This is a genomic window from Paracoccus aminophilus JCM 7686 (assembly GCF_000444995.1).
Taxonomy (GTDB): Bacteria; Pseudomonadota; Alphaproteobacteria; order Rhodobacterales; family Rhodobacteraceae; genus Paracoccus; species Paracoccus aminophilus.
Window position 1 is genome coordinate 2,567,499 of the sequence record NC_022041.1, and the last position, 219,658, is coordinate 2,787,156.

General features: G+C 63.5%; 229 protein-coding genes, 1 tRNA gene, 1 pseudogene and 1 riboswitch (1 of these 232 running past the window's edge). Of the genes and pseudogenes, 76 read left to right on the plus strand and 155 right to left on the minus strand.

Annotation, left to right across the window (positions count from 1 at the left end):
- The 3 genes in view from pgeF to lgt are tightly spaced (at most 10 nt apart) and all read right to left on the minus strand, a layout consistent with a single transcriptional unit that may run on beyond the window.
- Positions 1–263, minus strand: partial view of a peptidoglycan editing factor PgeF gene (gene pgeF / locus JCM7686_RS12475; protein ID WP_020951177.1) — the 5' portion only. 502 nt of this gene lie to the left of the window's left edge; the window shows 263 of its 765 coding nt (coding positions 1–263); it begins with the start codon at positions 261–263; its stop codon lies off the left edge, out of view.
- A gap of 7 nt (positions 264–270) precedes the next feature.
- Complete coding sequence (locus JCM7686_RS12480; protein WP_020951178.1) at positions 271–1,305, minus strand: class I SAM-dependent methyltransferase; 1,035 nt, start codon at positions 1,303–1,305, stop codon at positions 271–273.
- Between the two features lie 10 nt (positions 1,306–1,315).
- Entirely contained in the window at positions 1,316–2,197 is an 882-nt protein-coding gene (lgt, locus tag JCM7686_RS12485) for a prolipoprotein diacylglyceryl transferase (RefSeq protein ID WP_020951179.1), read from the minus strand.
- A gap of 106 nt (positions 2,198–2,303) precedes the next feature.
- Here lgt and JCM7686_RS12490 point away from each other — a divergent pair, with 106 nt between their 5' ends.
- Complete coding sequence (locus JCM7686_RS12490) at positions 2,304–2,552, plus strand: accessory factor UbiK family protein (RefSeq protein WP_020951180.1); 249 nt, start codon at positions 2,304–2,306, stop codon at positions 2,550–2,552.
- On the opposite strand, the gene JCM7686_RS12495 is transcribed toward JCM7686_RS12490, so the two are convergent.
- The gene (locus tag JCM7686_RS12495; RefSeq protein ID WP_041527338.1) at positions 2,549–2,857 is read right to left on the minus strand and encodes a DUF6476 family protein; all 309 of its coding nucleotides are present in this window, start codon (positions 2,855–2,857) and stop codon (positions 2,549–2,551) included. The genes JCM7686_RS12490 and JCM7686_RS12495 overlap by 4 nt on opposite strands.
- Between JCM7686_RS12495 and JCM7686_RS12500 the strand changes: the two genes are divergently transcribed.
- The 3 genes from JCM7686_RS12500 to JCM7686_RS12510 all read left to right on the plus strand — a co-directional run bounded on the left by JCM7686_RS12500 (position 2,856) and on the right by JCM7686_RS12510 (position 6,119).
- Positions 2,856–3,893, plus strand: a complete 1,038-nt coding sequence (locus JCM7686_RS12500; protein ID WP_020951181.1) for an RluA family pseudouridine synthase — start codon at positions 2,856–2,858, stop codon at positions 3,891–3,893. The genes JCM7686_RS12495 and JCM7686_RS12500 overlap by 2 nt on opposite strands.
- A 73-nt stretch (positions 3,894–3,966) precedes the next feature.
- Positions 3,967–4,866 (plus strand): RNA polymerase sigma factor RpoH, encoded by a 900-nt coding sequence (rpoH, locus tag JCM7686_RS12505; protein WP_020951183.1) that lies wholly within the window; start codon positions 3,967–3,969, stop codon positions 4,864–4,866.
- Between the two features lie 233 nt (positions 4,867–5,099).
- The gene (locus tag JCM7686_RS12510) at positions 5,100–6,119 is read left to right on the plus strand and encodes a hypothetical protein (RefSeq protein WP_020951184.1); all 1,020 of its coding nucleotides are present in this window, start codon (positions 5,100–5,102) and stop codon (positions 6,117–6,119) included.
- A 3-nt stretch (positions 6,120–6,122) separates the two neighbouring features.
- Here JCM7686_RS12510 and JCM7686_RS12515 read toward each other — a convergent pair whose 3' ends face one another.
- The 6 genes from JCM7686_RS12515 to JCM7686_RS12540 form a co-directional block, all read right to left on the minus strand.
- A complete protein-coding gene (locus tag JCM7686_RS12515) occupies positions 6,123–7,259 on the minus strand; it encodes an SPOR domain-containing protein (protein WP_051201564.1) in 1,137 nt (378 codons plus the stop codon).
- Positions 7,260–7,326: 67 nt separating this feature from the next.
- Positions 7,327–7,959 (minus strand): uracil phosphoribosyltransferase, encoded by a 633-nt coding sequence (gene upp / locus JCM7686_RS12520; RefSeq protein WP_020951186.1) that lies wholly within the window; start codon positions 7,957–7,959, stop codon positions 7,327–7,329.
- Positions 7,956–8,915 carry an adenosine deaminase gene (locus tag JCM7686_RS12525; protein ID WP_020951187.1) on the minus strand — a complete coding sequence of 320 codons (960 nt, stop codon included), beginning with the start codon at positions 8,913–8,915 and terminating at the stop codon, positions 7,956–7,958. The genes upp and JCM7686_RS12525 overlap by 4 nt, the downstream gene beginning before the upstream one ends.
- Entirely contained in the window at positions 8,912–10,111 is a 1,200-nt protein-coding gene (locus JCM7686_RS12530) for a phosphopentomutase (RefSeq protein WP_020951188.1), read from the minus strand. Before JCM7686_RS12530 ends, JCM7686_RS12525 begins: the two co-directional genes overlap by 4 nt.
- Entirely contained in the window at positions 10,108–11,394 is a 1,287-nt protein-coding gene (locus JCM7686_RS12535) for a thymidine phosphorylase (protein WP_020951189.1), read from the minus strand. The genes JCM7686_RS12530 and JCM7686_RS12535 overlap by 4 nt, the downstream gene beginning before the upstream one ends.
- Entirely contained in the window at positions 11,391–11,798 is a 408-nt protein-coding gene (locus JCM7686_RS12540; protein ID WP_158442362.1) for a cytidine deaminase, read from the minus strand. Before JCM7686_RS12540 ends, JCM7686_RS12535 begins: the two co-directional genes overlap by 4 nt.
- 109 nt (positions 11,799–11,907) lie before the next feature.
- On the opposite strand from JCM7686_RS12540, the gene JCM7686_RS12545 reads away from it, so the two are divergent.
- Positions 11,908–14,187, plus strand: a complete 2,280-nt coding sequence (locus tag JCM7686_RS12545) for an NADP-dependent malic enzyme (RefSeq protein ID WP_020951191.1) — start codon at positions 11,908–11,910, stop codon at positions 14,185–14,187.
- A gap of 175 nt (positions 14,188–14,362) precedes the next feature.
- Positions 14,363–16,255, plus strand: a complete 1,893-nt coding sequence (locus tag JCM7686_RS12550; RefSeq protein WP_020951192.1) for a propionyl-CoA synthetase — start codon at positions 14,363–14,365, stop codon at positions 16,253–16,255.
- Positions 16,256–16,302: 47 nt separating this feature from the next.
- On the opposite strand, the gene JCM7686_RS12555 is transcribed toward JCM7686_RS12550, so the two are convergent.
- From JCM7686_RS12555 to uvrA, 29 genes and pseudogenes are all read right to left on the minus strand, one after another.
- Positions 16,303–16,974 (minus strand): class I SAM-dependent methyltransferase, encoded by a 672-nt coding sequence (locus tag JCM7686_RS12555; protein ID WP_020951193.1) that lies wholly within the window; start codon positions 16,972–16,974, stop codon positions 16,303–16,305.
- A gap of 26 nt (positions 16,975–17,000) precedes the next feature.
- Positions 17,001–18,335, minus strand: coding sequence for a 3-phosphoshikimate 1-carboxyvinyltransferase (aroA, locus tag JCM7686_RS12560; RefSeq protein WP_020951194.1), 1,335 nt, complete (start codon positions 18,333–18,335; stop codon positions 17,001–17,003).
- 25 nt (positions 18,336–18,360) lie between these two features.
- Complete coding sequence (trmB, locus tag JCM7686_RS12565; RefSeq protein ID WP_020951195.1) at positions 18,361–19,065, minus strand: tRNA (guanine(46)-N(7))-methyltransferase TrmB; 705 nt, start codon at positions 19,063–19,065, stop codon at positions 18,361–18,363.
- A 51-nt stretch (positions 19,066–19,116) separates the two neighbouring features.
- On the minus strand, positions 19,117–20,793 hold the full coding sequence (locus JCM7686_RS12570) for a ribonuclease J (protein ID WP_020951196.1): 1,677 nt from the start codon (positions 20,791–20,793) through the stop codon (positions 19,117–19,119).
- Positions 20,786–21,565 carry a type III pantothenate kinase gene (locus tag JCM7686_RS12575; protein WP_020951197.1) on the minus strand — a complete coding sequence of 260 codons (780 nt, stop codon included), beginning with the start codon at positions 21,563–21,565 and terminating at the stop codon, positions 20,786–20,788. The genes JCM7686_RS12570 and JCM7686_RS12575 overlap by 8 nt, the downstream gene beginning before the upstream one ends.
- Complete coding sequence (locus tag JCM7686_RS12580) at positions 21,565–22,329, minus strand: biotin--[acetyl-CoA-carboxylase] ligase (RefSeq protein ID WP_041527340.1); 765 nt, start codon at positions 22,327–22,329, stop codon at positions 21,565–21,567. The genes JCM7686_RS12575 and JCM7686_RS12580 overlap by 1 nt, the downstream gene beginning before the upstream one ends.
- A complete protein-coding gene (gene nuoN, locus JCM7686_RS12585) occupies positions 22,322–23,818 on the minus strand; it encodes an NADH-quinone oxidoreductase subunit NuoN (RefSeq protein ID WP_020951199.1) in 1,497 nt (498 codons plus the stop codon). The genes JCM7686_RS12580 and nuoN overlap by 8 nt, the downstream gene beginning before the upstream one ends.
- A gap of 11 nt (positions 23,819–23,829) precedes the next feature.
- Entirely contained in the window at positions 23,830–25,374 is a 1,545-nt protein-coding gene (locus JCM7686_RS12590) for an NADH-quinone oxidoreductase subunit M (protein ID WP_020951200.1), read from the minus strand.
- Between the two features lies 1 nt (position 25,375).
- The gene (gene nuoL / locus JCM7686_RS12595; RefSeq protein ID WP_020951201.1) at positions 25,376–27,511 is read right to left on the minus strand and encodes an NADH-quinone oxidoreductase subunit L; all 2,136 of its coding nucleotides are present in this window, start codon (positions 27,509–27,511) and stop codon (positions 25,376–25,378) included.
- A gap of 6 nt (positions 27,512–27,517) precedes the next feature.
- Complete coding sequence (gene nuoK / locus JCM7686_RS12600; protein WP_020951202.1) at positions 27,518–27,823, minus strand: NADH-quinone oxidoreductase subunit NuoK; 306 nt, start codon at positions 27,821–27,823, stop codon at positions 27,518–27,520.
- A 61-nt stretch (positions 27,824–27,884) separates the two neighbouring features.
- On the minus strand, positions 27,885–28,487 hold the full coding sequence (locus JCM7686_RS12605; RefSeq protein ID WP_020951203.1) for an NADH-quinone oxidoreductase subunit J: 603 nt from the start codon (positions 28,485–28,487) through the stop codon (positions 27,885–27,887).
- Positions 28,484–28,888, minus strand: a complete 405-nt coding sequence (locus JCM7686_RS12610; RefSeq protein ID WP_020951204.1) for a carboxymuconolactone decarboxylase family protein — start codon at positions 28,886–28,888, stop codon at positions 28,484–28,486. Before JCM7686_RS12610 ends, JCM7686_RS12605 begins: the two co-directional genes overlap by 4 nt.
- Entirely contained in the window at positions 28,885–29,376 is a 492-nt protein-coding gene (nuoI, locus tag JCM7686_RS12615) for an NADH-quinone oxidoreductase subunit NuoI (protein ID WP_020951205.1), read from the minus strand. The genes JCM7686_RS12610 and nuoI overlap by 4 nt, the downstream gene beginning before the upstream one ends.
- Before the next feature lie 3 nt (positions 29,377–29,379).
- Entirely contained in the window at positions 29,380–29,556 is a 177-nt protein-coding gene (locus JCM7686_RS24820; RefSeq protein WP_020951206.1) for a hypothetical protein, read from the minus strand.
- Positions 29,557–29,559: 3 nt separating this feature from the next.
- Positions 29,560–30,594 carry an NADH-quinone oxidoreductase subunit NuoH gene (gene nuoH / locus JCM7686_RS12620; RefSeq protein ID WP_020951207.1) on the minus strand — a complete coding sequence of 345 codons (1,035 nt, stop codon included), beginning with the start codon at positions 30,592–30,594 and terminating at the stop codon, positions 29,560–29,562.
- A gap of 18 nt (positions 30,595–30,612) precedes the next feature.
- Complete coding sequence (locus JCM7686_RS12625) at positions 30,613–31,386, minus strand: hypothetical protein (protein ID WP_020951208.1); 774 nt, start codon at positions 31,384–31,386, stop codon at positions 30,613–30,615.
- Positions 31,387–31,390: 4 nt separating this feature from the next.
- Positions 31,391–33,418, minus strand: coding sequence for an NADH-quinone oxidoreductase subunit NuoG (gene nuoG, locus JCM7686_RS12630; RefSeq protein WP_041527341.1), 2,028 nt, complete (start codon positions 33,416–33,418; stop codon positions 31,391–31,393).
- A 16-nt stretch (positions 33,419–33,434) separates the two neighbouring features.
- The gene (locus JCM7686_RS12635; RefSeq protein ID WP_020951210.1) at positions 33,435–33,887 is read right to left on the minus strand and encodes a hypothetical protein; all 453 of its coding nucleotides are present in this window, start codon (positions 33,885–33,887) and stop codon (positions 33,435–33,437) included.
- A complete protein-coding gene (locus JCM7686_RS12640; RefSeq protein ID WP_020951211.1) occupies positions 33,884–34,303 on the minus strand; it encodes a DUF5333 domain-containing protein in 420 nt (139 codons plus the stop codon). Before JCM7686_RS12640 ends, JCM7686_RS12635 begins: the two co-directional genes overlap by 4 nt.
- Positions 34,304–34,469: 166 nt before the next feature.
- Entirely contained in the window at positions 34,470–35,765 is a 1,296-nt protein-coding gene (gene nuoF, locus JCM7686_RS12645; RefSeq protein WP_020951212.1) for an NADH-quinone oxidoreductase subunit NuoF, read from the minus strand.
- A gap of 14 nt (positions 35,766–35,779) precedes the next feature.
- On the minus strand, positions 35,780–36,016 hold the full coding sequence (locus tag JCM7686_RS12650; RefSeq protein WP_041527342.1) for a DUF5337 domain-containing protein: 237 nt from the start codon (positions 36,014–36,016) through the stop codon (positions 35,780–35,782).
- Positions 36,009–36,779: a hypothetical protein gene (locus tag JCM7686_RS12655; RefSeq protein WP_020951214.1), complete on the minus strand. Its 771-nt coding sequence runs from the start codon at positions 36,777–36,779 to the stop codon at positions 36,009–36,011. The genes JCM7686_RS12650 and JCM7686_RS12655 overlap by 8 nt, the downstream gene beginning before the upstream one ends.
- 76 nt (positions 36,780–36,855) lie before the next feature.
- Positions 36,856–37,596, minus strand: a pseudogene (gene nuoE, locus JCM7686_RS12660) (NADH-quinone oxidoreductase subunit NuoE); the annotation flags it as partial.
- The gene (locus JCM7686_RS12665) at positions 37,596–38,834 is read right to left on the minus strand and encodes an NADH-quinone oxidoreductase subunit D (RefSeq protein ID WP_020951216.1); all 1,239 of its coding nucleotides are present in this window, start codon (positions 38,832–38,834) and stop codon (positions 37,596–37,598) included. The pseudogene nuoE and the gene JCM7686_RS12665, both read right to left, overlap by 1 nt.
- Positions 38,835–38,891: 57 nt before the next feature.
- The gene (locus JCM7686_RS12670) at positions 38,892–39,518 is read right to left on the minus strand and encodes an NADH-quinone oxidoreductase subunit C (protein WP_020951217.1); all 627 of its coding nucleotides are present in this window, start codon (positions 39,516–39,518) and stop codon (positions 38,892–38,894) included.
- 3 nt (positions 39,519–39,521) lie between these two features.
- The gene (locus JCM7686_RS12675; protein WP_020951218.1) at positions 39,522–40,055 is read right to left on the minus strand and encodes a NuoB/complex I 20 kDa subunit family protein; all 534 of its coding nucleotides are present in this window, start codon (positions 40,053–40,055) and stop codon (positions 39,522–39,524) included.
- Complete coding sequence (locus JCM7686_RS12680) at positions 40,046–40,411, minus strand: NADH-quinone oxidoreductase subunit A (protein WP_020951219.1); 366 nt, start codon at positions 40,409–40,411, stop codon at positions 40,046–40,048. Before JCM7686_RS12680 ends, JCM7686_RS12675 begins: the two co-directional genes overlap by 10 nt.
- A 293-nt stretch (positions 40,412–40,704) precedes the next feature.
- Positions 40,705–41,076, minus strand: a complete 372-nt coding sequence (locus tag JCM7686_RS12685) for a DUF4260 domain-containing protein (protein WP_020951220.1) — start codon at positions 41,074–41,076, stop codon at positions 40,705–40,707.
- Entirely contained in the window at positions 41,073–43,949 is a 2,877-nt protein-coding gene (gene uvrA, locus JCM7686_RS12690; RefSeq protein WP_020951221.1) for an excinuclease ABC subunit UvrA, read from the minus strand. Before uvrA ends, JCM7686_RS12685 begins: the two co-directional genes overlap by 4 nt.
- A gap of 184 nt (positions 43,950–44,133) precedes the next feature.
- On the opposite strand from uvrA, the gene JCM7686_RS12695 reads away from it, so the two are divergent.
- Complete coding sequence (locus tag JCM7686_RS12695) at positions 44,134–44,487, plus strand: GFA family protein (protein WP_020951222.1); 354 nt, start codon at positions 44,134–44,136, stop codon at positions 44,485–44,487.
- A gap of 3 nt (positions 44,488–44,490) precedes the next feature.
- Here JCM7686_RS12695 and moaA read toward each other — a convergent pair whose 3' ends face one another.
- Positions 44,491–45,492, minus strand: a complete 1,002-nt coding sequence (gene moaA, locus JCM7686_RS12700) for a GTP 3',8-cyclase MoaA (protein WP_041527343.1) — start codon at positions 45,490–45,492, stop codon at positions 44,491–44,493.
- Positions 45,493–45,618: 126 nt separating this feature from the next.
- On the opposite strand from moaA, the gene JCM7686_RS12705 reads away from it, so the two are divergent.
- Positions 45,619–46,140 (plus strand): hypothetical protein, encoded by a 522-nt coding sequence (locus JCM7686_RS12705; protein ID WP_020951224.1) that lies wholly within the window; start codon positions 45,619–45,621, stop codon positions 46,138–46,140.
- A gap of 30 nt (positions 46,141–46,170) precedes the next feature.
- Here the strand turns inward: JCM7686_RS12705 and glmS are convergent, their stop codons facing one another.
- The gene (glmS, locus tag JCM7686_RS12710) at positions 46,171–47,988 is read right to left on the minus strand and encodes a glutamine--fructose-6-phosphate transaminase (isomerizing) (RefSeq protein ID WP_020951225.1); all 1,818 of its coding nucleotides are present in this window, start codon (positions 47,986–47,988) and stop codon (positions 46,171–46,173) included.
- A complete protein-coding gene (glmU, locus tag JCM7686_RS12715) occupies positions 47,988–49,331 on the minus strand; it encodes a bifunctional UDP-N-acetylglucosamine diphosphorylase/glucosamine-1-phosphate N-acetyltransferase GlmU (RefSeq protein ID WP_020951226.1) in 1,344 nt (447 codons plus the stop codon). The genes glmS and glmU overlap by 1 nt, the downstream gene beginning before the upstream one ends.
- A 122-nt stretch (positions 49,332–49,453) precedes the next feature.
- On the opposite strand from glmU, the gene JCM7686_RS12720 reads away from it, so the two are divergent.
- Positions 49,454–50,128, plus strand: a complete 675-nt coding sequence (locus tag JCM7686_RS12720) for an HAD-IA family hydrolase (RefSeq protein ID WP_041527344.1) — start codon at positions 49,454–49,456, stop codon at positions 50,126–50,128.
- Positions 50,129–50,396: 268 nt separating this feature from the next.
- Here the strand turns inward: JCM7686_RS12720 and bfr are convergent, their stop codons facing one another.
- Both bfr and JCM7686_RS24015 read right to left on the minus strand, forming a co-directional pair.
- Positions 50,397–50,882 carry a bacterioferritin gene (bfr, locus tag JCM7686_RS12725; RefSeq protein WP_020951228.1) on the minus strand — a complete coding sequence of 162 codons (486 nt, stop codon included), beginning with the start codon at positions 50,880–50,882 and terminating at the stop codon, positions 50,397–50,399.
- Positions 50,830–51,120 carry a (2Fe-2S)-binding protein gene (locus JCM7686_RS24015; protein WP_084621077.1) on the minus strand — a complete coding sequence of 97 codons (291 nt, stop codon included), beginning with the start codon at positions 51,118–51,120 and terminating at the stop codon, positions 50,830–50,832. The genes bfr and JCM7686_RS24015 overlap by 53 nt, the downstream gene beginning before the upstream one ends.
- 117 nt (positions 51,121–51,237) lie before the next feature.
- On the opposite strand from JCM7686_RS24015, the gene queA reads away from it, so the two are divergent.
- The 5 genes from queA to JCM7686_RS12755 all read left to right on the plus strand — a co-directional run bounded on the left by queA (position 51,238) and on the right by JCM7686_RS12755 (position 56,196).
- Positions 51,238–52,287 carry a tRNA preQ1(34) S-adenosylmethionine ribosyltransferase-isomerase QueA gene (gene queA / locus JCM7686_RS12735; RefSeq protein ID WP_020951229.1) on the plus strand — a complete coding sequence of 350 codons (1,050 nt, stop codon included), beginning with the start codon at positions 51,238–51,240 and terminating at the stop codon, positions 52,285–52,287.
- Positions 52,288–52,296: 9 nt separating this feature from the next.
- Positions 52,297–53,556, plus strand: coding sequence for an MFS transporter (locus JCM7686_RS12740; RefSeq protein ID WP_020951230.1), 1,260 nt, complete (start codon positions 52,297–52,299; stop codon positions 53,554–53,556).
- A gap of 65 nt (positions 53,557–53,621) precedes the next feature.
- Positions 53,622–54,203: a DUF924 family protein gene (locus JCM7686_RS12745; protein ID WP_020951231.1), complete on the plus strand. Its 582-nt coding sequence runs from the start codon at positions 53,622–53,624 to the stop codon at positions 54,201–54,203.
- A 32-nt stretch (positions 54,204–54,235) separates the two neighbouring features.
- The gene (gene lpdA, locus JCM7686_RS12750; protein WP_020951232.1) at positions 54,236–55,627 is read left to right on the plus strand and encodes a dihydrolipoyl dehydrogenase; all 1,392 of its coding nucleotides are present in this window, start codon (positions 54,236–54,238) and stop codon (positions 55,625–55,627) included.
- Between the two features lie 155 nt (positions 55,628–55,782).
- Positions 55,783–56,196: a c-type cytochrome gene (locus tag JCM7686_RS12755; RefSeq protein ID WP_020951233.1), complete on the plus strand. Its 414-nt coding sequence runs from the start codon at positions 55,783–55,785 to the stop codon at positions 56,194–56,196.
- A 63-nt stretch (positions 56,197–56,259) separates the two neighbouring features.
- On the opposite strand, the gene JCM7686_RS12760 is transcribed toward JCM7686_RS12755, so the two are convergent.
- The 5 genes from JCM7686_RS12760 to JCM7686_RS12780 all read right to left on the minus strand — a co-directional run bounded on the left by JCM7686_RS12760 (position 56,260) and on the right by JCM7686_RS12780 (position 61,174).
- Entirely contained in the window at positions 56,260–57,423 is a 1,164-nt protein-coding gene (locus JCM7686_RS12760; RefSeq protein ID WP_020951234.1) for a M20 aminoacylase family protein, read from the minus strand.
- 57 nt (positions 57,424–57,480) lie between these two features.
- Positions 57,481–58,827, minus strand: a complete 1,347-nt coding sequence (locus tag JCM7686_RS12765; protein ID WP_041527346.1) for an NAD(P)/FAD-dependent oxidoreductase — start codon at positions 58,825–58,827, stop codon at positions 57,481–57,483.
- Between the two features lie 169 nt (positions 58,828–58,996).
- A complete protein-coding gene (locus tag JCM7686_RS12770; protein ID WP_020951236.1) occupies positions 58,997–59,650 on the minus strand; it encodes a thiamine diphosphokinase in 654 nt (217 codons plus the stop codon).
- 2 nt (positions 59,651–59,652) lie between these two features.
- Positions 59,653–59,865, minus strand: a complete 213-nt coding sequence (locus tag JCM7686_RS12775) for a DUF2842 domain-containing protein (RefSeq protein WP_020951237.1) — start codon at positions 59,863–59,865, stop codon at positions 59,653–59,655.
- Between the two features lie 16 nt (positions 59,866–59,881).
- On the minus strand, positions 59,882–61,174 hold the full coding sequence (locus tag JCM7686_RS12780) for an adenylosuccinate synthase (protein WP_020951238.1): 1,293 nt from the start codon (positions 61,172–61,174) through the stop codon (positions 59,882–59,884).
- 235 nt (positions 61,175–61,409) lie between these two features.
- Between JCM7686_RS12780 and JCM7686_RS12785 the strand changes: the two genes are divergently transcribed.
- Together JCM7686_RS12785 and JCM7686_RS12790 are read left to right on the plus strand one after the other, a co-directional pair.
- On the plus strand, positions 61,410–62,225 hold the full coding sequence (locus tag JCM7686_RS12785; RefSeq protein WP_041527899.1) for a cyclase family protein: 816 nt from the start codon (positions 61,410–61,412) through the stop codon (positions 62,223–62,225).
- Positions 62,225–62,623 (plus strand): carboxymuconolactone decarboxylase family protein, encoded by a 399-nt coding sequence (locus JCM7686_RS12790; protein WP_020951240.1) that lies wholly within the window; start codon positions 62,225–62,227, stop codon positions 62,621–62,623. The genes JCM7686_RS12785 and JCM7686_RS12790 overlap by 1 nt, the downstream gene beginning before the upstream one ends.
- Before the next feature lie 57 nt (positions 62,624–62,680).
- On the opposite strand, the gene JCM7686_RS12795 is transcribed toward JCM7686_RS12790, so the two are convergent.
- From JCM7686_RS12795 to guaB, 8 genes are all read right to left on the minus strand, one after another.
- On the minus strand, positions 62,681–63,475 hold the full coding sequence (locus JCM7686_RS12795; RefSeq protein ID WP_020951241.1) for a class II glutamine amidotransferase: 795 nt from the start codon (positions 63,473–63,475) through the stop codon (positions 62,681–62,683).
- A 64-nt stretch (positions 63,476–63,539) separates the two neighbouring features.
- Positions 63,540–63,839, minus strand: coding sequence for a DUF1330 domain-containing protein (locus tag JCM7686_RS12800; protein WP_020951242.1), 300 nt, complete (start codon positions 63,837–63,839; stop codon positions 63,540–63,542).
- Positions 63,836–66,493: an alanine--tRNA ligase gene (gene alaS, locus JCM7686_RS12805; protein ID WP_020951243.1), complete on the minus strand. Its 2,658-nt coding sequence runs from the start codon at positions 66,491–66,493 to the stop codon at positions 63,836–63,838. The genes JCM7686_RS12800 and alaS overlap by 4 nt, the downstream gene beginning before the upstream one ends.
- Before the next feature lie 207 nt (positions 66,494–66,700).
- Positions 66,701–67,771, minus strand: a complete 1,071-nt coding sequence (gene recA / locus JCM7686_RS12810) for a recombinase RecA (RefSeq protein ID WP_020951244.1) — start codon at positions 67,769–67,771, stop codon at positions 66,701–66,703.
- Between the two features lie 374 nt (positions 67,772–68,145).
- Positions 68,146–70,260 (minus strand): hybrid sensor histidine kinase/response regulator, encoded by a 2,115-nt coding sequence (locus JCM7686_RS12815; protein WP_020951245.1) that lies wholly within the window; start codon positions 70,258–70,260, stop codon positions 68,146–68,148.
- A 58-nt stretch (positions 70,261–70,318) separates the two neighbouring features.
- Positions 70,319–71,470 (minus strand): RsmB/NOP family class I SAM-dependent RNA methyltransferase, encoded by a 1,152-nt coding sequence (locus JCM7686_RS12820; protein WP_020951246.1) that lies wholly within the window; start codon positions 71,468–71,470, stop codon positions 70,319–70,321.
- Positions 71,471–71,549: 79 nt separating this feature from the next.
- The gene (locus JCM7686_RS23505; RefSeq protein WP_148292624.1) at positions 71,550–72,455 is read right to left on the minus strand and encodes a lysozyme family protein; all 906 of its coding nucleotides are present in this window, start codon (positions 72,453–72,455) and stop codon (positions 71,550–71,552) included.
- Positions 72,456–72,521: 66 nt separating this feature from the next.
- Positions 72,522–73,970, minus strand: coding sequence for an IMP dehydrogenase (gene guaB, locus JCM7686_RS12830; protein WP_020951248.1), 1,449 nt, complete (start codon positions 73,968–73,970; stop codon positions 72,522–72,524).
- A gap of 490 nt (positions 73,971–74,460) precedes the next feature.
- Between guaB and JCM7686_RS12835 the strand changes: the two genes are divergently transcribed.
- Together JCM7686_RS12835 and JCM7686_RS12840 are read left to right on the plus strand one after the other, a co-directional pair.
- Positions 74,461–75,612 (plus strand): OmpP1/FadL family transporter, encoded by a 1,152-nt coding sequence (locus tag JCM7686_RS12835; protein WP_020951249.1) that lies wholly within the window; start codon positions 74,461–74,463, stop codon positions 75,610–75,612.
- 196 nt (positions 75,613–75,808) lie between these two features.
- Complete coding sequence (locus JCM7686_RS12840) at positions 75,809–76,465, plus strand: hypothetical protein (protein WP_148292625.1); 657 nt, start codon at positions 75,809–75,811, stop codon at positions 76,463–76,465.
- A 39-nt stretch (positions 76,466–76,504) separates the two neighbouring features.
- Here JCM7686_RS12840 and murD read toward each other — a convergent pair whose 3' ends face one another.
- The 9 genes from murD to JCM7686_RS12885 all read right to left on the minus strand — a co-directional run bounded on the left by murD (position 76,505) and on the right by JCM7686_RS12885 (position 87,409).
- On the minus strand, positions 76,505–77,908 hold the full coding sequence (murD, locus tag JCM7686_RS12845; RefSeq protein WP_020951251.1) for a UDP-N-acetylmuramoyl-L-alanine--D-glutamate ligase: 1,404 nt from the start codon (positions 77,906–77,908) through the stop codon (positions 76,505–76,507).
- A 109-nt stretch (positions 77,909–78,017) separates the two neighbouring features.
- Complete coding sequence (gene mraY, locus JCM7686_RS12850) at positions 78,018–79,100, minus strand: phospho-N-acetylmuramoyl-pentapeptide-transferase (RefSeq protein ID WP_020951252.1); 1,083 nt, start codon at positions 79,098–79,100, stop codon at positions 78,018–78,020.
- A 2-nt stretch (positions 79,101–79,102) separates the two neighbouring features.
- Positions 79,103–80,488, minus strand: a complete 1,386-nt coding sequence (locus JCM7686_RS12855; RefSeq protein ID WP_020951253.1) for a UDP-N-acetylmuramoyl-tripeptide--D-alanyl-D-alanine ligase — start codon at positions 80,486–80,488, stop codon at positions 79,103–79,105.
- Entirely contained in the window at positions 80,485–81,969 is a 1,485-nt protein-coding gene (locus JCM7686_RS12860) for a UDP-N-acetylmuramoyl-L-alanyl-D-glutamate--2,6-diaminopimelate ligase (RefSeq protein ID WP_020951254.1), read from the minus strand. The genes JCM7686_RS12855 and JCM7686_RS12860 overlap by 4 nt, the downstream gene beginning before the upstream one ends.
- Before the next feature lie 15 nt (positions 81,970–81,984).
- A complete protein-coding gene (locus JCM7686_RS12865) occupies positions 81,985–83,790 on the minus strand; it encodes a peptidoglycan D,D-transpeptidase FtsI family protein (RefSeq protein WP_020951255.1) in 1,806 nt (601 codons plus the stop codon).
- The gene (gene ftsL, locus JCM7686_RS12870) at positions 83,787–84,125 is read right to left on the minus strand and encodes a cell division protein FtsL (protein ID WP_020951256.1); all 339 of its coding nucleotides are present in this window, start codon (positions 84,123–84,125) and stop codon (positions 83,787–83,789) included. The genes JCM7686_RS12865 and ftsL overlap by 4 nt, the downstream gene beginning before the upstream one ends.
- A 2-nt stretch (positions 84,126–84,127) precedes the next feature.
- Positions 84,128–85,096: a 16S rRNA (cytosine(1402)-N(4))-methyltransferase RsmH gene (rsmH, locus tag JCM7686_RS12875; RefSeq protein WP_020951257.1), complete on the minus strand. Its 969-nt coding sequence runs from the start codon at positions 85,094–85,096 to the stop codon at positions 84,128–84,130.
- Positions 85,093–85,608: a division/cell wall cluster transcriptional repressor MraZ gene (gene mraZ / locus JCM7686_RS12880; RefSeq protein WP_041527903.1), complete on the minus strand. Its 516-nt coding sequence runs from the start codon at positions 85,606–85,608 to the stop codon at positions 85,093–85,095. The genes rsmH and mraZ overlap by 4 nt, the downstream gene beginning before the upstream one ends.
- Before the next feature lie 706 nt (positions 85,609–86,314).
- Positions 86,315–87,409 (minus strand): Mrp/NBP35 family ATP-binding protein, encoded by a 1,095-nt coding sequence (locus JCM7686_RS12885; protein ID WP_020951259.1) that lies wholly within the window; start codon positions 87,407–87,409, stop codon positions 86,315–86,317.
- Positions 87,410–87,739: 330 nt separating this feature from the next.
- Between JCM7686_RS12885 and JCM7686_RS12890 the strand changes: the two genes are divergently transcribed.
- Positions 87,740–87,967 carry a DUF1127 domain-containing protein gene (locus JCM7686_RS12890; protein WP_041527348.1) on the plus strand — a complete coding sequence of 76 codons (228 nt, stop codon included), beginning with the start codon at positions 87,740–87,742 and terminating at the stop codon, positions 87,965–87,967.
- A 375-nt stretch (positions 87,968–88,342) separates the two neighbouring features.
- On the plus strand, positions 88,343–89,119 hold the full coding sequence (rlmJ, locus tag JCM7686_RS12895; protein ID WP_041527349.1) for a 23S rRNA (adenine(2030)-N(6))-methyltransferase RlmJ: 777 nt from the start codon (positions 88,343–88,345) through the stop codon (positions 89,117–89,119).
- A 24-nt stretch (positions 89,120–89,143) separates the two neighbouring features.
- Here the strand turns inward: rlmJ and JCM7686_RS12900 are convergent, their stop codons facing one another.
- The 5 genes from JCM7686_RS12900 to gatC all read right to left on the minus strand — a co-directional run bounded on the left by JCM7686_RS12900 (position 89,144) and on the right by gatC (position 92,727).
- On the minus strand, positions 89,144–89,572 hold the full coding sequence (locus tag JCM7686_RS12900) for a GFA family protein (protein WP_020951262.1): 429 nt from the start codon (positions 89,570–89,572) through the stop codon (positions 89,144–89,146).
- A gap of 162 nt (positions 89,573–89,734) precedes the next feature.
- A complete protein-coding gene (locus JCM7686_RS12905; protein WP_020951263.1) occupies positions 89,735–90,367 on the minus strand; it encodes an N-acetylmuramoyl-L-alanine amidase in 633 nt (210 codons plus the stop codon).
- Positions 90,364–90,939, minus strand: a complete 576-nt coding sequence (locus JCM7686_RS12910; protein WP_020951264.1) for a hypothetical protein — start codon at positions 90,937–90,939, stop codon at positions 90,364–90,366. The genes JCM7686_RS12905 and JCM7686_RS12910 overlap by 4 nt, the downstream gene beginning before the upstream one ends.
- A gap of 22 nt (positions 90,940–90,961) precedes the next feature.
- Positions 90,962–92,443, minus strand: a complete 1,482-nt coding sequence (gene gatA / locus JCM7686_RS12915) for an Asp-tRNA(Asn)/Glu-tRNA(Gln) amidotransferase subunit GatA (RefSeq protein ID WP_020951265.1) — start codon at positions 92,441–92,443, stop codon at positions 90,962–90,964.
- Positions 92,440–92,727: an Asp-tRNA(Asn)/Glu-tRNA(Gln) amidotransferase subunit GatC gene (gatC, locus tag JCM7686_RS12920; RefSeq protein ID WP_020951267.1), complete on the minus strand. Its 288-nt coding sequence runs from the start codon at positions 92,725–92,727 to the stop codon at positions 92,440–92,442. The genes gatA and gatC overlap by 4 nt, the downstream gene beginning before the upstream one ends.
- Before the next feature lie 187 nt (positions 92,728–92,914).
- Here gatC and JCM7686_RS12925 point away from each other — a divergent pair, with 187 nt between their 5' ends.
- Entirely contained in the window at positions 92,915–93,607 is a 693-nt protein-coding gene (locus JCM7686_RS12925) for a metal-dependent hydrolase (RefSeq protein ID WP_041527905.1), read from the plus strand.
- 34 nt (positions 93,608–93,641) lie between these two features.
- On the opposite strand, the gene JCM7686_RS12930 is transcribed toward JCM7686_RS12925, so the two are convergent.
- From JCM7686_RS12930 to JCM7686_RS12995, 14 genes are all read right to left on the minus strand, one after another.
- The gene (locus JCM7686_RS12930) at positions 93,642–93,971 is read right to left on the minus strand and encodes a hypothetical protein (RefSeq protein ID WP_020951268.1); all 330 of its coding nucleotides are present in this window, start codon (positions 93,969–93,971) and stop codon (positions 93,642–93,644) included.
- Positions 93,972–94,159: 188 nt separating this feature from the next.
- Positions 94,160–94,909: a type I methionyl aminopeptidase gene (gene map, locus JCM7686_RS12935; RefSeq protein WP_041527350.1), complete on the minus strand. Its 750-nt coding sequence runs from the start codon at positions 94,907–94,909 to the stop codon at positions 94,160–94,162.
- A 195-nt stretch (positions 94,910–95,104) separates the two neighbouring features.
- Positions 95,105–95,884 (minus strand): succinate dehydrogenase iron-sulfur subunit, encoded by a 780-nt coding sequence (locus tag JCM7686_RS12940; protein WP_020951270.1) that lies wholly within the window; start codon positions 95,882–95,884, stop codon positions 95,105–95,107.
- A gap of 106 nt (positions 95,885–95,990) precedes the next feature.
- On the minus strand, positions 95,991–96,314 hold the full coding sequence (locus tag JCM7686_RS12945; protein ID WP_020951271.1) for a hypothetical protein: 324 nt from the start codon (positions 96,312–96,314) through the stop codon (positions 95,991–95,993).
- Between the two features lies 1 nt (position 96,315).
- Entirely contained in the window at positions 96,316–96,693 is a 378-nt protein-coding gene (locus tag JCM7686_RS12950; protein ID WP_020951272.1) for a hypothetical protein, read from the minus strand.
- Positions 96,693–98,495: a succinate dehydrogenase flavoprotein subunit gene (sdhA, locus tag JCM7686_RS12955; protein WP_020951273.1), complete on the minus strand. Its 1,803-nt coding sequence runs from the start codon at positions 98,493–98,495 to the stop codon at positions 96,693–96,695. Before sdhA ends, JCM7686_RS12950 begins: the two co-directional genes overlap by 1 nt.
- Before the next feature lie 8 nt (positions 98,496–98,503).
- Positions 98,504–98,893: a succinate dehydrogenase, hydrophobic membrane anchor protein gene (gene sdhD / locus JCM7686_RS12960; RefSeq protein WP_020951274.1), complete on the minus strand. Its 390-nt coding sequence runs from the start codon at positions 98,891–98,893 to the stop codon at positions 98,504–98,506.
- A gap of 11 nt (positions 98,894–98,904) precedes the next feature.
- Entirely contained in the window at positions 98,905–99,297 is a 393-nt protein-coding gene (sdhC, locus tag JCM7686_RS12965) for a succinate dehydrogenase, cytochrome b556 subunit (protein WP_020951275.1), read from the minus strand.
- Between the two features lie 240 nt (positions 99,298–99,537).
- Positions 99,538–99,993, minus strand: coding sequence for a hypothetical protein (locus JCM7686_RS12970; RefSeq protein WP_020951276.1), 456 nt, complete (start codon positions 99,991–99,993; stop codon positions 99,538–99,540).
- Positions 99,990–101,024, minus strand: coding sequence for a MaoC family dehydratase (locus JCM7686_RS12975; RefSeq protein WP_020951277.1), 1,035 nt, complete (start codon positions 101,022–101,024; stop codon positions 99,990–99,992). Before JCM7686_RS12975 ends, JCM7686_RS12970 begins: the two co-directional genes overlap by 4 nt.
- An 8-nt stretch (positions 101,025–101,032) precedes the next feature.
- Entirely contained in the window at positions 101,033–101,239 is a 207-nt protein-coding gene (locus JCM7686_RS12980; RefSeq protein WP_020951278.1) for a DUF1737 domain-containing protein, read from the minus strand.
- 1 nt (position 101,240) lies between these two features.
- A complete protein-coding gene (locus JCM7686_RS12985; RefSeq protein ID WP_020951279.1) occupies positions 101,241–101,792 on the minus strand; it encodes an NnrU family protein in 552 nt (183 codons plus the stop codon).
- Positions 101,793–101,832: 40 nt separating this feature from the next.
- Positions 101,833–102,675 (minus strand): HpcH/HpaI aldolase/citrate lyase family protein, encoded by an 843-nt coding sequence (locus JCM7686_RS12990; RefSeq protein ID WP_020951280.1) that lies wholly within the window; start codon positions 102,673–102,675, stop codon positions 101,833–101,835.
- A 148-nt stretch (positions 102,676–102,823) separates the two neighbouring features.
- Positions 102,824–103,576 (minus strand): sulfite exporter TauE/SafE family protein, encoded by a 753-nt coding sequence (locus tag JCM7686_RS12995; protein ID WP_020951281.1) that lies wholly within the window; start codon positions 103,574–103,576, stop codon positions 102,824–102,826.
- A 256-nt stretch (positions 103,577–103,832) separates the two neighbouring features.
- Here JCM7686_RS12995 and mdh point away from each other — a divergent pair, with 256 nt between their 5' ends.
- Positions 103,833–104,795 carry a malate dehydrogenase gene (gene mdh / locus JCM7686_RS13000; RefSeq protein ID WP_020951282.1) on the plus strand — a complete coding sequence of 321 codons (963 nt, stop codon included), beginning with the start codon at positions 103,833–103,835 and terminating at the stop codon, positions 104,793–104,795.
- A 189-nt stretch (positions 104,796–104,984) separates the two neighbouring features.
- Here the strand turns inward: mdh and JCM7686_RS25130 are convergent, their stop codons facing one another.
- Positions 104,985–107,276 carry a calcium-binding protein gene (locus JCM7686_RS25130; protein ID WP_020951283.1) on the minus strand — a complete coding sequence of 764 codons (2,292 nt, stop codon included), beginning with the start codon at positions 107,274–107,276 and terminating at the stop codon, positions 104,985–104,987.
- A gap of 325 nt (positions 107,277–107,601) precedes the next feature.
- Here JCM7686_RS25130 and sucC point away from each other — a divergent pair, with 325 nt between their 5' ends.
- From sucC to JCM7686_RS13065, 12 genes are all read left to right on the plus strand, one after another.
- Positions 107,602–108,795 (plus strand): ADP-forming succinate--CoA ligase subunit beta, encoded by a 1,194-nt coding sequence (gene sucC, locus JCM7686_RS13010; RefSeq protein ID WP_020951284.1) that lies wholly within the window; start codon positions 107,602–107,604, stop codon positions 108,793–108,795.
- On the plus strand, positions 108,795–109,298 hold the full coding sequence (locus tag JCM7686_RS13015; RefSeq protein ID WP_020951285.1) for a hypothetical protein: 504 nt from the start codon (positions 108,795–108,797) through the stop codon (positions 109,296–109,298). Before sucC ends, JCM7686_RS13015 begins: the two co-directional genes overlap by 1 nt.
- Positions 109,299–109,310: 12 nt before the next feature.
- Positions 109,311–110,195, plus strand: coding sequence for a succinate--CoA ligase subunit alpha (gene sucD, locus JCM7686_RS13020; RefSeq protein WP_020951286.1), 885 nt, complete (start codon positions 109,311–109,313; stop codon positions 110,193–110,195).
- Positions 110,196–110,262: 67 nt separating this feature from the next.
- Entirely contained in the window at positions 110,263–110,721 is a 459-nt protein-coding gene (locus JCM7686_RS13025) for a hypothetical protein (RefSeq protein ID WP_148292626.1), read from the plus strand.
- Positions 110,722–110,868: 147 nt separating this feature from the next.
- The gene (locus JCM7686_RS13030; RefSeq protein WP_020951288.1) at positions 110,869–113,841 is read left to right on the plus strand and encodes a 2-oxoglutarate dehydrogenase E1 component; all 2,973 of its coding nucleotides are present in this window, start codon (positions 110,869–110,871) and stop codon (positions 113,839–113,841) included.
- Between the two features lie 3 nt (positions 113,842–113,844).
- The gene (odhB, locus tag JCM7686_RS13035; protein ID WP_020951289.1) at positions 113,845–115,386 is read left to right on the plus strand and encodes a 2-oxoglutarate dehydrogenase complex dihydrolipoyllysine-residue succinyltransferase; all 1,542 of its coding nucleotides are present in this window, start codon (positions 113,845–113,847) and stop codon (positions 115,384–115,386) included.
- A 67-nt stretch (positions 115,387–115,453) separates the two neighbouring features.
- Positions 115,454–115,918 (plus strand): hypothetical protein, encoded by a 465-nt coding sequence (locus JCM7686_RS13040; RefSeq protein WP_020951290.1) that lies wholly within the window; start codon positions 115,454–115,456, stop codon positions 115,916–115,918.
- 3 nt (positions 115,919–115,921) lie between these two features.
- Positions 115,922–116,344, plus strand: coding sequence for an EVE domain-containing protein (locus tag JCM7686_RS13045; RefSeq protein ID WP_020951291.1), 423 nt, complete (start codon positions 115,922–115,924; stop codon positions 116,342–116,344).
- 4 nt (positions 116,345–116,348) lie between these two features.
- Entirely contained in the window at positions 116,349–116,606 is a 258-nt protein-coding gene (locus JCM7686_RS13050) for a hypothetical protein (RefSeq protein WP_020951292.1), read from the plus strand.
- 1 nt (position 116,607) lies between these two features.
- Complete coding sequence (locus JCM7686_RS13055) at positions 116,608–117,000, plus strand: MAPEG family protein (protein ID WP_020951293.1); 393 nt, start codon at positions 116,608–116,610, stop codon at positions 116,998–117,000.
- Between the two features lie 42 nt (positions 117,001–117,042).
- Positions 117,043–118,437, plus strand: a complete 1,395-nt coding sequence (lpdA, locus tag JCM7686_RS13060) for a dihydrolipoyl dehydrogenase (protein ID WP_020951294.1) — start codon at positions 117,043–117,045, stop codon at positions 118,435–118,437.
- A 128-nt stretch (positions 118,438–118,565) separates the two neighbouring features.
- Positions 118,566–119,036: a lytic transglycosylase domain-containing protein gene (locus JCM7686_RS13065; RefSeq protein WP_020951295.1), complete on the plus strand. Its 471-nt coding sequence runs from the start codon at positions 118,566–118,568 to the stop codon at positions 119,034–119,036.
- A 21-nt stretch (positions 119,037–119,057) separates the two neighbouring features.
- Here JCM7686_RS13065 and JCM7686_RS13070 read toward each other — a convergent pair whose 3' ends face one another.
- The gene (locus JCM7686_RS13070; RefSeq protein WP_020951296.1) at positions 119,058–120,209 is read right to left on the minus strand and encodes a low temperature requirement protein A; all 1,152 of its coding nucleotides are present in this window, start codon (positions 120,207–120,209) and stop codon (positions 119,058–119,060) included.
- A gap of 129 nt (positions 120,210–120,338) precedes the next feature.
- On the opposite strand from JCM7686_RS13070, the gene JCM7686_RS13075 reads away from it, so the two are divergent.
- From JCM7686_RS13075 to JCM7686_RS13085, 3 genes are all read left to right on the plus strand, one after another.
- Positions 120,339–121,046 carry a class I SAM-dependent methyltransferase gene (locus tag JCM7686_RS13075; protein WP_020951297.1) on the plus strand — a complete coding sequence of 236 codons (708 nt, stop codon included), beginning with the start codon at positions 120,339–120,341 and terminating at the stop codon, positions 121,044–121,046.
- Between the two features lie 98 nt (positions 121,047–121,144).
- Positions 121,145–121,855, plus strand: coding sequence for an AraC family transcriptional regulator (locus JCM7686_RS13080; RefSeq protein ID WP_020951298.1), 711 nt, complete (start codon positions 121,145–121,147; stop codon positions 121,853–121,855).
- Positions 121,856–121,941: 86 nt separating this feature from the next.
- The gene (locus JCM7686_RS13085; protein WP_020951299.1) at positions 121,942–122,829 is read left to right on the plus strand and encodes a DMT family transporter; all 888 of its coding nucleotides are present in this window, start codon (positions 121,942–121,944) and stop codon (positions 122,827–122,829) included.
- A gap of 5 nt (positions 122,830–122,834) precedes the next feature.
- Here the strand turns inward: JCM7686_RS13085 and JCM7686_RS13090 are convergent, their stop codons facing one another.
- Positions 122,835–123,677, minus strand: coding sequence for an AAA family ATPase (locus JCM7686_RS13090; RefSeq protein WP_041527909.1), 843 nt, complete (start codon positions 123,675–123,677; stop codon positions 122,835–122,837).
- A 169-nt stretch (positions 123,678–123,846) separates the two neighbouring features.
- Here JCM7686_RS13090 and dksA point away from each other — a divergent pair, with 169 nt between their 5' ends.
- The 3 genes from dksA (at position 123,847) to JCM7686_RS13105 (ending at position 126,404) form a co-directional block, all read left to right on the plus strand.
- A complete protein-coding gene (gene dksA / locus JCM7686_RS13095; RefSeq protein WP_020951301.1) occupies positions 123,847–124,269 on the plus strand; it encodes an RNA polymerase-binding protein DksA in 423 nt (140 codons plus the stop codon).
- Between the two features lie 344 nt (positions 124,270–124,613).
- Positions 124,614–125,711: an FAD-dependent monooxygenase gene (locus JCM7686_RS13100; protein ID WP_020951302.1), complete on the plus strand. Its 1,098-nt coding sequence runs from the start codon at positions 124,614–124,616 to the stop codon at positions 125,709–125,711.
- A gap of 39 nt (positions 125,712–125,750) precedes the next feature.
- Positions 125,751–125,895: riboswitch (FMN riboswitch) on the plus strand.
- A gap of 74 nt (positions 125,896–125,969) precedes the next feature.
- On the plus strand, positions 125,970–126,404 hold the full coding sequence (locus JCM7686_RS13105; protein WP_020951303.1) for a 6,7-dimethyl-8-ribityllumazine synthase: 435 nt from the start codon (positions 125,970–125,972) through the stop codon (positions 126,402–126,404).
- A gap of 73 nt (positions 126,405–126,477) precedes the next feature.
- Here the strand turns inward: JCM7686_RS13105 and glmM are convergent, their stop codons facing one another.
- The 8 genes from glmM to JCM7686_RS13145 form a co-directional block, all read right to left on the minus strand.
- Positions 126,478–127,821, minus strand: a complete 1,344-nt coding sequence (gene glmM, locus JCM7686_RS13110; protein WP_020951304.1) for a phosphoglucosamine mutase — start codon at positions 127,819–127,821, stop codon at positions 126,478–126,480.
- Positions 127,818–128,810 (minus strand): dihydropteroate synthase, encoded by a 993-nt coding sequence (gene folP / locus JCM7686_RS13115; protein ID WP_020951305.1) that lies wholly within the window; start codon positions 128,808–128,810, stop codon positions 127,818–127,820. The genes glmM and folP overlap by 4 nt, the downstream gene beginning before the upstream one ends.
- A 61-nt stretch (positions 128,811–128,871) precedes the next feature.
- The gene (locus tag JCM7686_RS13120; protein ID WP_020951306.1) at positions 128,872–129,657 is read right to left on the minus strand and encodes a dihydroneopterin aldolase; all 786 of its coding nucleotides are present in this window, start codon (positions 129,655–129,657) and stop codon (positions 128,872–128,874) included.
- A 71-nt stretch (positions 129,658–129,728) separates the two neighbouring features.
- The gene (locus JCM7686_RS13125; RefSeq protein ID WP_020951307.1) at positions 129,729–130,379 is read right to left on the minus strand and encodes a cell wall hydrolase; all 651 of its coding nucleotides are present in this window, start codon (positions 130,377–130,379) and stop codon (positions 129,729–129,731) included.
- A gap of 203 nt (positions 130,380–130,582) precedes the next feature.
- Positions 130,583–133,144, minus strand: coding sequence for a putative PEP-binding protein (locus JCM7686_RS13130; protein ID WP_051201566.1), 2,562 nt, complete (start codon positions 133,142–133,144; stop codon positions 130,583–130,585).
- 140 nt (positions 133,145–133,284) lie between these two features.
- Positions 133,285–135,396: a glycine--tRNA ligase subunit beta gene (glyS, locus tag JCM7686_RS13135; RefSeq protein WP_020951309.1), complete on the minus strand. Its 2,112-nt coding sequence runs from the start codon at positions 135,394–135,396 to the stop codon at positions 133,285–133,287.
- Positions 135,396–135,875 carry a DUF6446 family protein gene (locus JCM7686_RS13140; protein ID WP_020951310.1) on the minus strand — a complete coding sequence of 160 codons (480 nt, stop codon included), beginning with the start codon at positions 135,873–135,875 and terminating at the stop codon, positions 135,396–135,398. Before JCM7686_RS13140 ends, glyS begins: the two co-directional genes overlap by 1 nt.
- Positions 135,875–136,801: a glycine--tRNA ligase subunit alpha gene (locus tag JCM7686_RS13145; RefSeq protein ID WP_020951311.1), complete on the minus strand. Its 927-nt coding sequence runs from the start codon at positions 136,799–136,801 to the stop codon at positions 135,875–135,877. The genes JCM7686_RS13140 and JCM7686_RS13145 overlap by 1 nt, the downstream gene beginning before the upstream one ends.
- Before the next feature lie 124 nt (positions 136,802–136,925).
- Between JCM7686_RS13145 and JCM7686_RS13150 the strand changes: the two genes are divergently transcribed.
- Positions 136,926–138,455, plus strand: a complete 1,530-nt coding sequence (locus tag JCM7686_RS13150) for a peptidoglycan-binding domain-containing protein (protein WP_236635831.1) — start codon at positions 136,926–136,928, stop codon at positions 138,453–138,455.
- On the opposite strand, the gene JCM7686_RS13155 is transcribed toward JCM7686_RS13150, so the two are convergent.
- On the minus strand, positions 138,379–139,827 hold the full coding sequence (locus JCM7686_RS13155; protein WP_020951313.1) for a TrkH family potassium uptake protein: 1,449 nt from the start codon (positions 139,825–139,827) through the stop codon (positions 138,379–138,381). The two genes, JCM7686_RS13150 and JCM7686_RS13155, sit on opposite strands and share 77 nt — an antisense overlap.
- A gap of 105 nt (positions 139,828–139,932) precedes the next feature.
- Here JCM7686_RS13155 and JCM7686_RS13160 point away from each other — a divergent pair.
- The 4 genes from JCM7686_RS13160 (at position 139,933) to JCM7686_RS24020 (ending at position 141,550) form a co-directional block, all read left to right on the plus strand.
- A tRNA-Gly gene (locus JCM7686_RS13160) sits at positions 139,933–140,006 on the plus strand.
- A gap of 321 nt (positions 140,007–140,327) precedes the next feature.
- Complete coding sequence (locus JCM7686_RS13165) at positions 140,328–140,723, plus strand: hypothetical protein (protein WP_020951314.1); 396 nt, start codon at positions 140,328–140,330, stop codon at positions 140,721–140,723.
- Positions 140,724–140,825: 102 nt separating this feature from the next.
- Positions 140,826–141,032: a CsbD family protein gene (locus tag JCM7686_RS13170; protein WP_020951315.1), complete on the plus strand. Its 207-nt coding sequence runs from the start codon at positions 140,826–140,828 to the stop codon at positions 141,030–141,032.
- Between the two features lie 44 nt (positions 141,033–141,076).
- Positions 141,077–141,550, plus strand: a complete 474-nt coding sequence (locus tag JCM7686_RS24020; RefSeq protein WP_041527353.1) for a PRC-barrel domain-containing protein — start codon at positions 141,077–141,079, stop codon at positions 141,548–141,550.
- Between the two features lie 363 nt (positions 141,551–141,913).
- Here JCM7686_RS24020 and JCM7686_RS24720 read toward each other — a convergent pair whose 3' ends face one another.
- The 3 genes from JCM7686_RS24720 to JCM7686_RS13185 form a co-directional block, all read right to left on the minus strand.
- Positions 141,914–142,069: a hypothetical protein gene (locus tag JCM7686_RS24720; protein ID WP_158442363.1), complete on the minus strand. Its 156-nt coding sequence runs from the start codon at positions 142,067–142,069 to the stop codon at positions 141,914–141,916.
- A 370-nt stretch (positions 142,070–142,439) separates the two neighbouring features.
- The gene (locus JCM7686_RS13180; protein WP_020951317.1) at positions 142,440–142,958 is read right to left on the minus strand and encodes an MgtC/SapB family protein; all 519 of its coding nucleotides are present in this window, start codon (positions 142,956–142,958) and stop codon (positions 142,440–142,442) included.
- Positions 142,959–143,754: 796 nt separating this feature from the next.
- On the minus strand, positions 143,755–144,069 hold the full coding sequence (locus JCM7686_RS13185; protein WP_041527354.1) for a hypothetical protein: 315 nt from the start codon (positions 144,067–144,069) through the stop codon (positions 143,755–143,757).
- A 101-nt stretch (positions 144,070–144,170) separates the two neighbouring features.
- On the opposite strand from JCM7686_RS13185, the gene JCM7686_RS13190 reads away from it, so the two are divergent.
- Both JCM7686_RS13190 and JCM7686_RS13195 read left to right on the plus strand, forming a co-directional pair.
- Entirely contained in the window at positions 144,171–145,343 is a 1,173-nt protein-coding gene (locus JCM7686_RS13190) for a DNA polymerase Y family protein (protein WP_236635833.1), read from the plus strand.
- A gap of 94 nt (positions 145,344–145,437) precedes the next feature.
- Complete coding sequence (locus tag JCM7686_RS13195; RefSeq protein ID WP_020951319.1) at positions 145,438–146,169, plus strand: thermonuclease family protein; 732 nt, start codon at positions 145,438–145,440, stop codon at positions 146,167–146,169.
- Positions 146,170–146,343: 174 nt separating this feature from the next.
- Here JCM7686_RS13195 and JCM7686_RS24460 read toward each other — a convergent pair whose 3' ends face one another.
- The 36 genes from JCM7686_RS24460 to JCM7686_RS24730 form a co-directional block, all read right to left on the minus strand.
- Positions 146,344–147,603, minus strand: a complete 1,260-nt coding sequence (locus tag JCM7686_RS24460; protein WP_020951320.1) for a hypothetical protein — start codon at positions 147,601–147,603, stop codon at positions 146,344–146,346.
- 239 nt (positions 147,604–147,842) lie between these two features.
- Positions 147,843–148,466, minus strand: coding sequence for an SOS response-associated peptidase (locus tag JCM7686_RS13200; protein ID WP_020951321.1), 624 nt, complete (start codon positions 148,464–148,466; stop codon positions 147,843–147,845).
- 251 nt (positions 148,467–148,717) lie between these two features.
- Entirely contained in the window at positions 148,718–148,927 is a 210-nt protein-coding gene (locus JCM7686_RS13205; RefSeq protein ID WP_020949555.1) for a Pam3-gp28 family putative phage holin, read from the minus strand.
- 20 nt (positions 148,928–148,947) lie between these two features.
- Positions 148,948–149,580, minus strand: coding sequence for a peptidoglycan recognition protein family protein (locus JCM7686_RS13210; RefSeq protein ID WP_020951322.1), 633 nt, complete (start codon positions 149,578–149,580; stop codon positions 148,948–148,950).
- A 64-nt stretch (positions 149,581–149,644) separates the two neighbouring features.
- Positions 149,645–149,941: a hypothetical protein gene (locus JCM7686_RS13215; RefSeq protein WP_020951323.1), complete on the minus strand. Its 297-nt coding sequence runs from the start codon at positions 149,939–149,941 to the stop codon at positions 149,645–149,647.
- Between the two features lie 79 nt (positions 149,942–150,020).
- Complete coding sequence (locus JCM7686_RS25040) at positions 150,021–150,719, minus strand: retron system putative HNH endonuclease (protein WP_084621081.1); 699 nt, start codon at positions 150,717–150,719, stop codon at positions 150,021–150,023.
- Positions 150,719–151,813 (minus strand): AAA family ATPase, encoded by a 1,095-nt coding sequence (locus JCM7686_RS24030; RefSeq protein WP_158442365.1) that lies wholly within the window; start codon positions 151,811–151,813, stop codon positions 150,719–150,721. Before JCM7686_RS24030 ends, JCM7686_RS25040 begins: the two co-directional genes overlap by 1 nt.
- Before the next feature lie 113 nt (positions 151,814–151,926).
- A complete protein-coding gene (locus tag JCM7686_RS13230) occupies positions 151,927–153,900 on the minus strand; it encodes a hypothetical protein (RefSeq protein ID WP_041527356.1) in 1,974 nt (657 codons plus the stop codon).
- 526 nt (positions 153,901–154,426) lie between these two features.
- A complete protein-coding gene (locus JCM7686_RS13240) occupies positions 154,427–156,478 on the minus strand; it encodes a phage tail protein (RefSeq protein WP_020952171.1) in 2,052 nt (683 codons plus the stop codon).
- Positions 156,479–156,850 (minus strand): DUF6950 family protein, encoded by a 372-nt coding sequence (locus JCM7686_RS13245; RefSeq protein WP_020951327.1) that lies wholly within the window; start codon positions 156,848–156,850, stop codon positions 156,479–156,481.
- Complete coding sequence (locus tag JCM7686_RS13250) at positions 156,835–157,401, minus strand: hypothetical protein (RefSeq protein ID WP_020952154.1); 567 nt, start codon at positions 157,399–157,401, stop codon at positions 156,835–156,837. The genes JCM7686_RS13245 and JCM7686_RS13250 overlap by 16 nt, the downstream gene beginning before the upstream one ends.
- The gene (locus tag JCM7686_RS13255; RefSeq protein WP_020952155.1) at positions 157,401–158,078 is read right to left on the minus strand and encodes a hypothetical protein; all 678 of its coding nucleotides are present in this window, start codon (positions 158,076–158,078) and stop codon (positions 157,401–157,403) included. The genes JCM7686_RS13250 and JCM7686_RS13255 overlap by 1 nt, the downstream gene beginning before the upstream one ends.
- Positions 158,078–160,954 carry a hypothetical protein gene (locus tag JCM7686_RS13260; RefSeq protein WP_020951328.1) on the minus strand — a complete coding sequence of 959 codons (2,877 nt, stop codon included), beginning with the start codon at positions 160,952–160,954 and terminating at the stop codon, positions 158,078–158,080. Before JCM7686_RS13260 ends, JCM7686_RS13255 begins: the two co-directional genes overlap by 1 nt.
- Positions 160,954–161,103 (minus strand): hypothetical protein, encoded by a 150-nt coding sequence (locus JCM7686_RS24725; protein ID WP_020952172.1) that lies wholly within the window; start codon positions 161,101–161,103, stop codon positions 160,954–160,956. Before JCM7686_RS24725 ends, JCM7686_RS13260 begins: the two co-directional genes overlap by 1 nt.
- Positions 161,100–161,510 carry a gene transfer agent family protein gene (locus JCM7686_RS23520; RefSeq protein WP_051201569.1) on the minus strand — a complete coding sequence of 137 codons (411 nt, stop codon included), beginning with the start codon at positions 161,508–161,510 and terminating at the stop codon, positions 161,100–161,102. Before JCM7686_RS23520 ends, JCM7686_RS24725 begins: the two co-directional genes overlap by 4 nt.
- Complete coding sequence (locus JCM7686_RS13270; protein WP_020952173.1) at positions 161,510–161,959, minus strand: phage tail tube protein; 450 nt, start codon at positions 161,957–161,959, stop codon at positions 161,510–161,512. The genes JCM7686_RS23520 and JCM7686_RS13270 overlap by 1 nt, the downstream gene beginning before the upstream one ends.
- A gap of 63 nt (positions 161,960–162,022) precedes the next feature.
- Positions 162,023–162,229 (minus strand): hypothetical protein, encoded by a 207-nt coding sequence (locus tag JCM7686_RS13275; RefSeq protein ID WP_020951330.1) that lies wholly within the window; start codon positions 162,227–162,229, stop codon positions 162,023–162,025.
- Positions 162,222–162,668 (minus strand): HK97-gp10 family putative phage morphogenesis protein, encoded by a 447-nt coding sequence (locus tag JCM7686_RS13280; RefSeq protein WP_041527358.1) that lies wholly within the window; start codon positions 162,666–162,668, stop codon positions 162,222–162,224. Before JCM7686_RS13280 ends, JCM7686_RS13275 begins: the two co-directional genes overlap by 8 nt.
- A gap of 342 nt (positions 162,669–163,010) precedes the next feature.
- The gene (locus JCM7686_RS13290; RefSeq protein ID WP_020951332.1) at positions 163,011–163,397 is read right to left on the minus strand and encodes a DUF3168 domain-containing protein; all 387 of its coding nucleotides are present in this window, start codon (positions 163,395–163,397) and stop codon (positions 163,011–163,013) included.
- Positions 163,394–163,726: a phage head closure protein gene (locus JCM7686_RS13295; RefSeq protein ID WP_020949984.1), complete on the minus strand. Its 333-nt coding sequence runs from the start codon at positions 163,724–163,726 to the stop codon at positions 163,394–163,396. The genes JCM7686_RS13290 and JCM7686_RS13295 overlap by 4 nt, the downstream gene beginning before the upstream one ends.
- Positions 163,723–164,229, minus strand: coding sequence for a head-tail connector protein (locus JCM7686_RS13300; protein WP_020951333.1), 507 nt, complete (start codon positions 164,227–164,229; stop codon positions 163,723–163,725). Before JCM7686_RS13300 ends, JCM7686_RS13295 begins: the two co-directional genes overlap by 4 nt.
- Entirely contained in the window at positions 164,226–164,714 is a 489-nt protein-coding gene (locus tag JCM7686_RS13305) for a hypothetical protein (protein ID WP_020949983.1), read from the minus strand. Before JCM7686_RS13305 ends, JCM7686_RS13300 begins: the two co-directional genes overlap by 4 nt.
- A 69-nt stretch (positions 164,715–164,783) precedes the next feature.
- A complete protein-coding gene (locus tag JCM7686_RS13310; protein WP_020949982.1) occupies positions 164,784–166,073 on the minus strand; it encodes a phage major capsid protein in 1,290 nt (429 codons plus the stop codon).
- 12 nt (positions 166,074–166,085) lie between these two features.
- Positions 166,086–166,931, minus strand: coding sequence for a head maturation protease, ClpP-related (locus tag JCM7686_RS13315; RefSeq protein WP_020949981.1), 846 nt, complete (start codon positions 166,929–166,931; stop codon positions 166,086–166,088).
- Positions 166,909–168,156 carry a phage portal protein gene (locus JCM7686_RS13320; protein ID WP_020950737.1) on the minus strand — a complete coding sequence of 416 codons (1,248 nt, stop codon included), beginning with the start codon at positions 168,154–168,156 and terminating at the stop codon, positions 166,909–166,911. The genes JCM7686_RS13315 and JCM7686_RS13320 overlap by 23 nt, the downstream gene beginning before the upstream one ends.
- Positions 168,156–169,859 (minus strand): terminase TerL endonuclease subunit, encoded by a 1,704-nt coding sequence (locus JCM7686_RS13325; protein WP_020951334.1) that lies wholly within the window; start codon positions 169,857–169,859, stop codon positions 168,156–168,158. The genes JCM7686_RS13320 and JCM7686_RS13325 overlap by 1 nt, the downstream gene beginning before the upstream one ends.
- Positions 169,846–170,328, minus strand: coding sequence for a hypothetical protein (locus tag JCM7686_RS13330; RefSeq protein WP_020951335.1), 483 nt, complete (start codon positions 170,326–170,328; stop codon positions 169,846–169,848). The genes JCM7686_RS13325 and JCM7686_RS13330 overlap by 14 nt, the downstream gene beginning before the upstream one ends.
- A 153-nt stretch (positions 170,329–170,481) precedes the next feature.
- Positions 170,482–170,703 carry a hypothetical protein gene (locus JCM7686_RS13335; protein ID WP_041527360.1) on the minus strand — a complete coding sequence of 74 codons (222 nt, stop codon included), beginning with the start codon at positions 170,701–170,703 and terminating at the stop codon, positions 170,482–170,484.
- Positions 170,690–171,028, minus strand: coding sequence for an HNH endonuclease (locus JCM7686_RS24040; protein WP_041527361.1), 339 nt, complete (start codon positions 171,026–171,028; stop codon positions 170,690–170,692). The genes JCM7686_RS13335 and JCM7686_RS24040 overlap by 14 nt, the downstream gene beginning before the upstream one ends.
- A 135-nt stretch (positions 171,029–171,163) precedes the next feature.
- Entirely contained in the window at positions 171,164–171,967 is an 804-nt protein-coding gene (locus JCM7686_RS13345) for a hypothetical protein (protein ID WP_020951337.1), read from the minus strand.
- 454 nt (positions 171,968–172,421) lie between these two features.
- Positions 172,422–174,266, minus strand: a complete 1,845-nt coding sequence (locus JCM7686_RS13350; RefSeq protein WP_020951338.1) for a DNA primase family protein — start codon at positions 174,264–174,266, stop codon at positions 172,422–172,424.
- Positions 174,263–175,399: a DUF7146 domain-containing protein gene (locus tag JCM7686_RS13355; protein ID WP_020951339.1), complete on the minus strand. Its 1,137-nt coding sequence runs from the start codon at positions 175,397–175,399 to the stop codon at positions 174,263–174,265. The genes JCM7686_RS13350 and JCM7686_RS13355 overlap by 4 nt, the downstream gene beginning before the upstream one ends.
- Positions 175,392–175,721: a hypothetical protein gene (locus JCM7686_RS13360; RefSeq protein WP_020951340.1), complete on the minus strand. Its 330-nt coding sequence runs from the start codon at positions 175,719–175,721 to the stop codon at positions 175,392–175,394. The genes JCM7686_RS13355 and JCM7686_RS13360 overlap by 8 nt, the downstream gene beginning before the upstream one ends.
- A complete protein-coding gene (locus JCM7686_RS13365) occupies positions 175,714–176,013 on the minus strand; it encodes a hypothetical protein (RefSeq protein ID WP_041527362.1) in 300 nt (99 codons plus the stop codon). Before JCM7686_RS13365 ends, JCM7686_RS13360 begins: the two co-directional genes overlap by 8 nt.
- A 283-nt stretch (positions 176,014–176,296) precedes the next feature.
- Positions 176,297–176,650, minus strand: a complete 354-nt coding sequence (locus JCM7686_RS13370) for a hypothetical protein (RefSeq protein WP_020950742.1) — start codon at positions 176,648–176,650, stop codon at positions 176,297–176,299.
- Positions 176,647–177,087: a hypothetical protein gene (locus tag JCM7686_RS24730; RefSeq protein WP_158442366.1), complete on the minus strand. Its 441-nt coding sequence runs from the start codon at positions 177,085–177,087 to the stop codon at positions 176,647–176,649. The genes JCM7686_RS13370 and JCM7686_RS24730 overlap by 4 nt, the downstream gene beginning before the upstream one ends.
- Before the next feature lie 4 nt (positions 177,088–177,091).
- Between JCM7686_RS24730 and JCM7686_RS24735 the strand changes: the two genes are divergently transcribed.
- The 12 genes from JCM7686_RS24735 (at position 177,092) to truA (ending at position 185,244) form a co-directional block, all read left to right on the plus strand.
- Complete coding sequence (locus tag JCM7686_RS24735) at positions 177,092–177,508, plus strand: DUF4145 domain-containing protein (protein WP_158442367.1); 417 nt, start codon at positions 177,092–177,094, stop codon at positions 177,506–177,508.
- A 330-nt stretch (positions 177,509–177,838) separates the two neighbouring features.
- Entirely contained in the window at positions 177,839–178,159 is a 321-nt protein-coding gene (locus tag JCM7686_RS25180; protein ID WP_407946438.1) for a helix-turn-helix domain-containing protein, read from the plus strand.
- Positions 178,160–178,395: 236 nt separating this feature from the next.
- A complete protein-coding gene (locus JCM7686_RS13390) occupies positions 178,396–178,797 on the plus strand; it encodes a hypothetical protein (RefSeq protein ID WP_020951345.1) in 402 nt (133 codons plus the stop codon).
- Positions 178,794–179,042, plus strand: coding sequence for a hypothetical protein (locus JCM7686_RS13395; protein WP_020951346.1), 249 nt, complete (start codon positions 178,794–178,796; stop codon positions 179,040–179,042). Before JCM7686_RS13390 ends, JCM7686_RS13395 begins: the two co-directional genes overlap by 4 nt.
- Complete coding sequence (locus tag JCM7686_RS24465; RefSeq protein ID WP_020951347.1) at positions 179,042–179,245, plus strand: hypothetical protein; 204 nt, start codon at positions 179,042–179,044, stop codon at positions 179,243–179,245. The genes JCM7686_RS13395 and JCM7686_RS24465 overlap by 1 nt, the downstream gene beginning before the upstream one ends.
- The gene (locus JCM7686_RS13400; RefSeq protein ID WP_041527367.1) at positions 179,245–179,445 is read left to right on the plus strand and encodes a hypothetical protein; all 201 of its coding nucleotides are present in this window, start codon (positions 179,245–179,247) and stop codon (positions 179,443–179,445) included. The genes JCM7686_RS24465 and JCM7686_RS13400 overlap by 1 nt, the downstream gene beginning before the upstream one ends.
- 169 nt (positions 179,446–179,614) lie before the next feature.
- The gene (locus JCM7686_RS13405) at positions 179,615–179,818 is read left to right on the plus strand and encodes a hypothetical protein (protein ID WP_020951348.1); all 204 of its coding nucleotides are present in this window, start codon (positions 179,615–179,617) and stop codon (positions 179,816–179,818) included.
- On the plus strand, positions 179,815–181,926 hold the full coding sequence (locus tag JCM7686_RS13410) for a DNA cytosine methyltransferase (RefSeq protein ID WP_020951349.1): 2,112 nt from the start codon (positions 179,815–179,817) through the stop codon (positions 181,924–181,926). The genes JCM7686_RS13405 and JCM7686_RS13410 overlap by 4 nt, the downstream gene beginning before the upstream one ends.
- Positions 181,926–182,234: a helix-turn-helix domain-containing protein gene (locus JCM7686_RS25185; RefSeq protein WP_084621166.1), complete on the plus strand. Its 309-nt coding sequence runs from the start codon at positions 181,926–181,928 to the stop codon at positions 182,232–182,234. The genes JCM7686_RS13410 and JCM7686_RS25185 overlap by 1 nt, the downstream gene beginning before the upstream one ends.
- Positions 182,123–183,178 (plus strand): tyrosine-type recombinase/integrase, encoded by a 1,056-nt coding sequence (locus tag JCM7686_RS13415; protein WP_020951350.1) that lies wholly within the window; start codon positions 182,123–182,125, stop codon positions 183,176–183,178. The genes JCM7686_RS25185 and JCM7686_RS13415 overlap by 112 nt, the downstream gene beginning before the upstream one ends.
- A gap of 263 nt (positions 183,179–183,441) precedes the next feature.
- Positions 183,442–184,431: a 5-bromo-4-chloroindolyl phosphate hydrolysis family protein gene (locus JCM7686_RS13420; RefSeq protein ID WP_020951351.1), complete on the plus strand. Its 990-nt coding sequence runs from the start codon at positions 183,442–183,444 to the stop codon at positions 184,429–184,431.
- 6 nt (positions 184,432–184,437) lie between these two features.
- Positions 184,438–185,244, plus strand: coding sequence for a tRNA pseudouridine(38-40) synthase TruA (gene truA, locus JCM7686_RS13425; RefSeq protein ID WP_020951352.1), 807 nt, complete (start codon positions 184,438–184,440; stop codon positions 185,242–185,244).
- A gap of 50 nt (positions 185,245–185,294) precedes the next feature.
- Here truA and JCM7686_RS13430 read toward each other — a convergent pair whose 3' ends face one another.
- Positions 185,295–186,044, minus strand: coding sequence for a sugar transferase (locus JCM7686_RS13430; protein WP_020951353.1), 750 nt, complete (start codon positions 186,042–186,044; stop codon positions 185,295–185,297).
- 156 nt (positions 186,045–186,200) lie between these two features.
- Between JCM7686_RS13430 and JCM7686_RS13435 the strand changes: the two genes are divergently transcribed.
- From JCM7686_RS13435 to JCM7686_RS13475, 9 genes are all read left to right on the plus strand, one after another.
- The gene (locus tag JCM7686_RS13435) at positions 186,201–186,656 is read left to right on the plus strand and encodes a universal stress protein (protein ID WP_020951354.1); all 456 of its coding nucleotides are present in this window, start codon (positions 186,201–186,203) and stop codon (positions 186,654–186,656) included.
- Positions 186,657–186,785: 129 nt separating this feature from the next.
- A complete protein-coding gene (locus JCM7686_RS13440; protein WP_020951355.1) occupies positions 186,786–187,343 on the plus strand; it encodes a NifU family protein in 558 nt (185 codons plus the stop codon).
- On the plus strand, positions 187,336–187,926 hold the full coding sequence (tsaB, locus tag JCM7686_RS13445; RefSeq protein ID WP_020951356.1) for a tRNA (adenosine(37)-N6)-threonylcarbamoyltransferase complex dimerization subunit type 1 TsaB: 591 nt from the start codon (positions 187,336–187,338) through the stop codon (positions 187,924–187,926). The genes JCM7686_RS13440 and tsaB overlap by 8 nt, the downstream gene beginning before the upstream one ends.
- Positions 187,923–188,378, plus strand: a complete 456-nt coding sequence (locus tag JCM7686_RS13450) for a GNAT family N-acetyltransferase (RefSeq protein WP_020951357.1) — start codon at positions 187,923–187,925, stop codon at positions 188,376–188,378. The genes tsaB and JCM7686_RS13450 overlap by 4 nt, the downstream gene beginning before the upstream one ends.
- Positions 188,379–188,450: 72 nt before the next feature.
- Positions 188,451–189,440: a BMP family lipoprotein gene (locus tag JCM7686_RS13455; RefSeq protein ID WP_020951358.1), complete on the plus strand. Its 990-nt coding sequence runs from the start codon at positions 188,451–188,453 to the stop codon at positions 189,438–189,440.
- Positions 189,440–191,038, plus strand: coding sequence for an ABC transporter ATP-binding protein (locus tag JCM7686_RS13460; RefSeq protein ID WP_020951359.1), 1,599 nt, complete (start codon positions 189,440–189,442; stop codon positions 191,036–191,038). The genes JCM7686_RS13455 and JCM7686_RS13460 overlap by 1 nt, the downstream gene beginning before the upstream one ends.
- Complete coding sequence (locus JCM7686_RS13465) at positions 191,038–192,129, plus strand: ABC transporter permease (RefSeq protein WP_020951360.1); 1,092 nt, start codon at positions 191,038–191,040, stop codon at positions 192,127–192,129. Before JCM7686_RS13460 ends, JCM7686_RS13465 begins: the two co-directional genes overlap by 1 nt.
- 3 nt (positions 192,130–192,132) lie before the next feature.
- Entirely contained in the window at positions 192,133–193,098 is a 966-nt protein-coding gene (locus JCM7686_RS13470) for an ABC transporter permease (RefSeq protein WP_020951361.1), read from the plus strand.
- Entirely contained in the window at positions 193,082–193,888 is an 807-nt protein-coding gene (locus tag JCM7686_RS13475) for a purine-nucleoside phosphorylase (protein ID WP_020951362.1), read from the plus strand. The genes JCM7686_RS13470 and JCM7686_RS13475 overlap by 17 nt, the downstream gene beginning before the upstream one ends.
- Here the strand turns inward: JCM7686_RS13475 and mnmH are convergent.
- Both mnmH and JCM7686_RS13485 read right to left on the minus strand, forming a co-directional pair.
- Complete coding sequence (mnmH, locus tag JCM7686_RS13480; RefSeq protein ID WP_020951363.1) at positions 193,885–194,934, minus strand: tRNA 2-selenouridine(34) synthase MnmH; 1,050 nt, start codon at positions 194,932–194,934, stop codon at positions 193,885–193,887. The two genes, JCM7686_RS13475 and mnmH, sit on opposite strands and share 4 nt — an antisense overlap.
- Before the next feature lie 8 nt (positions 194,935–194,942).
- Positions 194,943–195,533, minus strand: a complete 591-nt coding sequence (locus JCM7686_RS13485; protein ID WP_020951364.1) for a L,D-transpeptidase — start codon at positions 195,531–195,533, stop codon at positions 194,943–194,945.
- A 463-nt stretch (positions 195,534–195,996) separates the two neighbouring features.
- Here JCM7686_RS13485 and JCM7686_RS13490 point away from each other — a divergent pair, with 463 nt between their 5' ends.
- Entirely contained in the window at positions 195,997–198,453 is a 2,457-nt protein-coding gene (locus JCM7686_RS13490; protein WP_020951366.1) for a heavy metal translocating P-type ATPase, read from the plus strand.
- Positions 198,450–199,100: a GDSL-type esterase/lipase family protein gene (locus JCM7686_RS13495; protein WP_020951367.1), complete on the plus strand. Its 651-nt coding sequence runs from the start codon at positions 198,450–198,452 to the stop codon at positions 199,098–199,100. Before JCM7686_RS13490 ends, JCM7686_RS13495 begins: the two co-directional genes overlap by 4 nt.
- A gap of 30 nt (positions 199,101–199,130) precedes the next feature.
- On the opposite strand, the gene JCM7686_RS13500 is transcribed toward JCM7686_RS13495, so the two are convergent.
- The 5 genes from JCM7686_RS13500 to meaB form a co-directional block, all read right to left on the minus strand.
- Entirely contained in the window at positions 199,131–199,697 is a 567-nt protein-coding gene (locus JCM7686_RS13500; protein ID WP_020951368.1) for a copper chaperone PCu(A)C, read from the minus strand.
- Between the two features lie 28 nt (positions 199,698–199,725).
- Entirely contained in the window at positions 199,726–200,070 is a 345-nt protein-coding gene (locus tag JCM7686_RS23530; RefSeq protein ID WP_020951369.1) for a hypothetical protein, read from the minus strand.
- Between the two features lie 156 nt (positions 200,071–200,226).
- Positions 200,227–200,502, minus strand: a complete 276-nt coding sequence (rpmB, locus tag JCM7686_RS13510; RefSeq protein ID WP_020951370.1) for a 50S ribosomal protein L28 — start codon at positions 200,500–200,502, stop codon at positions 200,227–200,229.
- Between the two features lie 114 nt (positions 200,503–200,616).
- Entirely contained in the window at positions 200,617–201,252 is a 636-nt protein-coding gene (locus JCM7686_RS13515) for a methylated-DNA--[protein]-cysteine S-methyltransferase (protein WP_020951371.1), read from the minus strand.
- A 3-nt stretch (positions 201,253–201,255) separates the two neighbouring features.
- Positions 201,256–202,221 carry a methylmalonyl Co-A mutase-associated GTPase MeaB gene (gene meaB / locus JCM7686_RS13520; protein WP_020951372.1) on the minus strand — a complete coding sequence of 322 codons (966 nt, stop codon included), beginning with the start codon at positions 202,219–202,221 and terminating at the stop codon, positions 201,256–201,258.
- A gap of 178 nt (positions 202,222–202,399) precedes the next feature.
- Here meaB and JCM7686_RS13525 point away from each other — a divergent pair, with 178 nt between their 5' ends.
- The 3 genes from JCM7686_RS13525 (at position 202,400) to JCM7686_RS23535 (ending at position 205,259) form a co-directional block, all read left to right on the plus strand.
- Entirely contained in the window at positions 202,400–202,780 is a 381-nt protein-coding gene (locus JCM7686_RS13525; protein WP_020951373.1) for a thioredoxin family protein, read from the plus strand.
- Positions 202,781–202,913: 133 nt separating this feature from the next.
- Positions 202,914–204,206 (plus strand): serine--tRNA ligase, encoded by a 1,293-nt coding sequence (serS, locus tag JCM7686_RS13530; protein ID WP_020951374.1) that lies wholly within the window; start codon positions 202,914–202,916, stop codon positions 204,204–204,206.
- A gap of 192 nt (positions 204,207–204,398) precedes the next feature.
- The gene (locus tag JCM7686_RS23535) at positions 204,399–205,259 is read left to right on the plus strand and encodes a hypothetical protein (protein WP_148292628.1); all 861 of its coding nucleotides are present in this window, start codon (positions 204,399–204,401) and stop codon (positions 205,257–205,259) included.
- Between the two features lie 36 nt (positions 205,260–205,295).
- Here the strand turns inward: JCM7686_RS23535 and der are convergent, their stop codons facing one another.
- The 11 genes from der to JCM7686_RS13595 form a co-directional block, all read right to left on the minus strand.
- Entirely contained in the window at positions 205,296–206,774 is a 1,479-nt protein-coding gene (gene der, locus JCM7686_RS13540; protein ID WP_020951376.1) for a ribosome biogenesis GTPase Der, read from the minus strand.
- Positions 206,771–208,093, minus strand: a complete 1,323-nt coding sequence (locus JCM7686_RS13545; protein WP_020951377.1) for an outer membrane protein assembly factor BamB family protein — start codon at positions 208,091–208,093, stop codon at positions 206,771–206,773. Before JCM7686_RS13545 ends, der begins: the two co-directional genes overlap by 4 nt.
- A gap of 43 nt (positions 208,094–208,136) precedes the next feature.
- The gene (locus JCM7686_RS13550) at positions 208,137–208,880 is read right to left on the minus strand and encodes a tetratricopeptide repeat protein (RefSeq protein WP_020951378.1); all 744 of its coding nucleotides are present in this window, start codon (positions 208,878–208,880) and stop codon (positions 208,137–208,139) included.
- A 136-nt stretch (positions 208,881–209,016) separates the two neighbouring features.
- Positions 209,017–210,123 (minus strand): metallophosphoesterase, encoded by a 1,107-nt coding sequence (locus JCM7686_RS13555; protein ID WP_020951379.1) that lies wholly within the window; start codon positions 210,121–210,123, stop codon positions 209,017–209,019.
- Positions 210,124–210,282: 159 nt separating this feature from the next.
- Positions 210,283–210,882 carry a superoxide dismutase gene (locus JCM7686_RS13560; RefSeq protein WP_020951380.1) on the minus strand — a complete coding sequence of 200 codons (600 nt, stop codon included), beginning with the start codon at positions 210,880–210,882 and terminating at the stop codon, positions 210,283–210,285.
- 164 nt (positions 210,883–211,046) lie between these two features.
- Positions 211,047–211,520, minus strand: coding sequence for a hypothetical protein (locus JCM7686_RS13565; RefSeq protein WP_020951381.1), 474 nt, complete (start codon positions 211,518–211,520; stop codon positions 211,047–211,049).
- 104 nt (positions 211,521–211,624) lie between these two features.
- On the minus strand, positions 211,625–212,143 hold the full coding sequence (locus tag JCM7686_RS13570) for a sarcosine oxidase subunit gamma (protein WP_020951382.1): 519 nt from the start codon (positions 212,141–212,143) through the stop codon (positions 211,625–211,627).
- Entirely contained in the window at positions 212,136–215,066 is a 2,931-nt protein-coding gene (locus JCM7686_RS13575; protein WP_020951383.1) for a sarcosine oxidase subunit alpha family protein, read from the minus strand. The genes JCM7686_RS13570 and JCM7686_RS13575 overlap by 8 nt, the downstream gene beginning before the upstream one ends.
- Positions 215,063–215,425, minus strand: coding sequence for a sarcosine oxidase subunit delta (locus tag JCM7686_RS13580; RefSeq protein ID WP_020951384.1), 363 nt, complete (start codon positions 215,423–215,425; stop codon positions 215,063–215,065). Before JCM7686_RS13580 ends, JCM7686_RS13575 begins: the two co-directional genes overlap by 4 nt.
- 293 nt (positions 215,426–215,718) lie before the next feature.
- Positions 215,719–216,054 (minus strand): hypothetical protein, encoded by a 336-nt coding sequence (locus tag JCM7686_RS24060; protein ID WP_084621084.1) that lies wholly within the window; start codon positions 216,052–216,054, stop codon positions 215,719–215,721.
- A 202-nt stretch (positions 216,055–216,256) separates the two neighbouring features.
- The gene (locus JCM7686_RS13595; RefSeq protein ID WP_020951386.1) at positions 216,257–217,534 is read right to left on the minus strand and encodes a sarcosine oxidase subunit beta family protein; all 1,278 of its coding nucleotides are present in this window, start codon (positions 217,532–217,534) and stop codon (positions 216,257–216,259) included.
- Positions 217,535–217,681: 147 nt separating this feature from the next.
- Between JCM7686_RS13595 and ccmI the strand changes: the two genes are divergently transcribed.
- Genes ccmI through JCM7686_RS13610 form a run of 3 tightly spaced genes read left to right on the plus strand, consistent with a single transcriptional unit; the run spans position 217,682 to position 219,638 of the window.
- The gene (gene ccmI / locus JCM7686_RS13600; RefSeq protein ID WP_236635837.1) at positions 217,682–218,995 is read left to right on the plus strand and encodes a c-type cytochrome biogenesis protein CcmI; all 1,314 of its coding nucleotides are present in this window, start codon (positions 217,682–217,684) and stop codon (positions 218,993–218,995) included.
- Positions 218,992–219,459 carry a Holliday junction resolvase RuvX gene (gene ruvX, locus JCM7686_RS13605; RefSeq protein WP_020951388.1) on the plus strand — a complete coding sequence of 156 codons (468 nt, stop codon included), beginning with the start codon at positions 218,992–218,994 and terminating at the stop codon, positions 219,457–219,459. The genes ccmI and ruvX overlap by 4 nt, the downstream gene beginning before the upstream one ends.
- Entirely contained in the window at positions 219,456–219,638 is a 183-nt protein-coding gene (locus JCM7686_RS13610; protein ID WP_020951389.1) for a DUF1289 domain-containing protein, read from the plus strand. The genes ruvX and JCM7686_RS13610 overlap by 4 nt, the downstream gene beginning before the upstream one ends.
- The last annotated feature ends 20 nt before the right edge of the window (positions 219,639–219,658 follow it).

The following is a 219,658-nucleotide window of genomic DNA, read 5'->3' on the forward strand; positions in this document are numbered from 1 at the left end:
TTTTCCAGATCGGTCTCGGCGGTGATCGTCATGACATCGGCGGAATGGACCTGATGGACCGAGGCCAGCCGCTCGATACCGGCCCCCATCGCCTCGGCCACACGCGTGCGGTTGATCGCCACGATCTCTGCCTGATCGCTCGACCCGCGCCCGCAGTTCAGCCCGGAAAACAGCCCCGAGCTTGCGCCCCCCTTGCGGGTGAAGAAGCCGTGCCGCACGGGGGCGAGCAGTTCGGCGGTCAGGATTTCAAGCGTGGTTTGCATGATTGTCCTACGGTTGGAAGCCCGGAGGCGGGGGAGCGTCGGGCGCCCAAAGCGCCATCACTTTGAAGAGGTGCCCCATTTCCGCCGCATCGGTCAAGCGATGAAGCGCGGCCCGCGCGCCGGCGTCGCCAGCGGCCTCCAGACGCGCCGCGCGCGCTGCGATGCCAAGGCTGAGCAGCCAATCGCCCTGCGGCTGCATCCGCGAGGCGCGCGCGCCTGCGGTCTCGGCGGCCCGCGCGATCGGCTCGAAATCGACATGGGCGGTCAGATCGGCCTCGCCGGGATGGGCGAGCGGGTCCTCGGGCTGATGGCGGCGCAGCGCCTGAAAGCTGTCGCCCCGGCCCCGCCAATTGCCGTAATCGAGAAAGATCGCCGCCCCGCCCTGACGCGCAATCCGGCCCGCGATCTCGGCGGTGATGGGCGCGGCTGCGGGGCAAACCTCGCGCAGCTCGCCCAAGGGGGCAGGTTCGCCCGGCTGGGGGGCGGCAAGGCCAAGCGTGAGCGCGCCCTCGGGGTCCAGCGCAATGATCCGCTCGGCCCAGCCCGCCTCGACGCGCTGGAACTGGCGGATCGGCAAGGCGTCAAAGAACTCGTTGGCCACAAGAAACAGCGGCTGTTCAGGCAGATCGGCCGCCTGATCGAGATGGCGCACCGGACCCAGTTTTTCGCGCTGGACGGCGCGCAAATGCGGCGAGGCCTCGATCAGCGTGATCTCGGCCGCCGCAACCATGCCCGGCACATTGCGGATCGCGCGCAGAAGATCGGCCATCAGCGTGCCGCGCCCCGGGCCGATCTCGGCGAGGGTAAAGGGCGCGGGACTGCCCTGATCGAGCCAGGCCTGCGCCAAGGCCAGCCCGATCATCTCGCCAAACATCTGGCTGATCTCGGGCGCGGTGATGAAATCGCCGCCTGCCCCGAAGGGATCGCGGGTGGCGTAATAGCCATGCTCGGGGTGGAGCATGCAGAGCTGCATATATTCATCTAGCCGCATCGCGCCCGCAGTGCGCAGACGCGCGGCAATGAGGCGCGCGAGCGGGGTCATGCGCGGCGCCCTATGCGCTCACCGGCGGTCGCCGCAGCGCATAGAGGATAAAGCCCAGCCCGACGAGAATCATCGGCAAGGACAGCTCTTGGCCGCGCGAAATCCCCCAGACCGGACCGCCAAGGACATGACCCAGCGGATTGTCCGGCGTGATGAACCGTGCATCGGCCTGACGGAAGAACTCGACGATGAAACGGCTGATGCCATAGCCCGCAACGAAAATGCCGAAAGCGAGACCCGGACGCTTCAGCCCGCCCGCGCGCACCACCGCGAAAAGGATGATCGCCAGCATGACGCCTTCGAGCGCGGCCTCGTAAAGCTGGCTCGGATGGCGGGCGCACAGCCCGACCACGCCGGGGCAATTCTGCGCGGCCTCGCCGGGGAAGATCACGCCCCAGGGCAGATCGGTCGGACGCCCCCAAAGCTCGGCGTTGATGAAATTCGCGATCCGGCCCAGCCCGAGCCCGATCGGCGTCGCCACGCCCAAGGCATCGGCCAGCCGCAGCGTCGGGATATGGTGCTTGCGGCTATACCAGAGCGAGGCCAGCACCACGCCGAGAAAACCGCCATGGAAAGACATGCCGCCCTGATCGATGCGGATGATCTGACCGGGATTGGCGAGGTAGAAATCGAGATCGTAGAACAGCACGAAGCCCAGCCGACCGCCCAGCACCACGCCGACGATGACCCAGGTCAGCAGCTCCTCGACCTTGCCCGGCTCCATCGGCGGCGTGCCGCCCCAGAGCGCGGGGCGTTTCATCAGCCGCACGATGATCCACCAACCGATCAGCAGGCCCACAAGATAGGCCATCGCATACCAGCGCAGCGAGAAGGCCTGTCCGAAGAGATGCACGGTAAAGATCTCGGGCGAGATATCGGGAAAGGGGATCATGGGCGTCTCGTCTCACCTTCTGCTTGCGTCGGGCCGGGCAGAGGGACATTGAACCCGCCCTGCGTCAGCGCCATATAGATAGCAACACCGATCCGAAAGGCCACCTATGACCGCGCAAAACCGTATCTTCGACGATCTCAGCAAACTGATGACCAATGCGATGGGCGTGGCCCAAGGCGCAAAGGACGAAGCGCAAACCGCCTTCAACGGCTGGATTGACCGCTGGCTGGCTGATCGCGACTTTGTGACCCGCGAGGAATTCGAAGCGGTCCGCGAAATGGCGATCAAGGCCCGGACCGAGAATGCCGAGCTGCGCGCGCGTCTTGATGCGCTGGAAGCTCGGGCCAAGGTCTAAGGCTTCACCCGATCCTTGAGCTTGCCTGTCCGGTCGTAAAGCAGCACCTCGCCCGTATCGGTCACCACCACCACCCAATCGCGGGCGAAGGTGACCGCTTCGGGCCTCGCGCCCTCGGGCAAGGTGATCTGAGCGGGCAGGTCCGGCAAAGGCGCACCCGCGCCCAGCCGGAGCCACAAGATCGCCACAATCGCCAGCACGCCGATGCCCATGACCACGGCAAGCCCCGTGACAAGGGCGCGCAGGTAGCGCAGCATCGGCAGAGCCTGCTCTGCCCCATTTTCTTCGTTGAATTTTCCGGACATGCCCGACCTCATCATCACCCTGCCCGACGGCACGACCGACAGGCTTGATAAAGCCCTTACCGCTTTCGCGCCAGAGGAAGCCGCGCTCTCGCGCTCGCGCCTGGCCAAACTGATTGCAGATGGCGCGATTTCCGGCCCGCTCGGCCCGGTCCTCGACGGCAAGGCCAAGGCCACCGCTGGCGATTACACCATCTCACTTGGCGAGCCCGAGCCGATCGAGGCCCAGCCCGAGGCGATTGCCCTCAATATCGCCTATGAAGACGATGAGCTTATCGTGATCGACAAACCCGTCGGCATGGTCGTCCATCCCGCGCCGGGCAGCCCGTCGGGGACGCTTGTGAATGCGCTTTTGCACCATTGCGCGGGCAGTCTGTCCGGCATTGGCGGCGCCGCGCGTCCGGGGATCGTGCACCGGATCGATAAAGACACGTCCGGGCTTTTGGTCGTCGCCAAGACCGACCGCGCCCATCAGGGGCTCGCCAAGCAATTCGAGGACCACAGCGCGGCGCGGCGCTATCTTGCGGTGGCTTACGGCGTGATCGACGGCGCCGATGCCCGCCTCGCCGGGCTCAAGGGCACGAATTTCGAGCCAGGCGGCGTGCTCAAGATCACCTCGCTTCTCGGCCGTCACCCGACCGACCGCCAGCGTCAAGCCGTCAGTTTTGAGCACGGCCGCCATGCCGTGACCCGCGCCCGCATGATCGAAGCTTTCGGTACGCCGCCCTCGGCCATGCTGGTCGAATGCCGGTTGGAAACCGGGCGCACCCATCAGATCCGCGTCCATATGGCCTATGCCGGGCTGGGTCTGGTTGGCGATCCGACCTATGGCGGCAACCGCAAACTCTCGCCGAAATCGGTCAGCGAAGAGGCGGTGCGCGCGGTTGCAACCTTCCCGCGCCAGGCGCTTCACGCCGCCCATCTGGGCTTTTCACATCCGGTCACGGGAGCGTTATTATCGTTTAATAGCCAACTGCCTGACGACATGACAGAATTACTAGGACATTTGCGCGGCCGCCCGGGTTCAAGCACGATTTGACCGTTTCGGAACCCCGCCCGCCCGTGCGCGTTTCAGCTATAACCTCGCTTTCTGCGGGAACAGGGATTTGCTCATGGCAACTTACACGAACCTCCCGGCTCCGAGCCCCGAACAGGGGCTGAACCGCTACTTGCAGGAAATTCGCAAATTTCCGCTGCTCGAACCGGAAGAGGAATATATGCTGGCCAAGGCTTGGGTCGACCATCAGGACCCGGGTGCCGCGCAGCGGCTGGTGACCAGCCACCTCCGCCTCGCCGCCAAGATCGCGATGGGTTATCGCGGCTATGGCCTGCCGCAAGCCGAGGTGATTTCCGAAGCGAACGTCGGGCTGATGCAGGCGGTCAAGCGCTTTGACCCCGAGAAAGGCTTCCGACTCGCGACCTATGCGATGTGGTGGATCCGCGCCTCGATCCAGGAATATATCCTGCGCTCGTGGTCGCTGGTGAAAATGGGCACGACCTCGGCGCAGAAGAAACTGTTCTTCAACCTGCGCAAGGCCAAGGCCAAGCTCGGCGCGCTCGAGGAAGGCGATCTCCGGCCCGAAAACGTCGCCCAGATCGCCAAGGATCTGAACGTGACCGAGCAAGAGGTCATCGACATGAACCGCCGCCTCTCGGGCTCGGACGCTTCGCTGAATGCGACCGTCGGCTCGTCCGAGGGCGAATCGACGGCGCAATGGCAGGATTGGCTGGAGGACGAGACCGCCGATCAGGCTGGCAGCTTTGCCGAGGCCGATGAGCTCTCGACCCGCCGCTCGATGCTGCTTGAGGCGATGGATGTGCTCAACGACCGCGAAAAGGACATTCTGATGGAGCGCCGCCTGCGCGACGAGCCGATGACGCTTGAGGATCTCTCGAGCCGTTATGACGTCTCGCGGGAACGGATCCGCCAGATCGAGGTGCGCGCCTTCGAAAAGCTGCAGGACCGGATGCGGGTTCTGGCGCAGGAAAAAGGCATGACGATCCCGGCCTGAACCCCGCGAGATGGGCCGGATCGCGTGCATGACCGCCGACCCTCGGCCCTTGCCGTGGCGGCGGTTTGTGCTTTTCGCGCCGATGGGCGGCGATAATGCTCTTTTGCCGCCCTTCCCGGGCAGATCGCCCATTGCCTTTGGCGGTCTTCCCGGCCATTTCCCGGAGCCATGGTTGACCGCCCCGTTTCCGCGCATAAGGTCAGGACCATGGGACAGGGATCTGCGGCGCCACCATGACTGCGCTTAACCAGTATCAGCGGCTCGAAGCGGTCGGCACTTGGCGGGAGACGCCGAAATCGCAGCGCAGGGACGTGATCGTCTCTGTCGGCGATGCCACGCTGGTCTTGACCGATCCGCGCTCTGATATCCCTTTGGCCCATTGGTCCCTGCCTGCCGTGGTGCGTCTGAACCCCGGCAAGCGTCCGGCGCTTTACTCGCCCGGTGCCGGTGATGTCGACGAGAAGCTGGAAGTCGAAGACGATCTGATGATCGCCGCGATCGAGAAGGTCCATCGCGCGATCGACGCCAGCCGTCCGAACTCGGGCCGAATGCGCGCGAGCCTGCTGCTCTCGCTTGGCGCGGTTTGTCTTTTCGCGGCGGTGATCTGGCTGCCGCCCGCCATCGTTAACCATGCCGCACAGGTCGCCCCGCCCGCCCAGCGCAGCGAGATCGGCCAGATGATCCTCGGCGAAATCGAGCAGATCACCGGCAACGCCTGCCAGCGCCCTGCCGCCAGCGCCGCCGCCCGGGATTTTGCCGAACGCCTGCTCGGGCCCGGTCACCGCGTCGCGGTCCTGCCGACCAAGCTTGACGAAGCGATCCGTCTGCCCGGCCCGGTGACGGTGATCGGCAGCGATCTGATCTCTGGCCAGCATTCCCCCGAGGTCGCGGCGGGCTATATCCTGGCGGCCGAGGCCATCGCCCGGCGCGATGATCCGCTGTTCACGGCGCTGCGTTTTGCCGGGCCGCGCGCGGCCTTTCACCTGCTGACCTCGGGCGATCTCACGCGCGACGCGCTCGACGGCTATGGCGAGCGGCTTTTGAAATCGCCGCCCGCCCCCGCCGATGACGAGCGCCTTCTCAAGCTCTTCGAACAGGCCGGGGTGTCGAGCGTGCCCTATGCGCGTGCGCTTGACCCGACCGGCGAGGCGACGCTTGGCCTGATCGAGGCCGATCCTTTCCGCACCGCTTTGCCCGCCGCTCTGCTTGACGACCGCGAATGGGTGGCCCTGCAGCAGATCTGCGATGAGTAACGCCTAGCGCGGATAAGCATCGGGAAAGCCCGCGCGGCGGATCCGGTCGAGCGCGATCACCAAGGTGCGGTGATTGTCGAAGGGCCCGGCAACGATGACATGGAGCTGCGGCCCATTGCCCTCGACATAGCTGCGCAGAACCGGCATGCCGAGCTTGCCCAGATGCGCGGCAGCGCGATCGGCATTGCCGCCATTGCTATAAACGCCAACCTGCACATAGCGCGCCCCGGCTGCCAGAAGCGGGCGGATCGGTTCGTCGGTGCGTGCGGCCTGTTTGGTCGCCGCCGGACGCGGTTGGACCGCCTTCACCTTATCAGCAGCCCGTTGATCGCGGCGCTGTGCGGCAACGCGCAGGGGCTTTGGCCGCGCCTTGGGGCGCATCTGCTGGCTCGATGGATCGGTTGCGACCTGCGCGCCGCTTTCGCGGGCGCCGAGGGTCTGACTTGCGGCGGTCGCGACCGCCACCTCGGCCTCGGCGGCAGGCGCGGGTGACGCCACCGGGACCGGCCGGTTAAAGGCGAGCCGCGCGAGATCATTGCCCGCGAGCCCGTCGCAAAAGCCCTGACTCGGGTCCTTGCCGAGCCCAGCCCCCTCGCCCGGCGCCTGCCCTTTGCCGCCATTATAGCCGAGCAGATGGCACAGGTTCTGATTGGGCTTCAGCCCGCTGCCCATTTGCGCGCGCAGGGCCGGGGCGGCCTTGATCTCTGCCGCGATCAGCCGGGCGGGCGCGTCCGACACGGGTTCGGGACCAAGATCGGGCAAGAGCTGAAGCGGCTCGGCCTGTCCAACCAGCTCGCCGGGGCGTAGATTGGTGACGACGGTACGGGTCAAGGCCTCTTCGATCAGCGCGGCCCGCGACGGCTCTGGTCCCGGGCTGGGCGCGGTCGCGGCGAGCATGTCGGGCGAGAGCCTGCGCGCCGAGAAGGTCGGGGGATAGCCGCAGATCGGCGCCCCGTCGCGCGCCACCCTCGCCTGCCAAACTCCACTTCCCTGCCGCAGAAAAACGCAGCCCTTGCTGTCGATATACTGGCGCGCCGTGAAATCGGCGGGCGGCTCTTCCGCCGGCTGGGGGAGTGCTGCGAAAGCGGCGCCGCCCAAAAGCAGCGCCGCGGCGATGAAAATCAAGAGTGATCTGGCCATCATCCTGTCCCGAACCGCGAGTCCAGACAGGTTTAGCCCAAGGGAATGAAGTCCGGGTTAACGGCGCTTATTTCGTGCCGAACATCCGGTCGCCAGCATCACCGAGACCCGGCACGATATAGCCATGCTCGTCGAGCCCCTCATCCAGCGCGGCGGTCACGATCGGCACATCGGGATGGGCCTCCTTCATGCGCGCGACCCCTTCGGGCGAGGCGAGCAGGCACAGGAAGCGCAGGTTCTTGGCGCCTGCCTGTTTCAGCAGATCAATCGCCGCGACCGAGGAGTTCCCCGTGGCCAGCATCGGATCGACGACGATGGTCATCCGCATGTCCAACTCATTGGGAACCTTGGAATAATACTGCACCGGTTGCAGGGTTTCCGGATCGCGGTAAAGGCCGATGAAGCCCACGCGCGCCGCCGGGATCAGCTCGAGAATGCCGTCCATCAGCCCGTTGCCCGCGCGCAGGATCGAGATCAGCGCCAGCTTCTTGCCCTCGAGCGTCGGCGCGACCATTTCCTGCATCGGCGTCTGGATCGTGGTGGTGGTGAGGTCCAGTTCCCGCGTGACCTCATAGGCGAGAAGCAGGCTGATCTCGCGCAGGAGCCTGCGGAAACCGGCGGTGGAGGTCGACTTGTCGCGCATGATGGTCAGCTTGTGCTGAACCAGCGGGTGGTTCACGACGGTCAAATGCTCGGTCATGAGAATTCCTTTCGCAGGCTTGTCTTTGTGTCAGTATCGCAAAACGCCGCGTCGATAGCCCAGAGATTCATGCGGCGAAAGTCCTCATCGTGCCATCCGAAGGCTTCCGCCAGCCGATCATACTCTTTCCGCAGCGTCGTGCCAAAGAAAGGCGGGTCGTCGGTCGAGACCGTCACGCGCACGCCCGCATCCGCAAGCCGCGCAATCGGATGGGCACGCCAATCCTTGCACAGGCCCAAAGCGATGTTCGAGCCCGGGCAGATTTCCAGCGTAATCTCGCGCTCGGCCAGATCGCGGACAAGCGCCGGATCCTCAATGGCGCGGATGCCGTGGCCGATGCGGGTGACGCCAAGCGCCAACGTGTCGCGGATGCTTTGCGGCCCGCCCCATTCGCCAGCATGGCTCGTGAGGCCGAGCCCGGCCTCGCGCGCGCAATCAAAGGACCAGGCGAAATCCCGGGCCTTGCCCTCGGTCTCGGCCCCGCCCATGCCAAAGCCCGTGACCCAGCCTCCCGAGGTCTCCGCCGCGCAAATCGCGGCACGGCGCGCCCGATCGGGGCCGAAATGACGCACTGCAGTCAGGATGGCGCGACTGTCGATGCCGTGACGGCGCATCCGCGCGGCCACCTCTTCCATCGCGCCCAGATAATCGCGCCAGGCATGGAGATCGCCGCCGCCGCAGAAATCGGGCGAGATGAAGAGCTCTGTATAGATCGCGCCCTCCTCCGCGCAGGCGCCGAGCACCTCCTCGAGCAGACGCGCATAATCGCGGGGCGTCGTCAGAACCGAGGTTGCCGCCTCATAGACGCGCAGGAAATCGGTAAAGCCGCGATAGGCATAGCCGCCCGCCTCGTCAAAGATCGGCGGCAGATCCACCCGCTTTTCCTGCGCGAGCGCGCGAATGAGAGCGGGCGGCGCCGCGCCTTCGAGATGGAGGTGGAGTTCGATCTTCTTCATCGGAGGTCCAGAAATGAGCGGCCCGGCCCAACGGGCGCGAGACCGAGGTGATCGGCCACCGAGGCCGCGACATCGACAAATGCGACCTGCCCGATCGGCTGCGCGCCATAGCCCCAGCCCAGCACCGGCACGCGCTCGCGGGTGTGGTCAGTGCCGCTCCAGCTTGGGTCATTGCCGTGATCGGCGGTGAAAATCGCGAGATCGCCGGGACGCAGACGCGCCATGAGCGCGCCCGCGATGCGGTCGAACCATTCAAGCGCCTGCGCATAGCCCTCGATATCGCGGCGGTGGCCATAGAGACTGTCGAATTCGACGAAATTGGCGAAGGTCAGACTGCCGGGCTCGGCCTCTTCAGCGAGCCGGAGCAGATGCTGCGCCAGATCGGCATCGCTCTGACCCTTGTGGAGATGGCTGATGCCGCGATGGGAGAAAATATCGCCGATCTTGCCGATCGCATGGGTGACGCGCCCAGCCCCCGCCGCCCGGTCGAGAATGGTCTCCGCCGGGGCGGGAATGGCATAGTCATGCCGGTTGGCGGTGCGGCGAAACGCGCCCTCTTGCCCCAGAAAGGGCCGCGCGATCACCCGCCCGACCCGCATCGGATGGACCAGAGCCGCCACCTTTTCGCATAGATCCAGCAGGCGCCCGAGCCCGAAGGCCTCTTCATGCGCCGCGATCTGGAGGACCGAATCGGCGGAGGTGTAGCAGATCGGCCAGCCCGTGCGCAGATGCTCGGCGCCAAGCTCGGCGAGGATCTCGGTCCCCGAGGCATGGCAATTGCCAAGGATACCACTTGTGCCTGCAAGCTCGGCGATTTGGCGCGTCAGCTCGGGCGGAAAGGCTGGGCGGGTCTTCGGGAAATAATGCCACTCGAAGGGCACCGGCACGCCCGCGAGCTCCCAATGGCCCGAGGGCGTGTCCTTGCCGCGCGAGACCTCGCTGGCCGCGCCCCAAAGGCCCTGCGGCGTGGCGCCAAGCCCGGCCGCTTGCGCGCCCGAGGCCAGATGCAGCGCCGCGCCCAGCCCCAGCCGGTCGAGGTTCGGCAGCGCCAAGGCCCGCACCGCCGCGATATGGGCCAGCGTATTCGCGCCGCTGTCGGGACGCTCATCGTTGAAAAAGCCCGCCGCATCGGGCGCGCCGCCAATGCCGACGCTGTCCATGACGATCAGAAAGGCGCGGTTCTGGTCTCGGCTCATGCGAGGATCCTTTCGAGGATCAGCGGCCCCTGCGCGGGTGCCTCGCCGATCACATATGCGGCGCGGACCTGGGCGGCGGCGGCCTCTGCCTCGGCCTCACTCCGGGCATGGACCAGCGCCAGCGGCGCGCCCGTGCTCACCTGATCGCCCTTGCGCAGAAGCTGCGACAGGCCGACGCGTGGATCAATGCGGTCGCTCGCCCGGACCCGACCGCCGCCAAGCGCCACGACCGCGCGGCCAAGCGCCGTGCCATCGACCGCCGCGACAAAGCCCGCCCCACCGGCCTCGACCGCGCGCACCACCGGCGCGGGGCCAAGGTAGGTGTCAGGGCGCTCGATCAGATCGCATGGCCCGCCCTGCGCCGCGATCATGCGGCCAAAGATTTCCGCAGCGCGACCCGAGGCGAAAGCCTCGCTGGCCCGCGCGGGGTCGATCCCCGCAAGCGTCAGGCCCTCCCCCGCCAGATCCAGCGCCAAGGCACAAAGCGCCCCTTCGCCGGTGCGAAACGCCTCGAGCACCGCGCGGATTTCCAGCGCATTGCCGGCCGCAGGCGCGAGCGGCTGATCCATATCGGTGATGCAGGCCATGGTCTTGCAGCCCGCGCCATTTGCAGTCTCGACCAAGGCCCGCGCCAGATCCCGCGCCGTGTCGAGATCCCGCGAAAACGCGCCAGAGCCGCATTTCACATCCAAGACCAGCCCGTCGAGCCCCGCCGCGAGCTTCTTTGACAGGATCGAGGCAGTGATGAGATCAAGGCTCTCGACCGTGCCGCTTTCATCGCGGATCGCGTAAAGCCTGCGGTCGGCCGGGGCGAGATCGCCGCTCGCCGCGACAATCGCCGTGCCGACCTCGGCGGTGATGCGGCGCAGCGCAGCCTCGTCAAGATCGACCCGGCAGCCGGGAATGGCCTCGAGCTTGTCGAGCGTGCCGCCGGTATGGCCCAGCCCGCGCCCCGAGATCATCGGCACAAAGGCCCCCGCAGCTGCCAACACCGGCGCAAGGATCAGGCTGACCGTATCGCCGATCCCGCCGGTCGAATGCTTGTCGAGCACCGGCCCCGGCAGATCCCAGCGCAGGACGCGTCCCGAATCGCGCATCGCCTCGGTCAAGGCAATCCGCCCGGCGCGCCCGGTGCCGCGCAGCAGAACCGCCATGGCAAAAGCCCCGGCCTGCGCATCGCTCAGCGTGCCCTCCGCGAGCCCGCGCGCGATCAGAGCCGCGCCGGAGGCGTCAAGCCCCTGCCCGTCACGCAGCGCGGCAATGACCCCGCGCGGGTCGCTCATGCATCCCCCGCCATATGCGCGGCGGCAAAACGGCCGGGCAGCAATTCCGCGATTGTGGTTGAATGTGTTTCGCCACTGACCGTGGCCAGCAGGACCGGAACCTCGCCCTTGCCGAATTCCGCGAGCTTCTGGCGGCAGCCGCCGCAAGGGGGCGTCGGCGCAGCACTTCCGGCGATGACGCAGACTTCGATCAGCTCGGTTTCGCCCGCAGCAATCATGGCCGCAATCGCGCCCGCTTCCGCGCAAGTGCCTTCAGGATACGCAACATTTTCGACATTGCAGCCGGCATAGATGCGGCCCGACAGCCCGCGCACGGCAGCCCCGACCTTGAACTTCGAATAGGGCGCGTAAGCCCTTTCGCGAACGTCACGCGCCGTTTCCAAAAGGGTCATTTGCCACCTCATCCTTTTGGTGCGATCTTGCGCGCAGGACCTAAGTTGTGCAAGCGGCGCTTCGCCCCCTGTTCGCAGTCAAAAAAATAGTTTAACGCTGAACCATTCCGTGGAGGGCGAGATGAAAGAACGCAGACAGGACAATGCTCGGCAGGCCGCACTGGATTATCACCAATATCCGCGCCCGGGCAAACTCGAGGTCCGTGCGACGAAACCCATGGCCAATGGCCGCGATTTAAGCCGCGCTTATTCGCCGGGCGTGGCCGAAGCCTGTCTTGAGATCAAGGCCGATCCGGCCAATGCTGCTCTTTATACCGCGCGCGCCAATCTGGTCGCGGTGGTTACGAATGGCACCGCGGTTCTGGGGCTTGGCAATATCGGCGCGCTCGCCTCGAAACCGGTGATGGAAGGCAAGGCCGTCCTCTTCAAGAAATTCGCCAATATCGATTGCTTTGACATCGAGCTCAATCAGACTGACCCGGAAAAGCTCGCCGAGATCGTCTGCGCGCTTGAGCCGAGCTTCGGCGCGATCAACCTTGAAGACATCAAGGCGCCCGATTGCTTCATCGTCGAAAAGATCTGCCGCGAGCGGATGAATATCCCGGTCTTCCACGATGACCAGCACGGCACCGCCATCGTCGTCGGCGCGGCGGCAACCAATGCGCTCCGCGTCTCGGGCAAGTCTTTCGACCAGATCAAGGTCGTCTCGACCGGCGGCGGCGCGGCGGGGATCGCTTGCCTCAACATGCTGCTCAAGCTGGGCGTCAAACGCGAGAATGTCTGGCTCTGCGACCTTGCCGGTCTGGTCTATGAGGGCCGCAACGAGCAGATGACCCCGCAAAAAGAGGAATATGCCCAGAAGACCGATCTGCGCACGCTCGATCAGGTGATCGAAGGGGCGGATCTCTTCCTCGGCCTCTCGGGTCCGGGCGTGCTGACGCCCGAAATGGTTGCGAAAATGGCCAAGCGTCCGATCGTGTTTGCGCTTGCCAATCCGACGCCCGAAATCCTGCCCGACGAGGTCCGTCAGGTCGCCCCCGATGCGATCATCGCGACCGGGCGCTCGGATTTCCCGAACCAGGTCAACAACGTCCTGTGCTTCCCCTTCATCTTCCGCGGCGCGCTTGATGTCGGCGCGACCACGATCAATGATGAGATGCAGCTCGCCTGTATCGACGCGATTGCGGCCCTCGCCCGCGCGACCACCTCGGCCGAGGCGGCGGCGGCCTATCAGGGCGAGCGTCTGAGCTTTGGCGCCGATTACCTGATCCCGAAACCCTTCGATCCCCGGCTGATCGGTATCGTCGCCACCGCCGTTGCCAAAGCCGCGATGGACTCTGGCGTCGCCACCCGTCCGATCGAGGATATCCCGGCCTACAAGCACCGGCTCGACGGCTCGGTCTTCCGCTCGGCGTTGATCATGCGCCCGGTCTTCGAGATCGCCGCGACCGCCAAGCGCCGCATCGTCTTTGCCGAGGGCGAGGATGAGCGCGTCCTGCGCGCCGCCAATGCCATGCTTGAGGAAACCACCGAGGTGCCGATCCTGATCGGTCGCCCCGAGGTCATCGAGATGCGCGCCGAGCGTGCCGGTCTGCCGATCCGCCCGAATGTCGATTTCGAGATCGTGAACCCCGAAAACGACCCGCGCTACCGCGATTACTGGGGCACCTATCACGAGCTGATGGCGCGTCAGGGCGTCACGCCCGACATCGCCCGCGCGATCATGCGCACGAATACCACGGCGATTGGCGCGGTCATGGTCCATCGCGGCGAGGCCGACAGCCTGATCTGCGGCACCTTCGGGCAATATTCCTGGCATTTGAACTATATCCGCCAGATCCTTGCCCGGGACGGCCATTGCCCGGTCGGCGCGCTCTCGCTGCTGATCCTTGAAGACGGCCCGCTGTTCGTGACCGACACGCAGGTCAACCACGCGCCGACGCCCGAGCAGGTCGCCGAGGCCGCGATTGGCGCGGCCCGCCATGTCCGCCGGTTCGGCATGGAGGCGAAGGTCGCGCTCTGCAGCCATTCGCAATTCGGCAATCTCGACACCGATTCCGGGCGCAAGATGCGCGCGGCGCTGGAAATCCTGCAATCGCGCAATGTCGATTTCGTCTTCGATGGCGAAATGCATGTCGATTCGGCGCTCGATCCGGCCCTGCGCGAGCGGCTCTTGCCGAATTCGCGGATCGAAGGTGCGGCGAATGTGCTGGTCTTCTCGGGAACCGACTCGGCCTCTGGCGTGCGCAACGCGTTGAAGATGAAGGCAAACGGCCTTGAGGTTGGCCCCATCCTGATGGGCATGGGCAACCGCGCCCATATCGTGACCCCCTCGATCACCACGCGCGGGCTGCTGAATATGGCCGCCATCGCAGGCACGCCGGTCAATCACTACGGCTGATCGGGTGGCTGACCGCATGGCTGGCCGGACCTCTGGCCGGCCATAGGCCTTTCGCACAAGAGCGGACCGGGCCTGTTTGTGCCAACATATCCCTGTTATCGCAACCAGAGGGCGCAGCTTTGTTGCGCCCTCTGCGTTCACGGCGTAACAAAGCTGCGAGAGGTGAGGGGATACTATGGCATACATCGATATCTACGACGGCTGGAAGTCCGACCCCGAGGCATTCTGGATGGAGGCGGCACGCTCGATCGACTGGATAAGGCCGCCCTCGAAAGCGCTCTTTGACGAAAATGCGCCGCTTTATGAATGGTTCTCGGACGGGCTAGTGAACACCTGCTGGAACGCGGTTGACCGTCATGTCGAGGCCGGTCGCGGCGATCAGCTGGCGCTCATCCATTCCTCGCCCGTCACCCATACCGTCAAAGGCACCACCTACCGCGAGCTGCGCGATCATGTCGCCGAGATCGCGGGCGGGCTGCGCGCCAAGGGCGTCCAGAAGGGCGACCGCGTCATCATTTACATGCCGATGATCCCCCAGGCGGTCGAGGCGATGCTCGCCTGCGCCCGCATCGGCGCGGTCCATTCGGTGGTCTTCGGCGGCTTTGCCGCGAATGAGCTCGCGGTGCGCATCGAGGATTGCAAACCCAAGGCGATCATTGCCGCCTCTTGCGGGATCGAGCCGGGCCGAATCGTCCATTACAAGCCCTTGCTCGATCAGGCGATCGAGCTCTCCGCCCATAAGCCCGATTTCTGCGTGATCTATCAGCGCGAGCAGGAAATCTGCGAGCTCATCCCCGGCCGCGACTTCGCTTGGCACAGCTTCCGCTTTGGCGTCGAGCCCGCCGAATGCGTCCCGGTCGAGGGCAATCACCCGCTTTATATTCTCTACACATCCGGCACGACCGGCCAGCCCAAGGGAGTGATCCGCCACACGGCGGGCTATCTCGTGGCGCTCAGCTGGACGATGAAGAACATCTACAACATCGAGGCCGGAGACCGCTTCTGGACCGCCTCGGATGTCGGCTGGGTCGTCGGTCACAGCTATATCTGCTATGGCCCGCTGATCACCGGCGCGACCTCGATCGTCTATGAAGGCAAGCCGGTCGGCACGCCGGATGCGGGCATGTTCTGGCAGGTCATCCAGAACCATAAGGTGAAAAGCTTCTTCACCGCGCCCACCGCCTTGCGCGCCATCCGCCGCGAAGATCCCGAGGGTCTGCTCATCAAGGATTACAACCTCTCGAACCTGCAGGCGGTGTTTCTGGCGGGCGAGCGCGCCGATCCGGAAACCATCGCTTGGGCGGCGAAGCATCTCAAGGTGCCGGTCATCGACCACTGGTGGCAGACCGAGACCGGCTGGGCGATTGCCGCAAACCCCTTTGGCATCGAGCTTTTGCCGGTCAAACCCGGCAGTCCGACGAAGCCGATGCCGGGCTATGAGATCGCAATCCTCGACGACGACGGCCATCCGGTTCCGGCGGGCACGCTTGGCGCGATTGCGATCCGCCTGCCGCTACCTCCGGGCACGCTGCCGGGGCTCTGGAATGCCGAGGCGCGGTTTCGCAAAAGCTATCTCGAGAAATTCCCGGGCTATTATGAGACCGGCGACGCGGGCTATCTCGATGAAGACGGCTATGTCTATATCATGGCGCGCACCGATGATGTCATCAATGTCGCGGGCCACCGCCTGTCCACCGGCGCGATCGAGGAGGTTCTGGCCGCCCATCCCGATGTCGCGGAATGCGCGGTGATCGGCGCGGCGGATGCGCTCAAGGGCCAGATGCCGGTCGGCTTTCTCTGCCTCAAGAAAGGCGCGCAAAAGCCCCATGCCGAGGTCGTGCGCGAGGTGGTGGCACTGGTGCGCGACTGCATCGGCCCGGTCGCGGCCTTCAAATCGGCAGTGGTGATCGACAGGCTGCCGAAGACGCGCTCGGGCAAGATCCTGCGCGCGACCATGGCCAAAATCGCCGATAGCGAAAGCTTCAAGCCCCCGGCGACCATCGACGATCCCGCGATCCTCGACGAGATCCGCGCGGCGCTGCAAACCATCGGTTACGCCAAAGCTTGAGCCCCACGCTGGCGGGCGGCCACTGGTCGCCCGTCCACCCCCGTCACTCAGGCGGTGGCGATCCAACCCCGGAAGGAAAAGCCCGCATAAAAGAGGCTGATATCGGTGAAACCGGCCTCGGCCAGCGCCGCCTCATCCTCTCGCGGGGACAAGATCGGCAACCGCTCGCCAATCGCCTTAGCGGCATTGCGGGCATTGGCTTCGGCGACGCCAGAGGCAGCTGCAAAGGCCGCATAGCGCGAGAGCCAAAGTGCGCGGCGCGCCTCGTCCTGAGGAAAGCTGTGATGCGCAAGGATCAGCGGCGCGCCGGGCTTCAGCCTCTGGCGCAGGGCGCGCAGCGTCGGCACGCGCTGCTCACGCGGCACAAAATGCATCGTCAGCAGGCAAGTCGCGCCGTCAAAGGGGCCGTCTGGCGCGGTCTCGATATAGCCCTCATGCAGCGCGATGCGCGCGGCAAAGGGCGCCGCGACCTCCCGCGCGAGGGCCAGCATCTCGGCCGAGGGATCGACCCCGGTGAAGCGCCACCCCGGCTGGCCTTCGGCAAAAAGCCGCAGCTCAAGCCCGCCGCCTGCGCCCAGAACCAGCACCTCGCCCTCGGGTCCAAGCGATTCCGCCAGCAAAAGTGCTGCCATGCGCTGCATATCGCGAAAGCCCGGCACTTGTCGCACCGGGCCTTCCGTATAACGCGCTACCTGATCGGGATCCGAGAAAGACGACATCGGTTTCTCCTGCAGGTGAAGGGAAATCAGCCCTCGATCTTGGCGCCAAGCGCGCTCATCAGCGGCAGGAAGACCGGGAAAGAGGTCATGATCGGCGCGCCATCATCGACGCTGATCGGCTGATCCGAGGCCAGCCCCGCAACGAGGAAGGACATGGCGATGCGGTGATCGAGATGCGTGACCGCGCAGGCCCCGCCCTTCAGGCTGCCCGTGCCATGCACGGTCATGCTGTCGCGGGTCTCATCGACGCTCGCGCCATTGGCGCGCAGGCCGACGGCCATTGCATCAATGCGGTCGCTCTCCTTGACGCGGAGCTCGGCCACGCCATTCATCACCGTCGCGCCTTCGGCAAAACAGGCCACGACCGAGAGGATCGGGAATTCGTCGATCATGCTGGCCGCGCGCTCGGCCGGGACCGAGACGCCTTTCAGCTTGGAATGGCGCACGACCAAATCGGCCACCGGCTCGCCGCCCTCTTCGCGGGTGTTTTCAAAGGTGATATCCGCGCCCATTTCCAGAAGCGTGACATAAAGCCCATCGCGAGTCGGGTTGCGGCTGACGCCCGGCACGCGAATCTCCGAGCCCGGCACGATCAGCGCGGCAGCCACCGGGAAAGCGGCGCTGGACGGATCGCGCGGCACGGCGACGGTCTGGCCCTTCAGCTCGGGACGGCCGGTCAGGGTGATGACATGGCCCTCATCGGTGACCTCGGTGCGGATGGTCGCGCCAAAGCCTGCAAACATGCGCTCGGTGTGATCGCGCGTCGCCTCTTTCTCGATGACGACGGTTTCGCCCGGCGCGTTCAACCCTGCGAAGAGAACCGCCGATTTGATCTGCGCGCTGGCCACCGGCGTGGTGTAGCGCACCGGCACCGGATCAACCGCGCCCTTGATCGTCACCGGCAAAAGCCCGCCTTCGCGCGCGGAAATCTCGGCCCCGAAAAGCGCGACCGGATCGGTCACGCGGCCCATCGGACGGCGCGAGAGGCTTGCGTCACCGGTGAAAGTCGCGGTGATCGGGGTCGTCGCCATCGCGCCCATGATCAGGCGCACGCCGGTGCCGGAGTTGCCGCAATCAATCACGCCCTCGGGCTCGGCAAAGCCGCCGACGCCCACGCCATTCACGGTCCAGGCGCCCTCGCCCGTGCGCTCGACCTTGGCCCCGAAAGCGCGCATCGCCTTGGCGGTGTCGATCACATCCTCGCCTTCGAGAAGGCCGGTGATCTTGGTTTCGCCCACCGCCAGCGCACCAAGGATCAGCGCGCGGTGGCTGATCGACTTGTCGCCCGGCACGGCGGCATCCCCCTTGAGCGCGCCCGAGCGGTGCGCGGTCATCGGTTTGGGTTCGGCGGAATGGGACATCGGGCGGGCCTTTCAGTAAACGCGGTCAGGCGTCGTTGCGGCGGAAGGTGACGTAATGGGGCGCACGGCCCTCACGCAGGGCCTTCTGCTCATAGCGGGTCGAGAGCCAATCCTCCCAAGCCTCCGGCCCTTCATGGACCAGCGTAAAGCCTGCGGGCGGCACCTCTTCCAGCGTCTGGCGGACGTAATCGGGAATATCGGTCGCGACACGGAACTCGGCACCCGACTTCAGCACGCGGTGAAGCGGGATGAGATGCTCGGGCGTGACGAAACGGCGGCGGTGGTGGCGCGCCTTGGGCCAGGGATCGGGATAGTTGAGGAAGGCCTTGGAAATCGAGCCCGCCGGCAGCACATCCATCAGATCGCGGGCATCGCCCGGATGGACGCTGACGTTTTCGACGCCCGCCGCGCGGATCTTGCCCAGAAGCATGGCGACGCCATTGATGAAGGGCTCGCAGCCAATGATCCCGACCTCTGGGTAGCGCGCGGCCATATGGACCATGTGCTCACCACCACCGAAGCCGACCTCCAGCCAGACCGGGCGGTCATCGCCAAAGACGCTGGCCGGATCGAAGGGCAAACGCTCGGGGTTTTCCTCGAAGGTGATGCCACGCGGGCGCAGCTCTCCGAGATCCTCGGAGAGATAGCCCTTCTGGCTTTGCCGCAGAGTCTTGCCGAAACGGCGGCCATAGAAATTGCGGCGCGGTGGGGTCGGATCGAATTCGCTCATGCCCGCGCTTTGCCCGCGCCGCGCCGAAAGGTCAAGCGCGGGCTTTGCTCCTTACTCGGCGGCGAGCCGGCTGATGACCACCGTCACCTCGGGCTTCTTGCCGATCTCTTCCATCGAGACCTGACGCGTGATCTTGCGGATCGCCTCTTCGAGACGGTCATCATCCATCACGGTCTTGTCGTCGACGCGTTCGAGAAAGTCCGACAGCTCGCTTTCGATATGGTCGATCAGCGCCACTCCGGCGCGACCGCGCGCGGGCAGGCCCATGGTTTCGACCCAAGCATCGGGCAGAGCATTGTCGTCTTCATCGACGATCACCGAGACCGTGGCATGACCGTTCAGCGCCATGCGGATGCGGTCGCGCACGATCCCGTCCATCGCCCCGATCAGGACCGAGCCATCAAGATAGACGCGACTCGTTTCGATCCGGTCAACGACCACCGGACGATCGCCGGTCAGATCCAGCATCGTGCCATTGGTCGCCACGGCCGAGGCAATGCCCTTGCCTGCCGCGATCTGGGCATGTTCGCGCAAATGCATATGCTCGCCATGCATCGGAATGACGATGCGCGGCTTCAAGAGCTCATGGACCGCCTCGATATCGGGACGGTTCGCGTGGCCCGAGACATGGTAAAGCCCGTCCTCGGCGTCGAAAACATCGACCCCCATTTCGGAGAAAGCGTTCATGATGCGGATGACATCGCGCTCATTGCCGGGAATGGTGCGCGAGCTGAAGAGGAAGCTGTCGCCCTCTTTCAGCTGCAGCCCAAGATAGCGCCCGCGCGAGAGCTGCGCCGTGGCGGCGCGACGCTCGCCCTGACTGCCGGTGACGATCAGCATGACCTTGTCGCGCGGCAGATCGGAGGCCTCTTCGGGCGAGATCACGCCGGGGAAGTTGCGCAGAACCCCGGTCTCTTGGGCGACGGTCACCATCTTGCGCATGGCGCGGCCGAGCAGGCAGACCTTGCGACCGGCGGCCAAAGCGGCCTCGGCCAAGGTCTTCAGACGGGCGACGTTCGAGGCAAAGGTGGTCGCGACCACCATGCCCTTTTGCGCCACGACGAAATCGAGCAGCGGATTGGCAAGCACCGCCTCGGACCGGCCCGGATTGGGGCTAAAGATATTGGTCGAGTCGCAGGTCAGAACTTTGACGCCATTGCCCTCATTGGCGATCTGATGCCAGACGACCGGGTCAAAGGCCTCGCCCACGACCGGGGTGCCGTCGAGTTTGAAATCGCCGGTGTGGACGATGCGGCCCGCGGGCGTGTCGATGATGAGCGCGGCGCTTTCCGGGATCGAATGGCTGATCGGCACGAATTGCACGGCGAAAGGCCCGGCCTGAATGACCGAGGGGCGCGGCTCGTGGATCTTGATCGCCTCGGTCGGCTGGCCTTGCTCGTCCATCTTGAGCGCGGCCAAAGCCCCGGTGAAGCGGCGGCAATGGATCGGCGCCTTGATACGCCCCCAGAGATGGCCAAGCGCGCCAATGTGATCCTCATGCCCGTGGGTGATGAAGATCCCTTCGATCCGGTCGCGGTTTTTCTCGAGCCAGGTCACATCGGCCATGATCAGGTCGATGCCAGGGGCCGAGTCCATATCGCCGAAGGTCACGCCCAGATCGACGACGATCAGGCGCTCTTTCCCGGGCTGGCCATAGCCATAGACATAGGCGTTCATGCCGATTTCACCGGCACCGCCAAGAGGCAGATAAATCAGGCGGTCAGACATTTCCGGCCTCCTTGTTGAAGTCATAAATCAATCGAAGACCATGCATGGTCAGATCTTCTTCAATGGCGTCGAACACATTCGTTCCTTGTTCGAACAGCGGCGCGAGGCCTCCTGTTCCGATGATTTTCATGGAAAGGCCGCGTTCGTCCCGGATCTTGGCAACAATGCCTTCGACAAGGCCGATATAGCCCCAGAAGATGCCGGACTGAATACAGGCGACCGTATTGGTGCCGATGACCTTGCTGGGCATGGTGACATCGACATGGGGAAGTGAGGCGGCTCCCATATGAAGCGCCTCGAGCGAAAGATTGACGCCGGGCGCGATCACGCCGCCAACATAGGCGCCGTCATCAGCCACCACGTCAAAGGTGGTTGCCGTGCCGAAATCGACAACGACGAGATCCGGGCCGTGCCGCTCGAAAGCACCGACGGCATTGACCAGCCGGTCCGGGCCGACGACCGTGCCCGCATCAACACGCGGCGCGACCGGCAGCAGGCAATCGGGCTTGCCGACGACCAGCGGGCGCGTGTCGAAATAGCGATGGCAGAGGACGCGCAGGTTGAAGACCACGCGCGGCGCGGTCGAGCTGATGATACAGGCCCCGATATTCAGCTCGAACTTCTGGACCGTCATCAGCGTCGAGAGCCAGACGAAATACTCATCCGCCGTGCGTCGGTGATCGGTCGAGATCCGCCATTGCGCCAGCAGTTTGTCGCCGTCGAAGATACCGAAAACGGTATTGGTGTTGCCGGTATCAATACAGAGCAGCATCACCGCGCCCCCTGAAAATAGACATCCGCCGCCGGAATGACCTTGCGGCCCTCGGCGGTCATCAGGACCAGCGCGCCAGCCTCGTCGATGCCCTCGAAGACGCCCTCGGTCTCGGTGCCGCCGGTGCGGGCAATGATGACCTCGCCCAGACGTGCGGCGCGTTGCAGCCAAGCGGTGCGGATCGGCGCGAAGCCGAAGGTCTCAAGCTGATGCTGCCACCGCGCGAAAGCCGGAGCAAGCAGGTCGAGGAAATCCTCGGGCGGCACGGCAAAGCCGCTTTCGCCCAGAACAGAGACCGGCAGGACCGCGCCCGGCTCGACCAGCTCGGGCGGCGGTGCGGCAGCAAGGTTGATGCCGATGCCGACGGCCACGGCGGGCTGCTCGGAGGCCGTGCCCGCGCTTTCAAGCAAGATGCCCGCGACCTTGCCGCCATTGAGCAGCACGTCGTTCGGCCATTTGATCGCAAGCCGCACCGACGGGCCAGCGGCCTGCGCCAAAGCATCATAAAGGGCAAGCGCCGCGACAAAAGAGAGCTGGGCCGCAACCGCGAGCCCACCCTTTGGCCGCGTCACCAAAGTGCCCGCGAAGTTTCCGGCCGGCATGGTCCAACCCCGCCCTCGCCGACCGCGGCCTGCGGTCTGGTCAAGCGTCAGGATCCAGGCCGGACCGGACAACGTCGGCGCCAGACGGAGCCCCTCGGCATTCGTGCTGCCGATGCTCGCCAGCACGAACCGGGCCACACCGTCGGGCCAGCCCTCACTCAACGGCGTCGGGCTCTGCGACGGTTCCCGGGGTCGCGGCTGCGGCAACGGTCGGGCCAACAAGCGACTCGGCGGCGCGTCCAGCCGCTTTGTCGATGCCGAGCATCGAGACCGCGCCCAGCAGCGTGATCGCCGCCGCGCCGATCAGCGCGACATATTGCGGGCTGCTCATCCGGCTGGTGATGGCTTCGCCCTCATCGCCGAAATAGATGTAGTAGACGATGCGGAGGTAGTAGAACGCCCCGATCACCGAAGCGATCACGCCCAGAACCGCAAGCCAGCCGAGCCCCGCGCTAATCGCCGCCGAGAGCACGCCGAATTTCGCGAAAAAGCCCAACATCGGCGGCACGCCCGCGAGGCTGAAGAAGAGGATCAGCAGCGCCAGAGCCTTGGTCGGTGAGGTCTTCGCAAACTGGTTCATCGCCTTGATGTCGGTGACCGGAACCCCGTCCCGCTCCATCGACAGGATGAAGGCAAAGGTGCCGACGTTCATGATCGTATAGATGGTCATGTAGACCAGCATGGTCTGAACGCCGTAAGCCGTCCCGGCGGCAAGCCCGATCAGCGCAAAGCCCATATGGGCAATCGAGGAATAGGCCATCAGACGCTTGACGTTGCGCTGACCGATCCCCGCGATCGAGCCGAGGAACATCGACAGAAGCGCCAGCAGCGCGATGATCTGGGTCCAGTCGCCCGGCACATGGCCGAAAGCGTCAAACATCACCCGCGCGATCAGTGCCATGGCCGCGACTTTCGGCGCGGTGGCGAAGAAAGCGGTCACCGGCGTCGGCGAGCCCTCATAGACATCGGGGGTCCACATGTGGAAGGGCACCGCCGAGACTTTGAAGGCCAGACCGACTAGCAGGAAGACCATGCCGAACAGCAGGCCAAGCGGCAGATGCCCGGCGTTCACGGTCTGGATGATGCCCGCGAAATTCGTGGTCCCGGCAAAGCCATAGACCAGCGAGGCGCCGTAAAGCAGCATCCCCGACGACAGCGCGCCAAGGACGAAATATTTGAGGCCCGCTTCGGACGAGCGCGCGCTCTCGCGCCGGATGGCCGCCACGACATAGAGCGCGAGCGATTGCAGCTCGAGGCCCATGTAAAGGGTCAGCAGGTCTCCGGCAGAGATCATCACCATCATGCCGACCACCGCGAGCGCGATCAGGATCGGCAGCTCGAAGCGCAAAAGCCCCTGGCGTTCAAGGAAATCTGCGCTCATCGCCAGAACGGCCGCCGCGCCGACCAGCGCCACCACCTTGGCAAAGCGCGCGAAGGCGTCGTCGATGAACATGTCATGGAAGGCGCGGGTGTCGCTGTGCTCGCCGAGCCCGGTCATGGCCGCGACGATCAACAGCGCCGCGACCGTGACCCAGAGGATCGGTCGCGCCAGCGCGTCCTTGCCGAAATAGGCCCCCGCCATCAGCGCCAGAAGCGCATAGATCGCCAGCGTGAATTCCGGGAGGATGGTTGAGAAATCGAGCGATGTCATAGCCGCCCCCCTTAGTGGCTTGCGTCAGCCGCAGCGACCGCAGGCGCGGCCGGCTGGCTGGCATTGTAGTGATTGATAAGCGAAGTGACCGCAGGTCCGGTGATATCGGTGACGGCGCGCGGATAGACGCCAAGGATCAGCGTCATCGCGATCAGCGGCACGAAGATCCAGCGCTCGCGCGCGGTCATGTCGCTGATCGTCTTGAGGCTTTCCTTGACCAGCTGGCCGAAGGTCACGCGACGGTAGAGCCAGAGCGCGTAAGAGGCCGAGAGGATCACGCCCGAGGTGGCGACCAGAGCGACCCAGGTGTTGACCCGGAAGGCGCCAAGCAGCGTCAGGAACTCGCCGACAAAGCCCGAGGTCCCCGGCAGGCCGACGTTCGCCATGGTGAAGAACATGAAGACCAGCGCATATTTTGGCATCCGGTTCACGAGACCGCCGTAAGCGTCGATCTCGCGGGTGTGCATCCGGTCATAGATCACGCCGACGCAGAGGAAGAGCGCGCCCGAGATGAAGCCATGCGACAGCATCTGGAAGATCGCGCCATCAACGCCCGGCTGGTTCACGGTGAAAATACCAAGCGTGACATAGCCCATATGCGCGACCGACGAATAAGCGATCAGCTTTTTCATGTCGGACTGCACCAGCGCCACCAGCGAAGTGTAGACGATGGCAATCGCCGAGAGCCAGAAGATATAGGGCTGCGCGACGCCGCTCGCGACCGGGAACATCGGCAGTGAGAAGCGCAGGAAGCCGTAACCGCCCATTTTCAGCAAGATCGCGGCCAGCACGACCGAACCGGCAGTCGGCGCTTGAACGTGAGCATCGGGCAGCCAGGTGTGGACCGGCCACATCGGCATCTTGACCGCGAAGCTTGCGAAGAAGGCCAGGAACAGCAGCATCTGCGTGCCGCCGACGATGGTCACGCCCAGCAGACGATAGGTCTCGGACGGGAATTTGAAGGTCAGCAGGGTCGGAATGTCGGTCGTGCCTGCCATGTGATACATGGCGATCATCGCGACCAGCATCAGCACCGAGCCGAGGAAGGTGTAGAGGAAGAACTTGAAGGCCGCATAGATGCGGTTCTGGCCGCCCCAGATACCGATGATCAGGAACATCGGGATCAGACCTGCCTCGAAGAAAAGGTAGAAGAGCACGAGATCCAGCGCGGTGAACACGCCGATCATCAGCCCCTCGAGCACGAGGAAGGCGATCATATATTCCTTGACGCGCTTCTCGACGCTCCAGGTCGAGAGGATCGTCAAAGGCATCAGGAAGGTCGTCAGCATCACGAAGAGGATCGAGATGCCGTCGACGCCCATCTTGTATTTGAGGCCCATGATCCAGTCGCGGTCTTCCACGAACTGGAAGCCGGTATTGGCCGGATCAAAGCCGAAGAGGACCATCAGCGAGATGAGGAAGGTCGCCGTTGTGGCAATCAACGCGAGCCAGCGGGCGTTGCGGTTGGCGGCCTCGTCATGGCCGCGCAGGAACAGCGCCAGAATGCCCGCCGCCACAATCGGCAGGAAGGTGATGATGGAAAGAAGGTTCGTCATATCAGTGCGCGCCTCGCATCATCACCCAGATCAGCAAGCCGACGATGCCCAGAACCATCGCAAAGGCGTAGTGGAAGATATAGCCAGACTGCATCCGGCTGGCGGCGCGGGTCAGGCGGGGGATCACCCCAAGGGCCACGCCATTGATTGAACCGTCGATGATCTTGCCGTCGCCGTCCTTCCACAGGACTTTGCCGAGCCAGAGCGCCGGACGCACGAAGATGAAGTTGTAGATCTCGTCGAAATACCACTTGTTGAGCAGGAACTGGTAGAGAACCCGCTGCTGCGCGGCGAGCTTCGCCGGAGCCGAGGGATGACGGATATACATCATCCAAGCCACGAAGAGACCAAGCAGCATGGCGATGAAGGGCGAGACCTTGACCCAATTCGGGGAATGGTGCGCCTCATCCATGATGTGGTTGTCGGGATGCATATAGATCGCGCCCCCGACCGGAGCCGGAACATGGGTGTTCAACCCGTGATCGGCCGAAGCGGTCTCGGCTGCCGGAGCGGCATGGCCCGCGGCTTCGGTCGTCGCAGCCTCGGCCGTGCCCGGAGCGGCGTCGCTCGCATGGGTCACTGGCGCAGCTTCGTCCTCGGCATGAGCCTCTGCGCCGCCGATGCTGAAGAATTTCTCGACCGCATGGTGATCGCCGAAGAAGGGCTTGTACCAGACCATCCCGGCCAGAACCGCACCAATGGCGAGAACGCCAAGCGGAATGGTCATCACCAGCGGGCTTTCATGCGCATGATCATAGGCATGGTGATCGCCGCGCGGTTTGCCCCAGAAGGTCAGGAACATCAGGCGCCAGGAATAGAAGCTCGTGAGGCAGGCCGCGATGACCAGCATCCAGAAGGCGTAATTGCTGCCCGCCCAGGCGCTCTCGATCACGGCGTCTTTCGACAGGAAGCCCGCGAAACCGATCGTGGTCAGCGGAATGCCGACGCCGGTGATCGCCAGAGTGCCGATCAGCATCGCCCAGAAGGTCAGCGGCACCTTTTTGCGCAGACCGCCGTAGTTGCGCATGTCCTGCTCGTGGTGCATCGCATGGATGACCGAGCCCGCGCCGAGGAAGAGCATTGCCTTGAAGAAAGCATGCGTCAGCAGGTGGAACATCGCGACCGAATAGACGCCGAGACCCGCGGCCACGAACATATAGCCGAGCTGCGAACAGGTCGAATAAGCGATCACGCGCTTGATGTCGTTCTGCACCAGGCCGACCGTCGCCGCGAAGAACGCGGTCGAGGCACCAATGATGACGATGAAATGCTTGGTGTCGGGCGCGAATTCAAAGAGCGGCGACATCCGGCAGACGAGGAAGACGCCCGCGGTCACCATGGTTGCGGCGTGGATCAGCGCCGACACCGGGGTCGGACCTTCCATCGCATCCGGCAGCCAGGTGTGCAGGAAGAGCTGTGCCGATTTACCCATGGCGCCGACAAAGAGCAGGAAGGCCAAGAGGTTCGCGGCATTCCAGTCGCGCCAGAGGAAATGCAGGTTGGTCTCGGCGATCTGGGGCACTTGCTGGAAGATCGCGTCGAAATTGATCGTGCCGGTCAGCCAGTAGAGGCCGAAGATCCCGAGCAGGAAGCCGAAGTCGCCGACCCGGTTGACGATGAAGGCCTTCATCGCCGCCGCACCCGCCGATTGCTTCTTATAATAGAAGCCGATCAGCAGATAAGAGGCGACGCCCACGCCCTCCCAGCCGAAGAACATCTGCAAGAGGTTGTCGGCCGTCACCAGCATCAGCATGGCGAAGGTGAAGAACGAGAGATAGGCGAAGAAGCGCGCCTTATAGTGTTCGTCATGGGTCCAGTTGTCGTCATGGGCCATATAACCCATCGAATACATATGAACGAGCGCCGAGACCGAGGTGACGACGATCAGCATGATCGCAGTCAGGCGGTCGAGACGGATGCCCCATTCCGACACAAAATCGCCGGTCACGATCCAGTCGAGCACCGGCACATGGCGCGGAACCCCGTCATAGCCGAGGAAAATCACCCAAGACAGGATACAGGCCAGAAAGAGCAGGCCCGTGGTCAGATATTGGGCGGCCTTCTCTCCGATGAGTCGCCAGCCGAAACCGGCGATCAGCGCACCGACGAGCGGCGCGAAGAGGACGATCTTTTCCATGCTGGCTTAACCTTTCATCACGTTCACGTCTTCCACCTCAATGGTGCCGCGGTTGCGGAAGAAGACGACAAGGATCGCCAGGCCGATGGCGGCTTCCGCCGCGGCGACCGTCAGGACGAAGATCGTGAAGACCTGTCCCGCGAGATCGCCCAGATGGGTCGAGAAGGCGACGAAATTGATATTCACCGACAGAAGGATCAGTTCGACCGACATCAGGATAACGATCACGTTCTTGCGGTTGACGAAGATGCCGAAGATGCCGGTGACGAAAAGGATCGCCCCCACGACAAGGTAATGCGCCAGACTGATCATCTTTTGTCCCTCGGTTTGCTTTGCGGCAGTTCGGCTGCCTGCGGCTGTGCGGGGCGGTTCATCAGAGACCCTGCCCCGGCTTGACGTCTTTGAGTTCCATGGTCTTGGCCGGATCGCGCCACATTTGCTCAAGCACGTTCTGGCGCTTGATGTCGCGACGGTGGCGCATGGTCAGCACGATCGCCCCGATCATCGCGACCAGCAGGACCAGACCAGCGAGCTGGAAGATCAGCAGGTAGCGGTCGTAAAGGATCATCCCCAGACCATGGGTGTTCTGAACCGATTCAATGATCGGCGCGGCGCGCAAAGCCTCGGCCTGATCCGAGCTCGCCCAATTCGAATAGACGATGCCAAGCTGGGCGATCAGCACGATCGAGATGATGATCGCCAGCGGCAGATAGCGCGCGAGCTCGCCCTTGAGCTTGGCGAAATCGACATCGAGCATCATCACCACGAAGAGGAAGAGCACCGCGACCGCGCCGACATAGACGACGACCAGCAGCAAAGCGACGAATTCCGCCCCCTGCAGGATGAAGAGACCCGCCGCAGAGAAAAAGGCCAGAATGAGCCACAGGACCGAGTGGACCGGGTTGCGCGACATCACCACCATGAAACCCGCGACGCAGACGCAGATCGCGAAAAGGTAAAAGGCTAAGGCCATCATTCTTCGTTCTCCTCGGAGAAAACGCTCTGGGCGATCTCCAGCGCCTTCTGCATGGCGGGCAGACCGGCGAACATGCTCATCTGATAGATCACCTCGGCGATCTCACGTTTGGTTGCCCCGGCCTCCAGCGCATGGCGGATGCTCAGGCGCATCTGCGGCTCGGCGAGCGAGCCCTGCACGGTCAGGGCCGCGATCGTCACCAAAAGACGGGTGCGGGCATCAAGCCCGTCGCGGTTGAAGGTCTTGCCAAACCACATCTCAAGCATCTCTGCCGGCATCACCGGCATGAGCTTTTCAAAGGCGCGGGTGTCGAGATTTTCCAGCGCCGGATTGAAGGCGCGCGCCATCTCCTGACCCTGCTGGATCATCTGCGCGAAGAGTTTGGCGAAACCATCGGTCATCTGTAGGGCGCATCCATCGCGAGGTTGCGCGCGATTTCCGCTTCCCAGCGGGCGCCGTTGTCGAGCAGCTTTTCCTTGTCGTAGAAGAGCTCTTCGCGGGTCTCGGTCGAATATTCGAAGTTCGGACCTTCGACGATGGCATCGACCGGGCAGGCCTCCTGACAGAAGCCGCAATAGATGCACTTCGTCATGTCGATGTCATAGCGCGTGGTGCGGCGCGAGCCGTCCTCGCGCGGTTCGGCGTCAATCGTGATCGCCTGCGCCGGGCAGATCGCTTCGCAGAGTTTACACGCGATGCAGCGCTCTTCCCCGTTGGGGTAGCGGCGCAGCGCATGTTCGCCGCGAAAGCGCGGGCTCAGCGGGCCCTTTTCATGGGGATAGTTCAGCGTGGGTTTCGGCGAGAAGAAATAGCGCATCCCGAGGCCGAAACCCTTCAGGAAATCCCACATCAGGAAGTATTTCGTCGCCCGGGCGAGATCCAAAGCCATTGGTTATTTCCCCTCCGGGGCGGCAAAGCGGTCGAGCGCGGCGACATAGTCACGCACACGGGCGCTGTCGATCGCATGATCCGTCGGTTCAAGGTTGTTGGCGAGATAATGCGCCAGCTCGATCTTGTCGGTTTCGCTGGCGTGGCTCAGCATTTCCGCAATTTTGTTCGAATAAGCCATGGATCACACTCCTGCCCAACGGGCCCAAAGACCACCAAGAACTTCGTAGCGAGCCAGGAAGGCGACCAGAACGACCCAGCCGAGCGAGAGCGGCAGGAAGACCTTCCAGCCAATGCGCATCAACTGGTCGTAGCGGTAGCGCGGCACGATCGCCTTCGCCATCGAGAACATGAAGAACCACATCCACATCTTGATGACCATCCACCACCAGCCGTCGGCGATGAAGGGAACCGGCGAGAGCCAGCCGCCGAAGAACAGCAGCGAAAGCAGCGCGCACATCAGATACATGGCGATATATTCGCCCGCCATGAAGAGCAGATAGGGCGTCGAGGAATATTCGGTCATGAAGCCGGCAACCAGCTCGGATTCCGCTTCGGCAAGGTCGAAGGGCGGGCGGTTGGTTTCGGCAAGGGCCGAGACGAAGAACAGCACGACCATCGGCAGATGCGGCAGGAAGTACCAGTTCAGCAGGCCGTAATCGCCACGCTGCGCCTCGACGATCGCGGTGAGGTTCATCGAGCCGGTCGAGATGATGATGCCGATGATGATGAGGCCCATCGAGACCTCATAGGAAATCATCTGCGCCGCCGCCCGGATCGCCGAGAGGAAGGGATATTTCGAGTTCGACGCCCAGCCGCCCATGATCACGCCGTAAACCTCAAGCGAGGAGGCCGCGAAGATGAACAGGATTCCGACGTTGATATTCGCCATGACCCAGCCGTCATCGAAGGGAATGGCGACAAAGGCAAATAGCGCCAGAACCATCGACAGGAAGGGCGCGAGGAAGAAGACGAACTTATCCGCACCCGCCGGGACGACGATTTCCTTGAAGACGTATTTCAACGCATCGGCGAAGGTCTGGAACAGCCCCCAGGGTCCGACGACGTTCGGACCACGGCGCATCTGGACCGCGGCCCAGATCTTGCGGTCGCCATAGACCATGTAAACCAGCGACATCATCACGAATGCGATGATCGCCAAACCCTGCAGCAGCAGGATCACTGCGTGACCCAGGTACGATGACCAGAAACCTGCCATGATCTACTGTCCCTTCGCTTAGGTCGCGGGAATGCCGCGATCCTTGCATTCCTGCAAGGTTTCGTCTGATTTCATTACTTTCAGCCCCATGGGCTGGACGTCGGAGAGGGTGAAATAGGCCCCGATCTCCAATTCGCCATTACGCTTTTGCTGATCAGTCATGATGTGGCGCGCGTAGCTTGTCCCATTCTCTTTGGCCCAACCAGCGAGTGCGCATGTGGCATAGGCGAAGGCCACGTCAGCGTCCACCCCCCGCTTGAGATTGGCATCCACTTTGACCATATCGCCCGGCTTGGGCTTCTTGCCGCCATTCATTGCTTCGACCTTGGCGCCCCGGAACATCTCGGGCTGCGACTTGAAGGCTTTGGGCAGGACCGGCAACATCGGCCGGGTCCGGGCGGCGAAAGCCTCCATCGCAAGCTCTTGCGAGGTTGGCTTCTTTTTCGCCGGGCCAAGCTCTGGCATGCCCCGGAAATCGAGCTGGAGGTTCAGGTTGAGATTGGCCAGATCCAGCTCGGAAATCGTGGCAAACGCATCCGGATTGTCGCCGTCGAGCTTCATCTCGCTGACCGACCCATCGGGCTCGAGGATCTGGATCTCGCCCGATTTGGTCGAGATCCGCGCGCGGTGCAATTTCCCCACACCCGGCTTTTCTTTCACCGGCTGAAGAAAGTTCACGGTCAGCTCGTCCGGCTTGACTGCCGGACGATAGGAAGAACCCTGATCCGCGCATCCCGCCAGCACGGCGGTTCCCGCAATCAGCAAGCTCAGAACGCGGCCGGATGGTCGCATGGGATCACTCCGCGGCAAGAGGCTGCGCGTGGCGCGCAGCGGCCATGGCCGACAACTCGCCCATCAGCGGCGAGGAGCGGGCAATCGGGTTGGTCAGGTAGAAATCGCGAATCGCATTCTGGAAGGGCACGCTCGCCCGACCGAGATCACGCAGCTCGAGCGGCTGCCACTGGTTCTCGGCAACCTGTTCAACCGCACCGAGATGCGGATGGGCCGTGATCAGCGCGCGGCGCAGAGCGGCCAGGCTGTCCCAAGGCTGGGTGCGGCCGAGCTCAGCCGAAAGCGCGCGCAGGATCGCCCAGTTTTCCTTGCCCTCGCCCGGCGCGAAATTGGCGCGCAGTGCAAGCTGCGGACGACCTTCGGTGTTGACGAAAAGCCCGTTTTCCTCGGTGTAGCAGGCGCCCGGCAGGATCAGATCGGCGCGATGCGCCCCGCGGTCGCCGTGGCTGCCCTGATAGATCACGAAAGCGCCCGGCTGGATCTCGACCTCATCGGCGCCGAGGTTATAGACCACCTCTGCCCCGTTGATCGCAGCGGCCAAGCCACCTTCAGTGACTGCGCCGACATCCATCGCGCCAACGCGGGATGCAGCCGTGTGCAGGATCAGCAGTTTGGAATTGGTGTTCTCGGCGAGCTTCATCGCATGGGCCAGAACCGCCTCGCCATCGGCTTCGCGGATCGCACCCTGCCCCACGATCACCAAGGTCGGCTTGGCACGGGTCTCGTCGCTGATCTGGCGCGAGGACAGGCTTTCAAGCGCCGCGCGGTCGGTGCCGACATGGGCGTAATCATAGGTCAGATCCACAGGCTCGCCGATCAGGCCGATCTGAGCGCCACGCGCCCAGGCCCGGCGGATCCGCGCATTGAGAACCGGAGCCTCGTCGCGCGGGTTGGTGCCGATCAGCTGAATCATCTCGGCCGTGTCGATATCGGCAATCGTCGCCGTCCCGACATAGGCCGAGCGGTTGCCCGCAGGCAGACGCGCGCCATCGGTGCGGCATTCGACCGAACCGCCCAGACCTTCGACCAGCTGCTTGAGGCTGAACGCCGCCTCAACCGGGACCAGATCGCCAATCAGACCGACGACCTTCTTGCCCTTGATCGCATGGGCCGCCGCTTCCAAAGCCTCGGTCCAGCTTGCCGGACGCAGCTTGCCGTTTTCACGGATATAGGGCTTGTCCAGACGCTGACGGCGCAGACCGTCCCAGACGAAGCGGGTCTTGTCCGAGATCCATTCCTCGTTCACGCCGTCATTGTTGCGCGGCAGAATGCGCATGACTTCGCGGCCCTTGGTGTCGACGCGGATATTGCTGCCAAGCGCATCCATGACGTCGATCGTCTCGGTCTTGGTCAGCTCCCACGGGCGGGCGGTGAAAGCGTAGGGCTTCGAGACCAGCGCGCCGACCGGGCAAAGGTCGATGATATTGCCCTGAAGGTTCGAATCGAGCGTCTCATTGAGGTAGCTCGTGATCTCGCTATCCTCGCCGCGCCCGGTCTGGCCCATCTGGGTGATGCCCGCGACCTCGGTCGTGAAGCGCACGCAGCGGGTGCAGGAGATGCAGCGCGTCATATGGGTCTCGACCAGCGGGCCGAGGTTCAGGTCCTCGGTGGCGCGCTTCGGCTCGCGGTAGCGCGAGAAATCGACGCCGTAAGCCATCGCCTGATCCTGCAGGTCGCATTCGCCACCCTGGTCGCAGATCGGGCAATCGAGCGGGTGGTTGATGAGCAGAAACTCCATCACCCCTTCGCGCGCCTTGCGCACCATGGGCGAGTTCGTCTTGATTTCCGAGGGCGCGCCTTCCGGCCCCGGACGCAGATCCTTGACCTGCATCGCGCAAGAGGCGGCGGGTTTCGGCGGGCCGCCGACGACCTCGACCAGACACATGCGGCAGTTGCCGGCAATCGACAGGCGCTCGTGGTAACAGAAGCGCGGAACCTCGACGCCCGCGGCTTCGCAGGCTTGAATCAGGGTCATATTGGGATCGACCTCGATGATCTTGTCGTCGATCTTGATCTTGCGAAGTTCGCTCATCTGCCTGTCCTTTGCCTCAGTCCACGCGGACGAAGGATTTGAAATCATAAACGTCCTCATGGCCCTGAATGCGGAGGACGGTGGTCATCGCGGGCTGACCGCGCTCGAAGGTCACCGTCGCCTCAGTCGGAGCCGACGGCGTGAAGGATGCCGTCCGGTTCGAGGTGACGCGGTAGCGCGTGCCATCGGCACGCGCGCATTGGATATCTGCCCCCGAGGCATTGCCGGTCACGCGCAGCACGGGCTTGCCCGCCAGATCGCGCGTGGCCTTAGAGCGCACGCCCGCGCCGGTCGCCTCGCAAGACAGATCCGAGGGCGCGAACATGTCGAAATTCAGCACGAATTTTTGGGTGGTCGGGGTGAACGGCCCGGCCTCGGCCCGACCATGCGCGAGAAGGTCGCCCGCGATCATGGCCAAAGCCGCCAGCGCCAGAAGGCCTGCCCCGATGATGCGTGTCAGCTTTTTCATTTCTTCACCAGAAAAGTCGCAATATATGAATTATTCGCGAATTCCTGTGCGCCAACGGCACAGAAGCTCTGAGCATTGCCCCGCACCGCACCCCGGCGCTTGAGGTAATCGTCAGCCACCGCATAGATGCGCTTCTTGTCGTCCTTGTTGTCGAGGAAAGCGTCGATCTGGCGGCTGGTATAGCCCTGTTTCAGCGTCCAAGCCTTGAGCGCCCGCGCCTGCCCAAAGGCATAGATCATCCGCGCATCATAGCTCGGGCATTCCTTGCGGATCCGGTCGGCGATGCGCGCCGCGATCAGCCGGTCATTGACGTATTTGTTCTGGCTCAGCGGTTCGAGCGCCAGAGCAAAGCCCGGGGTCGCCGCAAGCGTGATGGCAGCCAAAGCTGCCGCAGTCAGGGTTTTCAAGGTCGTCATCGCTCTCTTCTCCTGGATGCTATCCCTTGTGGTCATAACATCGGAGTCAGGCGAAAGTTCGACACGCTTGGGTGAACGCCGGGCCAACAGGCGCGCGAAAGCCGGGGCTGCGAAGCCCCTGCCCTGCGCGTCATGTTTTGCCCGAAGCCACGCCATGAATCTGCCCTTATTCCGCCGCCAGAGCGCCCATGCGCCCAGTGCGTTTCGCCTTGATGCGGTCCTCGATCTCTTCGCGGAAGTTGCGGATGAGGCCCTGAATCGGCCAGGCCGCCGCATCGCCGAGCGCACAGATCGTATGGCCTTCGACTTGCTTGGTGACGTCGAAGAGCATGTCGATTTCCTCGACCTCAGCCTCGCCGCGCACCAGGCGGTCCATGACGCGCATCATCCAGCCCGTGCCCTCGCGGCAGGGCGTGCACTGGCCGCAGCTTTCATGTTTGAAGAAGGCCGAGAGCCGCCAGATCGCTTTGATGATATCGGTCGACTGATCCATCACGATCATGCAGGCGGTGCCGAAGGACGAGCGCAGCTCGCGCATCCCGTCGTAATCCATGATGGCATTTTCGCATTGCTCGGCGGTCAAGACCGGGCAGGACGCGCCGCCGGGGATCACTGCCTTGAGGTTCTTCCAGCCACCGCGCACGCCGCCGCCGTGTTTCTCGATCAGCTCGCGCATCGGGATCGACATCGCCTCTTCGACGACACAGGGCGAGTTCACATGACCGGTCATGCCGAACAGCTTGACGCCCGCATTGTTCGGGCGGCCGAAGCTTGCGAACCACTCCGGACCGCGACGCAGAATCGTCGGGACAACCGCGATCGATTCGACGTTGTTGACCGTGGTCGGGCAACCATAAAGGCCCGCGCCCGCCGGGAACGGCGGCTTCATGCGCGGCATGCCCTTCTTGCCCTCGAGGCTTTCAAGGAGCGCGGTTTCCTCACCGCAGATATAGGCGCCGGCGCCGTGATGCAGGAAGAGATCGAAATCCCAGCCCGAACCCGCGGCATTGCGACCGAGAAGGCCCGCGTCATAGCATTCGTCGATCGCCGCCTGCAGCGCCTCGCGCTCGCGGATGAACTCGCCGCGAATGTAAATATACGAGGTATGCGCGCCCATCGCGAAGCTCGCGATCAGCGCGCCTTCGATCAGCGTATGCGGATCGTGGCGCATGATCTCGCGGTCCTTGCAGGTCGCGGGCTCGGATTCGTCGGCGTTGATGACGAGATAGGACGGACGGCCGTCCGATTCCTTGGGCATGAAGGACCATTTCATGCCGGTCGGGAAGCCTGCGCCGCCGCGACCGCGCAGACCCGAGGCCTTCATCTCGTCAACGATCTTGTCGCGACCGCGCTGGATGATCGCGGCAGTGCCATCCCAGCAGCCGCGCTTTTTCGCCCCGGCGAGGCTGCGATCCCCCATCCCGTAGAGGTTCGTAAAGATCCGGTCCTGATCGTTCAGCATTTACGTCGTCATCCTTATCGCTGCGAAGGCGCATTGCGCCGCCGCCAGATCCGCCAGGTCACCACAAGCGACCAGATCATTGCTGCAATTGCCGCCAGATCGGCGAGAAAAGCATATTTCGGCGGCAGGTCATATTGCCCGCCAACCCATTGAAAGCCCAACCAGCCGAGCATGGTGACGGCGATCACCACAGCGACCAGCCGCGCCTGAGCCGAATCTTTTGCCGTCTGATCGCGTTCGGGCTCAGTCATCCGCGCCCTCACTTAGCTGTTTTGCCTGTCCGACCCAGTCGTCGCTTTCAATGCGCGCGCCACGTCGACCCAGTTTCTTCGTATAATCCGCGATCTCATCGGCACCCCAGGCGGCGATCTCGACAAACCGCGAGACACCGAGCTTGTTCAGCGCCTCTTCGACCTTGGGCCCGATCCCATTGATCCGCTTGAGATCATCGGGCTTTTGCTTCTTCGCCTTGGCTTTGTCCTTCGACTTGTCCTTGGCAGATTTATCCTTGCCGTCCTTGGCTTTCGTGCCCTTGTCCTTGCCCGCTTTGTCTTTCGGCGCGACATCCTCGTCACGAGCGGCGGCAGGGGGCGCAGCTTGGGTCAAAGTCTCGACCGGCTCCAACACGGGCTCAGGCGCGGCCACCGGTTCTGACGCCAGTTCAGGCGTCGGAGCGATGGGCGCAGGCGCCTTGGCCACAGCCGGAGCAACAGAAACAGTTGCAGCAGCGGGCACGGGCGGCGCTGCGGCGAGGGGCGTCTCGACCGGCGTGACGGCCTTGCCGGGCATCGCGCGGCGCCGGTTCAGCAGCCCCGCCTCGACATCATAGGCCGGCGCTGCGCCCTCGCAGACAAACCAGATCAACAGCGCCCCGCCGAGCAAACAGGTGACCAGCGCAAGGAACAACCCGCCCAGCCAATGCGTTTCGCCGATGCCCGAGACAAACAGCATCACGACGAGGCCAGAGATGGCCCCGACGATCCAGCAGTTTCTCGTGCAGTCCGACTGTCGCATCCTGTTCTGCCTCTGCAGCGCCTAGCGGCCTCTGGCGCCTGTTTCCTTAATTTGTAGCATCATTCCCGGCGTCTGCGGCCCCTGCCCCGGCATTTGCTGCGGCAGGCTTGCCATTTCGCCACGGTGTCAGCAGCGGAACCTCGGTGCCGTCGATGCGCTTGACGGTCTCTTTGAGATCGACCGCAAGCCGCACGCTGGCATTATATTGATCCGCCGAACCGGTGAGACCGCTCAGCGAGGTTGCCCCGCCAAGCGCCTCGGACGAGAAACGCCCGTTCTGCGGCCCCGGCACCGGCACTTCGCCTGCCGCGAAAGCGTCGATCAGCGCCGAGAGCTTGTCCGCCGTCAGATCTTCGTAGAAATCCTTGCCGATCTGGACCATCGGCGCATTGGTACAAGCACCGAGGCACTCGACCTCTTCCCACGAGAAACGCCCATCCGCCGACAGCGTATGAGGCGCGGCAGCGATTTTTTCCTTGCAGACGCGGACGAGATCTTCCGCGCCGCAGATCATGCAGGTCGTGGTGCCGCAGATCTGGATATTGGCAATCGTGCCAACCGGATAGAGCTGGAACATGAAGTAGAAGGTCGCCACCTCAAGCGCACGAATATAGGCCATGCCAAGCAGGCTCGCGCAATATTCGATGGCCGGGCGGCTGAGCCAGCCCTCTTGTTCCTGCGCGCGCCACAGCACCGGAATGATCGCCGATTGCTGGCGGCCTTCCGGATATTTGGTCATCTGGGCCTCGGCCCAGGCCAGATTGTCAGGCGTGAACGCGAAGCTCTCCGGCTGGATGGGGGAAAGACGGCGGAGCATCAGCGGTCAACCTCTCCGAAAACGATGTCGAGGGTCGCGATGATGGCCGGAACATCGGCCAGCATGTGCCCTTTGGAGATCCAGTCGATCGACTGGAGGTGAGCAAAGCCCGGCGCGCGCAATTTGGCGCGATAGGGTTTGTTGGTCCCGTCCGAGACCAGATAGACGCCGAATTCACCCTTGGGGGCTTCGACGGCGGCATAGACCTCGCCCGCCGGAACCTTGAAGCCCTCGGTATAGAGCTTGAAGTGGTGGATCAGGCTTTCCATGTCGCGCTTCATGTCGGTGCGACGCGGCGGCGTCAGCTTGCCGCGCGCCAAAACATCACCGGCAGGCTCGGCGCGCAGTTTCACGCAGGCCTGTTTCATGATCTTCACCGACTCGCGCATTTCCTGCATCCGGATCAGGAAGCGGTCATAACAGTCGCCATGTTTCCCGACCGGGATCTGGAAGTCGAATTCGTCATAGCATTCATAGGGTTGCGAGCGACGCAAATCCCATGCCAGACCCGAGCCGCGCACCATGACGCCGGTATAGCCCCAGTCGAGGCAATCCTGCTCGGTCACGATGCCGATGCCGACCTGACGCTGTTTGAAGATGCGGTTTTCGGTCAGCAGTGTGTCGAGATCGTCGATGACCTTCGGGAAGGTCTCGCACCAGGCCTCGATATCGTCGATGAGCTGCGGCGGCAGGTCCTGATGGACGCCGCCCGGGCGGAAATAGGCCGCGTGTAGACGCGCACCGCAGGCCCGTTCGTAGAAAATCATCAGCTGCTCGCGGGCCTCAAAGCCCCAGAGCGGCGGGGTCAGCGCACCGACGTCGAGTGCGCCGGTGGTCAGACCCATGAGGTGGTTCAGAATCCGGCCGATTTCGCAATAAAGCACGCGGATCAGGCTCGCGCGGCGCGGAATGGTCGTGCCGGTCAGCTTCTCGATCGCCAGACACCAAGCGTGCTCCTGGTTCATCGGCGCCACGTAATCGAGGCGGTCGAGATAGGGCAGGTTCTGGAGATAGGTCCGGCTCTCCATCAGCTTCTCGGTGCCGCGGTGAAGCAGACCGATATGCGGGTCGGCACGTTCGACGATCTCGCCGTCAAGTTCAAGCACCATGCGCAGCACGCCGTGGGCGGCCGGGTGTTGGGGCCCGAAGTTGATGTTGAAGTTGCGGATGCTTTGCTCGCCGGTCAGCGCGTCAAACGAACCGTCGTCGTAGCTGTTCTTGCGAATGTCGCCGTCCATCTCAGCCCTCCAGCCCGAGGCACGGGCCCCGGTCCTTGCAATTCACCATGTCGCGGCTCACTTTTTCGTCTCCGCAGGCGCTTTCTCATCGCCGGGCAGCACGTATTTCGCGCCTTCCCACGGCGAGAGGAAGTCGAATTGGCGGTATTCCTGAACCAGCTTGACCGGCTCATAGACGACGCGTTTTTCGACATCGTTCCAGCGCACTTCGACATAGCCCGTGGTCGGGAAGTCCTTGCGCAAAGGATGACCGCGGAAACCATAGTCGGTCAGGATGCGGCGCAGATCGGGATGGCCGGCGAAGAGGATGCCGAACATGTCGAAAATCTCGCGCTCATACCAGTTCGCGCTTTCATAGACGCCGATCAGGGTCTGGACGAGTTCGTCCTCGCGCACCGCGACTTTCACGCGGATGCGCTGGTTTTGATACATCGACAGCAGGTGATAGACGACATCGAACCGCGCCGGGCGGGCCGGATGATCGACCGCGGTGATGTCGATCAGGGTCGAGAAGCGGCAGGTCGGATCGCTGCGCAGGAACTCGATCAGATCGACCACGCCCGACAGGGTCGCGGTCACATTCAGCTCACCGAAAGCGATTTCGGTCGAGAGCACCTCATTGGCGCGCCGCGTCGCAATGTGATCGGCGAGATTTTCGAGGATTTCCGGGTCGATGGTCGACATGACTTACCTCACCAACGTGCCGGTGCGCCGGATGCGGCGCTGAAGTTGCAGGATGCCGTAGAGCAAAGCCTCGGCCGTGGGCGGGCAGCCCGGGACATAGATGTCGACCGGCACGATGCGGTCGCAGCCGCGCACCACGGAATAGGAATAATGGTAATAGCCGCCGCCATTGGCGCAGCTGCCCATCGAGATGACATAGCGCGGCTCGGGCATCTGGTCATAGACCTTGCGCAGAGCCGGGGCCATCTTGTTGGTCAGCGTGCCCGCGACGATCATCACGTCGGACTGGCGCGGAGAGGCGCGGGGCGCGGCCCCGAAACGCTCGAGGTCATAGCGCGGCATCGAGGTTTGCATCATCTCGACGGCGCAGCAGGCCAGACCGAAGGTCATCCAATGCAGCGAGCCATTGCGCGCCCAGGTGATGAGATCCTCGGCCGTGGTCAGCAGGAAGCCCTTGTCCTGAAGCTCGCGGTTGAGCTCGGCGGTGGCGACCTCGCGGTCGGCCCCGGCCGTATTCGCCCCGGTCATCACGCCCATTCCAGCGCTCCCTTCTTCCATTCATAGGCAAAGCCCACGGTCAGCACGCCAAGGAAGACGATCATCGACCAGAACGCGACCTCCGAAAGTCCGCCGAAGCTGACCGCCCAGGGGAAGAGGAAGGCGACTTCGAGGTCGAAGATGATGAACAGGATCGAGACGAGATAGAAGCGGACGTCGAATTTCATCCGTGCGTCGTCGAAGGCGTTGAAACCGCATTCATAGGCGCTGACCTTCTCGGGGTCCGGGTTGCGCACCGCAACGACCGCCGCAGCCAGCATCAGCACGATCGCCAGCGCCGAAGCCATTGCCAGGAAGACGAGGATCGGCAGGTATTCGTGTAGCAGGTAGTCCACGGAACAAGGCTCCCTTTCGCGCGCAGGAACCCGTGTGGCGTCCCCGCGATGGGTTTGGCTTCCGCTCGTTTAGACCCGGTTCGGCGCGGGGTCAACGGTCGCTCGGGCCGCACCGACCTGTCACAGATTTAAAATGCCGAAGTTATTACTCAAAGGAAACAGTCCTTTGCATGAATAATCCCCTAAGATTCCCGCAAGGCGAGAATATTTCCGATCAGATGGACGGAAAAAGTGGGGCAGATGCGGTTCGGGCGGTGGAATCGCCGGGCCAAAAGCCCGGCGCAAAAGCGGGGTCAGCCCCGCCCGCGTCCGATCCGGCCAAGATGGGTGTGTTCGAATCCCTCGGGCTGTTTCAGGCCAAAGCCGCAGGCGCGATCGACGCCGATATGGACCAGCCAAAGAAGCCCGAAGGTGATGACGCCGCTTTCGCCCAAAGCCATGCCAAGCAGCACGACCAAGAGGCCGCAGGCATAGAGATGGAAGGCATTATAGACCGCCGCGCCGATCCGGGGCCCCGCGAGATAGCCGACCATCGCGAGATCGGGCAGCAGGAAAACCACCAGCCAGAGCCACCAGGGCCAGCCGGCCCCGGTCATGATCGCGATCACCAAAGCGATGACGGCAATGCCGCCGCCCTCGATCCGTTGCCAGTCCTCGGCCCTCATTCTGCAGCCCTCCGTTTGGCCCGATCGAGAAGCGGGCCGAGATAGCGCCCGGTGTGGCTTGCCGGATTGGCCGAGACCTCTTCGGGAGTGCCGGTGGCCACAATCAGGCCGCCGCCGTCGCCGCCCTCGGGCCCGATGTCGATCAGCCAGTCGGCGGTCTTGATGACATCGAGGTTATGCTCGATCACCACGACGGTATTGCCCTGATCGACAAGGCTGTGCAGCACCTCCAGAAGCTTCCGCACATCCTCGAAATGCAGGCCCGTGGTCGGCTCGTCGAGGATATAAAGCGTGCGCCCGGTCGATTGCCGCGACAGCTCCTTGGCCAGTTTGACGCGCTGCGCCTCGCCGCCCGACAGCGTGGTGGCCTGCTGGCCGACTTTGACATAGCCAAGGCCGACCTCGACCAGAGCGTCCATCTTGTTGCGGATCGAGGGCACCGCCTTGAAGAACTCCTGCCCCTCTTCAACGGTCATATCCAGCACATCGGCGATGGATTTGCCCTTGAACTGCACCTCCAGCGTTTCGCGGTTGTAGCGCTTGCCGTGGCAGGTCTCGCAGGTGACGTAAACGTCGGGCAGGAAATGCATCTCGATCTTGATGACGCCGTCGCCCTGACAGGCCTCGCAGCGGCCACCCTTGATGTTGAAGCTGAAGCGGCCGGGCTTATAGCCCCGCGCCTTGGCTTCCGGCAGGCCCGCGAACCAGTCGCGGATCGGGGTGAAGGCCCCGGTATAGGTCGCCGGGTTCGAGCGTGGCGTGCGTCCGATCGGGCGCTGGTCGATGTCGATGACCTTGTCGAGATGTTCGAGCCCTTTGATCGTCTCGCAAGGCGCGGGTGTTTGATGCGCGCCGTTCAATCGCATCGAGGCGGTCTTGAACAAGGTCTCGATGGTCAGCGTCGATTTGCCGCCGCCCGAAACGCCGGTCACGCAGACGAATTTCCCCAGCGGGAAATCCGCGCTGACATTCTTGAGGTTGTTGCCCGTCGCCCCGATCACCGAGACCTTTTTGCCATTGCCCATCCGCCGATGGGCCGCGACCGGGATCTCGCGCAGGCCGGACAGATATTGCCCGGTGAGGCTCGCCGGATTGGCTGCGATCTCGGCAGGCGTGCCCTGAGCGATGATCTGGCCGCCATGAACCCCTGCCCCGGGACCGATGTCGAAAACATAATCGGCGTGGCGGATCGCATCCTCGTCATGCTCGACCACCAGCACCGAATTGCCCTGATCGCGCAGGTTCATCAGCGTCGTCAGCAGCCGGTCGTTGTCACGCTGATGCAGGCCAATCGAAGGCTCGTCGAGCACGTAAAGCACGCCGGTCAGCCCTGAGCCGATCTGGCTCGCCAGACGGATCCGCTGGCTTTCGCCGCCCGACAGCGTGCCCGAAGCGCGCGACAGCGTCAGGTAATCGAGGCCGACATTGACGAGGAAACCCAGACGCTCGCGGATTTCCTTGACGATGGGCGCGCCGATCTCGGCCTTCTGCTTCGACAGCGTCGCCGGAGCAGCCTTGATCCAGTCCAAAGCCTCGCGGATCGAGAGCTTGGTGACTTCGCCGATGTGATTGCCCGCGATCTTGACCGCCAAAGCCTCTGGCTTCAGCCGGTAGCCGTTGCAGCTGCCGCAGGGGCGGTTGTTCTGATAGCGCTCGAATTCTTCGCGCACCCAAGCCGAGTCGCTTTCGCGCAGGCGGCGCTCCATATTCGGAATGACGCCTTCGAAGGTCCGGCTGATCTCATAGATGCGACCGGCATCGTCAAAGCGGAATTTGATCTCTTCGCCGCCCGAGCCGTAAAGGAACATCTTCTGCACATCGAGCGGCAGATCCTTCCAGGGCGTCTTCTTGTCGAAACCGTAATGCTTGGCCAAAGCGTTGATCGTCTGGGTCAAATAGGCCGATTTCGACTTCGCCCAAGAGGCGATCGCGCCGCCCGGAACCGAGAGGCTCTGATCCGGCACGATCAGGCGCTCGTCGAAAAACAGTTCCATCCCAAGCCCGTCGCACACCGGACAGGCCCCAAAAGGCGCGTTGAAGGAAAAGAGACGCGGCTCGATTTCGGGGATGGTGAAGCCCGAGACCGGGCAAGCGAAGTTTTCGCTGAAGGTGATGCGCTCAGGCTCGGGCGCAGCGCTTTCCTCGCCCGCAGGCGCGGTTTCCAGAACCGCGATGCCGTCGGCCAGATCCAGCGCGGTGCGGAAACTGTCGGCAAGCCGCGTCTCCATCCCATCGCGCACGACGATGCGGTCAACGACCACGTCGATGTCATGGCGGAACTTCTTGTCGAGCACCGGCGGCTCGTCGAGTTCATGGAACTGCCCGTCGACCTTGACGCGCTGGAAGCCCTGCTTCCGGAGTTCGAGGAATTCTTTCTTATACTCGCCCTTGCGGTCGCGCACGATCGGCGCCAGCAGATAGGCGCGCGTGCCCTCGGGCATTCCCATGACCCGGTCGACCATGTCCTGGACCTGCTGCGCCTCGATCGGCAGGCCGGTGGCGGGCGAATAGGGCGTGCCTGCGCGCGCAAAGAGCAGACGCAAATAGTCATAGATCTCGGTCACGGTCCCCACGGTCGAGCGCGGGTTCTTCGAGGTCGTCTTCTGCTCGATGGAAATCGCCGGAGACAGGCCCGAGATGCGGTCGACATCGGGCTTGCCCGCCATGTCGAGAAACTGCCGCGCATAAGCCGAGAGGCTTTCGACATAGCGCCGCTGGCCTTCCGCATAGATCGTGTCAAAGGCCAGCGAGGATTTGCCCGAGCCTGAAAGACCGGTAATGACCACCAACTGGTCGCGCGGAATGTCGAGATCGACGTTCTTCAGATTGTGCTCGCGCGCGCCGCGCACCTCGATGAACTTCTGTTCCATCATCCGTTCCCATTTCCGCCAAGCGCATCAGATAGGGCTTGATCGTGAAAAAGCAACCTAAAAAAGCGAACGTATAGAGAACGCCGGAACGGAAGCTGAAAAGGAAGCATTAATCTGTTGCAGGCATAATCAGGACGGGCTCGGTGCCGGCCGACAAATCCCGCCGCGATTCGAAGGAGAGGATAAAATGGCCATTCAACATTATCAGGGCGGCTGCCAATGCGGCGCGATCAGCTATGAGGTCGATGCCGATCTCGACACGACCTTCACCTGCAACTGCTCGCGCTGCCAGCGGATCGGGGCTGTGCTGACCTTCGTTCCAACCGACAGCTTCCGCCTGATCAAGGATGGGCCGGTCACGGAATATCTGTTTCACAAGATGATCGTGCATCACCGCTTTTGCCCGACCTGCGGGGTCGAATCCTATGCGCTCGGCAAGGGCCCGGAAGGCGGGGAGATCGTGGCGATCAATGTCACCTGTCTTGAAGGGGTCGATCCGCGCGCGCTGAACAGCCGCCACATGAATGGCGCGGAGAATTAGGGATCAGCCGCCGGTATGGCTCATGTGACGGCTGACCTTGCCGCGCACGCCGCGCGAATAGTCGAAATCATGGCCCTCGGGCTTGCGGGCAATCGCGGCGCGGATCGCCTCGCGAACCGGCTCTGCCTCGGGGCTGGCGCGCAGGACGGCGCGCAGATCGGCGCGGTCCTCTTGCCCCAAACACATGAACAGCTCGCCCGTGCAGGTCAGCCGCACCCGGTTGCAGCTTTCGCAGAACTTATGAGAAAGCGGCGTGATAAAGCCGACCTTCTGCCCGCTGTCCTCGATCCGGGCATAGCGCGCCGGACCGCCCGTGCGCTCGGCCAAGGGCGTCAGGCGATAGCGCGCTTCCAGCCGGGCGCGCAGATCCGACAGCGGCCAATATTGGTCGAGCCGGTCCTCGCCGTCGATATCGCCCATCGGCATGACTTCGATGAAAGTGAGGTCATGGCCTTCCTCGGCGCACCAATCGACCAGCCGGAAGAGCTCATCCTCGTTGAAGCCCTTAAGCGCGACCGTATTGATCTTGACCCGAAGCCCTGCGGCTTTCGCGGCGGCGATCCCGGCCAGCACTTGCGGCAGTCGCCCCCAGCGCGTCACCGCGGCAAAGCGGTCGGCGTCAAGCGTGTCGAGCGAGACATTGACGCGGCGCACGCCGCAATCGGCCAACTCCGACGCAAAGCGCGCGAGCTGGCTGCCGTTGGTGGTCAAGGTCAGCTCGTCGAGGCCTTGGCCGAGATGCTGCGACATTGCCCGGAAAAAGCTCATGATATTGCGCCGCACCAAAGGCTCGCCCCCGGTGATGCGCAGCTTTTTCACGCCGAGCCCGATGAAGGCCGTGCAGAGCCGCTCAAGTTCTTCCAACGTCAGAAGATCAACCTTGGGCAGAAATTGCATATGCTCGGCCATGCAATAGGTGCAGCGAAAATCGCAGCGATCCGTCACCGAAACCCGAAGGTAGGTGATCGGCCGGGCAAAAGGATCGATGAGAGGCGCGTATTCCATAGCCCTTAGATATGCGCGGGCAAGAACCCGCACAAGACGGGGGGTCATCAACCAATTGGACGAGTCTGCGTGGACAGCACGCGCCTGCCCCTCTACCCTGCCTTCGCATTCATCCGAGGTGATCTCATGCCCCTGCCCCTGCGTCTTGCTTTGCTTCTGCCGTTGATTGGCCTGACCGCCTGCACCCAGATCAACGGCCTGCTCGGTAAGGAAAAACCGGCCGGGACGAGCGAAGCAGCAGCGGCGGCAGCACCGGGCGACACCGCCACCACGGCCACGGCCACGGCCGTCACGACAACGGCACCTGTGCCCAAGGCCAGCGCCAAGACGGCCGCGCAGCTTGATACGACGACCGCCGCGCAAAAGGTGGAAGCGGCCAAGCCCGCGGTCGCTGCCGAGAAAAAGCTTGGCACCACCATCGCCTCGCTTGGCGATCCGACGGTGCCGGGCTTCTGGATCAAGACGCCGCTGGTCAAGGCAGCCGCGCAGGGACGCATCGTCAATCCGGCGAATGGAAAATCCTCGAAGGTCGAGTTGTTGCCGCTGGCCGGTCCCGCTGGCGGTGGCTCGCAGGTCTCGCTGCCCGCGCTGCAACTGATCGGGGTCAGTCTGACCGATCTGCCCTCGATCGAGGTCTATCAGAACTGAAAAGGGCGGCCCGGCGGCCGCCCCTTTGCGTCACTCGACCGTGACGGATTTGGCAAGGTTGCGCGGCTGGTCCACATCCGTGCCTTTGGCAACGGCGGTGTAATAGGCCAGATATTGCATCGGCACTGCATAAAGGATCGGGGCAAAGATGCCGCCCGCCGCAGGCATGGTCAGCGTCGCATGGGTTCCCTCACCCGCCAGCTCGATGCCTTCGCTGTCGGAAATCAGCAGCACCTGACCGTGGCGCGCCATGACCTCATGCATGTTCGAGACGGTCTTGTCGAACAAGGCATCGCGCGGCGCCAGCACCACCACCGGAACATTGCGGTCGATCAGCGCAATCGGCCCATGCTTGAGCTCGCCCGAAGCATAGCCCTCGGCATGGATATAGCTCAGCTCCTTGAGCTTCAGCGCGCCCTCCAGCGCGACCGGGTAAAGCGGCCCGCGCCCGAGATAGAGCACATCCTGCGCCTCGGCGAGCCAAGCGGCCAGACCGCGACAATCCTCCGAGAGACCCAGCACCTGATTGAGCAGCCCGGGGATCGCGCGCAGCTCGCCGACCAGAGCCGCAAGCTCGGCATCCGAGATCCGGCCCCGGTCATGCGCGGCCTTGACCGCCAGCACCGCAAGCACGGCCAGCTGGCAGGTGAAGGCCTTGGACGAGGCCACGCCGACCTCGATCCCGGCCAAAGTCGGCAGCGCAATATCGGATTCGCGCGCAATCGCCGACGTGCCGACGTTGACCACGCCGATGACCTTTTCGACCTTGTCGCGCACATAATGCAGCGCCGCCAAAGTATCGGCGGTCTCGCCCGATTGGCTGACGAAAAGCGCCCAAGAGCGCGGCGACATCGGCGGCTCGCGATAGCGGAATTCGCTGGCGATATCGATGTCGCACGCCAGCCCGGCCAGGCTTTCGAACCAGTATTTCGCCACATGAGCCGCATAATAGGCGGTGCCGCAGCCGACCAGCGTCAGACGCTCGACGCTCGAGAAATCGAGCCCTTCAGGCAGCACAATCCGGTCGCCATGCAGGTAATGGTTCAGCGCATCGCCCAGAACGACCGGCTGCTCGGCGATCTCCTTGGCCATGAAATGGCGATGCCCGGCCTTGTCGATCGCGGTCGAGCCGACGTCGATCACCGCCATGTCGCGATTGGCGCGGCGCCCCTCGCTGTCCTCGATTTCGACGCCCGCGCGGGTCAGCACCGCAAGATCGCCATCCTCGAGATAGGTGATGCGGTCGGTGAAGGGCGCCAAAGCCACCGCGTCCGAGCCGAGGAACATCTCACCCGTGCCATGCCCGATCGCGAGCGGGCTGCCCTTGCGGGCGGCAATCATCAGATCGGGCTCGTCCTTGAAGAGAAAGGCCAGCGCAAACGCGCCATGAAGCCGCCGGATGGTGGCGCGCGCCGCCTCGACCGGGGTCATCCCCGCCGCCATATACTGCGCTGTCAGCAGGGCGACGACCTCGGTGTCGGTGTCGGATTCCGGCGCACGACCGCCCGCGATGACCTCGGCCCGAAGCTCGCGGAAGTTTTCGATGATGCCGTTATGGACCACGGCCACCGGGCCATGAAGATGGGGATGCGCATTGACCTCGGTCGCTGCACCATGGGTCGCCCACCGGGTATGGCCGATGCCGATCAGGCCTTGCAGCGGCTCATGGACCAGCCGGTCCGACAGGTTCACGAGCTTGCCGACCGCGCGGCGACGATCGAGCTCGCCCCGCGCGTCAATCGAGGCGATCCCGGCGGAATCATAGCCGCGATATTCAAGCCGCTTGAGCGCCTCGACCAATTGGGGCGAAACCTCGTGGTTGCCGAGAATCCCGATAATGCCGCACATCAGTTGTTATCCTTTTTGCCGCGCAGGGCGTCCATCAACCGGGTCGCCAGACCGGGCTTGTTCTCTTGTCGCGCCCGTCCGATCGCCAAAGCATCGTCGGGAATATCTTGCGTGATCACCGAGCCCGAGCCGGTCATCGCCCGCGCGCCCACGCGCACCGGCGCCACCAGCATCGTATCCGAGCCGATGAAGGCATTGGCGCCGATCACTGTGCGATGCTTGGAGACCCCGTCGTAATTGCAGGTCACCGTGCCCGCGCCGATATTCGTGGCCTCGCCGATCTCGGCATCGCCAAGATAGGTCAAATGGCCGACCTTGACGCCTTCATGAAGCTGGCTGTTCTTGATCTCGACGAAATTGCCGACATGGACATCGCCGCCAAGCTCGGCCCCCGGACGCAGCCGTGCGAAAGGCCCGACCGTCGCGCCCGCGCTGACATGGCAGCCCTCGAGATGGCAAAACGGCAGGATCTCGGCCCCACTTTCGATGGTGACCCCCGGCCCGAAGACGACATTCTGCCCGATCACGGCATCGCGCCCGATCACAGTGTCGAGCGCAAACCAGACCGACGCGGGATCCGAAAGCGTCACCCCGTCCTCCAGCGCCGCCGCACGGGCGCGCGCCTGAAAGAGCGTCTCGGCTGCGGCGAGTTCCGCCCGGGTGTTGATCCCGAGCGTCTCGCTTTCATCACAGGTCACGACATCGACGCGGTGGCCGCCCGCGCGGGCAAGCTCGACGATATCGGTGAGGTAATATTCGCCCGCAGCATTGTCATTGCCGATCTTCAAGACGAGCTCGGCCAGAAGCGTGGCATCCCCAGCGACCACGCCGGAATTACACAGATGGATCGCCCGCTCGGCCTCGCTCGCATCCTTGAATTCGACAATGCGCTCAAGCCCCTGAGGGCCAACGACGAGGCGCCCATAACGCCCGGGATCGCGGGCGTCAAAGCCCAGAACCACGACCTCGGCGGGATGGGAGAGCAACGCGGCCAGCGTCTCTTCCGAGATGAAGGGCGTGTCGCCGTAAAGCACGACGACCTTGCCCTCGAACCCGTCAAGCTCGGGCAGAGCCTGCGCGACGGCATGGCCAGTGCCCAGCTGCTCGGCCTGCAACACGATCCGCGCCTCGGGATCGAATTTCGCGACTGCTTTCGAGACGGCTGCGGCGCCATGCCCGGTCACGATGACCACATGCTCGGGCTCAAGCGAGCGCCCTGCGGCCAGAGCATGAGCGAAGAGCGGCACCCCCCCCAGACGATGCAGCACCTTCGGCAGATCCGATTGCATGCGACTGCCCTGTCCGGCGGCCAAGATGATCAAAGCGACGGGACTATCCGACATGGCTGCCTCAAATATTGCTTGTTTCTTTATCTTGGTCGAGGTTCTACCGATATGTGGGGCGACGGCCAAGAGGCACGCGTTCACACATTTTGACGGAAGGTTACAAAGATGGCAGGCGGGCTATGACAGGGACGGTGGTCTTCGATCTCGACGGCACGCTTGCGGATACGTCGCTCGATCTGATCGCGGCTGCAAATGCATGCTTCACCTCGCGCGGCCTCGCCGCACCGCTCGACCCGCAACAGGATGCCGCCATCGCCTTTCAAGGCGGACGAGCGATGCTGCGCGCGGGCTACGCCCGGCTTCCCGCCGAGGTGCTGACACCCCCCGGCGCCGAAGACGAGGATTACCCACGCCTCCTATCCTTCTATGCCGAGAAGATTGCCGAGCATACCGTGCTCTATCCGGGCGTGATCGAGGCGCTGCATAGCCTGAAAGACGCCGGGCATCGTCTGGCAGTCTGCACCAACAAGCCCGAGGCGCTGGCCGAAAGGCTGCTGGCCGAACTCGGCATCCGCGACCGCTTCGCCGCGCTGATCGGCGCGGATACACTTCCCGTGCGCAAACCCGATCCCCGCCCCTATCTTGCGGCGGTCGAGGCCGCGGGTGGAGAGGCCGCCCGCTCCTTCCTTGTCGGCGACACCGAAACCGATCGAAAGACCGCAACTGCCGCAAAGGTGAAAGTCGCTCTGGTGACCTTCGGACCAGAAGGCCAAGCCATCTCGCGCCTCAAGCCGGATCGGCTTCTCGAACATTACGACGACCTGCCCGAACTCGCCGCGCATTGGCTCGGCTGAGATCGGGGCTTTGCCCCGGACCCCAAGGTATTTTCGTCAATGCGAAGCGCTTAAACTTTGGGTAAGGCTTCTGAGCTATGCTGGATTTACGGTACAGGCAGAGGTGCCGATGACCGTTCAGAGCGAAGCGCCCCGATCCAATGATGCCGCAGGCCGGGTCGGGGCGTCAAATCTCTCGGGAGATCTCGACTTCGCTTTGACGAAAGTACCTCGGGGTGAGCCCCGTCAGGGGCGAGGGGCAGAGCCCCTCACCTGAAAAGCCTGACGCTTACTCTGCCTGATCGGCAGGCTTCGCATTGAGCTGGCCATAGGCCTGAGCACCGATATTGTCATAAAGGCCGAGCTGGGTTTCGAGGAAGTCGATGTGACCCTCCTCATCCGCAATCAGCGCCTCGAACAGGGCTTTCGAGACATAATCTCCGACCTTCTCGCAGTGATCACGAGCTTCGATATAGAGATTGCGCGCGTCGTTTTCTGCGGCGAGATCTGCTTCCAGCGTCTCTTTCAGGTTCTGACCGATCCGCAACGGGTCGAGTTTTTGCAGATTCGGGTGACCTTCGAGGAAGATGATTCGCTGGATCAGGCGATCCGCATGGTTCATCTCTTCGATCGATTCCGCGCGAGATTTATCTGCGATATGTCCGAAGCCCCAGTCTTGCTGAAGGCGGTAGTGCAGCCAGTACTGGCTGACAGCGGTCAGCTCAGACCGCAGCGCGGCGTTGAGATATTCGATGACCTTGGCGTCGCCCTTCATGAGCAGCTCCTTCTTTTCCAGAACGAAGGCCCCTTATTACGGGGGGTACGCCCAGATTATCGCAACTGCGCATGGTGTCCAGAAACAAGGGCATGCATCCCCCACAATCGGCACGCTTGCCAAGCGCGTGATAGATCTTGCCGGGGGTGATGATGGTTTCGGGGTCGGAGGCGCGCATCCAGTCCACCGCAGCACGGATCTCGTGGTCAGAAATCTGAAGGCAGTGACAGATGATCATGGCGCTTCCCCTTTGAGGGATAACCTACCGATTCACTCGGACAAGTAAAGTCTGAGTTTTTCACTTTGTGATGAGGGAGCGCTTGACCGCTCGCGTCGAGAAGATCAGAAACCCGCCATGAAACTCGACGATTTCGACTTTGACCTGCCCGAAGGGCTGATTGCCACCCGCCCCGCTCAGCCGCGCAGCGCGGCGCGCCTACTTGTGGCCGAAGGCCCGGATCTGCGCGATCTGCAGGTCCATGATCTGACCCGCGTGTTGCAGCCGGGCGATCTGCTGGTTTTGAACGACACCAAGGTCATTCCCGCGCGCCTCACCGGCAAGCGCGATCGCATGACGGCGCAAGGCCTGGTCAGCGCCAAGATCGAGGTCACGCTGCTTGAACCTGACGCTGCCGGCAATTGGCGCGCTCTGGCCAAGCCGCTGCGCAAGTTGCAGCCCGGTGAACGCATCATCTTCTCTGACCAGCTCTCCGCCGAGGTCGTCGAGATCGCCGATGCGGGCCTCTCGCTGCGGTTCGATGCCGAGGGCAGCGCCTTTGAGGAAGAGCTCGCCCGGGTCGGCGCCATGCCCCTGCCGCCCTATATCGCCGCCTTGCGTGCGCCCGATGAGCAGGACCGCACCGATTACCAGACGGTCTGGGCCAAGAATTCGGGCGCCGTCGCAGCCCCTACTGCGAGCCTCCATTTCGACGCGCCGCTGCTCGATGCCTTGCGCGAGATGGGCGTGCGCTTCACCTATGTCACGCTTCATGTCGGCGCGGGCACCTTCCTGCCGGTCAAGGTCGATGATGTCGCCACCCACAAGATGCATGCCGAATGGGGCGAGGTCTCTGAGGCCGCCGCGCAAGCGATCAATGCCGCGAAGGCCGAGGGCGCGCGCGTCATTCCCGTGGGCACGACCGCGCTGCGGCTGATCGAATCCGCCGCCTCTGAGGACGGCCGGATGCAGCCGTTTCAGGGCACGACCGAGATCTTCATCTATCCCGGTTATCGCTTTCGCGTGACCGATGCCTTGATGACAAATTTCCACCTGCCGAAATCGACACTGCTGATGCTGGTCAGTGCCCTGATGGGACAAGAGCGCATTCGGGAAATCTATGGACATGCCGTCAGCTCTGGGTATCGTTTCTTCAGCTATGGCGATGCTTCACTTCTGATTCCCTAAGGTTTTTCAATGCTGACCGTCCTGCGCACAACGTGGCCCCTGCTTCTTGGCGTGCTTTTACTGATGGTCGGCAATGGGATGCAGGGCACCTTGCTCGGTATCCGCGGCAGCCTTGAGGGTATTTCGCCCGGCCAGATGTCCTATGTCATGGCGGCCTATTACGCGGGCTTCCTTCTGGGCAGTCGCACCGTGCCAGGCATGATCCAGAAGGTCGGCCATGTCCGCGTCTTCGCCGCATTGGGATCGCTGATCTCGTCGGTGCTGATCCTTTATGCCGTCGCGCCGAACTGGGTCTTCTGGTCGGCTTTGCGGCTGATCATCGGTTTTTCCTTCTCGGGCGTCTATATCACCGCCGAAAGCTGGCTGAACGCGGGCTCGACCAACGAGACCCGGGGTCAGGCGCTCTCGGCCTATATGATCGTGCAAATGCTGGGCATCGTCGCCGCGCAAATGCTGATGACGGCAGCGGATCCGGGGGGCTATCTGCTCTTCGTCATCCCCTCGGTGCTGGTCTCTTTCGCCTTCCTGCCGATCCTGCTGTCGCCCCAGCCTGCGCCGCAATTCGCCTCGATCGACCGGATGAGCTTCAAGCGGCTTTTCCAACTGTCGCCGCTTGGCTGCGTCGGCATGTTCCTGATCGGCGGTGTCTTTTCGGCAATCTTCGGCATGGCCTCGGTCTGGGGCTCGATCGCGGGGCTTTCGGTCAAGGAGATCTCGGCCTTCGTCGGCGCGATCTATCTGGGCGGGCTGGTGCTGCAATATCCGATCGGCTGGCTGTCGGATCACGGCGACCGTCGCGTGATGGTGCTGGGCCTTGCGATCTTCGGGACAGCGGTTTCCGCGCTGACCATCATCTTCTCGCCGGGAATCGCCGGGCTTTTGCTGGCGGCGGCGGCGATTGGCGGGGTCGCCAACCCGGTCTATTCGCTGCTGCTCGCCCATACCAACGACTTTCTCGATCAGAAGGATATGGCGGCGACCTCGGCGGGCCTGCTCTTTATCAACGGCATCGGCTCGATGGCGGGACCGATCATCACCGCCTGGCTGATCGCGCTCAGCGGCCCGAACGGGTTCTGGCTTTACATCGGCATCCTGCTGGCCGCCCTCGCCACCTATACCTGCTGGCGCATGACCCGGCGCGCAAGCCCGGATGTCGATCAGGGCTTTGCCGTGATCTCGCCCGCCGCGACCCCGCTGGCGATCGAGGCCGCGCTCGAATCGGCCAGCGCCGATCAGAGCACGCCCAACCCGGACAAAGCCCTGGACTAAGTCCCGGACTGCGCTTGCACCTTCCGTCGGGCGATGCCAGCATCAGCCAAACGAAGGAGACCGGGATGACCCCAGCAGAGATCAATGCCTTTTGGCTCGACGAGATCGGCGAAAAAGGCTGGTATGCCCGCAGCGACGCGGTCGATGCCACCATTCGCGACCGCTTCCAGCCCGCTTGGGAGGATGCCGAAAACCTGACCCGCGATTGGCTTGGGGCGCCGCGCGATGCGCTGGCCGCGCTGATCCTGACCGATCAGTTTCCGCGCAATATGTTCCGCGACGATCCGCGCGCCTTTGCCACCGATGCGCTCGCGCTGCGGATTGCCGATGCGGCGATCAACCTCGGCCATGATCTCGCCATTCCCCTGCCCGCGCGCCAGTTCTTCTACCTGCCCTTCGAACATTCCGAGAGCCTCTCCGACCAGAATCGTGCGGTCGAGCTCATCCGTGAATTCATGGGCGAGGAAAGCACCCGCCACGCCGAGCTCCACCGCGACGCCATCCGCGCCTTCGGTCGCTTTCCCTGGCGCAATGGCGCGCTTGGCCGGACCAATACCCCGGACGAGCAACGGCTTCTCGACGCAGGCGGCTATGGCGCGCTGGTCTCGGGCAAGGTCTCGCTTGATGCAGCCGGGAAATTGGTTTAACGCTCAACTATCTTTTCACGAGAGGGATTCCGATGACTCAAACGTTCGACATGGTGGTGATCGGATCCGGTCCCGGCGGTTATGTCTGCGCCATCCGCGGCGCGCAGCTGGGGCTCAAGGTCGCCGTGATCGAGCGCGAGCATCTCGGCGGCATCTGCCTGAACTGGGGCTGCATCCCGACCAAGGCCCTGCTGCGCTCGGCCGAGGTCTTCCACCTCATGCACCGCGCCAAGGAATTCGGCCTCTCGGCCGACAAGATCGGCTATGACCTGCCCGCCGTGGTGAAACGCTCGCGCGGGGTGGCAAAACAGCTCGCCTCCGGCGTGGGCCACCTGCTCAAGAAGAACAAGGTCACCGTCATCATGGGCGAAGGCACGCTGACCGCACCCGGCAAGGTCTCGGTCAAGACCGAGAAGGGCACCGAAGAGGTGACGGGCAAGGCGATCATCCTCGCCACCGGGGCGCGCGCGCGCGAACTGCCGGGGCTCGAGCCGGATGGCAAGCTCGTCTGGAACTACAAGACCGCGCTCAACCCGCCGCATATGCCGAAGAAACTCCTGGTCATCGGCTCGGGCGCGATCGGCATCGAATTCGCGAGCTTCTTCAACACGCTCGGCGCCGACACCACCGTGGTCGAGGTCATGGACCGCGTCCTGCCAGTCGAAGACGCCGAGATTTCCGCCCATGCCAAGAAGCAATTCATCAAGCAGGGCATGAAGATCATCGAGAAGGCGACGGTCAAGCAACTCGACCGCGCCGGCGACAAGGTCACCGCCCATATCGAGATCGGCGGCAAGACCGAGACGCAAGACTTCGACACGGTGATTTCGGCGGTCGGCATCGTCGGCAATGTCGAAAACCTCGGCCTCGAGAAGCTCGGCGTGAAGATCGACCGCACCCATGTCGTGACCGACGAATATTGCCGCACCGGCGTGCCCGGCCTCTATGCGATCGGCGATATCGCGGGCGCGCCCTGGCTTGCCCATAAGGCCAGCCACGAAGGCGTCATGGTGGCCGAACTCGTCGCGGGCGGTCACCCCCACCCGATCAAGCCGGGCGCGATCGCAGGCTGCACCTATTGCAACCCGCAAGTCGCCTCCGTCGGCCTGACCGAAGAAAAGGCCAAAGCGGCGGGCTATGACATCAAGGTCGGCCGCTTCCCCTTCGTCGGCAACGGCAAAGCCATTGCACTTGGCGAGCCCGAGGGCCTCATCAAGACGATCTTCGACGCCAAGACCGGCGAGCTTCTCGGCGCGCATATGGTCGGCGCCGAAGTGACCGAGCTGATCCAAGGCTATGTCATCGGCCGCACGCTCGAGACCACCGAGGCGGAGCTGATCGAGACCGTCTTCCCCCATCCGACGCTCTCGGAAATGCTCCACGAATCCGTGCTCTCGGCCTATGGCCGCACCCTGCATTTCTAGGTTTTCTTCATCACGACAATACCCTGCGGGGGTTTGGGGGGCGCATAGCCCCCCATTTCTTTTGCCCGGAGCTTGCGCCAGATCAAGGCGCGCATTCCTCTGGTCGCGACGCTGTGCGGATAACGCCCGTGACCAGCTCCAGAGGAAACCCGCCCATGACCTTCGCCCGCGCGCTCGCAACCAGCGCGACTTTCGCGACCTTGGCCCTTGTCGCCGCCTGCTCACCCGAGCTGACGCCCACCACCGGAAAAAGCGATTACGCGCAATTCTGCGCCTCGTGCCATGGCCCGAGCGGCAAGGGTGACGGGCCCGTGGCGGCAGAGCTGAAGCCTCGGCCAGCCGATCTCACCCTGCTCGCCAAAAGAAACGGCGGCAGCTTCCCGCGGCTCTCGGCGATGGAGCAGATCCACGGCGCGACCATGGGGCGCAGCGAAAGCCAGATGCCCGAATTCGGCGACATCCTTTCGGGCAAGACCGTGCTTTATGACGCGGGCGACGGGATCGAGACGCCGACGCCCTGGCGGCTGGTCGCCTTGACCAAATATCTCGAAACCCTGCAGCAGAAATGACAAAGGGCCGCGCGAGAGATTTCTCGTGCGGCCCTTCCTCAATCAGCGATCCGGCGGCCGGGCTCAGACCGGCATCCGCGCCTCGGCCATTCCGGCAAGCCAGCTTGCGCCGACCGGCAGGTTCTCGTCGTTGAAATCATAGGCCGGGTGATGCAGCATCGCGCTGTCGCCATTGCCCATGAAAATATAGGCGCCGGGACGCTCGTTCAGCATATAGCTGAAATCCTCGCCCGCCATCATCGGCGGCACGCTCCAATCGACCGCGCCCGCGACCTCTTCAGCGACCCGGGCGGCATGTTCGGCGGCGGCCTCATCGTTCATCGTCACCGGATAGCCGCGCTTGAACTCGACCTCGGCACTCGCGCCAAAGGCGCTCGCCACACCGCGCGCGATCTCGCCGATGCGGAGATCCAGCTGATCGCGCACCGCAGGATCAAGACTGCGCGCCGTGCCCTTCAGATGGACGGTGTTCGGCAGCACGTTATAGGCGGGCGAATCCGTCTCGACCGAGGTCACCGAGACCACCGCATTTTGCAGCGGATCGACATTGCGCGAGACGATGCTTTGCAAGGCCACGATGACCTGCGCCGCGACCAGCGTCGTGTCGATCGCGAGATGCGGCGCCGCCGCATGGCCGCCCTTGCCGGTCAGATAGATATTGAACTGATCCGCTGCCGCCATCATCGCGCCCTTGCGGATGCCGAATTGCCCAAGCGGCAGACCGGGCAGATTGTGGAGCCCGTAGAACTCCTGCACCCCCCAGCGCGAGACGAGCCCGTCATCGATCATCGCCTGCGCACCCGCCCCACCCTCTTCGGCGGGTTGGAAGATGAGGATCGCCGTGCCGTCGAAATTGCGGGTCTCGGCCAGATATTTCGCGGCACCGAGCAGCATCGAGGTATGGCCGTCATGGCCGCAGGCATGCATCGCGCCGGGCGTGGTCGAGGCATAATCGGCGCCGGTGATCTCATGAATCGGCAGCGCATCCATATCCGCGCGCAGGCCGATCACCCGGCCCGAGCCGGTGCTGCGTCCCCGGATCACGCCCACGACGCCCGAACGGCCAATCCCTTCCGTCACCTCATCGACCCCAAACTCCCGCAGCAACTCGGCGACGCGGGCCGAGGTCCGGGGCAGGTCATACATCAATTCGGGATGGCGGTGGAAATCGTGTCGCCAGCCTTTGATCTCGGGCAAAAGCTCGGCAAATCGGTTCTTCACGGGCATGTCAGCTCTCCTTCGCGCGAAGCTTGCTCTGTTTCCGCCGCACCTGCAAGCAGGCGGCTAGAGCGAGGGCCCCAGCACCAGAGGCGAGCCGTCGTGGAAACGCTGATAGCGAAAGCGCGTCAGATCATGTTCCGGGTCGCGGCCTTGCAACAGATCCGCCATGACCCGGCCAACGCCGGGACCGATGCCAAAACCATGGCCCGACATGCCGGTTGCAATGAAGAGCCCCGCAATCGGGCTTTCATCGAGCACCGGCACCTCATCGGGCATGACATCAATCATGCCCGCCCAGACGTGATGATAATGCGGCGTCCCGAGCGCGGGAAAGCTCGCCGCGAAATCGCGCTGGATCTTCTTCAAAAGCCGCTCGTTCGGGGCAGGGTCGAGCACGCGCATCCGCTCGAAAGGCGTCACATCCGAGGCGCTCCACCGCCGCCGCGTCGTCCAGGCATCGGGAAAATGCGCGGGCGCGAGCAGCCGCAACCCGGTGCGGCGGAAGTCGCGTTTGAGCTGGGGCAGATAGGCTTTGAAATGGCGAAAAGCGTCAGGGCCGATCCAGAAATCATGGGCCACGCCGGGCGCGAGCGTATAGCCGCCGTCCTGCCTGCGCCGTAGGGCGAAGCGGTCATCGGCGGCGGCTCCGGGCCAGAAATCGACGATGGGCATGGTCGCGCCCACAGTCGCGCGCACCGAAAGCTGAGGGATCGACAGTCCGGCATTGCGTGCGAAAAGCGAAGACCACGCCCCACCCGCGAGCAGCACGCGGCCCGCCCGGACGAAGCCCTGCTCGGTATGAACGCCCTGCAAGCTCCCGCCCGCCAGCTCCAGCGTGCGCGCGGCGCAATCCTCGACGATGACGACGCCCGCCTGCTCGGCCAGGCGCGCCATCGCGGGGACCGCCGTCCAAGGCTCGCCCCGCGCATCGGATGGCGTCGACAGCGCGCCGATCCAGCCCGCCGCATTCGGCAAGGTCGCCTCAAGCTCTGCGCGCGAGACCATGCGCGTGTCGAGCCCATATTGCCGCGCCAGCGTCAGCCAGCTTTCGAAACCGGCGAGGTCTTCGGCGGTCTTGGCGAGATAGGTGACGCCGGTCTGCTCGAAACCGGCTGCCTCGCCCAGCTCTTGCGCCAGCCCCTCCCAGAGCCGCAGGGATTCGATCATGATCGGCAATTCGCCGGGGTCGCGGCCCTGCTGGCGGATCCAGCCCCAATTGCGCGAGGATTGCTCGCCCGCGACCCGGCCCTTTTCGCATAAAACCACCTGCACGCCGGCCCGCGCCAGATAAAGCGCGGTGGCAATGCCAATGATCCCGCCACCGATAATCACGACATCGGCGGCCTCGGGCAAAGGCCCGGGAAAGCCAATCGGATCGCTCGCCCGGATCGGGCCGCCGCTCACCAGCATGGCACGGGCCTTGGGTCGGAAAAGCGCCAGAAGTGAGAGACGAGATGCCTGTTCATACCGACCGCCTGATTGGGGTTTCATCTCAGGCTAACGCAGTCGGCAATCCTTGCAACCGCGAACTTGTCGCAGGGCGCGGCAAGCCCCCGGTTTCGCACCTCTTTTCGCGCTGTTAGTGCTGAAGTGCGGTCAAGGCGGCATCCAAGGCCGCGCGCGGCAGGATGATGAGCATCGGCCCGGTAATCTCTAGCTCGACCGGCCCCGAGACCTCGTTCGAGGTGCCGATCCGGCCATTTGGCGCGAAACCGATCCGCGCAATCGGCCAGCGTAGCCCGTGACTGTGCCCGCTGGAGGGGCCCATCGGAAACAGCGAGAAGCGGCTGCCAATCGGCAGGTCGATCGCGAAATGCGCGGGCGCGCGGAAGATGATGTCTTCGGCCCCAATCAGGATGATCCGCGCCGGATCCTGACTGATCCGGCTGAGAACCGCCAGCTCATGGTCGATACGGCCGCCCAGAAACCCCAGCGCCAGCACGAAGGGCGCCTTGATCCGGCTCAGGCATTTCTCGAAATCGGTGCTGTTTTGCTCGGCGATATGATGCAGCCGCCCCTTGGGGATCGCGGCGCGCGCCTCGGGAGAAATGCTGTCGAAATCCCCGATCACCGCATCGGGCATCTCGCCGAAACGCAGCGCCTGATCGGCGCCGCCATCGGCTGCGACGAGGCGCGGAGCACGGGCCCGCGCCTCAGTCAGATCTGCCTGCGACACCTCGCCCCCACCGATCAGCGTCACGCCATCCGCAGAGACAAGGACCCGCCCGGACATGGCTATTCCTCCTTGCCGATGCCGGTAAAGATCCGTTTGAACGGAAATGCCCAGATCACGCCAAGCGCGACATAGATCAGGACCTCGATCACGATCGGCTGACGCCCGAAGGTGCGGTCGAGCCAATTCATCAGGGTGACCGCCACAACGATATAAAGCGGCAGCCCGATCAGCAGGACGACAAGCGACCAGCGTTTGCGAATTTTGAGGTCCATCTGGGCTCCGTCCGGATCAATCGGCAAAGGGATCGGTGACGAGGATGGTATCGTCCCGCTCGGGGCTCGTCGAGAGCAGTGCGACCGGGCATTGGATCAACTCCTCGATGCGGCGGACGTATTTGATCGCGGCGGCGGGCAGATCGGCCCAGCTGCGCGCGCCCTCGGTCGATTCCGACCAGCCCTCAAGCTCTTCATAGATCGGCGTGACCTTCGCTTGCAGCGCGGCGGCGGTCGGCAGGTAATCGTAGCGCGTGCCGTCGATTTCATAGCCGACGCAGATCTTCAGCGTCTTGAAGCCGTCAAGCACGTCGAGCTTGGTCAGCGCAATGCCGTTCACGCCCGAGATCGCGCAGGTCTGGCGCACCAGAACCGCATCGAACCAGCCGCAGCGGCGCTTGCGCCCGGTGACCGTGCCGAATTCATGGCCGCGCTCGCCCAGACGCTGACCATCTGCATCTTCAAGCTCGGTCGGGAAGGGACCAGAGCCGACGCGGGTGGTATAGGCTTTGACGATGCCCAGAACGAAGCCGATCGAGCTCGGGCCAAGGCCGGTGCCAGTCGCGGCCATCCCCGACATGGTGGTCGAGGAGGTCACATAGGGATAGGTCCCGAAATCGATATCAAGAAGCGAGCCCTGCGCGCCTTCGAACAGGATCCGCTTGCCCGCGCGACGCTCGTCGTTCAGCACTTTCCAGACAGGCTGCGCATAGGCCAGAAGCTTCGGCGCGATTTCCAGGAGCTTCGCCTTCAGCTCTTCGCGGTCGATCGGCTCGGCACCAAGACCTTTGCGCAGCGGGTCGTGATGGGCGAGCAAACGGTCCAGACGCGCGTCGAGCGTCTCGATATCGCCCAGATCCGCGACGCGAATGGTGCGACGGCCGACTTTGTCTTCATAGGCCGGACCGATGCCGCGCCCGGTCGTGCCGATTTTCGACGAGCCCGCAGCTTCCTCGCGCAGACGGTCAAGATCTTGGTGCAGCGGCAGGATCAACGGGGTGTTTTCCGCGATCATCAGGCTCGCGGGCGAGATTTCGATGCCCTGCGCCGTCAGTTTGTCGATTTCCGCGAACAGTGCCCAAGGGTCGAGCACAACGCCGTTGCCGATCACCGCCATCTTGCCCTTGCGCACGATCCCCGAGGGAAGCAGCGAGAGCTTATAGACCTGCTCGCCGATGACCAGCGTGTGCCCGGCATTATGGCCGCCTTGAAAACGCGCGATAATATCGGCGCGTTCGGACAGCCAGTCCACGATTTTGCCTTTGCCTTCGTCGCCCCATTGCGCGCCGACGACTACCACATTGGCCATGATCCTATCCCTTCGGTCACAAATGCCCCGGCGCTGTATAAAGGTCATGTGCGCGCGTTGAAAGCACAAAGGGCCGCGCGGCCGACGGGGATGCACGGGACGCATGAATGCGCGCGATCTGGCCGCCAAAAGCTGGGGATATGTTCTTTTCGCGCCAAGAAAGCCTTTGGTGTTCAGCTTTCTCCATGTGACGCTTTGCTGCCGGCGCTGGGTCCGGCCATCGGAGGATCACGGAATGTGCCATGCTTGTGTCATCGAAAGCGTAAAATCGGACATGATTTCACGGCGTAGCCTGTTTACAGGCGCGGCCGCACTTGGCGCCACGGCAGTGACATTGGGCGCGGTCTCGGCCCGGCCCGCTCTGGCCCAGTCCACCGGCAAGGTCGTCGATCTGACCCACGCCTGGGATGAAACCTTCCCGACTTTCGACGGCGCGCCGGGCATCGCTTATGAAGAGGCGGTGAATTTCGACAAATCCGGCTATCAGCTGTGGAAGCTCACAATTTTCGAACATAGCGGTACCCATATCGACGCGCCGCTGCATTTCTCGAAGGATGGCAAATCGGTGGCCGAGCTTGATCCGGGCAATCTCGTCTGCCCGCTTTGCATCATCGACATCACCGCCAAGGCCAAAGACGACGCCAATGCCATGGTCGAGGCCGAAGACGTCGAGACCTGGGTGAAGGCCCATGGCGAGATCCCGGCCGGCGCGGTGGTTGCGCTGAATTCGGGCTGGGCCGCCAAGGTCGGCACGCCCGAATTCCGCAATGATGCCGAGGGCAAATTCGCCTTCCCGGGCTTTGCGAAATCGGCGACCGACAAGCTTGCCGAGATGCAGGTCGCGGGGATCGGGGTCGATTCGCTCTCGCTCGATCCCGGCAATTCGCCGGATTTCGCGGTGCATAAATCCTGGCTGCCCTCGGGTCGGTTCGGGATCGAGGCTTTGGCCGGGCTCGATCAGCTGCCCGCCACCGGCGCGACCATCTTTGTCGGCGCCCCCAAACACAAGCGCGGCACCGGCGGCCCGGCGCGCGTTCTGGCGGTGCTGTGATGGCGACGGTCCCGCTGCTCTCCGACGACGAGGTCGATCCCCGTGCCCTTGCGGTTTTCAACCGCATCCGCGAGGCGCGCGGCACGGATTACATCAACAACTTCTGGCGCGCTTTGGCCCATGACCCCGTCGCGCTTGACGCGGTCTGGGAGCGGCTTTCGCAGATCATGGCGCCCGGCGCGCTCGATCCCTTGGTCAAGGAGCTGATCTATATCGCGGTCTCGACGGCGCATGGCTGCACCTATTGCATCCATTCCCATACCGCATCGGCCAAGGCCAAGGGCATGACGCCCGAGCAACATGCCGAGCTTTTGGCCGTCATCGGCATGGCAAGCCAGACCAATGCGCTGGTCACTGGCCTCGGCGTGCCGGTTGATGCGCGTTTTGAGGCGAACTAGTGCGGGATTGGCCGGGCAAAGCCCCGGCCACCCTTGCGTCGTTCCGGCCGCCCAAGCTCAGGCGGCGGCCGCGACCAAGGCCGGAGTGAAGGGGTGGACCGTCACCTCCTCGCCCTCGAAGATGCAGAACGAGCCCGGCGGAACCTCAAGCCAATCGCCTTCGTCGCTTTCAAGCGGCTCTGACACGACCGCGCGTCCGCCCCGCGTCGGCGACCAGCGGTGAAAGAGCGTCGGTGCATGTTCGTCACTGGCATAGCGCAAGGCATAAAGCCGCTGCCCATCCGAGAAAGCCGCCGTCAGCCGCACGAAAGGCGCGGTGCCGCGTTCGCGGGCCAAGGCCTCGAATTGCGCGGTGGCGCGCGCCATCGCCGCCAAAGGATCCTGATCCAGCCCCATGGCAATGGCGGTCAGAAACAGCGCCTCGCTGTCGGTCGCGCCCTTGCGGTGGCGATAGACCTCATCCGGGATCAGCACCTCGGCTGAGCGGCGATAGGTGTCATAACCGCCAAACTGGCCATTGTGCATGAAGGTCCAGCGGCCAACGGTGAACGGATGGCAATTGTTGCGGCTGGTCGCGGTCCCGGTCGAGGCGCGGACATGGGCCATAAAAAGGTGCGATTTCACCGTCGCGGTCAGGCTGCGCAGGTTCGGATCGCTCCACGCTGGCATGACATCGCGGTAAAGCCCCGGCTCCTCTCGGTCACCATACCAAGCGATGCCAAAGCCATCGGCATTGACCGCCGTATGGCAATGGGTGGCTTCGTGGCTTTGCCGGACCAGCGAATGGCCGGGCCGGCTGACAATATCTTCAAGATAGATCGGTGCGCCGATATAGGCGGCCCAACGGCACATGTGCTGCTGCCTCTGCTCTTTCTCTTTTTCAAGGCAATAGCACGGACAGTTTAACAAATCATGCTTATTCAGCAGCCGGAGGCACTTCCTCGACGATCACAAGATCGCGCTCGGAGGCGCCAATCGCATGGCTCAGCGCCTCTTGATAGGCGGGCGAGCGATAGCAGGCTTCGGCCACCTCGAGGCTCGGGAACCGCGCAACCACATTGCGCGGCCGGTCCCGGCCCTCAAGTTGGACGTGGCGCCCGCCCCGGGCCAGAAAGACCCCGCCATGATCCGCAATCGCGACAGTCGCGATCTTGGCATAGCGGCTGTAAGCCTCTTCATCGGTCACATGGACATTGGCGATCCACAAAGCGGTCATGCGCGGGCCTCGATCAGTTGTTCGACGGCCAAGATTGCCGCATCTGCCGCATCAAGGCTAGGGGCGCCGCCCTGTGCGCGATCCGGACGACCACCGCCGCCTTTGCCGCCAAGCGCCGCGACCGCCGTCTGCACCAGATCGACCGCCGAGACCTTCCCAACCAGATCCGCCGTGACGCCCGCCGCGACCGTGGCCTTGCCATCGGCCTCGGCCAAAGCGACGACCGCGCCGGTGCCGAGCTTGCCTTTCAGCTCATCGACCAGCGCGCCAAGCTCCTTACCCGAAACGCCATCAAAGCGACGCGCGATGACCTTGACGCCTTTGATCTCTTTCGGAGCCGCCTCGGTCGCGCCGCCCATGGCGAGCTGGCGTTTGAGCTGCGCGACTTCGTTGGCCAGCGCCTTGCGCTCATCCGACAAAGCCTTGACGCGATTGACGACCTCACCCGCCTGCGCCTTGATAACGCCTGCGATTTCAGAGAGTTGCGCATCGGCGGCGCGCAGATGGGCCAAAGCAGCTTCGCCGGTCAGTGCCTCGATTCGGCGCACGCCCGCACTCGACGCGCTGTCGCCCAGAAGAACGAATGCGCCGATATCGCCGGTGCGCGCGACATGGGTGCCGCCGCAAAGCTCGAGCGAATAGGTCGTCTTGTCGAGACCCTTGTCAGAGCCCTCCTGACGGCCCATCGAGACGACGCGAACCTCATCGCCATATTTCTCGCCAAAGAGCGCCTGAGCGCCAAGCGCGCGGGCATCGTCGGGCGACATGATGCGGGTTTCCACTGCGGTGTTCTGGCGAATGTAGTCGTTCACCTCGGCCTCGACCTGCGCCAGCTCCTCGGCGGCGACGCCTTTGTTATGGCTGAAGTCGAAGCGCAGGCGGTCGGCGGCGTTCAAGCTGCCGCGCTGCGCGACGTGATCGCCAAGCGCGTGGCGAAGCGCCTCGTGCAGCAGGTGGGTCGCCGAGTGGTTCGCACGGATCTGGCTGCGACGGGCGTGATCGACGGAAAGCTGTGCCCCCTGCCCGCGCGAAATCGTGCCAAGCGTGACTTCGGCCGAATGGACAAAGAGGCCCGAAACCTTCTTGGTGTCGGTCACACGCGCCGCGCCGGTCTCGGTCTTGATCAGGCCGGTATCGCCGATCTGACCGCCCGATTCCGCATAGAACGGCGTTTGGTTTACCACAATCTGGACGGTCTGGCCCTCAGTCGCGGCCTCGACGCCCGCGCCCTCTTGCACCAAGGACAGGATCTGGCCCTCGGCGACTTCGGTGTCATAGCCAAGGAATTCGCTCGCGCCGTGCTTTTCGGCCAGATCGAACCAGATCGTCGCGTCAGCCGTCTCGCCCGAACCCGACCATGCCGCACGCGCCTTGGCCTTCTGCTCGGCCATGGCGCTGTCAAAACCAGCGGTATCGACTGCGCGGCCCTTTTCGCGCAGAGCGTCCTGCGTCAGATCGAGCGGGAAACCATAGGTGTCATAGAGCTTGAATGCCGCTTCGCCCGGCAGGTTCGCGCCTTCCGGAAGCTTGGCCAGCTCATCGTCGAGCAGGCGCAAACCACGGTCGAGCGTCTGCTTGAAGCGGGTTTCTTCGAGCTTCAGCGTCTCTTCGATCATCGATTGCGCACGGCTGAGCTCGGGGTAAGCGGCGCCCATCTGGCGCACCAGCGCCGGAACCAGACGGTGCATGACCGGATCTTTCGCGCCCAGAATATGCGCGTGACGCATCGCGCGGCGCATGATGCGGCGCAGCACATAGCCCCGGCCTTCGTTCGAGGGCATGACGCCATCGGCCAGAAGGAAGGAGGTCGAGCGCAAATGGTCGGCGATCACGCGGTGATGGACCTTGCCCGGACCATCGGGATCCGAGCTGGTGACATTGGCGCTGGCTTCAATCAGCGCGCGCATCAGATCGGTGTCGTAGTTGTCGTGTTTGCCCTGCAGCAGCGCGCCGATCCGCTCGAGCCCCATGCCGGTGTCGATCGACTGCATGTCGAGCGCGCGCATCGAGCCGTCTTCGAACTGCTCGTTCTGCATGAAAACGAGGTTCCAGATCTCGATGAAGCGGTCGCCATCCTCGTCCTTCGAGCCCGGAGGACCGCCCCAGATGTGATCGCCGTGGTCGAAGAAAATCTCGGTGCAGGGGCCGCAGGGGCCGGTCGGGCCCATGCGCCAGAAGTTGTCATCGGTCGGAATGCGGATGATGCGGTCATCGGTCAGGCCCGCGACCTTCTTCCAGATATCGGCGGCCTCGTCATCGGTGTGATAGACCGTGACCAAGAGCTTGTCCTTCGGAATATCGAAATCCTTGGTCAGCAACTCCCAGGCAAAGGGGATCGCTTCTTTCTTGAAGTAATCGCCGAAGCTGAAGTTGCCGAGCATTTCGAAGAAGGTGTGGTGGCGCGCGGTATAGCCGACATTGTCGAGGTCATTGTGCTTGCCGCCCGCGCGCACGCATTTCTGCGCCGAGGTCGCGCGCGTATAATCGCGATGCTCGACCCCGGTGAACAGGTTCTTGAACTGGACCATGCCCGAGTTCGTGAACATGAGCGTCGGGTCATTGCGTGGCACAAGCGGGCTCGACTCGACGACACGGTGGTCGTTGCGCTTGTAGAAATCCAGGAAGGTGGAACGAATATCGTTCAGGCTTGGCATTTCAGGAAATCCCGCTGATGGGCCACGAACCGGCGCTGTCTAAAGATGTGAGAAAAGCCAATATCGCCCGGCGGGGCCAGCGTAAAGGCGCAACCTTGCGAGATTGGTCTGAGAGAGGCCGGGGTCAGGGCCGCAGATCGCGCCTCGAAATGGAAAAAGGGGCCTCTCGGCCCCTTTTGGCAAACAGTTCGGATCCGTCTGTCGGGCTTATTCTTCGACGACGTCGTCGCCGCCTTCTTCGCCCGTTCCGAATTCAAGCCCGTGGCTGGCGCGGATCTTGTCCTCGATCGCATAGGCGGTTTCGGGATTGTCGCGCAGGAACTGCTTGGCATTTTCGCGGCCCTGGCCGATGCGCTCATCGCCGTAGGAATACCACGAGCCCGATTTCTCGACCACGCCAGCCTTGACGCCAAGATCGATCAACTCACCCACCTTGGAAATACCTTCGCCATACATGATGTCGAATTCGACCTGACGGAAGGGCGGCGCGACCTTGTTCTTGACCACTTTCACGCGGGTGGCGTTGCCGATCACCTCGTCGCGATCCTTGACGGCGCCGGTGCGGCGGATGTCGAGACGGACCGAAGCGTAGAATTTCAGCGCATTGCCACCGGTCGTCGTCTCGGGGTTGCCGAACATCACGCCGATCTTCATGCGGATCTGGTTGATAAAGATGACCATGCAGTTCGAGCGCCCGATCGAGGCGGTGAGCTTGCGCATCGCCTGGCTCATCAGGCGGGCTTGCGAGCCCATCTGCATGTCGCCCATATCGCCTTCGATCTCGGATTTGGGCGTCAGAGCCGCGACCGAGTCGACCACGACCAGGCTGACCGCGCCCGAGCGCACCAGCGTATCGACGATTTCCAGTGCCTGTTCGCCGGTATCGGGCTGGCTGATCAGCAATTCGTCAAGGTTAACGCCAAGCTTTTTGGCATATTGCGGATCAAGCGCATGTTCGGCGTCGACAAAGGCGCAGACGCCGCCCTTTTTCTGCTCTTCCGCCACGACATGCAGCGTCAGCGTGGTTTTCCCCGAGCTTTCCGGCCCGAAAATCTCGATGATGCGGCCCTTGGGCAGGCCGCCGATCCCCAGCGCAATATCGAGCCCGAGCGAGCCGGTCGAGGTCGCCTCGATCTCGGCCACGGGATTGTCCGCGCCAAGTTTCATGATCGAGCCCTTGCCGAACTGCCGTTCGATCTGGGCAAGGGCGCTGTCGAGCGCCTTCTGCTTGTCAGCCGTTTTCTTGTCGTTCATGTCGAAAAGTGTCGCCCCTGCCATGCTTTCCATGCCCTTATTTCACACCCCACCCGGTGGGGCAATCTGCGTTGCGCGGCCAGTGTTCGCTTAATGTTCTTATCTACCATCCCAGTGGGCTTTGCAATGCTTTTCCGCGGCCCATCATCACCTGACGTTGCATGGGCTTTAGTCTGCACGCGGCAGGTTAAGAAATGGTTGATTGGAAAACGTAAATGCATCCGGCGCGCCCAGCCGATCGTCCCCGGCCCGCTGGCTTTCGGCGCGCGTGTTCCTGCAGACAATCCGTCTGGCGAACTTTTGTCGAAACGCAACTCGATCTGGGACAGGCCAGAGAACATGGCGCGACACCGGTCCAGTGAACACCTGGCCCGCAGAGCCGCGCCCTTAACGCGGTCTCAAAGACTGTGCATCTCGTGATCCAGATGCGGGGCGGCAAAAATCGTCACCTCTGGCTCCTCCCGCATCGGCGCAGGCTCAAGCTGTTTGCTGACCAATGCCGTCAGCTCGCTCAGTGAGAAGGGCTTGGCCAAAAACGCGGCATGAGGGATGGGCGAGCCGCCTTCTGCAAAGATCTGCTCGCTGTAACCCGACATGAAGATCACGCGGGTTGCCGGACGGTCGCGAAGAGCGGTTCGAACCCAGGCTGGCCCATCCATGCCCGGCATGACGACATCAGTCACGAAGACATCGACATTGAGCCGCTGGTCCGACAAAAGCTCCAACGCGTCTTCGGCGCAAGCAGCCTCCAACACCTTGAAACCCTGAAGCTGCAGCGCCCGGCTGGCAAAAGCGCGGACCGGGGCCTCATCCTCGACCAAAAGCACGGTGACCTCTTTCTCGATCCGTGGCAACATCGCCGCGCTCGGACGGGGGCTCACGGCCTGATCGGGATCGGGGTCCGCGACCTCACCGGCATGGGCCGGGAAATAGAGAGAGAAGGTCGTGCCTTCCCCGATCTCACTGTCGCAGAAAATATAGCCGCCAGTTTGCTTGACGATGCCATAAGCCGTCGAGAGGCCAAGGCCAGTTCCCTCACCAGTGCGTTTGGTCGAGAAGAACGGCTCGAAGACCTTGCCCATATGCTCGACCGGGATGCCCGTACCCTGATCCCTGACCTCGACACGAACATAATTGCCGGGCAGCAGCTGGGCATGGCCAGAGATGATCGGGCCGTCGGTCGTGATATTGGCCGTGGTGATCGCGATATCGCCGCCCTCGGGCATAGCATCGCGCGCGTTCACCACGAGATTCATAATGACCTGCTCAAGCTGGCGTTTGTCCGCGCGGATCAGGCTGAGCTTCGGATCATGGTGAAAGGTCAGCACGATCTTCTCGCCCACCAGCCGGTTCAGCAGATGCGTCAAATCCGAGAGTGAGTCGCGCAGATCGACCAGCTGCAGCCTCAGGGTCTGCTTGCGCGAATAGGCAAGAAGCTGGCCCACCAGCGCCGCCGCCCGGTTCGCGTTTTGCGAAATCTGGTCGACATCGGCATAGTCGGGATCGCCCTTGTCGTGGCGCAGCATCAAGAGATCGCAATGCCCGCTAATCGCCGTCAAAAGGTTGTTGAAATCATGCGCGACGCCGCCCGCAAGTTGGCCAATCGCCTGCATTTTCTGGCTTTGGACAAATTGCGCCTCAAGCCGCTTGAGATCGCTCGCGTCAGAAAGAACCGCCGTCACGCAATCGCCCTGCCCGCCTTTCAGCGTCACCTGCACGAAATGTTCAGGCCCCTGATCACGCGCGCGAAGCACCTCGGCGCCCACCTGCATCCGACCCGCGCAGGCATCGCCGACCCAATCGGCCAGAGGCCGCCCCGGCCCTTCGAGAAGCATGGCGAGCGGGCGGCCCTGGAGGTCACGGCCGAGCATATCCCTTGCCGCCTCATTGGCGCGCATGATCGTGGCCTTGGCGTCCAGAAGCAAAAGCGCAACCGGCAATTCGTCGAACTGGATAACGTCGCTTTGCCTTTGCGGCGGAGGCTCGACGCTGACCGGTTCGACCGAAGGAGCAAAACGCCAGAGCTGCAAATGCGCCCCCGCCTTGCGCGTGACGACAAAGGTCCCCGCCGCGCCCAGATCAATCCGGGACTGCCCGCGCCGTCCCAGCGCGACCCCCAGCGTGCGCCAGACCGCATCGGGATTGGCGATGGAGCGCCCCAGCGCCTCTTGCACCTGACGCCCGACAAGATCGCCCAAATGATCCATCAACACATTGTTCTGCGCGAGGATAAGCCCGTCCGGCATCGCGACAAAGGCAGCCTCCGGCAGTCCGAGCAAATCGGCACGCAACCCCCGCAATTCCCGGCGATCATTCGCCGCTTGGATCAGATGGCGCAGACCATAGGCTCCGCCGAGCAGATACCAGGCAAAGGCCACCGAGAAGAGGATGAAGAAAAACGTGCCCTTGAGGCTGTTTGGTTGGAAGGCGAACCAGAAGGAAAACACCACGACCGGCGCCGTCAATAACGGCACCATTGCCAGCGCGATCGCCGGCATTTCCTTTCGTGTCATCATAACCCTCGAATCCGCCCTGTTTCCGATGTCATAGCAAGGCGGGATTAATCAGGGGTTAATTTCGCCGCAAAATTGCGCAGAAAAATCCATCTGATGCGGTCAGAGGCGAATATTCGGTCACTTTCTCCAGAACAAAGCCGGAATTCCTGCTCAAAAACGCCTGCACCTGATCCTGATTTTCACGGGCAAACACCGAGCAGGTCATATAGGCAAGATGCCCCTCAGCCGCGACCACCTCTGCGCTTTGGTCAAGGATTTGCGTCTGAAGTCCGCCAAGCCGCTCGAGATCCGCTTCGGTCAGCCGCCATTTCTGGTCGGGCGTGCGCCGCCAGGTTCCCGAGCCGGAACAGGGCACATCGGCCACAACCAGATCGAACCGGCCCGCAGCCTTGCCGGGCGGCACCAGACGGATCGTGCCCCCGGCACGACGCGCGCGCTCGGGCAGGTTGGCCATGCGGGCGCGGTCGATGTCATGGGCGCTCACCGAGGCCGCGCCGCGCCCGGCCAAAGCCAAGGCCTTGCCGCCCCCGCCCGCGCAGAAATCAAGGACACTTCCCGTAAGGGGCAAAGCCGCGCAGGCAAGCTGGGGCGAGAGATCTTGCAGCTCGACCAAACCCTCGCGATAGGCCTGGGCATTCGCGAGTTTGCGGCTGCCCTCCCGCACCTCAAGCGCGGTCTCCAGCAGCGGCGAGGTTTCGGTCAGGATGCCCTCCGCCGCAAGCGCCGCCTGCGCCGCTTTGGGGTCGGCCTTGCGTGGGTTCACGCGCAGCCAGACGGGAGCGCGGGTGCGCATCGCCTCGGCCACAGCTTCGGCCTGATCGCCGAGCGAGGCCTGCCATTCCCCCAGCATCCAGTCGGGCAGATCGAGCGCCTCGGCGCCTGCGGGCGCGCGGCCCAGTGCAAGCTCGGCTTCGGTCAAGACCGCAGGCGCATGACCCTCTCCGCTAAAGATCTCGGCGGGGTCGCGTCCTGCCTCGCGACACGCGCCAAGCAGCACCCCACGCCCCGTCATCGCGCCCCCCAAGGTCGCGCGCGAGCGCAAACGGCGCAGGCTATCAAAGACGAGATCGCGCACCGCCGCGCGATCGCCGGAACCGGCATAGCGGCTGGCGCGCGACCAGCGGATCAGCGCGGCTTCGGCGGGCTCTCCGCCCAGAACGCGGTCGAGAATGGTGATGGCGGCAGAGATACGGGCGGCGGGGGTCATGATCCTTGGCCCTTTGGGCAGTGAGACAGGTGATCCGCCCAGAAAGGTGCGCGCGCGCGGAAAGTCAAGCCACGCGCGGCTAGGGCTCGGCCAGCTCTGGCAGATCGGAGAGGTCGGGAGGTGCCCGCGCGCCGATCAGCGCCGCGCGCGCATTCCCGATCAGCGCGCCGCGCCCGTTCATGTCGATCAGCGCCCCCGTGGCGCCGATCAGCGGGCGATCCGGACGGTCGGCAAAGACCGCGAGCGAGGGGGTGATCCCGCTCACCTCTGATCCCAGCGGCGCGCCAAGCAGCATCACCCTTTCGCGCGGCACCCGCCCGCGTCGCCGCGTGTCCACAGCCGCGAAGGTGTTATAGGCAGCGGGCGGCGAAAGCCCGTCATAATCCCCGTCCTGCACCATCCGTCGCAACGTGTCGAACCGCGCAAGATAGCGATCGCTATAGACCTGTGTCCGCGAGTGGAAATTCCCCGCAGCCATCCGCCAATTCCCGCTTTCGAGATAAAGATCGCTGACGAAACGCGCGGCATAGCGGGCGTTTTCCAGCGGGTCGAACATCTGCGTCGCCGAGGTGAAATTCTGGCTGTGCCAGCGCCAATTGAGCTGAAAACACCCCAGATCGAGGTTGCTTTGTCCCTGCGCCACGCGATCCTCGACAAAACGGATGGCGCTTTGGGGATCCTCGAACCAATGGCCCTCGCCGCCCACATTGACGCTCCACGCCCAGGGACGCAGCGCGCCGTTCAATTTGCGACCGGTTTCGGTCAAGGTCAGGGTCATCAGGATATCGGGCGGCACGCCGGTTTCGCGCGAGGCCTGCATGGCGGCCCATTCGCAAACCTCGGCCGGGCCTGCCGCCTGCGCCCGAGCCAGCCCGGGGGCGATCAGCAACGCCACAAGCGCCGCAAGGCCCAAGACAGGGCGATACGGACGCGTCAGGGCAAATTGGATCAGCTGGCGGAGCATCCCGGGACCGAAAAGAAGCACATCTTCTTTTCTCTAGCCCCGGGCGGTTAAGATATGATGAGCGCGGGCAGCTCTGCCCGCCCCCATTTAGCCCAAACGGTAGTTCGGGCTTTCGCGGGTGATCTGCACGTCATGGACGTGGCTTTCGGACAGGCCCGCGCCGGTGATGCGTACGAATTCGCAATTCTTGCGCATCTCGGCCACGGTCGCATTGCCGGTATAGCCCATCGCGGCGCGCAGCCCGCCGACGAGCTGGTGGATCACCGCCGCCGCCGTGCCTTTATAGGGCACCTGCCCCTCGATCCCTTCCGGAACCAGCTTGTCGGAGGCCGCATCCTTCTGGAAATAGCGATCCGCCGAGCCCCGCGCCATGGCGCCAAGCGAGCCCATGCCGCGGTAGGATTTGAACGAGCGGCCCTGGTAATGGATGATCTCGCCCGGGCTTTCATCGGTCCCGGCAATCGCCGAACCGACCATGGCGCAGCTTGCGCCCGCCGCAATCGCCTTGGCGAAATCGCCCGAGAATTTGATGCCGCCATCGGCGATGACCGGGGTCTCGCCCGCGCCCGAAACCGCGTCGATGATCGCGGTCAGCTGGGGCACGCCCACGCCCGCGACGATGCGGGTCGTGCAGATCGAGCCCGGCCCGATCCCGACCTTGATCGCATCCGCACCGGCCTCGACCAGTGCCTTGGCGGCCGAAGCGGTCGCGACGTTGCCCGCCACCACCTGCACCGAGTTCGAGAAGCTTTTCACGCGCTCGACGGCTTTGGCGACGCCCGCCGAATGGCCATGCGCAGTGTCGATAACGACGAGATCGACGCCCGCCTCGATCAGCGCCATGCTGCGCTCGAAGCCTTCCTCGCCCACGGTCGAGGCCGCCGCGACGCGCAGGCGGCCGAGATCGTCCTTGCAAGCGAGCGGGTTCAGCACCGACATCTCGGTGTCTTTCAGGGTCAAAAGCCCGGTCAGCTTGCCCGCGCCATCGGTGATCAGCAGCTTCTCGATCCGGCGCGCCTTCATCAGGTCGATCGCCTGATTGCGGTCAGCGGGCTCTTGCAGGATGGCGAGATTTTCCGAGCTCATCATCACGCTGACCGGGGTCTTTTCGTCGCTGGCAAAGCGCATGTCGCGGTTCGTCACAATGCCGACGACGCGACCATTGGCGTCGACGACCGGAAAGCCGGTGACGTTGTAACGCTCTTGCAGGGCTTTCGCATCGGCCAAGGTCTGATCGGCGCGCAAGGTGATCGGCGCGTAAACGATGCCCGATTCGAAACGTTTGACGCGACGGACTTCGTCGGCCTGCTGTTCGGAGGTGAGGTTGCGGTGAATGACGCCGATGCCGCCCGCTTGCGCCATGGCAATTGCCATGCGGCTTTCGGTGACCGTATCCATCGCCGACGAAAGCAGCGGGATGTTCATGCGGATCTGGCGGGTCACATAAGTCGTCACATCCGCCGTTGACGGCAGGACCGTCGAAGCTGCGGGTACGAGTAAGACGTCGTCGAAGGTGAGTGCCTCGCGAATCTGCATGGATGTCTCCTGTCAGTGTTCGATTTGGCAGTTTCCCCTTTCACGCCCTTCGGGAAATGTCCAGCCCGCCGCCCAGCAAATCCGGGCCGTTCGCGCAAATTTTTGTAACTTCTCGGCAGGGCAAGATCTCGGCAGGATCTTGGCTGAATCGCGCGCGCATTGCACGGGATGCCCTTGGGGAATTTCGCCGGGGATATCGAAGGGGATATCGCTTGCTTGACCCGGCGGAAACTGGCAGAGCGCAGGCACGGCGGGCGCGGCTATTTTGGCCGTGGCGGGGCGCAATCCGTCCGGCCTTCGGCCCTCCCCGCTCAGTGCAGTGATGAGTTTCGCGGCTTCGGCCGCTCATCGGGTCAAACGTTGCCGCAAGGACACGCCTGCCCCGCTCAAAAGCTTGCAACGCCACGTCAGCCATAACGCAGAATTGACCCGAGCCCCGCGCTCGAACAACCTTGATCCGGAGAAGTCAGATGACTCAGGGGAGGAACAAATGAAAAGAACCATTACAGCGCTCGGCGGTTTGCTGATCGGAGCGGCCCCGGCTTTTGCGGGCGGGATCGAACGTGCCCCCCAGTCGCTCAACGTGCTTTTTGAAAAAGGCAATTATGCCGAGCTGAGCTTTGGCGGCGCATCTCCCGATGTGAAGGGCCGCGACATTGCCGGGTTCGAGACCAAGAATGTCGCGAGCGGTTATGGCTTTTTCGGCCTCGCCTACAAGCATCAGTTCAACGACAATCTCTCGGCCGCGATCATCATCGAGCAGCCTTTCGGCGCCGATATCAATTACAAAACCCCCGCGAATGGCGGCTCGCCGGTTCTGGGCGGCACGACCGTTGATGTGAATTCGACCACCTATACCGGCATTCTGCGCTACAAATTCGAGAATAACTTCTCGGTCCATGGCGGTATTCGCGGCTCGCGCGCGGATGGCAATGTGACGCTGCATGGCCAAGCCTATCAGGCCATCGGCGGCTATGATCTGGATATCGACGGGGCGTGGGGCGTCGGCTGGCTGGCCGGTGTCGCCTATGAGGTCCCCGAGCTCGCCGCGCGCGTCTCGCTGACCTATAACTCGCCGATCGAACATAATTTCAACATGACCGAAACCAGCCCCGCCATTCTGGCGGCGACCGGCGGTCTGACCGATACGGTCACGGGCAAGCACAAGGTCAAGACGCCGCGCAGCTGGACGCTGGAAGGTCAGACGGGTGTGGCGGAAGACACGTTGGTCTTCGGCTCGATCCGCTGGGTGAAATGGTCCGAGTTCAAGGTCGACAACGCCCTCTTCCCGATCCAGACCCCGCTTGGCCCGACCGAGCTGGTCTCGCTCAACGACACCACGACCTATACGATCGGCGTCGGGCGCAAGTTCACCGACAACTGGTCGGGTTCGGCCTCGTTCATCTATGAGCCGAAAAAGGGCGATCTGATCTCGCCGCTCGCGCCTTACAACGGCCGCAAGGGCATCACTCTGGCCGCGATCTACACGCAGGACAACATCAAGGTCACCACCGGCATCAACTATTCGAAGCTCGGCGGCTCGACCCTTGGCGTCGGTCCTGATGCTCACAAGACCCAAGTCGCCAAAACCGACAATGGCGACATCTGGGGCATTGGCGTCCGCGTCGGCTATAGCTTCTGATCCCTGCCGATCTGATGTGGAAAGGCCTCGCGATCGCGGGGCCTTTTCGTTACGAGGCGCCGCGCGCCAAAACCAGCCGGGTCACAGACGCCACGGGCCACGGGCGGCGCCAAGCCTGCACCACGCCAAGCCAAGCCATCACGCGTCCAGCCCTCTCCCAACCACATCCAGAAGCCCCCACCGGAGGAGATCGCTGTTGACCGATGCCTGCCCGCCAAAGCCCGCTCGACCTTGGTACGCCTTCTTGGTGCCGCTGGTCATCTTCGCGAGCGGCCTGCCGATAGTCTACAAACTCTTCGGGCGCAGTTTTTTGCCCGCTCCCGACTGGGCCGCGCAGATGCAAGTCGCGGCACTCGTTGTCGGAGTGATCTGCGCCTACGGGGTTATCTGGTTGGACGCCCGAGTTCCGCCAGAGGTCAACAAGGGAAAGCCGCTTGGAAGGATGACCAAAGTGGCTGTCTGTTTGCTGGGCTTTTTCTTTGGCAGGATGCTGGTCCTCGTGTCATTTCCCTTTGTCATGACATTGGCGCTCGGACAGCCCATCGGTATGGTCTATGTCGTGCAATCTGCCAAAGGCGGGGACGGGAAATGCCCCCGCCATATCGTGCTCGAGGAGCTGCCGCCGGTGTTTCACAGGCTGTGCAGCTATCCCGAGGAGGCACGCGCAAACCTCGCGCCCGGCTCGCGGATCTTCGTCACCGGCACGGGCTCTTCGTTCGGGATATTCCCCGAGGGCTTTCACATTGTGGATGCAAAACTTGACGCGGAGCTGCGAAAGGCTGCAGGGATGGACGAACAAGAGGCCGGCGACATCGACCCGCGCGCTCTTGGCCCGATCCGGCTCTCGCCCTGAGTCCGCGGCCCAGGATTGAGCCGCGGCGTAGAACTGAGCCTAGCCCTTGAGCGCCTGCACCAAAGCAGTGAAATGCTCGCCGCGCTTTTCGAAATTCGGGAATTGGTCAAAGCTCGCGGCGGCTGGGGCAAGCAGCACGGTCTCGCCCGATTGCGCCTCGGCATGGGCGCGGGCGACGGCCTCGTCGATGGTCGCGAAGATTTCGTAATCGACGCTTTGGCCAACCTCGAGCGCGAAGTCGCGCGCCGAATGGCCGATGAAATAGGCCTTCACGACATTGCCGAGATGGGGAACCAAAGAGGTGATCCCGCCCTCCTTGCCCATGCCGCCCGCGATCCAGCGGATGTTTTTGAAGGCGAGCAGCGCCTTCTCGGCGGAATCGACATTGGTGGCCTTGCTGTCGTTGACCCAGCGCACGCCGCCGATTTCGGCCACGGTCTGGCTGCGATGCGGCAGGCCTTGGAAGCTGTGGAACGCGGCCTCGATCTCGCGCGGGGGGATGCCCACGGCGCGGCAGGCGGCATAGGCCGCGCAGGCGTTCTGGTGGTTATGCGCGCCCGGGAGCCCGGTGACGGCGCGCAGATCAATCGAGGCGACCTGACGGCCTTTGCGGTATTCCGAGAGAAAGCCCTTCTTGGCGAAGACCGACCAGCCGAAAGCGTCGAGCTTGGTCTCGGACGAGACCCGGATCACGCGATCATCCTGCGGCCCTTCAGACAGCTGATCGGCAAGATAGAGCCCCTCGATTTCATCGACCCCGATCACCGCGCGATCCGGGCCGCCCTCGGCGAAGAGGCGGCGCTTGGCGGCGAAATAGCCACCCATGCCGTGATGGCGGTCGAGATGGTCGGGCGAGAGATTGGTGAAGACGGCGACATCGGGGGTCAGCGCCCGGGCAAGATCGGTCTGATAGCTCGAGAGCTCCAGCACGACGACCTCGCCATCCTGCGCCGGATCGAGAGAGAGCACCCCGGTGCCGATATTGCCGCCCATCTGCGCGGGGCGGCCAACCTCGGTCAGGATGTGGTGGATCAGCGCAGTGGTAGTCGATTTGCCATTCGAGCCGGTGACGGCAATCACCCGGGGGGTGATGTCGAAACTGTCCCAGTCGCGGGTGGCAAAGCTGCGGAAAAAGAGCCCGATATCATTGTCGACCGGAATGCCCAGCCGCAAGGCCATGGCAATCGCCGGATGGGGTTTGGGGTAGAGATGGGGAATGCCGGGGCTGGTGATCAGCGCCGAAACGCCCTCCCATGCGGTTTCGCGGGTGAGATCGCGCAAGGTGAGGCCCTCGGCCTCGGCGCTTGCGCGGGTATCGGCACCGTCATCCCAGACGACGACATCTGCGCCGCCCTCGGTCAGCGCGGCCGCCGTGGCGCGACCGGAGCGGCCGAGGCCCAAAACGGCGATGGTCTGGTTTTGAACGCCCTGAACGGGAATCATGAAAGCCCCCTTGCGCTCTGACGCCGGGGGCGCTTCGCCCCCCGGACCCCCAGAGGATATTTGAACATGAAAGACGAGGACAGCCCCGCTTTGTCACGGGGCCGTGGGATCAGCGGATCTTGAGCGTGGCGAGGCCGATCAGCGCGAGGATGAGGGCGATGATCCAGAAGCGGATCACAATCTGGGCCTCGCCCCAGCCCTTTTTCTCGAAATGGTGGTGGATCGGGGCCATCAGGAAGACACGGCGGCCCGTGCGTTTGAAGTAGAGGACCTGGATGATGACCGAAAGCGCCTCGACCACGAAGAGGCCGCCGACGATGGCTAGAACGACCTCGTGTTTGGTCACGACCGCAATCGCTCCGAGCGCGCCGCCGAGGGCGAGCGAGCCGGTGTCGCCCATGAAGACGGCAGCCGGCGGCGCGTTATACCACAGGAATCCGAGGCCTCCGCCGATGAGCGCGGCGCAGAAGACCGCGAGCTCGCCCGAGCCCGGGACGAAATGTAGCCCGAGATAGGTCGAGAAATTCGCATTGCCGACCATATAGGCGATGATGGCGAAGGTCGCCGAGGCGATCATCACCGGCATGATCGCCAGCCCGTCGAGCCCGTCGGTCAGGTTGACCGCATTGGCCGCGCCCACGATCACGAACATCGCGAAGGGGATGTAGAAGATCCCGAGGTTGATGAAGGCATTCTTGAAGAAGGGAATCGCGAGCTGATGGGAGAGCGCGTCGGGGTGAAGCGCCGCCGCCGAAAAGCCCGCAATCGCCGCGATCACGAAGCCAAGCGCCATGCGCACCCGGCCCGAGAGCCCGGCATGGTGCTGTTTCGTCACCTTGGCATAGTCATCGGCAAAGCCGATCAGCGCGAAGGCGAGCGTCACCAGAAGCACGATCCAGACATAGCCATTGTCGAGCCTTGCCCAGAGCAGCGTCCCGACCGTCAGCGCGGCCAGGATCAGCAGCCCGCCCATGGTCGGCGTGCCGGCCTTAGCGAGATGGCTTTGCGGGCCGTCATCGCGGATCGGTTGGCCCTTTTTCTGGTGGCGACGCAGCAGGTCGATCAGCGGGCGGCCGAAGATGAAGCCGAAGATCAGCGCCGTGAAGAAGGCGCCGCCTGCCCGGAAGGTGATATAGCGAAACAGGTTGAAGAAATCGCCGCCGTCCGACAGGCTGGTGAGCCAATATAGCATCGCTATCCCCTATTCTCAGGGGCGCTGCTTTGCAGCGAACGCCTGAGCGCGTCAACCACTGTCGAGACCTTCGACGATTTCGATCCCTTCACGAGCACGATATCGCCGGTCTGGGCGAGTTCGCTCACCCGCGCGGCGAGCTCGGCGGCGGTTTCGACCCAGATCCCGCGCTTCTCCGCGGGCAGGGCCTCGTGGAGATGACGCATCAGCGGACCGGCGCTGTGGATCAGCGCGACCGCAGCGATCGCGGGATCTTCCGCCATGGCACGATGCATCTCGACCGTCTCGGGGCCGAGCTCGAGCATATCGCCGAGGATCGCGATACGGCGGCCTCCGTCCAGACGCGCGAGCGTCGCGAGACCGGCCGATAGCGAGGTCGGGTTCGAATTATAGGAATCGTCGATCAGCCGGATGTCACCCAGATCCTCGAGCGCGCCGCGTCCCTGGAAGGGGCGCCAGACCGAAAGGCCGCGCGCCGCCTCGGCCACATCAATGCCCGCGGCATGAAGCGCGGTGAGCACACCGACCGAATTCATCGCAAAATGCGCGCCGGCACTCTGGAGCGTGTAATCGACGACCTTGCCGAGAATGCGCGCGCGGACGCGCATCTCCTCGCCCATGGCCTCGGATTTGAGAAGCTGGCCCATGCCATGGGCGCCAAAGCCGATGACAATCGCCCCCGCTTCATCGGCCGCGTCGCGCAGGATCGGCGTCACCGCGAGGTCTTCGGGCAGGATCGCCGTGCCTGCGGCTTCGAGACCGGCAAAGATCGCGCCCTTTTCGCGGGCAATGCCCTCGACCACGCCGAAAGCTTCGAGATGAACGGCGGCGACGGTGGTGATCAGCGCGACATGAGGGCGGGCAAGCCGGGCGAGAGGCTCGATCTCGCCGGGATGATTCATGCCGATCTCGATCACCGCGAAATCGGTCTCGGCGGGCATGCGCGCCAAGGTCAGCGGCACGCCCCAATGGTTGTTGTAGCTCGCTTCGGCGGCATGAATGCGGCCCTGACCGGCAAGGCCTGCGCGCATCATCTCTTTGCTCGAGGTCTTGCCGACCGAGCCGGTGATGGCGATGACCTTGCCCGAAACGCGCGCGCGCCCGGCCCGGCCAAGCGCCGTCAGACCGTCGAGCACATCATCGACGATCAGAAGCGGCACGTCCGAGGCGACGCCCTCGGGAATGCGCGAGACCAGCGCTGCGCCCGCCCCTTTGGCCAGCGCCTGGGCCACGAAATCATGGCCGTCGCGTTCGGCCTTCAGCGCCACGAAGAGATCGCCCGGCGCAATCGTGCGCGTGTCGATCGAGACGCCGGTGACCGTCCAGCTGCCGGAGGCCTTGCCTCCCGTCGCGGCTTCGGCCTCGGCTGCGGTCCAAAGTGCGGTCATATCTTGCCGTCCAGTGCTGCGACGGCGACCGAGGCCTGCTCGGAATCGTCGAAGGGGAAAATGTCGTTGCCGATGATCTGGCCGGTTTCATGGCCCTTGCCCGCGATCAGCAAAGCATCGCCGGGCTGGAGCGCATCGACGCCGCGCAAGATCGCCTCGGCGCGGTCGCCGACCTCGATCGCATCGGGTCCGGCGCCCGCCATGACCTCGGCCCGGATCGCCGCCGGATCCTCGGAGCGGGGGTTGTCGTCGGTCACGAAGACCACATCAGCAAAGTCGCGCGCGGCCTCGCCCATCAGCGGGCGCTTGAGCCGGTCGCGATCGCCGCCTGCGCCGAAGATCACGACGATGCGGCCCATGACATGCGGGCGCAGGGATTGCAGCGCCGAGGCCAGCGCGCCGGGTTTATGCGAGTAATCGACAAAGACCGCCGCGCCGTTTTCGCGCATCGCCGCCAGCTCCATGCGGCCGCGCACCGTGGTCAGGCGCGGCAAGACCGCGACCACCGCGTCGGGATCGGTGCCGGTCGCGATGACGAGCCCCGCCGCCGCCAGCACGTTTTCCGCTTGAAAGCCGCCGATCAGCGCAAGCCGGACCATATGGGTCTTGCCGAAGATCGAGAAGCGCAGATCCTGCCCGGTCGCATCATAGCGCTGGCCGAGGATGCGCAGATCGGCCTCGGGGCTGCGCCCGACGCGGATGATTTTCAGCCCGCGCGCCTGTGCGATCGCAAGCAACTGAAGACCGCGCGGATCGTCGATATTGATGACCGCGCTCGCGCCCTCTTCCAGAATATGATTGAAGAGCAAGGCTTTGGCGGCGAAATACTCGTCGAAGTTCTTGTGATAGTCGAGATGGTCTTGGGTGAAATTCGTGAAAGCCCCCGCCAGCACCCGCACGCCGTCCAAACGCCGTTGGTCCAGCCCATGCGACGAGGCTTCCATACAGGCATGGGTGACGCCCGCAGCGGCGGCCTCGGCCAACACGCGATGCAGCGTGATCGGCTCGGGCGTGGTATGGGCGAGCTTCGCCTCGTAATCGCCCTGCACGCCCATGGTGCCCAAGCTGATCGCCTGTTCGCCCAGAAGCTGCCAGATCTGCCGCGTGAAGGTCGCGACCGAGGTCTTGCCTGAGGTCCCGGTCACTGCGACCAGCGTCTCGGGCTGCGCGCCGAACCACAAAGCGGCAGCGGCGGCCAGCGCCGCGCGCGGATCCTCAACCACCACGAGAGCGGCCTCGGCGCCCGAAAGCTCGGCCGCAGCCAAAGCGGCGCCCTCGCGGTCGGTCAGCACCGCAGCCGCGCCCAGACGCAGGGCATATTGGATGAAGCTTGCGCCATGCGCGCTCGACCCCGGCAGCGCGGCGAAGAGATAGCCCGGCTTGACCTGTCGCGAATCGACCGCGAGCCCCGTTACCTCGGGATCACGCCCCTTGTCCCCTCTCAGCCCCAGAAGGGACAAACGTTTCGCAGTCTCAGACACGGAACCCCCGCTTGATCAGTTCGCGACGAGTTTTAGCCCGTCCGGCGCGCGCGGTTCAATGACCGGCAGTGTGGATTCGGTTTGCGGGCGCAGACCGACAAGCGGCGCAAGCCGCCGGATCAGCTCGGCCGCGACCGGCACAGCGGTCAGACCGGCCACACGCGACTCGCCGCCGCCGGCGGTTCCGGTCGAGGGCTCGTCGAGCGTGACGACCAGCACATATTCGGGCGCGCTCGCCGGGAAGACCGAGGCGAAGGTCGCGACCACCTTGTTCTTGTAATAGCCGCCGGTCGGACGCGGCTTGTCGGCGGTGCCAGTCTTGCCCGCGATCTCATAGCCGACCACGTTCGAGGACCGCGCCGAGCCGCGCGTCACCACGCCGCGCAGCAGGTCGATCGCGACTTTGGCCGCGCCCGAGGAAATCAGCCGCTCGCCCTCGGGATGCTTGTGGCCGTGGATCAGCGTCGGACGCACGCGTTTGCCGTCATTGGCAATCGTCGCATAGGCGCTGGCGAGATGCAGCGGGCTCGCGGCAAGGCCGTGGCCGAAGGCGACCGTGGCCGAAGTCACCGCAGGCCAGCGTTGCGGCACCAGCGGCTTGCCGGTCGGGCCTTCGGTCATCTCGATCGGGGTCGGCTCGAAGAAGCCGAGCTTTTGCAGGAAGTCCTTCTGCCGCTCGACGCCCAACATCTGGGCGATGCGCACCGTGCCGACGTTCGAGGATTTCGCGATGATATCGGCAACCGACAACTGGCCGCCGTAATTGTGGAAATCGTGGATCAGATATTTCCCGATCTTCATCGGCGACTGGGTGTTGATCATCGTCTTGGGATTGATCAGCTTGGCGTCAATCGCCTGCGCCACCGGGAAAATCTTGAAGGTCGAGCCAAGCTCATATTGGCCCTGCACCGCGCGGTTGAAGAGCGGGCTGTCCGAGGCATCGCCCTTCAGGAGCGGACGCGGGCGGTCGTTCGGATCGAAATCGGGCAGGCTCGCCATGGCGATGATCTCGCCGGTCTTGATCTCCATGAAGATGGCGGTGGCGCCCTTGGCGTTCATCACCTTCATGCCGTTCGAGAGCACTTCCTCCATCGCGGCCTGCGCCGAGAGGTCGATCGAGAGCTTCAGCGGCGCGCCTTCATTGGCGGGATCGCGCAGCCAGTTGTCGAAAGCCTTCTCGACCCCGGCCATGCCCAGAACCTCGGCGCTGCTCACGCCTTCATTGCCGAAGGTCGCGCCGCCGAGGATATGGCTCGCGAGATGACCATTCGGGTAAAGCCGCATCTCGCGCGGGCCGAACAGAAGCCCGGGCTCGCCAATGTCATGAACGGCCTGCATCTGCTCGGGCGAGAGCTTTTTCTTGATCCAGAGGAAAGTGCGCTTGCCGGTGAAATCCTTGTGCAGCCGCTCTTCGTTCAGATCGGGGAAAATCCGCGCAAGTTCCGTCGCGGCGCGGTCCGGGTCGATCATCTGCTGGGGATGGGCGTAAAGCGAATGGGTCAGCAGGTTCGTCGCCAGCACCCGGCCATTGCGGTCCGTGATATCGGCACGCTGCGAGATGATCTGCGCCCCCGAGCTTTGCACGCGCGGCTCGCTTGGCTGGCCCGAGGCCAGCGCGCCCATGCGCAGACCGACCGTGCCGAAGGCCACGACAAAGACCGAGGCGAGCAACATCAGCCGGTTCTGCGCGCTCTTGCGGGCGCGGTCCTGCATTTCCGCATGGCGGATCGCGCGGTTTTCGGCCTCGATATCATCGGGGTTCTCGCCGGTTTCCCGGGCCTTGAGAATCCGCGCGAGCGGGCGCAGCGGCTTGCGGATCATGGCGTGCTCTCCTCGGCGGGGGTGCCTGCATCGGGCGCGGCGACGGTCTTGGCGGGATAGGCGACTTGGCGGATGTCGACGAATTGGTCGGAATTGAGCGGGACGAGCTTCAGCTTGTCGAAATTGAGGTTCACCAGTTCGCGCAACCGGTCAGGCCGGTTCAGATAGGACCATTCAGCGCGCAACGTGCCGATGTCCTGACGCAAGCCACCGATCTGATATTGGATCGCCTCCATCTTCCGGATGGCGTCCTGCGTGCGGTAATTCTCGCGATAGGCCCAGAAGGCCAGCCCCATCACCACCAAAGCGGTCGTCAGGTAGAGAATCGAACGCATCCCTATCTCCCCGGAAGCACCGGCAGGCCAAGCACTGCCGGATCGACATGCCCCGCCGGCGCGGCGGTGCGGATGGCGACGCGCAACAAGGCCGAGCGCGCGCGCGGATTGACATCAAGTTCGGAATCGTCAGGGCCGATCGCGCGGCGGAAGGGCAGCGTGAAGGCGGCGGCGGCGGTCTCGGCCACCGGCGCATAGCGGCTGCCGCCGCCCGCCGAATTCGAGCGCTGCTGCATGAAGCGTTTGACGATGCGGTCTTCGAGCGAATGGAAGGTCACGACGGCGAGCTGGCCGCCCTCTTTCAGCCCGCGCTCGGCGGCGGCAAGGCCTGCGACGAGCTGGCCGAATTCATCATTGACCCAGATCCGGATCGCCTGGAACGAGCGCGTCGCGGCATGGCTCTGCCCCGGCTTCGGACGCGGCAGGCAGCTCGCGACGACCTCGGCCAGTTGCGCGGTGCGCGTCAGCGGCCGGGCATTGACGATCGCGCGGGCGATGCGGCGCGAGGCGCGCTCTTCGCCGTAATGGTAAAGCACATCGGCGATGGTCTTTTCCTCGGCGGTGTTCAAAAGCTCGGCCGCCGTCGGGCCGGTATCGCTCATGCGCATGTCGAGAGGGCCGTCGCGCAGGAAGGAAAAGCCGCGCTCTGCCTGATCGAGCTGCATCGAGCTGACGCCAAGATCAAGCACGACCCCGTCCAAAGGCTCGCCCGCCAGACGGTCGAGATCCGAGAAGGTGCCCTCAACCAGCTTCAGGCGGTCGCCATATTGCCCGCTCCAGCTTTCGGCCATGCGAAAGACCGAAGGGTCGCGGTCGATGCCGACGACCTGCGCCGCGCCCGCGTCAAGCAGGCCCCGGCTATAGCCGCCCGCGCCGAAAGTGCCATCGGCCCAGATGCCATGGACCGGCGCGACAGCGCGCAGGATCGGGTTGAGAAGGACGGGGATATGGGGTTCGGTCTCAGTGCTCATTGCGCGCCTCCGGGCTCGTCGCGGCTGGGCAGAAGCGAAAGCGGATCTGCGCCAGGCTCAAGCTCGGGGATCTGTGCTTCGATCCGTTCGATCTCGGCAGTGTAGTTTTCGGGGGTCCAGAGCTTCAGATGATCGCCCGAGGCCATAAAGACCGCGCGATCGCTCAGACCGATCTTTTCCCGCAGTTTCTGCGGCAGGCCGAGACGGCCGTCATTGTCGATTTCGGATTCTTCGGACAGCCCGTTCACCACGGTTTCCAGATAGATCCGGCGCGAGCTGCCACGCGGGAGCTGCGAGATCAGCGTGTCGATTTCCTCGATCGCCTCGATCGTATAGAGCGCCAGATAATTCTGCTCTTTGGTGCCGTAGACGATGACCAGCTGCGGGCGGGAATTGCTGTCGGTCCAGTCGGGATCGGCGGATTCGAAGACGCGGCGAAACTTCGCAGGGATCGAGATCCGACCCTTGGCGTCAACCTTGACCTCTTCCGTTCCTCTGAACCTGCGCGCCACCGACCGCGCTCCTTCCACTGTCCCTTTTCGGCCTTCCGGTTGGCCCGGAAAAGCAAAGGGCGGATCGGGCTGCTGCCACTGCCCGATCCGCCGCCCTCGTCCCATTACTGGGCCCCGAAGTTTCGGGGATCGCCCGGCTTGTGCGCCACCTGGGGGAGGTGCTGCTCGCGCGCTGCTCGGGTCGTTGTCTGGATGCGGGTGCCTGTATGAAGCCTGCTTATCGCCTCGGGGTCTTGGTCGCCCCTTGATGCCCGTATCCGTGGAGAAAGGGATGACATGGGAATTCACGGGAAGCAACGGGGTTTTTCGGCAACACGCGGGCGTGAGCAAAGGCACGCTTGCGAACGGCCCGTGAACAGATTCCCATCCCGTCGAATCGGCGCGCAAGTGTCGTGGACAGAGAATCGCGAGCCACTAGATCTAGTGGGCGCCACCCTGTGACAATAAAATCCCATGCTTTCCCAAAAAGGCGGAAGCCCGCCGAGCGAAGCGCGATCTGAGCGGCAGGGAGGGCCACGTCAGCGCTGTCTCTGCCCTGAATCACGCGCGCTCACGCGGGGGTGATTCGGGGTGGGCGCGCCGTTCCCATGAATTCCCGGAACGGCTTCCCATGAATTCCCAGGCGGAGAATCTCGCGCCCGGTGCCCGCGCCCGCCTGCCCCTTTCGGAACCGCGGACGCCGGCCTGTCTCGGCCTCAGGCCATTCTCAGGCCATTCCGCCGCCGATCAGACGGTCGGCCAAGCGGCCATAGGCGTCAGAGACCGCCCCCTCGCCCGCCGCGACCGGACGCCCGGCATCCCCGGCCAGACGCACTTCGAGCTCAAGCGGGATTTCCCCGAGGAAGGGCAGATCCAGCCGCCGCGCTTCAGCCGCGACTCCGCCATGGCCGAACAGATGCGCCTCATGCCCGCAATTAGGACAGATGTACATCGACATATTTTCAACCATGCCGAGAATCGGCGTCTTCAGCTTGTTGAACATGTCAATCGCGCGGCGCGCGTCGATCAGCGCGACATCTTGCGGCGTCGAGACGATGATCGCGCCCGAGACATTGGTCTTCTGGCACAGGCTGAGCTGCACATCGCCGGTGCCCGGCGGCAGATCGACCAGAAGCACGTCGAGCTCGCCCCATTTCACCTGGGTCAGCATCTGCTGAAGCGCGCCCATCAGCATCGGTCCGCGCCAGACCACCGCCTCGCCCTCTTTCATGAGAAGGCCAAGCGACATCAGCGTCACGCCATGAGCATGAAGCGGCTCGATCGTTTCGCCATCGCTTTTGGGCCGATCGGTCACGCCCAGCATCCGCGGCTGTGAGGGCCCATAGATATCGGCATCGAGCACGCCGACCTTGCGCCCCTTCTTCGCCAGCGCAACCGCGAGGTTCGAGGTCACGGTCGATTTCCCGACCCCCCCCTTGCCCGAGCCGATCGCGATGATGCGCTTGACCCCCGCGACATCGGCAGGCCCGGCCTGCGGCGTCGGATGGCGGCCGATGGTCAGATTGGGCGGCGCGCCCGCGGGCTTTGCCGCAGGCTGGGCCTGACCGCGCGGCGCGGTGGGCGCGGTCAGCACGATCTGGACCTTGCCCACGCCCGCCAAAGCCTTCAGCGCGCGCTGCGCCTCGGCCTCGACCGGCGCAAAAGCCCGCGCGGCGGCGGCATCTTCGACCTCGATGACGAATCGCACCGTGTCATCTTCGATCGCCAAGGCCCGCACGAGATCGCGTGAAATCAGCGTTCCGCCGCCGGGCACTGCGATTCGCCCCAATTCATTGAGGACCGTTTCCCGAGAAACCGACATGTCGCACCCCTGCGTTACAAATTTGCCGCAGAATGGCAATTCGTCCGCTTGACGGCAAGCCAGCACGCACAGATCCGGCCTAAAGCATTGTGACCCCGCGTCAGACCGTCACAGGCAAAGGACAAATCGTCTTTAAACTGTCATATCTCAAGAAAATGTTACCTACTTTTCAGTGGTTAAGGCCAGGTATGTCAGAAGGAGTTATGCTCTTGCCGCATAGCAGCATTTCCGCACCAACCATTGTGCATCCGCAGAATATCGACCATGTTGGCCCTAACAGAGCGACAGACAATCCGGTCTGCGCCTCAGGACGAAAATGGTAGTAAGAAAATGGCAGTTCTTGATCTGAATCATGGCACGGTGCGCGGCACGACCGCAACGGCCGGTGGTGCTTCGGGTTTCTTCGGTGCGCTGGCTGGCTACTTCGCCCGCCGTTCGCTCTATCGCCAGACGGTGAATGAGCTGAACCAGCTGAGCGACCGCGAGCTTGCCGATCTGGGCATCAACCGTCTGGACATCACTTCGATCGCGGCATCTGCGGTCAAAGGCCAGCGCTAAGAATAGCATACCCGCCCCGCTCCTCCTCCCTGGGGCCGGGTTCAGGCGACATCCTCCTCCTCCTCCCTGAGGATGTCGCCGCACCAACACGGAAGCCCTCTCCTCCTCCCTTGGGCTTCGTGTCAAGGCGGCGACCCCCTCCTCCTCCCTGGGGTCGCCGCACTTTCTCCGCCGCAGGGCGGACCAGAATACGATGGCCCCCTCCTCCTCCCTGGGGTCGCTCGTGAGCGGTAATGGCACTCCTCCTCCCAGCCATTGCCGCACCCTATACGCGGCCCCTCCTCCTCCCTGGGCCAGCGTTGCGCGGCGGTGCCCCCTCCTCCTCCCTGGGCACCGCCGCTTTTCTTTTTCAGCGACTTAGATTATCCACAGCGGATGTTGTCCTATCAGCACGCCTATCACGCCGGGAATCTGGCGGATTTCCAGAAACATGCCTTGCTGGCGTGGATGCTGGCCTATCTGACCGACAAGCCGAAGCCGATGACCTATATCGAGACCCATGCTGGGCGCGGGCTCTACGATCTGGGCGGCGACGAGGCGCGCAAGACCGGCGAGGCCGAGGCCGGGATCTCGCGTGCCTTGACCGAGGGCTGGCTGCCCGAAACCCATCCGTTGCGGCAGGTGCTGGCCTCGGTGCGGCGTGAATATGGGCCCGATGCCTATCCCGGCTCGCCCTTGATCGCCGAGACGCTGCTGCGCCCCGATGATGTGATCCATCTGGCCGAGTTGCATCCCGCCGAGGCCGATGCCCTGGCCGATGCCGCGCCCTTCGCGCATCTGCACCGTGAAGACGGCTTTGCCATGGCCAATGCGCTTTGCCCGCCGATGCCGCGGCGCGGGCTTTTGCTGATTGATCCGAGCTTCGAGGTCAAAGCCGATTACGACCGCATCCCGCGCTTCATCGGCCAGATCGCGCGGAAGTGGAATGTCGGCGTGATCGCGCTATGGTATCCGCTTCTTGCCGATGCCCGGCATGGGCCGATGCTGAAGGCCTTGCAGGTGGCATTCCCCGAGGCGCTGCGCCACGAGGTCCAGTTCCCGCCCGCACGCCCCGGTCACGGTATGGTCGGCTCGGGCATGTTCGTGGTCAATCCGCCCTTCGGCATCGACGAGGAAACCCGACGCCTCGACGCGATATTTGCGGGACTTTAGTGCCGGGCCTTGGCGTGTCGGGCTTTAACTTGGCTCGAAGCGCAAAACGCCCACGACCTCGCGGCCATTGGCCTTGTCGCTCGGGTGTTCGCGCCCGTTGAGCACTTCGACTTCGGTGAAGTCAAACGGGCTGAGGCCCGTCAGGCAGGCGATATTCACGCCATATTCCTGCGGATTAGAGCGGCGCTGGTGATGGGTATAGATCCCGCAATGGCGGCAAAAGTAATGCTTGGCCGTGCTGGTGCCGAATTGATAGAGCGTCAGCGCATCGGCGCCTTGCAGGATCTCGAGTTCTCCGACCCGCGCCGAGACCGCAATCGCCCCTCGCATCTGACAAAAGCTGCAATTGCAGCGCCGCGCGCTGCGCAGCCCTTCGGATAGCCGAACATGGAACCGGACGGCACCGCAATGACAGGCGCCGGTGCTTTCGGTCAGATCAAGATCAAGCGTCATCGCATTTCTCCGGGTTCGAGGGCGGGAGACCGTCAGGTCTGCGCGGTCTTTGGCGGGCTTGCTTGTCCGATCATCGCGCCGGAACGCGCCCCCGGGCAAGATGGGACGGCGGGTTTTTCAAGGGGGTATTTGGGTGATGAAGAAAGCGGGCGCGGCGCTCTTTCATCGCGGCACGGCGGCGGCGAGGCGGCGGTCGATTTCATCCTCGGGCCCATCGGCGCCGGGGCGAAAGCGCAGGCGGAAGGCGGCAAGCCGGATCTCGGGCGGGCCCGGCGGATAGCCGATCGCATCGAGGCTGTCTTGGAGCGGCAGATCGGCGCCGGGCGTTTCGGGCCAGACTGAGAGGCCTTGCAGCGCGAGGCGGCGCCAATCGAATTTCGCGCCGGGATCAATCTTGCGATCGGGTGCCATATCGGAATGGCCGATCACCGCCTCAGGTCGCAGCGACCAGCGCTGCAGGATGGCGGCGAGGAGTGTTTCGAGGCCGCGCATCTGTGGTTCAGGGAAGGGTCGGTCGCCGGGGTTGATGATCTCGATCCCGATAGAGCGGGAGTTGATATCGCCTTGGCCGCGCCATTCACCCGCCCCGGCGTGCCAAGCACGGCGGTCTTCGGGGACCAGAGCCTCGGCCTGACCGGTTTCGTGAAGGAGCCAATGCGCCGAGACTTCGGCGCTTGGATCGCACAGGCGGGCGCGCGCCGAAGCACCGTCCGCCATGCCGGTGTAATGAAGCACGATCAGTTCCGGGCGGGCGCCATTGCGGCGCTCACCATGATTGGGGGAAAGCGCGCTCAAAGCCCCTGCCGATAGGGGCGCGGATCCCAGCCGCAGACGAAGCCGTCGCCATCCGGATCGAGGTTTTGCGGATCAAGGATCGGGCCGCCATTCGCAAGGAAGGCCGTCTGCGCAATTGCCGGATTGGGGAATTGCGAGCAGGCTTTCAGCGCCTGAGCCGGATTGGCGCCGGTGCGGGCATAGCGGGCCTGACCGGGGTTTTGCTTCTCGGTCTGAGCGAAGCGCACGAGCACCGCATTGTCGCCGCTGGCGATCACGCGTGCGCGCGTGGCCGGTGCGACGCGGACCTGTGCGGGCTGAACCGGCACCACCTTGGTCGTCACCATCGCCTTCACCTCGCGCTTGCCCGCGATATCTTCGGGGGTCGGCGCTTGAGCGGGAAGCTGGATCGGGATGACCTGCGGTTCGCGCGTGTTGGTCATCAGCGCGGTTTCGCGGGCGCGCTGATACTCGCCATAGGGCGAGGCATTCATCGTGTAGTTCGGATTCCAGCCTGCGTTTTCGTTACAAGCCGAAAGACCGAGCACTGCGAGGCCCATTACCCCGAGGATCGCCAGTTTCCGCATCGTCATGCCTTCCCTCTCCAGCCGGGGTTTACCACCAGCGTTCCGGTTTCGCCTCGAAGCCTGCCGCATTTTCGAGGACTTGCGCAAGGTTCAGCAGCTCGCCTTCCTCCCACGGACGGCCAATCAGCTGCATACCAAGCGGCAGACCGCTGGCCGACAGCCCGACCGGAACCGAAACGCCGGGCAGACCGGCAAGGTTCAGCGTCACGGTGAAGACGTCGTTGAGATACATCTCGACCGGATCGGCGCCCGTCATCTCGCCCAGACCAAAAGCCGGAGACGGCGTCGCGGGAGCGAGAATCGCATCGACGCCCGCCGCATAGGCCTGATCGAAGTCGCGTTTGATCAGCGCGCGCACTTTACGGGCGCGGTTGTAATAGGCGTCGTAAAAGCCAGCCGACAGAACGTAAGTCCCGATCATCACGCGGCGCTGCACCTCGGGGCCGAAGCCTTCGGCGCGGGTGCGCTCATACATCTCGACGATGCCGTCACCGGCGCCGAGTTTCGCGCGGCGGCCAAAGCGGACGCCGTCATAGCGCGCGAGGTTCGACGAGGCCTCCGCCGGCGCGATGACGTAATAGGCGGGCAGCGCATATTTGGCGTGGGGCAGCGAGATATCGACGATCTCGGCGCCCGCATCGCGCAGCATGTCGGCGGCCTTGTTCCAGACGGCATCGACCTCGGCATTCAGGCCCTCGATGCGGTATTCGCGCGGAATGCCGATCTTCTTGCCGCGAATGTCTCCGCTCAGCGCGGCCTCGTAATCCGGGACTGGGCGGTCGGCGCTGGTCGAATCCTTGGCATCGACCGAGGCGATCGCGCCCAGCATGATCGCCGCATCGCGCACCGTCTTGGTCATCGGGCCCGCCTGATCGAGCGAGCTTGCATAGGCAATCGTGCCCCAGCGGCTAACGCGGCCATAGGTCGGCTTGATGCCCACCGTGCCGGTGAAGGCCGCAGGCTGGCGGATCGAGCCGCCGGTATCGGTGCCGGTCGCAGCAAGGCAGAGATCCGCCGCCACAGCCGCCGCCGAACCGCCCGAAGAGCCGCCCGGCGTCAGGTCGCGCGCATCGATCTTCCAAGGGTTGATCGCCTTGCCATAGACGCTCGACTCGTTCGACGAGCCCATGGCGAATTCGTCCATATTGAGCTTGCCGAGCATGATCGCGCCAGCATCCCAGAGGTTCTGGGTCACGGTCGATTCATATTCGGGCTTGAAGCCTTCGAGAATGCGGCTCGCGGCCTGCGAGGGCACGCCCTTGGTGCAGAACACATCCTTGATGCCGACCGGAATGCCGCACATCGCAGGCGCATCGCCCGAGGCCAGACGCGCATCGGCGCGGGCCGCCATCTCGCGGGCGATCTCGGGGGTCTTGTGGACGAAAGCATTGAGCTTGTCGGCGCCATTGATGGCGGTCAGGCAGGCCTCGGTCAGCTCGGTCGCGGTGAAATCCTTCGCGCGCAGCCCGTCGCGGGCGGCGGCAATGGTGAGTTTGTTCAGATCGGTCATTCCACCACCTTCGGCACTGCGAAAAAGCCTTCGCGCGCATCGGGCGCGTTCGCCAAAATCCTGTCCTGCATCTCGCCATCGGTGACGACATCCTGCCGCCGCTTCAGACGCATTGGCTCGACCCCGGTCATGGGTTCGACGCCCGTGACATCGACCTCGGTCAGCTGTTCCATGAAATGCAGGATGCCATTCAGCTCTTGTGCCAGCGCGGGCAGGTCAGCATCCTTGACCGCAATACGGGCCAGATGCGCGACCTTGCGAGCTTCGTCCTGAGTGATCGCCATGGGAATTCCTTTCGCTTGGCGCCGGTTTACCTGCGCAGGCCTGTCGGGGCAAGCGGCTTGCGGCGACGCGCCCGCAGGCTGGATCCCGCCCGTTTTCGCGCCGCGCCAAGGCGATCTTGGGGTGATCTTGCCGCCGCCGCGCCCCCGCGCCAAAATGGGCGCATCCCCAATAAGAGGACAGCCCAAGATGAAACTCACCTGGCTTGGCCATTCCAGCTTCCGGCTCGAGATCGAAGATGCCGTCATCCTGATCGATCCGTGGATTTCGCAAAACCCGGCCTTTCCGCATGATCGCCGCGCCGAGGCGATTGCGGGCGCGACCCATATCCTGATCACCCACGGCCATGGCGATCACGCAAGCGATACGATTGCGCTGGCCAAGGAGCTCGATATTCCGGCGGTCGGCATCTATGATCTGATCTCGTTCTGGCAGGCCCATCACGGCATTCGCGGCGTGGGCTTCAACAAGGGCGGCACGGTCGATCTGGGCGGGGCCAAGGTCACCATGGTGAATGCAAGCCATTCTTCCTCGCTCGACGGGTCGAACGGGCCGATCTATGCCGGGCATGAATCGGGCTATATGATCGCGGGCGACGGCCATGTCATCTATGTCTCAGGCGATACCGATATCATGGCCGATATGGGCTGGATGGGCGAATATCACCGCCCCGATATCGGCATTCTCTGCGCGGGCGGCCATTTCACCATGGATATGGAGCGCGCCGCCTGGGCCGCCAAGAAATACTTTGATTTCAAGACGGTCATCCCCTGCCATTACAAGACCTTCCCCTTCCTCGCGCAATCGGCCGCTCCGATGATCGAGGCGCTGCCGGGCGTCGAGGTGATCGAGCCCGAGGTCATGGTTCCGATCTCGCTTTAAGGGACAAGACGAGAGAACAGAGGGGATCGCGGCGTCAGGGCGTCGCGGTCCAGTTGCCGTTTGCATCCTTGCGCAGCACCGCGACGAAGGTGCGGGCGAGCGTGCCCTCGACCGAGACATCGACAAGGCAGGCAAAGCTGCCGTCGCCGCTGCGGTTGCACAGCCCCTGCGGCGACAGATCGGCGCGCCGCGCCAAATCGGCCTCGGCCGGGGTCGGTGCGCCTACGATCAGCGCAAGCCGCGCTTGGGCCACGATATCGGCATTCTTCGGGCCACCCAGCAGAAAGCTGGGCCCAAGGCTGAAATAGACAAAGCCAAGCCCGATCAGCACGATGACGACCAATAGCTTCACAACACCCCGCATCGATCCGGCTCCTCACACGACGAATGGCACACATATGAGGGAAATCGACGGCGGCAGTAAGCCAGCGCAAAGGACCAGCCCGCGAGAGCCCCGGCCCTGTGGCGCTTGGGAAACGTTTTTGCGCGGCGGGTGCTTTGGGCTGGGTGTTGGCCTGCGGCCTAAGGCACGATCATCTCAGCGGCATAACCTCAGCTCGGCAGGGTCAGCACGATTGCGCCGCGCTGGGTTGCGACCACTGTGTGCTCATATTGAACGACCGGCGCGCAGGGCTCGCTGTACAGCGTCCAGCCGTCATCACCCTCGCCCGCCCATTGCCCGCCGGTCGAGAGAAACGGCTCGACCGTCAGCACCAGCCCCTTGTTGATGCGCCGCTTCTCGCCGCGCTCGGGCCAGGTCGGGATCGCCTCGGGATGCTCATGCAAAGCGCGGCCGATGCCATGACTCGCGAGATTGCGAATCAGCGTATAGCCGCGATCCGAGGCAAAGCGCCCGATCGCCTTGCCGATCCCGGCCAGAGGCTTGCCCGCGCCGACCTCGGCAATGCCGATTTCCATCGCGCGACGGCCATCCCGGCAGAGCTGATCAAGCGCGGCATGGCGCGGAGCCACTTGGAAGCTCGCGCCGGTATCGGCGAAATAGCCGTTCTTCGAGGCGGAGACGTCGATATTCACCAGATCGCCCGCCGCGATGACGCGCGCGCCCGGAATGCCATGCGCGATTTCCTCGTTCACGCTGATGCAGGTCGCGCCGGGGAAATCATAGGCCGATTGCGGCGCCGAAACCGCGCCTTCGCGTTCGAGGAAGACGCGCCCGATCTCATCGAGTTCGCGCGTGGTGATGCCGGGCTCGGTCGCGCGGGTCATGGCGCGCAGGGTGTCGGCGACGATGCGCCCGATCTCTCTCAGGCGCGTAAGCTCGTCTTCCTTGGTGATCGTCATCGTCCTGCCTTTGTGCATGGGGCCGAAACGGCCGCTTTGTTGCGATGTGGGGGCTGCGCCGCGAAATGTCACCCCATCCCTGTCGGCCGGTTGCTGTCGGCCCGTCACCGGCAGCCCGTCACGTGAAACCGAGACGCGGAATGCAAAAGGCAGGGCCTGCGCCCTGCCCTTCGGTCTCTGCCTGCGCCCAAGGGCTCAGACGACGCGGTCGACCATCATATGCTTGATCGAGGCAATCGCCTTGGCCGGGTTCAGCCCTTTCGGGCAGGTGTTGGTGCAGTTCATGATCGTATGGCAGCGGTAGAGCTTGAAGGGATCTTCGAGCTCGTCCAGACGGTCGCCCGTCGCCTCATCGCGCGAATCGATGATCCAGCGATAGGCCGCCAGCAGCGCCGCCGGGCCGAGATAGCGGTCGCCGTTCCACCAATAGCTCGGGCAAGAGGTCGAGCAAGAGGCGCAGAGGATGCATTCATAAAGCCCGTCGAGCTTCTTGCGGTCCTCGATCGACTGGCGCCATTCCTTGTCCGGAGTCGGCGTCTCGGTGATCAGATAGGGATGGACCGAAGCGTGCTGGGCATAGAAATGGGTCAGGTCCGGGACAAGATCCTTGACCACCGGCATATGCGGCAGCGGGTAGATGTTCACATCGCCCTTGACCTCGTCGATGCCGTAAATGCAGGCGAGATGGTTGCCGCCGCCGATGTTCATCGCGCAGGAGCCGCAAATCCCCTCGCGGCACGAGCGGCGGAAGGTCAGCGTCGGGTCGATCTCGTTTTTGATCTTGATGAGCGCGTCGAGCATCATCGGACCGCATTTGTCGAGATCGATGAAATAGGTGTCCAGCCGCGGATTCTCTCCGGTATCCGGGTCCCAACGGTAAATGTTGAATTTCTTGACGTTCTTGGCGCCGTCCGGCTTGGGCCAGGTCTTGCCGACCCGGATGCGGGAGTTCTTGGGAAGATTGAACTGGACCATTGGGGTTACTCCTGGTGGTCAGACCGCCCGCAAGCGGGGATCGTCGAAGAGGTCACGCGCCCGAAGGCGGGAAAACGGGCAGGCGCGCCCGACAGGCAGACGGGGCTCATCGGCCGCCCCATCCGGGTTGTTGGTAAAGCGGCCGCGAGGGCATCTGGCCCGAGCGTTGCAGCACGCAACGGGCATAGACATCCGAAGGATCGCGGCCCATCAGACTGTCCCCGGACAGGCCAACCGAGATGAAACCACCCCGGAAACCATGGCTGCCAGCGCCGAACCCGACCTCGGTCCGAGGTCCAGCCGCCGCGTCGCGGGCCGAGCTCAGACAGAGCTGCTCGGCCTGGGCGACCGGGATCTGCTGAGGAGCGCAGGCCGAAAGCATCAACGCCCCCGCCCCGGCCAGAAACATGCTGATCCCGGCGCGCACCATCTTACACCGACCGCGCTTTGGCCGCTTTCGCGACATTGGCGATACATTGCGATGTCGAGGGACGCCCGACGACCGAGGCCACCGAATCCGAGATATTGCCACCGCTGGCGCTGACATTGCCGATATCGGCAAGCTCTGCTGCGGTCGCGTTCTGGACGATGCAGTCCGTATAGGGTGCGACATTGGCGCCGGGCAGACGCCGGCTCATCTCGCGGTTGATGGCGATACGCACATCGGAGTGCGGAACGCTCGGAACCGGCGTAATCGGGGTGGTCACCACCGGCGGCGGTGCCACCGGGATGCCGTTCGGATTCTGGACCACGCAGCCCGACAGAGCCAGCGCGGATGTCACAAGGACCAGAGGAAGACGAAGACGCATCAGTAAACCCTCGCTTTAGGTGCGATCTTTTTCAGCTCGATCCCGCCATCTGCTTCAGAGGTCAGGGGGTCCAGATGAACGGGACGATAGTCGAGTTTAACCTTGTCTCCCTCGACCCATGCAAGCGAATGCTTGCGCCAGTTGGCATCATCACGCTCAGGCCAGTCCTCATGGGCATGGGCGCCCCGGCTTTCCTTGCGTGCCTCGGCCCCGACAATCGTTGCCAAAGCGTTGGGCATGAGGTTCGTCAGCTCAAGCGTTTCCATCAGATCGCTGTTCCAGATCAGCGAGCGGTCGGTGACCTTGAGATCCTTCATCTTGGCCGCGATCGCTTCCATCTTCACGACGCCCTCTTCGAGCGATTTGTCTGTGCGGAAGACGGCAGCATCGACCTGCATGGTCTTTTGCATCTCAAGGCGCAGATCGGCGGTCGAGATCGTGCCATTGGCGTTGCGCAGGCTGTCGAAGCGGTCGAGCGCCTTTTCCACCGACGCGACATTGGTGGACGGCACCGGCGCATCGCGGTCGATGACCTCGGCGGCCTTGATCGCGGCGGCGCGGCCAAAGACCACGAGGTCGATGAGCGAGTTCGAGCCCAGACGGTTCGCGCCATGCACCGAGGCGCAACCGGCCTCGCCCACGGCCATCAGGCCCGGGAAGATCGCATCGGGATCTGCGGCGGTCGGGTTCAGCACTTCGCCCCAATAGTTGGTGGGAATGCCGCCCATATTGTAATGGACCGTCGGCAGAACCGGGATCGGTTCGCGCGTGACATCGACACCGGCAAAGATTCTGGCCGATTCCGAAATCCCGGGCAGACGCTCATGCAGCGTTTCCGGCGGCAGGTGCATCAGGTTCAGGAAGATGTGGTCCTTGTGCTCGCCCACGCCGCGGCCTTCGCGGATTTCCATGGTCATGCAGCGCGAAACGACATCGCGCGAGGCCAGATCCTTATAGGTCGGCGCATAGCGCTCCATGAAGCGCTCACCCTCGGAGTTGGTGAGATAACCGCCCTCGCCGCGTGCGCCCTCGGTGATGAGGCAGCCCGAGCCATAGATGCCGGTCGGGTGGAACTGCACGAATTCCATATCCTGCAGCGGCAGGCCCGCCCGCGCCACCATGCCGCCACCGTCGCCGGTGCAGGTATGGGCCGAGGTCGCGCTGAAATAGGACCGGCCATAACCGCCGGTCGCCAGCACCACCATCTTGGCGTTGAAGACATGGATCGTGCCGTCATCAAGCTTCCAGCACACGACGCCGGTGCAGGCGCCATCGGTGATGATCAGATCAAGCGCGAAATATTCAATGAAGAACTCGGCCTTTTCCTTCAGCGAGCGCCCGTAAAGCGTGTGCAGGATGGCGTGGCCGGTGCGGTCAGCCGCAGCGCAGGTGCGCTGGACCGGCGGGCCCTCGCCGAATTCGGTGGTATGGCCGCCGAAGGGGCGCTGGTAGATCTTGCCCTCTTCGGTGCGCGAGAAGGGCACGCCGTAATGCTCAAGCTCATAGACCGCAGCCGGAGCGGCGCGGACCAGATATTCCTGCGCATCGGTATCGCCCAGCCAGTCCGAGCCCTTCACGGTGTCGTAAAGGTGCCATTTCCAGTTGTCGGGGCCCATGTTGGCAAGGCTCGCGGCAATGCCGCCCTGCGCGGCCACGGTATGCGAGCGGGTCGGGAAGACTTTGGTCACGCAGGCGGTGCGCAGCCCTTGCTCGGCCATGCCAAGCGTCGCGCGCAGACCTGCCCCGCCAGCGCCCACCACGACGACATCATAATCATGCGTAACGTAAGGATAAGCAGCCATTGGGGACCTCAGACGAGAGCGATTGCGCCAAGACCCATCCGGGCCAGCGCATACACAGCCACGGCGATGACCGCCCAGCTGAAGATGACAGAGAGGATGATCGCGACTTTGCGCGCGGTGTGATTGAAGTAATCGTCAATCATCACCCGCGTGCCGCGAATGAAATGCATCATGCCGATGATGATGAAGAGCCCGGTGATGATCGCGGGGACCGGACGGCTGAAATGCAAGATCACCTCTTCCCGCGGCAGGCCGATGGCCCGGCCGACGATCAGGAAGAAGCAGGGCGTCAGCACGGCAAGGGCGACGGCGGTCACGGTCAGGAACCAGTGATCCTGCGTCCCGGTATGCGAGGCGCCAAGGCCTTCAGCGGCTTTGCGCGGGGTCAGATAACGCATGGCTTCCCTCCTCAGAGCGCGAAGAACAAGATGAGCGTCAGCACCGCGAGCACGACCGAGCCCGCAATGACCGCGACGCTTGATTTGCGCGCGGTCTCGATCTCGAGACCGTGGCCCGCGTCATAGAAGAGATGCCGGATCCCTGCGAGCAGGTGATACCACAGCGCCCACATCGAGCCGGTCAGGATGATGAAGCCGATCCAGGACCGGACCACCCAATCCGCACAGGCGAAGGCGGCGGGCGAGGTCACGGCGGCGGCAAGCCACCAGACCAGAAGAAGGACGCCCGCGACCAGCCCGTGGCCGGTGATGCGGGTCATGATCGAGGTAATCGCCGCAATGGGAAGACGATAGACCTGCAAGTGGGGGGACAGCGGCCGGTTGCCCCGGTTCACGTCGGCCATATTGCGCTCTCCTGCATTGTCTCAGGTGCTGAACCACGCGTCCACGCCAAGGCTGGCCATCGCGGCTGGCTAAAATTCGGTTCGCTTCTACCCCTTTCGGCCCCGGTGTCACGCCTTTGCGATAACAAAAAAGGTCGAAGGAGGCTTTTCCTTAGTTTTGTGATCACAGCCGATCTGACTGTGATCACGTCGTTGATTCTCACGGCGCCGCGCCAGATATCCGACTAATTTCCTTAGAAACTATCGCAGCTCTCCAAGCAGTTCGGCGATCTGGCCATTATAGCTAAAGACGATGATCTTCGTTTCGCCATTGAGCGGCGCGGTGACAAGATAAAAGGCCGCCACCTCATCCGAACGGCCGGATTTGTTCAGCCCTGTATAGAGCGTGATTTCCTGCACCATTCCGCCCGGATCAGTGCGGCGCAGAATGGTCGAGCAGCTGTCAAAGCCCTTCGGTGACCCGGTCTGCAGCGGACCGATCGCGGCCTTTTCCGGCGCCTCGCCTTGCGGGAAGACATTCTCGGTCTCGCGATAGAAGCCCGAGTAATCGCCCGCCAGAATCGCCGCCTTGGCCTTCTCGAGCACCGGCAGCGGCGCAAGGCCGTTCAGCGCGCAAGGCGGCTCGTCGGCAAAGGCGGGAGCGGTCAGCAGCGCCACAGCAAGCGGGGCGAGCGCAAGGCGGGACAGGATGCTCATGCCGGGATCAGCGCCCAATAATCCAGATCGAGCAGCACATGAGGAAGATACTTGCCGCCCTCGCCCTTGAGCCGGTGATCGCCCGCCTCGCCCTTATGGGCAACCGTGCGCAGCCGGATCGCGCCGACGCCCGGCGCGGGCGTCTCGGCCAGATCGAGCACCTCGGACCAGGCGCGCACCGTATCGCCCGAGAAACAGGGGTTGGCATGAGCGCCCGCATTCAGCGCCACCATCATCTGCGCATTCGCCAGCCCGTTGAACGAGAGCGTCCGCGCGATCGAGATGATATGGCCGCCATAGATCAGCCGCTTGCCATCGGGCCGCGCGGTGACATCGAAATGGACCTTGGCGGTGTTTTGCCACAGCCGCGTCGCCATCATATGCTCGGCCTCTTCGACGGTCAGCCCGTCGACATGGTCGATGATCTCGCCGATCTTGTAATCGCCGAGCCGGTAGGGCTCGCCCGCAAGCGTGAAATCATAGCCCGAAAAGTCGAGCCCCGAAGGCACGACCAGCCGGTCCGGGGCGACGGAGGCGGCCAGATCGGGCACCACGGTTTCGGGCGCGGGATTGGCGGCATCGCGTTTGCGCACCATCACCCAGCGCACGAAATCCATGACGATCTCGTCATTCTGATTGATGCCGCGGGTGCGGACATAAAGCACGCCCGACTGGCCGTTCGAGTTCTCCTTGAGCCCGATCACCTCCGATTCCGAGCGGATCGTGTCGCCCGGCCAGACCGGCAGATACCAGCGCCCCTCGGCATAGCCGAGATTGGCAATCGCATTTAGGCTGATATCCGGGACGCTTTTGCCAAAGACGATGTGGAAGGCCACGAGATCGTCCATCGGCGATGCCTCAAGACCAGAGGCACGCGCAAACTCATCGCTCGAATGCAGCGCATGCCGGGCCGGATAGAGCGCGTGATAAAGCGCCCGTTCACCCCCCGAGACCGTGCGCGGCACGGCATGGGGAATGATCTCTCCGATCGTGTAATCTTCGAAAAAGCGGCCCGGATTGGTCTTGGTCATCTTTGCCCTTACTGCTGTCCCAGCTTCATATCGGGGTGATAATCCGCCTCGATCTCTTTGGTGACGGCCTGCGCGCACCGCATCACGCCGCGCGCCGCGTCAAAGGCCATCGAGGGGGGGCCATAAAGCTCCCAGCCCTTTGACAGGGCCAGCGAAACCTTGTGGCAAAAGTCCGAGGTGTCGTCCTCGGTCAGCAAACGATAGATCTTGCTCATCTCAGCCTCCGAACGGGTTGTAGCCCAGCCAGCGGTGGATCAGCCCGACCACGAGCATGACGACCACGGCACCGACCAGCGCCATGCCCTCTTTGCGCCAGAGGATGGGTTTGGTCGAGGGCTGCCAATTCGGTTCTGCCCGGTTGATCACCACCATTTCGAGCAAAGCCCAGATCAGCAAGCCGCCAAAAAGGACGAAGGAGGGCAGATCGCCATTCACCAGAAGATGCGCGACCGCCCAAAGCGAAAAGCCGGTGAGCTGCGGATGACGCAGCCGACGCGCCAGAGCGGTTTTCATGCCATCTGCGGCAAAAAGCCAGAAAGCCGCCAGCACGAGCAGGTTGTTGATGCCCTTGAGCGCGGGCGTCGCGCCCCACCAATAGGGCCCGTCGGTCATGCGATAGCCGATGATCATCAGCACGACCGAAACCAGCAGCGCCAGCGCAACCGGCCCACGGCCCTTGGCGCCAAGCGCCGCGCGCCGCTCGGGGGCGATTCGCTTGAACAGATGGGCGAGCCACCACAAAGCGACGCCGAGAATGAGGATCAACATGGGCTTATCCTTTGGCTAGATGCTAATCGGGGTCAGCTTTTCACTCTGCCGCCATGCGCGCAATCGCTTCGGCGCGCGCCAGTGTCGCACGCGCGGTTTCAATATGAAGGTTCTCGACGATCCGGCCATCGACCACGGCAATGCCCCGGCCCTGCGCCTCGGCCTCTTCAAAGGCCGCGATCTGCCGCCGGGACAGGTCGAGCTCTTGGGCCGAAGGCGCAAAGACCTCATTCGCGACCTCGATCTGAGCGGGATGGATCAGGCTCTTGCCATCAAAGCCCATGTCGCGGCCCTGCTCGGCCTCGGCGCGCAGCCCCTCGTCGTCGCGAAAGGCGTTGAAGACGCCATCGACGACGACCTTGCCCTGCGCCTTCGCCGCCAGAACGCACAGCCCAAGCCCGGTCTGCATCGGCAGGCGGTCGGCGCGAAAGCGGGCGTTGATTTCCTTGGCGAGATCATTCGTGCCCATGACCAGCCCGGCAAGGCGCGGATGGGCGGCGATCTCACTTGCGTTGAGCATCCCTTGCGCGGTTTCCATCATCGCCCAGAGCGGCGTTTCGGGAACCAGCGTCGCGACCCGGTCGAGATCGCCCGGATGGCTGACCTTGGGGATCAGGATGGCATCGCCCTGCCCCGAAAAGCGACGCGCATCCGCCTCGCCCCATTCGGTGTCGAGCCCGTTGATCCGGATGATCCGGGCGCGATTGCCATAATCCTCGCGCAGCGCCTGCGCCAAAGCCTCGCGCGCGGCCGCTTTTTCCGTGGGGCTCACCGCATCCTCAAGATCGAAGATGATCGCATCCACGGGCAAAGTGCGGGCCTTTTCCATCGCGCGCGGATTGGCGGCGGGGATATAAAGGACCGAACGGAAGGGCCGTGTCATCGCAAACCTCAAAGCAATATTCTTGCGCTACGCTGGCGCGCAAGGACGCAAATGGCAAGGGGGATTTTGCCGCAACGCGGCGAAAGCGGCCCTGTCCTTTGGTCGGAGCCGGGTTCTTCTGGCCCCCCTTCGGACGCGTCCGGGGCCGCTAGATCAGCGCCGCGACCGAGCTCCAGATCAGGCGCAGCGAGACCGCGAGCAGCATCCAGGTGATGAGCCCGTAAAAGAGCCCCGGCGACATCCGCCGCACGATCCAGATCCCCAGCCGCACCGCGACAAGCGCCGGCAGCGTCAAAATCGCCGCGACCTTGAGGTTTTCGGCCGAAAGCTGGCCCATTGCGGCATAGGGGACCAGCTTGATCCAGTTGCAGATCGCGAAAAAGACCGTGGTCGTGCCGGCAAAGACCAGCGGCTGCATCTTCAGGGGCTGGGCATAGACCTGATAGGGCGCGGCTCCGGCATGGGCGACAAAGCTCGTATAGCCCGCGACCATGCCCCAGAAGCTGCCCCGCCCCCAATCGGGGCGCCGCGCGCGCGCCTCGACGCCGCGCCGCAGCAGCGCGTTGAGCGCGAAGGCAAGGCCGATCACGCCGACCACCAGCTCGACGACCTGATCGCTGACCAGGCTCGCCGTCGCCCAGCCAAGCCCGATCCCCAGCACCGCGCCGGGCAAAAGCCGCAGCAGGACGGCGCGCTCGACATGTTTGCGATAGACCAGCAAGCCGCCGATATCCGAGAGAATATAGACCGGAAGCAGCATCCCCGCCGCTTGAACCGGCGACATGACCAAAGCCATCAGCGGCACCGAGATCGTGCCGACCATCGACAGCCCGCCCTTCGCGAGCCCGACCGATATGGCGGCAAGGATCGCGACCACCCATTCCCAAAAATCCAGCTGCATCGCTTGCGTCCCCTGCTGCCGGGCATCTGTGCGAGCCCGGCCAAGTCTCGCCCCCTCTGTGACCCGGACGGGCGACGGCGGCAATTGGCCCTCGCGGAAATTTCGCCAATTGCGACAGCGACGTAACAAATGAGGATTTGGGACAATTTGCTGAAGATGTTAGCGACGGAACTTCGCGGCGCGACGCCACTCCTGCCTTGCGATTCACATGCCAAAGTTTTAGGCCATCCCGGAATCATTCCCCTAGGAGGATCCCATGGCCCGACCCAAGATTGCACTTATCGGCGCGGGACAGATCGGCGGTACGCTGGCGCATCTGGCTGCGATGAAAGAACTCGGCGATGTCGTTCTGTTCGATATTTCCGAAGGCACCCCCCAGGGCAAGGCGCTGGACATTGCGGAATCGGGCCCGTCCGAGGGCTTTGACGCGGTCCTGAAAGGCACCAACGATTATGCCGATATCGCGGGCGCCGATGTGTGCATCGTCACCGCAGGCGTGCCGCGCAAACCCGGCATGAGCCGCGACGACCTGCTGGGGATCAACCTCAAGGTCATGAAATCGGTCGGCGAAGGCATCAAACAGCACGCCCCGAACGCTTTCGTGATCTGCATCACCAACCCGCTCGATGCGATGGTCTGGGCGCTGCAGCAGTTCTCGGGTCTGCCCGCGAACAAAGTCGTCGGCATGGCTGGCGTTCTCGATTCGGCACGCTTCCGTCACTTCCTGTCGCTGGAATTCGGCGTCTCGATGCGCGATGTCACCGCCTTCGTTCTGGGCGGCCATGGCGATACGATGGTGCCGCTGGCGCGCTATTCGACGGTTGGCGGCATCCCGCTGCCGGACCTGGTCAAGCTCGGCTGGACCACGCAGGAAAAGCTCGACGGCATCGTCCAGCGCACCCGTGATGGCGGCGCCGAAATCGTCGGCCTGCTGAAAACCGGCTCGGCCTTCTATGCGCCCGCAACCTCGGCCATCGAAATGGCGGAAGCCTATCTCAAAGACCAAAAGCGCGTCCTCCCCTGCGCGGCCTTCGTCAAAGGCGCCTATGGTCTTGACGGGCTTTATGTCGGCGTCCCGACCGTGATTGGCGCGAATGGCATCGAGAAGGTCATCGCCATCGAGCTGAACGGCGAAGAGCAGGCGATGTTCGACAAATCGGTCGATTCGGTCAAAGGTCTGGTCAAGGCCTGCAAGGAGATCGACCCCGCTCTGGCCTGATCTGGCCTCGATCTGACGAGACAAGAGACAGAACCCCCGGCGCCCATGGCTGCCGGGGGTTTTTCTTTGCGCTGTTGTCAGAGGAAGAATGGGTATTTGGGTGATGAAGAAAGCCCGAGCCGCGCACTGCTTGCAGCAAAAAGCCCCCGCCGGGGTGGCGAGGCCCGAGCGCTTGGTCAGGCCGCCCGCTCAGACGAAATGGAAGTCCGATGAGGTGAGGTAGCTCGTACCGACGACGGTGATCGTGGTGCCAGCAAAATGGACCACGGTATTGCCGCCGACCTGACGGATATCGAGATCGGCATAGCTGTGCCCGGCCCATTTGACCTGGATCGTATCGTCATACCGGGTGAAATCGGTGATCCGGTCGGCGCCGCTTTTCGCGTCGAAGACAAAGACATCATGGCCCGCTCCGCCGGTCAGTACATCCTTGCCAAGCCCGCCGACGAGCGTGTCATTGCCGTCTCCGCCGATGAGCTTGTCATTGCCGCCATTGCCGATCAGCATGTCATTGCCTGCGCCGCCGCTCAGCACATTGGCGCCGCCATTGCCGGTCAGCCGGTCGTTGCCGCTGCCGCCGGTCGCATTCTCGATATTGCGGATCGTGTCGAGGCCCTCGCCGGTGTTCTGAGCCGTGGCAAGGCCAAGATCGACGCGGATGCTGCGGTTTGAGGTGAAGATGATCGTATCCGCGCCCGCGCCGCCATCGAGCAGGTCGTTGCCGAGCCCGCCATTGAGGACATCATTGCCAGCGCCGCCCGAAAGCGTGTCGTTGCCCGCGCCGCCCGACAGCATATTCGCGCCAGCGTCTCCGGTCAGGCGATCATTGCCGTCGCCCGAGATCACATTCTCGACCTGCTGGATCGTATCGAGCCCCTGGCCGGTGTTTTGCGCGCGGGTGACGTTGAGATCGACCGTGATCGCCGCCTTGCCGCTGAAGAGCACCGTATCAATGCCCGCGCCGCCGATCAGCATATCATTGCCTGCGCCGCCGTCGAGCGTGTCATTGCCCGCGCCACCGTTCAGCGTGTCATTGCCCAAGCCTCCCGAGAGCAGGTTCGCGCCATTGTCTCCGGTCAGCACGTCATTCTTGTCGCCGCCGACGACATTCTCGATCCCGCTCAGGACATCGAGCCCGTAGCCGGTGTTCTGGGCGCTTGTGGTGGCAAGGTTCACGCGCACCGCCACGCTGCCTGAATAATCGGCCGTATCGACGCCCGCGCCGCCGATCAGCGTATCATTGCCCGCGTCGCCATAGAGCGTGTCATTGCCCGCGCCGCCGTTGAGCACGTCATCGCCAACCTCGCCATAGAGCCGGTCATTGCCGCCATTGCCGAAGACCGTGTCATTGCCCGCGCCCCCGCGCATGAGGTTGTCGTTCTCGCCGCCGTTCAGCGTCTCGCTGGCGCTGGTGCCGGTGATCGTCGGGGAGTTCGAGATCACCGAGAGATTATAGCGCCCGATATGGGACGAATAATCGTGATAATCGGCGTCGAGGAACACCGTCCCGGTGCGGTCGGCGGTCCAGGTGATCACCGCGCCACCAGAGCTGGTATAGCCGAGGCGATAGCTGATCGAGCTGCCGCCCTGATCGCGCAGGTAAAGCTCCATCGAGGCCAGGCTGTCGGTGCCGCCAGTGCCGGTCATGGTGAACGTATAGCTGCGCCCGGCGACCACATCGAAGCGGTGCCAGTCGGAATCGTAATACGCGTCGATCGCGCTGGTCAGCTGGCCGCCGTCGATCAGCCGCGAGGTCGTCGTATTGTTGTTCCAGACAGTGTCGCTGATGCGCGAGATCAGGCTGAAATTGCCCGAGGCCGCGCCGTCATAGGGATTGTTGTCGCGGACCTCGATATAATAGACGCCGGTCTGGTTGATCGTGGTCGTTGCCTGCTGGCCCGGCCCGGGACCGGCGGTGTTGATGACATTGCCATATTGGTCATGGATCACGACATCGGCCGCGATATTCGCGCTGCCATTCGGGGTGACCGAAAAGCCGACGCGTTGACCGGCCTTCAGTTCGACCCGGTACCAGTCGCTGTCATTGGTGGTCTCGAGACTGCCGTTGATCGTGCCGCTGGCGGTGATCTTCGCGGTCGTCGCGGTGTTGTTGAGGACCGTATCGTTCATGCGGGCGCGCAGCACATAGGGGCCTTCTGCGCCCCCCGCCGGATTGCCCGAATTATAGGGATTGTTGTCGGCGACATCGAGATAGAAGCGCCCGTCGCTCTGGGGCGTGAACGAGATCCAATTGCCGACCGATGCCGCTTTCAGATTGCCGCCAAGCGCGTCGCGCAGGGTCAGGAGGCCGTTCATATTCGTGCCGGTGCCATCGCCGGTCAGATAGAAGTCATAAGTCAGCCCGGCTTTCAGATTGGTCGCCCACCAATCCGAATCTCCGTTCACCTCGAGCGAGGAGCGGAAATCTCCGGTGCCGGTGATGAGAGCAGTCGTCGACGTATTATTCGGGATATCAGGCATCGAAGCACATCCTCAGACTTTGCTACAACCGCGGCAGGTGCGCGGCAAAACCTCACGCTGCAAACTCGCGTTAGATCTCGCGCGAAGCGCCGTCAACGGCAATTTCATAACGGACATTTGAGAACAGCAAATCGCTCATATTTCTCAAGGAGCGCCGGAAATCCATCGGTTTGAAACTTGTGTGGGATTTTGTGATCACTCGGCTGAAACGTGTGATCACAAATCGCAGATAAACACCTCTTTCAAAGCATTTTCAGAAGAATTCGGTTCATCCGTTCGGATGGCTGTGCCAGAACCCCGCCAACCGAATTTGCGGGGGACCACGATGAACATCCACGAATATCAGGCCAAGGCACTGCTGCGCCAGTTCGGCGCGCCTGTCAGCGACGGCCGGGCCGTGACCAAGGCTGACGAAGTCAAGGCAGCCGCCAGCCAACTGGGCGGGCCGCTTTGGGTCGTCAAGGCACAGATCCATGCCGGCGGTCGCGGCAAGGGCCATTTCGTCGAAAAGGAAGCTGGTGAAAAGGGCGGTGTCCGCCTTGCCAAATCCGTCGCCGAAGCCGAAGAGCTTGCGCGCCAGATGCTGGGCCGCACGCTGGTCACCCATCAGACCGGCCCCGCCGGCAAGCAGGTGAACCGCATCTATATCGAAGACGGTTCGGACATCGCACGCGAGCTTTATCTTGCGCTGCTCGTCGACCGCAAAACCTCGCGCGTCAATGTCGTGGCCTCGACCGAGGGCGGCATGGACATCGAGGAAGTCGCGGCCCACACCCCCGAGAAGATCGTCGGCTTTTCGATCGACCCGGCCACCGGCTTTTCCGACTATCACGGCCGCCGCGTCGCGTTCGCGCTGAAGCTCGAAGGGGCTCAGGTCAAGCAATGCGTGGCTCTGGTCAAAAATCTCTATCGTCTCTTCATCGAGAAAGACATGGAGATGCTGGAAATCAACCCGCTGATCGTCACCCCGGACGGCAATATCAAGGCGCTCGACGCCAAGATGGGTTTCGACAACAACGCGCTTTACCGCCACCCGGATATCCTCGAGCTGCGCGACACGACCGAGGAAGATCCGAAAGAGCTGGAAGCCTCGAAATACGACCTGAACTACATCGCGCTCGACGGTGAGATCGGCTGCATGGTCAACGGCGCAGGCCTTGCCATGGCGACGATGGACATCATCAAGCTCTTCGGTGCGGAACCGGCGAACTTCCTCGACGTTGGCGGCGGCGCCACCAAAGAGAAAGTCACCGAGGCCTTCAAGATCATCACCTCGGATCCGAACGTCAAAGGCATCCTCGTGAACATCTTCGGCGGCATCATGCGCTGCGACATCATCGCGGAGGGCATCATCGCCGCCGTGAAAGAGGTCGGGCTGCAGGTTCCGCTGGTCGTGCGTCTCGAAGGCACCAATGTCGAGCTGGGCAAGGACATCATCGCGAAATCCGGCCTGAACGTGATCGCGGCGGATGATCTGTCGGACGCGGCCAAGAAGATCGTCAAGGCGGTCAAGGGCTGATGCTTCGCAATCTGGCACTGACTCTTTTCATGGCGCTGCCCCTTGTGGGCACCGCTCATGCTGCGCCGCCTACGCGTGAGGAGCTCCTCACCAAGGCCGCACAGGGCGCGGCTGTCTGCGCCAAGGAAATGCCGGATTCGCGGGATACTTCCCGCGCGCTAGTGGCGAACGGTTTCAAGATGGCAGATGCGGATGGGCCCTTCAAAGCCTATTCCGCACTCGGAAATCGCGTTGTGGTCCTGATTACGACGCCGTCCAACCGGAAGGTGGCATGCCTCGTCGCGGTCAGTAAGATGTCGGAAGCGGAAGCTCTGCAACTGATCTCGCCGTGGCTACGTCTCGCCAATGCGAAACCGATCCCGCTGAAGCCCAACGCACGGGTTACCCATGCTTGGCTTGGTGTCTTCAAGAAGTCGGTGATCGACCTCGCCATTACGCCCAACGACGATCTCTACTATTTCACCGGACGGGCCATCGTGGCCCGCGAAGTTTTGACTCCGTAAAGGAACGCACATATGGCCGTTCTCGTAGATAAAAACACCAAGGTCATCTGTCAGGGCATCACCGGCTCGCAGGGGACCTTCCACACCGAGCAAGCGATTGCTTACGGCACCAAGATGGTCGGCGGCGTGACGCCCGGCAAAGGCGGCTCCGAACATCTCGGCCTGCCGGTCTTTGACTCGGTCCATGACGCGGTCGCCAAGACCGGCGCCACGGCCTCGGTGATCTATGTCCCGCCGCCGTTCGCAGCCGACTCGATCCTCGAAGCAATCGACGCCGAGATCCCGCTGATCGTCGCGATCACCGAGGGCATCCCGGTTCTCGACATGATGAAGGTCAAGCGCGCGCTGATCGATTCGAAATCGACGCTGATCGGCCCGAACTGCCCCGGCATCATGACCCCGGGCGAGTGCAAGATCGGCATTATGCCGGGCTCGATCTTCAAGCGCGGCTCGGTGGGCGTGGTCTCGCGCTCCGGCACGCTGACCTATGAAGCCGTGAAACAGACCTCGGACGTGGGCCTCGGCCAGTCCTCGGCAGTCGGCATCGGCGGCGACCCGATCAAGGGCATGGAGCATATCGACGTGCTCAAGCTCTTCCTCGACGACCCGGAAACCGAGTCGATCATCATGATCGGCGAGATCGGTGGCTCGGCCGAAGAAGAAGCGGCCGAATTCCTTGCCGAGCAAAAGCGCAAGGGCAAGTGGAAGCCGACCGCCGGCTTCATCGCGGGCCGCACGGCTCCTCCGGGCCGCCGCATGGGCCATGCCGGTGCGATCGTCTCGGGTGGCAAGGGCGATGCGGAATCGAAGATCGAGGCCATGAAATCGGCCGGGATCATCGTTGCCGACAGCCCGGCGGGCCTTGGCGACGCCGTCCTGAAGGCGCTTGGCAAGTAAGCGCTTTGAAATGAGCGCACCCCCTTCTTAAGTAGGGGGTGCGACAGTCCCTATGTGAGTGAATGACGTGTCAGAGTTCGCGCAGCACTACATTGGAAGACCGGCTTGCCCGCGCGGCACAGCCGGAATTGGCCTGTCCGCAGGTCCCCTGCCCGCGCCGGACCGGGCCGCGAGCGGCCTCCCGGCTGCCCGGCGCTGGATGATCGTCGCGGCGGCTCTGACTTTGGGCCTTGCCGCTTGTGGTCGTGCGCCGACCGATGATGTCCTGCGCGGCGGCGTTCTGGCCCGGACCGATCTTCACCGCACAACCGAGCTTCCGCCCGCGTCGATCCGTTCGGTCGCGCGCAAGGATGCGGGCTGGCGGCTGATCTATCACCCCGCCGCAGCCCCCGCCGATGCCGAGCAAAAAGCCGCAGCGGCGCTGTGCCTTCTTGAGAAGAATCGTCCCACCCGGATCGATCTGCTGCCGATGAGCGCGCCCGAGGATGATCCCGGGGCGCGCATGATCGATGTGATCTGTGGCTGAGGAGAGAGTGATGCATCAGCTCCCCCTCTCTGGCCCTGCGAATTTCCCCCGCCGTCGCGGCTTGGCGACCGGCGCAACCGTGTCCGCCGCCGCGCTTCTGCGGCGCCTCCCCTTTCAACCCGAGGCCCTCACTCCCGAGGTATGTCCATGAACGATCAATCTTTCAGCGGCAACGCTGCCTTCCATGATTCCTCCTTCCTGCAAGGTCACAACGCGGCCTATGTCGAGCAGCTTTACGGCCAATGGGCCAAGGATGCCGCTTCGGTCGATGCCGCCTGGGATGCGTTCTTCCGCAGCCTCGGCGACGATCTGGGCGCCGTCGAGCGCGAGGCCAAAGGCGCCAGCTGGTCGCGCCCAGATTGGCCGCCGCAGCCCTCGGATGAAACGACGGCCGCGCTGACCGGCGAATGGCCGATGTCCTCGAAATCCGAGGCGGATGCCGCGCTGAAAAAGATCGCGGGCAAGGCCGCCGACAAAGGGGTGACGCTCACCGATGAGCAGATGCGCCGCGCCGTGCTCGATTCCGTGCGCGCGCTGATGCTGATCCGCTCGTTCCGGATCCGCGGCCATCTCTTTGCCGATCTCGACCCGCTTGGGCAGCGCGAAGTGCCGCAGACCGGCGAGCTTGATCCCGCGACCTATGGTTTCGGGCCGAATGACCTTGATCGTCCGATCTTCATCGACAACGTGCTGGGCCTGCAGATCGCGACCATGCGCCAGATCGTCGAGCTGATGAAGCGCACCTATTGCGGCACCTTTGCGCTGCAATACATGCATATCTCGGACCCCGAGCAGGCCGCCTGGCTGAAAGAGCGCATCGAGGGTTATGGCAAGGAAATCGCCTTCACCCGCGAAGGCCGCCGCGCCATTCTGAACAAGCTGGTCGAGGCCGAAGGCTACGAGAAGTTCCTCCACGTCAAATATATGGGCACGAAACGCTTCGGCCTTGATGGCGGCGAGGCGCTGATCCCGGCGATGGAGCAAATCGTGAAGCGCGGCGGTGCGCTTGGCGTCAAGGATGTCGTGGTCGGCATGCCCCACCGTGGCCGCCTGTCGGTGCTCGCCAACGTCATGGGCAAGCCCTACCGCGCGATCTTCAACGAATTCCAAGGCGGCAGCTTCAAGCCGGAAGATGTCGACGGTTCGGGCGATGTGAAATATCACCTCGGCGCCTCGTCGGACCGCACCTTCGACGGCAATCTCGTCCACCTGTCGCTGACCGCAAACCCCTCGCACCTCGAGGCGGTGAACCCGGTCGTTCTGGGCAAGGTCCGCGCCAAGCAGGATCAGCTCAATGACACCGAATACCGCACCGCGGTCCTGCCGATCCTGCTGCATGGCGATGCGGCCTTTGCCGGTCAGGGCGTCGTCGCGGAATGCCTTCAGCTTTCTGGCATCAAGGGCCACCGCACCGGCGGCACGATCCATATCATCGTGAACAACCAGATCGGTTTCACCACCGCACCGAGCTTCTCGCGCACCTCGCCCTATCCGACGGATATCGCGCTGATGGTCGAAGCGCCGATCTTCCACGTCAATGGCGATGATCCGGAAGCCGTGGTCCATGCGGCCCGCGTCGCGACCGAGTTCCGCCAACTCTTCCACAAAGACGTGGTTCTGGACATCTTCTGCTACCGCCGCTTCGGTCACAACGAAGGCGACGAGCCGATGTTCACCAACCCGGCGATGTATAAAAACATCAAGGGCCACAAGACCACGCTTCAGCTTTACACCGAGCGTCTGGTTCAGGACGGCCTGATCCCGGAAGGCGAGATCGAGGATATGAAGGCGGCCTTCCAGGCCAAGCTCAACGAGGAATTCGAGGCCGGCAAGACCTATAAGCCGAACAAGGCCGACTGGCTGGACGGCAAATGGTCGGGCCTCTCGATCGAGCCCGAGGAATATGCGCGCGGCCAGACCGCGATCTCGCCCGAGATGATGGAAGAGGTCGGCAAGGCGCTGGTCTCGCAGCCGGGCGATATCGACCTGCACAAGACCGTTGGCCGTCTGCTCGAAGCCAAGGCCAAGATGTTTGAAACCGGTCAAGGCTTTGACTGGGCGACGGGCGAGGCTCTGGCCTTTGGCTCGCTGGTGGCAGAGGGCCATCCGGTCCGCCTCGCCGGTCAGGATTCGACCCGCGGCACCTTCTCGCAGCGCCATTCCGCGCTGATCGACCAGACCACGGAAGAGCGTTACTATCCGCTCAACAACATCCGCAAGGGTCAGGCCCGTTACGAGGTCATCGACTCGATGCTGTCGGAATATGCGGTTCTGGGCTTTGAATATGGCTATTCGCTGTCCGAGCCGAATACGCTGACGCTCTGGGAAGCCCAGTTCGGCGACTTCGCCAATGGCGCGCAGATCATGTTCGACCAGTTCATCTCCTCGGGCGAGAAGAAATGGCTGCGCATGTCGGGGCTCGTCTGCCTGCTACCGCATGGCTATGAAGGTCAGGGCCCCGAGCACAGCTCGGCTCGTCTCGAGCGCTACCTGCAAGGCTGCGCCGAGGACAACTGGATCGTCGCGAACTGCTCGACCCCGGCCAACTATTTCCACATTCTGCGCCGTCAGCTGAAGCGGAACTTCCGCAAGCCGCTGATCCTGATGACGCCGAAATCGTTGCTGCGCCACCCGCTTGCGGTGTCGTCGGTCGATGAATTCACCACCGGGTCGAGCTTCCACCGCGTGCTGCAAGACGATGCCGAACGCGGCAAGACCGATTTCAAACTGGTCTCGGACGACAAGATCCGCCGCGTCGTGATCTGCTCGGGCAAGGTCTATTATGACCTGCTGCAAGCGCGCAATGCCGCCGGGGCCGAGGATGTCTATATCCTGCGTCTCGAGCAGTTCTATCCCTTTCCGGCCCAATCGATGGTGCGCGAGCTGGAACGCTTCAAGGGTGCCGAGATCGTCTGGTGTCAGGAAGAGCCCAAGAACCAGGGCGGCTGGACCTTCGTCGAGCCGAATATCGAATGGGTTCTGGGTCGCATCGGCGCGACGCACAGCCGGCCGCGCTATGTCGGTCGCGCCGCAGCCGCTTCGCCCGCGACCGGGCTTGGGTCGCGCCACAAGGCCGAGCAAGAGGCGCTGGTGGGTGAAGCCATCACCCTCGGGTCCTGAGCCATGGCGATCGAGCTGCGCGTCCCTTCTCTCGGGGAATCCGTCGCCGAAGCGACCGTGTCGACCTGGTTCAAGAAACCGGGCGACAGGGTCGCGGTCGACGAGATGCTGTGCGAGCTGGAAACCGACAAGGTGACGGTCGAAGTGCCGTCGCCGGTCGCCGGCATGCTGGCCGAAATCATCGCGCCCGAAGGAGAGACGGTCGCCCCGAATGCCTTGCTGGCGCAAATTGCCGAAGACGGCAGTGCTGGCCCCGAAGAAATGCTGCCGCGCGAAACTCCGGCGGCGAAGCTCAACGAAGGACAAAGTGACATGAGCGGAAAAGCTGTCGACGTGATGGTCCCCACCCTCGGCGAGAGCGTGACGGAAGCAACCGTCGCGACCTGGTTCAAGAAGGTCGGCGATCACGTCAATCAGGACGAGATGCTGTGCGAACTCGAAACTGACAAGGTCTCGGTCGAAGTTCCCGCGCCGGTTTCGGGCGTGCTGGCGGAAATCCTTGCGCCCGAGGGTGCGACGGTCGATGCCAAAGCCAAGCTTGCGATTATCGAGGAAGGCGCGGCAGGTGCGGTCTCGGCGCCCGCAGCGGCCGCCGCCCCCGCTCCGGCAGCAGCCGCTCCTGCAGCTTCGGCCGCCCCGGCGTCCAACCGTTCGGACGTCGAGGATGCGCCCTCCGCCAAGAAAGCGCTGGCCGAAGCCGGTCTTGCGCGCGATGCCGTCGAAGGTTCGGGCCGCGATGGCCGCGTGATGAAGGAAGATGTCGCGCGTGCCGCAAGCGCCCCGGCAGCTTCGGTTGCTCCGACCCCGGCCGCAGCACCCCGTGCGCCGGTCTCGGTCGCTGATGCCGCCCGCGAAGAGCGCGTCAAGATGACCCGCCTGCGTGCGACCATCGCCCGCCGCCTGAAAGATGCGCAGAACACCGCCGCCATGCTGACCACCTATAACGAGGTGGATATGAAGGCGATCATGGACCTGCGCGCCGAATACAAGGACGCTTTCGAGAAGAAGCACAAGGTCAAGCTGGGCTTCATGTCCTTCTTCGTGAAGGCCTGCACCCATGCGCTGAAGGAAGTGCCCGAGGTCAATGCCGAGATCGACGGCGGCGACATCGTCTACAAGAACTACGTCAATATGGGCGTCGCTGTCGGCACGCCGTCGGGTCTGGTCGTGCCGGTTCTGCGCGATGCCGACCAGCTCTCCTTTGCCGATATCGAAAAGCAGATCGCCGAGCTTGGCCTGCGTGCCCGTGACGGCAAGCTGACCATGAACGACATGCAGGGCGGCACCTTCACCATCTCGAACGGTGGCGTTTACGGCTCGCTGATGTCCTCGCCGATCCTCAACCCGCCGCAATCGGGGATCCTCGGGATGCACAAGATCCAGGACCGCCCGGTCGTGGTCGGTGGTCAGATCGTCATCCGCCCGATGATGTATCTCGCGCTCTCCTATGACCACCGCATCGTCGATGGCAAAGGCGCCGTGACCTTCCTCGTGCGCGTCAAGGAAGCGCTGGAAGATCCGCGCCGCCTGCTGATGGATCTCTGATCCCGAAACCCATCGGCTGCGCCCTGATCCGGGGCGCAGCCTTCCCCCTCAACCCAAGGTAACTGTCGTGAAAAAGCTTCCGGTTCTTCTGGCTGCGACCCTCGCGCTTTCTGCCTGCGCGACCGCGCCCATCCCCGCCATCACCGCGCCCGATGCGCTGATGTTCACCACAAGCCGCGACGTGATCGTGCGCGGCATCGATGCCGGGCCGAATGGCATCCGCCCACCGCTTCTGGTGCGGCGCAGCTATCCCGTCACCTGCGCCCAAGACCCGCTGATGGCCCCGCCTGCCGTGCGCTCGGCCCAGACCATCCGGGAAATCAACCGCATTCTTGGCCCCGTCACCACCCGCACCGGCGAGAGCTTCTTCAAGGCCGAGGAAATGCGCGCCGTGAACTCCGTGACCGTGCCTTCGCTCAAATGCTCGATCGGCTGGTTCTCCGAGGCACCGGTGTCGCGCGATCCCGCCGTGATTGCCGCCTTTGCCGCCAAACATGGCGTCAACCTTGCCCTGCCCGTGCAGGGCCTCTGAGCCATGACCGAGACCGCCCCCCGTTTCTGGATCGGCACCGTTAGCCGCGAGCATGTGTTGCGCGCCGTGACGGGGGGCTTTGCCATGCTCAATCAGGGCATGAAAGCGCCGCTGAACCGGATGAGCCCCGGCGATTGGCTGGTCTATTATTCGCCCAAAACCGCCGTCGATGGCGCGCCGCTTCAGGCCTTCACCGCGATTGGCGAGGTCGCGGGGCCGGCCCCCTATGGGCTGACCTCGGACGAGGGCGAACAGATCTATCGTCGCGAGATGATTTGGAAAAAGGCAACCGAAACGCCTATCGCCCGTTTACTTGACAGTCTGGACTTCACCCGCGGCAATTGGGGCAATGTCGTCCGCCGCGGGCATTTTGAAATCACCGGCGCGGATTTCCAGACCCTCCGCACCGCCATGCTGAAAGAGTAACGCCATGACCCAGATGATTTCCCATTACAGCTTTGCCGATTACGCGAAATTCAAGGCAGCCTATGACGACCATGCCGAAGATCGCGGCAACAATGGTCTCTCGCTGCTGCAGCTCTGGCGCGAAAGCGGGACCAGCGCCTGGGCGCTTTATCAGGTCAATGATGCCAAGGCGGCGAAGGATTATCTCTCGGGCGCGGCGGGGGTCTTCAACTCGCTGGCCGGTGTCAGCGCAGTCGAGATCCATCTGGTGGAGACCGCCTGACATGTCCGCCGAAACCACCGCGCTGGGTCTGGCCGCCGTTCTGCAAGCCGTCCAGATCGGGCTTGCCGGTATCTCGATGAACCGCGACGTGGGCGCGAAATGGAATGCCGGGCCGCGCGATGCGCAGCCCGAATTCTCGCCCCTGACCGGCCGCCTGCGCCGCGCGGTCACCAACCATTTCGAAGGGCTGATCTTTTTCACCATCGCCGTGGTCATGGTCTCGATCGAGGACCGCAGCAATGCGCTGACCGTGCTCTGCGCCTGGCTCTATCTGGCCGCGCGCATCCTTTATATTCCCGCCTATGCTTTTGCCTGGTCGCCGTGGCGATCTGTCATCTGGATGGTGGGCTTTTTTGCAACCATGGCGATGATCATCTTCGCCCTGCTGACCTGATCGCAGCCCCAAGCGGGGCGCGTTTCTTCCAAGGAGACCCGAATGTCCACCTACGATCTCATCGTCATCGGCGCCGGCCCCGGCGGTTATGTCTGCGCGATCCGCGCAGCGCAGCTTGGCCTCAAGGTCGCTTGCGTCGAGGGCCGCGAGACCCTTGGCGGCACCTGCCTGAACGTCGGCTGCATCCCCTCGAAGGCGCTGCTCCACGCCAGCCACATGCTGCATGAGACGCATGAGAATTTCGCGAAAATGGGTCTGATCGTCCCGGAGGTCAGCGTCGATTGGGCGAAGACCCAAGGCTACAAGGCCGAGACCGTCACCGGCAACACCAAGGGCATCGAGTTCCTGTTCAAGAAGAACAAGATCGACTGGCTGAAAGGCTGGGCCACGATCGAGGCGCCGGGCCAGGTCAAGGTCGGCGACACCACCTATGAGACGAAGAACATCGTCATCGCGACCGGCTCGGTGCCGTCCTCGCTCAAGGGCGTCACGGTGGACAATGACGCGGGCGTGGTCGTCGATTCGACCGGCGCGCTGGCTTTGGCCAAGATCCCCAGCTCGCTTGTCGTGATCGGCGCGGGCGTCATCGGGCTCGAGCTTGGCTCTGTCTATGCGCGTCTGGGCACCGAGGTCACCGTCGTCGAATATCTGGACGCAATCACCCCCGGCATGGACGGCGAGGTGCAAAAGCAGTTCCAGAAGATCCTGACCAAACAGGGCCTGAAATTCGTTCTGGGTGCCGCCGTGTCGGGCGTCGAGACCGAAGGCGGCAAGGCCAAGGTGAACTACACGCTGAAGAAAGACGGCTCGGAGCAGTCGGTCGAGGCCGAGGTCGTTCTCGTCGCCACCGGCCGCCGTCCCTTCGTCGACGGGCTTGGTCTCGACCGGCTGGGCGTGGCGCTGACCGATCGCGGCTTTGTCCAGATCGACAACCATTGGCAGACCAATGTCCCGGGCATTTATGCGATCGGCGACGCGGTCCCCGGCCCGATGCTCGCCCATAAGGCCGAGGATGAAGGCATGGCCGCCGCCGAAGCGATTGCCGGCAAACATGGCCATGTGAATTACGACGTGATCCCCGGCGTGATCTACACCACGCCCGAGGTTGCCTCGGTCGGTCTGACCGAAGAGGCCGCCAAGGCCACGGGTCGCAAGATCAAGGTCGGCAAATTCCCCTTCATGGGCAATGCCCGCGCCAAGGCGCTCTTCCAAGCGGAGGGCTTCGTCAAGATGATCGCGGATGCCGACACCGACCGGGTGCTTGGCTGCCACATCATCGGCCCGAATGCGGGCGAGATGATCCATGAGGTCTGCGTCGCCATGGAGTTCGGTGCCGCCGCGCAGGATATCGCGCTGACCTGCCACGCCCATCCGACCTGCTCGGAAGCGGTGCGCGAGGCGGCTCTGGCCTGCGGAGACGGGGCAATCCACGCCTGATTGGCATGGTTTCGCTGATCGACCGGGGGCGGCCTTGACGGGCCGCCCTTTTTTCTTGCGAGACGATCAAAGGGAAAATATCCGGGAAACTCCCGGTGGCAGTGCCGGGCAAGAACCCGGAGCAGAGAATGATCGCACGCCGAAGCCTGATCTTTTCGGTCCTCGCCCTTGCCGCCTGCGGGAGCACCGGCAGCAAAGGACCAAAGCCGCGCAGCTATACGGGCGGCCCGCACCCCTCGCCCGAGATGAACGCCAAGGTCAATTACTGGGCCGACCATTACAACGTGCCGCGCCCTCTGGTGCATCGCGTCGTCATCCGCGAGTCGAAATACCGCCCCGAGGCCCGCAATGGCCCCTATTTCGGCCTGATGCAGATCCAGCCGCAAACCGCACGCACGATGGGCTATCGCGGCGATCCGCAGGGCCTGCTCGATGCCGATACCAATCTGCAATATGGCGTGAAGTATCTGCGCGGCGCCTATCTGGTCGCCAATGGCAACCACGACAGCGCCGTCAGCTGGTATTCGCGCGGCTATTACTACGAGGCCAAGCGTCGCGGCCTTCTGGAAGCGACCGGGCTTAAAGCCTCGCGCGTCTGATCCCCCGACGGGAGGGCGAGATCAGCCCTCCTGCCCCCGCCCGTCCAAAAGCGGCGCGCGCCAGATCTGCGCGATCACCGCGATCACGGCAAAGCCCCAGATCGGCAGGCCAAGCACGCCGCCCAGAAGCGCCAACCCCGCTCCGACCGGCAGCGCCAGCCCCCGTCCACCAAGCGCCACCTTGCGGTCGCGGATCAGCCACAGCGTCACCCAGATCAGCGCCAATGGCACGGCAAACCACCAGGCGATGGCGGCCTGCGTCGCCTCACCCTCGCCCGCGGCATGATCGACCGAGGCGCCCAGCGCGGCGCCCAGCATGGCGATGCCCGCGAAAACCAGCACATGGCCATAGCCCCAAAACAGGTTCTCGCCCATGCTGCGCGACCGCAGCCCCTCTTCCGGCGCGAAATAGATCGCGAAAACCGCAAAGATGATGACCACCGCCGAGACCGAGGCAACCCACGGCACCAAAGTGCCATTCGCCCCGTAAGCCAGCCCAAACCCCGCCGCGACCGACACCATCAGCTCGCCCAGCGAGATGATGGTCAGCCCGGCATAGCGCTCCATGATGTGATGGCGGTGAAAGGGCGTGCGCCGCGCGCGCTCGGCGAAAAAGGGCACCGAAAGCTCGATCGCCCAGACGATGAAACTGCCCGCGAAAAACGCGGACGAGCCCGGCGCGGTCGAAAGATAAAGCACCAGCCAGCCAAGCTGCGCGATCAAAATCCCCCACATGTAACGCAGCGCAGTGGTGCGGTATTCGGGGTTACTGGCGGCGCAAAGCCACAGCGCCGCCATGCCCAAGCGCATGACGCTCCAGCCCAGAACGCCCCATTCCATGTCGAGCGTCCGCTCGATGAAGCCCGCGCCTCCGGCAAAGATCATCTCGCCGATCATCACCACCATGACCAGCAGCCGGTAGATGCCACCGTCGTTTTCAAAGGCGCTTGAGAACCAGGTGAAGTTCATCCACGCCCACCAGATCGCGGTGAAGAGGAAAGCAAAGCGCGGCAGCATCTCGACGCCCCGCCCTTCGAGGATCGCGTGATGCAGCCCCGCCGTCACCGCAGCAATCGCGATGACCGTGACCAGATCGAACAAGAGCTCGATCGGAGACGAGGCGCGGTGCGGTTCATGGGGGTCGCGGGCAGTCAGCGGGATGATCCGGATCATCAAGGGCTCCTGTTGCGCCGAGCGGGAGGGACCGCCACATGTTGCCTTGGCAATTTGCGAAATCAAGCCTTGGGCTTTTCAGATCGGGCGCAGATCTCTATCAAGCGCCCCTCACCACAGGAGCAGCGCATGGACCGCACAGATAACGGATGGGAAACCTCGGCCGCGGCCTGGATCGCGGATATGGGCGAGCGTGGCGATTTCAGCCGCATCCATGTCCTCGATGCCCCGATGCTGGCACGGATCCGGGGACGGGGCTTTCAGACCGCGCTGGATGTCGGCAGTGGCGAAGGCCGCTTTTGCCGGATGATGCAGGCCGAGGGCATCGCGGCCACCGGGGTTGAGCCCACGCCAAGCCTGCGCGCCGCCGCCGAGGCCCGCGACCCCGCGGGCAACTATGTCGATGCGCAAGCCGAGGCCCTGCCCTTCGATACGGCGAGCTTCGATCTGGTGGTGAGCTATCTCACCTTGATCGACATCGACGGGATCGAACCCGCGATTGCGGAAATGGCGCGGGTGCTCAAGCCCGGCGGCAGCCTGCTGATCGCCAATCTCAACAGCTTTTCCACAGCGGGCGACTGGCACCGGCTGGTCGATGGCTCGCGCTATTTCCGCATGGACAATTATCTCGAGGCACGCGCCGAATGGATGAGCTGGCGCGGCGTCTCGATCCGCAACTGGCACCGTCCGATGCAGGATTACATGCGGCTTTTGATCGGCGCGGGCCTGCGTCTCAGCCATTTCGAGGAACCGAGCCCGACCGGCGGGGATCGTCGCCGCGCCGAGCGTTTTTCCCGCGTGCCCTATTTCCATGTCATGGAATGGCTCAAGGACTAGGGCCCCTCTCTGCCGGGCCTCGCCTCCCCCGTTCCGGGGGCTTTGCAGCAGGGCCGGTCAACGGCTAGGCTTGGCCTCGGGCCGCAAGAGAGGGCAATGTGGGCGCGCAGATTGAGATCCGGTCCTATTCCCCGGCGAGCGGCTCGCATCGGCACGGGTTTCATCAGCTCATCCTGCCCTGTGCGGGCGTGATGGAGCTGGAAACCGCGCGCGGCAATGGCCGCGTGCGCGATCGGGTCGGGGCCTTTGTCGCGGCGGGCGATGACCATGATTTCAGCACCTGTCCGAGCGGGCGCTTTGTCGTCGTCGATCTGCCTGAGGATGCCCTGCCCCCAGCGCCCGCCTTTTTCCACATCGACGCTTCGCTTGGTGCCCTCCTAGATTATGCCGCGCAATGCCCGCCCGAGACCGAGAGCCTGCGCGACGCATGGTCGCTGCTGCTCTTGGACCGGCTCTCCCATCTCGGCGCGCCGACCGACCGGGGGGCTGCGGCCTTAGCTCGGGCCGAGGCGCATATGCGCGCCCATCTCGACCAGCCCTTGAGCGTCGGCGACATTGCCCGCGCCGCCGGTCTCAGCCTCTCGGCGCTGCATCGGTTGATGCGCGCGCGGCGCGATTGCACGCCCCATGCCCATCTGGCCGAGCTACGCCTTGACCGCGCCGAGGCGCTTCTGGCCGAGGGGCGTCTCTCGATTGCCGAGATCGCTTTGGCCAGCGGCCATGCCGATCAGGCGGCGCTGACCCGCGCGCTGCGGCAAAGGCGCGGCACCACGCCCGGCGCGCTGCGCCGCGTGCTGCGCGCAAACTGACAGCCAGAGCCCAAAGACTGCCAGATTTCGCCAAGACCCGAGGTGCGACGCAGGCGACGTTCATCTGCCGCAACCCGGAGCCGCAGATGGACCAGCCCAACCGTCAGACCGCCACTTGGATCGGGATCATCGCGCTCGCCTCTTGGGCGGCGTTGGCTTTTCTGACGACGCTCGGGCGCGGCATTCCGCCGTTCGAGATGCTCGCGCTGAATGCCGCCGTGGCCTTCGCGCTCGGCTGTCTTTACCTCGCACGGCGCGGCCGCAAAGGCTTTGCCGTGCTGCGCCAGCCCGTGCAGGCTTGGCTGCTCGCCGCCGGGGCGATCTTTGCCTATCACGCGCTCTATTTCTACGCGCTCGCGAGCGTCCCGCCCGCCCGCGCCAGCCTGATCTGCTTCTTCTGGCCGCTGCTGATCGTGGTCTTCGCCGCTCTGGCCAATCGCCGCTTGCAGGCGGCCCATCTGATCGGCGCGCTTCTGGGGCTGCTTGGCGTGTTTCTGATCTTTGCCGATGGCGCGCGGGGAGCAGAGCCGACGGGCGCGGTCTCAGGCTATTTCGCGGCGGCGGCCTGCGCGGTCATCTGGGCGGCCTATTCGGTCGCGAACCGCCGTTATGCCGGTGTGCCAAGCGAGATGCTGATCGGCGTTGCAGGTTTGGTGGCTTTGGCCTCGGGGCTCTGCCATTTCGCCTTTGAAACGACGGTCCTGCCCGATCTGCGTCAGGGGATCGCGATCCTTCTTTTGGGGATCTTCCCGCTGGGGGTCGGCTTTCTGGCTTGGGACCATGCCACCAAATACGGCAATCTGCCGCTGCTGGGCGCCTTGTCCTATCTGACGCCGCTGGTCTCGACGCTCGTGCTGATCGCCTCAGGCCAGACCACCGCCACGCTTGGCCTTGGGTTGGCGGCGCTGGCGATTGTCGCGGGCGCGGCGATTGCCGCCCGCCCGCCTGCGCGCCCCGCCGCGCTTCGCGCTTAAGACCCTCAGCGGCGCGGATTACGCGACATGAAGGCCAGCCGCTCGAACAGCGAAATGTCCTGTTCGTTCTTCAAAAGCGCGCCATGCAGCTTTGGCAACATCTCTTGCGCCGGACGCTTGAGATCCTCGGGCGTCAGATCCTCGGCGAGAATCAGCTTGAGCCAATCGAGGAATTCGCTGGTCGAGGGCTTTTTCTTCAGCCCCTGAACCTCGCGGATTTCAAAAAACTGGCCGAGCGCCTCTTCGAGCAGGCGCGGCTTCAGACCCGGATAATGGACCTCGACAATGCGCTTCAGCGTCTCGGCATCGGGGAAGCGGATGTAGTGGAAAAAGCAGCGGCGCAGGAAGGCGTCGGGCAGCTCTTTTTCATTGTTCGAGGTGATGATGACGATCGGCCGATGTTTGGCGGCAATCGTCTCGCCGGTCTCGTAGACATGGAACTCCATCCGGTCGAGTTCCTGCAGAAGGTCGTTCGGAAATTCAATATCGGCCTTGTCGACCTCGTCGATCAGAAGAACGACTTTCTCATCTGCCTCAAAGGCCTGCCAGATTTTTCCCTTGCGGATGTAATTGGCGACATCATGGACGCGCGCCTCGCCCAGCTGGCTGTCGCGCAGTCGCGAAACCGCGTCATATTCGTAAAGCCCTTGCTGGGCTTTGGTGGTCGATTTCACGTTCCATTCGACCATGCGCAGGCCAAGACTTTCGGCAACCTGACGGGCCAATTCGGTCTTGCCGGTGCCCGGTTCGCCCTTGACCAGCAGCGGGCGCTCGAGCGTGATCGCGGCATTGACGGCCTTGGCCAGATCGGGGGGCGCGACATAACTGTCGGTCGAAGTGAACTGCATCGTCATTCCTTTCCGGACCCGGCGGCGGGGATCGGCGGGACCGTAGAGGCCCTGCCACGCCTGCGCAAGATATGGTGCATGAGGGGGGAGAAGTAGTGACAAGAGGCCATCCATCCAGTATGGGGGCCGCATGAGGGGGCATCCAGCCTGCCCGCTCACCGGAGGACCAATGAAAGCCCAGACCTTCCTGCCCGACGATTACCGTCCTGCCGAGGACGAACCTTTCATGAATGAGCGCCAGCTTGAATATTTCCGCCGCAAGCTGATCGCCTGGAAAGGCGAGCTTCTCGAGCAATCTGCGGAAACGCTCGAAGGACTTCAAGACAGCGCCCGCAACGTGCCCGATCTCGCCGACCGCGCGAGTGAGGAAACCGACCGCTCGCTGGAACTGCGCACCCGCGACCGCCAGCGCAAGCTCGTCAGCAAGATCGACGCGGCGCTCCGCCGTATCGAGACCGGCGAATATGGCTATTGCGAGATGACCGGCGATCCGATCAGCCTCAAGCGTCTTGATGCGCGTCCGATCGCGACCATGACACTGGAAGCGCAGGAACGCCACGAGCGCCGCGAGCGCGTGCACCGCGACGACTAAGCCCGGCGCCGGCCTTCGGGCCGGACCTCTTGCGCCTGCGTTTTGGGCCCATGTTTCGGGCCTATGTTGCAGGCCGGTCACCGTTAGAGATCGCGGCATGTTACGCCAAAGCCCGCAGCCTTCTGCGGGGGCTTGCGCCTTGCTGCCAATCTCACCGGAACCGGCTCTGCTGCGCGCCAGATTTCGCGGCAGAACGTCGACGCAAGACATAGCCCGAAAATCCCGGTCAGGCGGTTCGCGATTGCCTTCGGCTGCGGCTCGGCGGATAGTCCTGCGATTGCCATCGCCCCTTCCGGGCAGGAGTTCCGGTCCTGACTGCTCATCTGACAAACCGAGAAATTGCCGTGATCGGCGCCGGAATCGCGGGCCTGACCGTGGCGACCGCTTTGGCCCAACGCGGCGCCCGCGTAACCGTCTTCGAACGCGCCCCCGCGCTTGGCGAGGTCGGCGCGGGCATCCAAATCTCGCCCAATGCCGGGCGGGTGCTCAGCGCATTGGGGCTCTGGGACGGCTTCGCCAAGGTCTCGATGCGCTCGGAAGCGGTGGTGCTGCGCGATTCGGCGGCACGCCAGATCGTGCGCATGGATCTGGCCCGTTACCGGCCCAAGGATGATTTCCGCTTCGTCCATCGCGCGCGCCTGCTTGAGGTGTTTGAAGCCGGGGCACGGGCCGCCGGGGCGCGGATCGAGCTTGGCGCCGAGATCACCGATCCGCCCGCCGGGGCCGATCTGGTCATTGCCGCCGATGGCGTCAAAAGCGCGATGCGTCCGCTGCTGAACGGGCCGGAGACCCCATTCTTCACCGGCCAGAGCGCCTGGCGCGCGACCATTCCCTGCGCGCCCGGCGCCGCGCCCGTGGCCGAGGTCTTCATGGGGCCCGGCCGCCATCTCGTCAGCTATCCGATGGCGGGGGGCCTGCGCAATCTGGTCGCGGTGGTCGAGCGCAAGGCCTGGGCCGAGGAAGGCTGGAGCCAAAGCGGCGATCCCGAGGATCTGCGCGCCACCTTCGCCCGCTTCGGCGGCCCGGTCTCGGATTGGCTGGGCGCGGTCAAGGAGGTCGGGCTCTGGGGGCTCTTCCGCCACCCGGTCGCCGGGCATTGGCATGACGCGCGCATGGTGCTGATCGGCGACGCCGCCCATCCGACGCTGCCCTTCATCGCGCAAGGCGCGGTCATGGCGATGGAGGACAGCTATATCCTCGCCGCCTGCCTGGATGCCGACCCCGATCAGGCCAATGCTCTGGCGCGCTTTCAGGCGCTTCGCAAACCGCGCTGCACCAAGATCGTGGACGCCGCAAATGCGAATGCGCGCAACTATCACCTGCGCGGCCCGGCGCGCGCCGTGGCCCATGCCGGGCTGCGCGCGATCTCGCGGTTGGCGCCGACAGCGCTGATTGAACGCTTCGCCTGGCTTTACGATTTCGATCCGGTCGCATCCTCTTGATTTCGCGCTTGCACCGCCTGCGAAATCCTGCAACCAATTCCCTGTTCTCGGGGCGGGGTGCAATTCCCCACCGGCGGTAAGCGGGTTTTCCCGCAAGCCCGCGAGCGCCTTTCGCCAGAAAGGGTCAGCAGATCAGGTGCGATTCCTGGGCCGACGGTCATAGTCCGGATGAAAGAGAGCAGACGGCCCCGTCGCATCAGCGGCAGGGTTCGGATGTGATCGCCTTGGGTGACGTGTCGCTGAAGTAAGGAGATCACAATGACACACACCCGTTACGCCTTCATTAAGGCGAACTGGCATTCCGATATCGTGGATCAGGCGCTTGCCGGCTTTCTAGAGCTGATCCCAGCCGCCGAGGTCGATGTCTTCGACGTCCCCGGCGCCTTTGAAATGCCGCTTCTGGCGCGTGATCTAGCCAAGACCGGCAAATACGGCGCAGTGGCGGCGGCGGCTTTGGTCGTCGATGGCGGCATCTATCGTCATGACTTCGTGGCGCAGGCTGTGGTCAGCGGTTTGATGCAGGCCGGGATGGAGACCGGGGTTCCGGTGCTCTCGGTCTCGCTGACCCCGCATCATTATCAGGAAACCGACCACCATAACGAGATCTTCCGCAGCCATTTCGTCCAGAAGGGCCGCGAGGCGGCCGAGGCCGCGCTGAAGATCACCGAAACCCGCCGCAAGGCCTTTGGCTGATCAAGGTCCGGCGCAAACGACAAAGGGCGGCCCCGGGGCCGCCCTTTTCGCATCTTAACGGCGCGCGCCGCGCTCAGGCGGCCTTTTCGACCGCCGCGACAATGCCGTCGACGACTTCGAGCAGCACCTGCTCGTCCTCGGCCTCGGCCATGACGCGGATCAGAGGCTCGGTCCCGGATTTGCGGATCAGCACACGGCCAGAGCCCGCCAGACGCTTTTCGGCATCCGCGATCTCTTGCTTGACGCTGGCCTTGGCCAAGGGATCGGCGCCCTGCGCATAGCGCACATTCTTGAGCAGCTGCGGCACCGGCTGGAACTGATGCACCAGATCCGAGGCGAGACGCCCGGATTCGCGCATCGCCGCCAGAAATTGCAGACCCGCAATCAGCCCGTCGCCGGTGGTGGCATAATCGGTCATCACGATATGACCCGATTGCTCGCCGCCAAGGTTGAAGCCCTTCTGGCGCATCCGCTCGACCACATAGCGGTCGCCCACCGCGGTGCGCTCGAGCGAGAGGCCGCGCCCTTGCAGGAACTTTTCTAGCCCGAGGTTCGACATCACCGTGGCAACCAGCGCGCCGCCGCGCAGCTTGCCCTGCTCGGCCCAACGCGAGGCCATCAGCGCCATGATCTGATCGCCATTGGCGATCGCGCCGGTTTCGTCGACGATCATCACCCGGTCGGCATCCCCGTCGAGGGTGATGCCGAGATCCGCCTTATGCTTCAGCACCGCCCGCGCGCAGACACGCGGATGGGTCGAGCCGACGCCGTCGTTGATATTGGTGCCATCGGGTTCGACGCCAATCGGAATAACCTCGGCGCCCAGCTCCCACAACACATCGGGCGCAGCGCGGTAAGCCGCGCCATTGGCGCAGTCGATCACGACCTTCAGCCCGTCGAGCCGCAGCCCGGCCGGAAAGGTGGTCTTGGCATATTCGACATAGCGCCCGCGCCCGTCATCAATCCGCCGCGCGCGGCCGATGCTTTCGGGGGCAGCCAGCTGGATCTCGTCCGAGAGCATGGCCTCGATTTCAGCCTCGGCCTCGTCGGAAAGCTTGAACCCGTCGGGGCCAAAGAACTTGATGCCATTGTCATGGGCGGGGTTGTGGCTGGCGGAAATCATGATGCCCAGATCGGCGCGCATCGAGCGGGTCAGAAAGCCCACCGCAGGTGTCGGCACCGGGCCGAGCAACAGCACATTCATACCCGTCGAGGTCAGCCCCGCCGTCAGCGCGTTTTCCAGCATATAGCCCGAGAGCCGCGTGTCCTTGCCAATGACGACGCGGTGGTGCTCCTGCCCGCCGCGCCGGAAATAGCGTCCCGCCGCCGCGCCCAGTTTTAGCGCCATTTCGGCGGTCATCGGATAGGCATTGGCCTTGCCGCGCACGCCGTCGGTTCCGAAAATCTTTCTGCTCATCCACTCATCCCCAAATCGAGCGCGCTCCACAGGCGCAGCCCTTGTTTTATCTCTGCCACGTCATGGACGCGGTGGATCTGGACGCCTTGCCCGATCGCGGCCAACGTCAGGGCAAGCGTGCCGGGCATCCGCGCCGCCGCCGCTTCGGCCTGACCGATCTGGCCAATGAAGCGTTTGCGGGAGATGCCCAGAAGAACCGGCAGGCCAAGACCGTGGTAGAGCGAGATCCGACGCAGGATCGCCAGATTATGCGCCTCGGTCTTGCCAAACCCAATCCCCGGGTCGATCACGATTTTGGCGGCGCTGACACCTGCCGTGAGCGCGCGCGCGACCCGCTCGGCCAAGGCGTCATAGACATCGAGCAGCACGTCTCCGTAGCGCGGATCGTCCTGCATAGTCTCGGGCAGGCCCTGCGCATGCATCAGGCAAAGCGCCGCGCCGCTGTGCGACACGACCTTGGCCATGCAGGGGTCGAAATCGAAGCCCGAGACATCATTGACCATGCCCGCGCCCGCCTTGAGCGCCGAAGCCGCGACCTTGGCCTTGCGCGTATCGACCGAGATCGGCGCGGCGCCCGCAAGGCCCGCGATCACCGGAACGACCCGGGCGATCTCGTCGGAGACCGCGACCTCGGCCGCACCGGGACGGGTCGATTCCCCGCCAATGTCCAAAAGATCGGCCCCGGCGGCGATCAGCGCCTCGCCGCGCGCCACCGCCTGCGCGCCCTCGCCCAAGAGCCCGCCATCCGAGAAACTGTCCGGCGTCGCGTTCAGGATCGCCATCAGCCGCGGCACCTCCAACGAGAGGCCCAGCACCGAGGGGCGCGGCGCGGTCAGCCGCGCCAGCCAATCGGGCGGGATCTCATCGACGATCTCGGGCGCAGCGCCCCGGCGCAAAAGCTCGCATTGCGAAAAGCGGACCCAGCCTCCGGCCAGCCGCCAACGCCCGGTTTCCGAGGGAATCGGGCGGTAATAGTCTTTCTGGGTCATGGCATCACATCACAGCAAACCGGCGGTTCCGCAGATCCGCCGCGTTTCATTGCAGGCAAGTTCACGCGAGCGCGGCCGAGCTGATGGCAAAGCCCGCAGGCGAGACCGGCAGCCCACGCCCCGCAGGCAAAGCCCAGTCGAGACGCGGCGCGTTCAGCCTCTGCGCCAGCCAGAAGGCCAGAGCCTCAGGCTCGGCAGAGATCTCGACCTCATCGGCGATCATGCGCGAGGGCGCCCAGACCACGCGATGGCCCTCGCCCGCCGCCCAGTCGATCTCGGTCTGGCTGTCGGCGACATGGAGACCCAGCCGCCCGGCCAAAGCCCAAGCCGCCTGATCCAAAGCCAAAAGCGCGATGCGCCGCTCATTGCCGCCCAAAGGCACCGGCAGGCCGGGCGCATCCGGCACGAGGATGACCGGCCCGGCTGGCAGATCGGCGTCGCGGCCGTAGAAAAGCACGCGCGGCGCAGTGCCGGTCGGAACCGCCTCGACGCGCGCAGCACGGCGCAGCAGTGTCACGCCAAGCGCGCCCGGCACGCGGTCGATCTTTTCGACCGTGACCTCGATCTGGGCCGCGCGCGGATGGTCGAGCACCTGCGCCGCGATCTTTTCGGCCAGCGTTTCCAGCAGATTATAGCGCTGATCGGCCAGACCTGCGGCAATCGCTCCGGTCAGGATGTCATAAGAGAGGATGCGATCGACCTCGTCATTGACGCCGCGAACCTGATTGGCCAGCTCGACCGTCAGGTTGAAGCGCAACCGCTGGTCATGGCCCCGCTCGGTCTGGAAGGCACCAATATCGGCCGAGACAATATAGTCCCGCAGGTGAATCCGGTCTGGCTGCTCCATATCGTCCCCGTCTGAAAGCAAAAGGCCCGGCCGAGTTCGACCGGGCTATTCGCAGCTACCTTGCCGGGAAATCAGTTCGATGCAAGACGCTGACCGCCACCGTTACGATAAAAGATGTGGCTGCCGATGCGCGTGGTCTTGACGAAGCTGCGCGACCAGGCCGGGCGAACGCCGCCGGTGTGGAAATAGGTCGCGCCGCCGGTGAGGTCACGCGGCGCGCCCGAAAGTGCCGCCATCGCGACGCGCTTGACGCGCTGATAGGCACTCTGCTCGCCATAGCGTTTCGAGACGCGGCCCTGATAGCTGAACTGGCCGTCCTGATTGACGACGCCGCAAACCGATTTCGGGAAGCGGGGATGATCGACGCGATTGAGAATGACCTCGGCCACGGCCTTCTGGCCCTGCGTCCCCTCGCCGCGCGCCTCGTAGTAAAGCGCTTCGGTCAAGCAGGCGAGATCTTTGGGATCGACCGACTTGTCCGCGCTCGAAATCGCGCGGGCATCGGCAACATCAGCGGCCTTTTCAGCGACAGCGCGCTGGATGTCATCTTCAGAGACCTGCGCACCGGCAGGCTGGCGGATTTTGTAAACTGAGCCATCTTCGGCGGTGAAGAGACGTTCGGTAAACTGGCCATTCGCAAAGGCAGCCCCTGCCGAAAGGGTGGGGGCGGCAATAGCCAGACACACGGAGACGCGCGCCAGCCATGACAAGCAAATCGACATGTTAGTCCTGTTCGTGGTTTCAACCGAGCCCCGAACCCTTGGCATTGCGGGCTTGGAACAGCTCGCAAAAGGGAAGAAACCGACCCGATGATCCAGCACACAGACGCGTGAGAGGCCGAAAACGCCACAAAAGCGTCAAAAACGGCAAGTTCTCGCCTAGAGGTTTAGCGGATTCGGCAGGAACCGGCCAGAACCGGCAGAGCCTAAGACCCCGACTCGGAACCGCAGAGACGGGCTTCGGCTTGTGCCAGAATCGTCTCTTGTGCGGCGGCAAGGCGCGCCACCGGCACCCGGAAGGGCGAGCACGAGACATAATCCACACCCGCCCGGACGCAGAAAGCGATCGATTCCGGGTTGCCGCCATGCTCTCCGCAGACCGCGATCCGGATCGTGGGATCGACCGCGCGCGCGCGCTCGACACCGATGGTCAGAAGCTCTCCGACCCCGTCCTGATCGAGAATATGGAACGGGTCCTCTTCGAACACGCCCTGCTGGATATATTTGCCCATGAAGCGCCCGGCATCATCGCGCGACAGACCGTAGGCCATCTGCGTGAGATCATTGGTGCCATAGGACAGGAAATCGACCTGTTGGGCAAAGTCGGCGGTGCGCAGGGCGGCGCGCGGGGTCTCGACCATGACGCCGAGCCGATAATCGAAATCGGCATGGGTCTCGGTTCGGATCGTCGCGGCAACCGATTCAATGAGATTGCGCATCAAGGCAACCTCGCGCCCGTGACTGACCAGCGGCAGCATGACCTCGGGCGTGAAATGGATGCCCTTGCGGCTTGCGGCCACCGTCGCCTCGAAAATGGCGCGGGCCTGCATTTCGTAGATCTCGGGCAGGACGATGCCCAGACGCACACCGCGCAGACCGAGCATCGGGTTGAACTCGGACAGAGCCTCAACCCGGCGGGTCACATCCGAAAGCGGCAGATCGAGCGATTCGGCCAGCTCGCGCATGCCTTCGCGGTCATGGGGCAGGAATTCATGCAACGGCGGGTCGAAGAGCCGGATCGTCACCGGCCGCCCCGCCATGATTTCGAAGAGCGCGAGGAAATCGTCGCGCTGCATCGGCAAGATCCGTTCGAGCGCCAGACGGCGATCCTCGGGCGTGTCGGCGAAAATCATCTCGCGCATCGCCGGAAGCCGGGCCTCTTCGAAGAACATATGCTCGCTGCGACACAGGCCGATGCCTTCGGCGTTGAAGGTCAGCCCGGTGCGCGCATCATCGGGCGTATCGGCATTGACGCGCACGCCAAGTGTGCGGATCTGATCGGCCCAATCGAGCAATTGCGAGAAACTGCCGTCGAGCGCGGGCTCAAGCAACGTCGCCGCCCCGGCAAGCACCTCGCCGGTGGTGCCGTCGATGGTCAGCACATCACCTTCGCGGAAGATGCGCCCGCCGACCCTCAAGGTGCGGGACCGTGCGTCGATCGAGATGCTGCTTGCGCCGACGATGCAAGGGACGCCGATGCCGCGCGCGATCACTGCCGCATGGCTGGTCATGCCGCCGCGTTCGGTCAGAACGGCAGCTGCGGCATGCATCCCGCGAATGTCTTCGGGCACGGTTTCGCGCCGCACCAGAACCGAGGGCTCGCCCCGCGCCTCGGCGGCCTGAGCCGCGACTGCGGTAAAGACGATCTGGCCGGTGGCTGCGCCCGGGCTTGCATTGATGCCCTTGGCCAGAAGATCACGCGGACTGGTCGGATCGACCTGCTGGTGAAGCAGATCGCTGAGCGCGCGCGGCTCGATCCGCATGATCGCCTCATCGGGGCGGATGATGCCGTCGCGCGCCAAAGCGACGGCAATGCGCAAGGCGGCGCGGGAGTTGCGGCTGACGCGGATCGCGTCGATGATGGCGATGCGCTTGTCCGAGAGCACGAATTCGATCTGCATCTCTTCGCGCAGCCGCTCGCGTGCGGCGACGCCGAAGCGGACGAGATCGGCAAAGACCTCGGGCGCGGTCTCTTCAAGCGAGAGGCCGCGCGGGTCTTTGAGCAGATAGAGGGTCTCGGCATTGACCGCGCGGGCGGTGCCCTGGGTCTGGCCGCGGAAACGCCCGGTGACGCGGGGCTGGCCGGTGACCGAATCGACAAACTGGATCGTGCCCGAGCCGGTCACCCCCGGCCCGAGCGCATGGGCCATATCCTGGACCACAAGCCCAAGCGGTGCATTCGGCGGCGCGCCTTTTGCCTGACGCAAGAGCCGCGCGGTCGGCCCGTCCCAAGCGCGCGCCATCGAGCGCAGCACTTCGGCGAGCTGCTGGGCGGGGTCCTGCGGGAAGGGCTCGTCGGTTTCATCCTCATAGGCGCGCAGCACCTCGGCCAGCGTGGCATTGTCATCCGAGAACATATCCGGATCGAGCCGCGCGACATGGATCGCATAGGATTGGACGAAACTGCGATAAAGCGCATCCGCCGCGCCCTGCCCAAGCTCGAAGGCAAGGCGGGCGTGAATTTCGGCATTCATCCCGACATCGAGAACAGTCCCCGGCCCGCCCCAAGCGGGATCAGCCGCCGAGGGGCGCACGCCCACGAGCCCCTTGCCCTGTGCCAGCATCTTCGCGAGCCGCGCCCGGTCGGGCATGGCCCCGGCGGCAATCGCCCGCACCGCTTCCGCGGAAATGGCAAAGCTATGGGGGACCGGCAGATCCATGCGGATCAGCCGTTGCAGGCACTTGGCCCGCCAGCCGTGAGTCGCCGCATCCACCCGAGCGGAGGGGGTGATCTCGACGATGGCAGAAGGATCGTTCAGCGCGTTCATTTGACATGAAAGTGACATGCCTGCCGCGCTGCGGCAAGCGCGAAGAGCGGTCATGAAAAAGGGGGCTGCCGCCCCCTCGGCCCGGGCCTTGCGGCCCGCGGCTCACCCCTGCGGGTATTTTGATGACAGAGAAAGCCGGATCAGCCCTCGATCTTGCTGAAATCGGCGATGAGCGCACCGGCCTGACGGATCTGCGACAGGAGGTTCAAGCGGTTGCGGCGCACCGTCTGATTGTCGGTGTTGATCTGAACGGCCTCGAAGAAGGCGTCGATCGGCGCGCGCAAGGCGGCGATGGCCGAGGTCGCGGCCGGGAAATCCTCGGCATTGACGGCAGCTTTGATCGCGGGCTCGGCGGTGGTGAGGGCGGCGAAGAGCGCGCGTTCTTCCTCGGTTTCGGCGAATTTCGGATCGGCGCCGTAGCTATATTCGACGCCATCCTTCGCCTCGGCCTGCGCGAGGATATTGGCCGCGCGTTTGAGGCCTTGCAGCAGGTTGGTGCCGTCTTCGGTTTTCAAGACATCCGAGAGCGCGCGGGCGCGGTTGACCAGAAGCACGAGATCGTCGTTGCCGGGCATGGCGAGCACGGCGTCGATGATGTCGTGGCGAATGCCCTCGTCTTTGAGGAAGACTTTCAGGCGGTCGTGGAAGAAGGAGAGGAGGCCTTGGGTGGTATTTCCAATGTAGTCCTCCCCAGCCTCTTCCCAAATAATCCCGGTCTCGTCGTCGATATAATTTTGATAGTTTGCTACCACTGTAGCCAGCTTCGCCCGCACCCCATTCCCCAGCACCAAGCGAATGACGCCGAGTGCCGCGCGGCGCAGCGCAAAGGGGTCTTTCGAGCCGGTGGGCTTTTCGTCAATCGCCCAGAAGCCGGTCAGGGTATCCAGCTTGTCGGCGAGCGCCACGGCCACCGAAACCGGCGCCGAGGGCACGGCGTCCGACGGACCCAGCGGCGAATAATGGTCGCGGGCGGCGTCGGCCACTTCGGGGGCTTTGCCGGCCTCAAGCGCGTAATAGCGACCCATCGTACCTTGCAGCTCGGGGAATTCGCCGACCATGGCTGAGCGCAGGTCAAGCTTCGCGATCTTTGCGGCTTCCTCGGCCTGATCCGGGTCGGCGCCGACCAAAGGTGCGATCTCGCGCGCCAGCGCGGCGATGCGCGAAATACGGTCCGCCTGAGAGCCCAATTTGCTCTGGAAGGTCACGGATTTCAGGCCCTCGGCCCAATCCTGCATCCCGGCTTTCGCCTCGCGCAGATCGAGATCCCAGAAGAAGGCCGCATCCGAGAGGCGGGCGGCCAGCACGCGCTGGTTGCCTTTCAGGATGGTCTCGCCGTGGTCCGGGGCCTCGATATTGGCGACGGTGACAAAGCCCTCGATCCGCCCGGTCTTGGGATTGCGGGCCGAGAAGAATTTCTGATGCTCTTTCATCGAGGTCTGGAGCACTTCGGGCGGGAGCGCGAGGAAGCGCTCTTCGATCTGGCCCATCAGCGGCACCGGCCATTCGACCAGACCCGCGACCTCGGCGAGAAGACCCTGATCCTCGACGATCTCCCAGCCGCGCGCGAAAGCGAGGTTCTGGGCCTCTTGCCAGATCGCGGCCTGACGCTCGGCGCTGTCGAGCATGACGCGGGCGCGGCGCAGTTTGGTGGCGTAATCGTCAAAGCTCGTCACCGCAAAGGCGTCGGGCGCCATGAAGCGGTGGCCGCGGGTGGTGTCGCCCGAGGTGACGCCCTCGACGCTGAGCGGCACGACCTGCGCGCCAGCCTCGTCGGTCAGGATGCAGAGGATGGTGTGAAGCGGACGGACCCAGCGCAGGCTGCCCGCGCCCCAGCGCATCGACTTTGGCCAAGGGAAGTTGCGGATGGTGGCTTCGAGCACTTCGGCGATGATCTCGGCGGCCGGGCGGCCCGGCTTGGTGATCGTCGCAAACCAGACCTGGCCCTTTTTCTCGTCGCGCGCTTCGAGCTGGTCGCGGCTCAGCCCGGTCGAGCGCAGGAAGCCTTCGAGCGCCGCTTCCGGCGCGTCGGTGCGCGGACCCTTGCGCTCTTCGCGGGTGGTCGGGCTTTGCGCGGAAAGCCCCTCGATCGCCAGGGTCAGGCGGCGGGGCGTCGAAAAGGCGCCTGCCGAGGCATAGGTCAGACCCGCCTCGACCAGACCATCGGTCACGAGTTTCTTCAGATCCTCGCGGGCGCGGGCCTGCATCCGGGCGGGGATCTCTTCCGAAAAGAGTTCGATCAGCAGGTCGGGCATCAGTCGATGGTCCTTTTCTCTTCGGCTTCTTCGTTCGGCTGCCGCCATTCGTAAGCGCGGCCGTCGGGATAAACGGCAATGACGTTGTCGATCTTGGGGGCGATGTTTTTCTGCCCGAGATAGGCTTTGGCCGCCCCGGATTCGATGTCATCCGTGATCTGGCCATAATCGAAGCAGCCAAACCAGCTTGGCGCGCCAAGCGGGGTCGGCTTGTCATAGGGCTCGGCCGCAGCGGCTTCGGCGGGCGTGGTGGTGAAGCAGGCGCGGTTGCCGATCGGGGTCGAGACCGAATAGATGCCCTTGAAGCCCGAAACCGGGATGCTCACCGGCTGGCCATCCGCGCCGACCAGCGTCATTGCGGTCGGGATCTCGGCGGCAGGCACCTCGCGGTAATAGTAATAGACCTGCAGGTAATAGAGCCCTGCCCCCCCGAGAAGCAGCAGCGCGGCGAAGAAGATCGCCATGATCTTGCCGCTCATCAGATCGCCTCGCCGGTTGCCGAGGGCGTCGTCACGAATACATCGGCGCAGCGTTTGGCCAGAGCGCGGACGCGACCGATATAGGCCTGACGCTCGGTCACAGAGATCACGCCGCGCGCATCGAGCAGGTTGAAGAGGTGGCTTGCCTTGATGCACTGGTCATAGGCCGGTTGCGGCATCGGGATCTTGCGGCCCGCGCTGTCGCTCTCATCAGCCGAGAGGATGCGGTTGCACTCGTTCTCGGCATCCTTGAAATGCTGAAACAGCATCTTGGTATCGGCCTGATCGAAGTTCCAACGCGAATATTCCCGCTCGGCCTGCAGGAAGACATCGCCATAGGTCAGGTGGATCGGCGAGGCCGGATCGTTGAAGGGCATGTCCATGACATGTTCGACGCCGAGCACATACATCGCCAGACGCTCGAGCCCATAGGTCAGCTCGCCCGAGACCGGACGGCAATCATAGCCGCCGACCTGCTGGAAATAGGTGAACTGGCTGACTTCCATGCCGTCGCACCAGACCTCCCAGCCCAGACCCCAGGCGCCGAGTGTCGGGCTTTCCCAATCATCCTCGACGAAGCGGACATCATGGATCATCGGATCCAGCCCGATTGCCTTGAGGCTGCCAAGATAAAGATCCTGCAGGTTCGGCGGCGAGGGTTTGATGATGACCTGATATTGATAATAATGCTGCAGGCGGTTCGGGTTCTCGCCATAGCGGCCATCCGTCGGGCGACGCGAGGGCTGGACATAGGCGGCCGCCCAGGGCTTTGCGCCAAGCGAGCGCAGGGTGGTGGCCGGGTGGAAGGTCCCTGCCCCCACCTCCATGTCATAGGGCTGGAGAACCGCGCATCCCTGCGCGGCCCAGTAATTCTGGAGTCGCAGGATGATCTCCTGGAAGCTCTTGGGCCGGTCGGGGCTGGTCATCGGGGCATCCTTTGGCGTAACTGGCACGAATGTCTGTCGCCTTCTATGAGCAGGGCGGCTTGGGGTCAATCAGAGGGGCGAATTCATGCGGCGCTTTGCAATGATTATCGGAACGGCACTGCCCATGTTGCTGGCAACGGGAGCACTGGCCGAGGACGTGGTCATCCGCATCGAGGCCAAACGCGGCGACAGCGTGGCCAAGACGGCGGCTGAAAGCTGGCGGGCAGAGTTCCCCGATGTGGTGACCTTCCCGCTGACCGATGGCTGGATCGGCATTGCGATCGGGCCAATGCCGCGCGAAACCGCCGAGCCGCGGCTGGCCGAGCTCAAGGGCGCGAACAAGGTTCCCGCCGACAGTTTCATCGCGGCAGCCGCCGGGCGCAAGCTGACCCCGGTTGATCCCGCACCCGCAGGCGCCGCCCCGGAATCGGCAGCTCCGGCTGCGACGACCCCGGCTGCGGCGGCCTCGACCACCGCCGCGCAAAGCCCGGCGGATCAGGCGACCCCGGATGAAGCTCCCGCCGATCAGGCCGCCTCGAACCAAGACACCACCACGCAAGCACCCGCCACGCAAGCACCCGGCTCGCTGGCACCCGTTGCCACGACGACCGAGCAAACGCCTCAGGTCGCGCCAGAGCCGGTCGCGCCGCCGCCCGGGTTCTATATCCGCGTCCAGACGCTCGGCGATCGCGCCAAGGCCGATGAGGCGCTGGCGAAATGGCGCCAGACCCTGCCCGAAGTCGGCATGTGGCAGCTCAAGAATGGCCGCTTCACCATCGCCATGGGCCCTGCCCCGGAAGCAACCGCCCGCGCCTGGCTCAGCGCCTTCCGCAGCGCAGAGGCGGTTTCAAAGGATGCGTTTGTCTCGGAGCAATCCGAGATTGGCACCGAAGCCGTCGCACCGGGCAAGCTGGAACTCGGCGCGCCCCCGGCGGAAGGCAGCACGCCGCTCGCCATGCCGCCGCTCGAGGACATCCAGCGCGCCTTGCGGTGGGCGGGCCATTACGACGGCCCGATCGACGGCAAGGACGGGCCGAAAACCCGCGCCGCGATTGCGGGCGAGGTGGTGACGCTGCGCAGCTCTCCGGATGCGGCAACGGCGATGCAGATGCTCATCCAGCGGCGCGAAGATTGGCGCCAGGAGGTCGGCCTTGAAGAGCTGCGCGATCAGGCGACCGGGCTCGCTTTGCCCGCGCCGATGCATCTTCTGCAATTCGACCGCGCTGAACGCGCGCTCTCAATCTATGGCCCGCAGGACGGTTCGGGGGCTGCGCTGATTCTCTTCTCGCAGCCGGGCGGTCAGCAGGAAATGCTCGACCTCACCGGGCTGGTCACCGCGCTTGGCTGGGTCCCGGCGCCCGAGCGTCAGATCTCGCGCGGCTCGGCCGTGCTGATCGGGCAGAACGACACCCATATCGGCCATGCCGAGGCCCATGTCATCGACGGTCGCGCGCAGGGCTTCGTGCTGATCTGGCCGGCGACGGATGCGCAAAACGCCACCCGGATCGCCGCCGAGATCGCGGATAACCTGACCCGCTTTGCCCCGGCGCAGAACGATCCGGTAACTGCGGCCCCGGCTACTGACGCCAAAAGCGGGGATGCAGCACAACCAGCACCGACAGCACCTCAAGCCGGCCCAGAAACATCCCAATGACCATCAGCCATTTCGAGGCGGTCGGAAACTGATCGACCGCCCCGTTGGCGCTGACCTCGGGGCCCCAGATCGGGCCAATATTGGCAATCGTCGCCCAGGCGCCCGTCAAGGCGGTGCGCGGATGCAGGCCGGTCAGCGCCAGAGCGACAATCAGCAGGCCGAAGGACAGCATGAAGGTGGTGAAATAGGCCATGACCGAGCCCACGACCTCACGGTCAAGCGGGCGGCCCTCCAGCATCACCGGAAAGACGCGATGAGGCGAGTGCATCCGCCGGATCTGGGCGCGCACCGCCTTGAAGAGCACGAGATAGCGAAAGACCTTGATCGAGCAGGTGGTCGAGCCGGTGCAGCCGCCGATCATCCCCATCATGATCAGGATCGCGAAGGGAAAGCTGCCCCATTGTGTGACATCGCCGGTGCCAAAGCCTGATCCCGCCGTCAGCGTGACCACGTTGAACACGGTCTCGCGCATGACGTGGAACGGATTTTCGGCGCCAAGCCAGACCAGCCGGTAAAGCACGATCACCGCGATCGCATAGAAAAGCCAGCGCAGGAAGGCGCGGACCTGCACATCCTCGAAAAGCGGCATCGCATCGCCGCGCACGAGCTGGACCATGCGGATAAAGGGCAGCGCGGCAAGGATCGTGAAGAAGGAGGCGGCAAGCTGCGGCGCGCCGGGATAGGCGCCAAAGCTCGCGTCGTAATTCGAGAAACCGCCCGTCGAGCAGGTGGTGAGCGCGTGGAAGACCGCGTCAAACCCGTTCATCCCCAGCATGATGAAAGTCACCGCGCAGGCGACGGTGATGAAGACATAAACCAGCGTCGTCTCGCGCGCGATGTCGAAGGCGCGCGGCAGGATCTTGCCAAGCGTGTCGAAGCCCTCCGAGCGGAAGAACTGCATGCCGCCGACCTTCATCACCGGCAGAAAGATCATCGCGACCACGATGATCCCGAGCCCGCCCAGCCATTGCAATTGCCCGCGCCACAGATGGGTGCCCTTGGGCAGCGTATCGAGGCTGGGAAAGGCGGTGGTTCCGGTGGTGCTCAGCCCCGACATCGATTCGAAAAACGCATCAGTAAAGCCGACATGAGGCGCGCCAAGAAAGAAGGGCAGCGCGCCAAAGAGCGGCAGCACGATCCAGAGCCCGTTCGTCAGCAGGAAGGCCTGTTGCAGATTGAGCGATTTCTCGTTCGAGCGCGTCGCAAAGACGATCAGACTGCCGATCACCGCGCAAAGAATGCCCGATTCCAGAAAGCTTTTCCAATTCGGATCGTCATGGGCGTAATCGACCAGCATCGGCAGGCTCATCGCCGCCCCGAGCGTGACAACCAGCTTTCCTATCGTATTGGCTACAGGGCGAATGTCGATCATCCCGTCTGCTTGCCGCGCCCCATCGCCTGCGTCAAGAAGTCCCCGCGCGCCGCGCTTCAGCGGATGCTTGCGCGATGCACATTCGCCCCTTATAGGGGATGCAACGCGGGTGTAGCTCAATGGTAGAGCAGCAGCCTTCCAAGCTGAATACGTGGGTTCGATTCCCATCACCCGCTCCAAAATCATCGCTTATATCAAAGACTTAATGGCGACCCACCGTTTCGCGCTATGGCGGCGTGCGGACAGAAAAGCCCATGATCGGACGCTAAGTTCGCTCGAGTCCCGAAGAAACTCCCGAAGCGAGTTCTCGATTCGTCCGCAGGCGATTCTTTCGGAGGTGCTGTCATGATCGGCACCACCCCCACCCCGCCCCCTGAGCGCTGTTTGACGTGCGGCGGCCGCGGCTTGATCCATTGGCACCCATATTGGGACAACGGCCACCATCCGTGCCCGGGGTGCACCAAGCCGGAAACGCCAAAGGCTGATCAGGAGGTGCAGACATGACCGCCCCCACAAATCCCGCCCCTACGGTGTGCAGCAAACTCAATGCTGTCGCCGATGCTCTAAACAAATGGGCAGATGCGGTGCGGGACGGCAGACAGGTCGAGCCGAGCGTAACCGGCCTGCGGCTCATGGCGACAGCGGTTAGATCCGCCGCGATTCAGCCCGCCAGCGCGCAGCCGGAGTGCGGCACGACCATCGCAACCATTGCCGCCGTAGCGCAGGAGGCCCGAGGCGTTTACGAGGGCGATCCCTTGGCAATCGACGCAATCGACCACATGGAATATTTGCTGATCGCCGCGATCCAGCCCGCCAGCGCACAGCCAGTGGCCAAAATGAGCTTGGAGATTACCGGCAGTAATTCGCTCGCGCCGAACACAAAGGTGAGCAGATAATCGCCGATTATTAGCGATTCACATTAATGAAGGAACGACTGAAGCCTAATAGAGTTCTTCCTCCATATGCAATGCATATCAAGCATCCATAAGGAGGTCATTATGAACTGGGATATCATCCAAGGGAAATGGGACCAAATGAAGGGGAGCATCAAGGAAAAGTGGGGCGATCTCACTGACGATGAATTGACCCAAATCTCCGGGCAGCAAGATAAGTTATCTGGAAAGCTCCAAGAGAAATATGGCTGGACCAAGGATCGGGCTGAAGACGAGATCAACCGCTTCCTTGTCGACAAGGACAAAACCTAATCCTTGCCACAACTGCACCCGCTGCTAAATTAAGGAGAATAGCCATGAAGCATCGTATTGTTTCCGTTTTTGTTGCAAGCGCTTTGCTTGCTGCTCCGGCATTCGCACAAACGACCAGCCCTGCAACCGACCCAACAGTCGAGGCACCTTCCACCTCAGGCGCGGCACCCGTAACGCCTACGGCGACACCCGGCGAGGTTGTGATAGTTGTGCCTGAAGGGTACGTCTTGACCGAGTTGACCTCGGTAACGTCCGACCAACTAAAGGGTGTCAATGTCTACGATCAGCACGACTCGAAGATTGCTGAAATTGCGGATGTCGTGATCGGCGCTGACAGCAAGGTAACTGGTGTAATCACTGACGTTGGCGGCTTTCTCGGTATTGGAGAACATCGGGTCTCACTCTCACCCGAGCAGGTCAAGGTCTACAAGAATTCAAAAAATGACATACGTGCCTATGTTTCGATGTCCAAAGATGAGCTGAAAGCGCTCCCTGAGTTCAAAGCTCCCAATCAATAAATTCCCGAAGACATCTTAGATTGGGGCGCGACAGTTTCTGTCGCGCCCCTTTCGCACATTAATTCGGCGGCTCCGGCGAAATACGACAGCGGGACGTTTACTGTACATACCGTCATGATCATGAGCCGATTTCACGCGTTATGGGATCTAGGAAAACATGCTTAAGTGGTCGCCCCAAAAGCAAAAGGAGATAACAGCAAAGCGGCAGGCTGTTCCTCCCGCCGCTTCGCTTTCCAGCTACTATTTAATGACGGTGCCAGCATTGGCCGATTGGCAATACCTTGTCCGTACAACTTCACCGGAAAGTGCTGAAGCTAAGCTCGGTCACATTATAGTGGCAAGCGAACCAACTCCACGTACAGTTTAGCTGCGTTGAGCTTTACTCTGCTCGTTTCCATCAGCCTGCTTGGACTGCCCTTTTTCGGGAACGTCAGCATGCTTAGGCGTTTTATCATCCGAGCGATTCTGCTCTTGTTGCGCCGGTGACTGTTTCTCAGTGGATTTTTGGTCGGGGCTCATCAAGAAGCCTCCATAACACCACACCGGATATACGGTATGGATGAATACTACATGGTGCTTCGACGCGCTTCAATCCAGTCGGCTCCTGCAACATAATTTCACAGCACTGTTTCAAAACGAAAGAATTCAGATTCCGTCGACCTTCCTCAAAGCAATATTTTGCGATGGGTCCCTGCCCTATGCTTTCGGTTCAGGTGGGCCCGCGGACCACAGTGCCTACCGCCATCAGGTCATCGCTGGCGAGCCGTTCTGGTAGGTGATGACTGTGCCGACGCCGCCAAGCAGAATAGCGGCGACCAGAAGCCCCATGCAATGTCAGCTCCGATGCCCGAGGCGACCTAAGCTGTTCCGACGCTATCGACCGAATCCGTCATCGTTCTTCACTGCTCCTCTCGTCGCTCCCGTTTGGGACGATCTGTGACTTCACCCCCTTAAGCAGCCAGAGTATGGCAAGGACGAGCAGAGTCGCAATCAACGCAAGTCCGATCTTGCCGATACCGCAGGACAGGCCGATCGCTCCCGCCATCCACATCCCGGCACCGGTAGTGAGCCCCTTGATTTGACCAGAAGAGAAAATGATCGATCCAGCCGCTAGGAAAGCCACACCCGACGTCACTGCACTAATGATAACTAGCGGATCGACCTCCTGTGCGCTCGGATCGGTCTGGACCAGCTGCACAATCTCGAAGCTGAGAAGCGCAAACATACAAGCGCCCATTGAAATGAGGATGTGCGTTCGTAGACCTGCAGACTGAGCGTTTACCTCTCGCTCAAAGCCGATCAGCCCGCCCAAAACAGCCGCTATAAGCAGCCGAACGCCCGCAACCAGCGGAGGTGTGGCTTCGAAGGAGGCAAAGACTTCGGACCAAACCTCAGATAGCTGTTCCATCCTTCTGCACCCCTCACTCCATTTGACTGATTTGTTGTAATGGGCATCAGGCTCCAAGGCTAGATTCGTCATGCCTCCAATTGACTTAAGCAGATTTGAAGCCGCGACGAGTCAAAGAGGCGCAGCTAGGGCCGAGGACACTAATCAGAAGGTTTTGCCCTAACGCTGCCTCATCAGCGCTCCATCAATCTTAGGTCGCTGTAGCACCTTAGCCAGAACCGAAGGCGCGCTGAGCTATATTTCAAGTTCATCGTGTTCGGTCATGATCACCAGCATAGCGGCAGGCTAGCCCTCTACTGGCCACGGCTTGCTTTCAAGCAGATCCCGCAGGGGCGACTCGGGAACATCTGCAAGATGAGATCGGCCGGTCCCGTGGTCTGGTGAGGCCGCGTAGCGGCGATACTAGGCTGGGTGCGCTGCGCACGTGATTAGAGCAGGCGTAAGAGGCACTCCTCCCACAGCTCGACCGTGGGCCAGTCCTCAGCGATGATCCGCGTCACGGTCCCGTCAGGATCGACGCCCCGCCGGACGAGTAAATACGGCGGACAAATCGCACCTATCCAAATAGCCAGATGGCGCAAACCTATACTTGTTCATATATGTCGTCTCGTTGTTACAAGTTCCGATTTTGTTGCCGAGTAAAGCGTTTAACGATTTGCGCTCCTGACCGGGTAAGGACTGTTTCCAGTGCCCGGTCAGCCAATCATTCTCCCCGGTCGCTGCCATTCAACGAGCGCGAAGAGGCGGTCTTCAGATGGGTCGCCGCCAAATCTGGTGGCGCAATGTGACCAACGCGTCACCGCATCCGCCCCCGATGAGCTTCCTCAATCAGCCTGGCCACACGGCGCAGCTCCTGCTGTCGCAGCCCTGCAACTGGGATCGCGGCGCCTTTGTCCCACGCGATCCGGAGCATGTCCCCCTTGGGATGATCCTTGCAGGCGATCCAGAGGGCAACGTTGACGTTCGCGTCCACGCGCACATCCAGCCCGGCCGTGCGCGCCGCAGCGGTGTGCAGGGTGTCGATCGCGCGTATCAGCTCCTCGCGCCCGGCGATCTGTTCTGACCAGGCACCGCCAAAGGCAACGTTCCGCAGCTGATCTTTCCTGTCCATTTCGTCCTCTTGCGATTCTTGAGAACAAAAATAGAACAGATGGGACAGAAATCCAGCCACTCCGTAGCGACATGACCCCGTTCCGCGTCCTCTACATTGATATGAATTCGTTTTTTGCCTCGGTCGAGCAACAGCTCGAGCCCGCACTGCGCGGCAAGCCGGTGGCGATCACGGCGGTCGATTCGGAGGCAGGAGCCTGCGTCGCCGCGAGCTACGAGGCCAAGGCCTTTGGCGTCCGCAACGGCACGCGCGTCGCCGAGGCGCGACTGCTTTGTCCGGGCATCATCTTCCGCGCCTCGCGTCATCGCGTCTATGTCCGCTTCAACCTCGCGGTCGCCGATGTGCTCGATCGCCACGCCGAGCTGACCCATATTCGCAGCGTCGATGAGTTCCAGCTCGCGCTGTCTGGGGAGGCGCAAACGCTCGAGGGCGCGGCCGCGCTGGTCACCCGGCTCAAAGCGGCCGTGGCGGCGGAGGTGGGCCCTGCCCTGCGTTTCTCGGCCGGGATCGGCCCCAACCATCTGCTGGCGAAGATCGCGGGGAAATTGGAGAAGCCCGACGGCTTCCAGTGGCTCGCGCCCGAGAACATGCCCGAGCGCATAGCCCACCTGGTCCTGGACGATCTGCCGGGGATCTCACGCGCGCTGAAGGAGCGCCTCTATCGCGCGCGGGTCTTCGATGTGCCCACGCTCTGTCAGCTCGATCCGCGCCATGCCCGGCAGATCTGGCGATCGGTCGAGGGCGAACGATTCGTGCGGATGCTGCAAGGCATGGATATCCCGATCATGCCGACGGTCCGCGGCGGCTATGGCAATTCCAAAGTCCTCTCGCCAGAATTCAGGGATCCTCGCAAAGCCTATCAGGTCGGGCGCTGGCTGACCGAGAAAGCAGCCGCCCGCCTGCGCCGCGATGGCCGCGTGGCCGGACGTTTCTCGCTCACCGTGTCATTCCTATCTGGGCAGAGCTGGGTCCGAGGCGTGTCCTGCTTTCCGACGCAGGACACGTCATTCTTCCTGCGGCTGCATCGGGCGCTCTGGCGCGCGCTGTGGCGCGGCGGGCGGCCCGGGCCGGTTCTGTCGATGGGGGTGAACCTGACCAATGTCGATCTGCTCACGGCGCGCCAAGGTGATCTATTGGCTCCGCTCGCGCCTGCCGAGCGCACCCGCGGCGAAGAGGTCTCAGTCGCGGTTGACCAGATCAACGCGCGGTTCGGCGACGGCATGATTCGCTATGGCGTCAACCAAACTCACCCCGGGTTCTTCGAACGAGGGTGACGAGGTCCCTAAAGTTTTCTCCGCTTTTTCCTTGCGACCGTCGAGGTTTTCGCGGCACATCTGTCTGCCGTGAGATCACCCCCGCGCTGGGGCCATGGACCGCAACGAGCAGAAAACAGTCCGAAGTGGGTTTGGATCGGTGAAAAGCCATCATCTCGCCTGTCTCCTTTCCCTCGCTCTGGCGACCGGCTGCTCGCCACCGGCCGAGACCATCAAGGACGCACAGTCAGCCCCAGCTGGTCGTGCGATCGCGGTCGATGGCGACACTTTGCGGCTTGGGGCGGAGCGAATTCGCATCCACGGTATAGACGCCCCGGAACGCGATCAGAGCTGCGCGAGCGCCAATGGCGGCTCTTGGCCCTGCGGGAAGGCGGCGGAGGAGGCCCTGCAGCGCATGGTCAAAGACGGGGATGTGTCCTGCCGGCCCGTCGTGATTGATCGCTACCAGCGCGTCGTGGCAAGGTGCACCGTGAACGGTAAGGACCTCGGTCAGATGATGGTCCGGCAGGGATACGCTTGGGCCTTCGTGCGCTACTCGAGCGAGTACGCGAGCGATGAGGCCGCCGCTCGCAGAGAGCGGCGGGCTATCTGGCAGAGCCCCACGCAACCAGCTTGGGAATATCGCTCCGATCGTCGGGCCCAAGCTGTGCATCAGGCCCCAGAAAATTGCGCCATTAAAGGAAACATCAGCCGCTCTGGTCAGCGCATTTACCACACGCCCCAATCACGAGACTATGCGAAGACCCACATCAGTGAGGCGAAAGGCGAACGCTGGTTTTGCGATGAAGCCTCGGCCGTCGCAGCAGGTTGGCGTCGCGCTCGATGAGACTGGTAAGCGAGGTAGGCCTTGGGTGGATGTCCAAGGTCGCCGACCATCCGCAGTGGGCTCCCTGTGTTACACTTGGCCTACCGTGATAGCTTTGAGGAACGATACCACCGTTTACTTGTGCTGTGGCAGCGCGCTCGATATGAGCGAAGTGCTTGATTGTGTCGGCGCGAATTAAACTCCTCGCACATGAAACCACATCTGGTTAAGCAGAATGCCATCACTATGAGCCACAAGCCGCCAAGTGCCGGGTCCTTGCACTTGTGCCCCTATGGAAAAGCTGCAAAAAACGGATAATGAGGAACCTTCCGGTTGCGGCACTTCAACTGCAATCCGTGCTTTCTCGAAGTTGTCGTGTACCAAACTCACAAATATGCCAACCTGCTTTTCAAATTGCTCCTTGAAAGAAAATAAAGCTATGGCATTGACCACGAGATCAAACGGAAAATTTCGGATGTCTATCCAACTCCAGCCAATTCGGTTGACCGTGGGCAGTCCTCTGTCGATCTCTGCCCCATCGTGCAACGCAAGGCAATTTACAGAAAATCCGGAATCTAAATGTTCTGCTTGTACGGCCATAACATCGTCAGTGAAATAACTGTCGCCAGACATTCCACCTAGAGCTAAGTCTCCGAATAAGTAAACTTTTTCGCCCTCACCAAGCCTTTCTATGTAGGTTGGCTGGCCGAACTCTCCTGGCAATCGAGAACCTCGCCCTACGACTATTTGAAAGCTTCCCGCCGGCAACGACCCTTCAACGAAGTGTATGTCCCCGCCATCGCCGCCACGGCCACCTACGGCGCTTTCGCCGAGAGCCCCCTCACCCGCGCCGCCAGCGCCATATGGGATATCAAAAAGATTCCCAAAAAACTCTCTGTCCCAACGCTCTAATGCAGAAGGGTCTACAAGAATACCATTCTTGAACACACTTCCACCATTTCCGCCTGCTCCGCCACGCGCGTTTGTCCCGATAGCTCCCCCTCCGCCTCCACCTGCACCCGGCGCCATCCCACCGATACCACCAAGATTAACATTCTCAGCTATAATCTCGATGTTGCTAGATTGGATTGCGATCAGATCATCAGGCCCAAGCAGGTTATCGCCTTGAAGCTCCTGAGCTTCTTTCCATCGCCTCATTTCTTGAGCAGTGTAAATATCATCAGCGCCGGGTTCGTCGACCCAAGCGTGGTGTTTTCGGCACAGCAAGATTAAATTGCTATCGTCTCGGTTTTCCGCTTCAGTCTGTGATGAATCCCACCTCGCTCCGTTTTCGCTACGGGCGCAAATGTGACACACTTGAGAATTGGAGATTTTTTTCCCCGTCCGATCGTCGAATTCAATGTGGCGCTCGATGCACTTAGGGAAACCACAGTGCTGGCTACTCCCATAAAGCCTGTAAACAGTCGCGGCGGTGGGCGGTGCGTGTGATGTCATTTCAATTTAGTCCATTTTTTATGGAGCGTTATCTGAGATCCATCGATCTGAGACAGGGCGCCTTTTGTCCGGAAGAGATTTATAACAACGATAAACACCTTGCGCGATTTCATCATGCAGTTCACTGCGCTATTAATGGAACGTTAACTTCATGGCCCAAGGCTTTCCATGGTCCGGAAAGGACTCTAAACGTCAATCAGGCCGTCCGGTGAATCGAGCGGTAGTGATCCCAGCAAGCCTCAACCCTCGATCGGCTCGATCAGCTGGGGACCGTCATCGCGGATTCCGAAGGAGCGCACGGGATAATGATAAAGACGGGCACTCGCGCCGATTTCAAGATCATTGGATCCCCCAAGCCAGGCGTCCCGTTCGTCTGAGTTCAGGATCACCGGCATGCGCGTGTGGATCTCTTGGACTGAAGTATTGGCGGCGCGGGTCATAACCGTGCATGTCAGCAGATCGCCCCACCGCGAGGCCAAGCCTGCGACCCAGAGCGTATCTTCGTTGCCCGCAGAGCGGATGAAATGCGGTTGCTTGTGGCCCGTTTCGCCGGTCCATTCATAATAGCCCGCCATCGGGATCAGGCAGCGGCCATATTTCCAGACCCCGCGAAACGTCGGCTTGCTCTGCGCCTCCTCGATTCGGGCATTGAAGGTGGCAGCCTTCCAGTCCTTCAGCTCACCCTTGTGCCAGCTCGGCACCAGCCACCAGCGCGCGATCATCGGCTCGAGAGGCTGCTTGCCGAAGATCAAGATGTCCTGCGTCGGTTTGACGTTCCAGCGCCGAGGCAAGGGATCGACCCTGATCTCGGAAAACTCCTCGTCGGAGCCGCGGCGGTTAGGGTCTGCGAAGCGTCCACACATAGGCCGAGGCTACGCCCCAGCCGCCCCTCGGACAAGCACCTGCCGTTTTAGACAGGAAACCCGTTCTGCATCGCAGCGTTGTCTTTGCGTGATGAGTGACGCCTGTTGATTGTGTTTTTAGCGAGTGCATATTTTGGTGACCGCCCAGGATGTTTTCTGGCGGTTGCTCGCTGTTCAGGGGCGGTTTTTTCCGCCCCTTATCAGCCCCCAGAGCAGCGCAGCCAGCACTGCGCTGGCTAGCAGCACCGCGATCACGTCGCCCCGCCTTTCTTCTTGGCGACACGCGACCAGATCACGGTCGCCGCATAGATCACGAGCCCCGCGAGAACGACAGCGAGGTCGTTCAGATAGACGGTGAGCGTGCCTGTGGCCTCGTCGAAGCTGACGAAGCCAAGCGCGGTCAGCGCGCCGGCCAGCGGGTAGAGGATGTAGCGGATAATCAGAGCAATTTGTCCGAGCATGAGAACGGTTCCTTTCGGTTTCAGAGGGTGGAGAGTTCGCGGGAGACGAGATCGCGCAGGCGATCGCCCACGCTGATCGGATCAGCGGGACCGGCCATGCCGGGCAGCACCGTGATGTCCCATTTGTTTTTCTGGACCACGCCGAGGCTCGGCTGGATTTCAGCATGAGAGAGCGTGGACCAGCGCGACACCGGAATGTCGTAGATCCGGCACAGCCGCGCGGTCTCGCGCGCGAGAGCTGAGACCTGCACCGGCAGGAGCGGGGCCCGGCCCCAGACGAACGGGCGCTCATTGGCGCCGGCCATGGCGCAGATCGAAAGACCGATCGCGCCGCCATTGGCATTGAGCGTATGCGTGCGCTGCGTCGCGGGATCGGCCAGCCAGCGCACCTCACCATCGCCGAGGATCAGCGCATGATAGGCGGCGATGGCCTCGGCGCTGGCGGCATAGCCGCTCGCGGCCCAATGCCAGTGAATCCGGGTGACCCCGCTCGGATGCAGAAACGGCAGGCCCCGCGCCTTCTGGGCGGCCAGTGCCGCCGCATAGGCCGCGCGGGTCCGGTTGCCATCGATCCCGTCGATCGGGCCCGGCCAAAAGCCTAGGGCAGCGCAGCGCGCCTGCCGCGCGCGCACCGTGTTCATGACTGCGGTCATGTTCTCTCTCCTGAAATGAAAAAACCGCCCGGAGGGGCGGCAGCGTGTGGGACAGGCAAGGCGGTCAGCGCCGCCAATGCTTCCAGAGATCGATGGCGTTTTTCGGATCATCCACAGCCAAGAGCAGCCAGCGCATGACGCCTTCGGCAGTGAGCGTGACAACGGCACCGGCGACCGGCACGGGAACGCCAAGGGTTTCTGCAGCCCAATCGGCCCCGACCCAGGCCGCGCCGACAGCAACAGCAATCGTGGTGATGACCTTGAGAGGGCCGAGCTGCGCTGTGGTCTTGATCTTGACGATCAGCGCGATGGCGATCGCCACCCAGAACTCGGGCGAGCGGAAAGACGACGGGTCTGTCATTGCGCCTCATACAATAAGAAAAGCCGCCTCAGCGGCGGCTCCGATCAGTGCTTGAATGTTAAGTCTATACATCGACCAGTTATGTCAAAACTTCCGGATCAGGGATCGCAAGCAAACTTTTCACCATATGAACATAAGACTTGGCAGCGCCCCCCTCATCCACTTGTGAATACCCTTCTGAAAATTCTAAATAACTTCTACCCGGCTGTTGAACCATCTCATCAACGACAGATTCCCACGTAGCCCGCCGGTACGACTTCAAATTCTCATCATTCAGATTGAGAATCTTTATCATATACTCTGCCTGCACGTCACCTTCTCGACAAAAGATCTCTCCATCTTCATGGAAGGAAAACCTTCCGGAGCAAACATCCAACTCAGGCTCCAGGCACCGCTCCTCATCAAACGCACCCGCCTTAGACGCTCCACAAATTTCTCCGCTTGGTTCATCGCCCGATTCGTAGAGCCCACCACAGCTCAAGAAAAGATTAGAATGCTCGAATATAAGATCGCGATATTCAGGAACGTGCCGAGGTCGAAAATGCTCAATGTGAAACGCAAACTTTCCGGCAAACCTTTCCGGATTAACTATGGGAAGGTTTATATTTATCCTACCGCCACAATATACACAAAGTCCACTCTGCTCGGACCACAGGTCTCGCACTAGTGCTCTCTTCACTACAGAGTCCAGCGTCTTCCAGACAGGGCGTCGCCCTGCGTTAGCCTCCCGCCACTCAGATAGCTCTAGTGTCGGATCACCCTTTGCGCTTCCCCTCATCACGAAGCCGATCTTTTTCGCGCCATATCCAACTGCAACTGCATTCGACTTATTATAGGCGCATCTCCTTCGATTATATCCTTCAGAGCATCAACACGAAACTGCGCGTCTGCAAACCGTTTCTGCTTAATTAATTCAATGACTTCATCTATCTGCGCAGCGGCCTCCGGCGCCCTTTCGTCAGCATCCATCAAAGCCTCGAGAATAAAATTACTATCAACCCCCATCGTTGCCTTAGGCACCGAAACCTTGATATCGCCGTTATCAGATAATGCCAGAAGGCGAACACAACGCCCCTCAACACTCCCAACAACCTGTGGCGAGTGAGTGGTCACGACAAACTGAACGTCGGGGAATGCCTCCCTTAATAGGGGCACAATTGTTCGCTGCCATTTGGGGTGTAGGTGAAGGTCGATCTCATCGATCAACACCAAAACCAATGGCCGACTGTATTCCTCGCTCGATAGCGCCACCCGCCGAGCGATCATGCCAAATAGAGAGAAAACAGACCTCTCACCTGAAGATAGTTCGTGCCACTTCATTTTAACGCCTGAGCGCTCGAAGGCCATTGTGTTGCCAGCAGAGTAAACTTTCACCCCCTTGAAAGCTTCCACCCTAGCCAGCGCCTCTTGGAAAACCTGCAACTGGGGATCCTTTACAGTGAGATCTCCAGAATCTCGCACGGCACGTGCATGAGCGATATCTCGCTCATTCCACCACGCGACAAAACCATCTGAAGAAAATGTGGTTTCGTCCATTTCTGGTCCATTCTCTCCCCCCTCTCGCCGACCGAATAAAAGCACAGTTTTTACGCCCCTTGACTTCGTCCCTGGGCGAATTCCGATGCTCAAACTTTGCAACTTTTGGCGCCTGAATTCGGCGGAACCGTATTCAGTTAACTTATCCGCCAATATACGAAGAATGGTTGTTTTACCTACGCCATTCTGTCCGGCGATAACTGTAATATCTGGCTCAAAGTGCAAGGTAAGATTCTGGACTCTTCCAACTTGGCCATACACCTTCAGTGAGGCAACCCGGGGGACGGGGTAGCCAGATACCTCCTCTTCAAAAAAAACCTTTTCCTGCCCTGACATCTCTTGCCCCCGTGATTCGCAGCGCTTTCTTAGGAGCAAGTGTAGCGAATTCGCTAGGCCTGAAGGAAGTCGGCACATGGAGCCAAAGCATGAGACCATTTGTGCGAAGCTTTTCATACGATCGGCACCTCGAAGGAATGCATTGGCCGATAGACCGGCAGGCCGGTGATCGGGCCGGTGCCCTGCCAGACCTCGCGGATCGAACCCGCCGCGGTGACATAGCGCGTGTCGACCTCGCCCGCATTCGGGCGGCGATAGACATATTGCAGCCGGGCCGAGCTGTTCGGCGTGCCCGAGAGGCTCAGGGTGATCTCGCGATCCCCGGTTTGCTCAACCCCGGTGATTGTGGCGCTGTCGTTCGAGAGGCTGAAGCCAAAATGCGGATCGAGCGGCACCATGCCCCGGTCGATCATAATCGGCGTCAGGCTCTCGACCGCGAGGATCACCTTGTTGCCGAGCCCTGCCGCGCGCTCACCTTTGGGAAAGGCACACCACCAGGGCAGGCCCGCAACGTGGTTGCGATAGGCAAAGGCATCAATCTCGCGCAAACGGACCTGCGACAGATAGGAGGTGTGGATATGATCCTGCGTCCCGCCGCGCGCCGTGCCCATCGGCAGGTGATAACGCGGCCCGACATCGACCACTTTATGACCCGCCAGGCGCGCCTGTCGCATCAACTCGCGCAAAGCGTATTTGACCTGCCAGTCGCTACCAAACGCGGACATGGCTGTGGTGCCGCCCGGAATATCGACCAGCCAGACCACCGGCAGGCCGGTGAACGCCAGATCAGCCTCGATATCGGCCATGTAGCCGAGCCCGTCAGCCGTATAGGTCGCCCACGGGTCGCGCCGGTTGGTCTCGCCATGGGTGAAGGCGATCACGATTTCCGTGGGCGGAACCGGGGCATAAGTCATCACCGCTGTCACCCACTCGATCATGCGAATGCGCTGGGGCGCGGGCGCCCCGGAGGGAAGCACCTTCCAGATCGCAAAATTCGGATCGGTCGCCGTGAATCCCGCGCCGCCGCGCCCATGACTGCCAGCGTAGATCACCCCGGCCCCGCGCGGATCGAGCGCGTTCGACGCCGAAGCCAGGGCCTCGGCCGAGGATTGGACGCCGGTGATCTCGGCGGGCACAAAGCCGGTGATCGCCTTGCCCGGAGGTTGACCATTCCAGCCCCGCAACGCGCCGAGCTCGCCGACACCATCATTCGACATCAGCACGAAGTCAGGCGTTTTCGCTGGAATATAGAGCGGAGGCCCCTCCATCTCAGAAACAGCCGCATTGGACTGCCCGAGCACCATGAAAATCGCGACACGGGACGGCAGCCAGTGCCATGCCCCGTCGCCGCCGACCGTATAGCGCGCCGCAGCGCCGATCCCGGCATCGCCAACCAGCTGGGTTACGCCGCCGACGCGGCGCGGCAATAGGGTCGCCGAGGCGGGCAAGGGCTCGGGGGGCGTATAGCCGCCGCCCGAGCCGCTGCCCGAGACCGTGGCCAGCGCGGCCTGCATCTGGGCGAAGGTCGGATGATCGCGGGCGACCCAGTCCGACGACCACCGCAGGATCCACCATTGGCCAGAGGCGTCTTTCTTGAAGTCATCGGTCTCGATCCCGTTGCCCGGCGCGCCGATGGTCGCCCAGATCGCTGCGCCGGAGGCATTGCCCTTGACCGCCCAGATCACCTTGGCCCCGACCGGGACCGTCGCTCCAGAGGGGTGCAGGTTGTTCGAGATGATCCGCTTGACCTCACCGTCGCGCATCTCATCGAGGATGGCCGAGAGCGAGGCGACGCGGCGCCACCATTGCCCATTCGCATCCGGGCGCAGCGTCGCGGTCAGCACCCCGTCAGACGGGGCCGAGGTCCGCGCCCAATCCGCCGTCTCGGTCCCGGCAGAGCGATTGACCGTGATCCGCTGCGTCCCGGTTGGTGGATTGGCCCCGTCAATCGTCAGGCCATTGCTCGCATATTGCCAGACCCGGCCAGAGCGCAGTTCGGAGGTGTCAGCCTTGGCCGCGAGATCACTCTCGATCGACGTTGTCGAGAACGTGCGCCCCCACCATTGGCCGGTCGCATCCTGAACCAAAACATCCGTCGCGCCGCCGCTCGTCGAACCCAGTCGGCCTGGCCAGATCCGGTCGTCTTATGCACCGCGATCATTTGGGTGCCGGTCGGGGGCGTAGCGCCCACCGGCGTCAGGTCATTGCGGGCATAGCGCCAGACCCGGCCATTGGGCAGATCGGTCTCAACGGCCGAGACCCGCGCCTTGATCGCCGGCGTATCCTCGGAGAGATACCACCACGCGGCATCGGCGGTCTGGGCATGGATCGCCGGATTGACCGGGTTCGGAGCCGATCCAAGCCGACGCCAGTTAAAGGTCCCGGAGTTATTGGCGACGATGATCTGGTTCGTGCCGGGCGGCGGGGTCTGCGCGGAGAGATTGGTGCTCGAGCTGTGCCAGAGCCTGCCATTGCGCAGATCCGTGAGCTCAGCATTCGTGCCCGTCTGCATCTCCGTCATCCAGGTCCGGATATCGGCCTTGGGCACAGCGGAGCCATTCGGGTAAATCGCACCCGGCGTCTTGGTCGTCGTGACCATGGGGAACCTCAGTTTTAAGGGAGATATTGGCCGACAAGCACCTCAGCCGAGGTCTTGCCGCTTTGGTTTTCTGATCTGAGCCAGTAGCGCGCGCCCTCGGACGGGATGCTGGCCGTGATCGCGACCTCGGACGAGGTGTCGTAATTCCAGCGCTGGAAGACCGCCGCGCTGAACGGCGCGCCCGGCGCCGCGCGCCACAGTCCGGTGCGGTAGTAATTGGCGCCGAGATCCGGAGCCATGATCACCGTCAGCGTGCCGCCAGCCGTCCCGGACTTGCTGATGATCTGCGGTGCATCGGGCGGCGTGGTATTGGCAAAGACCTCGATGCCCGTCACCGTCGTAATTTCCGAGGCCGCATCATTGCCGCCCGGCGCCGCGCCGCTGTCCGGGCGTGCGCTATACCAGCCGATGCCGATCTCATATTCGCCGCGATCGGCATTGGGCAGGCTCCGCGCGACGAGCTTGCCGCCCACCCGAATGTCCTGCACCTCGAGCCCATAGCGAAAGCTCGAGCCCGCGCGCCGGTAATAGCCGCCGAGATAATAGGGCCCGTCAATCGGATCGACCTCGATGCGGATATAGGGCGGCCCGTCATTGTTGACGATGGTCAGGGAGGAGATCACCGGCGCCGCGAGAAGCTGCTGACCGGGCTCGACTTTCTCCGGGACCGAGGGTGGGTCGCCCTCCTCCGCGGCAGTCCAGCTAAAGCTCGCCGGATCTGCCGCGATCAGCTGGACCGTGACCACGCCCTCATCGCCCTCGGCGTCAAAGGCAAAGCCGTCGATCCAGGCGCTCGCATTAATCAGCCCAAGCTCGGGCAGATGCAGGCGCACGGTTTCTTCTTCGAGGAGCAACAGCCCCCAGAAGCGCAGCCGCACCGTCGCCCGCCAGCTCGGATTGAGCTTGGCCATCTTGATCTTGGCAAGCCTTCGGGCCTGTCCATGGCTTTGCACCCAAGGGAGATCGATCTCTTTCGCCGCGCTCTCGCCATAAAGCGCCAGCGCCGCCGCATCATCCCATGGGTCCGCGCTGGTCTGCTGCCAGCCGATCTCAGGAGCGACATATTTGGGGACCAGCGTGGTGACGCGCTCGAACTCGCCCGAGCCCGGCCCGATGTCGAGGCTGACGATATGCTCCTCCCGGATCGTGTAGTTCGGCGCGCGCCATTTGCCGACCCGAAAGCCGATCTTGCCCTCGCTGGTGATGTAGAACCGCCCCGCAGAGGCATCCTCGAGGCGGCGCAGGACATCGACCACCGGTTCGGACAGGGCATAGCTGCCGCCGCCGATGTAGCGCCGCGCGGTGCCCGGCGCCTTGCGCGGGATTGGATCCTCGCAATCGGCGATGGCCTGGGCGAAGGAGGCCGTGTCGAGATCGGCCAGCCGCAGCGGGCCATAGCTCGGATGGGTCAACACATCGCGCGCCTGCACGGCGATATTGTCGGACCAGGTCGCGTCGCCGGTGATCGGGTTGTGGCAGGCATCGCCCTTGATCAGCGCCGATATCTGCGGATCGCCCCCGCTATAGACCTCCGAGATCTTGTCGCCCTTGACCGCATCGAAGGTGCCAAGGATCGTGCCGACCCCGCGCAGCCGATGGTTCGGCGTCCAGCCCGGAAACGCTGCCTGCAGCGCAGCATAGGCCCCGCCCGATTGCAGGGCGCTCTGCCCGGAGCGCCAGTCGATGCTGACCACGCCGGCATAGGGTTTGCTGGTCACGGCAGTTCCTGAGAGCGTGATCTCTTTGTCATTGAGCCAGACCGTCTCAACCGCCGAGATCCCGCCCTGCCCCATCGCCAAGAGTTTGAAGAGGCGCCGTTGGCCGCCGACCTGCGCCCAGTCCCAGAACATCGCGGCGCCCGAGGCGCGCACCCGGCCGAGATGGCGGATGCGCTGCGCGTTGCTGTCGCGCAATTCGGTCTGCAGATCGCGCGGCTTCGGCCCTTTCGGCTGGGTGACTTTGGCCACCGCCATATTCAACGCGATGGCGGCTGCCGTCCGCAGGGCAAAGCCCACGACCGTTTGGGCGCTCCAAGTCGCCGCCAGCCAAGCCCCAACTTGTGGCATTCATCGTCCCCAGATCTGAATTGCTTCGGCGCGGACCAGTCCGACGCCACGCGGCTTGCGAAAAGCCCATTTCTCGCCATGGCGGATCGCCGCGACCTCATGGCCCGCGACCGCGATCACCGCGACATCGCCCTCGCGCGCAGCCGCGCGTTGCGGCAGCGGGCATTCCCGCGCCAGAAACCCCGGAAGATCGCCGCCGGTAATCCTCCGCATCTCCGCCTCGGTCGCATAGCGCCCGCGCCAGCGCGCCGCCGGATCAAAGCCCCAATACAGGAGGCACCAATCCGCGACCCAGAGCGTGCAATCGACCTCGCCCCAGCTCCAGGGCCGGTGCCAGCTCTGGCGGATGTAATCGCCTACCCGCGCAGCCAACCGGTGATGACCTTGCCGACGAGGCTCGGCGCAAACTCGCAGCCGCGATCCCCGGCCGAGCGCCGTTGCTGGTCGCGATCGGTATATTCGCCAAGCGGCGTCATATTGCGGATGTCGAGCGGGCTCTCGGCGCGGATCTCGAGATATTCGAGCTCGGCAGTCTGGACCTTTTTGACATCGCGGATCTTACCCCGATGCATCGAGACCATCGGCCCGACCGGCACGCCGCCGGAATAGAGCTGCAGGTATTGCTGGATCGGCCGCCCCCACCATTCGGCGCGGTTGTCGAGCGCCGCAAGCAGGAGCGGCAGAGGGTTCTTGCCGATGCGATAGATCGCGGGCACCGCCTCCAGCGGACCACCGGATTCGATCGCCGCCGCCTGCACCCAATCATGGGCGGGTTGCCAGGTGCTGCCGCCGAGCGTGTCCGGCGTGCTGCCCTCGATCAGCCGATAGCTCGCGCTGGCAAAGGCGACATGGAACAGGCGTCGACACTCGACCAGCTCGCGATTGGCGTCGAGAAGCGCGACCTGCGCAGGGGTGAAAGCCATTATCGATCAAACGCCTCGACAAAGTTGACGGTGACCTGCTGGCCCCATTTGAGGTTCTCGCGTACCCGCCGCCCCTCATCGTCAGTGGCGAAACGGCCATAGAACCGCGGCGGATCTGTGACGAGCCGGACGCCAAGCGGCAGGTTCGCGCGCAGCGGCGGCTCGAACGAGACCTGACCGCCGGGCTGGCTGTCGGTGACGCGGTAGAGAAATCCATCGCGCGAGAACATGTCGCCGGGGCGCAGGTTCGGGCGCGTCGGATTGCTGGTCTCGGTCACGAAAGAGGTCGCGCCGGCCGAGGCTGCCGCTTTGAGCAGGAGATCCTGCATGCCGCTGGTCGGATCCGCGAATCCAGTGCCGTCCGAGAACCAGGTATCATCGTCGAAGGGCCATTGCCGGGGCGCGACCCGCGGGCCGTAGCGAAACGGATCGCAGATGCAGAGGCTCGCGATATTGGTCCGCCCGCGCATCCGTGTCACCAGCACCTCGAAGGCGCGCAGCCGGTCAGCTTTGAAGGTCTGGGCAAAGGTCAGCGAGACCTCCCAAACCGCCGAGTTGACCCCGATAATCTGCTCTGACCCGGCAAGGTTGCGCCCGGCGCTGCGCGTGGTCCATTTCAGAAAGAAATCGGTATCGCGCAGCCCAAGGCCGCAAGGCCATTCGATGATCTCTGGCATTACGTCCTCTGAGAGAATTCTTTCTGGGCCGCGCGCCACCGGCTGGGGAACTTCGCCCCTTCTTGCGCCAGCGCCGCTTTGATGAGCGCCACGGTCTTCTCGCTGGCATCGCCCGCGATATGGATCTGCGGCGCAAAGGTTGCGCTGCCGCCGCCCTGCCCCCCGCGCAGCGCGGCCTGCGCCTGCGGGACGCTCAAGATCCGCCCGTTGACCGCCGGGACGAACGGCTCCGGCCCGCGCTCGCCAGTCATGTACATCTGACCGGCTGTAACGGGGCCGCCATTGGCGCGGCCCGGAAGGACAGCAGGCGCACCCGCGCCGCGTAGCGCTCCGACCAACTTGTCGCCCCCGCCGAAGATGCTGCCGAACAGCCCGCCCAGCAACCCCGACCCGCCGCCAGAGAATGGCCCAGACCCGAACAGCGCCGCCTCCAGCGCGGCCTTGGCCAGCATCTTGGCGACATTACCGAGGACATCAGCGAAGCTGTTGCCCGCCACGATCGCGTCGAGCAGGCCGTCCTTGAGGGTGTCCTGGACGCTCGCCATGAACTGCTGGCGCTCGGCCACCTTGCCTTCCGCAACAGCACGCTCATTCGTTGCAATGATGTCAGCCTTTTTGGCCTCGCCCAGAGCCTCGATGGCCTGCTTATAGGTCAGGGTGCTACCGGTCATCAGCGTATCGAGATCGACATTGCGGCGCTTGGCGTCCGCAACCAACATCATGATGGTCTTTTGCTTTTCGAACTCGCCGTTGATTTCTGCGATGGCGCGCGCCTGATCCTGCGCGCCCATGCCTGAGGCTTTGACCGCCGCAATCTGGTCAGCTTGTTGACGGGCCATCTCAACCGTCTGCTGCTGGGTCAAAAGGTTTTCAGAAAGCGTCTTTCCGTATTCCTTGGCTTGCTTGGCAAGGCGCTCGCGCTCTTTGATCTCCTCATCCAGCTTCTTCTGGATCTCGGGATCGGCGAGCGGAATGGACTGCTGACCCCACGCCGCGTTTATCACGGAGCGATTGACACCTTGGGTTGACGTCCAGACCCGACCCAGATGATCAACGTCTCCGGGTTTAATCTCGCGCAGCAACTGCTGCGCAAGACGGTCCTGAAGCTCGGCGGTAAACAGCGTGTCCAAAGAGAGATTGAGGGTCTTAATCAACCCGCCGCTGCCATCGAGACCTTTGCCGCCGAGCGTCGACCCGACAATCTGATATGCACCAACAGCAGAACTGTTCTTGGTGTTCTCCGGATGCGACAGCATCTGCTTTTGCAGTGCAAGCACTTCACGGAGGGTCATATTGACAAGGTTGACGGAGCCTCCGGTATACTTCCCATGATCCAGGGTCACATTGTAGTCGCCACCGCTCTCTCGGCGCTTGATGAGTTCGAGGATGCCTTTTTGCGCCGCCGCTCCATCCCGCCCCCATTCGGTCGCGGTATTGCCAGTCACGCTCTGAACCAAGCCGTCAATGAAGCTGCCGGCACCGGCCTTTAGACGCTGCTGCATGGCCTTGAACAAATCATCGTTCGCAAGCGCAAGTTCTCTGGTCTTTTTCACCTCATCATCGATGAGCCCAATGCGCTCACGCGCAAGGCGGATTGCCTCGGCGCTACCAGACTTGATCGCTTCATCCAGCATCTTCTGCGCCGTGAGCCGGTCGTCAGATAGCTTTTTGAGCTTTTCGGTATCGGTTTGATATTGCTCGACCACTCGGGTCTGCGCGGAACGCAGCGCCTCCGACTGCGATGACGCCATGTCGAAATAGGCTTTTGCCTTTTCGGCGAGGCCATCCTTGCCGCCGAAGCGCTCCGCCACCTTATCGGCCCCACCGGCCACATCAATCAGGGCTTGCTGCAGCGCTTCTGCGGCCTGCTGCACCTTGACCGTGTCCCCGCCCGCTTCCGTCGTAAGCTTCATCGCGGCGGCGAGCTTTTGTGCCTGCGGCCAGGTGAGACGATAGGTGTCGGCGAGGTTTTTCACCTTCTTTTCGGTGTCGGTCATTTTTCGATCAACATCCGCACCGGAGATCCAGCCGAGCCCGGATGCCAGCAAGCCCGCACTCTCAGCCTTGTCGCCAAAGCCGCCGCCAATCGAGCCAATGGATTTGCCGAGGTCTGCCATAGCGGACGACGCGATTGCCCGGGCAATCGCCGAATGCTGCTGGAAGAACGACTGTGCCGCACCCGCCGCTTCGCCATAGCGCGCCGCGAGCACGGTGATCGGAGTTTCGGCAGCTTCCACCGCGGCCTTCATCAAATCGGTCGATTCCTTGACCAGCTTGAGCTTGTCCCCAAACTGCGCGGACGTGTCACTGGCTTTAATCAATGCCGCTCCCAATGGGATCATGATCGCTGCCGCCGCACCCGCAAGCGCACCAACCGTGCCAAATGCCCCCAAAAGTTGAGGGAGCTGCTGGCCCAACGCTTGTGCGGCGGATGTTCCAGCACCAACTTGAACAGCAAAGTCACCGACCTGCCACCCAACTTGCTGAAGGGTATTGCCGCCGCCCCCAACTCTGCGGCCAGCCTGCTCAGAAACCTCCCCTGCCTGCTTCATCTGACGCGCGGCACGTTCGGTTGCGGCAATATAGGCCTTCTGATCGATCGCACCGACCTTAAGCGCACGGCTCAACTCTTCGACCTGCTTCTCGTAGGCCTTGGCAGCGCGATAGGCTGGGTCATAGGCTTTGGCGAGCTTGTCCATCTCGCGCGTGTGCGCGCGCAAAGCCTCGGTATTCGTCACTTTTCCCTGCGCATCGACAAAGGCCTTCTGCGCCTCCTCCCCGCGCTTCTTGTAGAAGGCGACGACCTTGTTCGCCTCTCTGACAAGCTGCGAATCGGAGAAGCCAGCCGATACGACAAGATCTGGTTCATCAGCCATCAGAAGCCCTCCACACCCATTGCTGCGAGATCGGAATCGGACAGCTCACCGCCCGCGCCGCGTGTTTGCCAGCCATTGGCTTTGCCGTAGCCATCGACCCGGGCCGTGAACTCCCAGACGCTGAGCTGAGCCAAATCGGCGTGCGTCATGCCAATGGCGGCTGCGAGGCCGTGGATGGCGCTGAACTTCCACTGTCCGTTTTTTCGCTGTTGTCCGGTGTCGGCGTCACCGGCCCAGGCTCCCCCACAGGATCATCCGGCGGACCGTAGAGCGCGTGTCCGAGAATGGCCTGTGCCGGGACCTTGAACTCGATCAAGGGATGCCGTTCGAATGCAGCGACGACCCGCGCCTGGGCCTCGACGGCGGAAAGTCCGCCGCCAATCAGCCCGGCACGAACCGTCTCGAACAGATCTGTTGCCGCCCATTGCCCAAGGTTGATCCGGTTCAGCAAGAACTCGGGACCTGCCTCGGTCTTCTGCTGAAGCAACTCCAACTGGGCGAGCGGCAGACGGAATGCATGTTCACCACCCGGCCAAATAAGGACCAGCGCTTCCATCACGGACCCGCTTTCACGAGACGAGCAGGAACGCCGTCAAATTGAAGCTCGATCGCACAGGTGACTTTCTGACCCTTGGTGCGCTGGTTAGTCAGCGTGGTCAGGAGCGCGGGCCCGACTTCATATTCGGTGTCACCGGGCGCTGCGTTCAAATGGCCGACGCGGATCTGCTTCGGCGCCCCAGAATAGAACCAGTCCAGCATATCGCCGTGCGACTGCTGGGCCCAGGATCCATCCGCGGACACAGAAACATCGATGCTGCGAACCGCCTTTTCGACATCGAGTGGCAGGCTTTCATCATCGCAATCGCCCGGAACCTCCGAGGTGTCGACCTGCGCACTCCGCGTGATCGTGACGCCGATCAGGCCGCAAATCCGCGTCCAGGTCGTGCCGTTTTCTGAGGTTTCGAGCACCATCTGCTCGAACTTTTCGGTAATGGGCTTCGCCATTGGGTCTCTCTCCATGAAAAAGCCGCCCGAAGGCGGCACCGGATGACAATCTCTGTGAAAAGGCTATTCGGCCTTTTTCCTTCCTGTGCCCGCGCGGCTTGCCGAACTACTGGCATTCGGCAAGACCTCGGTCGCACGGCCCGCCGCGACCGCCGCATCGATCAGCTCGCGCGGGAAATACTGCGGCTCCGGTGACGGATAGACCGACCACCCTGCGTTGCGGATCCGGCTCGAATAGTGAAACTCTCCGTGGAAGACCGCCTTAGCCATTGCGCCAAGCCTCCTTGATCGCCGTTTTTACGCGGGCCCTGATCTTCTTCTTGAAGTCAGCTTTCTTCGCTTTCCACGCCGGGAAAAAGAACGGGCGGGCGGGCAGGCCCGACTTTGTCCCGAATTCGTGGAAACGGGCGTAAAACGCGGTCTTGCTGCCTGCATAAATCTTGATCCGCAGGGTGGCATACTGATCGCCTTTATTCTTCCCGTTGCGAATGTCGTCGATCATGAAACTGCCCGGAGGCACATCGCCCCATGTCCAGCCGACCGATTTAAGAAGATCACCGTTGCCCGGCTTGAAATTGGATCGGATCAGATTGCGCATGTACTCGCATATCTCTTCAGCGCCCTCCTCCATTGCCATTTTGGCTGCGTCAACGGCAACTGCCGGAATCTGCTTGAGTTTCGCAACGATGCGCGGGTTAAGGTGGGCCATTAAGGAATCCGAGGTAAAACATGCGTTTATTTTTTCCGCTATTGCAGCGGTACTTGCCACACCGGTGTTCGCCGACGAGCGGCTGGACACATGTAGTCACGTCGCTGACTTGTCACGATCCATTATGGAGGCTAGGCAAGCCGGCGCGCGGGCTGACAAGTTGATGAAGGCGATCCTTCCAACCGTTCCCGCCCAATCTCAGGAAATGATGTCTGCCATCATTTTGGATGCATATTCGCAGCCTCAATACTTAACAGATGAGGTGAAAAACCGCGTGTCCAACGAATACGCGAATACTGTTTTCACAAAATGCATGGAATCGTATTAGACAGCAGACGCATCCTACCCCTCTACCTCGACCTCGATCTGGACCACGCCATGGACCCAATCCGGATCGGGGTCATCCATGACGCGAACGAGCGCGATCTCGATCGGATGCATGGTGAGCGCGTCGGTATCGGCCCAGCCCTTGAGGCAAGCGGCGACATCATCGGTCAGATCCTCGAGCGCGCCCTTGCTCTCGGTTTTCTCCCAAACATCGATCTGGAGCGAGATCACGCGACCCGCGATGCACTCTGCATCGTCTGGCCGCCAATCGCTCGGTCCAAGCGCGGCATAGGGTGCGGCGGCTTTTTCGGTGGGGCGGTCATAGACCCGGCCCGCGAGCGCGGGCACAGCCGCCTCAATCCGGGCGATGACCATGACCCGCAGCTTGCGACCGGCCCTCACGGCGTGATCACCGCTTCGGCGAGGAACTCGAGATAGGCGCGATCCTCCGTCATGCGGGGCAGCTCCTTCACATGATAAACCTCGTTGTCAAAGAGACAGCGCCAGGCATTGGTGATCCGGGCCGCATCACTCGACCGGCGAATGATGATCAGGACGGGTGCCCGCGCGGCCAGCCGAGCCTGCATCACCGCCTCGCCGCCTTTGAGATAGCGAACCCCTGCCCAAAGCGTGAACTCATCGAACCATGCCTGCACGACCTTGCCGTCGGCATCCTTGCCCTCGATCGGCGACTGGAAGGCAATGCGGCGATCGAGTTTGCCCGCGGTCATGGCGCCCACCAACGGATCGGCGCGAGCAGTGCATCGACAGCCATTGGCAGCTCGTGCGGCGCCGTGGACGTGACCGCCTCACGATTCTCATACCAATGCCCGACCAGCAACAGCACCGCGACGCGCAGGCTCGGGCGCAGCTCTTCCGGCAGCGCCGCCGTAAAGCGCACCGTCGCCGCACCGGCGAGAATGACGCTGCTGCCCCGCGCATCTTGCACTAACTCGCAGGCGATCTCTTCGCCTTCGGCATCCACGGCGCTGGCCTCGATCACATCCGGCAGCGGCAGGCGATGGCGCCCGAGGCAGGGCAGATCGATCTCCCAAGTCTGGGTCATGATGCAACGGCCGAGAATGCCGCGATAGCCATCGAGATAGGCTATGGCGGCATCGATATAGCCCTGAACCAGAGCGTTGCTGTCACTGCCGTCGATCCGGCAATGTGCCTTGGCATCCTCTAGCGTGACCAGAAGCTCGGTCGGCGCGACCACGAGACGCGGGATCATGCCGACGGCTCGCCCGCTTCAGCTTTCCCAGCCCGGCCTTTCGGCTTCGCCGCCTCTCCCTTCGCGGCATCGATTTCATCCGCGGCTTGATGAGCCGCCTCATCGTCGCGCGACGGATGCGCCTCAATGGCAGCGAGACGTGCAGCCAGATCGGCCTCGCGCGCATCGAGATCTGCCTCGCGCAGGTCGAGCGCGCTCGACCGTGCCTCCAGCTCGGAGCTGCGCTCATCGACTTTCGCAAGCGCTTCATCCGCAGCCTCCTTCGCTTCGCGCATCATCTCGGCAAAGACCGCCTGAAACTCCGGGGATTCGAGAATGTCGGCGCGGAGCGTCAGGGGCATGTTGCCATCAGGCAGAGGATCGAACGCGCCCTCGCTTTGGGCATAGGTCACGAGCGAGGCGGGGCAGTCTTCCCCTGCCGGGATCACGCGCGGATAGATTTCACCATCGGGCACGCCGGTGATGGGCTTGGTCAGCTTCGCCATAATTGGCCTCCTTCTCCATAGAAAAAGGGGCGGTCGCGCCGCCCCTTCGATCAATGCAGACCCGCCCGATCAGGCAGCGACGCGGTGATAGCGCAGCCACTCCGGGTTCCAGAGCCCGCCGCCGACGCGCTTGCGGGTGTAGAACAGGATGTAGGGCTTGTTGGTGTAGGGATCGCGCAGCACCGACACGCCGACGCGATCGAAGATCCGATAGCCCTCGGCCATATTGCCGAAGACGATCGGCACGGCATTGGCTGCAACATCGGGCAGGCCCGAGAGCTCGCGGATCGGCTGGCCGAGGACCTGCGCCGGTTGGCCCGCTTGGAACGGCGGCGACCACAGGAAGTTGCCCTCGCCATCCTTCATCTTGCGGATGACAGCATGGCTCTTGCGGTTGGCATAGAGCGCCGCCCCGGTCGAGCGATCCTCGGGCAGATCATAGATCAGATCGATCAGCCCATCTGCGGTCAGCCCTGCTGCCGCGCCGGTGTTGACCTCGCCGATCGCGCCGAGCGGGTGGCGCTGCGCGACGGGCAGCGCGGCCTCGGTCGCCGCGTCATAGCGCAGCAGGCCCTTGGGCTTGTTGACGCCGTCGCCGTTGATGAAGGCAAGGCCCTCCTGCCGCGCGAACTCGATGTTGACCTCGCCTGCAAGCCAGCTCGCAATATCGATCTCGCTATCTTCGAGGATGCGCTCGGTCGCCGCCGGGTTGGCGTAAAGCTCACCGAAGGCAAAATCGTATTCGACCAGCGTCGAGCTTGCCGTCTGCGGGCGTGCGCCGGTTTCCCCGACCCAGGCCGCGCCCGTGCCGTGGACGTTGTAGAGCTTCTTGAACCCCTGCCCCGAGACCGATTGGACGCCCGCATATTGGCGCATGGGCGAGACCTCGACCCGCCTGTCGGTGATGGTGCGGTCCCATTCCACCGGCGCGGTATAGCCGCCATCCGGATCGGAGCCGACCGAGTAGGCCGCCTTGATCCCGCCGTTCTTGGCCAGCGCCTTCAGGTCGCGTTCGCCCTCGCCGGTGCGGAACCACGCATCGAAGCTGGCGGAGTATTCCCGCTCTTCCTGGCTGCGCTCATCCTGTCCGCCGGGCCCGTTCAGCGCCAGAGCCGCCAGCTTGGCGTTGGCTTCATCAAGCGCCCCGGTCAGCGCGCCGACCGAAGCCTCGATCTTGACCAGCTTGTCGGTCGTGACGACATCGTCGAAGCGGGCAGCGAGCTGCTTGTCCTTCTCGGCCTGCGCATCCTTATGCGCCTTCCAGTCCGAATTCAGCGCCCGGATCAGCGACAGCGCATCACCATCTGCACGCACGGAGACAATCCCGCGAGCTTTCGCGGGGGCAAAATGTTTGGTCATGGGATACCTCCGTTATGACCGGATTGTCAGGGATGCCGCAGCGAGGGCTGCGACCAGTGCGCCAGCGTCATGCGTAGCGGGCGGGGCAGCGTCGGGCGTGCCCCCTTTCAACTCGGCCAGAAGCGCGCGGCGTTCCGTCCGAGGCATGCCAGTCTTGGCGAGGCGTGCGTCGATGCGCCGGGTGGCATTCACCCCGCGCGCCGCCTCCGCCTTGGTCTTGTCTTCGGCGACGGCATCGGCCGCGAGAAAGGCATCGGCCAAACCCTCTTGCACCGCCTGCTCGCCGTTGAACCAGGTCTCGCCATCCATCCATTCGGTGACCTTGGCTTTCGTCGCCCCGGCCCGATCGCTGTAGACCGTGGCCATGGCATCGTCGAAGGGCTCCATCGTCCGCGCGGCATCGGCAAGATCGTGACGATTGCCGATCGCCATGACCCAGGAGTTGTGGATCATCAAAAATCCTGCCTTGCCGATCTGGATCTCATCGCCAGCCATGGCAATGATCGAGGCAGCCGAAGCGGCCAGTCCAATGACCCGCACCGTCACCTTGCGGGGATGGGCGCGCAGGGCGTTGTAAATCGCCACGCCCTCGAAGAAGTCGCCGCCGGGCGAGTTGATATCGACCACGACATCCTGATCGCCGATGGCACGCAGGGCAGCGGCGACCCGTTTCGAGGTCACGCCGCCACCGGTCCAGTAATCCTCGCCGATGACATCGAGGATGCTGATCGTCGTCTCGCCCGAAACCGCAGCCATCATGCCAGGGCTCCAACGCTCGACCGCATCGGCATCGGGCTCAAAGGCGCAGACCGTGGGCAGGCGCGCTGCAGCGATCTCAGGCAGTTTGCGAAGGCTCATTGCCCTTCTCCTTTCTCTGGCCCAGAGCGGGCGGCAGGTCTTTGGGATCGATCTCGGGAAGATCCTGCAGGTCGCGGATTTCCTTGACTGACATCCAGGGCTGATGCCCCCCGGCGCCAAGCGCCTTGGCGAAGAACTCCGACTGATCCTTCATCGAGCCGCGCAGCAGCGCCCCGTCATTGAACTTGGCGTAAAGCTCTTCCTTTTCCGCGCCGGTCAGGACCGACCGGCGGATGGCTTGCTCCCAAGCCGTGAACCACGGCGCGAGCCCGTAGCGCACGAAGAACTGGCCGAGCACGTCAATGCCCGATCCCCATGAAGTGTCGTCGAGCATCAGGAGCGGGCGCGGCACGCCGAAGACGCGGGCAATCTCTTCAATCTGCATGCCGCGCATCTCGAGATGCTGGCTGTCGCGACTGGTTGCGGACGGCACATCCCAGGACATGCCCTCTTCGAGGATCATCTCCTTATAGGCCCCATCTGCCCCGCGCCGATCCTCTAGGCTCGCCTTGAGCCGGGCGAAGGCCTCAGGGCTGATCTTGCCCGGATGCTTCAGGATGCCGCCGACGATCATGCCCTGTTTGAAGAGCCGCCCCGCCGCCTTCTGAGCTTGCGCGGCGAGGCCGATTGCTTCGGCGGCCTGTTTGACCAAGGACATGCCGCGCAGCCCATCCTCAGAGAGACCGCGCAGATGCAGGATCTCGTTCGCGCCAAAGATCTGCTTGCCGCCGCGCGCGGGCTGATAGTGATAATCCACGGCCCAATCGGCGCGCTGAACCACGGTCACCGTGCCGGGCTTCAGAGGCACCAGCCGGATCGGCCGCCCCATGCTGCGCACGATCAGCGCGAAGGCATCGCCGCGCACCAGCGCCTGCAACTGCATCCACGCCTTGAAGTCGAAGGCTGATTGCCAATCGTTCGGCTGAACCGCGAGCAGGGCATAAAGCGGATGCTCGCGCGCCTTGCTGCGGTCCTTGCTGTGGTGAAGCTGCAAGGGCAGCATCCCCATGGCAAAGCTGATCAGGCTGACGCAGCGAAACACCGTGGTGTTGCGCAAGGCGCTGGCGACCGAGACCTGTCCGCCGCTCTCGGTTTGGCTGAGCGCCGCCATCAACTCCACGATGCGCGGATCGCTCAGGTCATAGGAAGGCGGACCGTCGGAAACCGCGGCTTTCACCCCGCCTTGACCGAGCAGCGCCGCGCCAAGGCGGTTGAAGTATCCCATCAGATCACCAAAATTCCGCGTTCCTCGTAGATCGAGGTCCCTGATGGCTGTGGATTGTTAAACATCAGCATGGCAGCATCGAAGGCCGCCATCAGGGGGTCGATCTTCCCAGCGCCTGAAACCTCTTTCGTCACCATGTAATTGTTTCCTTTGAGCTCCTGTTTGGCATTGCCGACCGCCCAGGCCATGATCGGCTGGTCTGCGTGCAGCAGCCGCCGGGATTCGAGCTTCAATGCCACGGTCGTGACGGCGGGCTGCAGTGCCCACCCCTGACGCACCGACTGGATGAGCGGCGATGCCATTTGCTGCTCTTCAAGAGCATCGAGCAGAAGCGCGACGCCCGCGACATCGAGGCCGATACCGCCCGCCTCTGGTAATTTCCCAGTATGGTTCACCATTGCGCAAATCGCAGCCGCCTCGGCAGCTTGCTTCTCGGGGCTGTCGACAACCGAAAGGTCGCCGTCCTCTTCAAAGCCCCGAAGCGCATCCGCGATCTTCGGTCGTTGCTTGAACACGGTCTTGCGCGCCCAGGCTTTGGCCCAAAGAAGCCAGACCTTGTCGCGTTTTCGCCTGCCGACGACCGCGAGCGCGGCGAGGTCATCTGCCCCACCCCAGTCCACCCCGATCGTGCAGACCTCGCATTCATCGAGCAGCTGATCGAGGGTCAGACCGGGAACGCTCGCGCCTTCCCAATGAACGGCCCCAGACCAGGCATCTCCGCCGATCCCCACACCGATCTCGATGTTGAGATGCTGACTGGCCCAGATCTGCTCAACCTGCTTCGAGATCCTGCCGTTGTTCTCGTAATCGGCTTCAAGCGCCTCTTCATCGATCGAAAGTCCGAGGTTTGGCAGGACCAAGGCCCAGTTCGCGCGGTCCCCCCAGAACTTCGGGTCCAACTGCTGCTTCACCGGAAACTCATAGAGAACCGGCAGCATGATGGGCGACCGACCGCCTTTGCCATCGCGAATCGCGCGGGCTTTCTTCAGCTCCGATTCCCAGATCCCGGTCGGCATCTCATCCGACTGGGTCGTGATCATCAGGACCTTACCGCGCACCTTGGTAATGCCGCCGCCGCGGATCTGCTGCATCACCTTGGCCGCCTTGGCCTTCTTCCCGAGTTCATGCAGCTCGTCGATGATCGTCAGAACGGGGATCTCACCCGTAACGATCGAGGTGTCGAAGGTTTTGACGTCGAGGGCCGTTCCCGTCTTGCGACGCGTGATCGTCTTGAGGTGATCCTGCACCTTGAAGATCAACTTCAGCTTCTCGTCGAGGTCGATCATACCCTGCGCCTGCGAGAACAGGCGCTCGGAGATGTTCTGGCTTGGACCCACCAAAAGCATTTGCCGGTTCGGCGCTTCCTCCATGTAAAGCGCGGTCAGGCCAAGGGCTGCGACATAGGTCGATTTCGAGTTCTTCTTCGGGACCATGCAGAGCAGTTCCCAGACGATCTCGCGATGCGTCTCGGGATCTTCGCTGGCGAAGAAGGCTACCAGAATCGTTTTGAACCATTCGCCGCAGGCTTCTGCCATCGTCGGATTGCCCGGAACATCCGGCAGGCGAAGGCGGTTGAAGAAGGCAAGGAGTTTCGCCTTCTTCTCGGCATTGATCGGCACGGGCGCGATCGGCACCTCGCCAGCCTGTAGCTTTTCCCACCAATCGGGACAGGCGAAACGCGGAAGCGGCTCAGTGTCGAACATTCTGCCTAGTCTCTAGCTCGAGCTCTTCCATCAGCGCAGCGTCAGCATCGAGCGCCAGCTTGTCGTCGAGCACCTTCTTGCCAAGCTTCTCTTTCGGCTCGGCCTTGTCCTTGGCGCTTGCCGCATATGCACGTTCGGCCTCCATCTGATCGAAGCGATCGAGCAAGCGATCGACTTGACGCATCGCGCCGACGTTCCCGCCCAATGAGGCGTTCATCGCAAGCTCCAAGCGCCGGGCATCGAGCATGTCTCGCGCCACCGTCCGAAACTTCAGCTCCTGAAAAAAATTGCGCCGAAAAGTCGGCAGCGACATATGCAGGACGCTGGCAATCCGCTCATTGGACCAGCCAACAGCCAGTAACAGTTTGACTTTATTGCGATCTTCCTGCGTTGCGTCTTTCCGCGGACGCCCGGGTTTGCCGGTCCCCGCTTCAACGGGGTTCCCGAACAGGTCGAAAACCTCTGCCATGAGAAAAAAATCTCCAGATGAGGGGGACGCGGGTCTAGGCCGATCAGCCCCCCGGACTTTCGACCCACCCCCTCCCATGTTGCCAAAATGTCACGGAATCGCCCGGAAATGGCCAATCGCGGTCCCGATCGCACCCACCTGCGCAGCACGTGGTCAGAAGAGGCTCAGCTGCGCGGGTCCGGTCGGTCGGCACAGGCGACAGGCACATCCGGCAGGGTTGGCATCGATCCAGATCCTCGCGGCGTCTATGTCGATGTCGCCCCAGCCCTTCTCCCGCACCACCCTTCGCACCCAATCAGGCGCTTTCCCGTCCCGATCGACCAGCGCCACCGCAATCCAGAACACGGTAGCATCAACATGGTCATCGCAGGACATTGCGCTCTTCCCGCTGCTTGGCCCCGTCGTGACAGGACTTGCACAGGCATTGCAGGTTTGCCGGACCCCAGAACAGCGCTTCATCCCCGCGATGCGCTCGAATGTGGTCAGCCACGAGGTCAGGGCTATCGGCGATCCGACCGCACCGCGCGCAGGTGAAGAGCGCCGAGGCGATGCAGGCCCATCTCAACCTTTGCCATGCCGCGGTCTTGTACCACTTGCGCCAAGCATAGACCTGATCGCGGAGGCGGGACTGCGGTTGAGCTTGAGGCACGCGCTTTTGAAGCGCGCCAACCCGAGGGGTTAACTGCTTGAGCCGTGCCATCACTCACCCGAAGATCGCGGTGCGCCCGCTGAAACGAATTGCGCCCGCGAGGGGTGATCCCTGCGGGCGCAATTCCAGATACTATCCAAATATCTCTCATAGAGGGGCATAAGCGTCAAGCATCGTTTTTCAGCGTCAGTATCCCTCCATGCGTACCAGTGCGCCGCGTAGCGCCTCCAAGAGGGCCTTCTTGTTACGCCCATCGGCCTGCCAACGGTAATGGCGCAGCACTTCGCCGATCGAGAAATCATCGACACAGACCCGCTCGACGATATCGAGGTTTGAGAACTTGCAACGCGGATCTTCACCGGCAGCGAGCACTGCGCGCTTGGACGGACGCACGCGCCGAACCATCAAGGCGTCCTGGCCACCGATGCGACGGCGCAGCTTGGCGAGCTCGCTCGACACCTCAAGGCGGCGGTCCATCCAGTTGCCGCCGTCCGACGATCCGCTGGAGCCTTCGAGGCTGGAGAGCTTGCAGCCGTCGGCGTTGAGGATTTCGACCAGCGTACGATAGCGCCTGCCCATCGCCACCTGCCCCGGTGTCAACACCATCGGGCGCTTCGCGCGCAAAGCCTGTGCCCGCATTCGGTCGAAGATATCGGCAGTGCGGATGGCTGAGCGATGGCCGTATCCGGTCGGGGCAGCCGCCCACTTATCCAATCCGTTCTCATCGACCCCGTTCGGCACCATGGTGAACTGGCGATCAACCCGGAACCCACCACGCGCCGGCGCGGCGATGATGTCGGGGCCGCATTCCTCAGGGATCGCGGCAGCGTCAAGCACGGCGGCACGGCGCGACCAGGCCGCATCATGGATCGCGGCCTGCGCAGCTGCGTGTTGGCGGACAATTTCGCGACTAGCGGTCAAATCCATTTGAGCGACAACGCCCCGGCTATCGACAGAGAACACCACTTGCTGGCTGTCTTGGATCATCATTTTGCGGTCCCTCTTGTTCATTTCGCTACCTGTTGTGGTCTTCATTCTTGAGTTGGGCTGGACGGGCTTGAGATTTAGGAAGCTGGGTTTGAAAATCAGGCCATTCGGCTTTTCTCGTTTGTTTCTTTTCAATGGGTTAAGGGTTGTTTTTGGGCTTGAGGGCTTGAAGGGCTAGAGATTTGAACCTTTACGGGGAGATGCTTCCCCCAAACCCCTTGAGAAATACGCGCGCGCATACATGCCAAGATTTCAGGCCCGTCCGGCCCGTCAGGCCCATAATCATGCCGTAAGCCTTTGATCCTGTTGGAGCGCTGCCCCCTCACCCCGCGAAGGTCTCGCGCCCAAACGCCAACATGCTCGCGCCCGTCCGGCCCAAACTCGCACCCTGCCCCCAGAAATGCGCGACGGGCCCGCAGGCCCGCCCAGTCGAATGGAGTGGAGATGGGGTGCGGGGTCATCGCGGCGCCCACGAATTGCCCGCATCGCGTGACTGCGCTTCACGCATGCGCTGCGCGAAAGTCTGATCAAGGCGAATGCCGCGATAGCCGGTGACACCGCTTTTGCCTGGGGTAAACGTCCTGTTCGTTTCGGGGTGACGCCAGACATCAGCCTTTGCCTTGAGCCTGACTGATACCGTTCGAGGCCCCCAGCGCGCCTCGCCGCGCTCTTCGATCCAATAGTTGAAGGCATCACCCAGCTCGCGCGCGGTCATGAAATCGCCCTCATATCCGCTGACGACCGTGGCGTCCGCGAGGAAGGTGCCGATCGGGTCGCTGTCCTTGCGATAGCTGCCGGTGGCCTCCAAAACCTCCTGCGGCTCGGCCAGCCCCTTTTCGAGATAGTCGAGCGCGCCCTGCACCAACCAGTTGAGGATCCCTGACCGCTCGGCCCACAGGATCTCATCAAGCTCTTTCTTGGGAATGCGCTTTTCTTCCGGGATCTGGACCGGAAAGTTGACCAGCATGAGGCGGCGCCAGATCCCGTCATCGCCACCCCGGATATCAGGCAGGTGGTTGCCGGAAATGGTCAGCTTGAAGATCGGTCGAAACGTGATGAAGTCGGCGTAGAGCGCCCGGATCATCATCGGCTCGCCGCCGGTCAGGGCCTTGATCAATCCCTCTTGCAGCCGCTCACCCTCTTCCGGCTCCGATGTCCGAACCATGCGCGCCGCGATCAGCGGCATGAGGTCCGGCTGCGAATCCGAGCCACCCTTCTTGTTCTTTCCCGTAAGGGATTCGATCCGGGCAGAGGCGGAGTAGTCGCCCATCATCCGCCCCATGAGGTCCACCAGCACGGACTTTCCGTTCGCACCGCCGCCGTGGAAGAAGGCCAGCTTCTGGACATCAAGGCCGGTCATCGACAGGCCGAACCAACGCTGAATGAACTGCCGCATCGCGATGTTCGGCTGGATCTGTTCGAGGAAAGCAGCGAACCGCGGACATTTGGCCTCGGGGTCATATTCCACCGGCATGACCTTGGTCAGCAGCTGGCCGCGCTCATGGGGGATCAGCTTGACGTCGGACATCGGCGCCATGCCTTCCGCCGTGATCCGCTCAAAGCGCAACACACCGGTCAGCGTGTTGACGTCGAGATCGCTCTTGTCCATCTGGTCGACCGATTTGGCGAGCATAACCCGCGCCTCGGCAATCAGGTTGGACATCGGACCGGAGTTCCCCGCGTTCTTGGCGTGGGTGAGGCGGCGGCCGATCAGCGATTTGTGGTTTTTCAGCGCAGAATCGATGCTGCGAAGACGCCCGGCGATATTCGACAGCTCGGTCATCAGGCTTTCATCGCCTGCATAGTCCGGCGTGGCCTCGATCTCGGCACGGCGCTTGCGCTGATCGCGCTCTTCATTGAGCAACTGCCGATCGCGCGGCGATGGCTGCAGCCAATCGATTTCCTGCTCGATCAAGCCCGACATTTTCTGCGCCCGGCCCCGGATCAGCGGCGAGACATCGCGGCTGATCTCATCATCCTTGTGCCAGCGCGCACCGTCCCAGACGAACCACCCGACCTGAGAGACGAACAGGACATCGTCACCGAAATGGATCACAAAGCGGCGCCCATTGCCAAGATCGTTCAGCGGCTCGCGTGACGCGCGACTGACCGGATCCTCGGGCCCGTCATCTTGCGGGGCTCCATCTTCCGGCGGGGGCGGAGGGGGGAGATAATCCTCAGGATAGTCATATTCGCCCGAGCCGGGTGACGACATGCCATCCGGCAACGAAACATCCTCGGCGTTGGTCATGAGGCTGCGGACCTCTTCAACGCCCCCGAAATCTTCATCATCCAAACTCATTGATGCTGCCCCATCAGGATATCATTGAGGTCGCGACCTGCGCCGGCATGCACGATCTGCCCCTTTAAGCCGGGGTTCTTGATCATCGCGCGCCGCAGGCCCGCCTCGAGTTGCGCTCGCGTCAGGCGAGGATCGCTGTCCCCGTCCTGGACAAAGACCAGCCGCTTGACCCACGACGGCGGCGCAAAGGCGTCACTGTCCGTCATGTCGGGCAAACCGGCGTATTTCTTGCCCGGCCCGCGCTCGCGCAGACCCGACATGTTGCCCAGATCGACGCCGCACCAATAGGCCGCTTGGCGCGGCTGGCGCTCCGCGATCAGGGCGGAAAGGGTGGTTTCCACCCCCTCGGCCATGATCATGGTCGTGGCGTTCCTCTGCCCGGTCAGACGGATCGCGCCGCCCTTCTTCGAGCCGAGAACCTTTTTCGACGGCAGCGTTTCCTCCGGTTTTGCCGGGTTGGAGAGGATCAGCTTTCCCTTTGCCTGATCGAGGTCGATCCACGTCCGGTGCACGGCCGTCACTCGATTTCCGGCGTCCACCACCGCACAGATCATCGCTGGCCCGACATGCAGCGTCTGCCACTTGCTGCGCTCGCCGGGAATCGGATGCACATATTTGGCATCGGGCTGAAACCGCACGGTCTGCGGGATGCTCGACAGCAACGCTGCGGGAATGCCACGACGGCAGAGATAGTCCCGCACCAGCGAGCCCTCGGCATCCTTGGATGCGAACCAGATATCGCGCGCGGCCTTGATGGTCTTTTCGCGCTCGCGTGCCCCGATACTCGCCTGCCTCTCGCGCGCCGCCTCGGCTTTGCGGCGGCGATCTTCGCGCTCGGCATCGCTGAGGCCTTGCGCCGGTCCGCAGAGCCAATCCAGCGCTGCGCGGAAATCCACGCCAAGGGCGAGTTGCACCAGCGCGATCTGATCGCCCTTGGCATGGGGCGAGCAGTCCTTCCGGCATTGAAAGATATTCTTCTGGGGATTGACGCCAAAGCGATCCCGGCCACCGCAATTCGGACAGGGGCCGACCATCTCGCCGCCAGCGCGCACGAGATTGACGATCTCCAGCCGCGCGATCACATCCGCGATCGCCATGGCCCGCGCTTCGGCAAGGCGGTGATCGTCATGCATCGCGCCCGCCCCCCTGAATCCGGTCCCAGGCATCCGCCATCCGCTGGCGGTCCCAACGGTTCATGGCCAGTCCAGCCTGCTCATGCAGCGGGCCGTAAAAGCCTGGTCGCCGTGGCGTCGCCGCTGCAAATCGTGAACCAAGCTCGATCAATGGGCGCAGCGTCAGAATGCCCTTCGAGGCCATCGGCAAGACGCTGCGCAGGATATCCACCTGCAAATCCAGATCCGCCCGATGGGCCTCGATGATCTCAGGCCGCGACAGCAGGCCGAGAGCATGGATCAGGACATGATCGGCGATCGACAGTTTCAGAGGCTCAGCCATAGATATCGGCCCGTTCCAACTGGAGCGGCCACGAGGCACGTAGAACTGACGACATCAGACGCTCTCCTGCGCCGATCAGGGCGTCGGGAGATTGGCGGAGCTGAGGAAAGCACGAGGCGAATTTCGCCAAATCGACTGCAAGATGATGCTCAGGCCCGTAGGCCTCATCGACGCGGCGAACTGCGCAAGCCAGTGTTCGTGGATCGACCAATTTGGATTTGGCTTGGAAGGCAACCGCCATCGTCGCGATGCGGGCACCTATCCGGATCTGTTCTGAATGGTGATGCTGCATTTCCTGTCCCTCGCGCTTCTGCGCTCGTTTGGAAAAAGCTGGGCGATCTGAGCAGAGACCGCCCAGCAGGTGGTCACCGGAGCCGGACAGGCTGGGCGGTGACGAAACCGGAGGGCCGCAAAATCTCCGGGTTATTCGCGGCTTGCGCCCTTGATCCGTTGGAAAAATCTTTCCGACTGCGATTTGAACCATTCGGCATCGGCAGCCGAGCGACCCGCCACCCGAAGCGCCCGGCGATGCCGGGCCGCGTAATATCGCTGCGCCATGCGCCAGAGCACCCGCATCATTCCGCCTCCGGATCGATGATCTGAAACACCGCTTCGGCGCCGACCAAGGCGACAACCTTCAGCACATAGCGAAAATGCGGTGCGTTTTCCCGACGCAGCCAGTTGCGCACCGTACGCGACGTGACAGGACGGCGATCAGAGGTCAGGACCTCCGCAGCGCGTTCCGCCAGATCGTTCTCGGATTGCGCCTCTGGGAAGGCGCGCCAGAGCAAGCTGGCAAACCATGCCCGCTCGGCTTCCTCGCCGCTGCATTTTCGGAAAGACATTTCAGAAAGTCCTGTGCTGTTGTGTCCCCGTGCAGAAGGACGATCATCAGAACGGAGAGAGGATGCGGCAGGGCGAACGCTCATGCCGCGTCCTCGGGGGGTCTGCGATGACGCGCTCTCGCCATAACTTCGCGTGCGGCGATCTCGGCAATAAGCGCATGGACAAAACCCACCCGCTGCTCTTCGGTCAAAGTGCTGTAAGCGATTGCCAACAAGCGGCAAAACTCCGCAGGATCGGCAAAGCGCGCCAAGGCATCATTCAAGAAAAAGGCCCCATTATTCATGTCACAAATTCCCATTGACTGCCCGCACTGCGCCACACGCAATGTCGCGGCGACGATCTGTGTCATCGCGCCCGCAGAGCCCACGCGCAGTTCCGTTTTCGTCACCTGCAACAAGTGCAAAATGGGAGTGACGCTGTATTGTATTTCCCCGCCATTGCCCGATCGCGTTCTTGCAGGCGATAGCCTCGACATCACCCGCGAAGATAGAAAGAAGCTTGTTGACTTGCTCACGGTCATCAGAATGTCCCCGGCGTTTCCTGCACCACGAACGATCCTGTATGTCCCGGAGGCGGTCGAACGCGCCTATCGTGAAGGCGAAGCAAACCGCGCCGAAAAGCGATATCTCAGCGCCGCGAGCAACTACCGCACGGCGCTTGACCGGGCGCTGAAGCTGATTGCGCCGGACGAAAAGGGCATGATCTATGCCAAGGTCGAAAAGCTCGCCGCGCAGAACGCTCTTCCGCCGGCCCTGATCGGGCTGATGCACGAGATCCGGTTCTTGGGAAATCAGATCCACGACATGGATGACCCCGAACCAGCGGACGTTGAGGCCGGAGCAGAGTTTTCGACCCTGCTGCTGACTTACCTCTTTGAACTTCCCGGGCGCGTTGCCGATGCAGCAGCCAAGCGCGCCGGGGATGGCCCAGGCGTGTCGTGACGCGGGATGATGAAGGCTCATACTGCATCCTCGGGAGGTTGCGGAGCTCTCGCGCGCCGAGAACGCTCAGCCTGTATTGCAGCTCGCACACGCTCCTCAGTTTCAGGCCAAGAACGCTTTCCTGCTTTCAGGCGCGAGTAAAAGCGCCCGCCTTGCCCGACAAGACGCCCCAGAGTGCTCACCGAAAGACCAAACTCGTCTGCGGCGTCTTCCATTTCAGTGAGGAGGCAAATTTCCTTGTTCATGCTCCCATCGTTAGTGTGATACTTCACACCATGCAAGATGAAACTTCACATTCGCTTGCGATGCTTCACACCGATACAAGGCAGTATGGATGTGAATGAAGTTTTCAGGTTGCGCTTAAAGGCCGAAATGGCGGCGCAGGGTTACAATCCTGCGAGCCTGTCGATATGCGCGAACCTCAACAGGCGGGCCGTGACCGACCTTCTAGAAGGCAGGGCTCAAAGTCCTAAGCTTTCCACCGCTTACGCTCTAGCGAAGGCCCTAAACGTGGGCTTAGACTCACTTACAGGCTCAGCGCCGCAGCCTTCTCTTGCCCCACGCCTTGCAGAGATCCTCGCTCAATATGACGAAGCCGATCAAGAGCGACTTGCAGCGGCAATTTTGAGCCTTCCCCGGGCGCCGGGCTGAGTGCGATCAACGCAAGCGCCATCTGATAGTCCGTAGCCCTAGTGAGCGATGGCGACATCATTCCTATCCCAAATCTTCAAACAACCATGGAACGATATGTGAACAACCTATCGATGAGCAACTACGGATGACGATTCTTCGGATATTATATGTGTGATAGTTCACATTAATTAGCTTGACAGTGTGACACTTCACACTCACAAATGCCCCATCCCCCAACCGGATGGAGCCCGCACATGCACATTCCCACCGTCCTGTCTTCCGCCGACACCACGAGAGATGCTGTCGCTCCGGTCGGCAATCTGGTCATCCGCTTCAGCAATGGTGACTACGCGGAATACGAAGGCATTTCGCGGAAAGCCTTCACTGCGATTTTTGACGCTGTGGCGTCAGACCAGGGCACTGGCCCACAGAGCTGGGGACTATTCATCATCGGGCTTTGCCGATGCCTGATCGACATTCGACAGGTCGCTTCGATCGATTTTGTCGAGCTTGCCGATGACGGCGATGACGATGATCTTCCAGTGGAAGCTATGGTCGAGCTCGCCGTCGCTGCGCTCACCAACACCTGGGACAGTAAGGGCACGCGCATCAAAGAAGCGCTCAACATCCTCAATGGTTGTGGGGCGTCAGCATGATCGCCCTCGCCCACCCGGCCAAACCAGCCGCCCGCCCGGTCCCGCGCATCGGCGCCATGCTCTCCGGTGCGATCCGCGCGGTAGCACTGGTCGCCGCAACCATCTCCGCGGTCATCATCATCGTCACAGCCTGGCACGTCGCGGGCAGCGCGATCAGCTGGGCGGATGTGCAAGCATTCGTCGCGCCGACCTCGCTGGAAACGCGCGGACACTCGGTCGAGCAGCTGGTCGAGGGGGTGCGCTGATGTCGAAAACGTCACCCACGCAGCTCATGGGCCCCGAGTTTGCCGCACAACTGCCGATGCTGGCAGTTCGGATGCTGATCACCGAGGACCTGCTGCGGCGCGCGCTGCACGAGGTCCCGGGGCTGCGCGACAGCGCTCTGGGCAGCGCCATCATCACCGCGATAACCGCGCCGAACAGCCAGATCGCCGAGGGGGCGCTGTGATGGCGGCCCGGTTTCGCGCGGACCGGAACGGCTGGATCGTCGACAACCTGACCGGTCTCTACATCCTGCAGGTCGCCGTGCATGTGCTGGATGTAGAGGCCGCACATCGGGTCACGACATCAATCATCGCGGCGCTTCACGCCGAGTTCGGCCCCGCCAACCCTGATCCAGAGACCTGCCCCGCCCAGTTCACCGACTGAGCGCGGCAGAGCCGACGGGATGGCAGCCCCGGCGGCGCCAAGTTCCCGCTGCGCACCTCCTCCCTTGGCGCAGCAGGAAGCCCCCGAGGCCGGGTGACCTCGGGGGCGATTATCCACCTGTCCCCCGACCCTCACACCCCGCAAATTCCAGCAAAGGCAGGGAAAGCACATGAAAAAACAGCGCCTTGTCCGGCAACCCTCGGGGGACGCGCGGTGGAACCGCTTCACAACTGCCGAGGAAGAACAAAGACTTAGCGTCCTGAACGAGCGGATCGATCGCTCTGCAACCATTCTCGCGCGCAATGTCGCGGAGCGTCAAACCATCATGAAGCGCGCTCAGAAGCGCATGTGGCGTGCGGAGGACAAGGCATGACCTATCAACCGCACCTGCCTATGATCGTCGACAGCTTTGCCGGCGGGGGTGGGGCCAGCACCGGGATCGAGCTCGCGCTCGGTCGCTCGCCAGATGTCGCGATCAATCACAGCGAAAAGGCATTGGCATTGCACGCTGCCAATCATCCCGAAACGCTGCACCTCGACAGCAACATTTGGGATGTCGAGCCGCTGAGCGTCACCAAAGGCCGACATGTTGGCCTGCTTTGGGCCAGCCCGGACTGCAAGCATTTCTCGAAGGCCAAAGGCGGCGCGCCGCGCGACCGCAACATCCGAGATCTGGCATGGGTCGTGGTCAAATGGGCCGAGTTCGCCAAGCCCGATGTAATCTGCCTCGAAAATGTTGAGGAATTCCGCACCTGGGGGCCGATCGACAACGACGGCCAGCCCATCAAGGAACTGGCCGGGATCGAGTTCGAGCGCTGGTCACGCCGCCTCAAAAGGGCTGGATACCGGATGCAATGGCGGGAGTTGCGCGCCTGCGATTATGGCGCGCCCACGATCCGCAAGAGGTTCTTCATGGTGGCCCGGCGTGATGGTCGGCCAATCGTCTGGCCGAAACCGACCCATGGCGATCCGCAATCCTCCGAGGTGCGGAAAGGCAAGCTCTTGCCCTGGCGGTCAGCCGCCGCATGCATTGACTGGTCGCTGCCATGCCCCAGCATCTTCGACAGCTCGGCTGAGATCATGGAGAAGCATTCACTTCGCGCCAAGCGGCCGCTCGCGTCGAACACGCTGGCGCGGATTGCTCGCGGGATGAAGCGCTATGTGCTCGAGGCCGAAAGCCCATTCCTTGTGAACCTGACCCACGGCGGGCGGGTCGAGGATCTGGCCGAGCCGATCAAGACGATCACTGGGGCACATCGGGGCGAAAAGGCCGTGGTGGATATTCAGGTCACAAGCGTGGGCGGCTTTGAATATGAGTCGCGGACATCGCTCGGGCCGCATCTGATGAGCCTGAAGGGCACGGATCGCCGCGACCGCCCGGTAGACGCGCCGCATCCGACCGTCCTTGCTGGCGGCGGGCACAGCGCGCTGATCGCACCCAGCATCACCCGCTTCAACGGCGGCGCGACCCGGCAGCACCTGCGCGATGCCATAGCGACGGTCACGGCCAATAGCTGGATCAAGCAGCCGGGCGGCGCGGCGCCCCTTGGCGTGCTCGCTCCCTATCTGGCGAGCATCGCCCATGGCGACAGCGGCGGACGGCGAGAATACCCGCTGGCTGACCCTCTGGGCACCGTCACCGTGGGCGGGATCCAGCACGCGGTGATTGCCCCCTTCCTCGCAACCATGCGCAACAGCCAGAAGCCTTGGCAGGGCGCGGATGAGCCGACTCATACGATCACCGCTGGAGGCGCAGGTCTGACACTGATCGCCGCGTCGATGATCCAGACCGGCTATGGCGAGCGCGACGGCCAAGCCCCGCGTGCGCTCGATATCCGCGCGCCGCTCGGTACGGTGGTCGCCGGCGGCGCCAAGCACGCGCCATTCGCGGCCTTCCTCGCCCAGCACAACGGCGGGCCCCGCATGGAGGCCCATGCTGGTCACGATATCGGCCAGCCGATATCGACCATCGCCGCATCCGGCAGTCATCAGACCCCGGTCGCGGCATGGTTCGCAAAATACTACGGCACTGGCGATGGCGCGCGGACGGACGAGCCCTGCCACACGATCACCGTCAAGGACCGCATAGCCCATATGCAGGCCGAGCTGGCAGCGCCGCCCTTCGGCCCCGAGCATCGGGACCGTGCGCGGGCCGTGGCCGAATTCCTGCGCGCACATGGGGCATGGCAGGGCGGCGAGTTCGTCACCCTCGAGCACGACGGCGACACCTTTGTGGTGGTCGATATCGGCATGAGGATGCTCACCCCGCGCGAGCTCTTCACCGCGCAGGGCTTTCCGGAGGACTACGTCATTGAGGGCGTCTGGGAAGGTCAGGACAGCGGAGACCCGCAATGGCGCGGCTTCGCGAAAGACGTTCAGGTCAGCTGCTGCGGCAACAGCGTTTGCCCGCCGCTCGCCGCCGCCATCGTCGCGGCGAACTGCCAGCATCTGGTCATCGAGGAAAACAGGAGGGTTGGGTGATGGTTTCGAGTCTCGAGCAGGCCGCAGCGACCACCCTGACCCTGTTGACACCTGCCGAAGCCGCGAGGGCGCTGCGGATTTCTACGAAGACCCTACAACGCCTGCGAAATCGCGGCCTGCCTTTTGTGATGTTGACCAGCGGGACGATTCGCTACCGCCCGGACGATCTCACAAACTTTATTGAAGGACATACCGAATGCCGCACCGCCCGAAAGGAACGCGCTTCTGGCACTACGACTTCCAAGTCAGGGGTCTTCGATTTCATGGCTCTTGCGGCACAGAAGACTATGAAGAGGCCAAGGCCGTAGAGGCTGCTGAGCGGGTCAAGGCACGCAATGCCCCAGAGGTAACTGGACGCTTCAGCATTTCTCAAGCGCTCGGGACCTATTGGACGGATGTTTGTCAACACCAACCCAGCGCCCGGACTGCCCGCAGCCAGGCAAAAATGATCCTGAGCGTCATCGAGGGATCGCAACAGATGGACGAGATCACCAATGCCAGTCTGATGCGCTATGTCGCGATGCGCCGAGCAACCGTGTCGAATGCCACCGTGAACCGCGAGCTTCAGATGCTGGCTCGATCGATGCGCCATATGGTCAGCATCCACGGGGCAGAGATGCCAAAGATCGATTTCAAGACAGTTCAGACGGCCGAGCCAGAAGAGCGGGTGCGTGAGCTTACGCCCGAAGAGCAAAGCAAGCTCTTTAAACATCTGAGGCCTGATCTGGGGCCCTTTGTGACCTTTGCCCTTCTGACAGGCGCCCGCCTTTCGACAATCACGGAATTGGAATGGTCTCACATCGATCAGGCAAACAAGCGGATGATGTTTCACCTCAAGGGTGGCGGCACCATGAAATTCCCGATCAGCAAGGAGATCGCCGCTCTGCTGGCAGATCTTCCGAGGTCAGAGCTCCCGGATCACTCTCGCTATGTCTTCACCTTCGAGGTTCAAAACCGGAAAAATCAGCGGCGCAAGATCGTTCCGAACGGTGGAGGGATCATGGAAGAGTTTCGCGCGGCCCTAGCGGCAGCGGAGATCCACGACTTCAGGTTTCATGATCTGAGGCATACCTTTGCCACCCGCCTGCTCAGGCACACCGGCAATCTCAAACTGGTCAGCCGCCTGCTTGGTCACAGCAACGTGGAAACGACAGCGCGCTATGCACATGTGCTCGACAATGATCTCGCCGACGCCCTCGACAGTGTCAGCATGATGGGGGTTTCCCGAAGAAAGTCCCGAAGAAAGCAGTAGACGTTATATCATTCATGAGGTTATACGGCATGAAGCAAGCCTTCCAAGCTGAATACGTGGGTTCGATTCCCATCACCCGCTCCAATCCTCCCGGCTCTGACCACCGGGCCGTGGAACAGGCTGCCGCTTTGCAGTGTTGTCCCGGCTGAGAAGACCGAAAGGATGCCCATGTCCCCCCGTGCCAAGCAACGCCTGTCTTTCTACCTTCTGCTCGGGCTGACGCTTTATGCGGCCATTGCCGGCGCCGCCTGAGGAGAACCGTCATGGCCAAGCGATATGGCGGGAAATATTCTCCCGAACCGCAAGAGGATGACCGCCCGGTCACCGATCCGCGCAACCTGCCCCGCCCCTCGCCCAAAGAGGGGCACCATCCGCTGGAATCGCGCACCTTCTGGGTGACGCTGATGGGCTCGCCCTTGCTGATCGGGGCGTTTTTCCACTCGCCCTTGACCATGGCGACCAGCCTTGCCGGATTTGGCCTTCTGGCCAGCGGCATGTGGATGACGCGCGAGGGGCTGAAAGCCGAAGCCGCCTATGACGCACGCCGCGCCGCGCGCCGCCCGGCGATCCCGCGCAAGCTGTTCGGCGGCATCCTGACCGGGCTTGGCCTTGCCGTGGGCTCGCTCGAACCGGGCAGCGCCGCTGCCGCCGGGGCCGGGATCATCGGCGTCGCCGGGGTGGTCCTGCATTGGCTGAGCTTCGGCTCGGACCCGATGACCGACAAGGGCATGGAGGGGGTCGACACCTTCCAGCAAGATCGCGCCGCCCGCATCATTGCCGAGGGCGAGGATTACCTGCGCGCGATGCGCGACGCGATCCTGCGCACTGGCGATCGCCGGCTTGAGGCGCGCGTCCATATGTTCGGGGCAACCGCGCGCGAGCTTTTCAAGCAGATCGAGGACAACCCCGCCGATATCGCCAATGCCCGCCGCTATCTCGGCGTCTATCTGATGGGCGCGCGCGATGCGACGGTGAAATTCGCCGATCTCTATACCCAGACCCGCGACCCCAAGGCGCGGCAGGATTACGAGCAATTGCTGGCGGATCTTGAGAATAACTTCTCCACCCGCACCAGCCAGCTCATCGAGGGAAGCCGCACCAATCTTGATATCGAGATGCAGGTGCTGCGCGACCGGCTGGCGCGCGAGGGCGTCCAGACCCCGGCGGAGCCGCCTGCGCTCGATTTCCGCACGCAGGATCTGCCGGGCAATCTGCTGATCCCGAGCAAGGACCGCGAGCCCGAGAAACGATAAGTCCCGATGCCGCGCTATGCTTTGAAGATCGAATATGACGGCCGCTCGTTTTCCGGCTGGCAGGCTCAGGCCGAGCACCCCTCGGTGCAGGCGCGGATCGAGGCCGCTTTGGCCCAGCTCGATCCCGGTTTCGCTGCCGGGGCGCGCATTGCCGCCGCCGGGCGCACCGATGCCGGGGTCCATGCCACGGGCCAGCTCGCCCATGCCGATCTGACGCGGATCTGGGACCCCTTCAAGCTGGCTCAGGCGCTGAACTGGCATCTGAAACCCGCGCCGATTGCGATCACGGCCGCCGCCGAGGTCCCTGAGGATTTCCACGCCCGCTTTTCCGCAATCGGGCGGCGTTATCTCTTCCGGCTGATCGCCCGGCGCGCGCCGGTCGTCCATGAGCGCGGGCTGGTCTGGCAGGTGCAAAACCCGCTGAATGTCGAGGCCATGCGTCAGGGCGCGGCGCATCTGATCGGCACGCATGATTTCACCACCTTCCGCTCGACCATGTGTCAGGCGGCGAGCCCGGTGAAGTCGATTGACTGCATCGAGATCACCGAGATCGCGCTGGCCTCGGGCACGGAATATCAGTTCCGGCTGGCGGCGCGGTCTTTCCTGCACAATCAGGTGCGCTCGATCGTCGGCACGCTGGAACGGGTCGGCGCGGGCTCATGGCAGCCCGATCAGGTGAAAACCGCGCTTGAGGCGCGCGACCGCGCGGCCTGCGGCCCGGTCTGCCCGCCTCAGGGGCTCTATCTGACAGAGGCGGTTTACCCCACCAATCCCTTCGCGGCAGGCGAGGGGCGCGCGGTCTGGTCTGACTAGAGAGCGCTTAACACCGAGCTACCCCCGATGCGGCGACGAGACCGCGCTTTTCAGCGCTTTTCGTCGCTGCGGCGACAGGGCCGACGGCCCTGCCAGCGCGGCAGAATCACTGTCATCACCGTGTTCATAATGATCCACAGATCGACGCGGACGCTGGCCCGGCGCTGATAGATCGTGTCGATGCGCAGCTTGGTCGGCAGGCAGCGGCGGTAATAGGCCTGCTGCGTCGCCTCTTTGGTCTCGCAGCTCGCCATGATCCGGTCCTCATGGGCGTGATAGATCATCGTGGCGAGGCCAGTGACGCCGGGGCGGCTTTGCAGCACCTGCGCATATTGCTGCGGGAAGCGCTCGACGAATTCACGCAAGGGCGGGCGCGGGCCGACAAAGCTCATATCGCCGCGCAGGATGTTGAAGAGCTGCGGCAGCTCATCAAGCCGGGTGCGGCGCAAAAAGCGTCCGACGCGGGTGATGCGCCAGTTCTTATGCGCGCCGGTCGCCCCCGAATCACCTTCTGCCCGCAACATGGTGCGGAATTTGATCAGCTTGAACGAGCGGCTCGGGCTGCGCATCCGGGGTGCGACATAGAAGATCGGACGACCTTCCGAGATCAGCAGGACGATGGTGACGACCAGCATGACAATCGACAGCGGAACCAGCAGAATCAGGGCAAAGGTGATATCGAAGGCGCGCTTGCGAAAGGGAACAGAGTTGAACTCGCGACCCGCAGCCCATTGCAGGTCGATGGCTTTGGTGGCCACCTTGCGGCTTTCCGCCCGATCCCAGTCGTGCTGAATAGTCACAATTCCCCTCGGCACTGCTCTTACATATCACTAAAATGGCCGTAACATAGGCCTCGGCAAATGCAAACGATCTGTCACGATTTGTCCGTCAGTCCTTGAACGACCGTGTCCTTTCGGCCAGTCTCCGCTCAATCTGCAACGGCTCCGAGGGCAAATATGCGCAAATTGCTGGTGGTACTCGACGACAGCCGCGAATGCCTTAACGCGATCCGATTTGCCGCCATGCGCGCGGCGAAGACGAACGGAGGGGTTCAGGTGCTGGCCGTCATCCCCGCAGGCGAGATCCAGCATGGCATGGGCGTGGCCGAGGTCATGCGCGCCGAGGCTTACGAACGGATCGAGGCCCATTTCGAGGTTTTCGCGAAATGGATGCGCGACCGGCCCGGGATCGACCCCGAGCTGGTCATCCGCGAGGGCGATCCCGCGACCGAGCTTCTCGCCCAGATCGGCGATGATCCCGAAATCGGCGTGGTCGTGCTCGCGGCCTCCAGCGAAAGTTCGGGGCCGGGGCCGCTGATCACCCGGCTGATCCGCGAGATCCCGACGCTGCCCTGCCCGATCACCATCGTTCCGGGCGACATTTCCAAGGAACGGCTCGAACAGATCACCTGATCGGGCGGGCGGGCTCCCGGCTCTCTGCGCACGCAAGCGATCACTAGGGCCCCGCGCCCGGCGATCAGGGGCGCGAGAGCTTGACTTGCCCCCCGGCCAATCCCCATATCAGCGCCAAAGGAGCTGCCCATGTTCATCCAGACCGAAACCACCCCGAACCCCGCCACGCTGAAATTCCTGCCGGGCGAGACTGTTCTCGGCCAGGGCACGGCGGATTTCCCCAGTGCGGATACCGCCTCGGCCAGCCCGCTCGCGCGGCGCGTCTTTGGCGTCGCTGGCGTCACCGGCGTCTTCCTCGGCTCGGACTTCATTACCGTGACCAAGAACGATTCGGTGATCTGGGATCACCTGAAACCCTCCGTCCTTGGCGCGATCATGGAGCATTTCCAGTCCGGCGCTCCGGCGCTCGACGGTGCGGGCGCCGCTGGCGGCCATACCGAGCATGACGGCCCGGACGGCGATATCGTCAACCAGATCAAGGAACTGCTCGACACCCGCGTCCGTCCGGCGGTGGCGCAAGATGGTGGCGACATCACCTTCCACGGCTTTGATCGCGGCGTCGTCTATCTGCATATGCAGGGCGCTTGCGCCGGTTGCCCCTCGTCCACGCTGACGCTGAAAATGGGGATCGAGAACCTGCTGCGCCATTACATCCCCGAGGTGACCGAGGTCCGGCCCGTTGCCTGATCTCTGCCTTGGCTTTGACTCATCGGCCGCGCATTGCGCGGCCGCTTTGCTCTGGGGCGACCGGATTCTGGTCTCGCGTCAGGACGACATGGCGCGTGGTCAGGCCGAACGCCTGATGCCGCTGCTGGAAGAGGTGCTGGCCGAGGCGGGCAAGGGCTGGTCCGATCTCGCGGTCCTCGGCGTCGGCACCGGCCCCGGCAATTTCACCGGCATCCGCATCGCGGTCGCCGCCGCGCGGGGCCTTGCGCTCGCGCTGAAGATCCCGGCCATCGGCGTAGGCTCTTGCGAGGCGCTGGCCTTTGGCCAAGCCCGGCCCTGCCGCGTGCTGATCCCCTCGCGGGCGGGCGATGTGATCTGGCAGGATTTCGGCACGGAAGGCGCGCTGACCCAGCCTGCCGCGACCGCAGCGGGCGAACTGCCTGCAGGCCCCGCCGTCCTTCAAACCCCGACCCCGATCGCCGAGGGCATTGCCCATCTGGCGCTCTTGCGCAAATCGGCTCCCGGCCCGCGCCCTGCCCCGATCTATCTGCGCCCGGCTGATGCCGCCCCGGCCAAGGATCGCGGCCCGGTGATGCTGACATGAGCACGCCTGAGGACGCCCGTCCCGCAGCCGGGCCGGAGCTGGATCGACTGGCCGCGATTCATGCCGCCAGTTTTCCCGACCACCCCCGGCCGTGGTCGGCACAGGAGATCCGCGACATCCTTGCGACTTCGGGCGCCTTTCTGATCGAGTTGCCGCAGGGCTTTCTGATCGGCCGGGTGCTGCTGGACGAGGCCGAGCTTCTGACCGTCGCCGTCGCCCCCGAGGCCCGGCGTCAGGGCATCGGCGCCGCGCTTTTGCAGGGCTTCATCGCGAAAGCCGCCCTTGCCTGCGCCACTACGGCCTTTCTCGAAGTGGCCTCGGACAACGCCCCCGCGCAGGCGCTTTACGCGCGGGGCGGCTGGCAGCCCGCCGGACGGCGGCGCAATTATTATGCTCCCGGCATCGACGCAGTGGTTCTGACGCGCAAGCTGCTTCCCGATAATCCCGGTTGACGGCTGCGGCCCCCTCCGACCAAATTCAAAGCTATATTGCGGAATCATCCGCTGGTTAGAATGAGGTAGGCCATGTCCCTGATGAAGTCCCTTCTCGCCGGCGCCGCCGCGCTTTGCATCGCGCCGGGTCTCGCGCTGGCCGATCCCGCCTTGATCTTCGACCTTGGCGGCAAATTCGACAAATCCTTCAACGAGGCTGCCTATCAGGGGGCGGAGCGTTGGAAGGCCGAGACCGGCGGCAGCTACAAAGAGCTGGAAATGCAATCCGAGGCGCAGCGCGAACAGGCGCTTCGCCGTCTGGCCGAAACCGGCGCCAATCCGATCGTGATGACCGGCTTTGCCTTTGGCGAGGTGCTAAACAAGGTCGCGCCGGATTATCCGAACACGAAATTCGCGATCATCGACACCGAGGTCGATCAACCCAACGTCCAGTCGGTGGTCTTTGCCGAGCCTGAGGGCAGCTATCTCGCCGGTGTGCTGGCGGCGCTCGCCTCGAAATCCGGGACGGTCGGCTTCATCGGGGGCATGGATATTCCGCTGATCCACAAATTCGAATGCGGCTATGCCCAAGGCGTGAAGGCGACCAATCCGAATGCCAAGGTGCTGATCAATTACACCGGCACCACCCCCAACGCCTGGAACGATCCGGTGAAGGGCGCAGAGCTCGCCAAGGCGCAGAAATCGCAGGGCGCGGATGTGATCTATGCGGCCGCGGGTGGCACCGGCATCGGCGTGCTGCAAGCGGCGGCGGATATGAACATCCTCTCGATCGGCGTCGACAGCAACCAGAACCACCTTCATCCCGGTCAGGTGCTGACCTCGATGGTCAAGCGCGTCGACAATGCCGTCTATGACGCGTTCAAGGCCGGCCCCGAGCTTCAGACCGGCACGCGCGAGATGAACCTGAAATCGGACGGCGTCGCTCTGGCGATGGATGACAACAACAAGCCCCTGATCACCGCCGAGATGACCGCCGCCGTCGATAAGGCCGCGACCGACATCAAGGATGGCACGATCAAGCCCCATGACTATCTGACCGACAACACCTGCCCGGTGCAGTAATGTCAGCCTCTCCCGGAGAGGGTCCGCAGTCGCGTCCAGCGGCTGCGGGTTATGCCATCGAGCTGCGCGCGATCTCGAAATCCTTCGGCCCGGTTCAGGCCAACAAGGACATCGACCTCGCCGTCCCGCGCGGCACGATCCACGGCATTATCGGCGAGAACGGGGCCGGGAAATCGACGCTGATGTCGATCCTCTACGGCTTTTACCGTCCCGATTCGGGCGAGATCCTGATCAATGGCCAAAGGGTCGCGATCACCGATAGTCAGAGCGCGATCCGCGCGGGCATCGGCATGGTGTTCCAGCATTTCAAGCTCGTGCAGAATTTCACCGTGCTGGAAAACATCATTCTCGGGGCCGAAGACGGCGCGCTCTTGCGACCCTCGCTGTCGCGCGCGCGCGGCGAGCTGAAACGGCTGGCGGCGGAATATGAGCTGCAGGTCGATCCCGATGCGCTGATCGAGGAGCTTTCGGTCGGCCATCAGCAACGGGTCGAGATCCTCAAGGCGCTCTACCGCCAAGCCGATATCCTGATCCTTGATGAGCCGACCGGCGTGCTGACCCCGGCCGAGGCCGATCACCTGTTTCGCATTCTGCGCGGGCTGCGCGATGAGGGCAAAACCATCATCCTCATCACCCATAAACTGCGCGAAATCATGGAGGTGACCGACAATGTCTCGGTCATGCGGCGCGGCGAGATGGTGGCCTCGGTGCGCACCGCAGAGACCTCTCCGACCGAGCTTGCCGAGCTGATGGTCGGGCGCAAAGTGCTGCTTCAGGTCCCGAAGGCGCCCGCTCAGCCCGGCGCGCCGGTCCTCGAAATCCGCGGCCTTTCGATGACCGACCGCGACGGGGTCGAACGGCTGCGCAATGTCGATCTGACCATCCGGCGCGGCGAGATCGTCGGGCTCGCGGGGGTCAGCGGCAACGGTCAGACCCAGCTTCTGGAAATCCTCGGCGGCTATAGCGAGCCGGGAGCAAAGCTCTCTGGCGAGATCCGGGTCAACGGCACGGCGCTGCCGCTGGCCGGGCCCGGAGCCAATGGCCGCGCCCGCCGGGCGGCCTCGATCGGCCATGTCCCCGAGGATCGCCAACGCGAAGGGCTGATCATGGATTTCGCCGCTTGGGAGGATACCGCTTTCGGCTATCAGGACGCGCCGGAATTCAGCCGGGGCGCGCTGATGGACCACAAGGCGATGCAAAGCGATGCGACCGGCAAGATCGCGCGCTTCGACGTGCGCCCGCCCAATCCCGAGCTGGCCGCCAAGAACTTCTCGGGCGGGAACCAGCAAAAGCTGGTCGTCGCGCGCGAGATCGAGCGCAATCCCGATCTGTTGCTGGTCGGTCAGCCCACGCGCGGCGTCGATATCGGCGCGATCGAATTCATCCACAAACGCATCGTCGAGCTGCGCGACCGCGGCAGTGCCATCCTGCTCGTTTCGGTCGAGTTGGACGAAATCCGCTCGCTCTCAGACAGGATCGCGGTGATGTTTGATGGCCGGATCATGGGCGAACGTCTGCCTGCCGAAACCAGCTCGGCCGATCTTGGCTGCCTCATGGCCGGGATCATCCCAAGCGATCCGATCGAGGTGCCCGCCTGATGGAAAAGATGCCGAAATGGGCGGATATCGTGCTCACGCCGCTGATCTCGCTGGCGCTGGCCTTCCTGATCTCGGGCCTCGTCATCCTCGCCTTGGGGGAAAACCCCTGGGAGGCGGTCAAGGTCATGGTCACCGGCGCGCTCGGATCGAGCTATGGCTGGGGCTTTACGCTCTATTACACGACGAATTTCATCTTTACCGGGCTTGCGGTTTCGGTCGCCTATCACGCCGGGCTCTTCAATATCGGCGGCGAGGGTCAGGCGACGCTTGGCGGGCTCGGCGTGGCTTTGGCCTGCCTCTACATCCCTTGGCCGCATTGGTCGCTCGCACTGATCGGAGCGGCCTGCGCTGGCGCGGCGTTTGGCGCCTTCTGGGCGCTGATCCCGGCCTGGCTTCAGGCCAAACGCGGCAGCCATATCGTGATCACGACGATCATGTTCAACTTCATCGCCGCCGCCTTGCTGAATTACATTCTGGTCAATCTGTTGCGTCCGGTCGGCAGCATGGACCCGGCGACGCCGAATTTCCCGGCCGCGACCCATCTGCCGACGATCTCGGAGATCGCGGCGAGCTTTGGCATGAAATGGGGTCAGCACACCCCCGTCAACGTCACGCTGGCTCTGGCACTTCTGGCCTGCCTCGGGGTCTGGCTGCTGATCTGGCGCTCGCGTCTGGGCTATGAGATCCGCGCTTTCGGCAAATCCGAGCCTGCCGCGCTTTACGCCGGCATTTCGCCCGTGCGCATCACCATCATCGCCATGGTGATCTCGGGCGGTCTGGCCGGGCTGATGGCAGTCAACAATGTCATGGGCGAGGCGCAGCGGCTGGTGATGAACTCGGTCGAGGGCGCGGGCTTCATCGGCATTGCCGTCGCGCTGATGGGGCGCAACCATCCGTTCGGCGTGCTGCTGGCGGCGTTGCTCTTCGGCTTTCTCTATCAGGGCGGCGGCGAGCTCGCGCTCTGGACCTCGATCCCGCGCGAGCTGATCACGGTTATTCAGGCGCTGGTCATCCTCTTTACCGGCGCGCTCGACAATCTGGTGCGGATGCCGCTCGAGCGGCTGTTCGCGCGGCGACGGAACGGGAGCTGAGCCATGGATTATGCAACGCTCCTGCAAATCGTCGACAGCGCCGTTCGGCTGATGACGCCCCTGCTCTTCGCTTGCCTCGCCGGGCTTTATTCCGAGCGCGCCGGGATTTTCGACATCGGGCTTGAGGGCAAGATGCTGATGGCGGCTTTCGTCTCGGCCTCGGTCGCCTTCGCCACCGGCAGCGCCTGGCTTGGGCTGATCGCCGGGGTCGCGGGCGCGCTTGGCATGTCGCTGATCCATGGGCTCGCCTCGATCACGCTCAGGGGAAACCAGCTGATTTCCGGGGTCGCGATCAACTTCCTCGCCTCTGGCCTGACTGTGCTGCTGGGCCAGAAGCTCTTCGGGCTCGGCGGGCGCACGCCGCAGCTGTCCGGAAATGCGCGGTTTTTGGAAATCACCCTGCCCTTCACCGAAACCATCGGCAAAATCCCGGTGCTCGGCCCGATCTATGTCGAGGTGATTTCGGGCCAGACCGTGCTCGTCTATATCGCCTTCCTCTGCGTGCCGCTGACCTGGTGGGTGCTCTACCGCACGCGCTTTGGCCTCAGGCTGCGTGCGGTCGGCGAGAACCCGGCCTCGGTCGACACCGCCGGGATCTCGGTCGCGCGCATCCGCTATGCGGCGGTGCTGATCTGCGGCGTTCTTTGCGGGCTGGCGGGCGCCTATCTCGCAACCGCGCTCGCCGCCGGTTTCGTCAAGGAAATGACCGCCGGGCGCGGCTATATCGCGCTCGCCGCGCTGATCTTTGCCAAATGGCGGCCGTGGTATGCGCTCTTCGCGACCTTCCTGTTCGGGCTGATGGAAGCGATCTCGAACCGCTTCCCAGACCTCAATCTCGGGCCAGTCACCGTGCCCTCGATGTTCATGAACGCTTTGCCCTATATCCTGACCATCATCATCCTTGCGGGCTTTGTCGGCCGCGCCATCCCGCCGCGCGCGGGCGGAGAACCCTATGTCAAAGAGCGCTGAGCTTGCCCGGTTGATCCAGAGCCGGGCCGGCGCCGAGCCCCCGAAATTCGGCCTCGTCCTCGGCTCGGGGCTGGGCCATCTCGCAGCACAGGTCGAGGGCGTCGCGATCCCCTATTCCGAGCTGCCGGGCTTTCCCCATGCGGGCGTCTCGGGCCATGTCCCGGAACTCACCATCGGCACATTGGAAGGGCGGCGGGTCGCGGTCTTTGGCGGGCGGGCACATTACTACGAATCGGGGCGCGCCGATGCCATGCGCCTGCCGCTCGAAGTGCTGGCCGCACTTGGGACCGAACAGCTTTTGCTGACCAATGCGGCGGGCTCGCTGCGCGCGGATCTGCCGCCGGGCGCGCTGATGCTGCTCTCTGACCACATCGCCTTTGCCGGGACCAATCCGCTGATCGGCGAGCCCTCCGAGGCGCGGTTCGTGCCGATGACCGCGGCCCATGACCCGGCCCTGCGCGCCGCGCTGACGGCTGCGGCCCGCGCGCTGGAGATCCCGCTGCCCGAAGGGGTCTATTGCTGGTTTTCAGGCCCGTCCTTCGAGACCCCGGCCGAGATCCGCGCGGCCAGGATCCTTGGCGCCGATGCGGTCGGCATGTCGACCGTGCCCGAGATCATTCTGGCGCGCTTTCTCGGCCTGCGTGCCGCCGCGATTTCGGTCATCACCAATATGGGCGCGGGGCTGAGCGATGAATCGATCAGCCACGAGCACACCAAGGCCATGGCTCCCCTTGGCGCGGCCAAGCTCGAGCGCATCTTGCGTCGTTTCCTGAAGGACGGCGTGGCCTAAGCCAGCCGGGCCAAAGCCGCCTCGACCCGGCTTGCGGCGGCGTCGAGATCGCGCAGGTCGTCAAGCATGACCTGCCCGCCGCGCCCATCGTCATGGCGCGCGCGGTGACTGTCATAGCGCGGATCGTAATGATCGCGCATCAGCCCTTCAGACAGCTTCTGCCACTCGCCTGCAAGCGCGAGCGCCTGCCATGCGGCAATCCGCTCGCCCGATTGGACCGCGCGCAGCCGCTCGAGGATCGCCGCGATCTGCTGGGGATCGGCGGTCATATCGGCATAGGCGCGCGCGGTATAGCGGGCACGCTCCGCGACCGGCACGACCAGCCGCAGACGCGGCGCGGCGATCAGCGCCTTCCAGATCGCGCGCGGCACCGTGAGATCGCCAACCTTCGAGCTTTCCGCCTCGAACAGCACCGGTCGCGTCGGGTCAAGCGCCTCCATCGCCAAGGCCAGCCGCCCCTCGAACATCTTTTGCGAGGGCTGCCCTTCGGCCCGCCCGCCAAAGAGACTGCCGCGATGATGGGCGAGCCCTTCGAGGTCGATAACCTGATGGCCGCGCGCGGCAAGGATGTGCAAGATCTCAGTCTTGGCGCTACCGGTATTGCCGTCAAGCACGATCACCGGCGACGGGAGCGGCCCGTTCTGGACGCGGTCGACCACCAGCCCGCGCCAGCTTTTATAGCCGCCCTCGATCTTGGCGACGCGCCAGCCGATCTGGCTGAGGATCGTCGCAAAAGAGCCCGAGCGTTGCCCGCCGCGCCAGCAATAGACCAGAGGCCGCCAGCTTCCCGGCTTGTCGGCAAGGCTTTCGGTGATATGGCGCGCCGCATTGGCCGCGACCAGAGCGCCGCCGAGCTTGCGGGCATCGAAGGGGGAAATCTGCTTGTAGATCGTGCCGACCTGCGCGCGCTCCTGATCGTTCAGGACGGGCAGGTTGATCGCGCCGGGCAAATGGTCCTCGGCATATTCCGACGGCGCACGCACGTCGATAATCGTGTCGAACCCCGCCAAAGCGGGGTCCAGCACCTGTTGCAATTTCAGGGTCATCCCCGAAATCAGTAGACGTAGACCGGCGTTCCGATCGGAACCTGCTCGAACAGATCCATCACCGCCTCGTTGCGCATCCGGATGCAGCCGTTCGAGACCGAACGCCCGATCGAATTCGGTTCGGTCGTGCCGTGAATGCGGATCGCGGTGTCATTGCCCTTGGCGTCATACAGATAAAGCGCGCGCGCCCCGAGCGGGTTGCCCGGGCCGCCCGGCATACCATCTGCGTATTTCGCATAATGGCTCGGGCTGCGCTTGATCATGTCGGGCGTGGGCGTCCAGCTCGGCCATTCGGTCTTGCGGCCAACGGTGGCCTTGCCACGCCACACCAGCTCGGCCTTGCCGACGGCGACGCCATAGCGGATCGCGCGGCCCGGCGCGACGACGTGATAAAGGAAGTAATCCTTCGAGACGACGACAATGCTGCCGACCTCGAAATCGGGGCGAATCGCCACTTCGGTCGGCGCATAGGGATCGACCTTGGGCGCGGCCTTGGCGGCGGGCGCTTTCGGCGGGGTCGGAAGCTTCTGCTGAGCCAGAAGCATCGACGGCATGGCGATCAGCCCGGCCGAAAGCATCAGAATCTGACGACGGTTCATGTCCTGTCCTGCAATCTCTTGTGTTCTTGCCCTCGCCTAACGCCAAGTTTTGTTTGTTTCAACTCAAAGCGTCGTTATGGCCGCAGCTTGGCTTGAAACGTGGCGGCGCGAGCACTAATTCTGGCCTGATCGGAGTGAAATATGACCACGATGACCGCCTCCTGCCCGAAATGCGCGCCAAGCTGCCCCAATCGCGGCCGCCGCGCGCTTGCCCGTCCGGCCCATCTGTGCCGTGCGCGCGGGGATCGTCGGTGCCGCTGTCATATCGGCGCGCGCACAAGGCTTGCGCGGCTGACCCTGTCACTCCGCCCGCTTCTGGTCGCCGACGTGCCCCATCCCGGTCGCTCGCGCCTGCAAAGCCTGTTTGAACGACAGGCGCCGCAGCAAGCGCCGCTTCGACCGCAAGCGCCTCCCTTCACCTCTTCTGCCGCTCTCTCCTCGAGTTTCAGAACAGGTAACGGATATGAAAGACATTTCTGACAATATCGCCGGGCAAGAGGTCGAACTGACCGTCACCGGCATGACCTGCGCCTCTTGCGTCAACCGCGTTGAAAAGACGTTGAAGGCGGTGCCGGGCATTCGCGATCCCCGCGTCAATCTGGCGACCGGGCGCGCACATCTGCATCTGGACGATGCCGCCGCTCTGCCCAAGGCGACCGAGGCTTTGGCCAAGCTCGGCTATCCCGCAGCGCCGCGCGAAACCCGGCTCGATGTCGCCGGGATGAGCTGTGCCTCTTGCGTCGGTCGGGTCGAGAAGGCTTTGGCGGCGGTGCCGGGCGTCAGCTCGGCCGTGGTGAACCTCGCGACCCAGACCGCGACGATCAGCCATGATGCCGGGGTTCTGCCCGAGGCCTTGGCGCAAGCCGTCACCGCCAAGGGCTATAAAAGCAACGTCAAATCTGAAGATCCCGCGCATCACCATGCGCAGGGCCATGACCATGGCGGCACCGCGCTGCAGATCCGGCGCAATTTCCTGATCGCTCTGGCGCTGACTCTGCCGGTCTTCCTGCTCGAAATGGGCGGCCATGCGGTTCCGGCCTTCCATCACTGGATTTATGGCGCGGTGGGCATGCGCACGGTCTGGATCGTCGAGTTCCTGCTGACCGCCGCCGTGCTGATCTGGCCGGGGCGCGTCTTTTTCTCGGTCGGCATTCCCGCGCTGTTGCGCCGCGCGCCCGAGATGAACAGCCTCGTCGCTCTGGGCGCGGGCGCGGCTTTCCTATACTCGGCGGTCGCAACCTTTGCGCCGGGGCTTCTGCCTGCGGATGCCCAGCATGTCTATTACGAATCCGCCGCCGTCATCGTGACCCTGATCCTTCTGGGCCGCTGGCTTGAGGCGCGCGCCAAGGGACAAGCCGGGGCCGCGATCCGCAAGCTGGTCGAGCTCGCCCCCGCCACCGCTACGCGCGAAACCAATGGCCAGCCGGAAACCGTCGCGGTCGCCGATCTCAAGCCCGGCGATCTCGTCCGGCTTGCACCCGGAGAGCGTGTCGCCGTTGATGGTCTGGTCACCGAAGGGCGTGGTCTCATCGACGAATCCATGCTGACCGGAGAACCGGTGCCGGTCGAGAAGACCCCCGGCGATCCCGTCACCGGCGGCACGGTCAACGGCACCTCGGCGCTGACCTTCCGCGTCACGGCGACCGGCGGCGATACCGCGCTCGCCCGGATCATCCGCATGGTCGAGGATGCGCAGGCCGCGAAACTGCCGGTTCAGGCGCTGGTCGACAAGATCACTGCGGTCTTCGTGCCGGTGGTCATGGTGCTTGCGCTGCTGGCCTTCGCGCTTTGGTTGATCTTCGCGCCCGCGCCTGCCCTGAGCAGCGCCTTCGTCGCGGCGATCTCGGTTCTGATCATTGCCTGCCCCTGTGCGATGGGCCTTGCCGTGCCGGTCTCGATCATGGTCGGCACCGGACGCGGCGCGGAACTCGGCGTCCTCTTCCGGCGCGGCGATGCGCTGCAACGGCTAGCCGATGCCAAGATCGTCGGCTTCGACAAGACCGGCACGCTGACCCAAGGCCGCCCCGCTCTGGTCGATCTGGTGACCGAGGGCTTTGACCGCGCCGAGGCCCTGCGCCTTGCCGCCTCGGCGGAAAGCCGGTCTGAGCATCCTCTGGCAACCGCGATCGTGACCGCTGCGACCGCCGAGGGCCTCGTCTTCCCCGCGCCACAGAAGGTCGAGACCTCGACCGGACGCGGTCTCAGCGCCGAGGTCGAAGGCCGCGCCCTGCGCATCGGCAACAAATCCGCGCTGGAAGAAGCTGGCATCACCCCGGTCCCTGCCCTGATCGCGAAAGCCGAGGCTTTGGCTGCGCAGGCTGCCACCCCGGTGCATCTCGCCGTCGATGGCCGCCATGTCGCCGTCATGGGCCTCGCCGATCCGATCCGCCCCGAGGCGGTCGAGACCATTCGCAACCTCCATAAGCTCGGGCTGAAAACCGCGATGATCTCGGGCGATACGCAGGCGACGGCGGATGCGGTCGGGCGCGAGCTTGGCATTGACCGCGTCATGGGTGGCGTGCTGCCCGACGGCAAGCTTGCCGCGATCAAAGAGCTCGGGCGCGGCACGGTCTTTGTCGGCGACGGCATCAATGACGCCCCTGCGCTTGCGGGTGCGGAGACCGGCATCGCCATTGGCACCGGGACCGATGTCGCCATCGAATCGGCCGAGGTCGTGCTGGTCGGCGGCGATCCTTCGGGCGTGGTGCGCGCCGTCGATCTGAGCCGCGCGGTCATGCGCAACATCCGCCAAAACCTCTTCTGGGCGTTCGGCTATAACGTCGCGCTGATCCCGGTGGCGATGGGCGTGCTCGTGCCCTTCGGCGGGCCGCAGCTCTCGCCGATGCTCGGGGCGGGCGCGATGGCTCTGTCCTCGGTCTTCGTCGTGACGAACGCCCTGCGGCTGAGACGCGCCGGATGAGGTTTGTCCGCGCCCTTCTTGGCTTTGCGCTGGCAGCGGTGCTGGCGGCGCAGGCCTTGGCCGAGACGCCCCGGATCCTGGCCTTCGGTGACAGCATCACCGAGGGCTATGGCTTGGGCCCTGACGATGGGCTGGTGCCCGAGCTTAACCGCTGGCTTAAGCGCCACGGGTACAAGGCCGATCTGGTCAATGCGGGGCTTTCCGGCGACACGACCTATGGCGGGCGCGTCCGCATCGGCTGGTCGCTGCGCGAAGGCGCTGACGCCGTCATCGTCGAACTTGGCGGCAATGATCTGATCATGGGCTGGAAGATCCGCGACATCGAAAAGAACCTCGATGCGATCATCACCCAAGCCAAGGCCAAGGGGCGTCCTGTGCTCCTGGTGGGGATTACGCCGCCCGAGGGCTTCACGAAAACCTCGGGCGCCGCGGTGCGCGAGATGTGGGACCGGCTGGCGGCCCGCCACGAGGTCTTGCTGCTGCCCGATCTTTACGCGCCGCTTTGGGCCGTGCCTTTGGACGAGGCGCGGCGCTCGCTGTTGCAAAAGGACGGCGTGCATCTGTCGAAACAGGGCGTTCGCCTGGTCGTCACGCAGGAACTTGGCCCCGCCGTCGCCCGGCTGATTGACGCGACCCGGGCCAACTGACCCCGGTCGCGTCGCAATTGTCATGCGCGATCAGTGGCCGCTATGCTCGGTGCCGGACTGTTCGGTTCCAGAATGATCCATCGCGGAATGGTCCATCCCTGCCGCGCCGCTCGCTTCGGGCGCGCGCCGGTTGTCGACGGGCAGAGTGATCGCCACCGTGCCGCAATCGCCGAAATCGAGCGTCAGCGGGATCTGGTCCCCCTCGACGAATTTCTGGTGAAAGCCGGTGAACATGACATGGTTGCCGCCGCGCGTCAGACCATCCTCGCCGCCCGGCGCCAGCGTGATTTGCTCAACCTTTTCCATCTTCATCACGCCGTCGTCTTCGCGGTTGGTATGAAGTTCGGTCCGCGCCGCCGCCGTCGAGGTCACGCCGTTCAGGTGGCATTCCCGGTCAGAGCGGTTCTGCAGATGGGCATAGCCCGAGCCGCTGCCTTTGCCAGTCGTGCGGGCATAGCCGTCGCTGACCGAAATGTCACTATTCGCGCCGAATCCCGGCAGGGCCTTGGCCGCCGCTGCGGGGGCCTCGGTCGATTGGGCGAAAGCTGCGAGGGGCAGCAGGGCCGCGACGCTCGCGGCGGTGATCAGGGTTTTCATGGGTATCTCCCGATGTCTGAGGTTGCGTTCAGAGAAGGAGGCCCTCCGGCGGATCCCGCGCAGAAAACGCCGGAGCCGAACGTCCCGTTCCCAGCCAGACACGGCGATCCGGCAGCGCAAGACGGTGCAGATCCGCGCGCCTGAGAGCAGGCGCGTCTAGCGTAAGCCCAGACATCAACGAGGTCGCCATATCCGGACAAAGCGTCACGCGCTTGACCGGCTTGCCCTCGGCATCGACCGTAACGACGCGGGCGACTTCGCCCTGACACAGCACGATCTCGCCCGCGATCTGCGCCTGACCGCGCGCGGCGGCCAAGGTCTGGCCGGTCAGGACCAGCATCAGAATCAGGAAAAAGCGCAAGCCTTGCATCATCGCATCAGTCTATGCCCCCTGCCCCGCGCGCGCACCAGCCCTGATGTCGCACCCGAGGGTGGGCCGCGTTCACAACCCCTTGGCACAAAAGCAAAAACCCCGCCACAAAGACGGGGTTTCGCAGATCTACGCCGGATGGCAGTCCGGAGCAGGAATTCAGGCTTTGGCGATCTCGCGCTTGATTTTCAGCGCACGATCCGAAAGCTCGTTGTCGCTGGCTTTCGCGAGGAAAGCGTCAAGGCCGCCACGGTGATCGACCGAGCGCAGCGCCGCAGCCGAGATGCGCAGCGAGTAGGTGCGGCCGAGTTTGTCCGAAATCAGCGAGACATCGTTGAGGTTCGGCAGGAAGCGGCGGCGGGTTTTGTTGTTGGCGTGGCTAACGTTGTTCCCGCTCATCGGGCCCTTGCCGGTCAGTTCGCAAACGCGCGACATGTTCGTGTTCCTTCGTTTCGATTCTGGACGGGCGGGAGCCCGCAATATGAAAAGGCGCCGCGAGGCAGCGCCCGGAAATCTGTCCGGCTGAAATAGAGTGTCGCACCCGGGGCGTCAAGCAGATTCGCCGCATTTGCTGGCAGCGGCACGGGCCTCGAGCGCAAGCAAATGCTGTTTGCGCCAGATTCCTCCGCCATATCCCGTCAATGCACCACCCCGTGCAACAAGGCGATGACAGGGAATCAGAATCGCGATCCGGTTCGCCGCATTTGCCGCAGCCACGGCCCGAACCGCCTCGGGATGGCCGATCCCGGCCGCGAAATCGCCATAGCTGCGGCGCGCGCCCGCCGGGATCGCCTGAAGCCCGCGCCAGACCTCGTGCTGAAAGGGCGTGCCCTGCGCGGAGAGAGGCACGGGCGGGGCCTTCGGGGCGAAAACCGGCTCGGCATTGAAATAGCGCGCGAGCCACAGCGCCAGCTCGTCGATCAGCCGATTGCGCCCGATCCGAAGCGGAGCCTGCCGCGCCAGCCGGGCGAGCGAGGCGGGCAGCGCCTTGCGGTCGGCGAATTCGAGAAGATGCAGGCAGGCCGCATCCGCGACCGCGATCATCATGCCAAGCGGGGTCGCAAGCTCGGCGGCACAGAGCGGCTCGGCCCCGGCATGAGGCGAAAGCCCGGCGAGGTAGCTGGCCAGATCAAGCGGAGCAGCCGCCAGATGCGGATCGTCGCAATTGTCGCGGGTGGAGGGCATGGATCAGCCTTGCCCGAGCTGCTCCAGCATCTGCGAGGCCGCATGGCCAGGGCTGATCTCGCCCCGCGCGACGGCATCGCCAAGCCGGTGAAGCTCTTGCCGGGTCGTGGGTTCTTCGAGCCGGGCAAGGAGGCCCGCGCGCAGCTCAGCCAGAAACCAATGGCGGGCCTGTTCGGCGCGGCGGCGGTCGAAATGACCATGCTCGCGACGCCAATTGGCGAGATAGCCCATGTTTTCCCAAGCCTTTTCAAGCCCGTCTCCGGTATAGGCCGAGACCGGAACCGCTTTGGGAAATTCCGGCGGATCATAGGCGCGCTTGCGCATAAGCCGCAGGGCACCGGCATAATCGGCAACCGTGCGGCGCGCGGTCAGCAGCAGATCACCATCGGCCTTGTTGACCAAAATGAGATCGGCGATCTCCATGATGCCGCGCTTGACGCCTTGCAGCTCATCTCCACCCGCAGGCGCGAGCAGCAGGATGAAAAGATCCGACATTTCCGCGACCAGCGTCTCGGATTGGCCAACGCCGACGGTCTCGATCAGGATGATGTCAAAGCCCGCAGCCTCGCACAGACGCACCGCCTCGCGGGTGCGGCGCGCGACGCCGCCGAGCTCGGCCTGCGAGGGCGAGGGGCGGATGAAGGCATTGGGATCGCGCGACAGCAGCTCCATCCGGGTCTTGTCGCCGAGAATCGAGCCGCCCGAGCGCGTTGAAGAGGGATCGACCGCCAGAACCGCGACCTTGAGCCCCTGCCCGGTCAAGAGTTTGCCGAACGCCTCAATGAAGGTCGATTTGCCAACGCCCGGCGTGCCCGAAAGGCCAATGCGCAGCGCCTTGCGGTCGGGCAACTCGGACAGAAGCGCCACCGCGCGGGCGCGATGATCGCTGCGGCTGCTCTCGACCAAAGTGATGGCGCGTGACAAGGCGCGGCGGTTTCCGGCGACAATGCCTGAGGTCAGCTCGTCCATTCATCCCCTCTCGCAGTCCCGCGGGGGCTGACTGCCCCCGCACCCCCGTGGATATTTAAGCATGAAAGACAAGTAAACGCCGCGAAGGTCTGAGATGGCACGCGGGCGTGATTTGCGCGGGCTCTCCGCGCGGCCTAGGACAACGGACAGCAGATGGGGGCGCAGAGGGGGCTTGGAGATGATCGGCAGGCGGGGATTTCTGGCGCTTGGCGCAGGGCTGATTGCCGCGCCCGCTTTTGCCGGGGCGCCGCTGTCGCGCGGGGTGCGGCTGCTCATGGTGGTCTCGCGCGGTTGTCCCTTTTGCGCGGCCTGGCGGCGCGAGGTCGGGCCGGGCTATGCGAGCTCGACCTTAGGGCGGATTGCCCCGGTAGCGGAGGTCGATCTGGACGGGCCTTGGCCCGATGGGCTGGTGATCGGGGCGCGCCCGGACCGCACGCCGACCTTCATCCTGCTGCGCGACGGCCAGGAGATCGACCGTTTGATCGGCTATGACGGGCCTGACAGTTTCCGGCTGGCTTTGCGCGGGCTTTTGCGCTCGGCCGGTCTGTTGCGGGGCTGAGGCCACGCCCTTTCGGGAAAAGGCCCCGGCCTCGGCGAGACAGCTTTCCCCCGTGTCCGGCTTGCGCTATGGCAGGTCGCAGTCCGGCAGGGGCCGGGCGATGTCTGGACAGGGCTCGAAAAGGAGGCATTTTATGCACGATATCCGCGCCATTCGCGAGAACCCCACAGCTTTTGATACGGCACTGACGCGCCGTGGGCTGGAGCCTTTGTCCTCATCGATCCTGTCGCTTGACGCCGATCGTCGCGGCCGGATTGCCCATGCCGAAGCGGCGCAGGCCGAGCAGAACAAGGCAAGCAAGGAAGCCGGTGCCGCCAAGGGACGTGGCGATGAGGCCGAGTTCGAACGTCTGCGCGCCTTGGTCAGCGCCAAGAAAGACGAAACCGCGTCGCTGCAGGCCGAGGCCGCCGCGCTGGACGAACAGCTGCGCGAGCTGTTGATGGGCCTGCCCAATGCGCCCTTGGAGACAGTTCCGGTCGGCAAGGACGAGAATGACAATGTCGAGATCCGGCGTTGGGGCGAGCCGCGCGGCTTGGACTTCACTCCGGTCGAGCATTTCGAGATCGCGGGCGTCAAGGCGGGCATGGATTTCGAGACCGCCGCCAAGCTGTCGGGGGCACGCTTTGTCGTCCTTAAGGGCGGGGTTGCCCGTATTCACCGTGCGCTCGCGCAGTTCATGATCGATCTGCATATCACCGATCACGCGCTGGAAGAGACCTGGACCCCGGTCCTGGTTCTGTCGGACATGATGCTCGGCACCGGGCAATTGCCGAAATTCGGCGAGGACAGCTACCAGACCCGCGAGGGTTGGTGGCTGATCCCGACTTCGGAAGTGACGCTGACGAATACGGTTCATGGCGATCTCGTCGAACATGCCAGCCTGCCGCGCCGCATGGTCGCCCATAGCCAGTGCTTCCGCTCGGAAGCGGGCAGCGCCGGGCGTGACACGGCGGGGATGCTGCGTCAGCACCAGTTCGAGAAGGTCGAGATGGTCTCGATCACCGATGCCGAAACCGGGGTGGCCGAGCATGGCCGCATGACCGATTGCGCGCAGGCGGTGCTCGAGCGTCTGGGCCTGCCCTATCGAACCATCGTGCTCTGCACCGGCGATATGGGCTTTGGCGCGCGCATCACCCATGACCTCGAGGTCTGGCTGCCCGGTCAGGACAAATACCGCGAGATCAGCTCGGTGAGCTATTGCGGCGATTTCCAGGCGCGGCGGATGAATGCGCGCTATCGCCCGGAAGGCGGCGGCAAGCCGGAGTTTGTTCACACGCTGAACGGCTCGGGGCTTGCGGTTGGCCGTGCGCTGATCGCGGTTTTGGAAAACGGCCAGCAAGCCGATGGCTCGGTCGAGTTGCCCGCGGCGCTTCATCCCTATCTCGGCGGCAAGACCCGTCTGGGCGCGGACGGCAAGCTCGCCTGACAAGATCGCCTGACAAGATTTCGGGCGGCAGGCATTTTCGCATCTGCCGCCCGCCATCTGGAAACTTCATCTCGGGCCCGGCGTTGGCCCGGTATGCGTCATCTCGTTCTTATCCTGTTGTTGCTCGGTCTCTGCCTCTTTATCGGCAGCGGGTTGGTCTATGCCATTTCAGAGACGCCCCTTGCTCAGAGCATGGCGGATCAATCGACGATCGCCACACCACCTGATGCGATGATCCTGCGCGAAACCATGTTGAGCGAGGATGCGGAGGCGGGCGTGCCCTTGGCCCTGTCAGAGCTGTTTCTGAAGCCGCGTGGTCCGATCTTCTGGAGCTTTGCCCTTGTTGCTTGGGCGGCGGCGCTGGCCTATTTCCTGCATTTCGGGGGCTGGATCTCGCGCCCGGCGCCGCAGGCCTCGGATGCCGCAGCGCGTCGCGATTGGCCCGACGAGGATTGGATCAGGACCGATCCCCCCGAGCGCACCGCTTTGGGCGATCATATAGGGTTTGCGCAGATAGATGACGAGGCGTCGATGGCTGCGCGACGGGTCTCTGCCCCCCATTCCTCTGAGCAAGATGTCCGCCCGCTGGAAAGCTGGTCGCTTCTGATCGGGCTGGCGGCGGCGGCGGTTTGGCCTTGGGTCTTTCCCGGCCATGCCGTAGTCGGCTTTCTTCTGGCGGCGTTGATGCTGGCGACCCTGCTTGGCGCGGCTTTGGCGCGGCCGTCCGGGCCGGTTCCCGCGCGCACCAGCACCACGCTTGGCATTCTGGCGGGCTGGGCGATGGTGATGACCTGCGCCGCTTTCGCAACCCTGCTTGAGCGCGATCTCGGCACGTCGGGCACGCTCTCGGCTTTGGTTGCGCTGCTGATCTGCGCGGTCGCCTCCGCCAATATCCAGCTGCACCTCGGCTCGCCTTTTGGCTTCAGCGCAACCGTGATTTGGGGGCTGTTCGGAATTGCCTTGGCAACGATGGAGACCGATGCGACGATCGCCACCGCAGCCGCGCTGGCGATCACCTTTGTCGGTGTGGCGCTGGTCCGGGTCTCGACCTGAGATCCCAGAGCCAAGCCCCCCGATCTAAAGCCCGGATCAGGTGCCTTTCGGCTTTTGCCGGATCTTGTGCTTGGACAAAGCGCCCGATTGGTTGATCTTGTTGGCCTTGTCCTTGAACGGGTTTTTCACGCCCTGATCGCGGAAGGTGAAGCGGATCGGCGTGCCCGGCAGGTCAAAGTCCTGACGCAGCCCATTCACGAGATACCGCGCATAGGCATCGGGCAGCTTGTCGGTATGGGTCGCCATCACGACAAAGGCCGGGGGCCGGGTCTTGACCTGCGTCATATAGCGCAGGCGGATGCGGCGCCCGCCCGGAGCCGGCGGCGGATGGGCTTCGGTCATGGCGTTCAGCCATTGGTTCAGCCGTGCCGTCGAAACCCGGCGGTTCCAGACCTCATGGGCCTTGATGATGGCATTGTGCAGCCGGTCGAGCCCCTTGCCGGTCTTGGCCGAAACCGTCACCAGCGGCGCCCCTTTGAGCTGGGGCAGCAGGCGCTCAAAGGCCTCGCGCAGCTCTTTGAGCTTCTCGGCCTTCTCTTCTTCGAGATCCCATTTGTTCGCGGCGATCACGACGGCGCGGCCCTCGGTCTCGGCGAAATCGGCAATGCGCAGATCCTGCTGCTCGAACGGAATATCCACGTCGAGAAGCACGACCACGACCTCGGCAAAGCGCACGGCGCGCAGCCCGTCAGCGACCGAGAGCTTTTCGAGCTTATCGGTCACACGCGCCCGTTTGCGCATCCCGGCGGTGTCGAAGATCCGCATCGGCGTGCCCATGAACGTCGCCGACACCGAGATCGAATCGCGGGTGATCCCGGCCTCGGGGCCGGTGAGCAGACGATCCTCGCCGATGATCTTGTTGATCAGCGTCGATTTTCCGGCATTCGGGCGACCGATCACCGCAAGCTGCAGCGGCTTTTCGAGCGAGGGCTTCCAGCTTTCGTCATCCTCGTCATCGCCAGCATCTTCGGCGATCTCGACATCGGTTTCCGGCACTTGCTGGACGTTCTCGGCCTCGAACTGATCGGCCAGCGGCAGCAGAACGCGGTAGAGATCGTCCATGCCCTCGCCATGTTCGGCCGAGATCCGCAAAGGCTCGCCCAGACCAAGCGCATAGGCTTCAAGCGCACCCGCCTCACCGGCGCGACCCTCGGCCTTGTTGGCGGCGAGGATGACGTTCTTGGCGCGGCGGCGCAGAAGCTCGGCGAAATATTCATCCGCTGCGGTCACACCAACGCGCGCGTCGATGACGAACAGGCAGACATCGGCCTCTTCGACGGCACGTTCGGTCAGGCGGCGCATCCGGCCTTGAAGACTGTCGTCCTCGACCATCTCGAGACCCGCGCTATCGACGACGATGAAGCGCAGATCGCCCAGACGGCCCTGCCCTTCGCGCAGGTCGCGGGTCACGCCGGGCTGGTCATCGACCAGCGCCAGACGCTTGCCCACGAGGCGGTTGAACAGGGTGGACTTGCCGACATTCGGCCGCCCGACAATGGCGAGGGTAAAGCTCATCTATATGCAATCAGTTGGCCGGACTCAGTCACGACATAGAGGGTTTGGCCCGCCACCACGGGATCGGCCGAAGCGCCGGCGGGCAGGTTGACCTCGCCCAGAAGCGCGCCGTTGGCGGGACTGAAGATGCGCAGCTTGCCATCCGAAGACGCGACATAAAGCTTGCTGCCTGCAAGGACCGGCCCGAAATGGGCGTAGACCTTGGCTTGTTTCTTGACTTTGGCGGTCGTGAACTGCGGCAGGTCGACCGACCAGACGGTCGCGCCATTGGCCGCATCGATGCGCACAAGCTGGGATTCATCCGAGATCGCGAAAATCGAGTTCCCGGCCACGAGCGGCGGGTTCATCGCGCCATTGCGCGAGTTCCAGACCTCGACGCCGGTCGCGAGATCGAAGGCGGCAATGCGCCCCGAAGAGGTCCCGGCATAGACGCGGTTGCCGACGATCACCGGATCGCCGGTCATGTCGCGCAAAAGCCCGATCGAGCGGCCCTTGCGGCTGCCCGCGACCTGCGCCGTCCACAGCTGCTGGCCGGTTGCAGTATCGACCGCGATGAGCTGGCCCGAGGCGAAGGGGAAGACCACCGTCTTGCCCGAGACCGCGGGCGACGAGGCGCCCATGACGCCCGCGACGGCGAGGTTGCCGCCGACTTGCCACAAGGCCCGGCCGTCCGAGGCGCGGATCGCCCAGCCGGTCGCGTTGCGCGCCGCGATATAGACCACACCATCGGCGACCGTCGGCGCGCCGCTGGTCAGCGCCTCGACCTTTTGGCGCCAGATCACGCCACCGCTACGGGCGTCGAGCGCGACGACCTCGCCATAGCCGGTGGTGACAAAGACGCGCCCGCCCTCATAGGCGATGCCGCCGCCCGAGATGCTGTCACCGATCTCGCCGGGATCAGCGATATTCTGGCTCCAGGCGGGTTGGCCCGAGGTCATGGTCGCGGTCACGCGCGCGCGGCTGTCCAGCGTATAGACGAGCCCGCCACCGACGATCGGATCGGCAGTGATGCGGTGACGGCGGTCCGAGGCCTGCCCGATATTGGCGGCAAAGGCGAGATTGGTGCCCTGACCGATGGCGACATTGCCAATGAAATGGGCCGGATTGCCGCCGACATTGGTCCAGTCAGCATTGCCGCGCACCGCCGGCAGCGACAGCGCCGCCGTGGTCGGGCCCTGGCTGCCTTCGATCGGAGGGCCGTCGGGCGAAAAGACCGCACGCGGATCAAGCCGCTGGCCGGGCAGGATGAGCTCGCGCTGGTTGCATCCTGCAAGGGCGACGGTCCCTGCCAACAAGGCGATCAGGGGGAACCTCGTCATCACTGTCTCCTCTCTCGGCGTCTTGTCCGCTTGGTCACGGTTCTCAGTTGGTGGTCGTCGCTGCGGGCTCGGCCGAAGCGGGATTGGGTGCGGCAGGCGCGGCAGCCGCATCGGGCAGGCCAGCGGCGGCAGCTTCCGGCTCGGCCGGGGCATCCAGCGTCACCATGATCTCTGACAGTCGGCGGCGCAGATCTTCCGAGAGGCCGTCCTTCTTCTGGATCTGGCGGATCAGCGTGATGGCATCGTCATGGCGATTCGCAGCGACCAGCGCCACGGCTTTCTGCTCGAGCGCCAGCAGCTCGAACGGCGCGCCGGGCTTGGACAGATCGGTCAGCAGCGCATCGCGTTCGGCCGCGCCCATCGCCGGGCCGCCGACGATCACCGCCTTCAGAAGCGCGAGATCGCGCAGCACCGGGTCCTTCGGACCGGCGGCTTCCGCGGCGGCCTTGAGCTCGGCCACGGCCTTGGCCGCATCTCCCGCATCGGCCGAGGCACCGCCCGCGAGCAGCCCCGAGATCGCGCGGCGCCCCTTGCTTCCGGCCGGATCGACCGCGTCAAGCGCGCTGGCCGGATCGGCTGCCGTTTGCGCGGCAACCACGGCATCGCCCCAGTCTTGCGCGGTCTGACGGTCCTGCGATTTGCGGTATTCATACCAGCCCGAGGCCACGACCAGCGCGATGATCAGCAGGACGACAATCCAGCCAAAGCGGCGCAGGCCCTGAAACAGCCGGTCTCGGCGCAGCTCGGACGTGACTTCGTCGATGAAACTGTCGTTCTGGTTGGCCATGGTCGTCCCTGAATGCTTTAGCCGCTCTTCTATACGCCATTGACCTCATTTGCCAATGCCGCACGCATCGGCACACGGCTTTCGGAACGCAAGAAAGCGCCGGTTGACGGCTTCGTGTGCGGCGCAGGGGCCTTGGCTACCATCCCTCCGGCTCGGAGAGGTCGACCACCGTGATCTCGGGCAGCCAGCCCAGACGCATTGGCACCACCGCGCAACCGATCCCGCCCGAGACGATCAGCGTGCGCCCGTCCTCATCATAGCGGCCCCAGAGATAGGGCTCATCGCGGCTCGCCAGCATCAAGGAGGGCGCGCCGAAGAACCAAACCTGCCCGCCATTGGTATGGCCCGAAATCTGGACCGGCACGGGATGCTCTGCCCCGTCGAGGTCCAAAAACACATCCGGATCATGGGCCAGCAGCACCACCGGCGCCGGACCAGAGACCTGCGTCATGATCTGATCAAACCCGGCCTTTTCCTCGTCCGAGGCGCCGCCCAGGACGGCGGGATTGCGTTCGGCTGCGGCATCGGGGGCGAGACCCGCGAGCCAGAAGCCGCTGGCATCATCGCCAATGCGCATCGCCTCATCGTCCAGCACGGTGATCCCTGCCTCTTCCAGCAGATGGCGCGTGGCTGCGGCCAGCCGGATGCAATGCGGGCCGCGTTCACTTTCGCTCCGATCGCGTCCCCCCGTATCGCCTGCGCCCGTATCGCCTGCGCCCATCACCGCGACCTGCCCCAGCCTGCCGCGGAAGCTGGCCAGCTGAGCGATAATCTGGGGCCGGTCGGTATCGCCCCAGGTGAAAGGATGGCTGGCGACCAGATCGCCCAAGACCACCGCGACATCGGGCCGGAGCGCATTGGCGCGGGCGATGATTCGGCCCAGACGTCGCGCCGAGACATGGGGCGCCCCCGCCTGAAGATCGGACAGGATAACGATCCGGCAAGGCGCGCGCCCGACCCATTCCTTGGGCTGAAGCCGCCAGCGCACCACGCGCAGCCGCATCGCGGGCTCCCACCAGAACATATAGCTCGCGAGCCCGGCGCCAAAGGCAAGCGCAAGCCCCGCCCAGATCCCAAGGCGTCGCCTCTTGCGCGGGCGCGCGCCCGTGGGCCGCCGCTTGTCCCCCGCCACATGCTCGGCCATGCGGCCCGTCATGCGCTCGGCCACATGCTCTGCTCCGGCATCGTCATCGCGGCGCGCTTTGGCGCGCCCATTGGCGGGAAAGATCTGATGACGGGTCATGGCGGCGCTCGCTCAGGCTGGATCCTCACAGACCCAACGACGCGCCGCCGCCAGAGTTCCCCGCGCGAATGCTTTGCTTTTGAACGAAAACAGCCCGCCAGATTGCTCTGACGGGCTGCAAACATCGGTGGCGGCTGGGATTGCCGCCCGAAACCGAGATCAGTAGCGCGAGGCCACGTTTTCCCAGTTCACGAGGTTGTTCAGGAAGTTTTCCAGATATTTCGGACGCGCATTGCGGAAGTCGATGTAATAGGAATGCTCCCACACATCGCAGCCCAGAAGCGCGGTCTGACCGAAGACCAGCGGGTTCACGCCGTTTTCGGTCTTGGTGATGGCAAGGCTGCCATCGGCGTTTTTCACCAGCCAAGCCCAGCCCGAGCCGAACTGACCGACGCCAGCTTCCGAGAACTTTTTCTTGAAGTCATCGACCGAGCCGAAGGCTTCGACCAGCGCTTTTTCCAGCGTGCCCGGAATGGCGTGGTTGTTCGGACCCATCATTTCCCAGAACTGGGCGTGGTTCCAATGCTGCGAGGCATTGTTGAAGATGCCATTCTGCGCCACGGCGGTCTTGTTATAGGTGCCCTTGACGATGTCTTCGAGCGATTTGCCTTCCCATTCGGTACCGGCAACCAGCTCGTTCAGCTTGTCCACATAGGCCTTGTGGTGCTTGTCGTGGTGGAATTCGAGCGTCTCTTTCGACATGCCACCGGCTGCAAGCGCGTCATGGGCATAGGGAAGATCGGGAAGCGTGAAGGCCATTTTTGGTACCCTTTCAAAGAATTGGCTTTGCCATGTCTGGCACAGGACCGGGGCGGGTGAAAGGCCCGCCGTCCGGCCCTCAACGTCTTAAACGATCCGAAGTTCCCGAAATCCCCCGATCTCGGGTGGCTCGGGTAAGCGGGACAGGTCGGACAGGCTCGGGCCTATCCGGCGGGCTTGACCGCCGGGGCGCCGCAGATGCCGTCGCCAGTGATGACATTGTCATAGCCTTTCGGCGTCACCACCATCTTCGCGGTCGCATCGGCCTTGGTCACGGTGAGGCGGAAATCGATTCGCTCGGACCATTGCCCGGCGGCATTGCGCACCCCGGCCAAAGCCCAGCCATAGGAGCGCTCTTTTTTCGAATCCGCGACCACCACCGCTTTGATCGGGCGACCGACCAGCGTCTGGAGAATCGGGTCAAAGACCTCGATCCGGCCGTTTTCCTGTCGGGTGATCATCACGATTTCGGGGACCCAGCCGCTGGCGCCCTTGTCCTCGAAGGCGCAGAGCATGGCGATCGGAGCCGCGCGATGTCGGGTCCCGTTCTTCTGCGCGCTTTGGGCAAAGGCCGGCAGCGGGATCAGCGAAAGCCCGACGAGGGCGCAGGCGAGAGAGGCGGGGCTGAGATGTATCATGCGATCCCTTGGCTGCGCAAAACGGAATTCCTTCCAATTGCATAGCCTTCGCACCGGCCAAGGCATAGCCCCAGACTTTGGCCGATGCGGTTTATCGCCGCTTTTCAGCGCGGATCGAGCTGGCTGCCCGGACGCGCCGCAGCGGTCAGGATGCCGCGCATGTAATCGGCAACCGAGCGGAAGCCCATCACGCGGTACCCACCCGAGACCGGCCAGATGCCACAGGCGACCTGCGCCAGACGGCTGCGCCGCAGACCGTTTTCGGGCAGAGCCGCGAAATCGGTCGGCGTCAGCTTGGACAGAGCCTGCGCCGCCGCCGCGCCGCGCACGTCAAAGACCGCGCGCAGATCCGAGACATCGAGGACCAGCGCATGGCGGCCCTGAAGCGCGGCTTCAAGCGCGGCCACGGTCGCACCGACCTCGGCTTTCGGCACGAAGACCAGCAGCTCGTCGGGCGACATCCAGCCGATCGCACGGTTGCCATTGCTCTCGATCCGGGTCGGCGCGGGTAGCGCGACCCCGACCGCGGTCGCGATCGCCTCGCCCGAGGCGGCCAGATCGGCGCGGAGCTGGATCATGCCCAGATCCGCGACATCGGTGATGGTTGCAAGCGGCTCAGCCATTGGCCCGCGTCCCTTCCTTGTCAAAGAAGACCGGATCGACGATCCGCGCCTTCACCGGCTCGCCGCCGGGATTGGTGAATTCGATGACCTCGCCCATGCGGGCGGGACCGCGGTGCACAAGCCCCATCGCAATCGGCTTGTTCAGCGTCGGCGAGATATAGGTCGAGGTGACCCGGCCCTGGGTGTTGCGCTGGCCATTGGCATTGACGCCATCGGCAACCGCATAGGCGCCATCCGGGATCTGGCGGCCGTCGAGGCTTTCCAGCCCGACCAGCTTCCAGCGATCCGGCGAGGCCATGAAGCTACGCTCTTGCGCGCGCTTGCCGATGAAATCCGCCTTCTTCTTCGAGATCGCCCAATCGAGGCCGAGATCTTGCGGGATCACCGTGCCATCGGTTTCGTCGCCGATCATGATGAAGCCCTTTTCGGCGCGCATGACGTGCATCGCTTCCGTGCCATAGGGCGTCACGCCCAGATCGCGGCCAAGCTCATGCAGCTTTTCCCAGAGCTCGAGCCCACGGCCCGCCGGGACAGCGATCTCGAAGGACAGCTCGCCCGAGAAGCTGATGCGATAGACCCGCGCCGGGATCCCGGCCAGCTCGCCCTCGACAAAGCCCATGAAGGGCAGCGTTTCGGGCGAAAGATCCATGCCGCCCAGACGCTCCAGCAGCGTGCGCGCCTTGGGACCGGCAACCGCGATCTGTGCCCATTGCTCGGTCACATTGGCGGTATAGACTTTCCAGTCCCACCATTCGCATTGCAGCCAATCCTCGAAATGGCCGTGGATGCGATCCGCACCGCCCGAGGTGGTGTGCACAAGCCAGGTGTCATCGCTCAGACGCACGACCACGCCGTCATCCGAGAGGAAGCCGTTTTCCGAGCAGATCAGACCGTAGCGGCATTTCCCGATCGGCAGGCTCGACATCATATTGGTATACATCATGTCGAGGAACTTGCCCGCTTCCGGGCCCTTGACGATGATCTTGCCAAGCGTCGAGGCATCGAGCGTGCCCACGCCACCGCGCACCGCGCGGATTTCGCGCGCCACGGCATCGGCATGGCTCTCGCCCTTGGCCGGGTAGCAATAGGGGCGACGCCACAGGCCCACCGGCTCCCAATGAACGCCGCGCGCTTCGTGCCAATTGTGCACGGCGGTCTTGCGCAGGGGCTGGAAGACCTCGTCGCGTGCCTCGCCCGCGATCGCGCCAAGGGTCAGCGGCGTATAGGGCGGGCGGAAGGTCGTGGTGCCGGTGCGCGGGATCGGCTGCGACAGCGCATCCGACAGGATCGCGAGGCCATTGATGTTCGAGAGCTTCCCCTGATCGGTCGCCATGCCAAGCGTGGTGTAGCGCTTGGTATGCTCGACGCTTTCATAGCCTTCCTGCGCGGCCAGCTGAACGTCCGAAACCTTCACATCGTTCTGGAAATCGAGCCACATCTTGAAGCGCATCTGGCGCGTCGCATGTTCGGGCATGATCCAGACGGGCTTGAGCGGCGCTTCCTCGACCGCGCCGGTCAAAGCCGCCACACGCAGATCGCCCGAGGCCGCGCCCACGGCGCTGGCCATGGCCTTGCCATCCGCGCCGGTCGGCGGGCGGTTCGGATCGGGCGCGAATTGCGCCTGCGCCTCGTCCCAGTTCAGCTTGCCGCCGCAATGCGACCACAGATGCACGACCGGAGACCAGCCGCCCGACATCGCCACGCAATCGGCCTCGACGGTTTCGCGAACCTCGCCAGAGCCGAGCTGATCGCAGACTTTGACCGCCTCGACCGCCTTGCCGCCCTTGATCCCGGCAATCGCCGAGCCAGTCAGCACGCGGATGCCGCGCTTGCGCGCCTCGGCGGCCAGCGGGCCGGTGGCCGTGCTGCGCGCATCGAGGATCACCGGCACTTCAAGACCGGCATCCAGCGCCAGCAAAGCGGTGCGATAGGCATCGTCATTGTTCGTCATGACGACGATGCGACGGCCCGGCGCCACGCCGTAGAGGTCGATGAAATCGCGCACGGCGCTGGCGAGGATCACGCCCGGCACGTCATTGCCAGCAAAGGCCAGCGGACGCTCGAGCGCGCCGGTCGCGGTCACGACATGGCCCGCACGGATGCGCCACAGGCGCTGACGCGGAATGCCCGCATTCGGATCGTGATCGGCCAAAGCCTCACGCGCCAGCAGATAGCCGTGGTCGTAAAGCCCGGTTGCCATCGTATTGCGGCGCAGCTGCACATTCGGCAGCTCCGAGAGCTCGGCGACCAGCGCCGCGACCCGCGCCGCGCCATCCGGGTGATCGGTCGGCGTGCGCCCGCCCCAATGGCCGGTCTGCTCCAGCACAGCGACGCTTTTGCCCGCCGCAGCGGCCTCTTTCGCGGCCTCGAGACCCGCGATCCCGCCGCCAACGATCACGACATCGGCGAAGCCATAGGCCTGCTCGTAGCTGTCGGGATCCTTCTCGGTCGGCGCTTTACCCAGACCCGCCGAGCGGCGGATGATCGGCTCGAAAAGATGTTTCCACGCCGGGCGCGGATGGATGAAGGTCTTGTAGTAGAAGCCTGCGGGCAGGAAGCGATAAAGCTTGTTGTTGATCGCGCCGATGTCGAAATTCAGGCTCGGCCAGGCGTTTTGGCTGGTGGTGACCATGCCGCCGACCAGGGGCGTCGTGGTGGCGCGCTGGTTCGGCTCGAACCGGCCGCCCTGCCCGAGACCGAGCAGCGCGTTCGGCTCTTCGGCGCCACTGGCGACCGGGCCGCGCGGGCGGTGATATTTGAAGCTGCGCCCCATCATCAGCTGGCCATTGGCCAGAAGCGCCGAGGCCAGCGTATCGCCCTGAACCCCGCGCAGATGCCGCCCGTCGAAGCGGAAGGGCAGTTGATAGGCGCGGTCGATCAGGCGACCGCCGGAAGAAAGACGGAAGGGTCCTTGGTCGCTCATGCGGTCTGGTTCCCGGCTGAAGTGGAGGTCGCGGCTTCCCAATCGGGTTGCCAATCCGGACGCGCGGCCTGAATGGCGGCGACGATCTCGGGGGTGGGATGGGCGTTTTGCGCCTTATAGGTGCCGTAGACCTGCAGGGTCACGGTGTCGCGGGCTGCAAGGAACCATTTGCCGCAGCCATAAGCATGGCGCCAGCGCTCGAAGTGAACGCCTTTGGGGTTCTTGCGCGCAAAGAGATAGGCCTCGAATTCCGCATCGCTCGAGCCGGGCCCGAAGCGCTTGAGATGCGCCTCTCCACCGGCTGCGAGCTCGGTTTCCTCGGCGGCTGTGCCGCAATAGGGACAGGTCAGGGTCAGCATCTCATCACTCCTTCGGCGACGCAGTGCGCAGTCCTTGGCCCCGCCCGCGCGCAGCGGTCAGGGCAAATTCGGCGAAAATCGGGAAAACATATCCGGCACCCTGCCCCGGCGCGATGGCGCGGCGGGTCAGCACGGGCAGGCAGAGGCCGGAAAAGACCGGGCCGCTGGGAGCAAGGCGCATCCCAAAGGGACGCTGGCTCGACCAGTCGGAACGGACAAAATTCAAGGTCTCCGGGGGCAGAGACCGCCCCCGGCGCAGATCAGCGGTCACGCAAAAGCGTGCCGGGAAAAGATCAGTTCGACGACGGAGTGGTCGTGGTGCTGCCGGTTGCCGGAGCAGTGCTCTCGGTTGAAGACGGCGCAGGGGTCTCAGTGGCAGGAGCCGGGGTGGTTGCGGCCGGAGCCTCAGTTGCCGGAGCCGTGGTGGGTTCCGTCGAGGTTGTGCCGGAAGCAGCCGGAGTCGAGGACGACGGAGCCGGAGTTGCAGGCGTGGTTGCCGCCGGGGTTTCGACGGTGCTGCCGGTGTCGGCTTTCTTGCTGCTGTACCAGTACCAGCCGAGTGCCAGCACGATGATAACGACGATCCCGATAATGAGGCCGCTGTTGGATTTGTTCTGCGGATCGGCCATTGAAGGTCCTCCTTGCTGAAATGGCGTTGCAGAAAGAATGTCGGAACGCCGTAAAGGGTTCCGTCATCAAAGAAATCTTCCTGCAGACGGGCAAAATCCCGCTGACCCGCATCAGACACGGCGGGGCCACCCCGAACGCTGCGACAAAGTGCCGCAGGCGCCGAGAACCCAGCAATATCGCAAGGCAGGTCAGACCTTTGCATCAGTGCGCCACCCCGGCCGCAACGCTTTCGTCGATGAAACGGCCCTCGACGAAGCGGTCGAGCCCGAAATCAGCGGCCAGCGGGCCCGGCTGGCCCTTGGCAACCAGCTCGGCCATGGCCCAGCCCGAACCCGGGATCGCCTTGAAGCCGCCGGTGCCCCAGCCGCAGTTGACGAAGATATTCTTCACCGGCGTGGTCGAGAGGATCGGCGAGCGGTCGCCGGTCATGTCGACGATCCCGCCCCATTGGCGCAGCATCTTCAGACGCGACAGCATCGGGAAGGTCTCGATCAGCGCGCGGACGGTTTCCTCGACATGGTGCCAAGAGCCGCGCTGGGAGTAGTTGTTGAAGCTGTCGGTGCCGCCGCCGATCACCATCTCGCCCTTGTCCGATTGCGACAGATAGCCGTGCACCGTGTTGGCCATGATGACGACATCGCAGCAGGGTTTGATCGGCTCCGAGACCAGCGCCTGCAGCGCGATCGACTCGATCGGCAGGCGGAACCCGGCCATATCGGCGACGTGGGACGAATGCCCGGCAACGACGATCGCCAGTTTATCGCATTCGATCCGGCCCTTGCCGGTATTGACCGCGCGGACCTCGCCATTCTGGGTCTCGACCCCGGTCACTTCGCAGTTCTGGATGATATGCATGCCCATATCGGAGCAGGCGCGGGCATAGCCCCAAGCAACCGCGTCATGGCGCGCGGTGCCGCCGCGCTCTTGATAAAGCCCGCCCAGAACCGGATAGCGCGGCCCGTCGATATTGATGATCGGCACCAGCTCCTTGACGCGCTTGGCGTCGATATACTGGGTCGCGACGCCTTGCAGCGAGTTCGCATGGGCGGTGCGCTTATAGCCGCGGATCTCATGCTCGGTCTGCGCCAGCATCAAGAGGCCGCGCGGGCTGAACATCACGTTATAGTTCAGGTCCTGCGAGAGATTCTCGTAAAGTTTCAGCGCCTTGTCGTAGATCGCCGCCGAAGGATCCTGCAGGTAGTTCGAGCGGATGATGGTCGTGTTGCGGCCAGTGTTGCCGCCGCCGAGCCAGCCCTTCTCGATCACCGCGACATCGGTGATGCCGTAGTTCTTGCCGAGATAATAGGCCGTCGCCAGACCATGACCACCGGCGCCGATGATGACGACTTTGTATTTATTTCTGGGCTGCGGGCTTGCCCAGGCGCGACGCCAGCCACTGTGCAGGCGCAGGGCCTCACGGGCGATGGCGAAGACCGAATAGTGGCCAGACTTGGATTGGGCTTTGGGCGTGTCGGACATTCTACGGACCTCCGGGCGACTCGTGTCTGTCAAACTGGACCGGAGCCCGCTTTCGGGCAAGTCGGCTTGCGACGGCGCGATTGTGAATTTGCGTCAGAGGTGGCGCATATCTCCCGCATCTCTCTTTCGTGTTCGAGGCGCTCGGATATGCCGCAGCGCCTTCGGCTTTTGCCCGCGCCGCAAAACCGCTATCTACGGACGCAGCTTTTGGAGAATATGATGCTCTGGTTCATCTGCGCGGCTTTGGTGATCATCGTCGGGATCACGATTTTTCTGCCCTTCCTGCGGGCCAGCCTGACCGGAGCCGAACCGGCCGCCGCCTATGATCTGCGCGTCTACCGCGATCAGTTGCGTGAGGTCGAACGCGATCTCGAACGCGGCGTGATCGAACCGGGCGATGCCGAACGGCTGCGCATCGAGATCGGGCGCAAGGTGCTGGAAGCCGACCGCCAGCTGGGCGCGGCGCGCAAGATCAGCGCGGGGCCAAACAAGATCTGGGGGCTGGCCGCCCTTCTTCTGGTCGCAGTCGGAGCCTTCGCGCTTTATCAGCGCATCGGCCAGCCCGGCCTGCCCGATGAGCCGATCAAGGCCCGCTTTGCCGCGGCCGAGGCGCGCTATGCCTCGCGTCCCTCGCAGGCCGAAGCCGAGGCCGCCGCGCCCAAACCCGCGCTTGGCACGCCCGATCCCGATTATCTCGCGCTGATCGAAAAGCTGCGCGAGGCGATGAAAGAGCGTCCCGACGATCCGCAAGGGCTGGCGCTTCTGGCCGAACACGAGGCGCGGCTGGGCAATTTCCACGCCGCCTATGAGGCGCAGGCCCATCTGGTCGCGGTGCGCGGTGACGCCGCCAGCGCCGAAGATCACGCGCGCCTTGCCGCGCTGATGGTCGATGCCGCCGGCGGCTTCATCTCGGCACAATCCGAGGCCGAGGTGGTCAAGGCGCTGCAGCTCGATGCGAAAAACGGTCAGGCGCTTTACATGGCAGGGCTTTTGCAGATCCAGAACGGCCGCGCCGACCGCGCTTTCCCGATCTGGGCCAATCTGCTGGCCGACAGCTCGGAAACCGATCCTTGGACCGCGCCGATCCGCGCCACGATCACCGATCTCGCCTGGTTCGCGGGCGAGCCGAACTATACGCCCCCCGAAGCCAAAGGTGCGATGCCCGCGCTGCCCGGCACCGCCTTGCCCGGACCTGATGCCAATGCGGTCGCCGCCGCCCAGGATATGACGCCCGAAGAGCGCCAGAAGATGATCGAAAGCATGGTCGAGGGGCTGGAAAGCCGCCTTGCCACCGAGGGCGGCACGCCCGACGAATGGGCACGGCTGATCTCGTCTCTGGTCATTCTGGGCAAGACCGATCACGCCCGCGCCATCTGGCAAGAGGCGCAGACGCGCTTTGCCAGCGTGCCGCAGGCCTTGGAGCTCGTGAATGATGCAGCCACAAAGGCGGGCGTGAAATGATCTGCGAAGCCCCTGAAGATTTCGCCGCCGCCCTGCCCAAGGTCGGCGCCATTGCCGGGCTGGATCTTGGCACCAAGACCATCGGCGTCGCAGTCAGCGACAGTTTCCGGCAAGTCGCCTCACCGATCACCGTGATCCGGCGCGAGAAATTCACGCTCGACGCGCAGGCGCTGCTGAAAATCGTCGCCGAGCGCGAGTTGAAAGGGCTGGTTCTGGGCTTGCCGCGCAATATGGACGGCTCGGAAGGGCCGCGCGCGCAATCGACCCGCGCCTTTGCCCGCAATCTGGAACGGCTGACCGCGCTGCCGATCGGCTTTTGGGACGAGCGCCTCTCGACCGTCGCCGCCGAGCGCGCGCTTCTTGAGGCCGATACCTCGCGCAAGCGGCGCGCCGAAGTCATCGATCAGGTCGCGGCGGGCTATATCCTGCAAGGGATGCTCGACCGGTTGCGGTTTCTCGGATGATCTCGCCCTGCATCAACATCTGCCGGATCGAGCCCAGCAGTCGGCTGTGTCTGGGCTGCTCTCGCAGCATGGATGAAATCACCCAATGGGCGCGGATGAGCGAGGCCGAGCGGCAGCGCATCATGGCGGATCTGCCCCAGCGCAAAGGCCAAACCCGGGACGAGCCCCAGCGTCGCTGACCCCTCTGTATGATCTGAGT

What these genes read in the sequence shown, in the direction of transcription:
- JCM7686_RS12480 (WP_020951178.1), bottom strand. Translation starts at nt 1,305, where the DNA reads ATGACCCCGCTCGCGCGCCTCATTGCCGCGCGTCTGCGCACTGCGGGC.
- lgt (WP_020951179.1), bottom strand. Translation starts at nt 2,197, where the DNA reads ATGATCCCCTTTCCCGATATCTCGCCCGAGATCTTTACCGTGCATCTC.
- JCM7686_RS12490 (WP_020951180.1), top strand. Translation starts at nt 2,304, where the DNA reads ATGACCGCGCAAAACCGTATCTTCGACGATCTCAGCAAACTGATGACC.
- JCM7686_RS12500 (WP_020951181.1), top strand. Translation starts at nt 2,856, where the DNA reads ATGCCCGACCTCATCATCACCCTGCCCGACGGCACGACCGACAGGCTT.
- JCM7686_RS12495 (WP_041527338.1), bottom strand. Translation starts at nt 2,857, where the DNA reads ATGTCCGGAAAATTCAACGAAGAAAATGGGGCAGAGCAGGCTCTGCCG.
- rpoH (WP_020951183.1), top strand. Translation starts at nt 3,967, where the DNA reads ATGGCAACTTACACGAACCTCCCGGCTCCGAGCCCCGAACAGGGGCTG.
- JCM7686_RS12510 (WP_020951184.1), top strand. Translation starts at nt 5,100, where the DNA reads ATGACTGCGCTTAACCAGTATCAGCGGCTCGAAGCGGTCGGCACTTGG.
- JCM7686_RS12515 (WP_051201564.1), bottom strand. Translation starts at nt 7,259, where the DNA reads ATGGCCAGATCACTCTTGATTTTCATCGCCGCGGCGCTGCTTTTGGGC.
- upp (WP_020951186.1), bottom strand. Translation starts at nt 7,959, where the DNA reads ATGACCGAGCATTTGACCGTCGTGAACCACCCGCTGGTTCAGCACAAG.
- JCM7686_RS12525 (WP_020951187.1), bottom strand. Translation starts at nt 8,915, where the DNA reads ATGAAGAAGATCGAACTCCACCTCCATCTCGAAGGCGCGGCGCCGCCC.
- JCM7686_RS12530 (WP_020951188.1), bottom strand. Translation starts at nt 10,111, where the DNA reads ATGAGCCGAGACCAGAACCGCGCCTTTCTGATCGTCATGGACAGCGTC.
- JCM7686_RS12535 (WP_020951189.1), bottom strand. Translation starts at nt 11,394, where the DNA reads ATGAGCGACCCGCGCGGGGTCATTGCCGCGCTGCGTGACGGGCAGGGG.
- JCM7686_RS12540 (WP_158442362.1), bottom strand. Translation starts at nt 11,798, where the DNA reads ATGAGGTGGCAAATGACCCTTTTGGAAACGGCGCGTGACGTTCGCGAA.
- JCM7686_RS12545 (WP_020951191.1), top strand. Translation starts at nt 11,908, where the DNA reads ATGAAAGAACGCAGACAGGACAATGCTCGGCAGGCCGCACTGGATTAT.
- JCM7686_RS12550 (WP_020951192.1), top strand. Translation starts at nt 14,363, where the DNA reads ATGGCATACATCGATATCTACGACGGCTGGAAGTCCGACCCCGAGGCA.
- JCM7686_RS12555 (WP_020951193.1), bottom strand. Translation starts at nt 16,974, where the DNA reads ATGTCGTCTTTCTCGGATCCCGATCAGGTAGCGCGTTATACGGAAGGC.
- aroA (WP_020951194.1), bottom strand. Translation starts at nt 18,335, where the DNA reads ATGTCCCATTCCGCCGAACCCAAACCGATGACCGCGCACCGCTCGGGC.
- trmB (WP_020951195.1), bottom strand. Translation starts at nt 19,065, where the DNA reads ATGAGCGAATTCGATCCGACCCCACCGCGCCGCAATTTCTATGGCCGC.
- JCM7686_RS12570 (WP_020951196.1), bottom strand. Translation starts at nt 20,793, where the DNA reads ATGTCTGACCGCCTGATTTATCTGCCTCTTGGCGGTGCCGGTGAAATC.
- JCM7686_RS12575 (WP_020951197.1), bottom strand. Translation starts at nt 21,565, where the DNA reads ATGCTGCTCTGTATTGATACCGGCAACACCAATACCGTTTTCGGTATC.
- nuoN (WP_020951199.1), bottom strand. Translation starts at nt 23,818, where the DNA reads ATGACATCGCTCGATTTCTCAACCATCCTCCCGGAATTCACGCTGGCG.
- JCM7686_RS12590 (WP_020951200.1), bottom strand. Translation starts at nt 25,374, where the DNA reads ATGACGAACCTTCTTTCCATCATCACCTTCCTGCCGATTGTGGCGGCG.
- nuoL (WP_020951201.1), bottom strand. Translation starts at nt 27,511, where the DNA reads ATGGAAAAGATCGTCCTCTTCGCGCCGCTCGTCGGTGCGCTGATCGCC.
- nuoK (WP_020951202.1), bottom strand. Translation starts at nt 27,823, where the DNA reads ATGATCAGTCTGGCGCATTACCTTGTCGTGGGGGCGATCCTTTTCGTC.
- JCM7686_RS12605 (WP_020951203.1), bottom strand. Translation starts at nt 28,487, where the DNA reads ATGATGGCCTTAGCCTTTTACCTTTTCGCGATCTGCGTCTGCGTCGCG.
- JCM7686_RS12610 (WP_020951204.1), bottom strand. Translation starts at nt 28,888, where the DNA reads ATGACCGATGGTTTCGCCAAACTCTTCGCGCAGATGATCCAGCAGGGT.
- nuoI (WP_020951205.1), bottom strand. Translation starts at nt 29,376, where the DNA reads ATGGCTTTGGATCTCGCCCGGGCGACGAAATACTTCCTGATGTGGGAT.
- JCM7686_RS24820 (WP_020951206.1), bottom strand. Translation starts at nt 29,556, where the DNA reads ATGGCTTATTCGAACAAAATTGCGGAAATGCTGAGCCACGCCAGCGAA.
- nuoH (WP_020951207.1), bottom strand. Translation starts at nt 30,594, where the DNA reads ATGGCAGGTTTCTGGTCATCGTACCTGGGTCACGCAGTGATCCTGCTG.
- JCM7686_RS12625 (WP_020951208.1), bottom strand. Translation starts at nt 31,386, where the DNA reads ATGCGACCATCCGGCCGCGTTCTGAGCTTGCTGATTGCGGGAACCGCC.
- nuoG (WP_041527341.1), bottom strand. Translation starts at nt 33,418, where the DNA reads ATGAGCGAACTTCGCAAGATCAAGATCGACGACAAGATCATCGAGGTC.
- JCM7686_RS12635 (WP_020951210.1), bottom strand. Translation starts at nt 33,887, where the DNA reads ATGAAAAAGCTGACACGCATCATCGGGGCAGGCCTTCTGGCGCTGGCG.
- JCM7686_RS12640 (WP_020951211.1), bottom strand. Translation starts at nt 34,303, where the DNA reads ATGACGACCTTGAAAACCCTGACTGCGGCAGCTTTGGCTGCCATCACG.
- nuoF (WP_020951212.1), bottom strand. Translation starts at nt 35,765, where the DNA reads ATGCTGAACGATCAGGACCGGATCTTTACGAACCTCTACGGGATGGGG.
- JCM7686_RS12650 (WP_041527342.1), bottom strand. Translation starts at nt 36,016, where the DNA reads ATGACTGAGCCCGAACGCGATCAGACGGCAAAAGATTCGGCTCAGGCG.
- JCM7686_RS12655 (WP_020951214.1), bottom strand. Translation starts at nt 36,779, where the DNA reads ATGCGACAGTCGGACTGCACGAGAAACTGCTGGATCGTCGGGGCCATC.
- JCM7686_RS12665 (WP_020951216.1), bottom strand. Translation starts at nt 38,834, where the DNA reads ATGGACGGCGACATTCGCAAGAACAGCTACGACGACGGTTCGTTTGAC.
- JCM7686_RS12670 (WP_020951217.1), bottom strand. Translation starts at nt 39,518, where the DNA reads ATGTCGACCATCGACCCGGAAATCCTCGAAAATCTCGCCGATCACATT.
- JCM7686_RS12675 (WP_020951218.1), bottom strand. Translation starts at nt 40,055, where the DNA reads ATGGGCGTGATGACCGGGGCGAATACGGCCGGGGCCGACCGCGAGGTC.
- JCM7686_RS12685 (WP_020951220.1), bottom strand. Translation starts at nt 41,076, where the DNA reads ATGAGGGCCGAGGACTGGCAACGGATCGAGGGCGGCGGCATTGCCGTC.
- uvrA (WP_020951221.1), bottom strand. Translation starts at nt 43,949, where the DNA reads ATGATGGAACAGAAGTTCATCGAGGTGCGCGGCGCGCGCGAGCACAAT.
- JCM7686_RS12695 (WP_020951222.1), top strand. Translation starts at nt 44,134, where the DNA reads ATGGCCATTCAACATTATCAGGGCGGCTGCCAATGCGGCGCGATCAGC.
- moaA (WP_041527343.1), bottom strand. Translation starts at nt 45,492, where the DNA reads ATGGAATACGCGCCTCTCATCGATCCTTTTGCCCGGCCGATCACCTAC.
- JCM7686_RS12705 (WP_020951224.1), top strand. Translation starts at nt 45,619, where the DNA reads ATGCCCCTGCCCCTGCGTCTTGCTTTGCTTCTGCCGTTGATTGGCCTG.
- glmS (WP_020951225.1), bottom strand. Translation starts at nt 47,988, where the DNA reads ATGTGCGGCATTATCGGGATTCTCGGCAACCACGAGGTTTCGCCCCAA.
- glmU (WP_020951226.1), bottom strand. Translation starts at nt 49,331, where the DNA reads ATGTCGGATAGTCCCGTCGCTTTGATCATCTTGGCCGCCGGACAGGGC.
- JCM7686_RS12720 (WP_041527344.1), top strand. Translation starts at nt 49,454, where the DNA reads ATGACAGGGACGGTGGTCTTCGATCTCGACGGCACGCTTGCGGATACG.
- bfr (WP_020951228.1), bottom strand. Translation starts at nt 50,882, where the DNA reads ATGAAGGGCGACGCCAAGGTCATCGAATATCTCAACGCCGCGCTGCGG.
- JCM7686_RS24015 (WP_084621077.1), bottom strand. Translation starts at nt 51,120, where the DNA reads ATGATCATCTGTCACTGCCTTCAGATTTCTGACCACGAGATCCGTGCT.
- queA (WP_020951229.1), top strand. Translation starts at nt 51,238, where the DNA reads ATGAAACTCGACGATTTCGACTTTGACCTGCCCGAAGGGCTGATTGCC.
- JCM7686_RS12740 (WP_020951230.1), top strand. Translation starts at nt 52,297, where the DNA reads ATGCTGACCGTCCTGCGCACAACGTGGCCCCTGCTTCTTGGCGTGCTT.
- JCM7686_RS12745 (WP_020951231.1), top strand. Translation starts at nt 53,622, where the DNA reads ATGACCCCAGCAGAGATCAATGCCTTTTGGCTCGACGAGATCGGCGAA.
- lpdA (WP_020951232.1), top strand. Translation starts at nt 54,236, where the DNA reads ATGACTCAAACGTTCGACATGGTGGTGATCGGATCCGGTCCCGGCGGT.
- JCM7686_RS12755 (WP_020951233.1), top strand. Translation starts at nt 55,783, where the DNA reads ATGACCTTCGCCCGCGCGCTCGCAACCAGCGCGACTTTCGCGACCTTG.
- JCM7686_RS12760 (WP_020951234.1), bottom strand. Translation starts at nt 57,423, where the DNA reads ATGCCCGTGAAGAACCGATTTGCCGAGCTTTTGCCCGAGATCAAAGGC.
- JCM7686_RS12765 (WP_041527346.1), bottom strand. Translation starts at nt 58,827, where the DNA reads ATGCTGGTGAGCGGCGGCCCGATCCGGGCGAGCGATCCGATTGGCTTT.
- JCM7686_RS12770 (WP_020951236.1), bottom strand. Translation starts at nt 59,650, where the DNA reads ATGTCCGGGCGGGTCCTTGTCTCTGCGGATGGCGTGACGCTGATCGGT.
- JCM7686_RS12775 (WP_020951237.1), bottom strand. Translation starts at nt 59,865, where the DNA reads ATGGACCTCAAAATTCGCAAACGCTGGTCGCTTGTCGTCCTGCTGATC.
- JCM7686_RS12780 (WP_020951238.1), bottom strand. Translation starts at nt 61,174, where the DNA reads ATGGCCAATGTGGTAGTCGTCGGCGCGCAATGGGGCGACGAAGGCAAA.
- JCM7686_RS12785 (WP_041527899.1), top strand. Translation starts at nt 61,410, where the DNA reads ATGTGCCATGCTTGTGTCATCGAAAGCGTAAAATCGGACATGATTTCA.
- JCM7686_RS12790 (WP_020951240.1), top strand. Translation starts at nt 62,225, where the DNA reads ATGGCGACGGTCCCGCTGCTCTCCGACGACGAGGTCGATCCCCGTGCC.
- JCM7686_RS12795 (WP_020951241.1), bottom strand. Translation starts at nt 63,475, where the DNA reads ATGTGCCGTTGGGCCGCCTATATCGGCGCACCGATCTATCTTGAAGAT.
- JCM7686_RS12800 (WP_020951242.1), bottom strand. Translation starts at nt 63,839, where the DNA reads ATGACCGCTTTGTGGATCGCCAATGTCCATGTGACCGATGAAGAGGCT.
- alaS (WP_020951243.1), bottom strand. Translation starts at nt 66,493, where the DNA reads ATGCCAAGCCTGAACGATATTCGTTCCACCTTCCTGGATTTCTACAAG.
- recA (WP_020951244.1), bottom strand. Translation starts at nt 67,771, where the DNA reads ATGGCAGGGGCGACACTTTTCGACATGAACGACAAGAAAACGGCTGAC.
- JCM7686_RS12815 (WP_020951245.1), bottom strand. Translation starts at nt 70,260, where the DNA reads ATGACACGAAAGGAAATGCCGGCGATCGCGCTGGCAATGGTGCCGTTA.
- JCM7686_RS12820 (WP_020951246.1), bottom strand. Translation starts at nt 71,470, where the DNA reads ATGACCCCCGCCGCCCGTATCTCTGCCGCCATCACCATTCTCGACCGC.
- guaB (WP_020951248.1), bottom strand. Translation starts at nt 73,970, where the DNA reads ATGCAGATTCGCGAGGCACTCACCTTCGACGACGTCTTACTCGTACCC.
- JCM7686_RS12835 (WP_020951249.1), top strand. Translation starts at nt 74,461, where the DNA reads ATGAAAAGAACCATTACAGCGCTCGGCGGTTTGCTGATCGGAGCGGCC.
- murD (WP_020951251.1), bottom strand. Translation starts at nt 77,908, where the DNA reads ATGATTCCCGTTCAGGGCGTTCAAAACCAGACCATCGCCGTTTTGGGC.
- mraY (WP_020951252.1), bottom strand. Translation starts at nt 79,100, where the DNA reads ATGCTATATTGGCTCACCAGCCTGTCGGACGGCGGCGATTTCTTCAAC.
- JCM7686_RS12855 (WP_020951253.1), bottom strand. Translation starts at nt 80,488, where the DNA reads ATGACCGCACTTTGGACCGCAGCCGAGGCCGAAGCCGCGACGGGAGGC.
- JCM7686_RS12865 (WP_020951255.1), bottom strand. Translation starts at nt 83,790, where the DNA reads ATGATCCGCAAGCCGCTGCGCCCGCTCGCGCGGATTCTCAAGGCCCGG.
- ftsL (WP_020951256.1), bottom strand. Translation starts at nt 84,125, where the DNA reads ATGCGTTCGATTCTCTACCTGACGACCGCTTTGGTGGTGATGGGGCTG.
- rsmH (WP_020951257.1), bottom strand. Translation starts at nt 85,096, where the DNA reads ATGAGCACTGAGACCGAACCCCATATCCCCGTCCTTCTCAACCCGATC.
- JCM7686_RS12885 (WP_020951259.1), bottom strand. Translation starts at nt 87,409, where the DNA reads ATGTCGGTTTCTCGGGAAACGGTCCTCAATGAATTGGGGCGAATCGCA.
- JCM7686_RS12890 (WP_041527348.1), top strand. Translation starts at nt 87,740, where the DNA reads ATGGCAGTTCTTGATCTGAATCATGGCACGGTGCGCGGCACGACCGCA.
- rlmJ (WP_041527349.1), top strand. Translation starts at nt 88,343, where the DNA reads ATGTTGTCCTATCAGCACGCCTATCACGCCGGGAATCTGGCGGATTTC.
- JCM7686_RS12900 (WP_020951262.1), bottom strand. Translation starts at nt 89,572, where the DNA reads ATGACGCTTGATCTTGATCTGACCGAAAGCACCGGCGCCTGTCATTGC.
- JCM7686_RS12910 (WP_020951264.1), bottom strand. Translation starts at nt 90,939, where the DNA reads ATGACGATGCGGAAACTGGCGATCCTCGGGGTAATGGGCCTCGCAGTG.
- gatA (WP_020951265.1), bottom strand. Translation starts at nt 92,443, where the DNA reads ATGACCGATCTGAACAAACTCACCATTGCCGCCGCCCGCGACGGGCTG.
- gatC (WP_020951267.1), bottom strand. Translation starts at nt 92,727, where the DNA reads ATGGCGATCACTCAGGACGAAGCTCGCAAGGTCGCGCATCTGGCCCGT.
- JCM7686_RS12925 (WP_041527905.1), top strand. Translation starts at nt 92,915, where the DNA reads ATGAAACTCACCTGGCTTGGCCATTCCAGCTTCCGGCTCGAGATCGAA.
- JCM7686_RS12930 (WP_020951268.1), bottom strand. Translation starts at nt 93,971, where the DNA reads ATGCGGGGTGTTGTGAAGCTATTGGTCGTCATCGTGCTGATCGGGCTT.
- map (WP_041527350.1), bottom strand. Translation starts at nt 94,909, where the DNA reads ATGACGATCACCAAGGAAGACGAGCTTACGCGCCTGAGAGAGATCGGG.
- JCM7686_RS12940 (WP_020951270.1), bottom strand. Translation starts at nt 95,884, where the DNA reads ATGGTCCAGTTCAATCTTCCCAAGAACTCCCGCATCCGGGTCGGCAAG.
- JCM7686_RS12945 (WP_020951271.1), bottom strand. Translation starts at nt 96,314, where the DNA reads ATGGTGCGCGCCGGGATCAGCATGTTTCTGGCCGGGGCGGGGGCGTTG.
- JCM7686_RS12950 (WP_020951272.1), bottom strand. Translation starts at nt 96,693, where the DNA reads ATGCGTCTTCGTCTTCCTCTGGTCCTTGTGACATCCGCGCTGGCTCTG.
- sdhA (WP_020951273.1), bottom strand. Translation starts at nt 98,495, where the DNA reads ATGGCTGCTTATCCTTACGTTACGCATGATTATGATGTCGTCGTGGTG.
- sdhD (WP_020951274.1), bottom strand. Translation starts at nt 98,893, where the DNA reads ATGCGTTATCTGACCCCGCGCAAAGCCGCTGAAGGCCTTGGCGCCTCG.
- sdhC (WP_020951275.1), bottom strand. Translation starts at nt 99,297, where the DNA reads ATGGCCGACGTGAACCGGGGCAACCGGCCGCTGTCCCCCCACTTGCAG.
- JCM7686_RS12970 (WP_020951276.1), bottom strand. Translation starts at nt 99,993, where the DNA reads ATGAGCATCCTGTCCCGCCTTGCGCTCGCCCCGCTTGCTGTGGCGCTG.
- JCM7686_RS12975 (WP_020951277.1), bottom strand. Translation starts at nt 101,024, where the DNA reads ATGACCAAGACCAATCCGGGCCGCTTTTTCGAAGATTACACGATCGGA.
- JCM7686_RS12980 (WP_020951278.1), bottom strand. Translation starts at nt 101,239, where the DNA reads ATGAGCAAGATCTATCGTTTGCTGACCGAGGACGACACCTCGGACTTT.
- JCM7686_RS12985 (WP_020951279.1), bottom strand. Translation starts at nt 101,792, where the DNA reads ATGTTGATCCTCATTCTCGGCGTCGCTTTGTGGTGGCTCGCCCATCTG.
- JCM7686_RS12990 (WP_020951280.1), bottom strand. Translation starts at nt 102,675, where the DNA reads ATGACACGGCCCTTCCGTTCGGTCCTTTATATCCCCGCCGCCAATCCG.
- JCM7686_RS12995 (WP_020951281.1), bottom strand. Translation starts at nt 103,576, where the DNA reads ATGCAGCTGGATTTTTGGGAATGGGTGGTCGCGATCCTTGCCGCCATA.
- mdh (WP_020951282.1), top strand. Translation starts at nt 103,833, where the DNA reads ATGGCCCGACCCAAGATTGCACTTATCGGCGCGGGACAGATCGGCGGT.
- JCM7686_RS25130 (WP_020951283.1), bottom strand. Translation starts at nt 107,276, where the DNA reads ATGCCTGATATCCCGAATAATACGTCGACGACTGCTCTCATCACCGGC.
- sucC (WP_020951284.1), top strand. Translation starts at nt 107,602, where the DNA reads ATGAACATCCACGAATATCAGGCCAAGGCACTGCTGCGCCAGTTCGGC.
- JCM7686_RS13015 (WP_020951285.1), top strand. Translation starts at nt 108,795, where the DNA reads ATGCTTCGCAATCTGGCACTGACTCTTTTCATGGCGCTGCCCCTTGTG.
- sucD (WP_020951286.1), top strand. Translation starts at nt 109,311, where the DNA reads ATGGCCGTTCTCGTAGATAAAAACACCAAGGTCATCTGTCAGGGCATC.
- JCM7686_RS13030 (WP_020951288.1), top strand. Translation starts at nt 110,869, where the DNA reads ATGAACGATCAATCTTTCAGCGGCAACGCTGCCTTCCATGATTCCTCC.
- odhB (WP_020951289.1), top strand. Translation starts at nt 113,845, where the DNA reads ATGGCGATCGAGCTGCGCGTCCCTTCTCTCGGGGAATCCGTCGCCGAA.
- JCM7686_RS13045 (WP_020951291.1), top strand. Translation starts at nt 115,922, where the DNA reads ATGACCGAGACCGCCCCCCGTTTCTGGATCGGCACCGTTAGCCGCGAG.
- JCM7686_RS13050 (WP_020951292.1), top strand. Translation starts at nt 116,349, where the DNA reads ATGACCCAGATGATTTCCCATTACAGCTTTGCCGATTACGCGAAATTC.
- JCM7686_RS13055 (WP_020951293.1), top strand. Translation starts at nt 116,608, where the DNA reads ATGTCCGCCGAAACCACCGCGCTGGGTCTGGCCGCCGTTCTGCAAGCC.
- lpdA (WP_020951294.1), top strand. Translation starts at nt 117,043, where the DNA reads ATGTCCACCTACGATCTCATCGTCATCGGCGCCGGCCCCGGCGGTTAT.
- JCM7686_RS13065 (WP_020951295.1), top strand. Translation starts at nt 118,566, where the DNA reads ATGATCGCACGCCGAAGCCTGATCTTTTCGGTCCTCGCCCTTGCCGCC.
- JCM7686_RS13070 (WP_020951296.1), bottom strand. Translation starts at nt 120,209, where the DNA reads ATGATCCGGATCATCCCGCTGACTGCCCGCGACCCCCATGAACCGCAC.
- JCM7686_RS13075 (WP_020951297.1), top strand. Translation starts at nt 120,339, where the DNA reads ATGGACCGCACAGATAACGGATGGGAAACCTCGGCCGCGGCCTGGATC.
- JCM7686_RS13085 (WP_020951299.1), top strand. Translation starts at nt 121,942, where the DNA reads ATGGACCAGCCCAACCGTCAGACCGCCACTTGGATCGGGATCATCGCG.
- JCM7686_RS13090 (WP_041527909.1), bottom strand. Translation starts at nt 123,677, where the DNA reads ATGCAGTTCACTTCGACCGACAGTTATGTCGCGCCCCCCGATCTGGCC.
- dksA (WP_020951301.1), top strand. Translation starts at nt 123,847, where the DNA reads ATGAAAGCCCAGACCTTCCTGCCCGACGATTACCGTCCTGCCGAGGAC.
- JCM7686_RS13105 (WP_020951303.1), top strand. Translation starts at nt 125,970, where the DNA reads ATGACACACACCCGTTACGCCTTCATTAAGGCGAACTGGCATTCCGAT.
- glmM (WP_020951304.1), bottom strand. Translation starts at nt 127,821, where the DNA reads ATGAGCAGAAAGATTTTCGGAACCGACGGCGTGCGCGGCAAGGCCAAT.
- folP (WP_020951305.1), bottom strand. Translation starts at nt 128,810, where the DNA reads ATGACCCAGAAAGACTATTACCGCCCGATTCCCTCGGAAACCGGGCGT.
- JCM7686_RS13120 (WP_020951306.1), bottom strand. Translation starts at nt 129,657, where the DNA reads ATGGAGCAGCCAGACCGGATTCACCTGCGGGACTATATTGTCTCGGCC.
- JCM7686_RS13125 (WP_020951307.1), bottom strand. Translation starts at nt 130,379, where the DNA reads ATGTCGATTTGCTTGTCATGGCTGGCGCGCGTCTCCGTGTGTCTGGCT.
- JCM7686_RS13130 (WP_051201566.1), bottom strand. Translation starts at nt 133,144, where the DNA reads ATGAACGCGCTGAACGATCCTTCTGCCATCGTCGAGATCACCCCCTCC.
- glyS (WP_020951309.1), bottom strand. Translation starts at nt 135,396, where the DNA reads ATGCCCGACCTGCTGATCGAACTCTTTTCGGAAGAGATCCCCGCCCGG.
- JCM7686_RS13140 (WP_020951310.1), bottom strand. Translation starts at nt 135,875, where the DNA reads ATGAGCGGCAAGATCATGGCGATCTTCTTCGCCGCGCTGCTGCTTCTC.
- JCM7686_RS13145 (WP_020951311.1), bottom strand. Translation starts at nt 136,801, where the DNA reads ATGACCAGCCCCGACCGGCCCAAGAGCTTCCAGGAGATCATCCTGCGA.
- JCM7686_RS13150 (WP_236635831.1), top strand. Translation starts at nt 136,926, where the DNA reads ATGTTGCTGGCAACGGGAGCACTGGCCGAGGACGTGGTCATCCGCATC.
- JCM7686_RS13155 (WP_020951313.1), bottom strand. Translation starts at nt 139,827, where the DNA reads ATGATCGACATTCGCCCTGTAGCCAATACGATAGGAAAGCTGGTTGTC.
- JCM7686_RS13165 (WP_020951314.1), top strand. Translation starts at nt 140,328, where the DNA reads ATGACCGCCCCCACAAATCCCGCCCCTACGGTGTGCAGCAAACTCAAT.
- JCM7686_RS13170 (WP_020951315.1), top strand. Translation starts at nt 140,826, where the DNA reads ATGAACTGGGATATCATCCAAGGGAAATGGGACCAAATGAAGGGGAGC.
- JCM7686_RS24020 (WP_041527353.1), top strand. Translation starts at nt 141,077, where the DNA reads ATGAAGCATCGTATTGTTTCCGTTTTTGTTGCAAGCGCTTTGCTTGCT.
- JCM7686_RS24720 (WP_158442363.1), bottom strand. Translation starts at nt 142,069, where the DNA reads ATGAGCCCCGACCAAAAATCCACTGAGAAACAGTCACCGGCGCAACAA.
- JCM7686_RS13180 (WP_020951317.1), bottom strand. Translation starts at nt 142,958, where the DNA reads ATGGAACAGCTATCTGAGGTTTGGTCCGAAGTCTTTGCCTCCTTCGAA.
- JCM7686_RS13185 (WP_041527354.1), bottom strand. Translation starts at nt 144,069, where the DNA reads ATGGACAGGAAAGATCAGCTGCGGAACGTTGCCTTTGGCGGTGCCTGG.
- JCM7686_RS13190 (WP_236635833.1), top strand. Translation starts at nt 144,171, where the DNA reads ATGAATTCGTTTTTTGCCTCGGTCGAGCAACAGCTCGAGCCCGCACTG.
- JCM7686_RS13195 (WP_020951319.1), top strand. Translation starts at nt 145,438, where the DNA reads ATGGACCGCAACGAGCAGAAAACAGTCCGAAGTGGGTTTGGATCGGTG.
- JCM7686_RS24460 (WP_020951320.1), bottom strand. Translation starts at nt 147,603, where the DNA reads ATGACATCACACGCACCGCCCACCGCCGCGACTGTTTACAGGCTTTAT.
- JCM7686_RS13200 (WP_020951321.1), bottom strand. Translation starts at nt 148,466, where the DNA reads ATGTGTGGACGCTTCGCAGACCCTAACCGCCGCGGCTCCGACGAGGAG.
- JCM7686_RS13205 (WP_020949555.1), bottom strand. Translation starts at nt 148,927, where the DNA reads ATGCTCGGACAAATTGCTCTGATTATCCGCTACATCCTCTACCCGCTG.
- JCM7686_RS13210 (WP_020951322.1), bottom strand. Translation starts at nt 149,580, where the DNA reads ATGACCGCAGTCATGAACACGGTGCGCGCGCGGCAGGCGCGCTGCGCT.
- JCM7686_RS13215 (WP_020951323.1), bottom strand. Translation starts at nt 149,941, where the DNA reads ATGACAGACCCGTCGTCTTTCCGCTCGCCCGAGTTCTGGGTGGCGATC.
- JCM7686_RS25040 (WP_084621081.1), bottom strand. Translation starts at nt 150,719, where the DNA reads ATGAGGGGAAGCGCAAAGGGTGATCCGACACTAGAGCTATCTGAGTGG.
- JCM7686_RS24030 (WP_158442365.1), bottom strand. Translation starts at nt 151,813, where the DNA reads ATGTCAGGGCAGGAAAAGGTTTTTTTTGAAGAGGAGGTATCTGGCTAC.
- JCM7686_RS13240 (WP_020952171.1), bottom strand. Translation starts at nt 156,478, where the DNA reads ATGCCACAAGTTGGGGCTTGGCTGGCGGCGACTTGGAGCGCCCAAACG.
- JCM7686_RS13250 (WP_020952154.1), bottom strand. Translation starts at nt 157,401, where the DNA reads ATGGCTTTCACCCCTGCGCAGGTCGCGCTTCTCGACGCCAATCGCGAG.
- JCM7686_RS13255 (WP_020952155.1), bottom strand. Translation starts at nt 158,078, where the DNA reads ATGCCAGAGATCATCGAATGGCCTTGCGGCCTTGGGCTGCGCGATACC.
- JCM7686_RS13260 (WP_020951328.1), bottom strand. Translation starts at nt 160,954, where the DNA reads ATGGCTGATGAACCAGATCTTGTCGTATCGGCTGGCTTCTCCGATTCG.
- JCM7686_RS24725 (WP_020952172.1), bottom strand. Translation starts at nt 161,103, where the DNA reads ATGACGCACGCCGATTTGGCTCAGCTCAGCGTCTGGGAGTTCACGGCC.
- JCM7686_RS23520 (WP_051201569.1), bottom strand. Translation starts at nt 161,510, where the DNA reads ATGGAAGCGCTGGTCCTTATTTGGCCGGGTGGTGAACATGCATTCCGT.
- JCM7686_RS13270 (WP_020952173.1), bottom strand. Translation starts at nt 161,959, where the DNA reads ATGGCGAAGCCCATTACCGAAAAGTTCGAGCAGATGGTGCTCGAAACC.
- JCM7686_RS13275 (WP_020951330.1), bottom strand. Translation starts at nt 162,229, where the DNA reads ATGGCTAAGGCGGTCTTCCACGGAGAGTTTCACTATTCGAGCCGGATC.
- JCM7686_RS13280 (WP_041527358.1), bottom strand. Translation starts at nt 162,668, where the DNA reads ATGGCCCACCTTAACCCGCGCATCGTTGCGAAACTCAAGCAGATTCCG.
- JCM7686_RS13295 (WP_020949984.1), bottom strand. Translation starts at nt 163,726, where the DNA reads ATGACCGCGGGCAAACTCGATCGCCGCATTGCCTTCCAGTCGCCGATC.
- JCM7686_RS13300 (WP_020951333.1), bottom strand. Translation starts at nt 164,229, where the DNA reads ATGATCCCGCGTCTCGTGGTCGCGCCGACCGAGCTTCTGGTCACGCTA.
- JCM7686_RS13305 (WP_020949983.1), bottom strand. Translation starts at nt 164,714, where the DNA reads ATGGCGAAGCTGACCAAGCCCATCACCGGCGTGCCCGATGGTGAAATC.
- JCM7686_RS13310 (WP_020949982.1), bottom strand. Translation starts at nt 166,073, where the DNA reads ATGACCAAACATTTTGCCCCCGCGAAAGCTCGCGGGATTGTCTCCGTG.
- JCM7686_RS13315 (WP_020949981.1), bottom strand. Translation starts at nt 166,931, where the DNA reads ATGAGCCTTCGCAAACTGCCTGAGATCGCTGCAGCGCGCCTGCCCACG.
- JCM7686_RS13320 (WP_020950737.1), bottom strand. Translation starts at nt 168,156, where the DNA reads ATGGGATACTTCAACCGCCTTGGCGCGGCGCTGCTCGGTCAAGGCGGG.
- JCM7686_RS13325 (WP_020951334.1), bottom strand. Translation starts at nt 169,859, where the DNA reads ATGTTCGACACTGAGCCGCTTCCGCGTTTCGCCTGTCCCGATTGGTGG.
- JCM7686_RS13330 (WP_020951335.1), bottom strand. Translation starts at nt 170,328, where the DNA reads ATGGCAGAGGTTTTCGACCTGTTCGGGAACCCCGTTGAAGCGGGGACC.
- JCM7686_RS13335 (WP_041527360.1), bottom strand. Translation starts at nt 170,703, where the DNA reads ATGTCCTGCGATGACCATGTTGATGCTACCGTGTTCTGGATTGCGGTG.
- JCM7686_RS24040 (WP_041527361.1), bottom strand. Translation starts at nt 171,028, where the DNA reads ATGGCACGGCTCAAGCAGTTAACCCCTCGGGTTGGCGCGCTTCAAAAG.
- JCM7686_RS13345 (WP_020951337.1), bottom strand. Translation starts at nt 171,967, where the DNA reads ATGATGATCCAAGACAGCCAGCAAGTGGTGTTCTCTGTCGATAGCCGG.
- JCM7686_RS13350 (WP_020951338.1), bottom strand. Translation starts at nt 174,266, where the DNA reads ATGAGTTTGGATGATGAAGATTTCGGGGGCGTTGAAGAGGTCCGCAGC.
- JCM7686_RS13355 (WP_020951339.1), bottom strand. Translation starts at nt 175,399, where the DNA reads ATGCATGACGATCACCGCCTTGCCGAAGCGCGGGCCATGGCGATCGCG.
- JCM7686_RS13360 (WP_020951340.1), bottom strand. Translation starts at nt 175,721, where the DNA reads ATGGCTGAGCCTCTGAAACTGTCGATCGCCGATCATGTCCTGATCCAT.
- JCM7686_RS13365 (WP_041527362.1), bottom strand. Translation starts at nt 176,013, where the DNA reads ATGCAGCATCACCATTCAGAACAGATCCGGATAGGTGCCCGCATCGCG.
- JCM7686_RS13370 (WP_020950742.1), bottom strand. Translation starts at nt 176,650, where the DNA reads ATGAGCGTTCGCCCTGCCGCATCCTCTCTCCGTTCTGATGATCGTCCT.
- JCM7686_RS24730 (WP_158442366.1), bottom strand. Translation starts at nt 177,087, where the DNA reads ATGACCGTGAGCAAGTCAACAAGCTTCTTTCTATCTTCGCGGGTGATG.
- JCM7686_RS24735 (WP_158442367.1), top strand. Translation starts at nt 177,092, where the DNA reads ATGTCCCCGGCGTTTCCTGCACCACGAACGATCCTGTATGTCCCGGAG.
- JCM7686_RS25180 (WP_407946438.1), top strand. Translation starts at nt 177,839, where the DNA reads ATGGATGTGAATGAAGTTTTCAGGTTGCGCTTAAAGGCCGAAATGGCG.
- JCM7686_RS13390 (WP_020951345.1), top strand. Translation starts at nt 178,396, where the DNA reads ATGCACATTCCCACCGTCCTGTCTTCCGCCGACACCACGAGAGATGCT.
- JCM7686_RS13395 (WP_020951346.1), top strand. Translation starts at nt 178,794, where the DNA reads ATGATCGCCCTCGCCCACCCGGCCAAACCAGCCGCCCGCCCGGTCCCG.
- JCM7686_RS24465 (WP_020951347.1), top strand. Translation starts at nt 179,042, where the DNA reads ATGTCGAAAACGTCACCCACGCAGCTCATGGGCCCCGAGTTTGCCGCA.
- JCM7686_RS13400 (WP_041527367.1), top strand. Translation starts at nt 179,245, where the DNA reads ATGGCGGCCCGGTTTCGCGCGGACCGGAACGGCTGGATCGTCGACAAC.
- JCM7686_RS13405 (WP_020951348.1), top strand. Translation starts at nt 179,615, where the DNA reads ATGAAAAAACAGCGCCTTGTCCGGCAACCCTCGGGGGACGCGCGGTGG.
- JCM7686_RS13410 (WP_020951349.1), top strand. Translation starts at nt 179,815, where the DNA reads ATGACCTATCAACCGCACCTGCCTATGATCGTCGACAGCTTTGCCGGC.
- JCM7686_RS25185 (WP_084621166.1), top strand. Translation starts at nt 181,926, where the DNA reads ATGGTTTCGAGTCTCGAGCAGGCCGCAGCGACCACCCTGACCCTGTTG.
- JCM7686_RS13415 (WP_020951350.1), top strand. Translation starts at nt 182,123, where the DNA reads ATGCCGCACCGCCCGAAAGGAACGCGCTTCTGGCACTACGACTTCCAA.
- JCM7686_RS13420 (WP_020951351.1), top strand. Translation starts at nt 183,442, where the DNA reads ATGGCCAAGCGATATGGCGGGAAATATTCTCCCGAACCGCAAGAGGAT.
- truA (WP_020951352.1), top strand. Translation starts at nt 184,438, where the DNA reads ATGCCGCGCTATGCTTTGAAGATCGAATATGACGGCCGCTCGTTTTCC.
- JCM7686_RS13435 (WP_020951354.1), top strand. Translation starts at nt 186,201, where the DNA reads ATGCGCAAATTGCTGGTGGTACTCGACGACAGCCGCGAATGCCTTAAC.
- JCM7686_RS13440 (WP_020951355.1), top strand. Translation starts at nt 186,786, where the DNA reads ATGTTCATCCAGACCGAAACCACCCCGAACCCCGCCACGCTGAAATTC.
- JCM7686_RS13450 (WP_020951357.1), top strand. Translation starts at nt 187,923, where the DNA reads ATGAGCACGCCTGAGGACGCCCGTCCCGCAGCCGGGCCGGAGCTGGAT.
- JCM7686_RS13455 (WP_020951358.1), top strand. Translation starts at nt 188,451, where the DNA reads ATGTCCCTGATGAAGTCCCTTCTCGCCGGCGCCGCCGCGCTTTGCATC.
- JCM7686_RS13460 (WP_020951359.1), top strand. Translation starts at nt 189,440, where the DNA reads ATGTCAGCCTCTCCCGGAGAGGGTCCGCAGTCGCGTCCAGCGGCTGCG.
- JCM7686_RS13465 (WP_020951360.1), top strand. Translation starts at nt 191,038, where the DNA reads ATGGAAAAGATGCCGAAATGGGCGGATATCGTGCTCACGCCGCTGATC.
- JCM7686_RS13470 (WP_020951361.1), top strand. Translation starts at nt 192,133, where the DNA reads ATGGATTATGCAACGCTCCTGCAAATCGTCGACAGCGCCGTTCGGCTG.
- JCM7686_RS13475 (WP_020951362.1), top strand. Translation starts at nt 193,082, where the DNA reads ATGTCAAAGAGCGCTGAGCTTGCCCGGTTGATCCAGAGCCGGGCCGGC.
- mnmH (WP_020951363.1), bottom strand. Translation starts at nt 194,934, where the DNA reads ATGACCCTGAAATTGCAACAGGTGCTGGACCCCGCTTTGGCGGGGTTC.
- JCM7686_RS13485 (WP_020951364.1), bottom strand. Translation starts at nt 195,533, where the DNA reads ATGAACCGTCGTCAGATTCTGATGCTTTCGGCCGGGCTGATCGCCATG.
- JCM7686_RS13490 (WP_020951366.1), top strand. Translation starts at nt 195,997, where the DNA reads ATGAAAGACATTTCTGACAATATCGCCGGGCAAGAGGTCGAACTGACC.
- JCM7686_RS13495 (WP_020951367.1), top strand. Translation starts at nt 198,450, where the DNA reads ATGAGGTTTGTCCGCGCCCTTCTTGGCTTTGCGCTGGCAGCGGTGCTG.
- JCM7686_RS13500 (WP_020951368.1), bottom strand. Translation starts at nt 199,697, where the DNA reads ATGAAAACCCTGATCACCGCCGCGAGCGTCGCGGCCCTGCTGCCCCTC.
- JCM7686_RS23530 (WP_020951369.1), bottom strand. Translation starts at nt 200,070, where the DNA reads ATGATGCAAGGCTTGCGCTTTTTCCTGATTCTGATGCTGGTCCTGACC.
- rpmB (WP_020951370.1), bottom strand. Translation starts at nt 200,502, where the DNA reads ATGTCGCGCGTTTGCGAACTGACCGGCAAGGGCCCGATGAGCGGGAAC.
- JCM7686_RS13515 (WP_020951371.1), bottom strand. Translation starts at nt 201,252, where the DNA reads ATGCCCTCCACCCGCGACAATTGCGACGATCCGCATCTGGCGGCTGCT.
- meaB (WP_020951372.1), bottom strand. Translation starts at nt 202,221, where the DNA reads ATGGACGAGCTGACCTCAGGCATTGTCGCCGGAAACCGCCGCGCCTTG.
- JCM7686_RS13525 (WP_020951373.1), top strand. Translation starts at nt 202,400, where the DNA reads ATGATCGGCAGGCGGGGATTTCTGGCGCTTGGCGCAGGGCTGATTGCC.
- serS (WP_020951374.1), top strand. Translation starts at nt 202,914, where the DNA reads ATGCACGATATCCGCGCCATTCGCGAGAACCCCACAGCTTTTGATACG.
- JCM7686_RS23535 (WP_148292628.1), top strand. Translation starts at nt 204,399, where the DNA reads ATGGCGGATCAATCGACGATCGCCACACCACCTGATGCGATGATCCTG.
- der (WP_020951376.1), bottom strand. Translation starts at nt 206,774, where the DNA reads ATGAGCTTTACCCTCGCCATTGTCGGGCGGCCGAATGTCGGCAAGTCC.
- JCM7686_RS13545 (WP_020951377.1), bottom strand. Translation starts at nt 208,093, where the DNA reads ATGACGAGGTTCCCCCTGATCGCCTTGTTGGCAGGGACCGTCGCCCTT.
- JCM7686_RS13550 (WP_020951378.1), bottom strand. Translation starts at nt 208,880, where the DNA reads ATGGCCAACCAGAACGACAGTTTCATCGACGAAGTCACGTCCGAGCTG.
- JCM7686_RS13555 (WP_020951379.1), bottom strand. Translation starts at nt 210,123, where the DNA reads ATGACCCGTCATCAGATCTTTCCCGCCAATGGGCGCGCCAAAGCGCGC.
- JCM7686_RS13560 (WP_020951380.1), bottom strand. Translation starts at nt 210,882, where the DNA reads ATGGCCTTCACGCTTCCCGATCTTCCCTATGCCCATGACGCGCTTGCA.
- JCM7686_RS13565 (WP_020951381.1), bottom strand. Translation starts at nt 211,520, where the DNA reads ATGATACATCTCAGCCCCGCCTCTCTCGCCTGCGCCCTCGTCGGGCTT.
- JCM7686_RS13570 (WP_020951382.1), bottom strand. Translation starts at nt 212,143, where the DNA reads ATGGCTGAGCCGCTTGCAACCATCACCGATGTCGCGGATCTGGGCATG.
- JCM7686_RS13575 (WP_020951383.1), bottom strand. Translation starts at nt 215,066, where the DNA reads ATGAGCGACCAAGGACCCTTCCGTCTTTCTTCCGGCGGTCGCCTGATC.
- JCM7686_RS13580 (WP_020951384.1), bottom strand. Translation starts at nt 215,425, where the DNA reads ATGCTGACCCTGACCTGTCCCTATTGCGGCACAGCCGCCGAGGAAACC.
- JCM7686_RS24060 (WP_084621084.1), bottom strand. Translation starts at nt 216,054, where the DNA reads ATGGCCGATCCGCAGAACAAATCCAACAGCGGCCTCATTATCGGGATC.
- JCM7686_RS13595 (WP_020951386.1), bottom strand. Translation starts at nt 217,534, where the DNA reads ATGTCCGACACGCCCAAAGCCCAATCCAAGTCTGGCCACTATTCGGTC.
- ccmI (WP_236635837.1), top strand. Translation starts at nt 217,682, where the DNA reads ATGCCGCAGCGCCTTCGGCTTTTGCCCGCGCCGCAAAACCGCTATCTA.
- ruvX (WP_020951388.1), top strand. Translation starts at nt 218,992, where the DNA reads ATGATCTGCGAAGCCCCTGAAGATTTCGCCGCCGCCCTGCCCAAGGTC.
- JCM7686_RS13610 (WP_020951389.1), top strand. Translation starts at nt 219,456, where the DNA reads ATGATCTCGCCCTGCATCAACATCTGCCGGATCGAGCCCAGCAGTCGG.